Annotated in this window: 176 protein-coding genes and 3 pseudogenes; 90 read left to right on the top strand and 89 right to left on the bottom strand. The window is 66.5% G+C overall.

Going from position 1 to position 189,366, the window contains the following annotated elements:
* Positions 1-109: 109 nt before the first annotated feature.
* The 4 genes from tatB to sigE form a co-directional block, all read right to left on the bottom strand.
* Positions 110-526 (bottom strand): Sec-independent protein translocase protein TatB, encoded by a 417-nt coding sequence (tatB, locus tag ACWEO2_RS24680; RefSeq protein ID WP_452407454.1) that lies wholly within the window; start codon positions 524-526, stop codon positions 110-112.
* A gap of 55 nt (positions 527-581) precedes the next feature.
* Positions 582-2,183, bottom strand: coding sequence for a trypsin-like peptidase domain-containing protein (locus ACWEO2_RS24675; RefSeq protein ID WP_452407453.1), 1,602 nt, complete (start codon positions 2,181-2,183; stop codon positions 582-584).
* Between the two features lie 10 nt (positions 2,184-2,193).
* Positions 2,194-2,580, bottom strand: a complete 387-nt coding sequence (locus ACWEO2_RS24670; protein WP_354961980.1) for a hypothetical protein — start codon at positions 2,578-2,580, stop codon at positions 2,194-2,196.
* A gap of 86 nt (positions 2,581-2,666) precedes the next feature.
* On the bottom strand, positions 2,667-3,401 hold the full coding sequence (gene sigE / locus ACWEO2_RS24665; RefSeq protein WP_452407452.1) for an RNA polymerase sigma factor SigE: 735 nt from the start codon (positions 3,399-3,401) through the stop codon (positions 2,667-2,669).
* A 303-nt stretch (positions 3,402-3,704) separates the two neighbouring features.
* Between sigE and ACWEO2_RS24660 the strand changes: the two genes are divergently transcribed.
* The 3 genes from ACWEO2_RS24660 (at position 3,705) to ACWEO2_RS24650 (ending at position 5,005) form a co-directional block, all read left to right on the top strand.
* A complete protein-coding gene (locus tag ACWEO2_RS24660; RefSeq protein ID WP_433731992.1) occupies positions 3,705-4,337 on the top strand; it encodes a class I SAM-dependent methyltransferase in 633 nt (210 codons plus the stop codon).
* A 121-nt stretch (positions 4,338-4,458) separates the two neighbouring features.
* Complete coding sequence (locus tag ACWEO2_RS24655; RefSeq protein ID WP_452407451.1) at positions 4,459-4,716, top strand: hypothetical protein; 258 nt, start codon at positions 4,459-4,461, stop codon at positions 4,714-4,716.
* An 85-nt stretch (positions 4,717-4,801) separates the two neighbouring features.
* Positions 4,802-5,005 carry a hypothetical protein gene (locus ACWEO2_RS24650; RefSeq protein ID WP_452407450.1) on the top strand — a complete coding sequence of 68 codons (204 nt, stop codon included), beginning with the start codon at positions 4,802-4,804 and terminating at the stop codon, positions 5,003-5,005.
* Between the two features lie 6 nt (positions 5,006-5,011).
* Here ACWEO2_RS24650 and glgC read toward each other — a convergent pair whose 3' ends face one another.
* On the bottom strand, positions 5,012-6,226 hold the full coding sequence (glgC, locus tag ACWEO2_RS24645) for a glucose-1-phosphate adenylyltransferase (protein WP_452407449.1): 1,215 nt from the start codon (positions 6,224-6,226) through the stop codon (positions 5,012-5,014).
* A 125-nt stretch (positions 6,227-6,351) separates the two neighbouring features.
* Here glgC and glgA point away from each other — a divergent pair, with 125 nt between their 5' ends.
* Entirely contained in the window at positions 6,352-7,521 is a 1,170-nt protein-coding gene (gene glgA, locus ACWEO2_RS24640; RefSeq protein ID WP_452407466.1) for a glycogen synthase, read from the top strand.
* Between the two features lie 19 nt (positions 7,522-7,540).
* On the opposite strand, the gene ACWEO2_RS24635 is transcribed toward glgA, so the two are convergent.
* From ACWEO2_RS24635 to ACWEO2_RS24595, 9 genes and pseudogenes are all read right to left on the bottom strand, one after another.
* Positions 7,541-8,365: a putative RNA methyltransferase gene (locus ACWEO2_RS24635; protein WP_452407448.1), complete on the bottom strand. Its 825-nt coding sequence runs from the start codon at positions 8,363-8,365 to the stop codon at positions 7,541-7,543.
* A gap of 16 nt (positions 8,366-8,381) precedes the next feature.
* On the bottom strand, positions 8,382-8,549 hold the full coding sequence (locus ACWEO2_RS24630; protein ID WP_011211259.1) for a DUF3117 domain-containing protein: 168 nt from the start codon (positions 8,547-8,549) through the stop codon (positions 8,382-8,384).
* 212 nt (positions 8,550-8,761) lie between these two features.
* The gene (locus ACWEO2_RS24625) at positions 8,762-9,343 is read right to left on the bottom strand and encodes a DNA-3-methyladenine glycosylase I (protein ID WP_452407447.1); all 582 of its coding nucleotides are present in this window, start codon (positions 9,341-9,343) and stop codon (positions 8,762-8,764) included.
* 575 nt (positions 9,344-9,918) lie between these two features.
* Positions 9,919-10,203 (bottom strand): annotated as a pseudogene (locus tag ACWEO2_RS24620) (DivIVA domain-containing protein); the annotation flags it as partial.
* Positions 10,204-10,382: 179 nt separating this feature from the next.
* A complete protein-coding gene (locus tag ACWEO2_RS24615) occupies positions 10,383-11,519 on the bottom strand; it encodes an Mrp/NBP35 family ATP-binding protein (protein ID WP_452407446.1) in 1,137 nt (378 codons plus the stop codon).
* 20 nt (positions 11,520-11,539) lie between these two features.
* Entirely contained in the window at positions 11,540-12,403 is an 864-nt protein-coding gene (locus tag ACWEO2_RS24610) for a lytic transglycosylase domain-containing protein (RefSeq protein ID WP_452407445.1), read from the bottom strand.
* 140 nt (positions 12,404-12,543) lie between these two features.
* On the bottom strand, positions 12,544-13,779 hold the full coding sequence (locus ACWEO2_RS24605) for a lytic murein transglycosylase (RefSeq protein WP_452407444.1): 1,236 nt from the start codon (positions 13,777-13,779) through the stop codon (positions 12,544-12,546).
* 357 nt (positions 13,780-14,136) lie between these two features.
* Positions 14,137-14,745, bottom strand: coding sequence for a DUF1003 domain-containing protein (locus ACWEO2_RS24600; RefSeq protein WP_452407443.1), 609 nt, complete (start codon positions 14,743-14,745; stop codon positions 14,137-14,139).
* Positions 14,720-16,036 (bottom strand): magnesium transporter MgtE N-terminal domain-containing protein, encoded by a 1,317-nt coding sequence (locus tag ACWEO2_RS24595; protein ID WP_452407442.1) that lies wholly within the window; start codon positions 16,034-16,036, stop codon positions 14,720-14,722. Before ACWEO2_RS24595 ends, ACWEO2_RS24600 begins: the two co-directional genes overlap by 26 nt.
* A gap of 65 nt (positions 16,037-16,101) precedes the next feature.
* On the opposite strand from ACWEO2_RS24595, the gene ACWEO2_RS24590 reads away from it, so the two are divergent.
* The 3 genes from ACWEO2_RS24590 to ACWEO2_RS24580 are packed head-to-tail and all read left to right on the top strand — an operon-like array spanning position 16,102 to position 18,166.
* Complete coding sequence (locus tag ACWEO2_RS24590) at positions 16,102-17,073, top strand: HpcH/HpaI aldolase/citrate lyase family protein (RefSeq protein WP_452407441.1); 972 nt, start codon at positions 16,102-16,104, stop codon at positions 17,071-17,073.
* A 12-nt stretch (positions 17,074-17,085) separates the two neighbouring features.
* Positions 17,086-17,580, top strand: a complete 495-nt coding sequence (locus ACWEO2_RS24585; RefSeq protein WP_452407440.1) for a general stress protein — start codon at positions 17,086-17,088, stop codon at positions 17,578-17,580.
* A gap of 4 nt (positions 17,581-17,584) precedes the next feature.
* Positions 17,585-18,166: a suppressor of fused domain protein gene (locus ACWEO2_RS24580; RefSeq protein WP_452407439.1), complete on the top strand. Its 582-nt coding sequence runs from the start codon at positions 17,585-17,587 to the stop codon at positions 18,164-18,166.
* A gap of 9 nt (positions 18,167-18,175) precedes the next feature.
* Here ACWEO2_RS24580 and ACWEO2_RS24575 read toward each other — a convergent pair whose 3' ends face one another.
* Entirely contained in the window at positions 18,176-19,252 is a 1,077-nt protein-coding gene (locus ACWEO2_RS24575) for a magnesium and cobalt transport protein CorA (RefSeq protein ID WP_452407438.1), read from the bottom strand.
* Between the two features lie 62 nt (positions 19,253-19,314).
* Between ACWEO2_RS24575 and ACWEO2_RS24570 the strand changes: the two genes are divergently transcribed.
* The 4 genes from ACWEO2_RS24570 to ACWEO2_RS24555 all read left to right on the top strand — a co-directional run bounded on the left by ACWEO2_RS24570 (position 19,315) and on the right by ACWEO2_RS24555 (position 23,740).
* Entirely contained in the window at positions 19,315-20,169 is an 855-nt protein-coding gene (locus ACWEO2_RS24570) for a PHP domain-containing protein (RefSeq protein WP_452407465.1), read from the top strand.
* Positions 20,166-20,432, top strand: coding sequence for a hypothetical protein (locus ACWEO2_RS24565; RefSeq protein WP_354950487.1), 267 nt, complete (start codon positions 20,166-20,168; stop codon positions 20,430-20,432). The genes ACWEO2_RS24570 and ACWEO2_RS24565 overlap by 4 nt, the downstream gene beginning before the upstream one ends.
* Before the next feature lie 51 nt (positions 20,433-20,483).
* Positions 20,484-22,106, top strand: coding sequence for an FAD-dependent oxidoreductase (locus ACWEO2_RS24560; protein WP_452407437.1), 1,623 nt, complete (start codon positions 20,484-20,486; stop codon positions 22,104-22,106).
* A 437-nt stretch (positions 22,107-22,543) separates the two neighbouring features.
* Positions 22,544-23,740, top strand: coding sequence for an NAD(P)-dependent malic enzyme (locus ACWEO2_RS24555; RefSeq protein ID WP_452407436.1), 1,197 nt, complete (start codon positions 22,544-22,546; stop codon positions 23,738-23,740).
* A 60-nt stretch (positions 23,741-23,800) separates the two neighbouring features.
* Here the strand turns inward: ACWEO2_RS24555 and ACWEO2_RS24550 are convergent, their stop codons facing one another.
* Complete coding sequence (locus ACWEO2_RS24550) at positions 23,801-24,217, bottom strand: CBS domain-containing protein (protein WP_355176882.1); 417 nt, start codon at positions 24,215-24,217, stop codon at positions 23,801-23,803.
* Between the two features lie 229 nt (positions 24,218-24,446).
* Between ACWEO2_RS24550 and ACWEO2_RS24545 the strand changes: the two genes are divergently transcribed.
* Together ACWEO2_RS24545 and ACWEO2_RS24540 are read left to right on the top strand one after the other, a co-directional pair.
* Positions 24,447-24,656, top strand: a complete 210-nt coding sequence (locus tag ACWEO2_RS24545; RefSeq protein WP_354950493.1) for a toxin-antitoxin system HicB family antitoxin — start codon at positions 24,447-24,449, stop codon at positions 24,654-24,656.
* Positions 24,653-25,012 carry a type II toxin-antitoxin system death-on-curing family toxin gene (locus ACWEO2_RS24540; RefSeq protein WP_452407435.1) on the top strand — a complete coding sequence of 120 codons (360 nt, stop codon included), beginning with the start codon at positions 24,653-24,655 and terminating at the stop codon, positions 25,010-25,012. The genes ACWEO2_RS24545 and ACWEO2_RS24540 overlap by 4 nt, the downstream gene beginning before the upstream one ends.
* A gap of 42 nt (positions 25,013-25,054) precedes the next feature.
* Here the strand turns inward: ACWEO2_RS24540 and ACWEO2_RS24535 are convergent, their stop codons facing one another.
* The 4 genes from ACWEO2_RS24535 to ACWEO2_RS24520 are packed head-to-tail and all read right to left on the bottom strand — an operon-like array spanning position 25,055 to position 28,522.
* Positions 25,055-25,771, bottom strand: coding sequence for an ABC transporter permease (locus tag ACWEO2_RS24535; RefSeq protein ID WP_452407434.1), 717 nt, complete (start codon positions 25,769-25,771; stop codon positions 25,055-25,057).
* A complete protein-coding gene (locus ACWEO2_RS24530; protein WP_452407433.1) occupies positions 25,768-26,436 on the bottom strand; it encodes an ABC transporter permease in 669 nt (222 codons plus the stop codon). The genes ACWEO2_RS24535 and ACWEO2_RS24530 overlap by 4 nt, the downstream gene beginning before the upstream one ends.
* Positions 26,433-27,581, bottom strand: coding sequence for an ABC transporter ATP-binding protein (locus ACWEO2_RS24525; protein WP_452407432.1), 1,149 nt, complete (start codon positions 27,579-27,581; stop codon positions 26,433-26,435). Before ACWEO2_RS24525 ends, ACWEO2_RS24530 begins: the two co-directional genes overlap by 4 nt.
* A gap of 8 nt (positions 27,582-27,589) precedes the next feature.
* A complete protein-coding gene (locus tag ACWEO2_RS24520; RefSeq protein WP_452407464.1) occupies positions 27,590-28,522 on the bottom strand; it encodes an ABC transporter substrate-binding protein in 933 nt (310 codons plus the stop codon).
* A gap of 211 nt (positions 28,523-28,733) precedes the next feature.
* Between ACWEO2_RS24520 and ACWEO2_RS24515 the strand changes: the two genes are divergently transcribed.
* The 3 genes from ACWEO2_RS24515 (at position 28,734) to ACWEO2_RS24505 (ending at position 32,126) form a co-directional block, all read left to right on the top strand.
* Entirely contained in the window at positions 28,734-29,639 is a 906-nt protein-coding gene (locus tag ACWEO2_RS24515) for a glycine betaine ABC transporter substrate-binding protein (protein WP_452407431.1), read from the top strand.
* A gap of 179 nt (positions 29,640-29,818) precedes the next feature.
* Positions 29,819-30,547 (top strand): PadR family transcriptional regulator, encoded by a 729-nt coding sequence (locus tag ACWEO2_RS24510; RefSeq protein WP_452407430.1) that lies wholly within the window; start codon positions 29,819-29,821, stop codon positions 30,545-30,547.
* A 97-nt stretch (positions 30,548-30,644) separates the two neighbouring features.
* Entirely contained in the window at positions 30,645-32,126 is a 1,482-nt protein-coding gene (locus ACWEO2_RS24505; protein ID WP_452407429.1) for a DHA2 family efflux MFS transporter permease subunit, read from the top strand.
* Between the two features lie 88 nt (positions 32,127-32,214).
* Here the strand turns inward: ACWEO2_RS24505 and ACWEO2_RS24500 are convergent, their stop codons facing one another.
* Positions 32,215-34,035, bottom strand: coding sequence for a molybdopterin-dependent oxidoreductase (locus tag ACWEO2_RS24500; RefSeq protein ID WP_452407428.1), 1,821 nt, complete (start codon positions 34,033-34,035; stop codon positions 32,215-32,217).
* 57 nt (positions 34,036-34,092) lie between these two features.
* Positions 34,093-34,647 carry a CGNR zinc finger domain-containing protein gene (locus tag ACWEO2_RS24495; RefSeq protein WP_452407427.1) on the bottom strand — a complete coding sequence of 185 codons (555 nt, stop codon included), beginning with the start codon at positions 34,645-34,647 and terminating at the stop codon, positions 34,093-34,095.
* 88 nt (positions 34,648-34,735) lie between these two features.
* Between ACWEO2_RS24495 and ACWEO2_RS24490 the strand changes: the two genes are divergently transcribed.
* Positions 34,736-35,614, top strand: coding sequence for an alpha/beta fold hydrolase (locus ACWEO2_RS24490; RefSeq protein WP_452407426.1), 879 nt, complete (start codon positions 34,736-34,738; stop codon positions 35,612-35,614).
* A gap of 173 nt (positions 35,615-35,787) precedes the next feature.
* Here ACWEO2_RS24490 and ACWEO2_RS24485 read toward each other — a convergent pair whose 3' ends face one another.
* From ACWEO2_RS24485 to ACWEO2_RS24470, 4 genes are all read right to left on the bottom strand, one after another.
* A complete protein-coding gene (locus tag ACWEO2_RS24485) occupies positions 35,788-37,578 on the bottom strand; it encodes an AMP-dependent synthetase/ligase (protein WP_452407425.1) in 1,791 nt (596 codons plus the stop codon).
* A gap of 184 nt (positions 37,579-37,762) precedes the next feature.
* Positions 37,763-38,689, bottom strand: a complete 927-nt coding sequence (locus ACWEO2_RS24480) for an alpha/beta hydrolase (protein WP_452407424.1) — start codon at positions 38,687-38,689, stop codon at positions 37,763-37,765.
* 51 nt (positions 38,690-38,740) lie between these two features.
* Positions 38,741-39,598, bottom strand: a complete 858-nt coding sequence (locus ACWEO2_RS24475; protein ID WP_452407463.1) for an SDR family NAD(P)-dependent oxidoreductase — start codon at positions 39,596-39,598, stop codon at positions 38,741-38,743.
* 23 nt (positions 39,599-39,621) lie between these two features.
* Entirely contained in the window at positions 39,622-41,163 is a 1,542-nt protein-coding gene (locus ACWEO2_RS24470) for a flavin-containing monooxygenase (protein ID WP_452407423.1), read from the bottom strand.
* A 68-nt stretch (positions 41,164-41,231) separates the two neighbouring features.
* Here ACWEO2_RS24470 and ACWEO2_RS24465 point away from each other — a divergent pair, with 68 nt between their 5' ends.
* The 3 genes from ACWEO2_RS24465 to ACWEO2_RS24455 all read left to right on the top strand — a co-directional run bounded on the left by ACWEO2_RS24465 (position 41,232) and on the right by ACWEO2_RS24455 (position 44,885).
* Entirely contained in the window at positions 41,232-41,867 is a 636-nt protein-coding gene (locus ACWEO2_RS24465) for a TetR/AcrR family transcriptional regulator (protein ID WP_452407422.1), read from the top strand.
* A 144-nt stretch (positions 41,868-42,011) separates the two neighbouring features.
* Positions 42,012-43,202: a Fic family protein gene (locus tag ACWEO2_RS24460; protein WP_452407421.1), complete on the top strand. Its 1,191-nt coding sequence runs from the start codon at positions 42,012-42,014 to the stop codon at positions 43,200-43,202.
* A gap of 39 nt (positions 43,203-43,241) precedes the next feature.
* Positions 43,242-44,885 (top strand): alkaline phosphatase D family protein, encoded by a 1,644-nt coding sequence (locus ACWEO2_RS24455; protein ID WP_452407420.1) that lies wholly within the window; start codon positions 43,242-43,244, stop codon positions 44,883-44,885.
* A 31-nt stretch (positions 44,886-44,916) separates the two neighbouring features.
* Here the strand turns inward: ACWEO2_RS24455 and ACWEO2_RS24450 are convergent, their stop codons facing one another.
* Positions 44,917-45,243 carry a hypothetical protein gene (locus tag ACWEO2_RS24450; RefSeq protein WP_354961151.1) on the bottom strand — a complete coding sequence of 109 codons (327 nt, stop codon included), beginning with the start codon at positions 45,241-45,243 and terminating at the stop codon, positions 44,917-44,919.
* Between the two features lie 84 nt (positions 45,244-45,327).
* Between ACWEO2_RS24450 and ACWEO2_RS24445 the strand changes: the two genes are divergently transcribed.
* A complete protein-coding gene (locus ACWEO2_RS24445) occupies positions 45,328-45,903 on the top strand; it encodes a TetR family transcriptional regulator (RefSeq protein ID WP_452407419.1) in 576 nt (191 codons plus the stop codon).
* 104 nt (positions 45,904-46,007) lie between these two features.
* On the opposite strand, the gene ACWEO2_RS24440 is transcribed toward ACWEO2_RS24445, so the two are convergent.
* The 6 genes from ACWEO2_RS24440 to ACWEO2_RS24415 all read right to left on the bottom strand — a co-directional run bounded on the left by ACWEO2_RS24440 (position 46,008) and on the right by ACWEO2_RS24415 (position 57,384).
* A complete protein-coding gene (locus ACWEO2_RS24440; RefSeq protein WP_452407418.1) occupies positions 46,008-49,781 on the bottom strand; it encodes a multifunctional oxoglutarate decarboxylase/oxoglutarate dehydrogenase thiamine pyrophosphate-binding subunit/dihydrolipoyllysine-residue succinyltransferase subunit in 3,774 nt (1,257 codons plus the stop codon).
* Positions 49,782-49,877: 96 nt separating this feature from the next.
* Entirely contained in the window at positions 49,878-53,609 is a 3,732-nt protein-coding gene (locus ACWEO2_RS24435) for an ABC transporter ATP-binding protein (RefSeq protein WP_452407417.1), read from the bottom strand.
* A gap of 142 nt (positions 53,610-53,751) precedes the next feature.
* On the bottom strand, positions 53,752-54,534 hold the full coding sequence (locus ACWEO2_RS24430) for an ABC transporter permease (protein ID WP_452407416.1): 783 nt from the start codon (positions 54,532-54,534) through the stop codon (positions 53,752-53,754).
* The gene (locus ACWEO2_RS24425; protein ID WP_452407415.1) at positions 54,531-55,517 is read right to left on the bottom strand and encodes an ABC transporter ATP-binding protein; all 987 of its coding nucleotides are present in this window, start codon (positions 55,515-55,517) and stop codon (positions 54,531-54,533) included. Before ACWEO2_RS24425 ends, ACWEO2_RS24430 begins: the two co-directional genes overlap by 4 nt.
* A complete protein-coding gene (locus ACWEO2_RS24420; RefSeq protein ID WP_452407414.1) occupies positions 55,514-56,245 on the bottom strand; it encodes a hypothetical protein in 732 nt (243 codons plus the stop codon). Before ACWEO2_RS24420 ends, ACWEO2_RS24425 begins: the two co-directional genes overlap by 4 nt.
* A gap of 113 nt (positions 56,246-56,358) precedes the next feature.
* Positions 56,359-57,384 carry a glutathione S-transferase family protein gene (locus ACWEO2_RS24415; protein ID WP_452407413.1) on the bottom strand — a complete coding sequence of 342 codons (1,026 nt, stop codon included), beginning with the start codon at positions 57,382-57,384 and terminating at the stop codon, positions 56,359-56,361.
* Between the two features lie 70 nt (positions 57,385-57,454).
* On the opposite strand from ACWEO2_RS24415, the gene ACWEO2_RS24410 reads away from it, so the two are divergent.
* Positions 57,455-58,249, top strand: coding sequence for an enoyl-CoA hydratase/isomerase family protein (locus ACWEO2_RS24410; protein WP_452407412.1), 795 nt, complete (start codon positions 57,455-57,457; stop codon positions 58,247-58,249).
* Positions 58,250-58,344: 95 nt separating this feature from the next.
* On the top strand, positions 58,345-59,613 hold the full coding sequence (locus tag ACWEO2_RS24405) for a class I adenylate-forming enzyme family protein (protein WP_452407411.1): 1,269 nt from the start codon (positions 58,345-58,347) through the stop codon (positions 59,611-59,613).
* Between the two features lies 1 nt (position 59,614).
* Here ACWEO2_RS24405 and ACWEO2_RS24400 read toward each other — a convergent pair whose 3' ends face one another.
* The gene (locus ACWEO2_RS24400; protein ID WP_452407410.1) at positions 59,615-60,361 is read right to left on the bottom strand and encodes a tyrosine-protein phosphatase; all 747 of its coding nucleotides are present in this window, start codon (positions 60,359-60,361) and stop codon (positions 59,615-59,617) included.
* A gap of 429 nt (positions 60,362-60,790) precedes the next feature.
* Here ACWEO2_RS24400 and ACWEO2_RS24395 point away from each other — a divergent pair, with 429 nt between their 5' ends.
* Both ACWEO2_RS24395 and ACWEO2_RS24390 read left to right on the top strand, forming a co-directional pair.
* On the top strand, positions 60,791-61,270 hold the full coding sequence (locus ACWEO2_RS24395) for a TetR family transcriptional regulator (RefSeq protein ID WP_354959071.1): 480 nt from the start codon (positions 60,791-60,793) through the stop codon (positions 61,268-61,270).
* A 126-nt stretch (positions 61,271-61,396) separates the two neighbouring features.
* Positions 61,397-62,575, top strand: a complete 1,179-nt coding sequence (locus ACWEO2_RS24390; protein ID WP_452407462.1) for an amino acid deaminase/aldolase — start codon at positions 61,397-61,399, stop codon at positions 62,573-62,575.
* 161 nt (positions 62,576-62,736) lie between these two features.
* Here the strand turns inward: ACWEO2_RS24390 and ACWEO2_RS24385 are convergent, their stop codons facing one another.
* Positions 62,737-66,135, bottom strand: coding sequence for an AAA domain-containing protein (locus tag ACWEO2_RS24385; protein ID WP_452407461.1), 3,399 nt, complete (start codon positions 66,133-66,135; stop codon positions 62,737-62,739).
* 169 nt (positions 66,136-66,304) lie between these two features.
* Complete coding sequence (locus ACWEO2_RS24380; protein ID WP_452407409.1) at positions 66,305-68,098, bottom strand: DEAD/DEAH box helicase; 1,794 nt, start codon at positions 68,096-68,098, stop codon at positions 66,305-66,307.
* A gap of 131 nt (positions 68,099-68,229) precedes the next feature.
* Between ACWEO2_RS24380 and ACWEO2_RS24375 the strand changes: the two genes are divergently transcribed.
* Together ACWEO2_RS24375 and ACWEO2_RS24370 are read left to right on the top strand one after the other, a co-directional pair.
* Positions 68,230-69,087, top strand: coding sequence for a carbon-nitrogen hydrolase family protein (locus ACWEO2_RS24375; protein WP_452407408.1), 858 nt, complete (start codon positions 68,230-68,232; stop codon positions 69,085-69,087).
* Positions 69,088-69,100: 13 nt separating this feature from the next.
* Entirely contained in the window at positions 69,101-69,724 is a 624-nt protein-coding gene (locus ACWEO2_RS24370; RefSeq protein ID WP_355176912.1) for a phosphoribosyltransferase, read from the top strand.
* Between the two features lie 27 nt (positions 69,725-69,751).
* On the opposite strand, the gene ACWEO2_RS24365 is transcribed toward ACWEO2_RS24370, so the two are convergent.
* The 5 genes from ACWEO2_RS24365 to ACWEO2_RS24345 all read right to left on the bottom strand — a co-directional run bounded on the left by ACWEO2_RS24365 (position 69,752) and on the right by ACWEO2_RS24345 (position 73,664).
* Positions 69,752-70,282, bottom strand: coding sequence for a gamma carbonic anhydrase family protein (locus ACWEO2_RS24365; protein WP_452407407.1), 531 nt, complete (start codon positions 70,280-70,282; stop codon positions 69,752-69,754).
* Positions 70,283-70,371: 89 nt separating this feature from the next.
* Entirely contained in the window at positions 70,372-71,241 is an 870-nt protein-coding gene (locus ACWEO2_RS24360) for an ESX secretion-associated protein EspG (RefSeq protein ID WP_452407406.1), read from the bottom strand.
* Positions 71,238-72,521: a PPE domain-containing protein gene (locus ACWEO2_RS24355; RefSeq protein ID WP_452407405.1), complete on the bottom strand. Its 1,284-nt coding sequence runs from the start codon at positions 72,519-72,521 to the stop codon at positions 71,238-71,240. The genes ACWEO2_RS24360 and ACWEO2_RS24355 overlap by 4 nt, the downstream gene beginning before the upstream one ends.
* On the bottom strand, positions 72,514-72,891 hold the full coding sequence (locus tag ACWEO2_RS24350; protein ID WP_452407404.1) for a hypothetical protein: 378 nt from the start codon (positions 72,889-72,891) through the stop codon (positions 72,514-72,516). The genes ACWEO2_RS24355 and ACWEO2_RS24350 overlap by 8 nt, the downstream gene beginning before the upstream one ends.
* 47 nt (positions 72,892-72,938) lie before the next feature.
* Complete coding sequence (locus tag ACWEO2_RS24345) at positions 72,939-73,664, bottom strand: alpha/beta hydrolase (RefSeq protein ID WP_452407403.1); 726 nt, start codon at positions 73,662-73,664, stop codon at positions 72,939-72,941.
* Between the two features lie 130 nt (positions 73,665-73,794).
* On the opposite strand from ACWEO2_RS24345, the gene ACWEO2_RS24340 reads away from it, so the two are divergent.
* Positions 73,795-74,718 (top strand): SMP-30/gluconolactonase/LRE family protein, encoded by a 924-nt coding sequence (locus tag ACWEO2_RS24340; protein ID WP_452407402.1) that lies wholly within the window; start codon positions 73,795-73,797, stop codon positions 74,716-74,718.
* 9 nt (positions 74,719-74,727) lie between these two features.
* Here the strand turns inward: ACWEO2_RS24340 and ACWEO2_RS24335 are convergent, their stop codons facing one another.
* The gene (locus tag ACWEO2_RS24335) at positions 74,728-75,216 is read right to left on the bottom strand and encodes a winged helix-turn-helix transcriptional regulator (protein WP_355176919.1); all 489 of its coding nucleotides are present in this window, start codon (positions 75,214-75,216) and stop codon (positions 74,728-74,730) included.
* A 54-nt stretch (positions 75,217-75,270) separates the two neighbouring features.
* Between ACWEO2_RS24335 and ACWEO2_RS24330 the strand changes: the two genes are divergently transcribed.
* Positions 75,271-76,692 (top strand): MFS transporter, encoded by a 1,422-nt coding sequence (locus ACWEO2_RS24330; RefSeq protein WP_452407401.1) that lies wholly within the window; start codon positions 75,271-75,273, stop codon positions 76,690-76,692.
* Positions 76,689-76,934: a hypothetical protein gene (locus ACWEO2_RS24325; RefSeq protein WP_452407400.1), complete on the top strand. Its 246-nt coding sequence runs from the start codon at positions 76,689-76,691 to the stop codon at positions 76,932-76,934. Before ACWEO2_RS24330 ends, ACWEO2_RS24325 begins: the two co-directional genes overlap by 4 nt.
* Here ACWEO2_RS24325 and ACWEO2_RS24320 read toward each other — a convergent pair whose 3' ends face one another.
* Together ACWEO2_RS24320 and ACWEO2_RS24315 are read right to left on the bottom strand one after the other, a co-directional pair.
* Positions 76,935-77,264, bottom strand: coding sequence for an MmcQ/YjbR family DNA-binding protein (locus tag ACWEO2_RS24320; RefSeq protein ID WP_452407399.1), 330 nt, complete (start codon positions 77,262-77,264; stop codon positions 76,935-76,937).
* Between the two features lie 65 nt (positions 77,265-77,329).
* A complete protein-coding gene (locus ACWEO2_RS24315) occupies positions 77,330-78,289 on the bottom strand; it encodes a helix-turn-helix transcriptional regulator (RefSeq protein WP_452407398.1) in 960 nt (319 codons plus the stop codon).
* Positions 78,290-78,379: 90 nt separating this feature from the next.
* Between ACWEO2_RS24315 and ACWEO2_RS24310 the strand changes: the two genes are divergently transcribed.
* Positions 78,380-79,624, top strand: coding sequence for an epoxide hydrolase family protein (locus ACWEO2_RS24310; RefSeq protein ID WP_452407397.1), 1,245 nt, complete (start codon positions 78,380-78,382; stop codon positions 79,622-79,624).
* A 206-nt stretch (positions 79,625-79,830) separates the two neighbouring features.
* Here the strand turns inward: ACWEO2_RS24310 and ACWEO2_RS24305 are convergent, their stop codons facing one another.
* Positions 79,831-80,592, bottom strand: a complete 762-nt coding sequence (locus tag ACWEO2_RS24305; protein ID WP_452407396.1) for a hypothetical protein — start codon at positions 80,590-80,592, stop codon at positions 79,831-79,833.
* A gap of 228 nt (positions 80,593-80,820) precedes the next feature.
* On the opposite strand from ACWEO2_RS24305, the gene ACWEO2_RS24300 reads away from it, so the two are divergent.
* Both ACWEO2_RS24300 and ACWEO2_RS24295 read left to right on the top strand, forming a co-directional pair.
* A complete protein-coding gene (locus ACWEO2_RS24300) occupies positions 80,821-81,993 on the top strand; it encodes an acyl-CoA dehydrogenase family protein (RefSeq protein WP_354959088.1) in 1,173 nt (390 codons plus the stop codon).
* Positions 81,994-82,002: 9 nt separating this feature from the next.
* Entirely contained in the window at positions 82,003-83,130 is a 1,128-nt protein-coding gene (locus ACWEO2_RS24295; protein WP_452407395.1) for an acyl-CoA dehydrogenase family protein, read from the top strand.
* 53 nt (positions 83,131-83,183) lie between these two features.
* Here the strand turns inward: ACWEO2_RS24295 and ACWEO2_RS24290 are convergent, their stop codons facing one another.
* Complete coding sequence (locus ACWEO2_RS24290; protein ID WP_452407394.1) at positions 83,184-83,645, bottom strand: hypothetical protein; 462 nt, start codon at positions 83,643-83,645, stop codon at positions 83,184-83,186.
* Between the two features lie 227 nt (positions 83,646-83,872).
* Between ACWEO2_RS24290 and ACWEO2_RS24285 the strand changes: the two genes are divergently transcribed.
* On the top strand, positions 83,873-84,223 hold the full coding sequence (locus ACWEO2_RS24285) for a hypothetical protein (protein WP_452407393.1): 351 nt from the start codon (positions 83,873-83,875) through the stop codon (positions 84,221-84,223).
* A gap of 75 nt (positions 84,224-84,298) precedes the next feature.
* On the top strand, positions 84,299-85,150 hold the full coding sequence (locus ACWEO2_RS24280) for a GNAT family N-acetyltransferase (RefSeq protein WP_452407392.1): 852 nt from the start codon (positions 84,299-84,301) through the stop codon (positions 85,148-85,150).
* Between the two features lie 41 nt (positions 85,151-85,191).
* On the opposite strand, the gene ACWEO2_RS24275 is transcribed toward ACWEO2_RS24280, so the two are convergent.
* The 5 genes from ACWEO2_RS24275 to ACWEO2_RS24255 all read right to left on the bottom strand — a co-directional run bounded on the left by ACWEO2_RS24275 (position 85,192) and on the right by ACWEO2_RS24255 (position 90,093).
* The gene (locus tag ACWEO2_RS24275; protein ID WP_452407391.1) at positions 85,192-86,163 is read right to left on the bottom strand and encodes a hydroxymethylglutaryl-CoA lyase; all 972 of its coding nucleotides are present in this window, start codon (positions 86,161-86,163) and stop codon (positions 85,192-85,194) included.
* The gene (locus ACWEO2_RS24270) at positions 86,163-86,354 is read right to left on the bottom strand and encodes a hypothetical protein (protein ID WP_354959094.1); all 192 of its coding nucleotides are present in this window, start codon (positions 86,352-86,354) and stop codon (positions 86,163-86,165) included. The genes ACWEO2_RS24275 and ACWEO2_RS24270 overlap by 1 nt, the downstream gene beginning before the upstream one ends.
* A gap of 31 nt (positions 86,355-86,385) precedes the next feature.
* Positions 86,386-87,594 carry a CaiB/BaiF CoA transferase family protein gene (locus tag ACWEO2_RS24265; protein WP_452407390.1) on the bottom strand — a complete coding sequence of 403 codons (1,209 nt, stop codon included), beginning with the start codon at positions 87,592-87,594 and terminating at the stop codon, positions 86,386-86,388.
* A 135-nt stretch (positions 87,595-87,729) separates the two neighbouring features.
* Entirely contained in the window at positions 87,730-88,659 is a 930-nt protein-coding gene (locus ACWEO2_RS24260) for a TauD/TfdA dioxygenase family protein (protein ID WP_452407389.1), read from the bottom strand.
* 663 nt (positions 88,660-89,322) lie between these two features.
* Entirely contained in the window at positions 89,323-90,093 is a 771-nt protein-coding gene (locus ACWEO2_RS24255; RefSeq protein ID WP_354961522.1) for a deoxyribonuclease IV, read from the bottom strand.
* 132 nt (positions 90,094-90,225) lie between these two features.
* Here ACWEO2_RS24255 and ACWEO2_RS24250 point away from each other — a divergent pair, with 132 nt between their 5' ends.
* From ACWEO2_RS24250 to tuf, 3 genes and pseudogenes are all read left to right on the top strand, one after another.
* The gene (locus tag ACWEO2_RS24250; RefSeq protein WP_452407388.1) at positions 90,226-91,653 is read left to right on the top strand and encodes a protein kinase domain-containing protein; all 1,428 of its coding nucleotides are present in this window, start codon (positions 90,226-90,228) and stop codon (positions 91,651-91,653) included.
* A 173-nt stretch (positions 91,654-91,826) separates the two neighbouring features.
* Positions 91,827-93,704 carry a protein kinase domain-containing protein gene (locus ACWEO2_RS24245; RefSeq protein WP_452407387.1) on the top strand — a complete coding sequence of 626 codons (1,878 nt, stop codon included), beginning with the start codon at positions 91,827-91,829 and terminating at the stop codon, positions 93,702-93,704.
* A 293-nt stretch (positions 93,705-93,997) separates the two neighbouring features.
* Positions 93,998-95,174 (top strand): annotated as a pseudogene (tuf, locus tag ACWEO2_RS24240) (elongation factor Tu).
* Between the two features lie 267 nt (positions 95,175-95,441).
* On the opposite strand, the gene ACWEO2_RS24235 reads toward tuf, so the two are convergent.
* From ACWEO2_RS24235 to ACWEO2_RS24225, 3 genes are all read right to left on the bottom strand, one after another.
* Positions 95,442-95,777 (bottom strand): sporulation protein, encoded by a 336-nt coding sequence (locus tag ACWEO2_RS24235; protein ID WP_452407386.1) that lies wholly within the window; start codon positions 95,775-95,777, stop codon positions 95,442-95,444.
* A 232-nt stretch (positions 95,778-96,009) separates the two neighbouring features.
* A complete protein-coding gene (locus ACWEO2_RS24230) occupies positions 96,010-96,228 on the bottom strand; it encodes a hypothetical protein (protein WP_452407385.1) in 219 nt (72 codons plus the stop codon).
* The gene (locus tag ACWEO2_RS24225) at positions 96,225-96,605 is read right to left on the bottom strand and encodes a DNA-directed RNA polymerase subunit beta (protein WP_452407384.1); all 381 of its coding nucleotides are present in this window, start codon (positions 96,603-96,605) and stop codon (positions 96,225-96,227) included. Before ACWEO2_RS24225 ends, ACWEO2_RS24230 begins: the two co-directional genes overlap by 4 nt.
* Before the next feature lie 401 nt (positions 96,606-97,006).
* Here ACWEO2_RS24225 and ACWEO2_RS24220 point away from each other — a divergent pair, with 401 nt between their 5' ends.
* From ACWEO2_RS24220 to ACWEO2_RS24195, 6 genes are all read left to right on the top strand, one after another.
* Positions 97,007-97,894, top strand: a complete 888-nt coding sequence (locus tag ACWEO2_RS24220) for a helix-turn-helix domain-containing protein (protein WP_452407383.1) — start codon at positions 97,007-97,009, stop codon at positions 97,892-97,894.
* On the top strand, positions 97,884-98,090 hold the full coding sequence (locus tag ACWEO2_RS24215; RefSeq protein ID WP_452407382.1) for a DUF397 domain-containing protein: 207 nt from the start codon (positions 97,884-97,886) through the stop codon (positions 98,088-98,090). The genes ACWEO2_RS24220 and ACWEO2_RS24215 overlap by 11 nt, the downstream gene beginning before the upstream one ends.
* A gap of 55 nt (positions 98,091-98,145) precedes the next feature.
* On the top strand, positions 98,146-98,421 hold the full coding sequence (locus ACWEO2_RS24210; protein ID WP_452407381.1) for a DUF397 domain-containing protein: 276 nt from the start codon (positions 98,146-98,148) through the stop codon (positions 98,419-98,421).
* Entirely contained in the window at positions 98,411-98,617 is a 207-nt protein-coding gene (locus ACWEO2_RS24205) for a DUF397 domain-containing protein (protein ID WP_452407380.1), read from the top strand. Before ACWEO2_RS24210 ends, ACWEO2_RS24205 begins: the two co-directional genes overlap by 11 nt.
* A 158-nt stretch (positions 98,618-98,775) precedes the next feature.
* Positions 98,776-100,131 carry a cytochrome P450 gene (locus ACWEO2_RS24200; RefSeq protein WP_452407379.1) on the top strand — a complete coding sequence of 452 codons (1,356 nt, stop codon included), beginning with the start codon at positions 98,776-98,778 and terminating at the stop codon, positions 100,129-100,131.
* A 233-nt stretch (positions 100,132-100,364) separates the two neighbouring features.
* On the top strand, positions 100,365-100,946 hold the full coding sequence (locus tag ACWEO2_RS24195) for a TerD family protein (protein WP_355176944.1): 582 nt from the start codon (positions 100,365-100,367) through the stop codon (positions 100,944-100,946).
* Positions 100,947-101,003: 57 nt separating this feature from the next.
* Here ACWEO2_RS24195 and ACWEO2_RS24190 read toward each other — a convergent pair whose 3' ends face one another.
* From ACWEO2_RS24190 to ACWEO2_RS24150, 9 genes are all read right to left on the bottom strand, one after another.
* Positions 101,004-101,489 (bottom strand): glutathione peroxidase, encoded by a 486-nt coding sequence (locus ACWEO2_RS24190; protein ID WP_452407378.1) that lies wholly within the window; start codon positions 101,487-101,489, stop codon positions 101,004-101,006.
* Positions 101,486-102,712, bottom strand: a complete 1,227-nt coding sequence (locus ACWEO2_RS24185) for a cytochrome P450 (protein WP_452407377.1) — start codon at positions 102,710-102,712, stop codon at positions 101,486-101,488. Before ACWEO2_RS24185 ends, ACWEO2_RS24190 begins: the two co-directional genes overlap by 4 nt.
* A gap of 25 nt (positions 102,713-102,737) precedes the next feature.
* The gene (locus ACWEO2_RS24180) at positions 102,738-104,333 is read right to left on the bottom strand and encodes a succinic semialdehyde dehydrogenase (RefSeq protein WP_452407376.1); all 1,596 of its coding nucleotides are present in this window, start codon (positions 104,331-104,333) and stop codon (positions 102,738-102,740) included.
* A 186-nt stretch (positions 104,334-104,519) separates the two neighbouring features.
* The gene (locus ACWEO2_RS24175; RefSeq protein ID WP_452407375.1) at positions 104,520-106,142 is read right to left on the bottom strand and encodes an acyl-CoA synthetase; all 1,623 of its coding nucleotides are present in this window, start codon (positions 106,140-106,142) and stop codon (positions 104,520-104,522) included.
* 12 nt (positions 106,143-106,154) lie between these two features.
* On the bottom strand, positions 106,155-107,393 hold the full coding sequence (locus ACWEO2_RS24170) for a hypothetical protein (protein ID WP_452407374.1): 1,239 nt from the start codon (positions 107,391-107,393) through the stop codon (positions 106,155-106,157).
* On the bottom strand, positions 107,393-107,944 hold the full coding sequence (locus ACWEO2_RS24165) for a nuclear transport factor 2 family protein (protein ID WP_452407373.1): 552 nt from the start codon (positions 107,942-107,944) through the stop codon (positions 107,393-107,395). The genes ACWEO2_RS24170 and ACWEO2_RS24165 overlap by 1 nt, the downstream gene beginning before the upstream one ends.
* Positions 107,944-108,159 carry a ferredoxin gene (locus tag ACWEO2_RS24160; RefSeq protein WP_452407372.1) on the bottom strand — a complete coding sequence of 72 codons (216 nt, stop codon included), beginning with the start codon at positions 108,157-108,159 and terminating at the stop codon, positions 107,944-107,946. The genes ACWEO2_RS24165 and ACWEO2_RS24160 overlap by 1 nt, the downstream gene beginning before the upstream one ends.
* Positions 108,156-108,968, bottom strand: a complete 813-nt coding sequence (locus ACWEO2_RS24155; protein WP_452407371.1) for an SDR family oxidoreductase — start codon at positions 108,966-108,968, stop codon at positions 108,156-108,158. Before ACWEO2_RS24155 ends, ACWEO2_RS24160 begins: the two co-directional genes overlap by 4 nt.
* The gene (locus ACWEO2_RS24150; protein ID WP_452407370.1) at positions 108,969-110,174 is read right to left on the bottom strand and encodes a cytochrome P450; all 1,206 of its coding nucleotides are present in this window, start codon (positions 110,172-110,174) and stop codon (positions 108,969-108,971) included. It lies immediately after the preceding gene.
* A 300-nt stretch (positions 110,175-110,474) separates the two neighbouring features.
* Between ACWEO2_RS24150 and ACWEO2_RS24145 the strand changes: the two genes are divergently transcribed.
* The 10 genes from ACWEO2_RS24145 (at position 110,475) to ACWEO2_RS24100 (ending at position 121,013) form a co-directional block, all read left to right on the top strand.
* Positions 110,475-111,998 carry an aldehyde dehydrogenase gene (locus ACWEO2_RS24145; protein ID WP_452407369.1) on the top strand — a complete coding sequence of 508 codons (1,524 nt, stop codon included), beginning with the start codon at positions 110,475-110,477 and terminating at the stop codon, positions 111,996-111,998.
* A 30-nt stretch (positions 111,999-112,028) separates the two neighbouring features.
* Positions 112,029-112,781, top strand: a complete 753-nt coding sequence (locus ACWEO2_RS24140; protein ID WP_452407368.1) for an SDR family oxidoreductase — start codon at positions 112,029-112,031, stop codon at positions 112,779-112,781.
* Positions 112,778-113,668 (top strand): NAD(P)-dependent oxidoreductase, encoded by an 891-nt coding sequence (locus ACWEO2_RS24135; protein WP_452407367.1) that lies wholly within the window; start codon positions 112,778-112,780, stop codon positions 113,666-113,668. Before ACWEO2_RS24140 ends, ACWEO2_RS24135 begins: the two co-directional genes overlap by 4 nt.
* Before the next feature lie 19 nt (positions 113,669-113,687).
* Entirely contained in the window at positions 113,688-114,173 is a 486-nt protein-coding gene (locus ACWEO2_RS24130) for a carboxymuconolactone decarboxylase family protein (RefSeq protein WP_452407460.1), read from the top strand.
* 20 nt (positions 114,174-114,193) lie between these two features.
* Positions 114,194-115,660 (top strand): FAD-dependent oxidoreductase, encoded by a 1,467-nt coding sequence (locus ACWEO2_RS24125; RefSeq protein WP_452407366.1) that lies wholly within the window; start codon positions 114,194-114,196, stop codon positions 115,658-115,660.
* Positions 115,661-115,671: 11 nt separating this feature from the next.
* Positions 115,672-116,250 (top strand): TetR/AcrR family transcriptional regulator, encoded by a 579-nt coding sequence (locus ACWEO2_RS24120; RefSeq protein WP_354960704.1) that lies wholly within the window; start codon positions 115,672-115,674, stop codon positions 116,248-116,250.
* Positions 116,251-116,329: 79 nt separating this feature from the next.
* Positions 116,330-117,148, top strand: a complete 819-nt coding sequence (locus tag ACWEO2_RS24115) for an alpha/beta fold hydrolase (RefSeq protein WP_355176959.1) — start codon at positions 116,330-116,332, stop codon at positions 117,146-117,148.
* 53 nt (positions 117,149-117,201) lie between these two features.
* The gene (locus tag ACWEO2_RS24110) at positions 117,202-117,627 is read left to right on the top strand and encodes an acyl-CoA thioesterase (RefSeq protein WP_452407365.1); all 426 of its coding nucleotides are present in this window, start codon (positions 117,202-117,204) and stop codon (positions 117,625-117,627) included.
* Between the two features lie 81 nt (positions 117,628-117,708).
* On the top strand, positions 117,709-118,485 hold the full coding sequence (locus tag ACWEO2_RS24105) for an ABC transporter ATP-binding protein (RefSeq protein WP_354960701.1): 777 nt from the start codon (positions 117,709-117,711) through the stop codon (positions 118,483-118,485).
* Positions 118,485-121,013, top strand: a complete 2,529-nt coding sequence (locus tag ACWEO2_RS24100) for an ABC transporter permease (protein ID WP_452407364.1) — start codon at positions 118,485-118,487, stop codon at positions 121,011-121,013. The genes ACWEO2_RS24105 and ACWEO2_RS24100 overlap by 1 nt, the downstream gene beginning before the upstream one ends.
* Positions 121,014-121,015: 2 nt before the next feature.
* Here ACWEO2_RS24100 and ACWEO2_RS24095 read toward each other — a convergent pair whose 3' ends face one another.
* Positions 121,016-123,022 (bottom strand): ADP-ribosylglycohydrolase family protein, encoded by a 2,007-nt coding sequence (locus ACWEO2_RS24095; RefSeq protein ID WP_452407363.1) that lies wholly within the window; start codon positions 123,020-123,022, stop codon positions 121,016-121,018.
* A gap of 179 nt (positions 123,023-123,201) precedes the next feature.
* On the opposite strand from ACWEO2_RS24095, the gene ACWEO2_RS24090 reads away from it, so the two are divergent.
* Positions 123,202-124,029: a phosphatase PAP2 family protein gene (locus ACWEO2_RS24090; RefSeq protein WP_452407362.1), complete on the top strand. Its 828-nt coding sequence runs from the start codon at positions 123,202-123,204 to the stop codon at positions 124,027-124,029.
* 187 nt (positions 124,030-124,216) lie between these two features.
* On the opposite strand, the gene ACWEO2_RS24085 is transcribed toward ACWEO2_RS24090, so the two are convergent.
* The 5 genes from ACWEO2_RS24085 to ACWEO2_RS24065 all read right to left on the bottom strand — a co-directional run bounded on the left by ACWEO2_RS24085 (position 124,217) and on the right by ACWEO2_RS24065 (position 132,224).
* On the bottom strand, positions 124,217-125,371 hold the full coding sequence (locus tag ACWEO2_RS24085) for a VWA domain-containing protein (protein WP_452407361.1): 1,155 nt from the start codon (positions 125,369-125,371) through the stop codon (positions 124,217-124,219).
* On the bottom strand, positions 125,368-125,517 hold the full coding sequence (locus ACWEO2_RS24080) for a hypothetical protein (protein ID WP_452407360.1): 150 nt from the start codon (positions 125,515-125,517) through the stop codon (positions 125,368-125,370). Before ACWEO2_RS24080 ends, ACWEO2_RS24085 begins: the two co-directional genes overlap by 4 nt.
* Positions 125,514-128,141 carry a DUF5682 family protein gene (locus tag ACWEO2_RS24075; RefSeq protein ID WP_452407459.1) on the bottom strand — a complete coding sequence of 876 codons (2,628 nt, stop codon included), beginning with the start codon at positions 128,139-128,141 and terminating at the stop codon, positions 125,514-125,516. Before ACWEO2_RS24075 ends, ACWEO2_RS24080 begins: the two co-directional genes overlap by 4 nt.
* Before the next feature lie 115 nt (positions 128,142-128,256).
* Entirely contained in the window at positions 128,257-129,366 is a 1,110-nt protein-coding gene (locus tag ACWEO2_RS24070) for an ATP-binding protein (protein WP_452407359.1), read from the bottom strand.
* Complete coding sequence (locus ACWEO2_RS24065) at positions 129,363-132,224, bottom strand: DUF5691 domain-containing protein (RefSeq protein WP_452407358.1); 2,862 nt, start codon at positions 132,222-132,224, stop codon at positions 129,363-129,365. Before ACWEO2_RS24065 ends, ACWEO2_RS24070 begins: the two co-directional genes overlap by 4 nt.
* Before the next feature lie 476 nt (positions 132,225-132,700).
* Between ACWEO2_RS24065 and ACWEO2_RS24060 the strand changes: the two genes are divergently transcribed.
* The 6 genes from ACWEO2_RS24060 to ACWEO2_RS24035 all read left to right on the top strand — a co-directional run bounded on the left by ACWEO2_RS24060 (position 132,701) and on the right by ACWEO2_RS24035 (position 137,861).
* Positions 132,701-135,130: an AAA family ATPase gene (locus ACWEO2_RS24060; RefSeq protein WP_452407357.1), complete on the top strand. Its 2,430-nt coding sequence runs from the start codon at positions 132,701-132,703 to the stop codon at positions 135,128-135,130.
* A gap of 62 nt (positions 135,131-135,192) precedes the next feature.
* Complete coding sequence (locus tag ACWEO2_RS24055; RefSeq protein WP_452407356.1) at positions 135,193-135,369, top strand: hypothetical protein; 177 nt, start codon at positions 135,193-135,195, stop codon at positions 135,367-135,369.
* Positions 135,370-135,420: 51 nt separating this feature from the next.
* The gene (locus tag ACWEO2_RS24050; protein WP_452407355.1) at positions 135,421-135,714 is read left to right on the top strand and encodes a hypothetical protein; all 294 of its coding nucleotides are present in this window, start codon (positions 135,421-135,423) and stop codon (positions 135,712-135,714) included.
* Between the two features lie 50 nt (positions 135,715-135,764).
* Positions 135,765-136,151, top strand: a complete 387-nt coding sequence (locus tag ACWEO2_RS24045) for a hypothetical protein (protein WP_452407354.1) — start codon at positions 135,765-135,767, stop codon at positions 136,149-136,151.
* A gap of 1,027 nt (positions 136,152-137,178) precedes the next feature.
* Positions 137,179-137,568, top strand: a complete 390-nt coding sequence (locus ACWEO2_RS24040) for a YchJ family protein (RefSeq protein ID WP_452407353.1) — start codon at positions 137,179-137,181, stop codon at positions 137,566-137,568.
* A gap of 17 nt (positions 137,569-137,585) precedes the next feature.
* Positions 137,586-137,861 (top strand): SelT/SelW/SelH family protein, encoded by a 276-nt coding sequence (locus tag ACWEO2_RS24035; RefSeq protein ID WP_355176974.1) that lies wholly within the window; start codon positions 137,586-137,588, stop codon positions 137,859-137,861.
* Between the two features lie 123 nt (positions 137,862-137,984).
* On the opposite strand, the gene ACWEO2_RS24030 is transcribed toward ACWEO2_RS24035, so the two are convergent.
* Positions 137,985-138,212, bottom strand: a complete 228-nt coding sequence (locus ACWEO2_RS24030; RefSeq protein ID WP_452407352.1) for an FmdB family zinc ribbon protein — start codon at positions 138,210-138,212, stop codon at positions 137,985-137,987.
* A 151-nt stretch (positions 138,213-138,363) separates the two neighbouring features.
* Between ACWEO2_RS24030 and ACWEO2_RS24025 the strand changes: the two genes are divergently transcribed.
* Complete coding sequence (locus ACWEO2_RS24025; RefSeq protein ID WP_452407351.1) at positions 138,364-139,941, top strand: carboxylesterase/lipase family protein; 1,578 nt, start codon at positions 138,364-138,366, stop codon at positions 139,939-139,941.
* 94 nt (positions 139,942-140,035) lie between these two features.
* Here ACWEO2_RS24025 and ACWEO2_RS24020 read toward each other — a convergent pair whose 3' ends face one another.
* Positions 140,036-140,623: a helix-turn-helix domain-containing protein gene (locus ACWEO2_RS24020; protein WP_452407350.1), complete on the bottom strand. Its 588-nt coding sequence runs from the start codon at positions 140,621-140,623 to the stop codon at positions 140,036-140,038.
* A 236-nt stretch (positions 140,624-140,859) separates the two neighbouring features.
* On the opposite strand from ACWEO2_RS24020, the gene ACWEO2_RS24015 reads away from it, so the two are divergent.
* Entirely contained in the window at positions 140,860-141,906 is a 1,047-nt protein-coding gene (locus ACWEO2_RS24015; protein ID WP_452407349.1) for an NAD(P)/FAD-dependent oxidoreductase, read from the top strand.
* A gap of 179 nt (positions 141,907-142,085) precedes the next feature.
* On the opposite strand, the gene ACWEO2_RS24010 is transcribed toward ACWEO2_RS24015, so the two are convergent.
* From ACWEO2_RS24010 to ACWEO2_RS24000, 3 genes are all read right to left on the bottom strand, one after another.
* Entirely contained in the window at positions 142,086-143,393 is a 1,308-nt protein-coding gene (locus ACWEO2_RS24010; RefSeq protein ID WP_452407348.1) for a cytochrome P450, read from the bottom strand.
* 100 nt (positions 143,394-143,493) lie between these two features.
* Positions 143,494-144,216, bottom strand: coding sequence for a TIGR03089 family protein (locus ACWEO2_RS24005; RefSeq protein WP_452407347.1), 723 nt, complete (start codon positions 144,214-144,216; stop codon positions 143,494-143,496).
* 18 nt (positions 144,217-144,234) lie between these two features.
* Positions 144,235-145,713 carry an LCP family protein gene (locus ACWEO2_RS24000; RefSeq protein WP_452407458.1) on the bottom strand — a complete coding sequence of 493 codons (1,479 nt, stop codon included), beginning with the start codon at positions 145,711-145,713 and terminating at the stop codon, positions 144,235-144,237.
* 236 nt (positions 145,714-145,949) lie between these two features.
* On the opposite strand from ACWEO2_RS24000, the gene rfbD reads away from it, so the two are divergent.
* The 3 genes from rfbD (at position 145,950) to ACWEO2_RS23985 (ending at position 148,991) form a co-directional block, all read left to right on the top strand.
* Positions 145,950-146,816: a dTDP-4-dehydrorhamnose reductase gene (gene rfbD, locus ACWEO2_RS23995; RefSeq protein ID WP_452407346.1), complete on the top strand. Its 867-nt coding sequence runs from the start codon at positions 145,950-145,952 to the stop codon at positions 146,814-146,816.
* 91 nt (positions 146,817-146,907) lie between these two features.
* Complete coding sequence (locus ACWEO2_RS23990) at positions 146,908-147,801, top strand: glycosyltransferase family 2 protein (RefSeq protein ID WP_452407345.1); 894 nt, start codon at positions 146,908-146,910, stop codon at positions 147,799-147,801.
* A 110-nt stretch (positions 147,802-147,911) separates the two neighbouring features.
* Positions 147,912-148,991: a sugar phosphate nucleotidyltransferase gene (locus tag ACWEO2_RS23985; protein WP_452407344.1), complete on the top strand. Its 1,080-nt coding sequence runs from the start codon at positions 147,912-147,914 to the stop codon at positions 148,989-148,991.
* A gap of 25 nt (positions 148,992-149,016) precedes the next feature.
* Here ACWEO2_RS23985 and ACWEO2_RS23980 read toward each other — a convergent pair whose 3' ends face one another.
* Together ACWEO2_RS23980 and ACWEO2_RS23975 are read right to left on the bottom strand one after the other, a co-directional pair.
* Entirely contained in the window at positions 149,017-149,718 is a 702-nt protein-coding gene (locus ACWEO2_RS23980; RefSeq protein ID WP_452407343.1) for a response regulator, read from the bottom strand.
* Positions 149,715-151,400, bottom strand: coding sequence for a sensor histidine kinase (locus ACWEO2_RS23975; RefSeq protein WP_452407342.1), 1,686 nt, complete (start codon positions 151,398-151,400; stop codon positions 149,715-149,717). Before ACWEO2_RS23975 ends, ACWEO2_RS23980 begins: the two co-directional genes overlap by 4 nt.
* 109 nt (positions 151,401-151,509) lie before the next feature.
* On the opposite strand from ACWEO2_RS23975, the gene ACWEO2_RS23970 reads away from it, so the two are divergent.
* A complete protein-coding gene (locus tag ACWEO2_RS23970; protein WP_452407341.1) occupies positions 151,510-152,868 on the top strand; it encodes a cation:dicarboxylate symporter family transporter in 1,359 nt (452 codons plus the stop codon).
* A 27-nt stretch (positions 152,869-152,895) separates the two neighbouring features.
* Complete coding sequence (locus tag ACWEO2_RS23965) at positions 152,896-153,117, top strand: hypothetical protein (RefSeq protein ID WP_452407340.1); 222 nt, start codon at positions 152,896-152,898, stop codon at positions 153,115-153,117.
* A gap of 53 nt (positions 153,118-153,170) precedes the next feature.
* On the opposite strand, the gene ACWEO2_RS23960 is transcribed toward ACWEO2_RS23965, so the two are convergent.
* Positions 153,171-153,386, bottom strand: a complete 216-nt coding sequence (locus ACWEO2_RS23960) for a DUF4287 domain-containing protein (protein ID WP_452407339.1) — start codon at positions 153,384-153,386, stop codon at positions 153,171-153,173.
* Between the two features lie 173 nt (positions 153,387-153,559).
* Complete coding sequence (locus tag ACWEO2_RS23955) at positions 153,560-153,979, bottom strand: DUF4267 domain-containing protein (RefSeq protein ID WP_452407338.1); 420 nt, start codon at positions 153,977-153,979, stop codon at positions 153,560-153,562.
* A 112-nt stretch (positions 153,980-154,091) separates the two neighbouring features.
* On the opposite strand from ACWEO2_RS23955, the gene ACWEO2_RS23950 reads away from it, so the two are divergent.
* Together ACWEO2_RS23950 and ACWEO2_RS23945 are read left to right on the top strand one after the other, a co-directional pair.
* Positions 154,092-154,676, top strand: a complete 585-nt coding sequence (locus ACWEO2_RS23950; protein WP_354959621.1) for a TetR/AcrR family transcriptional regulator — start codon at positions 154,092-154,094, stop codon at positions 154,674-154,676.
* A gap of 55 nt (positions 154,677-154,731) precedes the next feature.
* Positions 154,732-156,195, top strand: coding sequence for a phytoene desaturase family protein (locus ACWEO2_RS23945; RefSeq protein ID WP_452407337.1), 1,464 nt, complete (start codon positions 154,732-154,734; stop codon positions 156,193-156,195).
* A gap of 75 nt (positions 156,196-156,270) precedes the next feature.
* Here the strand turns inward: ACWEO2_RS23945 and ACWEO2_RS23940 are convergent, their stop codons facing one another.
* From ACWEO2_RS23940 to ACWEO2_RS23910, 7 genes are all read right to left on the bottom strand, one after another.
* Positions 156,271-157,191, bottom strand: coding sequence for a cation diffusion facilitator family transporter (locus ACWEO2_RS23940; RefSeq protein ID WP_452407336.1), 921 nt, complete (start codon positions 157,189-157,191; stop codon positions 156,271-156,273).
* A 111-nt stretch (positions 157,192-157,302) separates the two neighbouring features.
* The gene (gene manA, locus ACWEO2_RS23935) at positions 157,303-158,523 is read right to left on the bottom strand and encodes a mannose-6-phosphate isomerase, class I (protein WP_452407335.1); all 1,221 of its coding nucleotides are present in this window, start codon (positions 158,521-158,523) and stop codon (positions 157,303-157,305) included.
* Positions 158,523-159,746, bottom strand: coding sequence for a tobH protein (locus ACWEO2_RS23930; RefSeq protein WP_452407334.1), 1,224 nt, complete (start codon positions 159,744-159,746; stop codon positions 158,523-158,525). Before ACWEO2_RS23930 ends, manA begins: the two co-directional genes overlap by 1 nt.
* A 239-nt stretch (positions 159,747-159,985) precedes the next feature.
* Positions 159,986-161,356, bottom strand: a complete 1,371-nt coding sequence (locus tag ACWEO2_RS23925) for a phosphomannomutase/phosphoglucomutase (RefSeq protein ID WP_354959596.1) — start codon at positions 161,354-161,356, stop codon at positions 159,986-159,988.
* A gap of 60 nt (positions 161,357-161,416) precedes the next feature.
* The gene (locus tag ACWEO2_RS23920) at positions 161,417-161,797 is read right to left on the bottom strand and encodes a DUF3499 domain-containing protein (RefSeq protein WP_452407457.1); all 381 of its coding nucleotides are present in this window, start codon (positions 161,795-161,797) and stop codon (positions 161,417-161,419) included.
* Positions 161,798-161,925: 128 nt separating this feature from the next.
* Positions 161,926-162,405: a metallopeptidase family protein gene (locus ACWEO2_RS23915; RefSeq protein ID WP_354959585.1), complete on the bottom strand. Its 480-nt coding sequence runs from the start codon at positions 162,403-162,405 to the stop codon at positions 161,926-161,928.
* A gap of 187 nt (positions 162,406-162,592) precedes the next feature.
* Entirely contained in the window at positions 162,593-162,826 is a 234-nt protein-coding gene (locus ACWEO2_RS23910; RefSeq protein ID WP_029901515.1) for a WhiB family transcriptional regulator, read from the bottom strand.
* A 528-nt stretch (positions 162,827-163,354) separates the two neighbouring features.
* On the opposite strand from ACWEO2_RS23910, the gene cofD reads away from it, so the two are divergent.
* From cofD to hpf, 15 genes are all read left to right on the top strand, one after another.
* Positions 163,355-164,353: a 2-phospho-L-lactate transferase gene (gene cofD, locus ACWEO2_RS23905; RefSeq protein WP_452407333.1), complete on the top strand. Its 999-nt coding sequence runs from the start codon at positions 163,355-163,357 to the stop codon at positions 164,351-164,353.
* A 17-nt stretch (positions 164,354-164,370) separates the two neighbouring features.
* On the top strand, positions 164,371-165,738 hold the full coding sequence (locus tag ACWEO2_RS23900) for a coenzyme F420-0:L-glutamate ligase (RefSeq protein WP_452407332.1): 1,368 nt from the start codon (positions 164,371-164,373) through the stop codon (positions 165,736-165,738).
* 31 nt (positions 165,739-165,769) lie between these two features.
* On the top strand, positions 165,770-166,288 hold the full coding sequence (locus ACWEO2_RS23895) for an NUDIX hydrolase (protein WP_452407331.1): 519 nt from the start codon (positions 165,770-165,772) through the stop codon (positions 166,286-166,288).
* A gap of 237 nt (positions 166,289-166,525) precedes the next feature.
* Positions 166,526-167,764, top strand: a complete 1,239-nt coding sequence (locus ACWEO2_RS23890) for an alkane 1-monooxygenase (RefSeq protein ID WP_452407330.1) — start codon at positions 166,526-166,528, stop codon at positions 167,762-167,764.
* Positions 167,765-167,766: 2 nt separating this feature from the next.
* Positions 167,767-167,940 (top strand): rubredoxin, encoded by a 174-nt coding sequence (locus tag ACWEO2_RS23885; RefSeq protein ID WP_354959580.1) that lies wholly within the window; start codon positions 167,767-167,769, stop codon positions 167,938-167,940.
* A 12-nt stretch (positions 167,941-167,952) separates the two neighbouring features.
* Positions 167,953-168,135, top strand: coding sequence for a rubredoxin (locus ACWEO2_RS23880; RefSeq protein ID WP_062984220.1), 183 nt, complete (start codon positions 167,953-167,955; stop codon positions 168,133-168,135).
* Positions 168,136-168,174: 39 nt separating this feature from the next.
* A complete protein-coding gene (locus ACWEO2_RS23875) occupies positions 168,175-168,795 on the top strand; it encodes a TetR family transcriptional regulator (RefSeq protein ID WP_452407456.1) in 621 nt (206 codons plus the stop codon).
* 191 nt (positions 168,796-168,986) lie between these two features.
* The gene (locus ACWEO2_RS23870) at positions 168,987-170,144 is read left to right on the top strand and encodes an alkane 1-monooxygenase (RefSeq protein ID WP_452407329.1); all 1,158 of its coding nucleotides are present in this window, start codon (positions 168,987-168,989) and stop codon (positions 170,142-170,144) included.
* A 68-nt stretch (positions 170,145-170,212) separates the two neighbouring features.
* Complete coding sequence (ahcY, locus tag ACWEO2_RS23865) at positions 170,213-171,697, top strand: adenosylhomocysteinase (RefSeq protein ID WP_355177001.1); 1,485 nt, start codon at positions 170,213-170,215, stop codon at positions 171,695-171,697.
* 67 nt (positions 171,698-171,764) lie between these two features.
* Positions 171,765-172,406, top strand: a complete 642-nt coding sequence (locus ACWEO2_RS23860) for a dTMP kinase (protein WP_355177002.1) — start codon at positions 171,765-171,767, stop codon at positions 172,404-172,406.
* A 78-nt stretch (positions 172,407-172,484) separates the two neighbouring features.
* Complete coding sequence (gene mtrA / locus ACWEO2_RS23855) at positions 172,485-173,162, top strand: MtrAB system response regulator MtrA (protein ID WP_433200345.1); 678 nt, start codon at positions 172,485-172,487, stop codon at positions 173,160-173,162.
* Positions 173,163-173,236: 74 nt separating this feature from the next.
* Positions 173,237-175,087, top strand: coding sequence for an MtrAB system histidine kinase MtrB (gene mtrB, locus ACWEO2_RS23850; protein WP_452407455.1), 1,851 nt, complete (start codon positions 173,237-173,239; stop codon positions 175,085-175,087).
* A 2-nt stretch (positions 175,088-175,089) separates the two neighbouring features.
* Positions 175,090-176,907: an MtrAB system accessory lipoprotein LpqB gene (gene lpqB / locus ACWEO2_RS23845; RefSeq protein ID WP_452407328.1), complete on the top strand. Its 1,818-nt coding sequence runs from the start codon at positions 175,090-175,092 to the stop codon at positions 176,905-176,907.
* 79 nt (positions 176,908-176,986) lie between these two features.
* A complete protein-coding gene (locus tag ACWEO2_RS23840) occupies positions 176,987-177,631 on the top strand; it encodes a ComF family protein (protein ID WP_452407327.1) in 645 nt (214 codons plus the stop codon).
* Positions 177,632-177,876: 245 nt separating this feature from the next.
* Positions 177,877-178,584, top strand: a complete 708-nt coding sequence (gene hpf / locus ACWEO2_RS23835) for a ribosome hibernation-promoting factor, HPF/YfiA family (protein WP_452407326.1) — start codon at positions 177,877-177,879, stop codon at positions 178,582-178,584.
* Positions 178,585-178,699: 115 nt separating this feature from the next.
* Here hpf and ACWEO2_RS23830 read toward each other — a convergent pair whose 3' ends face one another.
* From ACWEO2_RS23830 to ACWEO2_RS23820, 3 genes are all read right to left on the bottom strand, one after another.
* Positions 178,700-179,224 carry a hypothetical protein gene (locus ACWEO2_RS23830; protein ID WP_355177005.1) on the bottom strand — a complete coding sequence of 175 codons (525 nt, stop codon included), beginning with the start codon at positions 179,222-179,224 and terminating at the stop codon, positions 178,700-178,702.
* A 72-nt stretch (positions 179,225-179,296) separates the two neighbouring features.
* Positions 179,297-179,713: a hypothetical protein gene (locus tag ACWEO2_RS23825; protein WP_452407325.1), complete on the bottom strand. Its 417-nt coding sequence runs from the start codon at positions 179,711-179,713 to the stop codon at positions 179,297-179,299.
* Positions 179,714-179,725: 12 nt separating this feature from the next.
* Positions 179,726-180,442 carry a helix-turn-helix domain-containing protein gene (locus ACWEO2_RS23820; RefSeq protein WP_452407324.1) on the bottom strand — a complete coding sequence of 239 codons (717 nt, stop codon included), beginning with the start codon at positions 180,440-180,442 and terminating at the stop codon, positions 179,726-179,728.
* A 334-nt stretch (positions 180,443-180,776) separates the two neighbouring features.
* On the opposite strand from ACWEO2_RS23820, the gene ACWEO2_RS23815 reads away from it, so the two are divergent.
* Complete coding sequence (locus tag ACWEO2_RS23815; RefSeq protein ID WP_452407323.1) at positions 180,777-182,069, top strand: acetyl-CoA C-acyltransferase; 1,293 nt, start codon at positions 180,777-180,779, stop codon at positions 182,067-182,069.
* 588 nt (positions 182,070-182,657) lie between these two features.
* Here ACWEO2_RS23815 and ACWEO2_RS23810 read toward each other — a convergent pair.
* Complete coding sequence (locus ACWEO2_RS23810; protein ID WP_452407322.1) at positions 182,658-184,061, bottom strand: LuxR C-terminal-related transcriptional regulator; 1,404 nt, start codon at positions 184,059-184,061, stop codon at positions 182,658-182,660.
* A gap of 387 nt (positions 184,062-184,448) precedes the next feature.
* On the opposite strand from ACWEO2_RS23810, the gene ACWEO2_RS23805 reads away from it, so the two are divergent.
* From ACWEO2_RS23805 to ACWEO2_RS23790, 4 genes and pseudogenes are all read left to right on the top strand, one after another.
* Positions 184,449-185,255: a class I SAM-dependent methyltransferase gene (locus ACWEO2_RS23805; RefSeq protein WP_452407321.1), complete on the top strand. Its 807-nt coding sequence runs from the start codon at positions 184,449-184,451 to the stop codon at positions 185,253-185,255.
* A gap of 117 nt (positions 185,256-185,372) precedes the next feature.
* Positions 185,373-186,025: pseudogene (locus ACWEO2_RS23800) on the top strand (IS110 family transposase); the annotation flags it as partial.
* Between the two features lie 372 nt (positions 186,026-186,397).
* Positions 186,398-187,942: an acyl-CoA carboxylase subunit beta gene (locus tag ACWEO2_RS23795; protein ID WP_452407320.1), complete on the top strand. Its 1,545-nt coding sequence runs from the start codon at positions 186,398-186,400 to the stop codon at positions 187,940-187,942.
* A gap of 147 nt (positions 187,943-188,089) precedes the next feature.
* Positions 188,090-189,366 (top strand): acyl-CoA dehydrogenase family protein (locus ACWEO2_RS23790; protein WP_452407319.1); only part of this gene is annotated, 1,277 nt, incomplete at its 3' end.

Raw genomic sequence — 189,366 nt, 5'->3', positions numbered from 1 at the left:
TCGTCGAAGCGCATGCGACGAAGTCGCGAGTCTCGACGGCTCGGACGCGAGACACCAGGGGGCCGCGAACACGCAGCGCCGCAGGCGCTGCAAATCAAACACAGCCAAATTAGGTCGCGTCGGTGTCGATCGGCGGACGTTCGTTGCGCTCCAACGGCTTTTCGAGCTTGGGCATCGGGTAGTCCGGCATGCCGCTGTTGGAGCCGAGCAGGTCCTGCTTATCCGGGATCGCCTTCTCGAAATCCCGGAAAACCGAATCGTCGCCATTCAGAAGGTGTTTGGTGACCATCTGACGAGGCGACATCTGGCGCAGCTCGTTCAGGTCCGCCAGCGGCTTACGCAGATCCTCGAACTCCGGGCCCAGTTCCTGCTGCAACTGCTGGGTCGCACCGCTGGCGTAGTCGCGAACCTTGCGCAGGCTCTGCGTGGTCCAGCGAATCGCCCCGGGCAGTCGCTCCGGGCCGAGGATCACGAGGGCGGCGACGAGGAGGATGACCATCTCGCCCCAGCTGATGTTGCTGAACACGAATCCAGGCTACCTGGGCATAGTTCCCCGGGCCGCGTCGGATTCCCGCGCGCGCTCAGTCCGATTCCAGCGTGACCGGCACGTCCACCTGCCTGCCATCGCGGATCAACTGCACGTTCACCGTCTCACCGATCTTGCGCTGCTGTACCGCGACCACCAGCTCATCGGGTCCGGTCACCTCACGGTCACCGATCTTGACGATGACGTCGTTCTCCACGATCCCGGCCTTGGCCGCCGGACCGCCGGCTTCCACGTCGGCGACGGCGGCGCCGCTCATCACCTCGTTGGCCACCTGCTTGTTGCGGGCGCTGAGGCCGATCTTGGGATGGTGCACCTGTCCGTCGTGGATCAGCGTCTGCGCGATGGAGGTCACCATATCGACCGGAATCGCGAAGCCGAGGCCGACCGAACCGCCGGTCTCACTGCGGATCGCGGTATTGATGCCGATGACCCGGCCCTCCATATCGACCAGCGCGCCACCGGAGTTGCCCGGATTGATCGAGGCATCGGTCTGCACCGCGTCGATGACGGCCTTGGTATCGCTGCCCTCACCGGAGAGCGCGACCGGGCGGTGCAGCGCGCTGACGATGCCGGAGGTGACGGTCTTGCTCAGGCCGAGCGGTGAACCGATGGCCAGCACGTCGTCACCCACCTGGACGTCCTGGGACCTGCCCAGATTGGCGACAGTGAGATTCTTCACATCGACCTTCAGCACCGCGAGATCAGTCTTCGGATCGCGTCCGACGATATGCGCGGGCACCCGGCTGCTGTCGGAGAATGTCACCTGAATCGCTGCCCGGTTCGACTTGTCCTGTGCCGCCATCGAAATCACGTGATTGTTGGTCGCGATATAACCCGCGCCGTCGATGACCACACCGGAACCGGTCGCACCGTTATCGCCGACCGTGACCCGGATCGACACCACCGCGGGCAGTACCGCATTGGCGACCTTGGCGATCAGGCCGTGCGGGCGTTCGATTTCGCTGGATTGGTCCAAGGTGACCTTGCGCGAGGTCAACGGGGAGGTCGCCTCCGCGGTCAACCTGCCGACCAAGCCGCCGAGTGCGCCGATGGCCAGTGCGATAACGGCCAGCAGGACCAGCGCCTTGGGCGCCACCCGGGAGCCGAACAGCACCTCCCTGGCCGAAAGCTGCCGCGCCTGCGGCAGCGGTGCGGGCCGCGGCGTCGGCACGGCGGGCGCGCCGAGGCGGGCGGCGGCATCGGGATCGCGCCACGGATCGCCCGGACCGGCGACCGGCGCGGACTGATCGGCGGCCTCCGGATCACGCTGCAGCAGTTCGGTGGAGCCCGCCGGACGTCCGAAGGCCTCGGCCAGTACGGCATCGGGTGGGCTGCTGTGCAGTTCCGGGCCGACCTGCGGGGGCTGCGAACCGGATCCGGCCGTCGGCTGCTCGGAGAACGAACCGGTCTGGCCGGAGGGGCGGCGGAACGCGCGCGCCGTGTGACCGTCCACATGCGGCCGGTAGACCGGACGCGGTTCGAGTACCGGGGCGTCGGACGGCCGCAGGGGGCTGGCAGTCGGCGAAGCCGACGGGGTGGATGAACCCGGCGTCCCCCTGTTGGCCGCCGAATCGGTGGAGTCGCCTGCGGTGGGCCGCGATTCCGACGGCCCGGAATTCGTCGATTCGGTGGTCACTCGGAAAACTCTACTTGCGCCACCACGTCGTCCACCGGGTCGCGGTGAACGAATCGGTCAGAAAACCGAAAACCGCCTCGTTGCGGGGGTTGCCGTTGGTCGGGCGCGAGGTCGCGCTCGAAGCGCCGCCGGGGAGTTCGGCGAGTGGAATGCGGGTGAGGCTGTCGTGCAGATCGGTGGGAATCGAGACCTGACCGGCCCGGCGCAGCGCGATCCGCGCCTGCTGCTGTGCCTCGACCTCCGCCGCGCACTCCGGGCAGACGGAAAGGTGCTGGGCGGCACGCAGATAGGCATTCATCCGTAGTTCGCCGTCCACATAGGCCGCGATCGCCTCGCTGGCCAGATGTTCGGTAGGACGAAAACGGGGACGACCTGACGTGCTGGCGTCGCCACTCATTCGGTGCTCACCCTTCCAACCGACATCATCCGTAGCGCACGACCGGACGGATATCCGGCCGCCGGGTGGGGCCGGCTCCCGCCGGATCACCCGATGTTCGCGTCAGCGGTGAACCGCTGCTCACTTCCATTATGCGCAAGGTAGTCGCGCAATGCCTGACGGCCGCGGTGGATCCGGCTACGCACGGTGCCGAGTTTGACACCGAGGGTCGCGCCGATCTCCTCATAGGACAGACCCTCGATATCACAGAGCACGACCGCGGCACGGAATTCCGGGGCCAGCGAATCCAGTGCGGATTGCAGGTCCGGATCCAGCCGGGCGTCGTGGTAGGCCTGTTCCGGGCTCGGCCCGTCGGCGGGCACCCGGTCGTAATCCTCGGGCAGTGCCTCCATCCGGATCCGGTTGCGACGGCGCACCATATCCAGGAACAGGTTCGTGGTGATGCGGTGCAGCCAGCCCTCGAAGGTGCCCGGCTGATAATTCGACAGCGAGCGGAACACCCGGATGAAGGTTTCCTGGGTCAGATCATCAGCGTCCTGCGCGTCACCGGAAAGGCGGTAGGCCAACCGGTACACCCGGTCGGCATGTTCGCGAACCAATTCGTCCCAGGATGGCATCGTCGAACGGTCGCCCGTCGCATCGAAGGCCGCGGTGCCGGTCAGTTCGACATCGGTGGCATCGTCGTTCATATCGGCCTCCATCGGCACGGCATGCGCTGGCAGGATGGCGAACTCGAGCGCCGCCCCGGCATGAGCTGGCAGGGAGCCAGCTTGCGAAACCTCGGAGGCAACCGGGAGCGCCGAAAATGACCCTCTATCCATGTGGACGGTGATACCTCCTACTCGGGACCGTGTTGCGGACCTGATAGCGATCCGGATCTCGGATCGCCACGTACGGATACAACCGACGGACGGTATGTCGTTGTTCCCGCGTCCCCGCACCGGGCGGTCGGCTGGTCTTGCTTGCCCATACTCTTTCTTGCCTCGATATGCCGGGGATATGGAGATCCTGAGGGACACCTGAGAATCTGTGCCTGCCCCCCGCCTATGAATTAATCGTGCAAGCCCCGGATAACGCTTCACTGATGAGCCAAACTTGCGACTTCGTGCCCTAGCCTCATAGGCGTGGCATCGAATCTGGAGCGAAATCTCTCCTACGTGGAGGAATCCGTCGTGGAAGACGAGGTCCTCATCGGCGCGCGTGAGCGGGCCACCGAACTCGGTGCGGTACCCGTACCACCCTCGGTCGGCGCACTGCTGAGCATGTATGCCCAGCTCCTCGGTGCACGAGCGGTGGTCGAGGTGGGGACGGGCGCGGGGATCAGCGGGCTGTGGCTACTGGATGGCATGCGCGAGGACGGGACCCTGACCACCATCGATTCCGAGCCGGAGCATCAGCGCGCGGCCAAGGAGGCGTTCCGCACCGCGGAGATCCCGCCCGCGCGCACCCGGCTGATCAACGGCCGTGCCCTCGATGTGCTGCCCAGGCTCGCCGACGGCGCCTATGACCTGGTCTTCATCGATGCGGCCCCGCTCGAGCATCCGCAATACGTCGCCCAGGCGGTACGGCTGTTGCGCGCGGGCGGTGCGATCCTGCTGCACAACGCCCTGCTCGGCGGCCGGGTTCCGGATCCGGCGCAGCGCGATCCGGCGACCCAGGCGGTGCGCGCAGCCACTCGCGCGATCGCCGAGGACCCCGAACTCACCAGCGTGCTGATCCCGGTCGGCGACGGTCTGCTCTGCGCGTCGCGCGGCTAGTAACCGACCGGCTACCGATAAATGCTGCGCGCGTGGGGATTTCGTTCGCCGCACGCTGATTCCGCCGCCGTACGACGGGTATCCGTATTGATGCCAGGTTCGACGACGGCAAGGTACGCCCATGGTGTGGGAGCGCGGATCCGAGATCCTCGAAATCGGCCATATCGGCCACACGATCAATGAGGGACGATTACGCGGTGGCTGTCTACTGCCCGCACTCGGCTTTCTGATTTTCATCATGGTGCTCGCCGTAGTGGTGCTGGTGTGGATCAGCAATGCCGATTTCGGCTCCGAACGGACAAAAGTCCCGCTAACTCCGGGGCCCTGCGAACCGTTCTGCACGGCCACCGTCGCACCGCCGCAACCCGGCCCCCGATAGCCGTCGAGAATTGCTGCGCAAAACCTCCGCCGACTGGGTATCAAGTAGGGGGATGTCCCGGTGTGGGCACCGGGGAGAGGTTCGGATGTTCGGCAACGACGACGATTATGGACAGCCGCGCCCGATCAACTGGGGTCGGGCCGCGATTTTTCTCGTTCTCGTGCTCGGACTCGCGGTGATTCTGATGCTGTTGGTAGTCACCGCCGATTTCGGTGATAAGTCGCCGTCGACGACCGTGCCGAAAACTCCCGGGCCGTGCGCGCCTTTCTGCCCGACGAATGCCCGGTAGCCGGTACTAGACCCACACGCCCTTGCCGACAGTGACCACGCCGCCGTTGCTGACCGCGAAGCGATCCCGATCCCGGTCCAGATCGACGCCGATGATCTCGCCCTCGCCGACGACGACGTTCTTGTCCAGAATCGCGCGGCGCACCACCGCGCCGCGCCCGATCCGCACCCCCGGCATGAGCACGCTGCCCTCGACGGTCGCGCCGTCATCGACCATGACATTGGAGCTGAGCACCGAATTGCGCACGGTCGCGGCCGAGAGAATGCAGCCGGCGCCGACCACGCATTCCTGTGCGAGCCCGCCCTGCGCGAATTTGGCGGGCGGCAGATTCTCCGCCGCGCCGCGGATGGGCCAGTGCTTGTTGTAGAGGTTGAAGACCGGATGCACCGAGACGAGGTCCATATGGGCCTCGTAGAAGGCGTCGATGGTGCCGACGTCGCGCCAGTAACCGCGGTCGCGTTCGGTCGCGCCGGGCACCTCATTGTCGGCGAAGTCGTATACCGCGGCCTCACCCGCCGCCACCAGCGCGGGGATGATGTCGCCGCCCATATCGTGATCGGAATCGGAGTTGTCGGAGTCGGCACGAATCGAATCCACCAGCACCTTGGTGGTGAAGACGTAGTTGCCCATCGAAGCGAAGGTGACGTTCGGATCGTCCGGTGTGCCCGGCGGATGCGCAGGCTTCTCCAGGAATTGGGTGATCCGCCCGGACTCGTCGGAGTCGATGCAGCCGAATGCGCTCGCCTGGCTGCGCGGCACCCGGATACCGGCGACGGTGACGCCAGCACCGGAGTTGATGTGGTGCTGGACCATCTGCTCCGGATCCATCCGGTACACGTGATCGGCGCCGAAGACCACGATGTAGTCCGGATCCTCGTCGTAGATCAGGTTCAGCGATTGCATGATCGCGTCGGCGCTGCCGGTGTACCAGCGCGGACCGAGGCGCTGCTGCGCGGGCACCGGCGTGATGTACTCCCCGGCGAAACCCGACAGCCGCCAGGTCTGCGAGATGTGCCGGTCCAGCGAATGCGACTTGTACTGGGTGAGCACGCACAGGCGCAGATAGCCCGCATTGACCAGATTGCTGAGTACGAAGTCGATCAGACGGTAGGCGCCGCCGAAGGGGACGGCTGGCTTGGCTCGATCCGCGGTAAGTGGGAACAGGCGCTTGCCCTCGCCACCGGCGAGCACGATCCCGAGTACGTGCGGCTGGCTCCTCACATCTGCCAAACTACCGCGCCACCCGGGTACAGGTGGCCCATGCCAAAGTGAACGTCTAGTTTGAAGCAGTGAGTTTCGGCACGGGCGGCGAGGGTGCGGGGACGGTAGCCGGTGATCCCGACCGGCTGAGTGTGGCGATGTTGACACGGGAATTTCCCCCCGAGGTGTACGGCGGGGCGGGCGTGCACGTCACCCAGTTGGCTGCGCAGTTGCGGCAGCTGTGTGAGGTGACGGTGCATTGCATGGGGGTGCCGCGTACGGATGCCGTAGTGCACCAGCCGGATCCGAATCTCTACGCCGCCAATGCCGCGCTGCAGATGATGTCGGCCCAGCTGCGGATGGCCGATGCCGCGGGTCAGGTGGATGTGGTGCACTCGCATACCTGGTACACCGGGCTGGCCGGACATCTCGCCGCGACGCTCTATGGGATCCCGCATGTCCTCACGGCGCATTCGCTGGAGCCACGGCGGCCGTGGAAGGCCGAACAGCTCGGCGGCGGCTACCGCCTGTCGTCGTGGTCGGAGCGCAATGCGGTGGAATACGCGGACGCGATCATCGCGGTGAGCGAGGGCATGCGCCACGATGTGCTCGACGCCTATCCGACGATCGATCCGGACCGGGTCCACGTGGTGCACAACGGCATCGACGCGACCGTCTGGCATCCGGGACCGCCGCTCGTGGGTTCCCGGTGGATTCTGAGCGAATTGGGTGTGCGCGCCGATCAGCCGATCGTGGCCTTCGTCGGTCGCATCACCCGGCAGAAGGGGGTCGGGCATCTGCTCGCCGCGGCCCGCGACTTCGATCCGGAGATCCAGTTGGTGCTGTGCGCGGGCGCGCCGGATACCCGCGAGCTGGAGGCCGAGATTTCCGCGGCGGTCGCCGAACTCAGCAGCGTGCGCGGCAATGTGTTCTGGGTGCGCGAGATGCTGCCGACCGAGCAGATCCGCCAGATCCTGGCCGCCGCAACGGTCTTCATCTGCCCCTCGGTCTACGAGCCGCTCGGCATCGTGAATCTGGAGGCGATGGCGTGCGCGACCGCGGTGGTCGCCTCGGATGTCGGCGGCATTCCCGAGGTGGTGGCGGACGGGCAGACGGGTCGCCTGGTGCACTACGACGGGAATGCAGTGCGGCAGTACGAACAGGATCTGGCCGCGGCCGTCAATGCCGTCGCCGGTGATCCGGTGCGCGCCGCCGAATTCGGCGCGGCCGGACGCCACCGCGCCATCGCCGAATTCGACTGGCTCCGGATCGCATCCCGAACCGTCGCGATCTACGACCAGGTCCGCAAGCTCTGACCCGGCCGATCGCTGGCGCTCATGGGTGGGGCCGGTAGGTCGAGATCTGGACCGAGGCGGTGACCTCGACGGCGTCCGGGAGGGCATCGACGTGCTGGGTCCCGTGATGGGCGGATGGACCCATCGCCACCACATCGCGGATATCGGTGCGGGAGAGCTTCATCGGGTACTCGACGAGCGTGCGGTCGACGGGGGCGAAGTGGCCGGACATGGCCTCGGTGAGGCGTCGTTCCTTATCCGGGTCGACCGTCACCATGCCGAGTGGGCCGATCAGTTCGGCCAGATGGCGTGGCGTCGGGGTGGCGACGACGAATCGGCCGTCGGCGGTGAGGGTCCTGGCGACCTCGCTCGGATTGCGCGGCGCGAATACCGACAGCACGCGGCGCAGCGCACCGTCGCGAACGGGTAGACCGCGCCAGGCGTCGGCGAGTACCGAGGCGGCACGCGGATGGGCGCGGGCGCAGCGTCTGGCCGCCGGTTTGGCCACGTCCAACGCGATCCCGCGGGCGGGGATGGCATCGAGCGCGGCGGCCAGGTAGTAGCCGGTCCCGGCACCGACCTCCAGTACCGCATCGTCATTGAGCACCGGGCCGGATGAGTCGTCGGCCGCGACGGCCGCGGCCACTGCGTCGGCGATCGGCGCGAAATGTCCCCCGAGCTGGAATGTGGCGCGCGCATCCAGCATCGCCGCGGTATCGCCGGTCATCTTCGTCGACGCGCCCGTCAACAGACTGACGTAACCCTGCTTGGCGATGTCGAAACTGTGCCCGGATCCGCAGCGCAGCGTCCGATCCCGCGACTCCATACCGGAGCCGCATTCCGGACAGGCCAGCAGACCGGCCACTTCAGCGAGTGGGGAATTAGCTGGTGACACTCTTCAGTTCGTCACCGAGCGCTGCCGCTTCATCCGGCGTGAGTTCAACGACCAGACGCCCGCCACCCTCGAGTGGAACCCGCATCACGATTCCACGCCCTTCCTTGGTTGCCTCGAGGGGACCGTCCCCGGTGCGGGGCTTCATGGCCGCCATCCTCTGCTCCCTCCAGATCTGCGCGATATCCTGCGCACTTTCTTGGAACTCCAGTTGTCACCAACCAGCGAGCTCACCGGCATTTGGCGAGCTACACCCGTCCCATTCTTCCCTATCGCCGGAGTGGACGGATACCTGAGTTCGAAATGTGACCGCTCGGCCGGTGTCGGGCCGCTCCGCGCCGACCATTTCGAGCGACCTGCGAGCAGTCGCTACCGGACCCAACAATCGGCCAGGTGGTCGTCGACCATTCCGGTCGCCTGCATCAGCGCATAGGCGGTGGTCGGACCGACGAAACGGAACCCGCGTTGCTTCAATTCTTTTGCCAGAGCTACGGATTCGGGAGTTGTCGCGGGTACCTCGGCGATTGTGCGCGGTCGTGGCCGAGGCGCCGGGGCGAAGGACCAGATCAGTTCGTCGAGTCCGATATCGAGGTCCGCGGCGACGCGCGCATTGGCGATCGCCGCATCGATTTTGGCCCGGTTGCGGACGATGCCGGGATCGGCGAGCAGCCGCGCCACATCGCCGTCACCGAAGGCGGCCACCCGGTCGATCGCGAACCCGGCAAACGCAGCACGGAAGGCCGGTCGCTTGCGCAGAATGGTGATCCACGCCAGACCCGATTGGAACGCCTCGAGACACATGCGCTCGAACATGGCGTCATCGCCGTGCAGCGGCTTACCCCATTCGTGGTCGTGATAGTCGCGGTAGAGCTGAGACCCCTCCGACCACGGGCAGCGGAGCTTGCCATCGGATTCGGCCGCCAGCGCGGCCCCAGCGATCTCGGCGGTCATTTCTGCTCCAGCCCGAACTGCACCTGCGGGTGGACAGCGGGTTGATTCGGCTGCGCAAAGGAAGCTTCCGGCCGAGCGATGGGTACCTGCGGCCGCGCAATCGGCACGCGCGGCTCGGTGGCCGCTGCCGGTTGCGGGGTGACCGGTGTGTACGCGTAGGCGATCGGCTCGGGTGGCTGGCCGGTCGGTGCCTGCGGTTGGGGGGCCGACGCGTGCGGCGGGGCAGGTGTGCCGTTGGGCGATGCGGTCGGCGGCTGTCGATGGGCGATCGCGCCGTGCGGTTGGCCGGTCGGTGTCGGTGAATGAGTGGTCGGAGTGCCCGACTGGGGGACCGGTGTGCGCCACTGGGCGGTCGGGCCGTGCGGTTGACCGGTCGGTGTCTGCGGTTGGGCGGATGGCGGCTGTGGCTGCGCGATGGTGCCGTTGGTCGGAGCGGGCGGCGTTTGCGGCTGGGCGTCGGGCTGGGTAGCAGGTGTATGCGGCTGTGCGGTCGGGCCGTTGGGGGTTGCCGGTGTCTGTGTGCTCGGCTGCGGGTTCGGAAGTTGGACGTTCGGCTGCTGGAGGTTCGGGCTCTGGGCGGCGCGCGCCTCGGCCAGTTGGAGCTGCAGCTCGTCGATTCTGGTCGCGAGTCGGGTCAGCGCCCAGTCCACTTCGCCTGCCTTATAACCGCGCACCACCTGCTGGAAGCGCAGTGCGCGCACATCGGCGCCGCTGATGCCCTCGGCGGGCAGAACGGTGGCGGTCGTGCCCTCGGGCAGCGGTCCGAGTTCCTCGGCGCGCCCGAATACCGCACTGGCGAGCAAGAACAGGACCGCGGCGACCAAGCCGACGATCAGCACGTACAACAGCAGCGTGAGCATGTCACGAGCTTATTGGCCGACACCGACACCTGGCATCCACCCACCCTGCGGAAATCGGACTTCGAATTGCCGGTGGCCAGCTGGCCGGGCGACCAAGTCCGCTTTCGCCTCGTAGATCCGAGTTGGCGCGCCGCGGCCCGAAGTCGGTGGGCGATCGGGTGCGCCGTCGCGTCGCGCCGCTACAGGTGGCGCGTCGTATCGATGCCGAGTGACATGCCCGCGAGTCCACGACGGCGGATCGCGAGTTTGTCGGAGACCTCGAGCAATGCCTTGGCGGCCGGATTCTCCGGATCCCGCAGCACGATCGGCGTGCCCTCGTCACCGGACTCGCGCAATGCCTGCTCGATCGGAATCTGGCCCAGCAGCGGCACATTGGCGCCCACCGCACGGGTGAGGCGTTCGGCGACGGACTGGCCGCCACCGGAGCCGTAGAGTTCCATCCGGGTGCCATCGGGCAGATCGAGCCAGGACATGTTCTCGATGACACCCGCGATCCGCTGCCGCGTCTGCAGCGCGATCGCACCGGCGCGCTCGGCGACCTCGGCAGCCGCGGGCTGGGGCGTGGTGACGACCAGGATCTCCGCATTCGGGATCAGCTGCGCGATGGAGATCGCGACATCGCCGGTGCCGGGCGGCAGATCGAGCAGCAGCACGTCCAGGTCGCCCCAGAACACATCGGCGAGGAACTGCTGCAGCGCCCGGTGCAGCATCGGACCGCGCCACACCACCGGCGTATTGCCCTGGGTGAACTGCGCGATGGAGATCAACTTCACATTGTGCGACTGCGGCGGCATGATCATCCGCTCGACCTGGGTCGGCCGCGCGTCGGTGCCGAGCATCCGCGGAATCGAGTGGCCGTAGATATCCGCGTCCAGTACACCGACCGACAGACCGCGTGCAGCCATGGCGGCGGCGAGATTGACTGTGACACTGGACTTTCCGACGCCGCCCTTCCCCGAGGCCACCGCGTACACGCGGGTCAGCGAACCGGGCTGGGCGAAGGGGATCACCGGATCGGCGGAGTCGCCGCGCAGCTGCTTGCGCAGGTTGGTGCGCTGCTCGTCGTTCATGATGTCGAGCTCGACCGTGACGGCACCGACGCCAGCGACGTCGGCCACCGCCTTGGTGACCCGCTGGGTGATCTCGGTGCGCAGCGGGCAGCCCGCCGTCGTCAGGTAGACCTCGATATGGACATTGCTATCGGCACCGATCGCGATGCTCTTCACCATGCCCAGTTCGGTGATCGGTTTGCGGATCTCCGGGTCGTCGACCTTCGCGAGGGCTCCCCGCACATCCGCTTCCGTAACCACTGGCATGGCACAAATTTTACGTTGTGTCAGATTCGCGGCAGGTCACCGGGCTTGGGTGCGATACCGGAGGCATAGGATCCGGCCCATGCCATCACATTGGCGACGTAGGCCATGGAGTTGTTGTAGCGCAGAATCGCCCGCGTCTGCTGGCTGAGATCGCGCATGTTCAACCCGCCGTCGCACAGGTACTTGCCCGCGGTCAGCGCCGCGTCGAACAGGTTCTGGGGATCGGCGATGCCGTCGCCATTGCCGTCGGCGCCGTAGCGCTTCCAGGTCTCCGGCAGGAATTGCATGGGGCCGATGGCGCGGTCGTATCCGCTGAGTCCGTCCAGCGCGCCGTCGTCGGTATCGCCGACGACGTGATTGCCCGCGAGGCTGCCGTCGAGAACCGGTCCATAGACAGGTGTGAGCGGATTGCCGTCGGCGTCGGCCTTGCCGTAGGCGTGGGTCGATTCGACCCGGCCGATTCCGGCGAGCAGATACCACGGCATTCCGCAGACGGGATTCTCGGCGGCGAGTGTGCGTTCGGCATTCTGGTAGGCCGCGACGGCGACGCCGGGAATGCCGAGCGGGCCGGCCGGCAGCGCGGCCGGTTGCCTACCATCCGGCAGCGCAACGGTTTTCACGATCGGCGGTGCACTCCGTGCCTGCTTTGCCATTGCGTGAGCGACGAATTCGGTCGTCGCCGCTGGTTCCGCGGCGGCCGCGAGTCCGAGCGCCTGGTCGTCTTGATCGTCGCCCGGAACATGTTCCAGGACAGACGATGCGGTCGGATCGAGCGTGCCCGCGGACGCGGCGACGGCCACGAACCCAGCGGGAACCAATCCGGTCAATGCGATAACGGAGCTGCGCTTGATTGTCGCAGGCGACTGTTTCCGATGACGCCCCACTGTGCGGTGACCCTCCATTGACTCTGCAGCGAGTCCTTCGTGATGGAACGAAGTAGAGGCTACCGCATTCGAGACCTTTTTGTTACTGCTTCGTTATCGGGTTCCGGTGTGGCGTAACGGTTCGGGTATCTGTCCTGGTATCAGCGCTGCGGGACCGGCGCGGGCAGCGGGATGACGATGCCGAACGGCAGCGTGATGCCCGGTGCGGGCGGCGTTGCGGGTTCTGTCTGTGTCGGCTCCGCTGCGTCGGGCAGGCCGGGCTCCGGCGTCTTCTCCGGCGTGGTCTCCGTCGATTCCCCCGGCGACTGTGGGGGAGTCTGCGCATTGGGCGCGGGCTGTGCCGCGCCGGGCCCCGGCTGGGCGGCGCCGGGTTGGGCCGCACCGGGTTGGGCCGGAGCGCAGTTGGCGGCTTGTGGCTGTGGCTCGGGCTGATCCGGGTGCGCGGGATCCTTCGGCTCGCCCTTCGGGTCGCCATTGCCAGCACCGAAGGTCTGCGCCGGTGCGATGGGTGACTGGGCCGGATCGCCGGGCGGGGGCAGCTGCGCCGGCGCCGCCTGCTGCGGTTCGCACGGCGGCTTGGGCGCGGGTAGCGGACAGAAGATGCCGCACGGGATCGGCGGCAGACCGGGGATGGTGATCATCACCTGGGTCGGCGTCGGGATGGTCACCGTATTCGCCGGCGGCGGCTCGGTGGTGGTGGTCGGCGATGTGGTGGATGCGGCCAGCATGTCCGTGCCCGCCGTGATCGCCCCGCTGCCCGGCGGAATGAGATCGGGGGAGATGCGCACCTGGCTCGGGGTGCCGCCGGTGCGGTAGGCCATCGACCAGCTCAGTACATTGGCTGCGTAGGCGAGCGAGTTGTTGTAGCGCAGCACCGCGCGCAGTTCCTGTTGCGGATCGCGCAGGTCCAACCCGCCCGAGCAGAGGTATTTGCCCGCGGCGAGGGCGGCGTCGAAGACATTGTGCGGATCGGCGACGCCGTCACCATTGCCGTCGGCGGCGTACAGACTCCAGGTGCCCGGCAGGAACTGCATCGGACCGATGGCGCGCACCGCGGTGCCGTCGGCGGCCCTGATCACCTGGTTGCCCGGCAGGGTGCCGTCGAGGGCTGGGCCGAAGATCGGGGTCACCGTGGTGCCCGCGGCGTCGGTGCGACCGCCGCCCGCATGTCCGGATTCGATCCGGCCGATACCGGCGAGCAGGCTCCAGGACAGACCGCAGCTGGGCATCGAGGATTCCAGTGCGAGTTCGGCATTGCGATATGCCGCGAGCACGATTTCCGGGATGCCGAGCGCGCCGCCCGTGGCCGGGAGCGAGATGTCGTGCAATGGCACCGAACCCGCGAACAGTGGTGTGCCACCGGCAAGCGGGGTCATTGCTCGAAGTTTGCGGGGAGCCTCCGGCGTGACCGAAAGGAGACCGACTGTCCGAGACAATGGCGCCTCGCCCGTACTGTCGGATGCCCCGTTGGCGACGGCTCGACCGGTCGACACGGCGAGCAGAGCTTCAGGGGCTTTGTCAGGAGTACTGGACTGTGTGACGTTGGTTGCCGAGCCGGTGGCGACCAAACCAGCGACGACCAGGGCCGAGAGGGTTATCGGAGCGGATATTCGCATTCGGCCACACCATTCCTCGACGTCGTGGAGCTGCTGTCCGGGACATCCCCTGCCCGGCGGCTCGGGACAACGCCGTCCAGGTTACCCGCGGGTCAGAACGTTGTTGAGCATTTCTTGTCAATCGTCAGCAACTGGCGGTGAAACCGGAACCGTGCCCTGCTTTCGGCCGGAGCTTTTCTTGCGATTACTCTTTGCGGGTTTATCCGACTGCGACTCGCGATCCGGGGCCTCGGCGGCCTCGATCCGTTCCAGTACCTCTCGCATTTCCTCCAGTTCGCGCCGGACATAGTCGCGCGTAGCAACCTCGCCGATCGCGATCCGCAGCGAAGCGAGTTCGCGGGCAAGGAATTCGGTATCGGCCTTGGTCTGGGCGGCCCGGCTCCGGTCCTCCTCCAACGACACCCGGTCGCGGTTGTCCTGTCGGTTCTGCGCCAACAGGATCAGCGGTGCCGCATAGGCGGCCTGGGTGGAGAACGCGAGGTTGAGCAGGATGAACGGATACGGGTCCCAGCGCAGCGTGATCACGAAGATGTTCAGCAGGATCCAGATGACCACCACGATGGTCTGGATCGCCAAATAGCGTCCGGTGCCGAGGAATCGGGCGACCCGCTCGCTGGAGCGGGCCATCGCCTCGGCGTCGTAGTCGAAGCGGAACCGCGATTCCACCGGCGTCTCGAGGCGCTGACGCGCTGGACTCTTCTCACTCACGGTCGGCTGTCCCCTCATGCCGCTCGGCCGCCTGGTGCGCCATATCGTGCGTATCCTCCTGCTCGCGCCAATCCTCCGGCAGCAGATGGTCGAGCACATCGTCCACGCTGACCGCGCCGAGCAGGTGGTTCTCCTCGTCCACGACCGGTCCGCAGACCAGGTTGTAGGTCGCGAAATAGCGGGTCACCGCGCCGAGTGGGACATCTGGGCGCAATGGGGCCAGATCGGTGTCGAGAATGCCGCCGACCAGATGTGCGGGCGGTTCGCGCAAAAGTCGCTGCAAGTGGACCGAGCCGAGGAACCGGCCGGTCGGTGTGGCGGTTGGCGGGCGCACCACGAACACCATGGAGGCCAGCGCCGGTGTCAGATCCGGGTTGCGCACCCGGGCCAGCGCTTCGGCGACGGTGGTTGCCGGGGTGAGGATCACCGGTTTCGGGGTCATCAGACCGCCCGCGGTATCCGGCGAGTGCTGCAGCAGTCGGCGGACCGGTTCGGATTCCTCCGGATCCATCAGTGCCAGTAGCGATTCCCGCTCGCCCGTCGGCAGTTCGCCGAGCAGGTCCGCGGCATCGTCGGGGTCCATGGCCTCGAGCACATCGGCGGCTCGGCCGACCTCGAGGTGGCCGAGCAGATCGACCTGATCGTCATCGGGAAGTTCCTGCACCACGTCGGCGAGGCGCTCGTCATCGAGCGCGATCGCCACTTCGACGCGCCGCTTCTCCGGCAGTTCGCGTAGTAGATGTGCGACGTCGGCGGGGCGCAGACCCTCGAACTGTTCGAGCAGTTGGGTGACGTCCTGGCCCGGCCTGCCGATTTCGTATGGGGTCAGCCCGCTGACCTGGGTCCAGTCCACCACGTGTACGGTGCGGCGGCGCCCGAGCCTGCGATGTCCGCGCACCGCGACCCTGGTCACTCGCCAGTCCCTGGTCCGGGTCTGCTCGATGCCGAGATCGACAACGAGCACATCGACATCCGCGACATCCGGCAGATCCGGATCGTCAACGCGCACCGAGGAATCGACGATCTGCGCGAGCGCGAGCATTTCGCCGGGCCGCTGGGTGAAGCGGCGCAGGCTTACCGTGCCGGTATTGAGCGCGACAGCACCGGGTTCGATGGTGGTGACCCGCAGCATCGGCACGAAAATCCGTCGCCGGGACGGCAGTTCGACGACGAGGCCGTGCACGCGGGGCTGCTGGCGGTCGTAGCGGATGGCCACGACGACGTCACGGATGCGGCCGATAGACTCGCCGTCCGGGCCGAGTACCACCAGCCCGGCGAGTCTGGCGACGTACACCCTGGTTGCTGCCATGGTTGTCAGGTTAGAGGGTGCGCGGACCGGTATTCGCACCATGCCCACGATCGACGGGAGTGATCATGAAGCCGCGCCGCTCGGTGCTCGCCTGCCCCGGCAGCAGCAAGAAGATGATCGATAAGGCCAAGGGGCTGCCGGTCGACGAGGTATTCCTCGATCTGGAGGACGCGGTCGCGCCCGCCGCCAAGGCCGAGGCCCGCGCGAATATCGTGGCGGCGCTGAACGACTCCGGCTGGGGTAGCCAGCTGCGAGTGGTGCGGGTCAACGACTGGACCACCGAATGGACCTACACCGATGTGATCACGGTGGTCGAGGGTGCGGGTGCGGCCCTGGACGCGATCCTGCTGCCGAAGGTCACCGATGCCGGTCAGGTGCGGGCACTGGATCTGCTGCTCACCCAGTTGGAGAAGGCGAGCGGGCTAGCGGTCGGCCGGATCGGTATAGAACCGCAGATCGAAAACGCGCTGGGATTGCGCAATATCGATGAGATCGCCACCGCGAGTCCGCGGGTGCAGGCCCTGGTCTTCGGTCCGGCCGACTTCATGGCCAGCATCAATATGCGCACATTGGTGGTCGGCGAACAGCCGGAGGGCTATGACACCGGCGATGCCTACCACCACATTCTGATGACCATCCTGCTCACTGCCCGCGCGCACGGACTGCAGGCAATCGACGGCCCCTACCTGCAAATTCGGGATATCGATGGATTTCGCAGGGCGGCCGGACGCACCGCCGCGCTCGGTTTCGACGGCAAATGGGTGTTGCATCCCGGACAGATCGAGGCCGCGAACGAGATCTTCAGTCCACGCCAGGCCGATTACGATCGCGCCGAGCTGATTCTGGATGCCTACGCCTTCCACACCTCCGAAAAGGGCGGTGCGCGCGGTGCGGTAATGCTCGGCGACGAAATGATCGATGAAGCCAGCGCCAAGATGGCTCGGGTAATCGCCGATAAGGGCCGAGCGGCGGGGATGCGGAGATCCACAGAGATGGGGACGACGCGTTTCACACCCCCGAACATGGGTTCGGAATAGCAGAATAGAGATATGACGAATCCCTTGGGGAACTCGAATCGTGCGCGCCAGGGCCTGCCGACGCCGCCAACGGGCTGGCCGGTCGGCTCGTATCCGACCTATGCCGAGGCGCAGAAGGCGGTCGATTTCCTGGCCGATAACCAGTTCCCTGTGCAAGACGTGACCATCGTCGGCGTCGACCTCATGCAGGTCGAACGCGTGCTGTACCGACTGACGTGGGGCAAGGTGATCGGCGGCGGAGTGGTTTCGGGCGCGTGGCTCGGCCTGTTCCTCGGCCTGCTGCTGAGCCTGTTCACCACCACCACCGGCGGTTTCGCGCCGGTGCTGGTCGGCCTGGTCGGCGGCATCATCTTCGGCGTCATCTCCACCTCGATCCCGTACGCGGCGACCAAGGGACAGCGCGACTTCGCCTCCACCATGCAGTTGGTGGCGGGCCGCTATGACGTGCTGTGCGACCCGAAGTCGGCCGAGCAGGCTCGGGACATGCTGGCGCGGTTGGCGATCTGAGCGCATGGAAGTAGTGGAGAAGGTCCGCACCGAGGTGCTGGACCACTTCGGTGTGGCATCGACGGGTGTCGACTCCGCGTCGGTGACCTTCCTCGGGTTGGAGCCCATCGAGATCCTGCGCATCCCGGGCGAGGAGCTGGTGCACTACGTAACCCTCGGCGGCTCCCGCCATCCCATGGGCGATCCCGGTGACCTGCACGCCGATCCGGTGCGCGGGCCGCGGGCCGAACTGGTGTTGACACTGCGCGCGGGAGTCGGCGCGAGCTCGGGGCTGGCCCGCACACTCGGTGTACTGGTCGCGGCGCCCGCCGTGGAAGGCGTTGTGCTGCAAGCCGATGCGCTACTCGACATCGGCGAGCCGATGTGGCGCAATGCGCCGTTCACCGCGGTGTTGTTGGGCGAGAGCGACATTCCCGAGGTGGTGTTGCCCGAGCCAGCCGAGCCGGTGCGGTATTTCGCGGTGGTACCGGTGACCGCGACCGAGGCGGCCTGGGTGCGAGTACGCGGTGCGCAGGCGTTGCGCGAGGCCTGGGCGGAGGCGGGTATCGATGTGCACGATCCCGCGCGAGGCGCTGCGGCGCTGTAGCTTCGGTCGTCAGAGCCAATTGTTGCGGTGGAAGTTGACGTACAGCCCGGTGCAGACCACTGCGATGAGCAACAGCACGGCCGGATAGCCCCAGACCTGTTTCAGCTCCGGCATATGCTCGAAGTTCATGCCGTAGATCCCGGCGATCATCGTCGGCACCGCGGCGATCGCGACCCACGCGGAGATCTTTCGCATATCGGTGTTCTGCTGGACACCGACCTTGGCGAGTGCCGCGGTGATCAGTGCGCTGAGCGCCTCGTCGAAATCGTTGATCCGCTCGGCCACCGCCGTGTGATGATCGGCGACATCGCGGATATATCGCCGAACCTCCTTGGGCAACGGCATTGCGGTGTTGCGGCCGAGTGCTTCGAGCGCGGTCCCGAGCGGATTCACCGCTCGCCGTAGCTCAACGACCTCACGCTTGAGCTGATAGATCGATTCGACGGACACTTTGCTACGCGGCGTAAAGATCTCCTCTTCCATCTCGTCGATATCGTTCTCGACCGACTGGGCGACCTCGACGTAGGAATCCACGACGTGATCGGCGACCGCGTGCAGCACCGCGCCGGGGCCGTACCCGAGCTGCTCGGGTTGGCACTCCAATTCCTTTCGGACACCGGCCAATCCGGTGTGCTCGCCGTGCCGGACGGTGACCGCGAAATTCGGTCCGGTGAATACCATGATGTCGCCGGTCTCGACGATCTCGCTGATCGAGTGGATTTCGTGCGGGACATAGCTGACGGTGCGCAGTACGAGGAACAGGGTGTTGTCGTAGCGTTCCAGCTTCGGTCGCTGATGGGCGTGGATGACGTCTTCCACGGCCAGCGGATGCAGATCGAAGGTCTTGGCGATATCGGCCATCTGGTACTGGTCCGGGTCGTGCAGCCCGACCCATACGAATCCGGTTCCGCGGTTGCTGACCTCGGCCATCGCGTCCGTAGGACTGAAGTGGCCGGGCAGTCGCCGGCCGTCGATGTAAACAGCGCAATCGACCACCGCACGCGCGGTGGGGACCGGGATATGGGGCAGCGGCGTGCGCGCTCGGCCCTGGCCGCGGAACGACGGTAGCGGCGGAATGGATGGCACCGCTCGATGCTACGTCGGCTGCGCCTGCGGCTCGCGACGAGCGGCACGGTATGAAAGAAGGCGTGCGCATCGACCTGCATACCCATTCGACCGCGTCCGACGGCACCGATACCCCGGCCGAACTCGTCCGGAACGCGGCGGCCGCGGGACTGGACGTCGTCGCGATCACCGACCACGACACCACCGCGGGGTGGAGCGCGGCGGTCGACGCGCTGCCGAAGGGGTTGACGCTGGTCCGCGGTATGGAGATGTCGTGTATCGGCCTCGGCGAGGACGGGTGGCCGGTTCCGGTGCACCTACTCGCGTACCTCTTCGATCCGACCGATCGGTGTTTCGCCGACGAGCGCGAGCGCCTGCGTGCTGAGCGGGTCGAGCGTTTGCGCGCGATGGCCGAGCGGATGCAGGCCGACGGACTACCCATCGATCCGGACGCGGTGCTGGCCTCTGCCGGACCGTCCGCGGGCCGCCCGCACCTGGCGCGTGCCCTCGTCGAGGCCGGAGTGGTGCCGAGTGTGGACGCGGCCTTCACCGAATTGCTGGCCCCGCATGGTCGCTACTACGCGGAAAAGGCCGATACGCCGCTGCGCCGGGCCGTCGAGATGATCGCGACCGCCGGTGGCGTCAGCGTGCTCGCGCATACCAGGGCGCGCAAGCGGGGCCGGTTGCTCGCGCTCGACGAGATTCGCGAACTCGCCACCCTCGGACTCGGCGGGCTGGAGATCGCGCATCCGGACCATTCCGCGGCCGACCGGGCGCTGCTCGTCGATCTGTCCGCCGAACTCGGCCTCATCACGACCGGTTCGTCGGACTATCACGGCGCGAACAAAACCATCCGGCTCGGTGAATTCACCACCGATCCGGCGCAATTCGAGGAACTTGCGGGCAAAGCCACGGGAGTGCCGGTGATCGCCTCGTGAGAGTGCTGCGCGGACTCAGCGGAATTGTTGCCGGTGGGATGTTCGTGCTCGCCCTCGTCGTTGTCGGTACCGCGGTCATCGCTGCTCGGCGCGATTTTCCCGGACCCGGTGGGGAATCGGTGACATGGCATGTCGCCGCATCCGTAATCGGCGTCGGCGCACAGATCTTTTCGGATCGGCATCGGGGTTTTGCTGCTTTCTCCGGATCGATGGTCGTTTTCATCGTCGCCGGATTATTGCTCTGGACGCAGTGGTGGAGCTGATATCTCGGTAATGGTTGCGGCCACGTGAATTGTGGTCGAACATTTCTCTTTGTGACTGAATGCGAGACGGATGTGCTCGTCCTCGGCGGCGGTCCCGCCGGGGTTTGGGCCGCCGTCTCCGCCGCCACCGCGGGCGCTCGGGTGGTACTCGTCGACAAGGCGCGCTGCGGTGCCAGCGGACCCACCGCATGCGGGACGACATCGCTGTGGAATATCCCGCCGGGACCCGCCAGGGACGATGCGGTGCGGCGCGCCTATGCGCACGGCGGCGGACTCGCCGAACCGGAGTGGATGCTGCGAGTGCTCGACGAGACGCATCGGCGGGTCGAACAGCTGGCCCAGTGGGGCTATCGGTTTCCAGGGGAGGGCAGTGGCCCCGATGCCCGGGGGCCATCGTTGCGCGTCTACCTGGACGGCATGAGCTACCTGCGCCGGATGCGCCGCAGCGTGCTGCAGGCGGGGGTGCACGTGCTCGATTATCATCCCGCGCTGCAATTGCTCGTCGATCGCGACGGTGCGGTCACCGGGGCGGTCGGCGTGCAGCAGCTCAATGGTTTTCGCCCGTGGACCATCCGGGCCGGGGCCGTTGTCGTCGCCACTGGCGGCTGCGCCTTCCTGTCCGGGGGCGCTGGCACCGATGTCGATACCGGCGACGGACTGCTGCTGGCCGTCGAAGCGGGCGCGGAATTGTCCGGGATGGAATTCTCCAGCGCCTACGGACTTGTGCCGGTGCTGTCCGCATCCCGCGATGCGGCGTTCGCACCCGGGCTAGCACTGCATTTCGCGACGCTCTACGACGAATCCGGCGCGAAGATCACCGGTCATCGTGCCGCGGCGTTCGCCGCGATCGCCGATGGCCGCCGGATCTACGCCGCATTGGAAGATGTGCCGTACCCGGTCCGGCGCTGGCTGTCCCGGCAGGGCCTGGTCGACCGCACCCGCCGGGTGCCGCTGCGCGCGGTGCTCGAGGGCACCGTGCGCGGGACCGGCGGGCTGCGCATTGCCGGGGTGGACTGTGCGACCACGGTGGCCGGACTCTACGGCGCGGGCGATGTGATGACGCGCGAGCCGATCACCGGTGCGGTCAGCGGCTTCGGCGGTCAGGGCGGAGCCTGGGCCATCGCCTCGGGGGTATGGGCGGGTAAGGGTGCGGCCCGGTTCGCGCGCGGTCGCGGCCGGACCGGGCCGGTGCGCGAGCTGGCGGGTGCCGGACTGAACCCGGTGGCCCGCATTGATCCGCGTGCGGTGGTCGGGCTGGTGCAGGAGCACACCCTGCCGCTGCGCCGCAGCTACTGGCGCAGCGCGGGGAGTCTGCGCGACAGCATCGCCGAGCTCGACGCCATGTGGCCGGGCGCCGAATTCGATCTGGGCGGATTCGGCGCGGATCGGCTGCGGGCCAGGCAGGCGGCGGCACTGCTGGCGGTGGCGCGCTGGACCAAATACAGTGCCCTGGCGCGCACCGAGAGCCGCGGGATGCACCGGCGCACTGATCATCCCGGCGCCGCGGCGGATTGGCGGGTGCGGTTGACCTCCGGGGGGCTCGACACGGTGTGGGTGCGATCGGACCCGCGCCAGCCCGCTGCACAACTCGCCGCCGTGCCCGAAGTCGCCGCGGTGCTGCCCGAACCCGAGGCCGGTCCGGATCTCACCGCGGCCGATCCGGTCCCGTTGTGACAGCTCACGGGATACCGCTACCGAACTGCGAGTTTCTGCTTACCCCCAGGTAATTCGGACGACCTACCCTCGAAAGATGACGCTCGGCCGGAACACGACACGCCGGTTTGGCAATGCGTCGTCCCAGCTGGCAGAATGTTGCGGATTCCCGCCTACGCCACCGCCGGGTTCGGGAACATCGGCGATCTCCGCCTCGCGACGCACCGTCGCGTCCCGAGGATCCCCCCGCACGTTCTATCCGGACACACCCGTTCGGCCCTCGCTCTGCGGATCAGTGCCGCGCCACATTTCGGTATCGGACCGTCGGTCTTTCGACGCCTGCGGTCCGACTCGAAACGCCCCGGTCAGCGCACTCGATGAGCGTATGAATCAGCCAATACCCATTACCCGGCGGTAACCCGTCCCCCGGTTTGTCCGACCCGAGCAGGAGTGAAATCGTGTCATCTGTGACTGACGCACCGAATGCCACTGCAAGCCTTTCTGAAATCACGCACGACGAGATTTTCGCGGGACATCTCGGTGGCAAACTATCGGTCGAACTCACCGCGCCGCTGGACACCCAGCGCGACCTTTCCATCGCCTACACCCCGGGCGTGGCCAAGGTCAGCCTGGCCATCGCGGAGGATGAGGCGCTGACCAAGCGCTACACCTGGACCGACCGTTTGGTCGTCGTGGTGAGTGATGGCACCGCGGTGCTCGGTCTCGGCGATATCGGCCCGCGCGGCTCGTTGCCGGTGATGGAGGGCAAGGCGGCGCTGTTCAAGAAGTTCGCCGGACTGAACTCGATTCCGATCGTGCTCGACACCAAGGATGTCGACGAGATCGTGGAGACGATCGTCCGGCTGCGCCCGAGCTTCGGCGCGGTGAACCTGGAGGACATCTCGGCGCCGCGCTGCTTCGAGATCGAACAGCGGCTCATCGAGGCGCTGGACTGCCCGGTCATGCACGACGACCAGCACGGCACCGCCATCGTGGTGCTCGCCGCCCTCAATGGTGCGGCCAAGGTGCAGGGCCGCGCCATCGACGATATGAAGGTCGTGGTGTCCGGTGCCGGCGCCGCCGGTGTGGCGTGCACGAACATCCTGCTCGCCGCGGGTGTCAAGGATGTGACCGTGCTCGATTCGAAGGGCATCGTCAGCCGGGACCGCGGCGACCTCAACGAGGTGAAGGTCGAACTGGCGCAGCGCACCAACCCGCGCGGGCTGACCGGTGGTGCGGCCGAGGCGCTGGCCGGTTCCGATGTGTTCCTCGGACTTTCCGCGGGCACCATCGCCGAGGAACTGATCGCCTCGATGGCGCCGGAGTCGATCGTGTTCGCCATGTCGAACCCGAATCCGGAGATCCACCCCGATGTCGCGCACAAGTACGCCGCGATCGTGGCCACCGGGCGCAGCGACTTCCCGAACCAGATCAACAATGTGCTGGCCTTCCCCGGCGTCTTCAAGGGTGCGCTGGACGCGGGCGCGCGCCGGATCACCGAGGGCATGAAGATCGCCGCCGCGGACGCCATCCTCAGCGTGGTCGCCGATGAAATCAGCCCCGACAAGATCGTGCCGAGTCCGCTGGACCCGCGCGTCGCCCCGGCCGTTGCCGAGGCCGTCGCCGCCGCGGCCCGCGCAGAGGGTGTCGCATAACCTGATCTCGCAAATACGGGGCCGTTCACAGTGCTGGACGGCCCCGTATTTCGTTGTGCGTCAGTGCGGTACGGAGACGGCCGAGACGAATTTCGCGACTTGGGCGTCGGTGAGGTTCTTGGCGATATCCGATTCGCAGATCATGCCCACCAGGCGCTTCTTGGCATCGACCACCGGGAGCCGCTTTATCTGGTCCCGCTCCATCATGTTGAGCACTTCGCTGACGTCGGCGTCGTCGGATACCCAGCGCGGCGTGCCCTCCGCCAGATCACCGGCCCGGACCTTGCTCGGATCATGGCCCATCGCAACACATTTCACAACGATGTCACGGTCGGTCAGCATGCCGACCAGCCGGTCGTTGTTGCCGATCGGCAGGGCGCCGACATCCAGCCGGCGCATCATCTGCGCGGCCCGGTCCAGCGTCTCGTCGGCGGGAATCCATTCCGCATCGGCGTGCATGATGTCGCGAGCCTTCATGGAGCGACTGTTCACAGCAAACCTCCTCGTCTCAGGTGAATGAACCATGGGGTAACGACGACTCTGTCCCGTCACATAGTGACCCCGATCACAGTGTTGGTCAACGTGGAGTTGCTGACGGTCTGCTGGTGGTGGAGCAAGATCGCGGCGTCATCGGCCTGAATTGCGTTCGGCGCCGATGCGCCGATTCGCGCTGCGCGCCGTCGACAGTCGTTGGTATCATTTTGGTATGACAACGATCAGTGTCCGTCTACCCGATGAGATCCACGCCCGGATCACGGCGGCGGCGGAGGCTGACCACATCTCGGTGAACTCCGCCCTCGTGCAAGCAGCCGAAGCCTGGGTCGAGGCGCAAACTCAGCGCGCGCGCAGCCGAGCGCTGATGCGGGAGATCATGATCGAGGATGCCGAGTTGCTGGCCCGGTTGGGCGACGAGTGACGCCGGACGTTCTGCTTCTTGTCAATTCGGCGGTACTCGGTGGGAAACCAGAAATCCGCGACGCGGGCCTGGTAGCCGCGGCCGCGGCGCGGCCACATGCCAACCTGTCCGGCGCGGAGAGCTATCCGTCCATCGAAGAAAAGGCGGCGGCACTGCTGCATTCGATCGTGCGCACCCGGCCGTTTCAGCGCGGCAATACGAGCACCGGATGGGTTGCGCTCCGAATGATGTTGCGTTGCCACGGAAAACGCCCTGGACTCACGGCCACCGAAGCCTTCGACCTGTTGGAAGAACTTCGGGCAGTCGACTTGTCTGTTCCTGAACTCGTTGCGGCGCTACGTGTTATCGACGACTGAGCATCGGGGTGTGCAACAGAACCAGTTACCGGTGACCGTCGTTCACTCCGAGGTTTGCATGATGGCGGCCGGTGTGACTATCGCACGGTTCGCGCGGCGCAGGCGGCTGGTACCGGGGGCGCTGACCCAGACCGCGAAGGCGAGCAGGCCGTCCATGAGCATGGCGAGGGCGGCGACCAGGAGGGCGCCGACCAGGACGCGGTCGTAGCGGTAGACCGCGATGCCGTCGAAGATGTAGCGGCCCAGTCCGCCCAGGTTGACGAAGGCCGCGATGGTCGCGGTGGCGATGACCTGGAGGGTGGCTCCGCGCAGGCCGGTGAGCAGGATCGGCAGTGCGTTGGGCACTTCGACGCGGAACAGTATCTGGCGTTCGGTCATGCCCATGGCGCGTGAGGCATCGACGACATCGGCTGGGACATTGGCGATTCCGGCGTAGGCACCGGCCAGCAGCGGCGGAATGCCGACCGTGACCAGCGCGAGCAGCGGCGGGATCAGCCCGAGACCGAGCAGCAGCACCAGGAAGGTGAGCAGGCCGAGGGTTGGCAGGGCGCGCATGGCATTGGCGAATCCGACGAGTACTGCCGAACCGCGGCGGGTGTGCCCGATGACCAGGCCGAGCGGTAGCGCGACCGCCGCGGAGAAGACAATGGTCAGGAAGCTATACCAGAGGTGCTCGCCGATGCGGTGGTCGATGCCCGCCGGGCCGTTCCAGTTAGCGCTGTCGGTGAGGTAGTGCCAGGCATCGATGAAAAGGTTCATGCAGCAGCGCCTTTCGCCTTCGCGGCCCGGGCGTCGGCGCGCACCCACGGGGTCGACCAGCGGCCGAGGGCGTATACGAGCCGGTCGAAGATCAGCGCCAGCGCGAGGGTCACGATGATGCCAGCGATGATTTCGTCCGGATAGTCGCGCTGATAGCCCTGGGTGAAGAGTTTGCCGAGCCCGCCGACGCCGATCAGCGCACCGACCGAAACCATGGCGATATTGGTGACCACCACGACCCGCAGGCTGGATACGAAAACCGGTATGGCCAAAGGCATATCGACGGTCAGCGTGCGGCGCAGCGAACTGAAGCCGACGGCGTCGGCGGCATCGATGACGGTGGGCGATACCGAATCCAGCGCCGTCGGCACCGCGATCACCAGCAGCGCGGTCGAGTAGACGGTGAGCGCGATGATCACATTCAGCGGGTCGATGGTCGTTATTCCGGCCAGCGGCGGAATGATCACGAACAGCGCCAGTGACGGAATGGTGTAGGACAGACTGGCCACCGTCACCGTGATCCGCCGCAGCCAGGACACCCGGCGTACCAACGCCCCCACCGGAATCGCGATGATCAGACCGAGTACGAGCGGCATCAGCGCCAGATACAGATGGGTCCTGGTGAAACCCATGATCTCGGCGAAGTTGTCGATCAGATATCTCATGCGCTCTCGGTTTCGAAGAAGTGCCGATTGCGCTCGTCATCCTCCGCCGTGCGCTGCCCGGCGAGCTGTTCGAGTACCTCGGGAGCCCGGATGCCGCCGCGTGCGGCACCCGAATCATCTACGGCGACACCGATTCCCGACGGAGACGAGATCGCCGCATCCAAGGCCTGCCTGAGGTCACCGCCCGGCGGGAACAGCGAGCCACCCGCCGCGATGCTGTCGTGCAAGGCCCGGCCGGCCCGGATGCCCTCGACGCCGGTGACATCGATCCAGCCGCGCGGCACTCCGGAATCGGTGACCACCAATACCCATTCGCCGCGTTCCAGGCGCAGCTCGGCGAGTTCGGATTCGGTCGCGGTGTGAATCTCGTGCAGTACCAGGCTGTCCGCGCTGCGGAACGACAGTGCGCGGTAGCCGCGGTCGCGTCCGACGAATCCGGCTACGAAATCGGTTGCGGGCGCGGCGAGTACGCGTTGCGGTTCGTCGTATTGCTGCAGAATGCCGCCGGGGCCGAAGACCGCGATCCGGTCGCCGAGTTTGACCGCCTCATCGATATCGTGGGTGACGAAGACGACGGTCTTGTGCAATTCCGCTTGCAGGCGCAGCATTTCGGCCTGCAATTCCTCGCGCACCACCGGATCGACCGCGCTGAACGGTTCGTCCATCAGCAGCACCGGCGGATCGGCGGCCAGTGCCCTGGCCACCCCGACTCGCTGCTGCTGGCCGCCGGAGAGCTGAGCCGGATACCGGTTGGCCAGCGAGCGGTCCAACCCGACCCGGTCCAGCACCTCGAGTGCGGCCGCCCGGGCCGCGCGGCGCCGAACCCCTTGCAGCACCGGCACGGTCGCGACATTGTCGATGACGGTGCGGTGCGGCAGGAGTCCGGCGCTCTGGATCACGTAGCCGATACCGAGCCGCAGCTCGACCGGATTCACCGTCGAAATATCTTCGCCGCCAACAGTGATGCTGCCCGAACTGGGCGTGATCATCCGATTGATCATCCGCATCGAGGTGGTCTTGCCACAGCCCGACGGTCCGACGAAGACGGTGAACGAACCGGATTCGATGCGCAGATCGAGTTCGGAGACGGCGTGGGTGCCATCCGGATAGGTCTTGCTGATCCGGCTGAATTCGATATCGGACACGCTGGCTCCTACTTGGTCGGCGTGTTCAGCCCCTGGGCGGTGACCCATTGCTGTGCCGCGGCCTTGGGTTCGGTCTTGCTGTTTCCGGAGACCGCCTCATTGAGCTTGATCAGCTCGTCGGTGGTGAGTTTCGCGGAGACGGCATTGAGCGCGGCGAGCGCCTTATCGGTCTTCTTGGCGGCAGTGAACAGCGGCACCACATTCTGGGCCGGGAAGTTGTGCTTCGGATCCTCGAGCACCACCAGGTTGTTCTGCACGATCGCGGGGGAGGTGGTGAAGATATCGGCCGCGGTCACCGTGCCGTCGACCAGCGCGCGCACGGTCGCCGGGCCGCCGCCATCGGCGATCGGCACGAAGTTGTTCGCGGCGATATCGAGGTTGTAGTTCTTCTTCAAACCGGGCAGGCCGCCTGCGCGCTCCTGGAATTCGGCAGGCGCGCCGAATTTCACCTCGGCCGAATGCGCGGCCAGATCGGCGATGCTGTGCAGGTTCCAGCGCTCCGCGGTGGCCTTGGTGACCACAACCGCATCGGAGTCCTGACCGGGTGCCGGGGTGCCGATGGCCAGATCGGAGCCGACCGCCTTGGCGAGTGCGGTGTCGACGTCGGCCGAGCTGGTCGCGGTGGCGTTCTTGTCCAGATACTGCAGCAGGTTGCCGTTGTAGTCCGGGATCACCGAGATCGCGCACTGGCGCAGCGCCGGGATGTAGGCCTCGCGGCTGCCGATATTGAACTTGGTGTCGACCTTGAATCCGTTGACGCGCAACACTTCCGCGTAGATATTCGCGACCGTCTCGGACTCCGGGAAGTTCGCCGAACCGACGGTCAGCCCGTCGCCGTCACAATTGCCCTTGGCCGCAAGCGGATCGGAGCTGCCGCAGGCGGACAGGATCATGGCGGCGGCCAGTGCCGCGGCGGCGACGAGAACGCGGGCGGTGCGCAGCGTCAGCCGCAGCGCGAACCGCCCGTGCCTCGCGGCATCGGGGGTGATCGTGGATTTCACTGGAGTCCTTCCGGCATGGACGGGCGGTGCAAGGAGCCGTGTACGCACGGCCACCCGGTACATTCTGGTAGTTCATACTGCCCGTTGCATGGTGTTCCTGTTCGCTACGGAGAGTTGGTGTCCCCGGATGGTATTGGCCGCGTCGAGGCGGATGCTGGCACGACTGATGGTCGTGACGGCCGTCACGCTGGCCGTTTCCTGCGGAAACGACGATCCGGGACCGACGATAGCGGTCGGCGCGGGCGATTCGATGGAATCAAATCTGCTTGCGCAAATTTATGCGGGGGCGCTCGCGCGGACCGGTGCGCGCACCTCGGTGGCTGCAGATCTCGGTCGCCGGGCGGACTATCTGGCCGCATTGGACGCGGGCACCGTGACGGTGGTCGGTGAACACAGTGGCGAACTGCTCACCTTTCTCAACGCCGGGGCACAAGCCCGCAAGCCGGAGGTCACCACCGACGTGGCGGACAAGTCGACGGCGGCGCGGCTGTCGGTGACCGAGGAGTTGAACCGGTCGCTGCCGGAGGGGCTCGCGGTATCCGATCCGGCCGACGGTACCGATATGCGATCCCGGGTGCTGCTGACCGAAGCCGCGGCGATCCGCGATAACGTGCGATCGATCGGCGCGCTCGCGCCGCGGTGCGATGCGATCGAAGCCGGGGTGGCACCGGTGCCGGATGTGCTGTCAGCACCGGGCCCGGTGCGGATCGCCGGTTGCGATTTCGCCGGGACCAGGCCCTATCCGGATGTGGCTGCGCTGCGAAAGGCGTTGTTGGACGGCGAGATCCAGGCCGGAATCCTGACCGGGCCATCCGCTTTGGTCCCCGGTGCGACCGACGGGCTGACGATCCTCACCGACGCCGACTACGCGGTGCGTGCCGAGAATGTGCTGGCGGTCTACCGCAAAGGTCTGCTCGACGATCGGCAGATCAAGAAGCTGAACTACGTCGCAGGTGAACTCACGACCGATGAGTTGGCGCAGATGATCCGCCAGGTGCGCGATGGCGCGAATGCCGCTGAGGTGGCCCGAGCCTGGTTGGACACGCACGCGCTCTAGCCGCGTTTCATCGGAAATCCCCGGTCACGACGACCCGAGCGGTTCACGCTCGGGTCGTTTGCTATGTCGCCCATCACATTTCCGTGAGATGGCGCCCTCTTGTGGCGCGACTGATCCGCGCCGTATATTCCACGTGGAGTATTTGGTGTGGAGTATGTCGGCGGCTGCGGCTAGCGTGCGTGCTCTCGGAACTCGATATGTGGGAGGTGACCGAAATGGGGCAGCACGCGCGCCCTACGGTGACGCCATTGGCGATCGCCGTGCTCGCGCTGCTCGAGGAGCGGCCCATGCATCCCTACGAGGCGTTTCAGCTCTTGATCGCCCGTCGTGAGGACATGTTGGTGAAGGTGCGGCCGGGCTCGCTCTATCACACGGTGGCGCGGTTGGCCGATCAAGGATTGGTGCGCGCCGAGGGCGTCGACCGGGACGGGAACCGGCCGGAACGCACCATCTACCGGATCACCGAAAGCGGCCGGGAGACATTGCGTTCCAGGATTGCCGAAATCCTGCGCAATCCCGCGCGGGAGTATCCGGTGTTCCCGGTCGCGCTCCAGGAGGCACACAACCTCCCCGCGCAGGAGGTGCTCGGGTTATTGCGCGAGCGTGTGGAGAGGTTGGCGCATGAGCTCACGGACGTGGAGATGATGAGTCAGTGGGCGGGTGTGCATGCCGTGCCGCGTCGCTACTGGATCGTGCTCCCGTATCTGCACGCCACCATCACGGCCGAGATCGCCTGGGTCAACAACCTGATCTCCGAACTGGACAGCGGCGAGATGGAGTGGGAGGAATTCGATCCCGACACCGGCGTTCGGATCACCGAGCACGAGCACCCCTGGTCCGCTGCCGGAAATCCTGAACCGCCCCCGGTGCCGCGCGACTGGTCCGAGACCAGCGCGTCACCGCCCTGATGCGCACCGGTGTGCGCGAGGCCAATGGCCGCGCACCCGGCCGACCCGACCTGTCCTGCGTCATCACGAACAGACATCCGAGATTGGAACCGAATTCATGACCACCCAACGCAATCCGTGGCTAGCGCTGTCAGCGCTGGTCGTCGGCTTCTTCATGATCCTGCTGGATATGACCATCGTCGCGGTTGCCAATCCGGCGATCATGAAGGATCTGCAGGCCGACATCTCCCAGGTGATCTGGGTGACCAGTGCCTACCTGCTGACCTACGCGGTACCGCTGCTGGTGACCGGCAGGCTCGGCGACCGTTACGGGCCCAAGAACCTGTACCTGGTCGGCCTGGCCGTCTTCACCGCAGCCTCGCTGTGGTGTGGTCTGTCCGGATCGGTCAGCATGCTGATCGCCGCGCGGGCCGTGCAGGGACTCGGCGCCGCGATGATGACGCCGCAGACCATGGCGGTCATCACCAGGACCTTCCCGCCGGATAAGCGCGGTGCGGCCATGGGTCTGTGGGGTGGCGTCGCCGGTCTCGCGACGCTGGTCGGTCCGATCCTCGGCGGTGTGCTGGTCGACGGGCTCGGCTGGGAGTGGATCTTCATCGTCAATGTTCCGGTCGGCATCGTCGCCTTCGCGCTGGCGGTATGGCTGGTGCCCGCGCTGCCCACCAATGAGCACAAGTTCGACGTCCCGGGTGTCGTGCTCAGCGGTATCGGTCTGTTCCTGCTGGTATTCGGTATCCAGGAGGGCAATACCTACGACTGGTCGCTGCGCATCTGGCTGATGATCGGCGCTGGCCTGGCTGTGCTCGCGGTGTTCCTGGTGAACCAGTCGCGCAATACCGGCGAGCCGCTGTTGCCATTGGGGCTGTTCCGCGATCGCAACTTCGCGCTGTCGAATGTGGGCATCGCGGCGATGGGCGCGGCGGTCACCTCGATGATGGTGCCCTTGTACTTCTACCTGCAGGCTGTGCGGGAGATGTCGCCCACCAGGTCGGCCCTGGTATTCGCGCCGATGGCGATCCTCACCGGCGTCAGCGCGCCGATCATCGGCAAGATCTCCGATAGGTTCCACCCGCGCATCGTGCCGACCATCGGATTCATTGGGTTCTCGGTCTCGGTCTTCTGGTTCGCGGCCGTGATGTCGCCGCATTCGTCGATCGTGTGGCTTCTGCTCGGGGCCGCGCTGGCCGGTGTCGCCAACGCCTGCATCTGGGCGCCGCTGGCTTCCACTGCCACCCACAACCTGCCGATCCACCTGGCCGGTGCGGGTGCGGGTATCTACAACACCACCCGCCAGGTGGGTTCGGTACTCGGCAGCGCCGCGATCAGCGCCCTGGTTGCGGCCCGCATGACCGCCAACGGCCTCGGCGGCGGCAAGATCTCCGAAGGCGGTGCGGGACAGGGGCCGATCCCGGAATTCGTCAAGGACGGCTTCAGCACCGCCCTCAGCCAATCCGTCCTGCTCCCCGCGGGCATCCTCTTGATCGGCGTCATTGCCTCGGCCCTGTTCGTGCGCCACGGTCAGTCCGCCACACCCGGCCCGAAGACCGACCTGGCCAAGTCCGACTCGGTCGCCGCCTGAGTCGTCGGTGCTGCGCCCCGCTGGCCGATCGGTCCGCGGGGCGCACGCGATTCTCGAGCGGAATCGTTGGCGGGCGGCTGACTTCGGATCAGCCGACGGTGACCGTGGTAGTGGGGTACCCGGTGGCGCCGTCGGGGACTACGGCGCGGCGTTCTTCGGTTTGGGTTTCGCCGGTGCCATCGGTGGCGCGGGCGCGGATGGTGTGGGTGCCGGGGGTGGCGTTCCAGTCGTAGACCCATTGGCGCCAGGTGTCGATGGATTGTTCGGCGGACAGGCGGGCGGGTTGCCATGGGCCGTTATCGATTTGGACTTCGACGGCTCGGATGCCGCGGTGCTGGGCCCAGGCGACGCCGGCGATGGCGGTGCTGCCCGGTTGCAGCTTGGTGCGGGCGCGGGGTGTGTCGATGCGGGTGCCGGTTTTGATGGGGCCGAGGGCGGACCAGCCGCGGCGGGTCCAGTAGGCGGTCGCGCGGTCGAAGCGGGTGATCTCCAGTTCGGTGACCCATTTGGTGGCGGAGACATATCCGTAGAGACCGGGCACGACCAGGCGGGCCGGGTAGCCGTGCGCGACCGGGAGGGGTTCGCCGTTCATGCCGACGGCCAGCAGTGCGTCGCGGCCGTCGGCGAGTACGGCCAGTGGGCTGCCCGCGGTGAAGCCGTCGATGCTGTGCGACAGCACCATATCGGCGTCCGGGTGCGGCCCCGCCTCGGCGAGTAGTTCGTCCAGGCGGTAGCCGCGCCAGCGCGCGTTGCCGATCAGATCGCCGCCGACCGGATTCGATACACATGCCAGCGTCACCAACGTCTCGACCGGTGTGCGCTTGGCGAGATCGGCCCAGCTGAGCTGGATTTCGCGATCCACCATCCCGTGAATTCGCAATGACCAATCGTCGATGGAGACCTGCGGCACGATGAGCGCGGTATCGATGCGGTAGAAGTCGCTATTGGACGTCAGATACGGCGTCAGTCCCGGCAGCTTCAGATCCGCGTCGGGTGCGAGCGATACCGTGGGCCCACTCGGCTCCGGCAGCTGGACCGCCGCCCGCTCACCGGACACATCCCGCCGCCGCACCCCGATCAGCCGTCCACCCACCCCACTGAGCAACGCCAACCCACCCGCAATGGCAATGCCCTGCAATACCTGTCGCCGCTGCGGCATTGCCGCGGTTCCGGTCGTCGAACTCTCTGCCCGAGCGGGTTTCGGCTCGGGCGCTGCGGCGCCAGCACTGGCCGGAGGGGCTTCCGGCGCACTCGCATCGGAGGAATCATCTTGATCCGCACCGATTCTCGGTTCCGCCGATGCGGCAGGTGCCGCAGTGCCGGACGCGGCAATGCCGCTTGCCGCGTGCTGGGTCGAGGCATCATCGGCTGCCTGATCGTCGGCTCCGGGGGCCAGCGGTTCGGCCGTATCGCGGCGCACCGCGTCATCGCGGGATGCGACGACCGGTGTCGGGGTAGGCGGTTGTACGGCTTCCTTTGCGGCTGCCGCGTCGTCGATGTAGGCGGTCAGGACCCGGAGGGCGTAAATGCCCGCGGCGACGCCGATTACGGTGGGCCAGGCGGACGAGAAACCGTTGCGGCCGATGGCGATGGCGGCGGTGAGCAGGCCGAGGGCGGCCAGCAGCCAGGTTCCTCGGGGGTGCGCTGTGCGCTCGATGGCGCCGATGAATCCGGCCACGAGTACGGCCACGAGTGCCATACAGGCGAAGAGCAGGGTCTTGTCGTTGGTGCCGAAGGTCTGGATAACCCATTCGCGCAGGCCGTCGGGGGTGTGGTCGATGACGGTCGAGCCCATAGCGTTGGCGGGTGCGCTGTCGGGGCCGGTAAAGGCGGCGACGAGTTCGGCGATGCCGAGTGCCAGACCGGCGGCGACGATGCCCGCCGTCACCCGAAAGCGCAGTTCAGCCATGGTCCGAGCGTACTGCCGGGCGCGGTCGGGGAGTATGACCATTCGGTGACGTGAATATCAATCGGCCTTGTGCCGCTGGTAGTAGCGGGCAACGCGGACCCGATTGCCGCAGCGGTCGGGTGAACACCAGCGCCGCCGCGGGTGGGCGGGCAGGAACAGTAGGACGCAATCCTCGGCCTCGCAGCGCCTCAGCTTGCCGATCGATGGGTCGGTGAACAGGTCGATGGCGGCCTCGGCCAGCACGGCGGCCAGTTTTTCGGCCGACGTGCCGTTGCGATGCGTGTTTGCGGTGACCGCATTGCCGTCCCAAGCCAGCTGCCGGATGGCGGGCGCGGCAGCCTGGGCGGTATTGAGTGCGCGCAGTGCGTCGGCGGGCGGGCGGCGATCGTGCAGCAGTGCGTCGAGCACGGAACCGATATGGTCGCGCACCGCATGCACCGCGGCGAGGTCGGCGGCGGTCGGATGCGTTACGGCCAGCTCCGGAAGCCGTGCGGCTTGCAGCGCAAGCCAATTCGCGAGGTGCTCCGGGGTATCCAGCAGATCGGTGCCGGTCGGCCGGGTGTTGACCAGGTCCAGTGCCAGCGGCTCGCCGATCAGCGGGGCTTCGTTCATATGGCTAATGGTACATCTGCCGATTGACACATTAGTGAGGGATCGGCTAGAACTAATGCATCATCACGGAGAGAAAGCATGTGAAGCCATGATCGAGCTGCCAGCCGTCCAGCACCGCCGCATCGATGTCGACGGTGTCGAGGTCTTCTACCGCGAATCGGTTCCGCACCGCGCCGACGCTCCGGTGCTATTGCTGCTGCACGGTTTCCCGTCGGCCTCGCACCAGTTCCGCAGGCTGTTCGATGTGCTCGGCGCGCAGTACCGGCTGATCGCCCCGGACTACCCGGGCTTCGGAAATACCACCGCACCAGCCGATTTCGAGTACTCCTTCGACCGGCTGGCCGATGTGGTCGAGGGTTTCGTAGAGCGGCTCGAACTGCGCGAGTTCGCGATGTACATCTTCGATTTCGGCGCTCCGATCGGCCTGCGCATCGCGCTGCGCCACCCCGAATGGATCAACGGGCTCATCGTCCAGAACGGCAACGCCTACGAAGCGGGACTCTCGGATCTCGCCCGCGACTTCACCGCACTGCGTCCCGAACAGGAAGGGGCCGAGGACACCATCCGCGGACTGCTCACGCTGGAAGGCACCCGCGGTCAGTACGAGCAAGGCGTCCCCGATCCGAGCGTGCTCGCCCCGGAATCATGGATCCTCGACCAGTACTTCCTCGACCTCCCCGGCCGTAAAGAGGCCCAGGTAGCCCTGGCCTTCGACTACAAGTCGAATGTCGCCGCCTACCCGCAGTGGCAGCAGTGGCTGCGCAAGTACACCCCATCCGCCCTGATCGTCTGGGGCTCGAACGACCCCTTCTTCCCTGAACCCGGCGCCCACGCGTACCGCGCGGATCTCCCCGACGCCGAACTGCACGTCTTCGATACCGGCCACTTCGCCCTGGAGACGCACCTGCCCGAAATTGCATCGCTGATCGCCGATTTTCTGGACCGGCTCCCGACGCGGGAGCGCTGAGCGCGTTCGCCGATCCCGTTGTCCGCCGCTATGTCTCGGGCATCGGCCTCAGCGCCTGTTCCGGACTCGCATCAGCCGGGGAATGAGCGCTCGGGGCCACAGTTCAGTGTGCCGCGGTAACAAATGCGAAGGCGCCGCCCGCAATTCGCGGACGGCGCCTTCGGAACTCGGCGTCAGCCGTAGATCTTCTCCACTTCGGACGCATACTGCTTCATCACCACGGCCCGCTTCAGCGACATCTTCGGCGTCAGCTCGCCGGTCTCCTGCGTCCAGTCGACGGGCAGGATGCGGATCTTCTTGATCGCCTCGGCATGCGAGACCTTCTTATTGGTCTCGGCGACTGCGGCATTGATCTCCGCGACCAGCGCCGGGTTCTCGATCACCTGCTCGATCGGGGTCTCGGCGGGCAGGCCGTTGCGTTCCTTCCAGCCGGGCAGCGCCTCCGGGTCGAGGGTGACCAGCGCGCCGACGAACGGCTGTCCGTCGCCGACCACCATGACCTGGCTGATCAGCGGGTGCGCGCGCAGCGAATCCTCCATCAGCGCGGGGGAGACGTTCTTGCCGCCCGCGGTGACGATGATTTCCTTCTTGCGGCCGGTGATGGTCACGTATCCGTCGCCATCGATGGCGCCCAGGTCACCGGTCTTGAACCAGCCGTCGGTGAAGGCCTCCTCGGTGGCCTCGGCATTGCCCCAGTAGCCGTTGAAGACGACCGATCCGCGCAGCAGCAGTTCGCCGTCCTCGGCGATCTTGACCGCGTGACCCTCGATGGGCTTGCCGACGGAGCCGACGCGAATATTCTCGGGGGTGTTCACGGTGACGGCCGCGGTGGTCTCGGTGAGGCCGTAGCCCTCGTAGATGGTGACGCCGACGCCGCGGAAGAAGTGGCCGAGGCGCGCGCCGAGCGGTCCGCCGCCGGAGACCGCGGCCTCGCACTGGCCGCCGAGCGCGACGCGCAACTTGCTGTAGACGAGCTTGTCGAACAGGGTGTGCTTGAGCTCGAGCACCAGGCCCGGCCTGCCATTGTCGAGTGCCTCGCTGTAGGCGATGGCGGTTTCGGCGGCCGCGTCGAAGATCTTGCCCTTGCCGCCGTCATGCGCCTTCTGCTTGGCGCTGTTGAAGACCTTCTCGAATACGCGTGGCACCGCGAGGATGAAGTGCGGGCGGTAGCTGCCGAACTGTTCGACCAGAGTGGACCAGTCGGAGCTGAATGCGACGATCACCTTGGCGTCGAACGCGGCCAGCGTGACGGCACGCGCGAAGACGTGCGCCAGCGGCAGGAACATCAGCGTCTTCTTGCCCTCGGCGACGTACTTGCTCAGGGCGAGCCGGTCGGACCTCGACTCCGCGTAGAGGTTCGAGTGCGAGAGCATGACGCCCTTGGGGCGGCCGGTGGTGCCCGAGGTGTAGATCAGGGTGGCCGGGGATTTGGCATTGACCTCGGCCCGGCGCGCGTGCACGACCGCGTCGTCGAGGTCCGCGCCGCGCGCGATCAGCTCATCGACCGCGCCCTTATCGATCTGCAGTGTCTCCTTCAGATCCGGCAGCGCGCCGGCCTCGATCTCGTCGATGACCCTGCGGTGCTTATCGCTGTCGACCACCAGCAGTTTGGTGGCGGAGTCCTGCAGGATCCACTTGGCCTGTTCGGCGGCCGAGCTGTCGTAGATCGCGACGGTGCAGCCACCGGCAGCCCAGACGGCGAAGTCGAGCAGCACCCATTCGTAGCGGGTCGGGGCCATGATGGCGACGCGGTCGCCGAGTTCGAGACCGGAGGCGATGAGGCCCTTGGCTACCCCGGTGACCGCCTTCGCGAATTCCGCCGCCTTGATATCCCGCCAACCGCCATCGCCGGTGACGTTGAACAGCACCGCGCCGGGCGACTGCTCGGCGTGCCGGAAGACGTTATCGGAATTATTCGCGTCTTCCGGGATGGTGTAGGAAGCCGGGACTTCGAACTCTCGCATCAGTGCCCTTCCACGTGGGTTTACTCGTCAGTAATTTACGACACCTGTGACCGGGACGTCACTCCGGCCACCGAAACACCGGTCCGGTTCGGCATCGGTGGGCCGGTCGAGGTCCGGTCGGACCCGGTGGGACGGAGTCGGTCTTGCGTTTCGTGCGTTTGAACGAGCGCAGGTGAGACACTGTCTATCCTAGGTCGCGCAGGGCAACCGGCTGGATGGCTTCCCGCAGGAAGTCGGCCAATTCGGTCAGTGCCGCCGCGGCCGGTCCAACGAGCGCGGCCTGCAGCTGCGCGACATGCCATAGCCCCTGGCTCTCGGTGAACCGGGTGGGCACGCCCGCCACCCGCAGCGCCGCAACGAATTCGACACATTGGGCACGCAGCATTTCGCTGATATCGACCTGCACGTACGTCGGCGGCAATCCGGCCAGCACACCATGCAGCGGCGCGTAGCCGGTGTCCTTGCCATCGCCGTCGCCGAGATAGGCGGCGGCACAGGCGCGCGACCACGGCCGGTTGATGACCAGATCGCGCGACTGTTCGGGGACCTGATTCGGGTCGACCCACGGCGCGATCAGGCCGAGCGCGGCCGGGGTGTACCCGTGCCCGGCGATCAGCCGCTGTGCGGTGGCCAGCGATAGTCCGCCGCCTGCCGAATCCCCCGATAGCGCGATCTGTTCGGGTCGGTAGCCGATATTGCCGACCAGCTCCAGGAAGGCCGCTTCGGCGTCGTCGAGTCCGGCCGGGAACGGGTGCTCAGGTGCCAGTCGGTAGTCGAGAACATAGACGGCGCAACCGGTTTCGTGAGCCAGCCGGGCGGCAAGCGAGCGGTGCGTCGCAAGCGATCCGATCGCGTAGCCGCCGCCGTGCAGGTAGAGCACGGCACCCCTGGTGCGGCTGGGCAGCTGCGAACCCGCGGTGATCCGTTCCGCGGGCCTGCCGCCGAGCCGGAGCCGGTGCACGGTCGTATCGGAGGGCAGGAACTGCGCGCGCGAACCGATATCGAGCAGCAGGCGCTGCAGCTGCCAGGGCAGCCGCGCGTTCAGCGTGATACGGAAGATCGGACTCAGCAGCGTCCGCGCGATGGGCAGCGGAATATTGATGTCACGCATGGGTTTTCCTCGATTCCCGGCGTCCGCGTCCGGACGCCGGGGCAGCAGAGCTCAGGGCAGGATGTGACGGTTCACGACGGCGGCGATGCGCTGATAGCCGGAGGCGGTGACCCGGACGAACAGGTCCAGCACCTTGGCCTCCCAGCCGATCAGCACTCGGCCGTGCCCCTTGCCGACGCCCTCGGTGATGGTCTGGGCGGCCATCTCCGGCGTGTGAATGGCCAGCTTCTTGTCGAACATCGATGCCGCGCTGGCACCGTCGACGCCATCGGCGTAGGTGGCATTGCGGGCAACGGCGGTCTTGATACCGCCGGGATGCACACAGGTCACCTTGACCGGATGCTTGCCGACCAGCATCTCCTGGCGCAGCGATTCGGTGAAGCCGCGCACCGCGAACTTGGCTGCGTTGTAGGCACTCTGGCCCGGCACGGCGATGAGGCCGAACAGGCTGGAGACATTGACGACGTGGCCATCGCCGGATTCGATCAGCAGCGGCAGGAACGCCTTGGTGCCATTGACGACGCCCCAGAAGTCGACGTCCATGATGCGCTCGATGTCCTTGAACTCCGAGCGGATGACCTCGCCGTGGTAGGCGATGCCCGCATTGTTGTAGATCTGGTGCACCGTGCCGAAGTGCGCCTTGACGGCGTCGGCGTAGCGCAGCACCGCTTCGCGCTCGACCACATTCAGCCGATCGGACTTGATCTCGGCCCCGTACACCTCGCAGCGGCGCACCGTCTCGGCCAGGCCGTCGGTGTCGATATCGGAGAGCGCGAGTTTGGCGCCGCGCCTGGCCAGGTTCTCGGCGAGGGCGCGGCCGATGCCGGAGCCCGCTCCCGTGATCACACAGACCTTGCCCTTGAAATACGCGTCATTGCGCCCTCCCGTCGCCCGACCGCCACCGCCCATGGAATCGCTTCGCGATGCTGGATTCACTGTGCTGCCACCACCTCGAGGTCGTTGCTGGATGTTTCGACGGTCGTGGTCTCGTAGGCGGAGACGTCGAAATTCTTGGTGAGCCTACGGAATTCGAAGGTGAAGTCCGGCCACAGCGTGGTGTTGTTGCCGTGCTTGTCCAGGTACCAGCTGGCGCAGCCGCCGGTGCTCCATACGCTCTTCACCAGTTTGCGCTGTAACTCCTTGTTGTAGGAGTCCTGCACCTCGCGCTTCACCTCGACAGTACGCAGGTCGAGGCGATCGAAGGTGGACAATGCGTCGGCGATGTAGTTGATCTGCGATTCGATCATGTACACCATCGAGGTGTGGCCGAGCCCGACATTCGGGCCGAGCAGGAAGAACATATTCGGGAAGTTGGCGACCGTCGAGCCCTTGTAGCCCTGCTGGCCGATCTCGTCGAACACCTCGGCCAGGGTGCGGCCGTCCTTGCCCGAAATGGTGTTGTAGGTCGGTGAATCGGTGACGTGGAAGCCGGTAGCCACGATCAGGGCGTCGATCTCGCGCTCGGTGCCGTCCTTGGTGACGATGGAGTTCGCGCGCACCTCGGCGATGCCGTCGGTGATCACATCCACATTCGGGCGGCTCAGCGCCGGGTAGTAGTCGTTGGAGATCAGCATGCGCTTGCAGCCGATGCGGAAGTTCGGGGTGACCTTCTCGCGCAGCTGCGGATCGCGGATCTCCAGCTGGAGCTTGGTCTTGGCGAGCAGTTCGAAGGCCTGCATCAGCGCGGGGACCTTGGCGAGGCCGACGACCTGGGTCTCGCGCGCGGCGTAGATGGCGGCGCGGGATAGGCGCTGGAAGCCGGGAATGTGCCGGAATGCGAGGCGCTCGGGCAGCGTGTACGGGCGGTCGAAACGGGGGAGCAGCCAGGGGGCGGTGCGCTGGTAGACGTCCAGGTGGGTGACATCCGGCGCGATGGACGGCACGATCTGGATGGCGGAGGCGCCGGTGCCGATGATGGCGACGCGCTTGCCCAACAGGTCGGCGGCGTGGTTCCAGCGGGCCGAGTGGAAGATCTCGCCCTCGAAACCGTTGATGCCCTTGATGTCCGGCAGTGCCGGTTCGCAGAGCGCGCCGACCGCGGAGACCACGGTATTCGCGGTGAAGCTGCCCTGAGTGGATTCGATATGCCACAGGTTGGTGGCATTGTTCCAGCGTGCGCCGGTGACGTCGCAGTTGAACAGGTGCTTGTCGAGCACGTTGTACTCGCGCGCGACGCCCTGGATGTACCGCTGGATCTCGCCCTGCTTGGAGAATGAGCGCGACCAGTTCGGATTCAGTGCGAATGAGTACGAGTACAGATGCGAAGGCACATCGCAGGCGGCGCCGGGATAGGTGTTGTCGCGCCAGGTGCCGCCGACATCGCTGCCACGTTCCAGCACGAGATAGTCGTTGCGGCCCTGCTGGCTCAGCCGGATCGCCAGGCCCAGACCGGCGAAACCGCTGCCGATGATGATGGTCTGCACGTGGCGGGCGGGCCGGTTGTCGACAGCTTTGTCTGTAACCTTGCGACTCATATAAGTGAGCGTACGGTCTTATTGAGCACGAGTCAACAGTATTGACCATCGTTCAGTAAGATGTCCATGTGAGTCGCAAAGGTGCCGGTGAAGTGGTGAAGCGAACCCGCCTCAGTCCGGAAGAACGTCGCACGCAGCTGATCACCTTGGGCGCCAAGATGCTTGGTGACCGCGCCATCGAGGACATCTCGATCACCGAGATCGCCGAAGCGGCCGGGATCTCCCGCGGCCTGCTCTTCCACTACTTCCCGACCAAACAGGACTTCCAGCTGGCGATCGTCCGCCACGCCAATGCCGAACTGCTCGACCGCATCGCACCCGACCGCTCACTCGGTGTCTTCGACATGCTGCGCGATTCGATCGACCGGTACATCGAATATGTCAGCGAAAACCGCAACTCCTATGTATCGCTGCTGCGTGGGCCCGCCAGCGTCACCCCCGAGCTGGTCCCGCTCGTGGACCAGACCCGTGACACCATCATCGGCATCATCCTCACCGAGGTGCCCGTGCCGATCGATGAGGCCGAGCGTCCACGCCTGACCCTCGCCTTGCGCGGTTGGATCGCCTTCGTCGAGGAGGCCACCCTCACCTGGCTCCGCAACGCCACCATCACCCGCGAGCAGCTGGTCGAACTGCTGGTGGAATCCCTTCTCGCACTCGCGCTTTCGCTGAATCCGGCACTTGCCGCCGCGCTGCGTGAGTGATCTGCGGGACTACGGGCGGTTCGCTATTACGAGCACTCCTGGAAAATCGCGCAAACGACAACAAGACGGCCGATAACTGCGTTTAGTATGTAAAAACGAAGCTAACGTCGCATATGTTGTCGTTTTTCAGTCGAAAGGAGCGTCGTGAACTGGCCATCATGCCGAATCGAGGACGGGGCCTGGAAGCCGCGTCAACGGCAGGGGTCGCGGGCGGACCGCACTCTCGAGCGCATCGCTGTCTCGATTCCAGCGTGCATCGCCGCCCTCGACTACGACGCCATCGGCACCGTCGCTCGGGCCCATGAAGCGGCGGTGATCGCGGTCGCCCGTCTCGAAGCGGGATTCGGCCAGCACCTGGCCCCGCTAGCGGACTTCCTGCTGCGCAGCGAGTCCGTTGCGTCATCGAAGATCGAGCACATCGATGCGGGCTGGCGAGCCTTCGGCAAGGCTGTCGCGGGCGGCAAAGCAACTGACGAGGCGCGATCGCAATTGGCGGCGGTCAAAGCGCTGATCGCGATGGTCGATGCGGCGGGTTCCGGCCTCATCACCCTGGACACTTTGCTCGCCGCGCACCGGCTGCTGATGGCACCCGACTACTACGCCGCTCGTGATGCGGGCAGCCTGCGAGAAGTCCAGAACTGGATCGGCGGCAGCGACTACTCCCCGATCGGCGCGGCGTACATCCCACCGCCACCGGAAACGGTAGTCGAACTGATGGACGACCTGCTGGTCTTCGTCAACCGCACCGACCTGCCGATTCTCGCCCAGGCGGCCATCGCGCACGCACAATTCGAGTCCATCCACCCGTTCACCGACGGCAATGGCCGCATCGGCCGCGCACTCATCAGCGCCATCTTGCGCCGCCGCGGCCTGACCGAGCGGGTCACCGTGCCGCTCGCCTCGGTGATGCTCGCCGACACCGGACGCTATTTCGACCACCTGACCGCTTACCGGGCCGGGGACGCCGACGCATTCGTCGAATACGTCGCCATCGCTGTGATCCACTCGAGCGCGGCCGCGCAGGACTCCGCCCGCGTCCTTGCCGGACTACCGGCGCACTGGCGCACCATTGCTCGTCCGCGCGCGAACTCCGCCGACGAAAAGCTCATCGCCGCCCTACTTGATACTCCGATCTTCAACGCGGACACCGCACAACAGGTCACCGGTACCACTGATGCCAATGCGTACCGTGCCCTTAGCCGCCTGACCGAGGTGGGCATTCTCGAAGTCCTTTCTGACAGCAAGCGCAACCGCATCTGGGCCGCTACCGATGTCCTGGCGGAACTGGACGCGCTCAGCGCCGCCATCGGCAAGCGCACCGCGGAACATCTTTGAGAGGGATGTCCGCTGCGCGGTCGGTGGATATCCTGACGTATGGGTCTGTCTCGTCGGCAGCTGTTGAGGGTGGGGACGGCTGGGTCGGTTGCGGTGTTGGTGGGGGCGTCTGCGGCGAGTAGTGCACGGTTTCGGGCGCCGCGGTGGTTGGGGGATCCGTTTACGTTGGGGGTGGCTTCGGGGGATCCGGTGCCGGATGGGGTGGTGTTGTGGACGCGGCTGGCGCCGGATCCGTTCGCACCGGATGGGCTCGGCGGGATGGCGCAGCATCCGGTGAGCGTGGACTGGGAAGTCGCGCACGATGAGCAGTTTCGGCAGGTGGTGGCGCGGGGGACGGCCGTCGCGACCCGTGAACTCGCGCATTCCGTGCACCCCGAAGTAGGCGGGTTGGAGCCGAATCGCTGGTACTTCTACCGATTTCGCGCGGGCTCGGCGATCTCACCGATCGGCCGGACCCGCACCGCCCCCGCGCTGGGGCAGCCCACGGCGCGCATGCGTTTCGCCTTCGCCTCCTGTCAATCGTGGAGTTCCGGCTACTACACCGCGTATCAGCACATGAGTGCCGAAGATCTCGATCTGGTTGTGCACCTTGGTGATTACATCTACGAACGAGGCTGGACGCGCGGTCGCGTCGGCATGTCGGTGGAGCCGCAATTCCAAGCCGAAGCCGTCGATCTGCCCGGCTACCGACTGCGCTATGCCCAGGCCAAGGCCGAGCGGCCGTTGCGCGCCGCCCATGCCGCCTTCCCCTGGCTCGTCACCTTCGACGATCACGAGGTCGACAACAACTGGGCGGGCGACTCACCCGGCATCGGATTCGATATCTACCGCATTCCCAAGCTCTTTCGCGGCCGCCGTGCCGCTGCCTTCCAGGCAATGTACGAACATCAACCCTTGCGCATCGCCGCCCTGCCCTCCGGCTCGACCATGCACATCCACCGCCGCTACAGCTTCGGCGACCTCGCCGAAATCACCATGCTGGACACCCGCCAGTACCGCACGGCGCAGGCTTGTGGCGACGGCGGTCTGGTCGCGGACTGCCCCGACCGCTTCGCCTCGGACCGCACGATTCTCGGTGCGCAGCAACGTGATTGGCTGATCGATGGCTTCGGCAAGTCCACCGCCCGCTGGCAGATCCTCGGCAACCAGGTCTCCATGGGCCAATCCGACTATGACCTCGGCCCCGGCGTCGCGACCGGCACCGACTCGTGGGACGGCTACGTATCCGACCGCAACACCATCCTCGGCGCCGCCGCCGACCGTGGCGTCCACAATCTCGTGGTCATCACCGGCGACCGCCACCAGAACCACGCCGCCAACCTCCGCGCGGACTACTCGAACCCCGAATCCCCGGTCGTGGCCTCCGAATTCATCGGCACCTCCATCACCACCAATGGCAACGGAAAGGATATGACCCCGACCGGCCGCACTCTCCTGGCCGCCAACCCCGACCTGAAGTTCTTCAACTCCCAACGCGGCTACTCCCGGGTCTCGCTGGACCATGGATTGTGGCGCAACGACTTCCGAGTAGTCCCTTACGTCAACCGCCCCGGCGCGCCTATCCACACTCGCGCCGCGTTTGTCGTGGAGAACCGGGTTCCTGGTGTCGCCGAGGTGTCGCGCTCCGACAACTTGGCCGGGCAACATTCCGGAGCTGGAACCGCGGGCCCGCCGCCGCGCTGAGACTCCTCGGCGTTCATGACCAGGAAGTAGGTCAACGCCTGGCGGCGGCGCGTGGCGGATTGGCCAGATTCAGGGCGGAGTTGAGGCGATACGCACCGCCGAGCCCGTGGAACACGGCCATGAGCAGCGCCCCGGCAACGGCGCCGCCGATACCGGCAAGGGCATGGGCGGGCAGATCGGCCCAGTAACCGATCAGCACCGCGAGGGCGAGACCCAAGGTGCCGGCCACGGCATTGCGCAGCGAATCGTTACCCCACACATTCGGAAATTGTTCGCCGACCATGCCTTTGACGAAATGCGGGACGGCATTGGCGCCCATCACACCGGCGAGCGCGGACAGCAGGACTGTATGCCACATATCGGCCACCTATTTTCAGTCAACAATCGTTGACTGAATGCTAGCGACTCATCCGTGTTCAGTCAACGATCGTAGACTGAACGCATGAGCTCCCATCCCACCCGCCGCGCCGAACAGCGCGACCGCACCCAAGCTCGGATCTTGGATGCGGCGCGGCAGCTGTTCGCGGAGGTCGGCTATGACCGGGCCACCATCCGCGCGATCGCGGCGGCGGCCGACACCGACCCGGGCCTGGTGATGCGCTACTTCGGATCCAAGGACAACTTGTTCGCCCAGGTCGCACAATTCGAACCGGATGAACTGATCACCGGGACGCCGCCGGAGGCGGCCGAACAACTACTGGCCGCACTCGAACAGAAACTCGCCGAGCAGCCCACCGACGCACTGACCGCGATCCGCTCCATGCTCACCCACCCCGATGCCGCCGCCGAGGTCCGATCCGCCATGGTCGCCCGCCAACAACAGGCCGCCCAACACCTGGCCCCCGACGACGCAACCCTCCGCGCCGGCCTCATCGGAGCCCTCACCATCGGCACCGTCATCGGCCGACACCTACTCCAACTCGACGCCCTGTCCGACGCCCCACCAGCCCACATCACCGCCCTCCTCCGCCGCGCCATCCACGCCATCGCCCACGACCCCCCAGAACCCACCCACTAACCGTGCCAGCGGTCAGAGTGGTGCGCGGCTACCCGGATACAAAGAACGCCGGGCCGAATCGCTCTGTGGGAGAGCGGATTCGGCCCGGCGTTGGGGTGCGGCGACTACGCGGTCGGCTCGAAGGCCTCGGCGACGATTTCGGCCTGCTCCACGGCGTGGACCTTGGAGGAGCCCGAAGAGGGGGCCGACATGGCGCGGCGGGAGATGCGGCGGAGCTTGGTGAAGCGCTCCGGGAGCAGCTCGGGGAGATTCAGGCCGAAGAAGGGCCAGGCGCCCTGGTTGGCCGGTTCTTCTTGGACCCAGGCGATATCGGTCGCGTTGGGGTAGCCCGCAAGTGCCTCGTTGAGGCGGAACTTGGGCAGCGGGTAGAGCTGCTCGATGCGGACGATGGCGACGTCTTCGCGCTTCTGCTTGGCCTTTTCGGCAACCAGCTCGTAGTAGAGCTTGCCGCTGGTGAGCAGGACGCGCTTGACCTTATTGCGGTCGCCGATGCCCTGTTCGTAGGTGGGCTCGTCGAAGACCGAGCGGAACTTCGATTCGGTGAAGTCCTTCAGGTCCGAGACCACGGCCTTATTGCGCAGCATCGACTTCGGGGTGAAGACGATCAGCGGACGGCGGATGCCGTCGAGCGCGTGCCGGCGCAGCAGGTGGAAGTAGTTCGCCGGGGTGGACGGCACGGCGACCGTCATCGAGCCCTCGGCGCACAGCTGCAGGAAGCGCTCGATGCGACCGGAGGTGTGGTCCGGGCCCTGTCCCTCGTGACCGTGCGGCAGCAGCAGCACGACCTCGGAGAGCTGACCCCACTTGGCCTCACCGGAGGAGATGAACTCGTCGATGATGGACTGCGCGCCGTTGACGAAGTCACCGAACTGCGCCTCCCACAACACAAGTGCGTCCGGGTTGCCCAGCGAGTAGCCGTATTCGAAGCCGACGGCGGCATATTCGCTCAGCGCCGAGTCGTGCACCGCGAACCAGCCCGGAGTGGTGCTGCCGATGTTATGCAGCGGGGTGTACTCCCCGGCCGTCTTGCGGTCGATGATCACCGAATGCCGCTGGGTGAACGTGCCACGACGCGAGTCCTGGCCCGTCAGGCGCACCGCGCGACCCTCGTCTATCAGCGTGCCGAAGGCGAGCAGTTCGGCGAAGGCCCAGTCGACCTTGCCCTCGTAGGCCATTTCGCGGCGCTTCTCCAGCACCGGCTTGACGCGCGGGTGCACGTTGAAGCCGTCCGGCACATTGAGGAAGGCGTCGCCGATGCGCTGCAGCACCGTCTTGTCGACGGCGGTCAGGATGGTGGTCGGCACCTGCTGGTCGTCCTCGACCGATTCGCTCGGCTCCGGGACGTACTTCTCCAGCTCGCGCACCTCGTTGAAGACCCGCTCCAGCTGACCCTGGTAGTCACGCAGCGCGTCCTCGGCCTCTTTGAGCGAGATATCGCCACGGCCGATCAGGCTCTCGGTGTAGGCCTTGCGCACCGAGCGCTTGGTGTCGATGACGTCGTACATTTCCGGCTGGGTCATCGACGGGTCGTCGCCCTCGTTGTGGCCGCGACGCCGGTAGCAGACCATGTCGATCACGACGTCCTTGCGGAACTTCTGGCGGAAGTCCACCGCGAGACGCGCCACCCAGTCGCAGGCCTCCGGATCGTCACCGTTCACGTGGAAGACCGGCGCGCCGATGAACTTCGCTATGTCGGTGGAGTATTCGGTGGAGCGGCTGTTCTCCGGTGCGGTGGTGAAGCCGATCTGGTTGTTCACCACGATGTGGATGGTGCCGCCGACCCGGTAACCGCGCAGCCCCGACAGGTTCAGCGTCTCCGCGACCACACCCTGACCCGCGAACGCGGCGTCACCGTGCAGCATCAGCGGCATGACGGAGAAGCCCTCCGGCCCGTCGCCCTTGTCCAGCAGGTCCTGCTTGGCGCGCACCAGACCCTCGAGCACCGGGTCGACCGCCTCCAGGTGCGAGGGGTTGGCGGTGAGCGAGACCTCGATCTCGTTGTCGCCGAACATCTGCAGGTAGGTGCCGCGCGCGCCGAGGTGGTACTTCACGTCGCCGGAGCCGTGGGTGGCGGCCGGGTTCATATTGCCCTCGAACTCGGTGAAGATCTTCGAGTACGGCTTGCCGACGATATTGGCGAGCACATTGAGGCGACCGCGGTGCGGCATACCGATGACGACCTCGTCGAGCGAATGCTCGGCGCACTGGTCGATGGTGGCATCCATCATCGGGATGACGGCCTCGGCGCCCTCGAGCGAGAAGCGCTTCTGCCCGACGTACTTGGTCTGCAGGAAGGTTTCGAAGGCCTCCGCCGCGTTCAACCGGTTCAGGATGTACTTCTGCTGTGCGACAGTCGGCTTGACGTGCTTCTGCTCGACCCGCTCCTGAATCCACTGCAGCTGCTCGGTTTCCAGGATGTGGGTGTACTCCACACCGACGTGGCGGCAGTAGGCATCGCGCAGCACCGAGAGCACATCGCGCAGCTTCATCCGCTCCTGGCCGTGGAAGCCCGCGACATCGAAGGTGCGGTCCAGGTCCCAGAGGGTGAGGCCGTGCTGGGTGACATCGAGGTCCGGATGGCTGCGGAACTTGTCCTTGACCAGCCGCAGCGGATCGGTGTCGGCCATCAGGTGGCCGCGGTTGCGGTAGGCCGCGATCATCTCGAGCACGCGGGTGCTCTTGTCGACGCCGCGTTCCTTGACGTCCTTGCGCCAGCGCACCGGCTCGTAGGGCACGCCGAGGCCGTGGAAGATCTCGTCGTAGAACTCGTCGCTGATCAGCAGGTTGTGGATGGTCCGCAGGAAGTCGCCGGATTCTGCGCCCTGGATGATGCGGTGGTCGTAGGTCGAGGTCAGGGTCATCAGCTTGCCGACGCCGAGCTCGTTGATGCGCTCGTCGCTCATGCCCTGGAATTCGGCGGGGTACTCCATGGCGCCGGCGCCGATGATCGCGCCCTGGCCCGGCATCAGCCGCGGCACCGAGTGCACGGTGCCGATGGTGCCGGGGTTGGTCAGCGAGATAGTGACGCCGGTGAAGTCATCGATGCCGAGCTTGCCGTCGCGGGCGCGGCGCACGACGTCCTCGTAGGCGGTGTGGAACTGCCCGAAGGTCATGGTCTCGCAGCCCTTGATGGCCGCGACGGCCAGCGAGCGGTTGCCGTCCTTGCCCTGCAGGTCGATGGCCAGACCGAGGTTGGTGTGCGCGGGGGTGATCGCGTTGGGCTTGCCGTCGATCTCGGCGAAGTGCCGGTTCAGATTCGGGAACGCCTTGACCGCCTGCACGATCGCGTAGCCGAGCAGGTGGGTGAAGGAGATCTTGCCGCCGCGGGTGCGGGCGAGATGGTTGTTGATGACCAGGCGGTTGTCGATCATCAGCTTCGCCGGAATGGCGCGCACGCTGGTCGCGGTCGGGACGGCCAGCGACGCGGACATGTTCTTCACCACGGCGGCGGCCGGGCCACGCAGGATCTTCGCCTCGTCGGTCGCGGTGTCGGCGGGCTTCGGCGCGCCGGAGGTGGGCGCGGCATTCGAGGTCGGCGCGGGAGTCGTCTGCCGCGCGCGGGTGGTGACCGGCGCGGGTGCGGGAGGCTTGGGGGCCGCCGGGGCAGGTGCCGCCGGGGCGGGGGCCGCGGGGGCCGCGTTCACCGGCGCGGCGGCCGGGGCCGGGGTGGCCACCCGCGCGGGCGCGGCCGCGGGTGCAGCGGCCTGACTGTTACCAGAATCACCCGCGACTTCGGGCGTGTAATCGGCGAGGAACTCGTGCCAACTCGCGTCTACTGAAGATGGATCCTGTTTGTACTTCTGATACATCTCATCGACTAGCCACTGGTTCTGTCCGAACTGGGAAGTTGAGCTGCTCACAGCAGGTGTTCGCCTCATTTCGTTCTTCGCGCTGCGACGTTTGTGACGTGCCCGGCACGGGGATCAGCGGATGCGCGCCGATGCGCCCTCTCTGAGGATAGGCCCAGCAGCAAATCAGCGGACCGACTGACCACCGGACAAACCCGCTCTCAAAGATGACGACCCGTCCTCGCTCGAGAATATTCCCCCCGCTTCGCTGGCCGCCGCCCAGAGTTGGGCATAGGGCCCATCGGCCGCCAGCAGCACCTCGTGCGGCCCGATTTCGGCGATTCGTCCGTGTTCGACCACGGCGATCCGATCGGCGCGCGCGGCGGTGCCGAGCCGGTGCGCGACGACGACGGTGGTGCGGTCCCGGGCCAGCGATCGGCTCGCTACCAGGACCGATGCCTCGGTCTCCGGGTCGAGGGTCGCGGTGGCCTCATCGAGCAGCAGCAGATCAGGGCGCACGAGTTCGGCACGGGCCAGTGCGATCAGTTGGCGCTGGCCCGCCGAGAGGCCGCGGCCGCGCTCGCCGACCGGGTGGCGCATGCCCTGCGGCAGTGCGGCGATCATCTCGGCCGCACCGACCGCGGTGGCGGCGGCCACGATCTCCGCTTCGGTCGCGGATGGTTTCCCGAAGGCAATGTTGCTGGCGACATCGCCGGTGAACAGGTGAGCTTCCTGAGGGACTATGCCGAGCCGGGAGCGGTAGTCGGCCAGGCGGTAGTGCCGGATATCGATGCCGTCGACGTGGATGGTGCCGGTTGGCTCGGCGTCGTCGGGTAGGTCGTAGAGCCGGGCCAGCAGTTTGACGATGGTCGACTTGCCCGCACCGGTCGGGCCGACCAGCGCCAGCGTCGATCCCGCCGGGATGCGCAGGGATACCCCGTCGAGTGCGGGTTTTTCGGTGCCCGGGTAATGGAAGCGGATGTCGTCGAGGACGACCTCGCCGCGCAGGCCGTGGTCGATCGCGACCGCGTCCGGTGGATCGGCGGCGATCGAGGACGGGGTGCGCAGCAGATCGCCGATGCGGCGCAGGCCGACGCGCGCCTGCTGATAGCCGTCGAATACCTGGGACAACTGCAGGATGGGGCCGAAGAGCAACTGCAGATACAGCACGAAGGCGATGAGGGTGCCCGCGGTGGTCGCGTCCTCGGCAACCTCGCGGGCGCCGAAGTACACGACCGCGGCCAACGCCAGATCTGCCCAGGCAATGACGAAGGCGAAGTACATCGCGATGGCCCGCTGGGCGCGCATCCGGCTGCTGCGGTAGCGATCGGAGTATTCGGCGAAGCGGCGGGCGGCGACCGGCTCGTGCCGGTTGGCCTGGACGGCGCGCAGGCCGGAGACGTTCTCCTGGAAGTCGGCGTTGACGGTCGAGACGTGTTCGCGCGAGACGGTGTACGCGGTGGTGGAGACTCGGCGGAAGAGCACCGTCGCCACCAGCAGCGGCGGCAGCGCGATCAGCACCACCGTGGCCAGCGAGGCATCGATGACCAGCAGTGCCACCGTGATCCCGACCAGGGTGAGCAGACCGATCAGCGTGGTCGCCACGCCGGTCTGCAGGAAGGTCGACAGCGCGTCCACATCGGTGGTCATCCGGGTCATGATGCGACCGGACAGCTCGCGTTCGTAGTAGTCCAGACCCAGCCGCTGCAGGTGCGCGTAGCTGCGCACACGCAGGCCGTAGAGCACGCGTTCGCCGGTGCGCGCGGTGAGTACGGTGGTCGCCGCGCCGACCGCGAGGCCGAGGACCACCAGCACCGCCCCGAGCGCTCCGGCGCGGGCGAGGGCGACCGAATCATGACCGCTCACACCGGTATCGATGGCGTAGCGCACGATCGGCGGGAAGGCGACGCCGATCAGTGTGTCGAGTGCGAGCAGGGTGATGACGCTCAGCACCAGCCAGCGCACCGGCCGCAGCAGCCGAGCGAGCCGGAACTCGGGATCGGGTCGGCGCAGTTGCTCATCGTCGAGCCCGGGTTGTTCGGTGGCGGGTGGTAGCCGCTCGATGGTGCGGCGCAATTCGGGAGTTTCGCTGAGATCGGCTGCCGCGCCCGAGAATCCGCCCGGTCCGCTGGTGGCCGTCGTGGCGCGTCCGAGACCGGCCGGCGCGACCGGGGCGGCTGCGTCGGTTGCGTATGTGGCCGGGCCGGGGAGCCGGATCACCCGATCCGCATGGGCGAGTGTGGACTCCCGATGCGCCAGGATCAGCGTCGTGCGGCTGCCCGCATCGGGCAGCTTGTCGAAGATGGCCGCCTCGGTGACCGCGTCGACCGCGGAGGTCGCGTCATCGAGCACCAGAATTCGTGGCCGCGCCAATAGCGCTCGGGCCAGCGCGATCCGCTGCCGCTGCCCGCCGGACAGGGTCAACCCGCGCTCGCCGACCACGGTGTCATAGCCGTCGGGCAGTTCGGTGATGAACTCGTCGGCCGCGGCGAGCTTTGCGGCATGCCGGATTTCGGCGTCGGTGGCCTCGGGGCGGCCGAGGGCGATATTGGCGGCGATAGTGTCGCTGAACAGGAACGGGTCGTCGAAGACCACGCCGATCGCCGCGCGCAGCTCGACCGCGCGCAGGTCGGCGATATCCACGCCCTTGGCGTCTCGCGGATCGGCCGTTGGATTGTCGGTCTTCGAGCGGGCGGCCCCCGCACTCGAACTGGCGAATTCGCCCGCAGCGGTGCTGGATTCGGTTCCGAACAGCCGAATGGTGCCGGAATCGGGGGCGTAGAAGCGGGGGAGCAGCAACGACAGCGTTGACTTTCCGGAGCCCGCGGGACCGATGATGGCCACGGTTTCGCCGGGGTGCACGGTGAGGTCGAGGTCGCGCAGGATCGGCTGGGCGGGATCGAATCCGAACGTGAGGGCGTCGATGTCGATGCCGAGGGGTCCGTCGGGCAGGTCGGCGGGGACGGGTGGGTCGGCGATTTCGGGGGCGGCATCGATGACCTGGTAGACGCGTTCGGCCGCGGCTCGGGTCAGCTGCGCCATGATGACCACCGAGGACATGGTGCGGGTGGTGACCGTCATGGTGGTGACATAGGCGGAGAAGGCGAGGAAGGTGCCGATTCCGATGGACCCGTGCAGTGCGAGCAGGCCGCCGACGACGATGACCGCGACCAGCCCGGCTTGCGGAATGGTGGTGACCGCGGGCGCGAACCGCGCGTTGATCGCGGCAGCCCGCATGCGTTCGGCGTAGAGCGTGCGTCCGTGCTGTTCCAGTACCCGCACCATCCGGGTCTCCTGGCCGAAGCCCTTCACCACGCGGACGCCGGTGACCGTCTCTTCGACATGCTGCGCGACCTCGGCGGCCCGCTGCTGTGCCGACCAGGTCGCGGCGTAGAGCCGCGGCCGCATCCGGTAGACCAGCAGCGCGATCGCTGGGACGACCAACAGCGCGACAGCGGCGAGCGGCGGCGACAGCCACACCATGACGACGGCGGCGAGCAGGAATTCCAGCAGCGCCAAACCGGACAGCGGGACCATCGCCAGCAGGCCCTGCACCAGTTGGAGGTCGGTGATCGAGCGGGATACCACCTGGCCGGTGCGCAGGGCGTCCTGGCCGACTCCGTCGAGGCGTTGCAGTGCGCCGAGCAGGTCGATCCGCAGTGTGTGCTGGACGTCGAGTGAGAGCCGTCCGGCCAGCATGCGTCGTCCGAAGGCGGCCGAGAAGCGGCCGGCCGCGACGAGGGCGAGTAGTCCGGCGACGGTGCCGATGACGGCGGTATCGCCGTGTCCCGCCGCGTCCACGGCGCGTTTCGTCAGCAGTGGTGCGGAGATTTCGACCAGTGCTCCGGCGATCAATGCGACCGCAATGCCCGCCACCGTTCCCCGGTGTGACCAGCACTCGGTCCACAGTCTGCGCATCCAGCCCGGTTCATTCAATTGCGCTGCTCACCCGTCTTTTGTCGGCTCATACCGACGGTAACGACACGGATCGCCATCGGATTTGTTCCCCGCGGTACGGACAATTTCGGGGGCGCTGGTCCGATGGCGACCGGGTACGGGGTCAGATATCGCGTTTGCGGAGCAACCACCAGGCGCCGCCGCCGATGCCGAGGGTCCACAGCAGCAGGACCACCAGCGCGGCGGGAGTCGGGGCCAGGAAGTCGCTGTCGGTGAAGGAGTCGACCGCGACCGTGCTGATGGTGGCGGCGCCGGGGAGCATGGTGACCATTCCGGCGAAGCCGATGGCCTTGGTGACGATCCAGAGCAACGGCTCGATGATCAGCAGCCAGCCGAGCATCGTGACGATCGCACCGGTGGAGGTGCGCAGCAGCAGGCCGAGGCCCGCGCCGATCACCGACCAGCAGACCGCCGCGAGCAGGCCGCCGCCGAAGACCGCGAGCAGGCGCAGGCCGAAGTCGAATTTGCCGCGGCCGAAGGCGAGCAGACAGGCGAACGCGAGCAACTCGACCGCGAATGTCATCGCCAGTGCGAATCCGGCGGTGACCAGGAGTTTCGCGGCGGCGAGTCGGTCGCGGTCCGGGGTGAACAGTGCCGTGGACGGCATTGTCGCGTAACGGTATTCGGCGCCCGCCCCGGCGGCGCCGAAGGCCCCCGCGAGCACGATCGCGATGGCAAGGCCGATGTAGAGCCCGATGGTCGCGGCACCGGTCGCCGGATCGGATTTGGGGTTGGCCGGTCCGGCGACCACCGCGGTGACCGTGCTCGCGACGAGGGCGATCGCGGGGATCAGCGCGGCCAGGATCCGGCTGGCGCGCAGCGTGGTGACCTTGCGGACCTCGGAATTGACGGCCGGAACGAGGTCCGGGGGCAGAACGGCGATCATCGTGGAATCCCCTGGGGCGTCGGTTGGGGCGGTGCGATCCCGGCGTAGGGGGCGGGCGGTGCTGGGCGGGCCGGTTTGACCAATGCTGCGAGCACCCGGTCGGGATGGATCTGGTCGGCGATGATGCTGTCCACGCGCACACCGACCGCCGTCGCCGCCGCGCGGATCTGCGCTTCGGTCGCCTCGGCCACCGCGAGCCGTCCGTCCGGCCGGATCACCGCATCGGTGAATCCCTGTGCGGCCAGCATGGTGGCCAGCGCGATCGGCGGGGACGCGGCGACGACCAAGCGATCGGGGTGGCCGCGCCGCAGCCGGGCGGGGGTGCCCTGATAGACCACCGAACCCTCGCTCAGCACAATGATGTTGTCGGCGATCGGAATCACGGTCGCCAGGCTTTCGCTCGACAGTAGGACAGTGCCGCCGCGGCGGGTATGGCGCCGCAGGAAGTCCTGTAGCCACGCGCGTTCGGTGGCGTCGAGATCGGCCATCGGTTCGTCGAGGATCAATAGTTGCGGATCGCCGAGTAGTGCGGTCGCCAGTGCCAGTCGGGTCTGTGATCCGGCCGGTAGCGCACCCGCCCGCGTCCGCGCCCAGGCACCGAGGCCGACCGCCTGGATCACCTCGTCGGCGCGCGCGTCCTCGATACCCGCGGCCGCCGCGTACACCAGCAGGTGATCGCGTGCCGAGCGCGCCGGATGCAGACCGCGCGGCACCAGCATGCCGCCGACGACGGCCGCGGGACCGCGCTGCGGCTCGCCGCGCCGTCGTGAGCCCGGCCCGCCGACCGCCGCGGTACCCGTGGTCGGTTCGAGCAGGCCGAGCAGGATGTGCAGAATCGTCGACTTACCGGCGCCCGCCGGCCCGACCAGGGCCGCGACCGTCCCGGACGGGACGGTGAAGCTGACGTTCTCGATCCCGGTGACCAGGTCGTAGCGCTTGCTCAGGCCGCGGACGGAGAACGCGAGCGGTCGGCCCGCGCTCATCGTGGCGTGGTCGGGGGTTGCGGCTTGACCGGATCCAGTGCAGGCAGCGGATCGGCATCGATGATCAGCTGGCGATCGGCGGGCCAGGCCACCGGCGCCGGCCCGAATGCCGTGCGCGCGTTGCCGATCGTGGTCTTGCCCAGCGCCCGGTTGCCGACACCGCCGATCACCGCGCCGATGCCAGCGGGCACCACCTTGCCCGCCATCAGGGCGGCCCGTTTGGTGATGAACCGGATGATGAATCGCTTGAGCAGCGAATCGTTCATGCTCGACAGGCCGGGAATCTTATTGGCGAACAGCGTGCCCCAGTTCTTCGCCGAATGACCCACGGTCTTCTCGACGATCTCCATCCCGCTCTCGCCGAGTACGACGGCGAGCACGAGTGCCCGCCGCGTCTCCTTGTCCTCGGGGGAGATGCCGTGCACGGCCGCGACGGCCAGCGTGAACACCGCGGACGCCTCCATGAAGAAGGTGGTCTCGGCACTCACCGCCGCGATCGCCGCGACGGTGCCGACCCCGGGCACCGCGGCGGTCGCGCCGACCGCACCGCCGCTGCTGGTCACCGCGAGCAGGTACTGGTTCTCCAGCCGCTCGATGATCTGCGCGGGACTCTCCGACGGATGCGAACGCCGCAGCCGGTCCACGTACCTTGCGACGGCGGGCGCCTGCAGGCGTGACCCGGTATCGAGTAGCTGGACCACCGTCTTCTCGAACGTGCCTTTGAACACGGCGATATCCTCCTCTTCCGCCTGTACGGGATGAACCTTATGGCACCGACCGCCATCAACTCGTCATGACAACGATGTACCCGGTCGACCTGGTTCCCCGCATGTCGGTTCCATCACGCCGGTTCGCGCAGGGCAGCGGCCCTTTCCGCGAGCGGTGGCGGTGGTGGCGGGGTGCCGTCGCCGAATGGTCTGCCGCCCAGTGCTTCTCGGCCGTGCGAGGTCAGCCAGTCGGTCAGCTCCGGGCCCTTGGGCACGATCCGCGTCGGGTTGATATCGGTATGCACGACGTAGTAGTGCACCTTGATCTGCTCGAAATCGACGGTGTCGCCGAACCCCGGCGTCTGATAGAGGTCGCGCGCATAGGCCCACAGCACCGGCATTTCGGTCAGCTTGCTGCGATTGGTCTTGAAGTGGCCGTGATAGACCGGATCGAATCGGACCAGTGTGGTGAACAGCCGCACGTCGGCCTCGGTAATGGTGTCGCCCACCAGGTATCGCTGGGTGGTCAGACGTTCGGACAGCCAGTCCAATCGGGCGAACAGCCGGTCGTAGGCCGTCTCATAGGCTTCCTGTGTCCCCGCGAATCCACACCGGTAGACGCCGTTGTTGACATCGTGGAAAACGGCCAGGTTCACCTCGTCGATCTCGGCCCGCAGCTCCGCCGGATACAGCTGCGGCGCACCCGGTCGATGGAATTCGGTCCACTCGGTGGCGAAGTCGAGCGTGATCTGCGGGTAGTCATTGGTCACCACCTGCCCGGTGGCGACCTCGACCATCGCCGGAACCGTGATGCCGCGCGGGTAGTCCGGGAACCGCGCCAGGTAGGCGTCGCGCAGCCGGGGAATGCCGAGCACCGGATCCACACCGCCGGGATCCAGATCGAAGGTCCAGCTGAGCTTGTCGTGGGTCGGACCGCACAGCCCCAGTGAGATCGCGTCCTCCAGTCCGAGCAGCCTGCGCACGATCAGCGTGCGGTTGGCCCAGGGGCAGGCTCGCGCGGCGATCAGGCGATAGCGGTCGGCCTCGACCGGGTATCCGTCGCGTCCGTCGGCGGTGATGCGGGTGGTGATGTAATTCGTATCTCGCTTGAACTCGCCAGACTCGACGTAAGAGGCAGTTTCCGATACCGACTTGGTCACTCGAATAGTCTGGCAGATCGAGATCTCAGGGTATGGCCGCCGACGGAGCGGGTGAGCCTAGTCTTGCCCAATGAGTGATACGAAGGCCACCCGACTGACCCGGGAAACCACCGATGGCGGCGCCGAGGTCGCGACCCTCACCCTGGCCAATCCGCCGCTGAATCTCTTCGACCAGTCGATGCTCGACGCGCTCATCGACGATCTCGCCGATCTGTCGGCGAATCCGCCGCGCGCGGTGCTGCTGCGGGCCGAGGGCAAGCTGGTCTCCGGCGGTGTCGACGTGCATGTCTTCGACGGCCTGACGATCGAGCAGGGCGCCGAGCTGTGGCGCACCCTGTTCGCACAGATCATCCATCCGCTGGAGGCGCTGCCGTGTCCGGTGGTCTTTGCCGCGCACGGCCTGACCCTGACCGCCGCCTTCGAAATGGCGCTGGCCTGCGACATCATCTTGGCCGCGCCGAAGGCGAAATTCGGTCTGGTGGAGACGGTCGTCGGCCTGACCCCGTCGATGGGCGGTCCGCAGCGGCTGGCCGAGCGTGCCGGATCGGGCCGGGCCCGCGAATTCGTGATGACCGGCGACCTCTACGACGCCGCGACCATGGCCGAATGGGGTGTGGTGAACGCCATCCACGACGACGTCGACACCGCCGCACGGGATTTGACGAATCGGCTGGCCCAGGGGCCGACCAGGGCGCATGCCGCGACCAAGCAGATCATCGAGGCGTGGCGCTCCGGTGGTGTGGCACATGCGGATTCGGTGACCCCGCAGGTGTCGGGCGCGCTGTTCGACACCGCGGATCTGCGCGGCGCGGTGCGTAGCTTCCTGGAGGTCGGACCGGGGAAGGCAACTTATACCGGTCGGTGACGGCCAGGACACGTTCCTCGCCTATGCCCACGAAATTGTGACTCGCGTCATATAGTCGCAAGAGCCTGCAGGCTCGAGGCGTGTGCGGAGGACCCATGTCGCAGTTCTTGGTCGAGTACCCACCGAATCACCCGCATGCCCGCGATGCTCCGCTGGCTCGTGGCGCCGACGGGGTGCTGCGCTACGGCAATCTCACCCCCGCGCTGACCGAACTATTGGATCTGCAGGTGCACGCCTTCTCGACCCGGGAGGCGGTGGTGGAGATCGGCGGCCCCCGGCTGACCTATCGGGAGCTGTGGCACTCCGCCTCCCGCATCGCGGGCGGCCTGCAGGAACACGGCATCGGCTTCGGCGACCGGGTCGCCATCCACATGCCAGCGGGTGCGCGCTGGGTGCAGGCGTTCCTCGGTGCGCTGCTGAGCGGCGCGGTCCCGGTGTTGGTGCACGACGGACTGCCCGATGCGGTGGCCGAGCGGGTGATCGCGGACAGCAGTACCGATTTCGTACTCGGTGGCGATAGCGAGGCCCTGCCCGACGGCGCCGCCTACATCGATGACGGTGCGGCACTGAGTGATCTGGCGCTGCTCTGCTACACCAGCGGCACCGGGGTGTGTCCGGTCAACACCACCGTCGCGCCCAAGGGCGTCGAGCTGACCAACGAAAACCTGCTCTCGGCAATTCGTTCCGTTGTCGCGGCGCTGGACCTGCCGACCGACGGCCTGCGCAATCTGGTGCTGTTGCCGCTGGCGCATGCGAGCGGCTGTGTGGATCAGATGCTGCCGACCTTCGCGGTCGGCGGCACCGTCGTCCTCGCGCCGGGTCGCCGAAGACTCGCCGAAACCATTGTCTCCGAACGGATCGATATGGTTTCCGCGACACCACGCATCTTCGCCGGGCTGTTGCCCGAGCTCGCGGCGCTGCGCACCGAGGGGCTGTGCACCGAGGGCATCGTCCGGGTCAGCAATGCGGGCCATCGCGGCGAACGCGTAGCCGATGCCACCGATCCCGCGGATCTGGCCGCCACACTGCGGGATATATTCCCCGCCGCCCGGCGGTGGTCGGTCTGGGGCGCAACCGAAACCAGCGGCATCGGCCTGGTCGTCGACGGTGAAACCGACACCGCACCCGGTGCCGATCCGATACTCGGCTTCGCCTTCGGCGGTACGGAATTGGCGCTGTGGGGGCCGCAGGCGCAGGCCGGACACGGCGAATTGCTATGTCGCGGGCCCAATGTCACCCGCCGCTACTGGAACGATCCGGAGACCACCGCGGACCGCTTCACCGGAAGTTGGTTCCACACCGGCGATCAGGTCAGCATCGACGCCGACGGTCTGGTCCGGCGCGAACGGGCGCAGGCCGGGTAGCTCACTCGAGCAGGCGATCGCGCAGTCGTTCGCGCAGCTGTGCGGTGAATCCGATGGCGGTCAGATACGACTCGACATCGCCGTGCTGTTCGCGCACCGCATCCGTCGCGACCTGCAGGTAGTCCTCGCGGACGCCCAGGATATCGATGGAGAGTTCAACGCCCGCAGTGAGTTTCGGTGCCATCATGGCGCGCAGGGCGGGGACGGCGTCATTGCTGGACAGGAAGTCGGCGAGCACATCGGCCTCGCTGACCGCGACCGCGCGCAGCAGGGTGGCGATGGCCCAGCCGGTGCGGTCCTTACCGGCCGCGCAGTGCACGAGCACCGCACCGTCGCCGCTGGCGATCGTCTCGGCGATGGCGATGATCGCGGTATTCGCCTCGGGCAGGGTCGGGAAGTACCGGTAGACCTCGAGCATGTGCGCGAATGCGGAGTTGGTCTGTGCATCGTGCGGCGGCGCCTCAGCCATCCGGGAGTCGAACGGAGTGAGGTTCAGTCGCACGCCGTCGGGCAGGTTGTCGTGGCCGATGTGGTCGATCTCGCGGTGTCCGCGCAGGTCGTAGACGTCGGTGACGCCGAGTTCGCGCAGGATGGCGTGCCCGGGCAGATCCAGGCCGCTCAGCTGAGCCGAGCGCAGCAGCACGCCGGGGCGGATCCGCGCGCCGTCGCTGGTGCGCAGACCGCCGAGATCGCGGAAGTTGAAGGTGCCGGTCAGGTAGAACTGGTCGGCCGAGGGCGAGAGAGTCACCGATCAAGGCTAACCAGGCAATGGGGTCACCGAGGTGTCGATCGAGAGGCCGATACGGAACCGCTGGCTGTCCGGTTTGCGAGGCTTCTGATGTGTGATCCGCCACATCTTGTCGGATGGGGAACAAGCTGGCCCGTAGTCTGGTCAATGGTGTTGTTCGGACGGGCGGTCTGAGAGTCACGCCCCCGGAAGCGATTCCGGCGGATACCGATCGATCGCAGCGGCATTCCGTTTGGGTAACAAAACATTCTTCCAGTCTGGAAATACCCAACGAACCCGTTCTTAAACCCCGGAAACCCTCTACCATTGATGAATGTTGGACTGGGCATCCAGGGAAATCCCGATCGGAAGATTCATGATCGCGGTTCGCCATGTTCAGCGAGCCGTGCCGATCAGGGCGCGTGAGTTCTTTCCCCGAGGGAGTCGGCGTTGAGCGTACGTGGAGAAATGGCAGCGGTCCGGTTGCGGCCGACCATCTGCGAGGCCGTCGAGAAGGCGGCCGCCTCACTCGATTTCACCGGAGTGCGAGCACTTCGGGTGTTACTGCATGCCGGTGTCAGCGCCTACTGGCCCCTGGTCAAGGCCGCCCCGGCCAAACAGGCGCGGGCGTACGAAGCGACGGCGCATCAGTTGGCCGAGCGCTGGGAGGGGCAGACCGAATGTGTCGCCGATCCGAAGGCCTCGGCCCTGTTCCGGGAGATGGATTCCGAGGTCGCGAGCTTCCTGGCGCTCTGTGCCGACCGGTCGGGCGCGCAATGGTTGGAGCCGGTGGATGCCATCGCGACCTATGCGGTCTCGGTACTGCAGGGCACGGTGCTGCGCTGGCTCGCCGACTGCAATGACGAGACGACCCTTGTGGTGCTCGACGACCTGGTCAGCAGCTTGGCCACCAGGGCGGTCGAAGTCTGACCCTGCGCGGTACTGGACGTTTGACCAGTTAAGTGGTTGGGTTGTTCCGTGAGCGAGCGCAGCGAGCGAACCGTCAACACAGCACCTTCGGGCACGGCGGAGCCGAGCGTCCGCAAGGCCGCGGGCGTGACCGAAACGTCGCCGATTGCTGGGCTGCATGCGGCCACGGCCGAGCTGGACCCGCCGCTGGCCGCCCTCGACCTGAACGCCCTGCGTGCCAATGCCGCTGACCTGGTCCGTCGCGCGGGTGGGGTGCCCATCCGGGTGGCGAGTAAGTCGGTGCGCTGCCGGGCGGTACTCGAACAGGTGCTCGGCACCGGACTCACCGCGGCCGGCGGCTTCGCGGGCATCATGTCGTATTCCCTGGCCGAGGCCATCTGGCTGGTCCGGCTCGGGGCCCGCGATGTGCTGCTCGGCTATCCGACCGTCGACCGTGCGGCGCTGGCCGAACTCGCCGCCGATGACACCCTGCGCGAATCCATCACCTTGATGGTCGACGATGTCGCGCAGCTGGAACTGATCCGCGCCGCGGTCGGCACCGATCTGGTGCGGCCGCGAATCTGCCTCGATGTGGACGCCTCGCTGCGCATCGGACCGCTGCACCTCGGCGTTCGGCGCTCGCCGATCCGCACTGCCGAACAGGCCGCCGCGCTCGCGCGTGCCGCGCTGAGTCGCGGTTTCGATGTGGTCGGCGTGATGACCTATGAGGCGCAGATCGCCGGACTGCCCGACTCCAATATCGCTGTGCGTCTGGTGAAGCGGGCCTCGGCGGCCGAAATCGCCAAGCGCCGCGGGCAGGTTCTCGATGCGGTGCGCTCGGTGGTCGGCAAGCTGGCGATCGTCAATAGCGGCGGCTCCGGATCGATCGAGGTCAGCACTGCCGATTCGGATGTGACCGAGGTGACCGCGGGCTCCGGGCTGTATGTGCCGACCCTGTTCGATCACTATCGCTCCTTCACCCCGCGCCCCGCGCTGTTCTTCGCGACATCGGTGCTGCGCAAGCCGACCCCATCCATCGCAACGGTTTTCGCGGGCGGTTACATCGCCTCCGGTCCGACCGGGCCGTCTCGGGTGCCGAAGCCGGCGTGGCCCGCTGGTTTGAAGCTGCTCGGCACCGAGGGGGCGGGCGAGGTGCAGACCCCGCTGTCCGGGGCGGCCGAACTGCGGATCGGTGATCGGGTGTGGTTCCGGCATGCCAAGGCCGGTGAGCTGTGCGAGCGGTTCAACGAGGTGCATCTCGTCGACGGCGACGGCACGCGCACGACGGTGCCCACCTACCGCGGTGAGGGCAACTGCTTCGGCTGAGCCGGCGGCAATTGCGAATTCGCCGTGGTTGCGGGGGTGAATTTCAAGATCGAATGCGGATACCGCGGCATTGCATATTCAAATAAAGAACCAACCGGTCCGCATGAATATTTCGATCATGTGCCGACCGACCTCTGAAAGAAATATTCAGCACATCTGGCTCAGCTGAGTCGCAGGAATGTCGCCAGATCCGCGAGATCGTCGGGGGTATTCGGTAGATATTCGGTGAGCAGCGGTGACCGGATAATGACGGCCTTCCACATGGCTCGGCACAGTGTGGCTTGAACCATGCTGCGCGACAACAGGAACCGCATGCCGTAGGGGGCATCATCGGGGCTGGATGTGGTCATCGACAGCAGGACCACCGCGGCCTCCCGGCCGCGGAAGCGTTCGGCGGTGCCGACCAGCACATCCTCGATCTTGGCCCGCGCCAGCAGCGTTCGGATCAGGCCGACCTGGGCACTGTAGGGCGCGACCACGAGTATGTCGTGTGGATGCAGCCGCCGCGTCATGGCGCCGGTCGTCCACGAGACCCCGAGCAGGGCGCGCACCCGGCGGACCACCTCGCGGGCCTCGGCCACCGATTCGGTCGCAGCACCGGTGTGCTCGACCAGCACCGTCTCCACGCCGGGCTCGACACCCTCCAATTGCCGTGCCAGCGTGACGGTCTCATTGGAGCGCAGGCGGTTGTCGTAGTACAGCCGGGAGATCGGGTCGCAGACGCGCGGGTGCATCCGCCAGGTGCGATCGAGGAAGTAGCCCCGATCGGCGGGCAGGGTATTGCGGCCCTCGGTGAGCCAGCCGAGTACCGATTCGTCGACCGGCTCCGGATGTGTGCCGCGCGCCACGGCGGGCGCGGGATCGCCGAGTAGTAGCAGATTGCGCGCACTCACCGCGACCGCGATGGTGTCGGCGAGCGGGAAGCCGCCAGCGTCGGCGATCACCAGCAGATCGAGACCATCGCCGGGCACCATCTCGTCGTCCGCGAAATCGGCCGGGGCGCCACCGATGACGCAGCCGTTGACCGCATTGTCCAGGAACCGCGGATAGCGGGCACCATCGATCACCGACCACTCCGGCGCCAGCGCCTCGACGTCCTTCTTGGCCACCAGTTCAGGCAGCACGCCCATGGCGACGATCATGTCGAGCAGGCTCTCCACCGTCGAATGCGATGGCGCGACAACGCCGACGCGCCACTTGTGCCGGGTGACCAGACGTTCGATCGACCTGGCGACGGTGGAGGTCTTACCGGTGCCGGACGGCCCCTGCACCGCGAGGTAGGAGCCATCGAGATCGCGCAGCGCGGCGGTGATGGCCGCGGCGTGGTCACCGTGCACATCCGGTAGCCGGTCGGCTCGGCGCAGCCGCGGCGGTCGGCGCGCCAGGATGTCGAAGACCGCGCTCGCGGGAACCTCGGGCAGCGCCATCAGCAACTGCTGGGCCGCGAATTCGACGGCGGTCTCGACATTCTCGTCCCAGGCGGGCAGTCCCGGTGCGATGGCGGTCGGCAGCTCGTCATAGGGCTCGCAGCCGTCGGGTAGCAGTTCCTCCAGCCGGACGGTGTCGTCGAAGTTGGCGTCCACCGAACAGCCGAGCACGGTCGCGGAGGCGGTGGCGCGCCGACCCACGGCGGTGATCATTCCGGCGGCGACCGGCTGATCGTAAAAGGTGTACACCGTGGTGCCCGGTGTCAGCACCGTGCCGGTCGCGGCGCCGCCCGCGGTATCGGCGCCGCCCCAGCCCATGCCGATTCGTCCGGTCAGTGTGAGATATCTGCGCATTGTCGGCTGATGTGGGCCGCGATGCCATTTGGTGTCCACCGTGCCCCAGTCGGCCACGAGTACTCCTGGCGCGTCGGACCATTCGGCTACCGGATGACTGAGCCGGTCGGCATGTGCCAACCACAGTGGCTGGCGTTCGCGCCGGTGATAGCCGAGGGCCGCGGCCATCAGCGCGGCGGGATCGCCCGGTTCGCCCTGTGCCGCCGCGAATTCCGCGAGTGCAGCCTCGATCGAGGAGGGCCGTGCCGGCGGCACCGGATCCGGTTCGTCCGGACTCGGCACCAGGCACCACGAACTCGCCTGGTCCAGCAGTGCCGCATCCGGATCGACGCGCTGTTCGGCCGCTCGATCCTGCAGCCAGTCGCGCAGCCGCAATACGGTGACGCAATCGCGTTCCGCAGCACCGGAATGCGCCGCGCCGGGCAGCAGCCGCCGCAGTCGGCTCAGGCGGTAGGAGCGCTCCCCGATCAGCAGGGCATTGCGCACGATCGGATATAGGTCGACCAGCACACCCGCCTGCAGCAGATCCTCCACGATCTCCTCGCCGATCCCGTAGCGGCCGGTCCACCGCAGCAGCGCCGACCGCACTTCGGAGGTGTAGTGGTACACGCGCATATCCGGATACATCCGCAGCCGTTGGGCGACATAGTCGAGCACCTCGCCCAGCGCGCGCCGCCGCGCGGCCTGCTCGTCGGTCATCGCCGTGGACGGTGCGGTCGCCGTGCCGAACGGGGCGCGGAAGGCCAGATGGACCGCGGCCGGACCGCCCACCTCGATACCGACCAGCTGACCCGATGGCCCCTCCTCGATGGTGAGTGAGAGATCACCCGGCGACGGCGGCGGCAGGGCACCCAGCGCGATCGCGTCGACCAGGGTGTGCGTCGGCTGTCCGGAATCCTCGCGGTGCAGCTGGATTTCGGCCTGGCGGCGCAGTGCGCCGAAGGTGCGCGGTGGCAGGCCGGGTACGGTGGCGGCGGTATTCGCCAATCGGTCGATGGTGCTCACGCCCGCTTCGCGCAGCCTGGCTCGTGCGGTGCGCGGCATCCCGGCGACCAGTAGCAGATCGCGTGCCGCCGACAGCGCCGCGGTGCAGGTCGGGCAGTGGCCGCAGGCGAGATAGCGCGGATCGCCCCACTGCACCGGGAGCAGTTCGCTCAGTTTGTCTTCCAGGATTCGCTCGACTCGCCCGCGCCGGGCGAGATACACCGGCACCAGATCGATGAGCGGGTAGGTCCGGCTGTCCTCGCGTAGGTGCAATCGAACCAGGGGTGCGGTCAGTGCGCCGCTACTGTCCAAGGCGTCGGCACACGCGGCGAGTTCGAGTGCCGCCCCGATGCGATCCGGTGGGTCCGCCGCGGTGCCGTGCACGGTGTAGCGGACCCGATGGCCGGCCCGCACCAGGAAATCGCTGGCGCAGACGAATTTACCGTTGAAGAAGGTGGCACCGTGGATCACGCGCGCCCCGGCGCGCAGTGCGGCGATGGTCTCGGCATTGGCGGCTTGCAGTGCGGCGATATGGGCCCCAGGATCGGTCACCGGATCGTACTCGGCCGCCTCGCTTCGGATCTCGACCAGCTGACCGCCGAACCGGTCGCGGAAGTCCGCGAGTCTGCGTTCGCGCGAATCGTCGAATCCGGTGCGCGGCACCGGATCGGGCACCGCATCCACCACGCCCGCGATGATGCCCAGTTCGGTATCGAGGGCACGCAGCAAAGCGAATTCACACTGCGCCGCGCGCACGAGGTCGACGGCGGAGCAGACGACACGATCACCGAACACGATCAAACGCGGCCCTCCTGTGTCTTCGCCGGACACGGACGGCAACACTGTAGCTAGCCGCTACCATCGCGTGGAACTCGGTGTCGGCGGGTCGCTACGGCTGGTCGTTTCGAATAGCTACGGCTGGCGTCCGACCCGTCGCTCGCGGCAGCGGTGCGGCCGGTTCGGTTCAGGAGCGCGGCTTACGCCGTTCCGGTCGCTTGCCCCCGTCGCGATCGCGACGCGGTCCGGCGCGGAACGGACGCCCGCCGGGCGGGCCCTGATCGAGCTGCAGCTGGATCAGCTGGCCGCTGATCCTGGTGCGCCGCAATGCTTCCAGGGTCTCCGAGGACAGGTCCGCCGGGAGCTCGACAAGACTGTGGTCCGGGCGGATGCTGATATGGCCGAAGTCGCTGCGGCGCAGTCCGCCCTCATTGGCGATGGCTCCGACGATCGCGCCGGGCACCACGCGGTGCCGCTTGCCGACGCTGATCCGATAGGTCGCCAATTCGGCTCCGGTGCCGCGGTGATGCGAGGGACCACGATCCTCGCCCTCGAAGCGGCGGGCAGGCCGATCCGTGCGCGGCATGCGTTCGCGCTGCGGGCGTTCGATCGGCTCCGGCTCGGGCTCCATGAAGAAGTTGTCACCGTCGTAGCCGCTGACCGCGAGCGCCGCCGCGATATCGACGAGCGGAATGTTGTGTTCGCGCTCGTAATCCTCGATGAGCTTGCGGAACAGCGCCAGATTCGACGAACTGAGGTTCTCGGTAATGGAATCGCCGAACTTGGCCACGCGCTGGGTGTTCACATCATCGACGCTCGGCAGCTGCATTTCGGTCAGCGGATGCCGGGTGGCACGCTCGATCGACTTGAGCAGGTGCCGTTCGCGCGGTGCGACGAACAGCAGCGCCTCACCGCTGCGCCCGGCCCGGCCGGTGCGGCCGATGCGGTGCACATAGGACTCGGTGTCGTGCGGAATGTCGAAGTTGACGACATGGGAGATGCGATCCACATCGAGACCGCGCGCCGCGACATCGGTGGCGACCAGAATATCCAGCGCACCGGACTTCAGCTGGCCGATGGTGCGCTCACGCTGGTTCTGCGCGATATCACCGTTGATCGCCGCCGCGGAGAAGCCGCGCGAACGCAGCTTCTCGGCCAGCTCCTCGGTGGCCTGCTTGGTGCGCACGAAGATGATCATCGCCTCGAACGACTCGACCTCGAGGATCCGGGTCAGGGCGTCGAGTTTGCGCTGATGCGAGACCTGCACCCAGCGCTGGGTGATGTTGGTGTTGGTCGAGGTCTTCGACTTGACCGTGATCTCGACCGGCTCGCGCAGGTACTTCTTGGAGATGCTGCGGATCGCCGAGGGCATGGTCGCGGAGAACAGCGCGACCTGCTTCTCACGCGGGGTGTCGGCGAGAATGCGCTCGACATCCTCCTGGAACCCCATCTTCAGCATCTCGTCGGCCTCGTCGAGCACCAGATACTGCAGCTGCGACAGGTCGAGCGTGCCCTTCTCCAGGTGATCGATCACCCGGCCCGGCGTGCCGACCACGACATGTGCGCCGCGGCGCAGACCGGAGAGCTGGACGCCGTAGGCCTGGCCGCCGTAGATCGGCAGCACATGTAGTCCGGGAATGTGGGTGGCATAGCGGCCGAATGCCTCGGCGACCTGGATCGCGAGTTCGCGCGTCGGGGCCAGTACGAGGGCACGCGGAAGTTTGCCGGTCGCCTCGATGCCCATCAGGATCGGGATGGCGAACGCCGCGGTCTTGCCGGTGCCGGTCTGGGCCAGCCCGACCACATCGGCGCCGTCGAGCAGTGGTGGAATCGTCGCCGCCTGGATGGGCGAGGGCGATTCGTAGCCCACATCGGCGATGGCCGCCAGGACGCGCTCATCGATGCCGAGATCGGCGAAGGTCGGGCCGTCATCGTCCCTGTCGTTGTCGCCAGGAACGCTGTCGACCTGATTGGTACTCATTGACCAGGAGTTTACTGCCTGGTGGTGGTCGTCCCGGCCACCGGGCCAATACGGTGAGACATATGCAACCCGAAACCGTGCCCACACATCACGACCCGACTGTGTCAACAGCGGCGTCCGCGGGGCCTTCCGTGGTTACGCAAGCTACCTCCGCCAGGCCCGCCGCTCCGGCCGGATCACCCGTGGTTGCGGCGGTGGTCCAATTCGCCGCGGGAACCGATCCGTCTGCCAATCTCGCGGCCCTGCGCGAGCATGTCCGCACTGCCGCCGAACGCGGTGCGCGGGTGATCGTCGCACCGGAATACTCGATGTTTGCCGTCGCCCGGCTCGACGAGCGGGTCGTGGCCATTGCCGAACCGCTGACCGGGCCGTTCGTCACCGGCCTCGGCGAAATCGCGCGCGAATTCGGGGTGCATCTGGTTGCCGGAATCGTCGAACAGGTGGCGCCGGGGGCGAAGCAGATCCGCAATACGCTTGTCGCCCTCGGACCCGATGCGAACCTGGTGGCGAAGTACCGGAAGGTGCATCTGTACGACGCGTTCGGATATCTCGAATCCGATGTGGTCGAGGCGGGGGCGATCGAGACTCCGGCCACCTTCACCGTCGATGCTGTGACATTCGGCATGCAGACCTGTTTCGATCTTCGCTTTCCGGAAGGCTGCCGTCGCGTCGCGGCGGCGGGGGCACAGGTGCTGGTGCTGCCCGCCCAGTGGATTCCCGGTCCGGCGAAGGTGGATCAGTGGACGACGCTGCTGCGCGCCCGCGCCATCGAGAACACCGTGTACGTGGCCGCCGCCGATCAATGCGCGCCGCGCGGCGCGGGCGCCTCGATGATCATCGATCCCACCGGTGTGGTGCTCACCGAACTCGGTGACGAACCCGGCGTGCTCACCGCGGGCATCGATCTCGATCAGCTCGCCGCGGTCCGCCGCACCAACCCCAGCCTGGCATTGCGTCGATTCGCGATCACCGAGCGCGCACCGGAGTAGCGTTGATTTCGGGATGATCTACACCGATCGGGCAGCTGCCGGTCGCGCGCTGGGTTTGGAACTCGGCCACCTGCACGCGGCGCAACCGCTGGTGCTCGGACTGCCCCGCGGTGGGGTTCCGGTGGCGGCCGCGGTGCGTGAGGTCATCGGTGGTGATCTCGACATCATGTTGGTCCGCAAGCTCGGTGTGCCATGGCAGCCGGAGCTGGCGATGGGCGCCATCGGTGAGGAAGGTATCCGGGTGCTCAATCAGGATGTGTTGGCGCACACCGGGATAACGCCGGAGCAGGTCGCCGAGATCGAGGATGTGGAACGCGTCGAACTGGAGCGCCGCCGGGAGATGTGGCGCGGTGACGCCAAGCCGATCCCGATCGGGGGCCGCACCACGGTGATCGTGGACGACGGCATGGCGACCGGGGCGACGGTGGTCGCCGCCTGCCGGGTCGCTCAGCTGCACCAGCCGTTGCGCATTGTGGTCGCGGTGCCGGTGTCCTCGGCGGAGGCATTGCACCGGGCGGCTGCCGAGGCGGATGAGGTGGTCTGCCCGTGGGTTCCGCATTCGCTCGGCGGTGTCGGGATGGCCTATCGCGACTTCCATCAGTTGGACGATGACGAAGTCACCGAGCTACTGGTGTGAGCTGCGCCTGGTGTGTGGTGCTCGAGGTCAGGGCTGGATTTCGGTGATGCCCCTGCGGTGGCGTTGGGCCAGTTCGGCATAGAAGCCGGGGTTGAGTTTGACCCAGCCTTCGGCCTGAGTGCCTTCGATGGACTTCTTGACCTCGGCGGGGGCGCCCGCGGCGAGCACACCCGCCGGGATCTTGGCATGCGGCGGAACCAGCGAATGTGCGGCAATCATTGTGCCCGCGCCGATTTCGGCCAGGTCCAGGACGGTGGTGCCATTGCCGACGATGGCCTCCGCGCCGACCGATGCGCCGTGGAAGACGACGCTGTGTGCGATGGTTGCGCCGGGACCGATTTCCATCGGCACATCCGGCGGCACGTGCAGGACCGCATTGTCCTGGATATTGGCGCGTTCCCGGATGGTGATCGGCGCCAGGTCCGCGCGCAGCACCGCGCCGTACCAGATGGAGGCGCCTGCCTCGACGCGCACGTCACCGATCAGGGTCGCGGTGGGTGCGATGAACGCCGTCGGATCGACCTGGGGCCGTTTGCCTTCGAATTCGTAAAGTGGCACAGGGCAGTGTAGATGCCGCGCCTCCGGCACGAACGCGCTGGTAAGACTCGCTCCGTGCGGGGTGATCCCTGCTTGTACGGCTGAGGTCTTCACCACCGGTCCGCAAAGGCCAGGGTGCGTTCGGCGGCGGTGACCATGGGGCGCAGCACCGTGGTGAACCGTTGTGCGGTGACCGGCATGATGTCGACGTCGACCCCGGTGCGCACCGTATACCTGCCGTCGCCGATCACATCGATCCAGCACAGCACCCCGAACGGACGCAGTTCGCCGTCGGGCCGTCGCACCGACACCACGATCTGGCCGATACCGTCGCGAGATTGCCGCAGTAGCTTGCGAATTCGCGTGGGCGTCGCGGGTCCGGCCACCGGCACGGTCACCAGATCCCGGCTGTCCTCACTGACCCGGGCCAGCGGTGCGGTCAGCTGTGCCATCGTGCCGGGCGTATTCTCCGGCAGCACCGAAATCACCCGTGCGGAAAGGTTTTTCACCCGATCGACGAACAGCCGGATTTCGCCGCCTCGGTCTGCGTTCGCACCCGGGCGCTGCGCCGCGACCACCGCGATATCCCCGGCGATCGCGCCGAGTACGCGCACCGGGCGTGTCTCGGCGGCGATATCCGGTGCGGCGGTGGCCGGGTCGCTCTGGCCGAGCAGACCGGTCTGTTCGATCGCCTCGCCGTACCCGGAGCCCGATCTGTCACCAGGTGTTCCCGGCTCCTGGGCGGCATCACGCTGCCCGAAGACCTCGATGCGCACGGCAGGGCGGGCCAGCACGCGCAGCGCGCCCTCCAGATCCGCGTCGAGAGTTTGCTCGCACCAATGGTTCAGGGCGGGCAGCTGGGCGGCGCGTTCGGCGGTATCGCGAGCCGAGAGGCGCACGGCGAGGGGATAGGGAATGCGGTCGCCATCGGTGCGGGCCCAGGCCATGGCGAACTGGTCCGGGGTCAGCGTCCAGTTCACTCCAGTTCGGTCCATTCGCCGACGACCGGTGGTGTCGTCGGATCCATATCGCCGATCAGCTCACCGCCGTCGTCGGCCGGTTCCAGGAAGGTCAGATCGTCGTCGAAGAAGTGGTAATCGTCGTCGTAGTCGTCCTCGTCGCGGGCCTGTGCCGCGCGCGCGGCGGCCGCGCCGGTGCTCAAGCCCGAGCGCGGGGTTTCGCCCGCGACCATGGCACCGCCCATGAGTCCGCCGACCGCGCCCGCGCCGACGCCATTGATCGCGTCGCCACTGGCATCGCGTTTGCGCTCATCGCGTTTGCGCTCATCGTCCGAGCTGGCGTTGCCCGCGCCGGGGACCGTCGGGGCGATCACCGGCGCGGCCGCGGCGGCGACCACAGGGGCGCTGGTGCCGGGGCGAACGCTTCGATCGGGTGCGGCCGTCGGCGTGGTGGCCGTGGTGGTGGTCGCGGCTGGGGAATCCGCCATCGGCACAACCGGTTTGGCCGCGGCGGCGGTGTCGGCGGCAGCCGCCGGGGTGATGGTGGTCGGTGTCGTCGCGGGTTGGGTCGTCGCCGCGGCGGGCTCGACGGTGGTGTGCGGTGTGATCGTCACCGGTGCGCTCGCCGAAACCGCTGGGGTAGTGGAGTTTTGCGTTCCGGTGTCCGGGCCGGTCGCCGCGGGAAGCTGCGCGGCGGGTGTGCTGTCGGGGGCCGGTGCCGTATCGCCGGTGACCGCATCGGGGAAGGCGGGGATGCCGGATCCCGTCGGGATGAAGACCTTCGTGTAGATGGTGTCCATCGCCTGCACCACGTCCTGACGGGTGCCATCGGCGGACTTCTGGATGGCGGTGTTGTCGGTGGCCCGTGTCGGATCCAGCAGTGCGCCACCGAGATCCGGGGTGGCATCGGACGGCGCGACGACGGCACCGCGCAATGCCTCGGCGGCATCGCCAGCTCGGCCGAGCCGCTGACCGACAGTGGCCATCACATCCGCGAGTTGCTGTCCCTGCCTTTCGAATTCGCGCACCGCGTCGGCGGCCGACTGTGCCGCGGCACCGCGCCAGCCGTCGGCGATCGCGGCCCGAATTTCGGTATGCGCCTGTTCGACCGCGGTGGCGAGGCCGGTCGAACTGCCCTGCCACGCCTGCTGGCCGCCCGCGAGCACGACCGGATTCATCAGTTGCACGCCGTCGTGGATCTGTTGATGGGACAGATTGTCGAAGATCTCGACGGTCCGGGTGTAGTCGGGGTCGACGTATTTGATGGGGGTCTTCTCACCGGTGTGCGGCATCTTACGCATGCGCGGCTCCCGCCACCTCGACCCGACCGACCGCCGCTGCGAGATCCTCATCGGCCCTGGTGTAGGCCGCCCCAGCCGCGCGGAAGGTCTGCGCGAGTGCTCTTGCGGCGTCGGCATATTCGCGCAATCGGGTCATCGCGTCCTCGGCCTTGTTCTCGAAGCCGCTGCGCAATGCCGCACCCGAATCGAATCCGCCGAAGCCGGGTAGTGCGGCGGCCCCGCTCAATACGGCGATCTGGGCCTCGACCTCATCGGCGAGTTGTTCGTAGCGCTCGGCGCACTGTTCGTGCGCGCCCTCGGCGACCAGTACGCCATCGATCCAGAGCTGGCCATCGTCGATCGCTTGATTCAGCGCAGTCACATCCGACATTTCGCCGCCCCCTTCCTCGTCGTGCTGCCCGCGCAGCCGTGATCAACTCACCGGTGTCGTGCCAACCCCACGACGACACCCTGCATCCAGTCCGCGATGTCGGCGGCGACCCGCGCGTGCACCGGCTCGTGCAACAGGTCGTGCCCGGCGTCGGCGTACTCCCGCAAACTTACCCAATCGTGGCGTCGAGTCCAGACCCTCATCGCATCGATCGGCGCCCGCCGGTCCTCGATGCCGTGCACGGCGAGAATCGGCAGGGTGGTCGGCAACGGTGTGCCGGGTGCGCCGGGCGCGCCGCCACCGAGTGCGCGCTTGGGCACGCCGGACAAGACCAGCCCGGCCAGCTCGCTCGGCGGCAGGCTCGGCCGGAGCGGATACTCCGCCTCCAGCCCGCTCAGATCGTCGGCCGCACCGGCGCGATTCGGCACCGCCGCGCCGATGATGCCGAGGGTGGTGACCGCGCCGAGTGAGTGGCCCATCAGGATCAGCGGAGTGTCCGGCAGTTCGGCGCGGACCAGCTCGATCAGCCGTAGCGCGTCGGCCACCAGTTCCACCAGCGTGCCGGGATTATCTGGATCGCCCTCGCTCAATCCGTGTCCCGAGGTGTCCAGCGCCCACACTTCGATGCCGACCGACGTCGGTGTCCGGGCGAAGCGGTGGTAGTGGCCGCTGTGCTGCCCCATTCCGGGCAATAGCACCACCACCGCGGTCCTGTTCTCGACCGGCCATCGCCGATAGTGCATTCGGCCGCGCGCGCCGTCGAAGAAGGGCATGCGTGGATACTGCCAAACCTTCTGCGATCCAGTCGAGTTCATGACATAACTCGCATGCACGGCATAAGTGGCAAAGGTGACTAGACTGCCGGGCAAGTCAACGGGTCGGGCAGCAGAGTCGAGGTTCGCGTTGAAAAAGCTCCGTGGTGCAGGTGCTCGGGTATGGCCGATTGCCGCCGTGCTCGCCTTGGGCTGCGCGGGTGTGCCCGGTTTCCGTGTGCCCAGTGCGGTGGCGGAGCCGGCGGCCGTTGCCGCGTGCGCGCCCGCCCAGGCGGCCACCGCGGTGCCCGCCGGTCTGCCGATACTCGACTGGTCGGAGAACGTAGGGTACGACGCGCAGGGCAATCTGTGGGTGTCGCGGCTGTATCGCAATGAGGTGCAGCGCTACGACAGTGCGGGACGGTTGACCGCGACGGTGCCGGTCGAATTTCCCGGTGCGGTCCGGCTCGGGCCGGACGGACTGCTCTATGTCGTCTACGGCGACTCGCCGACGAGCGTGCTGCGTCCCGGTGGTGTGGTGCGTTTCGATCCCAATGATCCCCGGCCCGCGGTATTCGCCTCCGGGTTCACCATGCCCAACGGTGCCGCCTTCGATGCGAAGGGCAATCTGTACGTCGCCTCCAGTGTCGGTGTGATCCGGATCGGTCCCGATGGCGTCGTCGACGCGGACTGGACGGCGCGGGCGAAGTTCACCGGCGCCAATGGCATTGTGGTGCGGGATGATTCGATCTATCTCAGCATGAACGGCAATCCGCTCGGCCGCATCGTGCGCTTCCCGGTCGATGATCCGGGCGCCGTGACAGTGCTCGCCGATTTGACCGTGTCGCCCGGGATCCCGGACTTCGCCGACGATCTGCTCATCGACGATGCGGGCGTGCTCTATGTGACCACATTGACCGGTCAGCTGGTTCGAATCGATCCGAGCACGAACACCGCATGCGCGGTGCTGACCGGCCAGCCGCTGACATCGGTGGTCGCGGTGCCGGGCCAGCCCGACGAACTCCTCGCCGGTACCGAGGGCGGCGCGATCCTTCGGATTCGGCTCTCGCACTGACCGAACGGTTCACCCGACCGGTGTCCATGGCGGTGCGGGATGCTCCGCGCCCGGCCCCGGCCGCACTTCGACGTCATGCGGGCGCAACTCCTCGCCACAGCATTCGCACACCACCTTGGCGTGCGTGACCTTGCCGCAGGTCTGATGTACCAATTCGGTGGGCGCGCCATTGATCAGGCCGGTGTGCTTCTCGCCCCACGCGAGGATCGCCGCGATGACCGGATACAGGTCGATACCGGCCGCCGTCAGGCGGTATTCGTGCAGCGTGCGCGACGGCCCGGAGGCATATTCGCGGCGCTCCAGAATGCCGTAATCGACTAGTCGGTTGAGTCGCTCGGTGAGGATATTGCGCGCGATACCGGTCTTGCGCTGATAGTCCTCGAACGTGCGGGCGCGGAAGTAGGCGGCACGCAGGATCGCGATCACCCAGCGCTCGCCGAGTACGGCGCCGGAGCGCTCGATTGCGCAGTTACTCGCCAGCAGATCGTCGTGTTTCATCGATTCCACGATAGCCGTTGCAATTCGCAACTACGTCGCCTAGGTTCTAGTTGCATGTTGCAACGACGCACATTGGCGATGCTGGCCATCTGCGGGAGCGCGTTCCTCGCCTTCCTGGACACCTCGATCGTCAATGTGAGCTTTCCGGATATCGCGGCGTCCTTTCCGCAGGCCTCCCGCGCACAGCTGAGCTGGGTACTCGACGCGTACTTCATCGCCATGGCCGCACTGCTGGTCCCGGCCGGTGGACTCGCCGACCGGCTCGGTCACAAGCGTCTGCTGCTGTGGGGCACCGGCCTTTTCGTGCTCACCTCGATCGCCTGCGCGGCAGCGCCGAACTGGCAGCTGCTCGTCGGCGCACGTTCGTTGCAAGGGGTGGCCGCGGCCATCATCGCGCCGGTCTCGCTCGCCCTGCTGCTGCCCGAATTCCCGAATGAGCGGCGCGCCGCGGCGGTCGGCATCTGGGGCGCCGCGGCGGCGCTGGCGGCGGGGACCGGCCCGCCGCTCGGCGGATTCCTCATCGAAATCGCGGACTGGCGCTGGATCTTCCTGATCAATATTCCGGTCGGGCTGCTGATCATCGCGGCGGGCCGGGCCGGGCTCCGCGAAGCCAGGGAGGAGGATGCGACGGGACTGCCCGACCTGCTCGGCGCGGCACTATCCGCGGCCGGACTCGGACTCCTCGCGCTGGCGATCATTCAAGGCGGCAGTTGGGGCTGGCGCAGTCTCGACACCATCGCCTGCTTCGTCGCGGCCGCCGTACTGATCGCCTGGCTGGTGCGCCGCTGCCTGGTGCATCCGCAGCCGGTGGTCGAGCCAGCCCTGATGCGCATCCCGAGCTTCGCCATCGGCAATCTGGGCACCCTGCTGTTCGCCCTCGCCTTCTTCTCGATGATCCTCGGCAACGTCCTTTTCCTCACGGGCGTATGGCAATACAGCATCCTGAAGGCAGGTCTGGCCGTGCTGCCCGGACCGCTGCTGACGACCGTCGTCGCGATTCCCGCTGGCCGCATCGCCGACCGCTTCGGCCATCGCATGGTGATCGTGCCCGGCACCATCGTCTATGCCGTCGGTCTGCTCGTGCTGCGCGCCAGTGGGGCCGAACCCGACTTTCTCACCACCTGGCTCCCCGGTCAATCCCTGGTCGGCACAGGGATCGGACTGGCCTTCCCGGCACTCGGCGCGGCCTCGGTCGCGGATGTCCCCGCGGATCGCTACGGCTCGGCCAGTGCCGTCGGGGCCGCCTTCCGTCAGTTCGGTGCGGTATTGGGCACCGCGCTGCTGATCGCCATTATCGGCACCCCGACCACGTTGAGCGCCGCCCTGGACGCCTCCGACCGGGCCTTCTTCCTTGGTATCGCCGCCGCACTCGCTGCGGGTCTGGTGGCGCTGGCGCTACGCCCGGTCCGCGCGACCGTCGACCTTCCTATCGCCGCCGTCAACCCAACCGCCGCAATCGAACCGGTGAAACTATGAGCAAGCGCAACGAAACGCTCACCACCGCAACTGAATCCATAATGTCCGCCGTCCGCGCAACGGTTCGGGCACTGCAAGCGCTGGCACCCTCCGGCCACCGCCGACTCATCCTGGAACTGCAAGTGGCGGTCAACCGCGCGCTATCCGATCCGGCGCTGCAGACCCCGGACGACTTCCACGCCCGCGCACCGGAAATCCCTTGGGAAATCTGGCATTCCGTCCCAGTCGACCCCCGGTTGTGATCACTCCTCGATGAGGTCGGCGGGCGCGGCCTGCCGCCACGAGTCCAGCAGGATATCGCGCAATTCGTTGCTGTCTTCGAGTGCGGACAGCCGGGCCCGGACCCAGGAGGACGAGGCCTCGTGCGGCGGGACCCAGAATTTGTGCGGTTCGGCGGCGATGAGTTCCGCGCGGTCGTGTTTGGGGCAGCGGACCGCGAACGAGGTCTGATCGTCGGGGAGGGTGATGAACATCTTGCCTGCCACATCGAAGGTCGGATGATGCCAGCGTTCCTTCTCCACGGTCTTGGGAAAGGACAACGCGATGCGGCGCACGTCGTCAGCGTCGAGCACGGTTCGGGCCTCCGGTTCGGAAATCGGACTTCTATCGTGCAACACCGCGACGGCGGGTGATCGGGCTAGGTGATGGCGTTGGTGATGCGGGTCGCAATCGCGCGCAGCCGGTCCACCAGCACGGGCGGTTCGTGCACCTGGAAATCCGCGCCGAGGTCGATGAGCCGGTAGGCCAGCCAGGTCGGATCGTCGTCGCGAGTGACGTCCAGTAGGCAGGAGTTGTCGTCGATCGCCGCGATATCGCCGGGCGCATCGCCGAGCCGGCCAGCGACCCGATTTACCGGAGCCTGGATGGTGATCCGGACGCGGAACGACGGTGTGCCCCAATTGGTTCGGCGGCCAGCGACGTAGGCCGCCGCATCTGCGGCGGGCAGCGGTCGCGGGGTGCAGCGGGCGCCGGTGGGCTGGGGCTGTTCGATACGGTCGACCCGGAAGATGCGCCAGTCGTCGCGGTCCACATCGTGGCCGACGAGATACCAGCGGCGCCGGGATGGGACGAGGCCGAGTGGTTCGATGTGACGGCGGGTTTGCGCGCCGGATTCGCCTCGATACCCGAAACGTACACGCTCCCTATTGGTTACGGCCGCGGCCAGCGCCGTCAGTATCTCCGGATCGACGGCGGGGCCGTCGTCGGTAGGCGGCACGAGCGCGGTGCCGAGCACCCGCACCCGGCGGCGCAATTTCGCGGGCAGCACCTGTTCCAGCTTGGCGAGCGCACGGACCGAGGACTCCTCGATACCGGCAATGGCCGATCCGGCGGCGGCGCGTAATCCCACCGCGATGGCGACCGCCTCCTCATCGTCCACCAGCAGCGGTGGCATCGCTGCGCCAGCCACCAGTCGATAGCCGCCGGTCGCGCCCATGCTCGCCTCGACCGGATAGCCGAGTTCACGCAGGCGGTCGATATCGCGGCGCACGGTGCGGTCGGTGACGCCGAGGCGGTCGGCGAGTTCGCTGCCCGGCCATTCGCGTGGTGTCTGCAGCAGTGACAGCAGACGCAGCAGGCGGGCGGGGGTGTCGTTCATGATTTTCAGGATTCCAGAGAACTAGGACATAGATGGTCCTATATGCCTCGTAGCGTCCTTGTTGTACCGAGATCAGCTAAGGAGATACAGATGGATGCAGCAGTGCGTAGCGATTCCGTGCGGGGCAGCGGTCGGGCGACGAGTGAACATGCAGCAGTGCGTAGCGATTCGATCCGCGGTGACGCCCAGGCGATGGGCGGGCACGCCATTCGCCCCTTCCGCATCGACATTCCGCAGGCCGATATCGACGATCTGATCGATCGGCTGGCGCGCACCCGCTGGTCGGCACAGCTGCCGGGACAGGGCTGGGAGCGCGGTGTTCCCGTCGCGTACCTGAAGGAACTGGCCGAGTACTGGCGCACCGGGTACGACTGGCGCGCGCAGGAGGTGGCGTTGAACGAGTTCCCGCAGTTCATCACCGAAATCGACGGTCTGGATGTGCATTTCCTGCAAGTGCGTTCGCCCGAGCCGGATGCGTTGCCGCTGATCCTGACCCACGGCTGGCCCAACTCGTTTGTCGAATTCACCAAAACCATTGGCCCGCTGACGGATCCGCGCGCATACGGGCTGGATCCGGCGCAGGCATTCCATGTCGTCGTCCCGTCGGTTCCCGGTTTCGCCTTTTCCGAAGGGCCGCGCGATACCGGGATGACCGTACGCCGGGTGGCCGAGATGTGGGTCGAGCTGATGGACCGGCTCGGCTACACCAGCTATGGCGTCCAAGGCGGTGACCTCGGGGCCTATATCGCACCCGAAATGGCCCTCGTCGCACCGGAACGCGTGGTCGGTGTGCATATCGACGGCGGCATCGGCATGCCGACCGAGGCCGATGTGCCGACCATGACACCGGACGAACGCGCCGAATGGGATCAGATGCAGGGCTGGATGAGCGGCGGCGTGAACCACCACACGCTATTGCGCGCCGCTCCTCAGACTTTCGCGCACGCCTGGACCGACTCCCCGGTCGGCCTGCTCGCCTGGCTGATGCAGAAGTTCCACGAATTCACCCCGCTGGCCGAACTGGCCGAGGATGTCATGGACCGCGACCACCTGCTGACCAATATCAGCCTGTACTGGTTCACCAATACGGCGGGCACCTCGTCCTGGCCGATGTACAACGGACTCGGCGACGGCGGATTCGTCTGGCCCACCGGCCAAAAGGCAGTGCCGACCGGCGTCTACGCGGGTGGTTCGGCACTAATGCGGCGACTCGCCGAGCGCGACAACATCATTGCGCACTGGCCCGAGGGCAACACCGGAAACCACTTCGTACCAATGGAACTGCCGGATATGCACGTAGCCGATATTCGCGCATTCTTCGGCAAGATTCGCTGAGAGGTCAGCTGAGCTGGGCGCCCAGTCGCGCTGAGCATCCAGTCGCGCTGGATGCTCGGTCGGGCCGGGCCCTGGACAAACGATCACCATGCGCTCATGCAGGCAAATGCCGAGAACCCCCTGCACCAGCGCATTCTCGACTGATCAGGTGGTTGGGGGGATTGCTTACCTGTGGTGGGGTGAGGGTTCTGATGGGTTGGGCGGGGTTAGTTGTTCTGGTGTGCGATCTCGCTGCGCGCCACCGGTCCGGCCTGGTTCGGGGCGGCGGGGAGCGTCTGCGGGGTGTCCGCTGCGGCCGGGGCGGGGGGCGGTGTTGCGGCATCGGGTGCTGGGGGCGGCGGCGCTACCACTGGACGGTCCGGTACGTAGAACATCCCGACTGTCGGGGTCATTAGACAGTGTGCGAACGGGTAGTCGATGATGCCCCACATCGAGGCGATGACTGTGCCGGGACCGCTGGCCACGGTCTTGGACAGCGTTGGGCCGTATTCGGTCCGGTCGTCGAGTGTGCTGAGACCGCTCGCGCCGGTATTGACGTTCAGCCAGGCCACGACGAGGCCGGAAGCCAGCGGCGAGCCCGTGTGCGCGGGTGTGGCACTGAAACGCAGGGTGCCCGGCAGCGGATCGACCGCGCCGTTGGGGGTGGCGCCGTCGGTGGAGGCGGCCGCGATGATCGTGGTGACGGGGCCGTTGCTGCCGCAGCCGAAGGTCGGCGCGGCATAGGCGAACGGGGTGAAAGCGGCTGAGACATTGCGTAATTCGGCGATGTCCACCAGCTTGGTGAACTGGTTGAGTGCGCCGACACCTGCCTGCGCGGCCGGATCGGGTCCGGCGGCGGTGGTCAGCTGTTCGAGTCCGGTGTCGATGGGAGAAGGCTCGGCGACCGCCGTGCCGGTGAGGGCCACAACCGCACCAACGCCGAGAGATGTCACTGCCGCGGCGGCACGTGCGATGGATCTGCCGTTCACTCGTTCTCCTCGATACCGAACACGGGGATTGCCCCGACCCACGTGCAGCAACGTACCAGTTCGCCGCTGTCGCTGCCCAGGGAGTCGCGATCCCCCGCGGCTGGCCGCTGTTCGAAACGCGACACGGTGGCAGGACCTGCGCGGCCTGCCGCTGTGACCCACTCGACAGTGCGAGATTACCGGGGGGTAGGTTTGACCCGGACGTACGAGACACACCGGGAGATGTGTATGAAACTAAGTCTGACGCCCGACGAGGTGAGCTTCCGCGACGAACTGCGGAACTTCTACCGGACCGAGATTCCCGCCGACATCCGTGACCGCGTCAAATACGGCCACGAGCTGTCTCGCGAGGACATCGTCACCGCACACAAAATCCTCAACGACCACGGTCTGGCCGTGCCGAACTGGCCGGTCGAGTGGGGCGGCAAGGACTGGACCCCGATTCAGCGCCATATCTGGCAGGACGAGATGCAGCTGGCCTCGGTGCCCGAGCCGCTGACATTCAACGCCCAGATGGTCGGCCCGGTGATCGCGCAGTTCGGCTCGCAGGAGATCAAGGAACGGTTCCTGCCGCCGACCGCCGCCCTGGATATCTGGTGGTGTCAGGGCTTCTCCGAACCCGACGCCGGATCCGATCTGGCCTCGCTGCGCACCACCGCGGTGCGCGACGGTGACTCCTACATCGTCAACGGCCAGAAGATCTGGACCACGCTCGGCCAGTACGCGGACTGGATCTTCTGCCTGGTCCGTACCGATCCGAGCGCGCCGAAGAAGCAGGCGGGCATCTCCTTCCTGCTGTTCGATGTGAAGTCTCCCGGTGTCACGATCCGCCCGATCAAGCTCATCGATGGCGGTTACGAGGTCAACGAGGTCTTCTTCGAGAATGTGCGGGTGCCCGCCGATCAGCTGGTCGGTGCGGAGAACGAGGGCTGGAGCTACGCCAAGTTCCTGCTCGGCAACGAGCGCACCGGTATTACCGGTGTCGGCCGCACCAAGGTCAAGCTCGGCGTCGCCAAGGAATATGCGCGCCAGACCAAGTCGGGTGCTGGCACGCTGCTCGAGGATCCGCTGTTCGCCGCCCGGTTCGCGGAGTTGGAGAACGAACTGCTCGCGCTGGAACTCACCCAGCTGCGCGTGGTCTCGAATTCCTCGGACGGTAAGCCGAATCCGGCCTCGTCGGTGCTCAAGCTGCGCGGTTCCGAACTGCAGCAGGCCGCGACCGAGCTGCTGCTCGATATCGCGGGCCAGGACGCGCTGCCGGTCGGCGCCGATGACATCGCCTCGCCCGGTTGGGCGCAGCGCAGCGGCCCCGGCTACCTGAACTACCGCAAGACCACCATCTACGGAGGCTCCAGCGAGGTGCAGCGCACCATCATCGCCTCCACGATCCTCGGATTGTGAGGCACCGCCATGGATTTCGAACTCACCGATGAACAGGTCATGCTGCGCGACACGGTTCGCGACCTGCTGGCCCGCAACTACGATCCCGAGACCCGCCTGAAGGTCACCGACACCGAACTCGGCTGGAGCCGCGATGTCTGGAACCAGCTGGCCGAGCTCGGCGTGCTCGGCCTGAGCTTCACCGAGGAGGACGGCGGCGTCGGCGCCGGTCCGGTGGAGACGATGGTCGTACTCGAGGAGATCGGGCGTCGCCTCGCACCAGAGCCGCTCGTGGACGCGGTGCTGGTGCCAGGTGGTCTGGTCGCGCGGGTCGGCACTGCCGAACAGCGGCAGCGGATTCTGCCCGAGGTCGCCGGCGGCACCAAGCTGCTGGCATTCGCTCATGCCGAACCCGGTATCCGCTGGCCGTCCACCGAACTCGCGACCACCGCTGTACAGCAGGGGGATTCGTGGGTGCTGACGGGTCTGAAGAATCCGGTTCCGCACGGTGACAGTGCCGATGAACTGGTGGTCAGTGCGGTGCTGCCGAGCGGTGGCACCGGGCTGTTCCTGGTCGGTCCGGATGCCGCCGGGGTGCAGCGCAAGTCGTATCGGACGGTCGACGGTCAGCGCGGTGCGCAGATCGAATTCGACAAGGCTGCAGGCGAATTGCTCGGTGACAATATCGACGCCGCCGAGGCGGTGCAGGTGACCATCGGCCATGCGCAGGCCGCGCTCTGTGCGGAGTCCATCGGTGCGATGGCGGAGGCGCTGCGGCTGACGACGGATTATCTGAAGACGCGCAAGCAGTTCGGCGTCACGCTGTCGAAGTTCCAGACGCTGACCCAGCGGGCGGCGAATATGTACGTCTCACTGGAACTGGCGCGCAGCATGAGCCTCTACGCCAATGCCGCACTCGCCGACGGCGCCAATGATCCGGTTGTCGAGTCGCGGGCGCGGCTGCAGGTGGGTCGCTCGGCTCGGCACATCGGCCAGGAGGCGATCCAGATGCACGGCGGTATCGGTGTCACCGCGGAGTACCCGGTGAGCCACTACGTTGCCCGGCTCACCGCGATCGAGCGCACGCTCGGCGGTGGGCTCGATCATCTGCGCGTGCTCAGCGCCAGGGTCGGTGACTACGACCTGCCGGAGCTGTAGAGCGCGGTAACTCCGAACGGCGGCGTATGCGGTTGCATGCGCCGCCGTTTCGCTTATCCGTCGGAGTCGCCGTACAAACCCGGGGCGGTCGCCGGGCGGCGCGTCGTGGTCGGCGGCTCTTCGGTCGGCTCGACGACGGCCGGACGTTGGTTGGCGCCCGGCGTCGACTCGAACTCGGTCGTGGCGATCGGCGGCGACCCGGGCGCGGTGAAGGGCGCCGACGACCGAGGCGTCAACTCGGGCGAGGTCGAGGGATCGGTGAATCCGACCGGCTTGCGCGGCGGTCCGGGCGGCGCGACCTGCCAGCTCGGCGACGGTGGGATGTGCACCTTCGGCACTGCCGAGGTGGTACCCGCGCGGACGACCGGGGCGGCGTCGTTCGCGGATCTGATCGGTGGGGGTGCGACGTAGGTGTCGTGCTTACCGAGCCCGCAGGCTCCGATAAGTACGAGCCCGAGCGAGACCGCGCCCACGGCGATCGCCGGACCCGCGATCTTGGCCCTGCTGCGCTCCATCGGTGACACTCCTCGTAGTTCGAGTGGGGCTCAACAATAATCGAGGCCGGTCGCCCCGGCCAGATGAGAAGACGCTGGGCACTTGCGGCGCCAGCGCATATTAAACATCGTTAATTCAGATATCGAATTGGTCTCTTCGGCGTGTCGCGGGCACGTGTCGTAGTCGAACCACGTCCCGTGGCCGTAGCGTGTGTGATCAAAGTTACGCGTGAGACGCCAGTACCTAGATGAGAGACGCGCGGTGCAATCTGCGCGAGGGCAATACTCTGATCGGCGTCATCAAGGAGTTGATGATGGGAGCTTACTCGACAACTCCGTTGCGAGACTCCGGCGCGGCCGACGAATCGGCGGCCACGGAAAACTCGCAGCAAGTCGTGTCGAACCCGCCAGAACGCACGTTGTCCGCGCTCCTGTTGCGGATAGCGGCCTGGCTGATTTTTGTCGGCGGCATCGTCGGAGCAGTACTCGGCATCGCTGGACTGCATGTCGAAATCACCGTCGCCGGACTGATTCTCGCGTGCACCGCCGGATTGGTCCTGCTCAAGATGCGCGCCGATGGAGCGGGGCGAACCGGCTGAAGCGGGCGTTGCCGCGGCACGGCGGCGTGGGAAATCGCGAGCGCGCAGGGCTTTCGGGCTCTAGCGTGATTCGGTATGAGGATCGAGATCACCGCCGACGCCGCGCGGTACCGGGCGGTCACCGAGGCCTTCCTGCTGCGTGATCCGCTGCGGCACACGGTGATTACCACGGGCATTGCCAATCACCTCACCGGCATGCAGGCCGATGCCGAACTGTCACGGTTCCTGTCCGTGCACGATGACGACGCGACGGTTATCGGCGTCGCCATGCGCGCCGCTGGACGTGGGGTGTACCTCGGTGAGCTGCCCGCGGGAAGTGTTGCGGCCGTTGCCGATGCGATGGCCGAGGTTGCCCCGGATGTGAGCGGGGTCGAGGGTGCGATCGACGACGCCACCGAATTCGCCGAGCGCTGGGGGCGGCGCCACGGCGTGGACTTCGTGGAGGCGTATTCCACCCGCCTCTACCGCCTCGCGGAACTGAGTGTTCCCGAGACCGCCGGATCACCGCGGCGCGCAACCGAATCCGATGTGGCGCTGTGTGTCGGCTGGACCGAGGACATGCGCATGGAATCCGGCTTGCCACCGCCGAGCCTGAACGCCATCGCCATCCGGAACCGGATCGCGACCGGACGCTGGTGGCTGTGGGAACGCAACGGCCGTCCCGTCTGCCTTGCCGCGCACCAGATTCCGGTGTTCGGCTGGTCCCGGATCGGCCCGGTCTACACTCCGCCCGAGGAACGCGGCCACGGCTACGCCAGCATCCTCACCGCCCATGTGGCCCGCACCCTGCGCTGGCAGGGCCTGAACGTCTGCCTGTTCGCCGATATCGCCAACCTCACCTCGAACAAGATCTACCGCGCCATCGGTTTCGAGCCCGTCCGCGATTTCCGGCACTACCAGTTCACCCCGGCCCGCACCGAGCGGTAAATCGGTACGCGCCATTCACACTGCGTGTGCGGCGGCCCCCGTTATCGGGTGATGACCCATTCGAAGGCGGGGGCTTTGGAGCGAGCGCCTTCGGCGGTGCGGGAGCGGTTGGGTTCGGCCAGTTCGGTTAGTAGGGCTTCGGTGAGGGTGACCAGGTCGGCCAGGACGGGTGGGGTGAACCAGGTGGGGCGGGTGGCGAAGAGGATGTCCTCGGTGGAGGTGTTGCCGCTCGCGCCGGGGGCGAAGGGGCAGCCGCCGAGGCCGCCCAGGGAGCCGTCGACCATGGTGGCACCGGCTTGCAGGGCGGCGAGGGTATTCGCGACGCCCATGCCCCAGGTGTCGTGGCCGTGGAAGACGATGCGGCGGTACGGGGTTCGGTCGCGTACGGCCGAGATCAGTGCGGACACCTGGGTCGGGTGGGCCTGGCCGAGGGTGTCGGCGATGACGATATCGGCGGCGCCCTCGGTGCGCGGGTCGTTGGCGATGGCCAGGACTCGCTCCGGGTCGACGGGGCCGTCGAAGGGGCAGGTGAAGCTGGTGGCGAGGCAGAGTTGGATTTCGCCGCCCGCCTCCTCGGCCAAGCGGACCGCGTCCGGCATGGCGGCGACGCTGTCCTCAGTGCTGCGGCCGATATTGGCCTTATTGTGCGCATCCGATGCGGAGAAGCAGTATTGGAAGTTGCGCACGCCCGCGGCGGCGGCCTTCTCGATATGGCGCGGTGTCGCCACCCAGACCCAACAGCGTTGCAGCTCTTGCGGAGTCAGTGCGGCAATGAGCTCCATGGTGTTGGCCATCGGCGGCACCAGATCGGCGCGGGCCATCGAGCCGATCTCCAACGCGGGCACGCCGAGCGCGAGCAGGCGGCGCACGATCTCCACCTTGCGCTCGACCGGCAGCACCTTTCCGGTCAGCTGCAATCCGTCGCGCAGCGTCACATCGCGCAGGATGGACTCGGGCCCGCCCGTCACGCGACCATCGCCCCTCGTCGAATCGCTATGCGCTGCAGCGCTCATCACTCTTCCTCCAGCGCATCCCGAACCGGCGGTGCCTGGCGCACGTGCGGCGGGACGCACATCACACCACCACACGGCTTTTCATTGCTCGCCGGGGTGGGGTGGATCGTGGGGCGGGCGTGGCCGGGCGCGCGCAATTCACGCAGGTTGCGCCCCGGTGGCCGACGCCTGCCATAAACCCGTCGCGTCATGCCGCCACCACCGCGTCGATACCGGCGCGCATCACGCCTCCAGCCCGTCGATATCGGCCGCGCTCATGCCGAGCAGTTCCGAAAGCACCTCGCGTGTGTGCGCACCCAGATCCGGGCCGACATTGCGAATGGGCAGCGACTTTTCGCCGATCACCGGCACGATGCCGGGGAAGCCGACCGTCTTCGGCTGCGGCGCACCGACATCGACCGGGAACGGCTGAATCATATTGCGCGCATGGTACTGCTCGTCGGCGACGATATCGGCGGCGGTGTAGATGGGGCCGCAGGGGATGGCGGCCGCCTCCAGGAGTTTCAGTGCCTCGTCGCGGGTGTGCCGCACGGTCCATTCGGCAATGCACGCGTCGAGCCGTTCGCGGTTGCGCCAGCGTCCGGCATTGTCCTGCAGCTCCGGATCGGCGGCCAGGTCCGGGCGGCCGATCACCTCCATATAGCGCTGGAAGATGGCGTCACCGTTGCCGCCGATAATGATGCTCGCGCCGTCACTGGTCGGATAGGCATTGCTCGGTGCGATGCCCTCCATCCGGCCGCCGACGCGCTCGCGGTTGATGCCGTACGCGAGATAGTCGGGGACCAACGATTCCATCACCGACAGAATCGCCTCGTTCAAAGCCACGTCGATAACGCGTTCACCGAGCGGAATCGATCCGGTCGTGCGTTCGCGCTGGAACAGTGCCATCACCGTCCCGAAAGCCGCGTAGATGCCCGCGATCGAATCGCCGATGGACACGCCGACCCGCACCGGCGGCCGATCCGGATCGCCGACGAGTTCACGCAGACCGCCCACGGCCTCGGCGACCGCGGCGAAACCGGGCCGTGCGGCCAACGGGCCGGTCTGCCCATAGGCGGAGATCCGGGTGATCACCAGATCCGGATTGACCTCATCGAGCACCTCCGGGCCTAGACCCCACTTCTCGAGCATGCCCGGACGGAAGTTCTCCAGCAGCACGTCGCAGTGCCGCAGCAGGTCGAGCACGATGCCACGGCCCGCCTCGGTGCGTAGATCCAGCGTGATCGACTTCTTGTTCCGGTTGATGGTGCGGTACAGCATCGAGGTATCGCCGCCGTAGAGCCGCCAATTGCGCAGCTCATCTCCGGCCTTCGGCCGCTCCACTTTGATCACCTCGGCACCGAAGTCGCCGAGGATGCGACCAGCGGTCGGCGCGGCGATGTAATTGCCGAGTTCCAGGACGCGAACCCCGTCCAGCGGGCTGATACTCATGGGGTTCAGTGTGTACTATCGCGCCGCCCGGCAGCGGCCCGACCTCGTGCTCGGCTACGGCCCGGTAGGTGGACCGCACGGCCCCTCAACTGCCGCAGCACAATCGGAGGTGCGGCGGCAGCCGTGCGGTCGCCGTCACGATGCGAGCGGCGAGACTTCCTCGATGATCGAGTAGTGCTCGGCATTGCCGTGCTGCACCGTGCTCTTGACGCCGTCGACACCGACCGGAATATCGCCGGCGAGGGTGATCCGGGTCAGCTTGCGGGGCTGGTCGTCGTAGTCGTCGATGGCGTAGTGCTGGGTGGCGCGGTTGTCCCAGATGGCGACGTCACCGGGCTGCCAGTTCCAGCGGGTGGTGTTCTCCAGCCGGGTCACCCGGTCCTGGAACAGCCGGAACAGGGCCTGGGACTCGCTGGTGGAGACGCCGACGAAATGCTTGACGAAGTGCCCGACCAGCAGGGCACGCTCGCCGGTTTCCGGGTGCACCCGCACCACCGGATGCTCGGTCTCGTAGAAATCGGATTGGAACTCGGCGCGGTAGGCCGCGGTGTTCGGGGTGCTGCGGTCGACATTGGTGGCGGCGTAGTCGTAGATATTGGTGTGCACGGCCCGCAGGTTCTCGGCCAGGCGCTTGAGCGGTTCGGGCAGCGACTCGTAGGCGGCGACGGTGGATGCCCAGGTGGTCGATCCGCCGTAGGACGGCAGGGTGACCGCGCGCAGGATCGAGGCCTTCGGGATCCGATCGACGAAGGTGACATCGGTGTGCCAGCTATTGGCCCGGCCGTATTCGGAGTCGATGGCCAGGCTCTTGACGCCGTGCGAGGTGACCGTCGGGTGCGGGGTGGTCGGGGTGCCGAGCAGTTGCGCGAACTCGTACTGCCCGTCCTCGGTCAGCTGGTCCTGACCGCGGAAGAAGATGACCTTGTGCTCGACAAGGGCGCGCCGGATCACCTCGACGGTGCCCGCGTCCAGATCGCCGCCGAGCCGGACATTGTCGACCTGGGCGCCGATGCGGGCACCGAGCTTGGTCACGGTGGCGGTGGATTGGGCGTAGTCGACCGTCATAGGGATCACCTTCGCTGATTGAAATCGGTTGATGCACCATGAGCACACCACCGAAATAGGCACTCCAACCAGGGTTTTCGTCGTCGTGATCCCAACGGCGCTTGCCCCACGCCCCGGCTCAGTGCGCCATCGCAACGACGTTTCTGGGCTGTCGTTCCCGTCGTCCGGCTTGCGTGGGTTTGGTCGTTGTCCGGTCTGTGCCGGCTTGGTGGCTGTCCGGTCCGCGCGGATTTGGGTGGCTGTCCGGCTTGCGTGGGTTTGGTCGTTGTCCGGTCTGTGCCGGCTTGGTCGCTGTCCGGTCCGCGCCGATTTCGCCGCCGCCCGGCGCGCGCCGCGGTCCGGGTGTCCCGTTGCCGATTGAGTCCTTGCGATTCGGGTTGCTCGTTGCCGATTTGTCCGGGTTGAGACGGGGCCCGGCATGCGGCGCGCGACGTGCGGGTGGCAACGGCACGCATGTCACCGACGACGAGTTGGTCTGGCTCACCAGCGAACTCGCCACCGCGACCACCTGCCGGATAACGCCTTCCGCTGTCCCGCGGCGCTACGTGCGGTTCGTTGCGGGCTTGCCTTCGCGGTCCGGACTGCTTGTGCTGGTCTGTTCTGCCCGACTACCCGCCGGTCTGTTCTGCCCATCGGACTGCCCGGCCGGGGCCGAGGATGGAATCAGCCGAGGTGCTCCCGCAGATAGGCCAGGTCATCGGCGACGCCCTCGGCGGGGGTCTCCAGGATGACCGGGGCGTCCGCGGTGCGGCATACCTCCGCGAGCAGTTGCGGATCGATCGTGCCGTCGGCGAAGTTGGCGTGCCGGTCCGCGCCGGAATTGAATTCGTCGCGTGAGGAATTCAGGTGCACCAGGTCGATGCGGCCGGTGATGGCCTTGATCCGCTCGACGACGCCGACCAGATCCTCACCGCCCGCCCAGGCGTGGCAGGTGTCGAGGCAGAAGCCGGCGCCGAAATCGCCGACCGCGTCCCAGAGCCGGGCGATCGAATCGAAATGCCGGGCCATGGCGTGATTGCCGCCCGCGGTGTTCTCGATCAGGATCGGCACCGCGAAGCCGCCCTTGTCCTGTTGACGTTCGAACAGCTTGCGCCAGTTGTCGATTCCGGTGTCCAGCTCGCTGTCGGAGCGGACATGTCCGCCGTGCACGACCAGGCCGAACGCGCCGAGATCGGCGGCGGCCGCGGCCTGCTGCGCGACCGCATTGCGCGACGGCATGCGCAGGCGGTTGTTCAGGCTGGCCACATTGATCTGATAGGACGAGTGCACCACCACATCGATCGGACTGGCGAGGATCTCCTCGGTCCGCGGGTGCGGGGTCGGCTTGTCCCAGCTCTGCGGGTCGACGACGAACAGCTGGATGACCTCGGCGCCGAGTTTTTCACCGAAGCCGATCGGATCGCTGTCGAGCCGGACGTGTGCTCCAATGCGCATGGGGCCGAGCCTATCGACTGCCACCGACAACGTCTCCGACACAGCCGTCAACGGGCCGCCGAAAGGCCGCAGCGGACGGCAACGAACATGTTGCGCCGGGGCCACGCCAACAGATACATCGGTAGGATCCAGGTGCTCGACCCGAATATGGGGGGTGAATCCACTGTGCTGCGAACTGGCGACGTTTTCGCTGGCTACACCATTAAACGTGTGCTCGGCCAGGGCGGTATGGGCACCGTATACCTGGCCCAGCATCCACGTCTGCCGCGTCTGACCGCGTTGAAACTGTTGAAGCGCGAACTGTATACCGATGCCGAGATCCGGCGTCGTTTCGAGCGGGAGGCCGATCTGGTCGCCACGCTCGACCATCCGAATATCGTCACCGTCTACGACCGCGGCGCCGAGGATCAACAGCTCTGGATCTCGATGCAATTCGTGCCCGGCGCGGATGCCTCCTGCGCGGATGTCAATGTGCTCGCGCCGGGTCGCGCGGTGCAGATCATCGCCGATACCGCGGCCGCCCTGGATTTCGCACACGCCAACGGGGTGCTGCACCGCGATGTGAAACCGGCCAATATCCTGCTGGCCAAGGCGCCGATCGGGCAGCCGGAACGGGTGCTGCTCACCGATTTCGGCATTGCGGGCATGCGCGGCACCGAGTCCACGCTGAGTTCCCCGGGCACCATCACCGCCACCCTGGCCTATGCGGCGCCGGAGCAGCTGACCGGGAAGCCGGACTATCTGGCCGATCAGTACTCACTGGCCTGTTCGCTGTTCTGGATGCTGACCGGGGTCGGGCCGTTCCATGGGGCGAATCCCATGGCCGTCATCAACGGACATCTGCACGGGGCGATACCTTCGCTGCGCCGATATCGCCCCGATGTGCCGCCCGGGTTGGACGCGGTGCTGATGCGGGCCATGGCCAAACAGCCCGCGGACCGGTTCGGCAGCTGTACCGAATTCGCCGTGGCGGCTCGGCGGGCGCTGGTGTCGTCCTGGCCGCACCCGCACCCGCACCCGCACCAGCAGCACGGGAACGGGCAGCACGGGGCGTATCGTCCGCCGTCGGGCCATGATTCGCGTACCAGCACCGAATCGCCGCACCATGCCGGTCCGCCGCGTAATCCGGTGCCGTCTGGAGGCGCGGTGCCGTCTGGAAGTGCGGTGCCGTCTGGAGGCGCGGTGCCGTCTGGAAGTGCGGTGCCGTCTGGAGGCGCGGTGCCGTCTGGAAGTGCGGTGCCGTCCGGAAACGCAGCGCAGTCCGGAAACTCGGTGCCGTCCCGAAACGCAGCGCCCTCCGGAAACTCGGCGCCCTCCGGAAACTCGGCGCCATCCGAAAATCCGTTGCCCCCCAACACTTCCGAGCGAGTCGGGAGCAGCCGAACCGCCCGACCGGCGGAGCCGACCAGCCGCGGCGCGTCCGAGCCGCCGAGATCATCACAGCCGCGTCTGCCACTGCCGCCGCGACGGTCGGTGCGGCCGAATACCATTGCTCTGCCCGACATCCCGCGTCGCCCCGGGCGGACCCCGCCGGGCCCCGCACCGCGGCCTCCGCCATAGCGGTGCGCTATCGGCGTCGCATGCGATACCTATAAGTCGACGATAACCAGGGCTTAAGCGAATCCTGCTAAGGTTTCGATGTTTTCCGTGGTCAGGTGGTCCTGATCGCGCGTTCTTATGCTGTACGCCTGTGCACCGGTGGGTCCCGGTACGCGGCGGGAAGTGGAGCAGACATGCTGGCCAGCGGTGAGGTGTTCGCCGGTTATGTCATCGATCGGCAATTGGGCCGCGGTGGCATGGGTTCGGTGTACCTGGCGAAGCATCCGCGACTGCCGCGGATGACGGCGCTGAAGCTGCTGAATCGGGAGATGTTCTTCGATAAGGAGGTGCGCGCGCGGTTCGAGCGGGAGGCGGATCTGGTCGCGCAGCTCGATCACCCGAATATCGTCACCGTCTACGACCGCGGCCTCGAGGACGAGCAGCTGTGGATCTCGATGCAGTACATCGATGGCATCGATGCCGCGTCGGTCGAGCCGAAGTCGCTGCCGCCGGAACGCGCGGTGCAGATCATCAAGGAGACCGCGGACGCGCTCGACTACGCGCACGGCATGGGCGTGCTGCACCGCGATGTGAAGCCCGCGAATATCCTGCTGGCCCGCTCGGGCGGTGGGCGCGGTGAGCGGGTCTATCTGACCGACTTCGGCATCGCGCGCCTGCGCGACGACACCGGACATCTCACCCAGACCGGCACCTTCACCGCCACCCTCGCCTATGCCTCGCCCGAACAGCTGACCGGCGCATCGCTGGATCACCGCTCGGACCAGTACTCGCTGGCGTGCTCGCTGTTCTGGCTGTTCACCGGTTCCGGTCCATTTGCGGCGACCAATCCGGCGGCGGTGATCCAGGGACATCTGCAGGGCACGCCCCCGGCATTGAGCAGCGTCCGTCCCGGTCTGCCGTACCAGTTGGACGCCGTACTGGCCAAGGCCATGGCCAAGCGACCCGATGACCGTTTCGCCTCCTGCTCGGAGTTCGCGCTGGCGGCCAAGCAGGCATTCACCAATCCGAGCGCACCGGCGATGCCGGTGGTCGGCGGCCCGCGTCCGGGTACCGGACCGGCGATTCCGGTGACGGGTGCGCCACGGCCGGTCACCGGACAGCCGATGCCCATGACCGGTATCCCGCCGATGACGAATGGCCCGTACCCGCAGACCGCCGGGGCGTACCCGCAGACCAGCGGACCGCACACCATGCAGCCACAGCAGCTGGCGCAGACGACCGTCAATCCCGCGCAGGGCACCCAGCACCCGCAGCCGGTGCAGCCCGCGCCGACGCAGCAGCAGTCGCATCCGAGCAATCCCTACCACCAGCAGCCGCACAACCAGCAGCCGCACAACCAGCAGCTCCACAACCAGCAGCCGCTCGGTTTCGCGACGCCGCCCGGTGCACCCCGGCCGCCGATGGGCGGGGCGCGCCCGGTCCCGCCGCCGCGTAAGTCGAATGTTGGGCTCATCGTCGCGTTGTGCATCGGTCTGGTCGTGCTGTTGGTGATCGTGCTCGCGATCATCGGCGTGGTGTCCAAAGATGGTTCATCGACGACCAGCGGCGGCGGCAGCACGACCTCGTCTTCCTCGTCGAATGGCGGCGGCTCGATCGATGCCACCGCGGCATCGATCAGCAAAGAGTTCCCGCGCATGGTGCCCGCCAGCGAATCGGATTCGGTCGGCTACAACGGCGCTAAATGCAATGCCCATAAGACCGGCGATCTGACCCTGCCCACCCCAGGCAGTCCGGACTTCGGGGCCTGGGCCGCGCAGTGGGATTGCTACGGCGGCGGCGATAACGACGATCCGTTCTACACCATCTACGTCTACAAGAACGCCTCCGATGTGCAGAGGGTGCTGAGCAATCTGCCCTCGGACGCCACCAAGTCGACCGATGCCAATGGCGGAAAGTCCTACACCAACTACAAATTCGTCAATGACGGCCCGAAGATCGTCACCGCCTTCACCGGCGACAACAAGCGCGCCCAATTCCTGATGTACGCAGACGGTTTGGCGGGCGCACAGGATAAGGTCCTGCGCTGGTGGCGTTCGGCTCCGCTGAACTGATACTGCCGCACTGACACCGCCGCACCGGGCACGAGCGAAAATCGCTCGCGCCCGGTTCCGTTCGGCCCGTACAGTGCACGACATGTTCGGCCACACCATCGCTCTGGAGTCCGCGGTCGCGGGCGCGATGGCGGCTGCCCTGGCAGCGTCCGCAGCAGTGGCTGCGGCGCACTTCGACGGCGCCCGAAACTGACCTTCCCCGGGATGTCCCGGGACCTCTGACGGGGAAGGTGGCCCGTCATAGAGAGGTCCCCCGGTGTATTGCCGGAAAACATTGCCAGTCAGGGAAAGTCATGTCCAAGAAGACCTACGTGCGGACCAAGCCGCATCTGAATATCGGCACCATGGGTCATGTCGATCACGGGAAGACCACATTGACCGCCGCCATTACCAAGGTGCTCGCCGAGCGCGGCGGCGGCAGTTTCGTGCCGTTCGAGCGGATCGACCGGGCGCCGGAGGAGGCGCTGCGCGGCATCACCATCAATATCGCGCACGTCGAATATGAAACCGCCACAAGGCATTACGCGCATATCGATATGCCGGGGCACGCCGATTTCGTGAAGAATATGATCACCGGCGCTTCCCAGCTCGACGGGGCCATTCTGGTGGTCTCGGCGCAGGATGGCGTAATGCCGCAGACGGCCGAGCATGTGCTGCTCGCCCGTCAGGTCGGGGTGGAGCACATCGTGGTGGCGCTGAACAAGGCCGATGCGGGTGATCCGGAACTGCTCGACCTGATCGAGTTGGAGGTGCGTGAGCTGCTCAGCGCCCAGGGATATCCGGGGGGGCGAGCTGCCGGTCGTACGGGTCTCGGGTCTGCGTGCGCTGGAGGGGGATTCGCGGTGGACCGCCGCGCTGCTCGACCTGCTGGACGCCGTGGACACCCATGTGCCGACACCGGTCCGGTACACCGACGCGCCGTTCCTGCTGCCGGTGGAGAACGTCCTGACCATTACCGGTCGGGGCACCGTCATCACCGGTGCGGTGGAACGCGGCCGGATCCGGCTCGGCGACCGGGTACAGCTGTTCGGCGGCGAGGAGCTGACCTGCGTTGTCACCGGGGTCGAAACCTTCGGCCGGACAATGGAGTTCGCGGAGGCGGGCGACAATGTCGCATTGCTGCTGCGCGGTGTGCAGCGCGGTCAGGTGCGTCGCGGCCAGGTCGCGGCGGCGCCGGACAGCATCGCGGTGCACAGCCGGTTCACGGCGCGCGTGTACCTGCTCGGTACCGCCGAGGGTGGTCGGCGCACACCGATCAGCACCGGCTACCGCCCGCAGTTCTACGTGCGCACCGGTGACGTCGTCGGCAACGTCACGCTGCCCGACGGCATCGCGGTCGCCCGCCCCGGCGAAACCATCGACCTCACGGTCGAATTGGGCCGCCCGGTTCCACTGGAGCCGGACCTCGGCTTCGCCATCCGCGAGGGCGGTCGGACCGTTGGCGCAGGCACCGTGCTGACCGTGGGCTAGCCCCAAGAGTGGGGCGCTGGGTAATTGCCCGGCGCCCCACTCGCTGGTGTCGCGCATGGGCATGACTGGTCACCTTCCATCGATGGGATCTGCTGGCTCTCCGCGTCACCAATACGTGTGTGGCAGCCCAATTCGCTTGGCTGCGAGTGCGTTGCGGGGGTTCAGGTTTCGGGTGGGTGCCCGCGGTGAGTACCCAGAGGAGGCCGGATGGGGCGCAATGGTCGGGTCGTGGCGTCGGGCGGTGGGTTGGTGAGGGCGGAGATCGGGTTAGTGTGCCTGGAGTTTTGCGATGCGGGCGCCTACGAGGAGGGCGGTTACTGCGACGATGCCGACCACTGTGATCAATCGGTCGATATCGATTGCTGGCTGCCAGTGCACCTTGCCGTCTTTGATGACGTAGGCGCCGACCGGTTTGGCGCCCATTCCGAAGCCGCCGCCGGATCCTTCCTGGCCTTCTTCATTGGTGCCGACTCCGCCGCCACCGCCACCGATGATCGCGGCTGCCGCGATCACGGTTGTGCCGTCGCGTTCGACAGGGTCGGCGAATACTCGCTTCGCCGTCATCGAATCCTTTGCGGTAGCGAGGACGTCTGTGACGTTCATGGCATTGCCTCCGTTGTGCTGTCGATCGGAATGGCCGAGCTGTCGGCCCTTAGTTCAGTTTCGACCGGTGCCGCCGGATGGGTGGAGGGCCGATGGCCCCGGGGCGATGGGTAGAACGGCACAGTCAGAATGGCCGAGCTTTCGGCCTTGGTTCAGTGTCGACCGCTGCCACCGGATGGGTGGAGGGCCGATGGACCCGGAGTGATGGGTAGAACGGCACAGTCGGACGGTTTCAGGGTTCGAGGTAGAGGCGTTCGCAGGGTAGGCGCGGCAGGCTGGTGGTGTCGGCGAGGTCGACGGTTACGGCGTCGGCGTAGTGCTGGGCTTGGTGTTCTTGGACGAAGAGCAGGGCGGCGGTGAGGCAGGCGACGTAGTCGAAGCGGGCGCCGTGCAGGAAGACGCTCAGGTGGACATCGGGCTCGGACGGCCGCGGAGATGTGTTGGCGCTCATGGTCGCTCGCTGCGGGCAAAGCTGTGGTGCGGTGGCAATCCGGCGCAGACGCGGATGGCGTCCAGCACCACGCGACCGGATGGCCGGAATGTGCAGTGGGGCGGTTCCACCCAGCGCCGGAACTCGACGCACTGGTCGGTGGGTGAGGGGAGTGCGATGGTGCCGCCGGTGCGCACCACCGAAACGTCGAGGCGGAACATCTCCGCGAACAGACGCACCTCGTCGGGCAGATCCGGCCGGATCAGATAGGTCCACCGGTTCGAGCGCGGATGTGACACGATCGGCCCGAGATCCGAATCCTGCTGTTGCATACGCACTTTGACCGCCTGCCCGAGATGCGCTGGCATGACGATGCCCCACACATGTTCGGCTTTCATTATGATCCGACCGAGGTGCGGCGGATCGATATGCGCGGGCAGATCGCACACCCGCCGATAGAAGTGGCAGCGGGACAGTGGAGTGTCCCCGAAAGCTACATGGTCCATCTTTGTTGAGACCCCTGCTCGCATCGGAGTGATTCGGTGCGCCCGGCCCCCGACAACCCATGACCGTCCCCGGGGCGGAAGTGAACTGCGCGAAGGGTTCTCGTTCCGTTCTCCCTGCTGGGCGCACGCTCAGCACACACCTGGGCACCATGGCGGGCAACCGATTCTGGGATACCCAAAACAAGACGGTCAAAAGCCCAGCGGTCAGCCCGTGTAATGCGAGAGACTTGCCCACAGCTAGCCGTCATCGAACCCAATGGCCACCGTGTCCAAACCCAGACGGAGCACACGCGATGCCCGAAATCGAATCCACCGTCCCCCGACGGCAACTCGGCCGGTACTTGCGAGACCTGCGCCTACAGTCCGGGATGACGATCGCCGAGGCCGCCGAGCTGATCGAGCGTGGCTCCAGCACCTTGCAACGACTGGAAAAAGGCACGGCTGATCGTATTCGCGTTCTCGATGTTGAGGCGCTGTGCCGGATATACGGAGCCGACGAGACCACAACCGCCGCACTCATCGGACTGGCGAAGCAAGCCAAGGTGAAGTCGTGGTGGCATGAGTTCGGTGATCTGATCCCTGAGAACTTCGACGTGTATATGGGATTGGAAGCGGCGGCACGTCGAATCACTTCGTACCAAGTCGAATTGGTTCCCGGCCTGCTCCAGACCCGGGACTACGCCCGTGCCCTCATCCAGCTCGGGGTACCCGACGAGACCGAGGCGGATCACGAACGCCGAGTCCAGATGCGAATGCAGCGACAGGTCCTGATCACTCGGAAATCACGACCAGCAGAGATCGACATCGTTCTGCACGAAACCGTGCTGCACCGTGTAATCGGTGACCGAAGAGTTATGACCGCTCAACTCAAACATCTTGCGAACGCTGGCACGCTGCCCAACGTGACTATCCGAATCCTGCCGTTTACGGCCGGAGTGCCGGGTGGAAAGCTCACCGGTCCATTCACAATCGTGAACTTCGGCACCAACGCCAAGGGGGCGCAGACTGAACCGACCGTGGTCTACGCTCCGAGCTTCACCGGCGACATGTACCTGGAAAAACCACATGACCTGCACCGGTACGATCAGGCGTATGAGGCAATCCAGCACGCCGCACTGGATGCCATGACTAGCAAGGACCTGCTTCGGCAGGTAGCGAGGGAGTTCGACCGTGAACGTTGACCTGTCCGGGGCAATGTGGTTCAAGAGCAGCCGTAGCGACGCCACCAAAGATTGCGTCGAGGTCGCGTTTCTCGAGGCGGGGCTGATTGGTGTCCGTGACTCCAAGAACCCGACCGGCCCGGCACTGGTGTTCACCCCCGGCGAGTGGGATGCGTTCACCGCTGGCGTGAACGATGGTGAGTTCGACCGGCCCTAGGTTCGATGAATGGCAGTCCGGCAAGTCGATTCGAGATTGCAAGGGAATATGCAGCGTGACCGACAAGTATGACGTTGACCTCTCGGGGGCGCGTTGGTTCACCAGTACCCGCACGTCCGGCGGCAAAGACTGTGTGGAGGTCGCGCATCTTGATGGGGGCATGGTCGGTGTGCGTGACTCCAAGAACCTCACCGGCCCGGCGCTGATCTTCACGCCGGGTGAGTGGGATGCATTCACCTCTGGGGTGAACGACGGCGAGTTCGACCGCCCTAGGTCCGACATTGGCAGTCCGGCGATACGAGATTGCAAGGAGTTTGAGCGTGAGCGTTGACTCGTACGGTGTGCGATGGTTCAAGAGCAGCCACAGTGGTGGTCAGACCGATTGCGTCGAGGTGACCTGGTTCGCGGGAGGACAAGTCGGCGTTCGTGATTCGAAGAACCCGACCGGTGCTGCTCTGATCTTCACCCCCGGTGAGTGGGATGCGTTCACCGCTGGTGTGAACGACGGCGAGTTCGAACGGCCTTAGGCTCGACAAAACGAGAGCCCGGCACTGCTAGTTCAGCGGTGCCGGGCTTTTGCTGTCTCCGGAAGGGACAACGCGTCCTTGCCTGGTCACACCTACTCGTAGTAGTGTCCAGACACGTGTCCATCACATGCGTGGACAGCTATCCCAGGAGGATTCCAATGACCCTGGTCAAGCCGGTGCGGGTGTCCGGAGGCGAGCACGAGCATGGGCATCTCGATGAATTTCGGGTCGATCCGCTGGCTTTGATGCGGCGGGTGCGGGCGGAATGCGGGGATGTGGGGGCGTTCGATCTCGCGGGGAAGCATGTGATTCTGCTGTCGGGTGCGCAGGCCAATGAATTCTTCTTCCGGTCCGGGGATGAGGATCTCGATCAGGCGGCGGCCTATCCGTTCATGAAGCCGATCTTCGGTGAGGGGGTGGTGTTCGACGCGAGTCCGGAGCGGCGCAAGGAGATGCTGCACAATCAGGCGCTGCGGGCCGAACAGATGCGCGGACATGCGGCCACCATCGGGCGCGAGGTCGAGCGGATGCTGGCGGGTTGGGGTGACGAGGGCGAGATCGATCTGCTCGACTTCTTCGCCGAGCTGACCATCTACACCTCCTCGGCGTGCTTGATCGGCAAGCGTTTTCGAGATGAACTCGACGAGCGGTTCGCGCACCTCTACCACGATCTGGAGCGCGGCACCGACGCGCTGGCCTATGTGGACCCGTACGCGCCGATCGAAAGCTTCCGCCGCCGCGATGAGGCGCGCCGCGAACTGGTCGAACTGGTGCAGGGCATCATGGACAACCGCGCCGCGAATCCGCCCGCGAACAAGGAAGATCGGGACATGCTCGATATCCTGATCTCGATCAAGGACGAGCGGGGGCAGCTGCGCTTCAGCGCCAGTGAGATCACCGGGATGTTCATCTCGATGATGTTCGCGGGCCATCACACCACCTCCGGCACGGCGGCCTGGTCGGTGATCGAATTGCTCAGGCATCCGGAGGAATTGCGCCGCGTTGTCGATGAACTCGATGAGCTCTACGCCGACGGTTCCGATATCAGTTTCGGTGCGCTGCGCCAGATTCCGAATCTGGAGGCGGTGGTCAAGGAGACGCTGCGACTGCATCCGCCGCTGATCATTCTGATGCGGGTGGCCCAGGGCGAATTCGAGGTGTGCGGCCATCGCATCGAGCCGGGTGATCTCGTCGCGGCGACACCGGCCATCTCCAACCGGATCCCGGAGGACTTCCCGAATCCGGACCAGTTCGATCCCGGGCGCTATATCGATCCGAATCAGGAAGATATCGTCAACCGCTGGACCTGGATTCCGTTCGGCGCCGGGCGGCATCGCTGTGTCGGAGCGGCATTCGCGCTCATGCAGCTCAAGGCCATTTTCTCGATACTGCTGCGGGACTGGGAATTCGAGATGGCCCAACCATCCGACAGCTACCGCAACGACCACAGCAAGATGGTGGTGCAGCTGCAGCAGCCGTGCGCGGTCCGCTACCGCAGGCGCCGAAAGCCCTAATTCCCGTCCAGACAACTCCCGCCGTATCGAGCCCTGGGGCCGGGGTCTATCGAACGTAGCCGAAGGGCGGTGGCGCAGGCGTATTCGACCGCCAGATGACTACGCTCGGCGGGCAGTCGGAGTGGGTAGCGGAGCCAAGCTATCTGGACGGGGGTGGAGAGCGGTTAGTTACGTGTGGGAGGGGAAAGGATTTGCGCCCCTTGGTGTTCCGGATGCACTTGTAGGGTGAAGGCATGATCACGCTCAAAAAGGAAGATGGTGCCGCGGATCTCAACGGCATCACCAAGCTGACGGTCGGGGTGAGTTGGGATCCGTCGGCGGGCACCAGTGGCGGTGCGATCGGCATATTGCGCCGCAAGCGCGGTGTGGATCTGGATCTGATCGCCATTCTCATGCAGGGCGCCGAGCCGGTGCGTTTCGCCGGTCTCGATTCCCTCGACCCGCTGGGCAATGGCTCGGTTCAGCACACCGGTGACGAGCAGACCGGCGCCGCCGCCGGCGACGACGAATCGGTGCACGTCACCTTCGCGAATGTGCCCGACGCCATCGACTCGATCATCTTCGTGGCGGCCGCATTCAAAAAGGGCTCCTCATTCGAGAAGGCCAACAACATCTCGTTCAAGATCTACGACGCGACCGGCGGCAGCGTCCAGCAGGTGGCCGACATCTGGCCGTCGCTGCTCGGTACGGATAACGCCAACGCGGTGGCCAGGGCATTCCGCAACGGTGCGAACTGGCAGCTCGAGGTGCTCAATCGCAAGGGCAAGATCAAGCAGGGCGATAAGCAGGCCCTGCTGCGCTTCGCCATGTCCTAGGCACGCAGCCCGGGCCGGAGCTCGGACGAGCTCCGGCCGCTATTGCCGGAGTTCGATCTAGAGAACGGATTCGACCGCGGTCACGATGGCCGCGTCATCGGGTGTGGTCCGCGGCCGGAACCGGCCGACCACCGCACCGTCACGATCGATCAGGAACTTCTCGAAGTTCCACTGGATATCACCGGCCGTGCCCTCGGCATCCGCGGTTTCCACCAGTGCGGCGTAGAGCGGGTGCCGCTCATCGCCATTGACATCGGTCTTTTCCAGCAGCGGAAAATCCACGCCATAGGTGGCCGAACAGAACTCCGCGATCTCCTCCGCGGTGCCCGGCTCCTGGCCCATGAACTGGTTGCACGGGACCCCGACCACGCTGAAGCCGCGCTCGCCATAGGTCTTGTGCAGCTCGACCAGTCCGGAGTATTGCGGCGTCAGCCCACACTTGGAGGCCACATTGACCAGCAGTACGGCCTTGTCGCCGACCAGTTCGCCCAGCGTGGCCGGGTCGCCGGAAAGGGTGCGTAGTGGAATGTTGCGGATATTCATTCGTATCGGACCTGCCAGTTCTTGATTCCGTTGATCCACCCCGATCGCAACCGTACCGGATCGGCGCTCTGGCTGATCTTGGGCATCGCATCGGCAATGGCATTGAACATCAGGTCGATCTCCAGCCGCGCCAGATTCGCCCCGACGCAGTAATGTGCGCCGGTGCCGCCGAATCCGACATGCGGATTCGGGTCGCGGAACACATCGAAGGTGAAGGGATTTTCGAAGGCGTCCTCATCGAAGTTGGCCGAGCTGTAGAAGATGCCCAGCCGCTGCCCCTGCTCGATCTGCTGCCCGCCGAGTTCGGTGTCCTCGGTCGCCGTGCGCTGGAAGGCATTGACCGGGGTGGCCCAGCGGACGATCTCATCGGGTGCGGTGCGCGGGCGCTGCTCCCGATACAGCTCCCACTGCTCCGGATGGTCCACGAAGGCCTTCATGCCGTGGGTGATGGCGTTGCGGGTGGTCTCATTGCCCGCGATGGCCAGCAGGATGACGAAGAAGCCGAACTCGTCCGAGCCGAGCGCCTCGCCGTCGACATCGGCATGCACCAACTGACTGACGATGTCATCGACCGGACAGGCGCGGCGCTGTTCGGCCATATTCCAGGCGTAGCCGAGGATTTCGGCGAAAGCGGTATTGGCGTCGCCGTACTCCGGATCGTCGTAGTTCAGCGTCTGATTGGACCAATCGAACAGCTTGTGCCGGTCGTCATTCGGCACGCCGAGCAGTTCCGCAATGGCCTGCAGCGGCAGTTCGCAGGCCACCTGCTCGACGAAGTCACCGCCGCCGGTTCGCTTGGCCTCGTGCACGATTCGCGCCGCGCGTTCGGTGAGTGCCGTCCGCAGGCCCGCCACCGCACGCGGTGTGAATCCCTTGGAGACGATCCGGCGGATCTTGGCATGTTTGGGCGCATCCATATTGACCAGCAGGGCGCCGGTGAGTTCGATCTGTTCCGGCGTGACATCGTCGGGCAGGCGAATGATGGCGCCCTTCTGCGCGGAGGAGTAGAGCTCCGGACTGCGCGAAATCTCCTTCACATCTTCGTGCTTGCTGACCACCCAGTACCCGCCGTCGCGGAAGCCGCCCGAGGTTTCATCCGGCTGCGCGCACCACCACACCGGCGCGGTGCGGCGCAGGGTCGCGAATTCCTCGACCGGCCTGCGGTTTTCCCACAGCGCCGGATCGGTGAAATCGAAGCCTGCCGGGAAAGCGGGCGCCGCCATGGCTACCTCCTGGGTGGAAATCGTTTCAGCGCAACCTGAGTCGGCGCATCAGTCGTAGCGTCGTCAGCGTTGTCTTCAGCTGCTTTTCGTACGGAAGTCCGGCCCGCGCCGCCATCACCTGGCGCTTCTGCACGCCGATATTCACGGTGTCGGTGTACTTGAGCAGGCCCTGATCGCCGTGCCTGGTGCCGACGCCGGACTGCTTCACGCCGCCCGACGGTGTGGATTTGGCGGCGTAGGTGGTCACGAAGCCGTCATTGATATTGATATTCCCGGCCTCGAGCTGGGCGCCGATTCGGTTGGCGCGGTCCAGGTCCCGGCCCCAGACGCTGGCATTCAAACCGTAGGCGGTGTCATTGGCGAGCCGGATGGCCTCCTGCTCGTCGGTGAACCGGTAGACGCTCACCACTGGGCCGAAGGTCTCCATGGTCGCGTGCTTCATCTCGGCGGTGACGTCGGTGAGCACGGTCGGCTCGTAGAACGCCGGGCCGATATCCGGTCGTGCCTTGCCGCCGGTCAGTACCTTCGCGCCCTTGGCGCGCGCGTCCTCGACATGTGCCGCGACCCGCTCCAAATGCTGCACCGATACCAGCGAACCGAATTCCGGTGTGTAGTCGTAGGCCGCGCCGATCTTGGCGTTCAATTCGTCGGCCGCCGTGACCAATCGGCGCACGAATTCGTCATAGAGCCGGTCCTGCACGTAGATCCGCTCGATATGCATGCAGGCCTGACCGGCATTCGCGAAGACCGCGAATGCCGCACCGGGAATGACCTCGTCGAGGTTCGCATCGTCCAGGACGATCATCGGGTTCTTGCCGCCGAGTTCGAGGCTGCAGCCGATCAGATTGCGGCCCGCGCCCTCGCCGACGACCCGCCCGGTCGCGGTCGAGCCGGTGAACATGACGAAGTCGGCATTATCGATCAACGACGGACCCACGTCAGGGCCCTCTCCGCAGACGACCTGGAAAAGCCCCTTCGGCAGCCCCGCCCGATAGAGCAGTTCCACCCCGAACAGCGCGCAGAGCGCGGTCTTGTTATCGGGCTTGAGCACGACGCCATTGCCCGCCATGAGCGCGGGCATCGAATCCGACAGCGCGATGGCGAACGGAAAATTCCACGGCGCAATGACCGCGACGACGCCCTTGGGACGGTGCTCCTCGGTCGAGGTGGTGATCAGCGGCACCGGACCGCCGCGCCGCTTGGGCTTCAGTACCCGGCGCGCGGTCTTGAGGTAGTGGCTGATGACCATCGGGACGTCACAGGACTCCTCGAAGGCCATTCGGCGGGTCTTACCGCAGCCGATCTGGATCAGGTCGGCAATGGTTTCGTGTTCGGCGAGGATCAGCTCGTGTGCGCGCTCGAATACCTGCAGGCGGCGCTGCAGTGGCCAGCTGGCCCATTCCTGCTGCGCCGCGCGGGCGGTCGCATAGGCGGCGGCGACGTCCTCAGGTGTCGACTGCGGTAGTGCGCCGATCACGGCACCGGTGTAGACCTCGACCATCGAATACGGGTCGGCGGTGCCGGAGGCCGCGACCATCGCGGTCAGCCTGCCGATCAGCTCCTCGGTGATCCGGGCGGGCAGCGCCGGTGCGGCATCCTTCTTGGCTTCTGTTGTGCTCATGCCTGCGCCTCGCTGACACTCGGCTCCGGCACGCGCACGGCGCGCTGGCACATGATTCGCTCACTTCGTTCGCTCATGGGACCTTCTTCGCGACGATGACGGATATTCTCGAATTAGAACACGTTCTCATTGCGGCTGCCAGGGTCTTCGCCGGTATGACCTGTATAAATGCGCGCCGGAACATGCTCAATCCGCCCGATGGTCCGGTATTCGGCCCGCCGCGAACTCCTTGGCCCAGCGGTAGTCGGGCTTACCGCTCGGGGCGCGCGTGACCGCCTCCGCGACCCAGATCTGCCGCGGCACCTTGTAGCCCGCGAGATGTGCGCGCACATGGCGCTCCAGCCCGGCGAAATCCACCGGTTCCGAGCCCACGATCGAGACGACCGCCGCCACCTGCTGACCCCAGCGCTCGTGCGGTACCCCGATCACCACCGCGTCATAGATGGCCTCGTGCGCCTTCACCACGCTCTCGACCTCTTCGACGTAGACCTTCTCGCCGCCGGTATTGACGACCATATTGCCGCGGCCGATCAGGGTCACCGAGCCGTCGGCCTCGACCCTGGCGCGATCATCGGTCACCACGATCCTGGCGCCGTCGACCGTTTTGAACAGCCGCTCGGTCTTGTCCGGATCCTTGTAGTAGCCGATCGGCACCGCACCGGCCTTGGCGAGCCAGCCTTCGGTACCCGGTGCGACCGGATGTCCGGTGTCATCGACGACGATCGCGCCCCGGCCGCTGCGCACCCGGGGACCGCGTCCGGGATTGTCATCTTTCTGCGCGAAACCGATACCGCCGAAACCGGTTTCGGAGGAGCCGATGGCATCGGAGACCACCGACGACGGAAACAGTTCCAGCAGTGTGTTCTTCACCGGCTGTGACAGCAGCGCGGCGCCGGAGGCGATGGCGACCAGGGAGCTGGCGTCCACCGGTGCCGCACGGTAGGCGTCGATCAGTGGGCGCGCCATGGCATCTCCGGTGATCACCATGATCTGCGGGCGGCGTTGTTCGACCACTTGCCACACCCGGTGCGCATCGAATTTCGGGTCGAAGATCACGGCATTGCCGGACCACAGGGCGGTGAACGTGGGCATCATTGCGGCGGCGTGGATGAGCGGCGGGAGTATGAACAAGGTGCCGGGTTCGCCCTGTGCGCCGACGCGGGACTGCTGGTATTCATCGGAAACCGGAATGCCGGTGAAGAAGTCGATGCCGCCGCCGAGGACGCGCCACATATCCTCCTGCCGCCACATGACGCCCTTCGGGCGACCGGTGGTGCCGCCGGTGTACATCATGAACAGGTCGTCCGGGCTGCGGTCGACGATGCGGCGGGTGGGGGAGCCCGAGAGCAGTGCCTGCTCATAGGACGCGGACAGCGCAGCCGGAGTGGTGGTGTGGATGGGGGTGGGTGGCTTGTCGTCGACGAGTAGGACATGGATCGCGGACGGCACATCGGTGAGTGCCTCCAGCGCCGCGTCGGCGTAGGTCTCATGGCACACCAGCACTTCGAGATCGGCATTGTCGTAGAGATAGCGCAGCTCATCGACGCGGTAGCGGTAGTTGATATTGATCGGGACGGCTCGTGCCTTGAAACAGGCGATGAGCGTGGTCATGGTCTCGATCCCGTTGTGCATCTGGAAACCCACATGGGTGCCGGGGCCGACGCCGATCGAGCCGAGATGATCGGCCAGCCGATTCGCGCGGGCGTCGAGTTCGGCATAGGTGACTGCGAGATCGCCCTCGATCAGTGCGGTGCGCTCCGGCATCGCGTCGACCGCATGCTCGAAGAGATCGGCGAAATTGTTGGACATGGCGATTCGCTCTCATCGAATGACGGTGAGCGGCAGCGGGATACCGCGGTCGGTGAAGGTGAAGGCGGCGCCGGTGCTGATCCGGGTGATGGCCACCTCGGTCGCTTCCTTGAACGGGGCCGCGGCGAGCGCTATTTCGGCGGTCCAGTGGTCTTCGTGGGCGGTAGTGGAGCGCACGTGGAAGCGCGGATTCACCCCGCGCACCATGGCCTCCAGGGGTGCGAGGTGATCGGGATCGAGCATCGATGGCCAGGTGCGATCGGTGCAGGCGTCGCTGTGTCGCGGTACCCGCAGTCGCACGGTCTCGTTGGTGCTCGATATGTCGATGCCGGTGTAGGACAGTGGGTTCCATGCCGGATGCAGTCGCAGGACCTCGGCGAGTGCGGCCGCATCGGCACCGAGTCCGAGTGCGGTGCGAATTCGCTCGGAGGTGAGTCCGGCGATGCCGGTGAATTGTTTGCGGCCGATATCCGTCGCGGCATCGGCGGCCCTGGCGCGCACGGCGGTCATGAACCCGATGGTGAGCAGATGGTGCTGTAGGCAGATCTCGTCGGCCATCCGCACCAGCGCGGATTTCGAGAAGTCGGCGAAGCGCAGATCGCTGAGCAGCGGACCCGCGTAATCGCTTGCGCCCGGATCGTCCTTGTCGATGGGGGACAGCTCCAGCAGCGCGGCTCGGGAGTTCACTACCACCTCGGCATTGGGTGGTCTCGGTGGCGGGATATGGGCCGGGTCGATGATGACCGTCCACGCGCACACCGGTTTTCGGCCGGCGGGGTGGCGCGGCGGCCGATGGATCGGCCGGACCTGCGCATGCGGATTGGTGGCGAGGGCGGTCGCGTCGAAGGTCGGATCCTCGATGTCGTGGCACATCGACACCACGAAGTCCTCGCCGAGCGGTTCCACATCCGCGAGCGCGCCGCAGTGATCGAGCCAGAACTCGCCGTGATCGCGATCGTCGACGCGGAAGCGGAAGTCCATGAACTGCGGCGGCGCGCCGATATCGAGCTGTAGGCCCTTGAAGATCGTCGGTACGTCATCGCCGTCGAAACCGAGTGCGGTGCGCATGCGGCGGGTGTAGACCGGACTGGCGAGCTGCCACTCCTCGATGGCGACCGCCGTCATGCCCTCGCGGCCGAATGCCGCAATGGAGTGCGCCATACCGGACCGATCGATCAGATGTCCGCACAGCAGCAGTTCGGGTACCAGCGTCGCCAGCTGGGCCCGCGATAGTCGCTCGAAGCTCGACATCACCACAGTGGAACCGGTGCTTCGCCGATCCGATACCAGCCCGCCAGCGGCTTTCCGGAGACCGAACGCTGGATGCGCTTGTGCATTCCGGGTGTCAGTGCGTTGTTCTGGATCATCTCCATGAACAGCTGCGAGACATTGCCGAAGTCGAAAAAGTCACGCTGCCAGGACCATTGGTAGTTGCCGCCGTAGCGGAACCAGCTGCCGCCGATGCCCTCGGGACTGTAGTTGCGCCCGTCCGGGCGCTTGTTATCGCTGACCTGTTTCCAGAAGCCGATGACATCGCCGCTGCGCTCATCGACAACGAATTGCTGATACGGATACGACCAGCCCTCCAGCCCCTCCATCTCCTGACCGAGTGCGAGTTCCCGGATCTCCGCCCGGCCGACCGCCATGAATTCCTGCGTGGGACCGTAATTCCAGCCGTAGGTGGCGTCCTCGGTATACATCTCGGCGAGCGGCTTCCAGTCGCCCTTTTCCTCGCAGCGCTGGTTCTCCAGGATCCAGCGCCGGACCATCTCATCGAGTTCGGCGCGGTCGAAATCTGGCATTACCGTGTTCCTTTCGCCGGTTCGTCCTCGCGGATCGACAACGCCTGGGTGGGGCAGTAACGGACGGCGCGTTCGATATCCGCGCGTGCGTCGGGACCCGGTGTCGGATCCAGGATTTCGACCTTGCCGCGCTTGGGCACGGTGAAGACCGATGGCGCTTCGTCCTGGCAGACGGCGTGGCCCTGGCACAGATCCAGATCGACGACGATCCTCATTGTCGGCTCCTGTCCTGATCATTCGAATCCGATAGCGGCCGCAGCGGTGCCTCGGGCTGGACCTCGATCAGCACCAGATGTGCACCGCGCGGGGCCGAGACGACGGCGATCACCGCGGCGGCCAGGTCGGTGGCGCGCAGCATGTACGGGTGGCGGGCGAATCCCCAGGTCTTCCAGGCATCGAGCATCGGGCCGACCACCTCGGGGGTGGAATTCATGCCCATACCGGTCAGTGTCGGACCCGGCCGCACCAGCGAGGCGCGAACTCCGGTGCCCTCCAGCTCCATTCGCATCTGCTGGACCATTGCCTCCAGCCCGGCCTTGGCCGCACTGTAGGCACCGGTCCGCGGGCGCGGCTCCTCGGCGCAGTCGGAGCTGATCAGCACGAAATCGCCGCGCTGCCTGCGGATCATGTCCGGCAGCACGCGGTGCACCAGCCGTTGCGCGCCCACCAGATGCACCTGCACCTGCTGCAGGAACCGCTCCGGTGCCATCTCGTGCACCGGTGCGAATTCGATATCGCCCGCGCCGGAGACCAGGATCTCGGTGGGGCCGAGAGCATCCTCGGCCGCGCTCACGAAGGCGTCGATGGATGCCGCGTCGGTGACATCGAGCTGATGGGCGAAGGCTTCGCCGCCATTGGCGCGGATCTTGGTGGCCAGCGCCTCGCACTGATCAACCCGACGCGCGCCCAGTGCCACCGGGTGCCCGAGTTCGGCGAGCGCTTCCGCCGTGGCGGCGCCGATTCCGGAGGAGGCTCCGGCCACGATCGCCGGTCGGCGCGGGGGATTGGGTTCGAAGCGTGGCATTCAGCTGGCCTCCACAACGATGGGGAGTTTGGCGAAACCACGGACATTGGTCGAGTGCACCCGCACGATTCCCGAATCCTCGACCTCGTAGGACCGCACCCGCGAGACGAATTCGTGCAGTGCGACACCGGCCTCCAGCCGGGCCAGATGCGCGCCGAGGCAGAAGTGCACGCCCGCACCGAAACTGGCCAGTCCGCCCTTGTCGGCACGTCCGATGCGGTAGTTGTCGCCGTCGGCGAATACCTCCGGATCCCGGTTGGCCGAACCGATCAGCAGGAGCACCTTCGCACCGGTCGGAATGGTCTGGCCGTACTGGTCGATATCCACCGCGGCGCATCGCGCGACGAGCTGGCTGGATGTGTCGTAGCGCAGTGTCTCCTCGACCCAGTCGGTGACCAGCTCGGGCTCCGTGACGACCTTGGCGTATTCACCCGGATGCCGCGCGCTCCAGTACAGCGCGTTGCCGAGGAGTTTCGTGGTGGTCTCATTACCGGCCACCACCATCAGGAACATGAAGCCGATGATCTCCTCATCGGTCAGGGTGTCGCCGTCTATTTCGGCATCCAGCAGTGCCGAGGTGAGATCCGCTGTGCGCGAGCGCCTGCGCTCGGCGACCATCTCGGCGTAGTAGGTGATGAGGGTGATCGATGCCCGCGCGGCGGCCATCGGGACATCGAGGACGCCGTCCTCGCGATGCACCACCAGATCGGCCAGCCTGCGGATCTCCGCGCGGTCGGCCTCGGGCACGCCAATCAGTTCGGAGATGACATCCATCGGGAGTTTGCCGGCGACCTCATCGATCCAGTCGAACGATCCGGTCGCGAGGGCCGGTTCGAGATAGGACCGCGTCAGCTCCCTGATCCGGTCTTCCATCTCGGCCACCCGCTTGGGGGTGAAGCCCTTGTAGACGAGTCGGCGCATGCGCAGATGCCGCGGATCGTCCATGGCGAGAAACGACATCACCCGGTGTGCGTGCGGTCCCCAGGCCGCCGGATCCAGCGAGACACCGTTGGCGCTGGACAGTCGGAGATTGTCGCGGAAGCCCGCGGTCACATCCGCGTGCCGGGACAGCGCCCAGAAATCCAGGTCGGCGTTGTAGTAGAGCGGCGCCTCGGTGCGCAGCCGCGCGTAGGTCGGGTACGGGTCCTCGTGGAACGCGTAGTCGTAGGGGTCGAAGGTCAGCGGCTCTCGTGCGGCGGCCGTCATCGCGGCAACCCGGAATTCGAGAACCAGTTCTCATCGGTGACCGATGCCGCGTCCTCGACGGGAGACACATAGCTGGACATGTGTCTGGACGGTACCACCAGGTTGGCCGAATCGACAGTGGTTTCGCAGAACAATCTGCCTTCGTCGCGGTCGGCCGATGGGTTCGGCTCGGTTGATGGATGGTTGCTGAAGTCGGCGCTGCACGGCCGACTTCGGAGCGCTGTTTTGGAACGAGTTCTTGCACCGGATCGGCAGGCGGGACTATATTCCGTACACCTGTCCAGACAGCATCGGAGCATCATGAGGGAAGCATCGGCCAGCGATTCGACGAGGGGTGGTGGTCGGGCGACGGGTGCGAGCGGTCTGCTGCCCGCCGACGGTTCGCGCCTGCTGATCGGCGGCAAACTGGTCGGCGGCGGCGATGGCGTCTTCGCGACGGTGAATCCGGCGACGGAGGAGGTCATCGGTCCGGCCGCGAATGCGAACGGCGCGGATATGGACGCGGCCATCGGGGCCGCGCGCACCGCATTCGACGACACCGACTGGTCCCGGGATCACGCCTTCCGTGCTCGCTGCCTCGAGCAGTTGCGCACCGCGCTGCAGGCCAATATCGATGAGCTGCGCGAGATCACCATCGCCGAGGCGGGCGCACCGACCATGTTGACCAGGGGGCCACAGCTGGAAGGTCCGGTCGCGGATCTGTCCTTTGCCGCATCGCTGGCCGAAACCTACAGCTGGGAAACCGATCTCGGCACCGCGACACCCATGGGTATCGCGAGCCGTCGGGTACTGCGCCGCGAGCCCATCGGTGTGGTCGGTGCCATCACACCGTGGAACTTCCCGCACCAGATCAATTTCGCCAAGCTCGGTCCCGCGCTGGCGGCCGGAAATACCGTGGTGCTCAAGCCCGCACCGGATACCCCGTGGTGCGCGGCGGCCGTCGGCGCCGTCATTGCCGAGCAGACCGATATCCCGCCCGGTGTGGTCAATATCGTGACCTCCACCGATCACGGCCTCGGCGCGCAGCTCACCGCGGATCCGCGGGTCGATATGGTCAGCTTCACCGGCTCGACGCACACCGGCAAGGCGGTAATGACCGGCGCGGCAACGACATTGAAGAAGGCGTTCCTCGAACTCGGCGGTAAATCGGCGTTCATCGTGCTCGACGACGCGAATATCGCGGGGGCCTGTGCGGTGGCGGCGTTTTCGGTGGCCGTGCACGCGGGGCAGGGGTGTGCGCTGACCACCCGGCTGCTGGTGCCGCGCTCGGTATATGACGAGGCAGTCCAGGCCGCCGCGGGCACACTGTCCGGCATTGTGCCCGGTGATCCGGCCGATGCGGGCACCATCTGCGGACCGCTGATCTCCGAACGGCAGCGGGCCAGGGTCGAGCGGTATCTCGATATCGCGCGCGCCGAGGGTGGACGGATCGTGGTCGGCGGCGGCCGCCCGGCTGGCCGCGAGCGCGGCTACTTCGTCGAACCGACATTGATCGCGGATGTGCCGAATACCGCGACGGTCGCCCGCGAGGAAATCTTCGGACCCGTACTGGTGGTGATCCCCTACGACGGTGACGACGACGCGATCCGGATCGCCAACGATTCCCCGTACGGGCTCTCCGGGGCGGTGTGGGGCACCGATCCGGACCGAATTCGGCACGTCACCAATGGTGTTCGCACCGGCACGCTGAGCGTCAACGGCGGTGTCTGGTATTCGGCGGACGCACCGTTCGGCGGCTACAAGCAATCCGGGATCGGCCGCGAAATGGGCGTCGCCGGATTCGAGGAATACCTGGAAACCAAACTCATCGCCACCGCCGGATAGACCGAGTGCAGCCGCAGAGGAGCTGATTTCATGACCCGCTTTTCGGGAAGGACCGCGATCGTCACCGGCGCTGCCCAAGGCATCGGCGCCGCATATGCCAAGGCATTGGCCCATGAGGGCGCGAATGTCGTTGTCGCCGATCTGAATACCGAGCGCGGCAAGGAGGTGGCGGCGCAGATCACCGCCGCGGGCGATACCGCCATCTTCGGCGAGGTCGACGTCGCCGATCCGGAATCGGCGACCGCGCTGGCCGAATTGACCGTCCGCGAATTCGGTGCGATCGACCATCTGGTGAACAATGCCGCCATCTACGGCGAGATGAAGCTCAACCTGCTGCTCACCGTGCCATGGGACTACTACAAGAAGTTCATGAGCGTGAATATGGACGGTGCGCTGAATATGACCCGTGCGGTGTGGCAGCACATGGTCAAGGCGGGCGGCGGGTCGATTGTCAACCAATCCTCCACCGCCGCATGGACATACTCCAGTTTCTACGGATTGGCCAAGGTCGGCATCAATGGCCTGACCCAGCAGCTCGCATTCGAACTGGGCGGTTCCAAGATCCGCATCAATGCCATCGCGCCCGGCCCCATCGACACCGAAGCCACCAAGAATGTGACGCCGAGCGTCATAGTCGAGGATATGGTGAAACGCTTGCCGCTCAAGCGGATGGGTACACCGGAGGATCTGATCGGCGCCTGCCTTTATCTGCTCTCCGACGAGGCGAGCTGGGTCACCGGGCAGATCTTCAATATCGACGGCGGACAAGTCTTCCGGTCATGAGCGAGCGAAGAATAGGCACAGCCGACATGTCGGTCGGGTTCATCGGTTTGGGCAATATGGGCGCACCGATGGCCCGAAGTCTGCTGGCCTGGCCCGGCGGGCTCACCGTCTGCGATATGCGCCCCGATGCGGTGCAGCCGTTTACCGAGGCCGGTGCGGCCGCGGCGGTTTCGGCCGCGGAGATCGCCGAGAAGGCGGCCGTCATCTCGGTCACCGTGCTGAACGACGAGCAGGTTCGTGCGGTCGTGACCGGACCCGACGGCCTGCTGCGCACGGCCGCGCCGGGCACGGTGGTCGCCGTGCACTCCACCATCAGCGACCGGACCGCCGAGGAACTGGCGGGCGAATGTGCCGAGCACGGTGTCGAATTGGTGGACGCGCCGGTGAGCGGCGGTGCGCCGGGGGCCGCGCGCGGCAAACTCGCGGTCATGGTCGGCGGCACCGATACCGCCTTCGAGCGGGTGCGCGGGCCCTTCGGATATTTCGCCGATCTGGTCGTACACGCCGGACCGGTAGGTGCTGGCACTCGGATGAAGTTGGCGCGCAACCTCGTGCACTTCATCGCATTCACCGCCGCTACCGAGGCGCAGCGGCTGGCCGAGGCGGCGAATATCGATATCACCGTGCTCGGCAAGGTCGTTCGGCACTCCGACGCCGTGACCGGCGGCCCCGGCGCCATCATGCTGCGCGATCGCACCGCACCGATCGAACCGAATGATTTCTGGCTGCCGATTCTGAGCCATGTGCGCGATCTCGGCGAAAAGGACCTCGGCCTGGCCCTGGAACTCGGCGCGCGGCTCGGTGTCGAGCTGCCGCTGGCCGAACTGGCGCTCGACCGCCTCGGGCCCGGGCTCGGCGTACCACGCGAAAGGGAGAGCAATGAGTGAAGCATCGCGTAGCGATTCGATGAGGGGTGGTGACAACGGATCTGCCGATACCGTGCGCCAGCGCGGGCTGGCCAAAATGGCCGAGGTCTACGGCACCGAATTCCAGAACTATCCCGGCGATCACTTCGCCATGACGGCCGACCATCTCTTCGCCGAGATCTGGTCGCGTCCCGGACTCAGCATCCGCGATCGCCGCCTGATCCTGCTCGGCGCGCTCACCGCCCAGGGGCTGATGGATACGGCGGGCATCCAGATCGGCGCGGCACTGCGCAACAAAGAGCTGACCGAGGCGCAATTGCACGAGATCGCGCTGTTCCTCTGTTACTACGTCGGCTGGCCCAGTGGCACCAAACTCGACCTGCTGGTGGGAACGATTGTCGCCCAACAGAAAAAGGCCGCGCGCAAGCAGGCCGAAGCGGAGGGGGAGTCCGAATCATCTGTGTTGTCCGAAGACCGGACACCATCCGGGGACGCGGTGCAGTCTGATGCAGTCCCCTCCGAGTAGAGCAGTAAGGAACGCGAAATATGTCTGATGCCGCAAAGATTCGGCCGCTGCGGGCCAGCGCGATCACCGCATGGGATTTCGAGGCCGATGTCGTCATTGCCGGATACGGTATCGCCGGAGTCTGTGCCGCCATCGAGGCCGCGCGTGCGGGCGCCGACGTGCTGATCCTGGAACGCACCGGCGGCTGGGGCGGTGCGGCGGCGATGGCGGGCGGATTCATCTACCTCGGCGGCGGCACGCCCCTGCAGCGCGCGCTCGGCTTCGAGGACACGCCGGAGAATATGGAGACGTTCCTGCAGGCCGCACTCGGGCCGGGACAGGACACGGCCAAGATCGCGGACTACTGCCAGAACAGTGTCGAGCACTACAACTGGCTGGTCTCCTGCGGTGTGCCGTTCAAGGAGGCGTTCTGGGGTGAACCCGGCTGGGAGCCGCCGCACGACGAGGGGCTGATGTACTCCGGCGGCGAGAATGCCGCGCCGTTCAACGCCATCGCGAAACCCGCTCCGCGCGGGCATGTTCCGCAGATGGCCGATAAGCAGATCGGTGCCAAGAGCGGCGGCTACATGCTGATGAAGCCGCTCGCCGAGACGGCCGAAAGCCTCGGCGTCCGTGTCGAATACGACACCAGGATCCGGCGGCTGGTCGTCGATGACACCGATCGCGTGGTCGGGCTCGTCGCGACACACTTCGGCAAGGAGGTCGCGATCCGCGCCGAGCGCGGGGTCGTGCTCGCCACCGGCAGCTTCGCCTATCACAAGCAGATGATCGAGACCTATGCGCCGCGGCTGATCGGACGCCCCGCCGCCGCCATCGAGGAACACGACGGCATCGGCATCCTGGTCGCCCAGGCGCTCGGTGCGGAACTGGCGCATATGGATGCCACCGAGGTGGCGTTCTTCGGCGATCCGCAGATGTTGGCGCGCGGCATTCTGGTCAACGGCCGCGGCCAGCGCTATATCCCGGAGGACACCTATCCGGGGCGGATCGGGCAGGCGACGCTGATCCAGCAGGAGAATCAGGCATATCTGGTCATCGACGAGCAGGCGCTCGAGGCCGCGCTGGCGACCGTCACATCGACGCCGTTCTTCCGGCAGCCGCCGACCTGGGCGGCGGAGACGGTCGCGGAGTTGGAATCCGATATGGGCCTGCCGGCGCGGGCGCTGCAGGGCACCGTTGACTGCTACAACCTGCACGCCGCCGATGGCAAGGATCCATTGCTGGGTAAGAAGCCGGAGTGGGTCAAGCCGATCGGCACCCCGCTCGCGGCCTTCGATATGCGGGGATTCACCGCGGGTTTCACCCTCGGCGGATTGCGTACCGACCTCGATTCCCGGGTACTGCACGTCTCGGGTGAACCGATTCCCGGCCTGTTCGCCGCGGGCCGCTGCACCTCCGGACTGTGTGCCGGTGGCTACGTCAGCGGTGCGTCCCTCGGCGATGGCAGCTTCTATGGCCGACGTGCCGGTCGCGCGGCCGCAAAGTAGGATCTAGACACATGTCCGAAGGCGAGTCCATCATCCTGGAGGCGACCCGGCGTCGCCTCACCGAGAAGCAGGCCGACACCGTCGACAAGCTCACCAGGGCGGCCGTGGAAGTGCTTGCGCGCGAAGGCTTCGCGGGGATGACTATACGCATGGTCGCCGCGGCGGCCGGTGTCGGCACCGCCACGGCATACACCTACTTCTCGTCGAAGGAACACCTCGTCGCGGAGATCTTCTGGCGCCGCTTGTTCGCCAATTCGGCTCCGGTGAGCGACGATCCGGACCCCACCGTCCGGGTCGTCGCCGAACTCCGCAATATCGCCATGCTCGTCGCCGACGAACAGGAACTCTCCGGTGCGGTGACCAGCGCCCTGCTCGGCCGCGATCCGGATGTGGCCCATCTGCGGGCGCGGATCGGGATGGAGATCCGCAAACGCCTGATGCGCGCGCTCGGCCCCGATGCCGATCCGGACGTGATCGAATCCCTGGAACTCGTCTACGCGGGTGCGCTGGTCCGCGCTGGCATGGGCTATGCCTCCTACTCCGAAATCGCCGACCGCATCGAGAAGTCGGCGCTGCTCATCCTGAAGTAGTGCATTTACCCGAGAGGTAATCGACTTCATGATCGGGAAGCCGCAATGATGGTAGGGCACCTGATGATTGGAGAAACCGATGCCCTACTTCGAATCGCATGACGGCACCACCCTGCACTACCAGGACTGGGGTTCCGGGCAACCGGTGCTGTTCATGGCCGGTGGCTGGTTGAGCAGCAGTTCGTGGGAGCTGCAGATGCTGCCGCTGTCCAAGCAGGGGCTGCGGTGCCTGTCCTACGACCGGCGCGGACACGGCAAGTCGGACTGGGTCGGGCACGGCTACGACTATGACACCCTGGCCGAGGATCTGGCCGCCTTCCTGGAACATCTCGATCTGCGCGAGGTAACGGTGGTCGCGCACTCGATGGCGGGCGGTGAGCTCATCCGGTACCTGACCCGGCACGGCAGCGACCGGATCACCCGGATCGCGCTGGTCTCGGTGACCATGCCGTACTTCGCGCAGGCAGAGGACAACCCGAACGGTGTGCCGCAGGCCATCTTCGATGCGGTGGGCGCGGCCCGCGCCGCCGACCGGCCGCTGTGGATGGAGCAGAACGCCCAGGCGTTCTTCGCAACGCATCTGGGCAACCAGGTGTCCTCCGCGCGGATCGCGTGGATGGTCCAGAAGTGCATGGACTGCTCGCTGCTGGCGGCGGACGAGATCATGAATACGATCTACACCTCCGACTTCCGCGACGAGTTGCGCGCGATCACCGTGCCCACGTTGGTAATTCACGGCGATGCCGACGCCTCCGCGCCGATCGAGCTGTGCGGGCGGGTGATCAAGGAGCTGATTCCGAGCAATACCTACAAGGAATACCCGGCCACCGGGCACGGCATCATGATCTCGCATGCCGAGCAGCTCAACGCCGACATCTTGGAGTTCATCAAAGCGTGAGCTCACCGACGGTAACGGCGGATTCTGTCGGACCTCGCCGCTACCGTACGCCCATGGCGTTCGCACTCCCTATCACCGTCTCGCCCGAGGACATCGATGGCAACGGCCATATGAATATGGCCGTCTACCTGCAGTACGCGGAACGCGCTCGCTGGGCCTGCCTGCAAGCGGGCGGCTTGACGCAGGAGCGGCTACAGGCCGCGGGGGTCGGCCCGATCGCGCTGCAGGTGACGCTCACCTTCAAGCAGGAGTTGTTCGTCGGCGACGAAGTCACGGTCACTTGCGATTTCGTGTGGGACGGCAAGACCCACCAGACCATTCAGGAAATCCGCAAGACCGATGGCACGGTGTCGGCGGAGATCGTCGGTGTCGGCGGTCTGCTCGATCTGACCGAACGGCGGTTGGTGCCGGACGCGGCGCGCTACTTCCGCGACCTGGCGGCAGATCCGATGGTCTTCGGCCTCGATCGGGGGGAGTAGTTCTCAGGGTTCATTGAGACCTCGAGAGTTGGGGGAGGCCCCTGATGGCGCGGGCACGCAATGGCAGACAGACTGGAACCCATGACTTCGCACGCCCTAGGTGCCGACCTCGAGAAATCGGCTACCGCCACTGAGGTGGCGGCCCGCGCCATCGACCTGGTCAAGGTCTACGGATCCGGAGATACACAGGTCAGGGCACTGGATGGAGTATCGGCCGAATTCGCGAAGGGGGAGTTCACCGCGATCATGGGGCCCTCCGGATCGGGTAAGTCGACCCTGATGCACTGCCTGGCGGGTCTGGACAGCTCGACCACCGGAACCGTGCGGATCGGCGATACCGATCTGGCCGGGCTCTCGGATAAGCAGATGACCCGGCTGCGGCGCGACCGCATCGGCTTCGTCTTCCAGGCGTTCAACCTGGTTCCGACGCTGACCGCGCAGGAGAACATCACCTTGCCGCTGGATATCGCCGGACGCAAGCCCGACCAGGACTGGCTGGACACGGTGATCAAGCGGCTGGGGCTGACCGACCGGCTCACCCACCGCCCGAGCGAACTCTCCGGCGGACAGCAGCAGCGGGTGGCCTGTGCGCGAGCGCTGGCCGGGAAGCCGGAGATCATCTTCGGCGATGAGCCGACCGGCAACCTCGACTCCCGCGCCTCGGAGGAGGTGCTCAATATCCTGCGCGCGGCGGTGGACGAATTCGGGCAGACGGTCGTCATCGTCACGCACGAGCCGCATGCCGCGGGATATGCCGACCGGGTGGTGTTCCTCGCCGACGGCCGCATCGTCGACGAACTGCGCGATCCGACCGCCGAATCGGTGCTCGACAAGATGAAGTCGCTGGAGCAGGCGTAATGAGTGGCAAACCGATGCGCAAGGTGGTCTTGCGCAATCTCGCCGCGCACAAGGTGCGACTGGCGCTGACCCTGCTCTCGGTGGTACTCGGAACCGCCTTCATCGCGGGCTCATTCGTCTTCACCGACACCCTGCAGCGCACCTTCGACGGCATTTTCGCCAATCAGGCCAAGGGCGTCGATGTGCGGGTGAGCCCGCAAAAGCAACAGGCCCAGGGCATTCCGCTGGGCGTTGTCGACGATATCGCGAAGATGGACGGGGTGCGGGCGGTCGCACCGAGCGTCAACGGCCCGCTGGTGCTGCTCTATCCGGACGGCAAGAAAGCCGTACAGACCGGTGGCGCACCGACTTTCGGTCAGTCCTATATCCCACCGGATAAAGCGGTCGCCGAACCGGACAAGTTCGTGCAGGGCGTGCCACCTACCCACGAAGGCGAGATCGCGCTCAATACCGGCGGCGCGGATCGGGCCGGTCTGCATGTCGGGGACAAGACCAAGGTGCTGATCCCCTCGCACGGCGGTCCGATCGATGTCACCCTTACCGGCATCTACGAAGTCTCCTCGGATACCGGCGGATTCATCGGCGTGCTGTTCGACGACGCGCAGGCGCGCAAGCTGTTCACCGACGGCTCGCATGTCGCCTACGTCGATATCGCGGCCACCGGTATGCCCGGCGACGAACTGCGCGACAAGATCGCTAATGTACTGCCGGATTACAAGGTGCAGAACGGCGATCAGGTGCGCGCCGATCTGAAGAAGGAAGTCTCCAACGCCCTGAACTTCATCAACTACTTCCTGCTCGCCTTCGGCGCGATCGCGCTGATCGTCGGCACCTTCATCATCTACAACACCTTCTCGATGATCGTGGCCCAGCGGTTGCGCGAGCTGGCCCTGCTGCGCGCGGTGGGCGCCAGCCGACAACAGGTCGGCACCTCGGTGGTCGCCGAGGCCTTTGTCATCGGATTGATCGGCAGCGCAATCGGTTTGGCGTGCGGCATCGGTCTGGCCTTCGGGCTCTCGGCCCTGCTCAACGCATTCGATCTCGGATTGCCGACCGGTTCGCTCACCGTGCTGCCGCGCACCGTGGGCGTCGGACTGCTGGTCGGGCTGCTGGTGACGGTGGTCAGCGCCTATGCGCCCGCCCGCCGCGCCGCCAAGATTCCGCCGGTGGAGGCCATGCGCGAGGAATTCGCCTCGGCCGGGGAGTCGCTGCGGGTCCGGACCGGGATCGGCATCCTGCTCGCCATTGCCGGTGCGGTGCTTGTCGTGCTCGGCGCGCAGAAGACCGGCGGCCACGCCGCTCTGACGGTCGGGATCGGCGCGCTCGGCTTGATCTTCGCGGTGCTGCTCGCCGCACCCGCGCTGTCGCGGCCGGTGGTCGGCGTGCTCGGTACGCTGCTGCGGCCCTTCGGTCCGATCGGGCGGATGTCGCGCAATAATGCCGCGCGCAATCCGCGCCGGACCGCGGCAACGGCCTTCGCGCTCACCCTCGGTCTGATGCTGGTGACCGCGATCGGCATGCTGGGCGCGTCGGCGAAGGCGAGCGTCGGCGTACTCGTCGACAAGGGTGTGAAGGCCGACTATGTGCTGTCCGGGCCGCAGATGATCGGTGTGCCGCTCGGTGCCGGTGATGCGGTGCGCAAATCGGTGCCCGGCGTTGCCGAGGTGGTCGGGCTGCGCGGCGCCGCCTTCAAGATCGGCGATGACCAGATCGGCGGCACCGAATTCGATGGCGCGCCCGACAGTGTCCTGAACTACGACATGATCAAGGGCACCAGCACGCTGGGCGATCACGATGTCATGGTGTCGCAGGACGAGGCCGATAAACGCGGCTGGAAGGTCGGCGACCAGGTCACCGTGACCAGCCTCGGGTTCAAGAAGCTTTCGGTCAAGGTGGTCGGTGTCTACAAGAAGACGCCGCTGCTCGGCCAGATGGTGGTGTCGCCGGTCATGTACGACGAGGTGATGCCGGTCAACTTCCGGACCAACCTGCTCATGTTCGTCAAGGCGAAGCCGGGCGCCGATCTGCCCCAGATGCGCACCGACCTGGAGAACGCCACCGAGCAGTTCGTGGTGGTCCAGGTGCTGGACCGGGAGGAGTTCAAGGGCGCGCAGGGCAAGCAGATCAATACGCTGCTGGCCATCCTCTACGGACTGCTGGCCCTGGCGGTGGTGATCGCCATTCTCGGCATCGTCAATACCCTGGCGCTGTCGGTGGTTGAGCGGCGCCGGGAGATCGGCATGCTCCGCGCGGTCGGTATGCAGCGGGCGCAGGTCCGCCGGACCATCTATCTGGAATCCATGCTGATCGCGGTGTTCGGCGCGATCGTCGGGATGCTGCTCGGTCTCGGTCTCGGTGTCGGCTTCCTACGCACGCTGCGTGACCTGGGCCTCGATGAGATCGCGATTCCGTGGAACCAGCTGGTGCTGGTGCTGATCAGCTCGGCCGTGGTCGGTGTGCTCGCCGCGCTGTGGCCCGGTATCCGGGCCGCCCGGACGCCACCGCTGGCCGCCATCGCGGATCTGTAGGACTATCTGGGGAAATAGCGGGCCAACCACTCCGCCGTCGGCGCACCGTATGCGTCGTTCGGCGGGGTGGGTCCGAATTCGACACAGAAGTCGGCGGCCAGGCGCTCGATGACCGGACCGGCGTCGAGCGCGGTCCGCCACTCGCGCGGGATAGCGCGGCGGCCGTAGCGGGCGCCGAGGATGCTGCCGCAGATGGCCCCGGTGGAGTCGCTGTCGCCGGAATGGTTGACCGCGAACAAGAGTCCGTTGCGGACGATCTGTTCCGGTGTGCCACCGGCCTTTTCGGCGCAGAGCGCGGCGAATACGCCGATGGCCAGGGCTTCCGGGCCGATCCACCCGTGTCCGAGGTCGTTCGTATCCTCTGGCGGTGGCATTCGGCCGTCCACTCGTGCGGCCAGTTCGATGGCGGCCGCGAGGGCGGTCGATGTCTCGGCATGCGCGTCGTACCTGGTGAGTTCGGTACGGGCCAGGTCAAGTGCGACACCGAGGTCGGCGCCATGCGACAGCCCGGCGATGATCGCGGCCATGGTGCCAGCGGGCAGCCAGCCGCTCGGGTTGCCGTGGGTGAGTGCCGCCGCGTCACAGCCCAATTCGAAGATCTGCTGGATGGTCATGCGTCGGTCCAGCCCGCACGGGGCGGCGCGAACGACGGCCGAGCAGCCCTTGGAGTCGTTGATGGGTGCGGTTCTGGTGCCGAGCGGTGCGCCTGGTTGCCGCTGTGCGGCCACCCGTTGCAGCGCGGTGACCGCGGCGTGGGTGGTGCCGCGATGGCCCAACAGTTCCGGATACGACGACAGCACGCTCTGCGGAGTGTGGGGCTGCGGCGGGATGGTTACGCCTTGGTGCTGCAGCCACACCAGATAGCCCATCTGCATCAGCCCGACGGTGGCGCCGCCGATGCCTTTCGCGCGACCCTGCATCGAGCCCTTGATCAGGGCTTCTGCCGAGAACAGGGTCAGCTGTGTCTCGTCGGAGATGCGTCCTTGGAAGGTGTCCGGTGTGCCGGTCACACCGCGCGGGCCGTAACGCAGCCGAATGTGACGCAGGAGCATGTCCTCCACAGGTGCGCCCAGTGCGTCGCCGATGGCACCACCGAGTAGGCAGCCGTGGACGATATCTTCCTGGGCGAGTGTGGGTTTCGGTGATGATGCCGGGGCCGTGCTCGGACGAGGTGTAAGCGCGCGCACCGCGGCGTCGGCGAATTCGGTGCACGAGGCGTAGCGGTCCTGTGGGTCCTTCGCCAATGCCTTGGTCATGACCGCAGCCAAACCCGCTGGTAGATCGGGGCGTTCGGCGATCAGTGACGGTGGTGGCGACTGGATATGCCCGAGCATCACCACTGCCGCGTTGGTCGAATCGAACGGAGCGTGGCCGGTGAGTAATCGAAACAGGGTGCAGGCCAGGGAATATTGGTCGGTCCGGTGATCGAGGTTCGCGCCGGTCAGCTGCTCCGGTGACGCGTACGCCAGGGTCGCGGTCAGGGTGCCGGTGCGGGTCAGTTGGCCGGTGTCGTCGAGTAGTCGGGCAATCCCGAAGTCGGTCAACAGCACCCGTTCCGCGAATCCGGAGCCGACGCCGGCCGACTGCGACAGCAGGATATTGGCGGGCTTTACATCCCGGTGCAGCACCCCTGCGCGGTGTGCATAGTCGAGTGCATCGGCCGTCTGGACGATGATCTGCAGTGCGCGCGGTGCCGACATATCCGCTAGCGGCACCGAGGCGGAATCGACGCCGTCGACGAACTGCATGGCGATCCACAGCTGTTCGTCCTCGCTGCCTCGGTCGTGGACCGTGATGATATTCGGATGATCGAGTGTCGCGACGAGATTCGCCTCGCGCCCGAATCGGGCGCGGATCTCGTTGTCGCCGAATAGGTCCCGGTGCAGCAGCTTCAGTGCTGTCAACTTCGGCAGTCGGGGATGGTGTGCGGCGTATACCGCGCCCATGCCGCCGCGGCCCAACTCTCGTTCGATCACATACTCCGCGAATACATCACCACGACGTAGCATGCGGCCCCCTCCAGCGAGTCGAAATCGGGAGCAGCCTATCGGAGATGCGAGATGTTGTGTCTGTCCGGTCACAGTGTGCTGAGCCTGCCTAACGATCGGTGCTACGGTAACCGGAGGCTACTGCTCCGCTTAGTGCCTGATTACGGCCTGGGGTTCGATGGGTAAGGAGGCCGCTGGCGATGGTGGCAGCGGGTCTCGGTGGTCCGGGTGTGGGCTTTTCGCCCGCGTTCGGTGGTATCGCCGAGAAGATGAGGGCGGCGGTGCACGGCCGCGGCGGCGAGGCGGTTGGGCAACTCGCGCTGATAACTGTGCTGTATCTGGCCTATCGGGTCGGGCGGATGGTCACCGCCGACGACACCGTGCGCGCGCTCGGGAATGCCAGGAGCATGCTGAGCATCGAGGATGCGCTCGGGCTGCCGGAGGAGACCACGGTGCAGAGTGTGTTCCTGCATCGGGATCTGCTCGCGGTGGGGGCCAACTTCTATTACGCCACCGCGCATTTCACGGTCGCGATCGGTGTGCTGCTATGGCTGTGGGTCTTTCGGCCCGAGCACTATCGATGGACCAGAAATCTGATGGTGGCATTGACCGCGGCCGCGCTGGCGGTGCACATGCTGATGCCGCTCGCGCCGCCGCGCATGCTGCCCGAGTGCGGATTCGTCGACCTCGCCGCGATACACGGCCAATCCGTCTACGGCTCACCGGAATCCGGCGGGCTCTCCAACCAGTTCGCGGCCATGCCCTCACTGCATGTCGGGTGGGCCCTGCTGCTCGCCTTCGCCGTGGTGGCCGCGACCCGCGGCAGCTGGCGGTGGCTGGCACTGGCGCATCCGGTGCTCACGACGGTGGTCGTGGTCGGCACCGGCAATCACTATTGGCTCGACGCGATCGTCGCGGTCGTCCTGCTCGGATTGGCGTCGCTGCTGCATCCGCTGATCGTGCCCGCGTCGGCGACCGCGTGGGGTGCCATGGGCCCGGTCGGTGCGGAATTGCTCGCGACGCGCTGACCACGGCAAACGGGCGAAACAAGATCAACTAGGGCGTACCATCGACGGGTTGACTTGTTTGCCCGGTTCAGACAAGGAGTCCGACCATGGGTTTCATCAGCGCCCTCGACACGATTCTGGATGTCGGCGTCAAGTTCCTGTCGCTGCTCCAAAGTGTGGTCAGCCTGTCATCAGGCAGTTGAGTCCGTCAGGTGTTCCGGTTGGCCCAGGCCTGGACGTCGCCACGGTCCAGGGCCAGTGCGAGTAGATCCGGGAACTTGTCCGGGGTGCAGGCGAAGGCCGGGATGCCGAGGGCGGCGAGGGCGGCGGCATTGTCGTGGTCGAAGGCGGGAGCGCCGTCGTCGGACAGGGCGAGTAGGACTACCACTTGGACGCCGGACTCCCGCATGGAGTTCACCCGCCGCAGCATCTCTTCGCGGATGCCGCCCTCGTAGAGGTCGGATATGAGGACGAAGAGGGTGTCGGCCGGGCGGGTGATCAGCGATTGGGAATAAGCGATCGCGCGGTTGATATCGGTGCCGCCGCCGAGTTGGGTGCCGAACAGCACCTCTACCGGATCGCTGAGTTGTTCGGTCAGGTCGACGACTTCGGTGTCGAAGACGACCAGCGAGGTTTTCAGCGAACGCATGGAGGCGAGCACCGCGCCGAAGACCGACGCGTAGACGACGCTGGAGGCCATCGAGCCGGATTGGTCGATGGCCAGCACCACATCGCGGCGCACCGCCTGCGCCTTGCGGCCGTAGCCGATCAGCCGCTCGGGAACGACGGTGCGGTATTCGGGCAGATAGTTGGCCAGGTTGGTGCGGATGGTGCGGTCCCAGTCGATATCGCGCAGTCGCGGGCGGGTCACCCGGGCGGCGCGGTTCAGTGCGCCGGAGACCGCGGCGACGGTATGTGCGGCGATGCGCTGTTCGATCTCGCGGACCACCTTCTCGACCACCATTCGCGCCGTCGCCTTGGTGGTTTCGGGCATAACCCGATTGAGGCTGAGCAGGGTGCCGACCAGATGCACATCGGGTTCCACCGCTTCGAGCAGTTCCGGTTCCAGTAAGAGCTGGGTCAGGTTCAGGCGATCGACCGCATCGCGCTGCATGACCTCGACGACGGTGGACGGGAAGTAGGTGCGAATATCGCCGAGCCAGCGGGCCACCTTTGGCGCGGAGCCGCCGAGACCGGCGGAGCGCTTGCCCGAGCTCTGGTCGTCGCCGGTGTTGTAGAGGGCCGACAGCGCGCGGTCCATCGCCTCGTCGTCGGCGGATCCGAGACCGCCGAGCGGCTGCTCGGCGGCGGTGCCGAGGACCAAACGCCAACGCCGGGCCTGGGTTTCATCGATTGCGGTCATCCGGCCACTCCGGGAAGATCGGTGACGGCGCGATGCCGCCACATGGTGTGCTGGTCGAGGACGTTCGGGCGGGCAGGCCGTTGTGCCGCCGCCTCCGGTGTCGGGGCGATCAGGGGCACGAGCCCACCGGGTGCTGTCCGGCTCATACCGGCACCCCCAAGATGTCCGCGACAGTGCGCATTGCGACGAGTCCGCGCTCGATATCGAAAGCCGTGCCGTCGTCGGTGCGCGCCGCGAGGACACCGCCATCGCGCACGGCCTGGCCGATGGCGCGGCGTTCTCCGGATTCGAAGGCACCGAAGGTACGGCGCAGCAGGGGCAGGATTTCGACGAACATATCGTCGTCGAGGCCGCGCAGCCAATCGTCGATGAGGCGCAACAACTCTCGGTCGTGGACGAGCAGCAGTCCGCGACCGCCCAGGAAGCCGTCGATCCAGGCGGCCTTGGCGGCTGCGGTATTGCCGATCGATAGCGCGGCGGAAAGTCTGCGCGCGGAATCGGATTCGTCGATGCGTCCGGCATCGACGAGCAATCGGACGGCGCGGCCGACGAGAGCGCCGTGTACGTCGTCGCGGTCGGCGAGGCGGCGCAGGGCGGCCAGCCATTCGCCGGTAGCCCAGTCGTCGTCGCGAGTGTGGATGGCGGTGTGCGCGGCATCGATTTGGCTGCGGAGTTGTTCGGCGGCTTCGGTATCGAGGCCGGTGACCGCGCCGGGCAGGCCCGCGCAGATGCGCACGAGCAGGCCGTCGGCGACGTGGGCGAGCGCCTTGGTGTCGGTGCCGCGCACATCGCCGTAGCGCAGCGTGCGGGTCAGGCCGGGGAGGGCGGCCAGCAGATGGGTCACATCGTGATCGAGGGCCGCGGCGGATTCCAGGCGGGTGATCAGGCCGTCGGTGGCGCCACCGAGATCGGCGAGCAGCGCCACCTCCAGTGCGCCGGTGAGATCGCCGACGGTGGCGTCCGCGCGACTCGCGGTCTCGAGGATCTTGGCCTCGGCCGCGGTGCCGATGGTGGTGCCCCAGCGCGAGGCCTCGATGATCGACACGGCGAATTCGGGTCGCCACTGCAGCGTCCAGCTCTCCCGGAAGGTGCCGGTACTGCGGACTTCGCCGGTTGTCGGTGTGCCCCAGTCGATGCCGAGCAGCCGCAGCCGGTGCAGCAGCCGGGAGCGTTCGACCTCGCGTTCCTTGCGCAGGTCGAGATCGAGGTTGCGGGACAGGGCTTCCTGTTTGAGCCGAAGTGTGCGAATCCGGGCGCGCAGATCGGCATCCAGCGGGACGGTCGGCGTGCCCTCGGGTACGCCGCCGAGCGCCTCGCCGACCACCAGTTCGGTTGCGACCAGCCGCAGCATGGTCTCATCGCCCGCGCACATTACCGACCGCACCGCCTCGGTGACCTCCGAGAGCCCGGCAAGCGGCCGGGCCCGCAGCACCGCGAGGGTATCGGCGAGCCGAACGGATTCGATGATGTGCGCGCTGGAGACCGGTAGATCGTGGGCGCGCAGCACCCCGGCCACCTTGGTCAGCCAGCGCGCGATCGGCTGCTCGGTCTCGGTGAACAGGTGGTGATACCAGCCCGGCGAGGTAATGCCCGCGCCGTATCCGGAGGTGCTAGCCAACCGCGAATGCGTCCATGGCACCCACGTCAAAGTCGCCTTGACCTTCGGAAGTCCCTTGAGCAGCTTGGTATCCGCGGTCGCTGGCCCCAGCTTTCCGGTCAGCGCCGGTGCGTGCCAGGCCCCACACACCACGGCGAGCCGCTGCGACCCCTCCTTCAACGCTTTGCGCATCGTCTGGCGCATGTACGCCTCACGCCGCAGGGTGTGGGCGTCGATGCCGTCGAACCTTATCGGTTCGCGCGCAGTGTCTTCGGGTCCGATCGCTGCGCCGACCGTATCGCCTGCAGTCGCACCGTCCAGCGAAGCATCCGCCGTTGTGCCGGTGCCTTCGGGTGTTATCGGTTCGCGCACAGCGTCTTTTCCGCCGACTGAGTCGCCTGCGGTTGCGCTGTCATGCGTTTGGAAGTCAGGCGCGTCGTCCGGCGAAACGTCGGCGCTGGTGCCCGTGCCCTCGGGCCTTGTCGGTTCGCGCGCAGTGACTTCGCGGCCGATCGCGTCGACTGTGTCACCCGCGGCCGAACTCGCACGCGTCTGGACGTCAGGCGCAGCATCTCGTCCGTGCGCAGGCGGCCCAAGGCGCCGGTCGTCAGGCGCATGGTCTTCGCTTGTGCCGGTGGCAGTTCCGATCGCGAACTGGCCCCGCTCGGCGGCTTCCCGCAGCGCGCCCATCGCCTCGGTGATCGCATCGAAAGCGTCCGCGTCGGCGACGGATTCGACCACCGCGTCCCACCAGCGCTCGGCATCGTCGTAGCCGCCCGCGGCCGCCAGTTCGGCCAGCGGATCTATGCGATCACCCGGTTCGTCCTCGGCGGCTAGTGCGGCGCTCGCGGGCAGATCGCAGAACCGCACCGGCACATCGTTTTCGACCGCGTATCGCAGCGCCTGCCATTCCGGCGAGAACACCGCGTACGGCCAGAATGCGGCCTTGGCTGGCATGTCCGGCACATAGGCCAGCAGCGCGACCGGCGGCGACATCCCTTCGGCCGCAACATAACCGACGAGCGGGTCGGCATCGGCCGGGCCCTCGATCAGAATCGTATCCGGCCGGAACCTCTCCAGCGCGGTGCGCAGCGATCTGGCCGAACCGGGGCCGTGGTGGCGGATGCCGAATACCCTCGTTGCCGGACCACTCTGCGTGGTGCCGTAGCGGATGTCCGGAGCCGAATCGTCGGCTTCGGATGTGTGTGTTTCTGTCACCGTGTTACCCCCGGGCTGAACATGCGGTGTCGCGGGATCGAGTTGCGGCTGATTCGCTTCGACCGCAACCTCATCCGGTGACCTCGCGGCAGGCGCGGTAGAAGTCGGACCAGTCGGGGCGTTCGCGGACAACGGCTTCCAGATATTCGGTCCAGATGACGGCATCGGCCACCGGATCCTTGATCACCGAGCCGAGAACCGCGCCCGCAATATCGGAGGCGCGCAGCGTGCCGTCGCCGAAATGGGCCGACAGGGCGATGCCGTTGGTGATCACCGAGATCGCTTCGGCGGTGGACAGGGTGCCGGAGGGGGATTTGAGCTTGGTGCGGCCGTCGGCAGTAATGCCGGAGCGCAGCTCCCGGAAGACGCGCACCACGCGGCGCACCTCCTCGGCCGCGGCGGGGACGGTCGGCAGCTCGAGTGCCGAGCCGAGCTGTTCCACGCGGCGGGTGACAATGGCGACTTCCTCGTCCTCGCTGGCGGGCAGCGGGAGCACCACCGTGTTGAAGCGGCGGCGCAGCGCGGAGGACAGATCGTTGACGCCACGGTCGCGGTCATTGGCGGTGGCGATGACGTTGAAGCCCTTGGCGGCTTGCACCTCCATGCCGAGTTCCGGTACCGGCAGTGTCTTCTCCGACAGCACGGTGATCAGCGCGTCCTGCACATCGGACGGGATGCGGGTGAGTTCCTCGATACGGGCGATCGCGCCGCGGCTCATCGCGGTCATCACCGGTGACGGCACCAGCGCGCCCTCACTCGGGCCCTCGGCGAGCAGGCGCGCGTAATTCCAGCCGTAGCGGATCGCCTCTTCGGCGGTGCCCGATGTGCCCTGTACGAGCAGCGTCGACGCACCGCTGACGGCGGCCGAAAGATGTTCCGATACCCAGGTTTTCGCCGTGCCCGGCACGCCGAGCAGCAACAGCGCCCGATCGGTCGCCAGGGTCGAGACCGCGACCTCCATGAGCCTGCGCGGCCCGACATATTTGGGGGTGATCACGGTGCCATCGTCGAGCGTGCCGCCGAGTAGATAGGTGACCACCGCCCACGGGGACAGCTGCCAGGACGGTGGACGCGGCCGATCGTCGAGCGCCGCGAGTGCCCGCAGTTCATCGGCAAAGGCCTGTTCGGCATGCGGGCGCAACAGCTCCGGCGTGGTATCGGCGGTGGTAGTGGTCGTCACTGCAACTCCTCGAGCATCATCGAGCGGTGGTTGAGGTCATGGGCGAGCTGATCGAAGGCTCGTTCCCAGCTGGGGTCGGCGCATTTGCGAGCCACCGCGGTGGCCGCCCGTGCCGCGCCGACGGGTAGGTGCACGGCCGCAGCGGCGAGCAGCGACCGGTGTGTGCTCGGGCCGGTGCCATGCGCCTCGGGGCGTTTGGCCGCGGCACGCGCGCGTTCGAACAACAACAGCAGCAGGTGTTGGGCAAGGGGTTCCGGCCACGGATGTCCCATGGCGGGCAGCAGGGCCTCCAGTTCCGAGAGCCATGCACCGTCGAGTTGGAGCAGATGCCGGGTGCGATCGGGCAGCGGCAGCAGGGCGAACAGTTCGCGTCGCCGCAGCATCGCCAGATCGGTCGGCACCCCGGCATCGAACAGCGCCCGAGCCCAGGTCGGATCGTGTTGTGCCAGTGCGGCATCCACCCAGCCATCGAACAGTGGCTGCCGGAACCGATCGACGATCTTGGCCTGGGTGGCCTTATCCGGTGCGCCGAGTGCGGACTCCCAGTGCGTCAGCGGTGTTGCGGCGATGAGTTGGCGCAGCTGCCCGGCACGCAGGTCCGGTGCGCCATCCCAGCGGTAGGTGAATTCCACGGTGCGATCGGTGATGCCGTCCCTGCGGTCGGCGTCGTCGAGCTCTTCGGGAACACGGACAATCAGATTCGCATGCAGCAGCTGGTGTTCGACCGTGACCCAGTCGCCAGCCCGTCGCTGCATGCGTTCGGCGAATGCCGAATTCGGCAGCAGCGGTAGCAGTCCCGCCGCGACTCGCCGGACATCGGATCGCCGATCGTCCAGCGCCGATTCCAGCAGTGGTTCGTCAGCGGCCGCAATCCCGTCGGCGAGTACGGCGAGCAGCTCCGCCTTCAGCGGGCCGGATTCCTTCGGCCAGGACGCGGCCAGTGCCGCCCGCGCCGCGTCGGCATCGCGACGACGCAGCTCGGCCAGCCATTCCCGGCGCTCGGGTGGCCGGCCGAACTGCCAGCTCTGTTCCGTCGGTGCAGCGGAATGCTCCTGCCGCACCAGGTCTCGCCATTGCGGATGCCGGTCGGCCAGCCATCGACCGCGGGTTCCGGCCAGGCGCAGCAGTGGCTCGCGCAACTCGGTATTCGCCTTCGCCTGCTCGAGCAGCAGGCTGCACAGCGCGTCCGGTGCGCGGTAGTCGAATGGTGTTGCGGCGGCGAACCATTCGGGCAGGAAGGCGGACCGGTCGCGCAGCAGCCGGGACAGCCGGGCGGCCGCAGCCCTCGGCATGAGTCGCCGAGCGTCATCCTGGGCGGGTTCGGGCACGGTGGCCCTGGCAATGGAGGTGCCACCGCGGACGAAGGCGCCGTGCAGCGCGGCCGATTCGAGCAGTACCAGCGCGGGGTCACTGCGCAACCGCGTCGCCGCCGCCGCGACCGGGGCGTCGAGACATGCGGTATCCAATGCCCTGCGGGCCGTGCCGAGCAGGGCCACCGAGGTCAGATCCTCCGACAGCGGTGCGGCGGGCGAATTCGACGCTCCCCATGTCGCGTACTCCGTGCTGCCGATATCGACGATCTCACCCGCGATGAACGCCGAGATCGGGACCAATCCGGCGACACTCCACTCGGCGGCCAGCGTCACCGGATGCCCGCCCGATACCCCGAGTAGCCGCCACGGCTGCTCGGTGGCCGCGACGGGCAGTGCGGTGCCGTCGGATTCGGTGATGTACCAGCCATTTTCGGTCCACACCGGTACGACATCGGTGAGCAGCACCGGACGTGACCGCAGCCAAGGGTCAGCGCCCAGCGCCCCGGCGTGCGCGTCCAGTGCGGCGGCGATCGTCCCGTCGAGCACCGGCAATGTGGTGAACGGTTCGGTGGCACCGTGCCGCTCACCCCACAGCGCGCGCAGCGGCGCACCGCCCGGGTAGTAGTGCAGCTCCGCGTCGGCCATCAGACCGGGCAGCGGCACCTCCGTCGAGAAGTTCGGCGCATTGAAGGAGTGTTCGAGCAGCATGGCCCAGCGCCGCGTCTGTCTGCCGTACAACCAGGTTCGGCGGGTATAGAGCCGCTCCTCTTCACTGGTGCGGATGCCGAGGACCTGCCAACGGTCGCGGACCGCCGGTTGGGCGCGCACGGTCTCGGTGGGCATCGGATAGCCGATATGGATCCGGATGCTGGCCTGCAATTCCGGGGACAGCTCGTCGAGGCGACGGTGCGCGGCGATCAGTAGGTGCAGCCTGGCGTATTCGGCCAGCACGACGTCCGGCCAATCTGCCCGGTTCACCACGGTGGTCGGCAGCTGTCGCAGCGCGGCGGCGACGCCCGGCGCTTGGGCGTCGACCATCCGGCGCGCGATCGCCTCGAAGGCTCGGAACGAGCGATCGGTCTGCGCCAGCCCGGTGCGCACCTGATCGCCGAGCCAGATGTCGAGCTCTTCCAGGCCCGCAGTTACCCGCACCCGCCGCTGTTCGGCGGTGGCCGGGTTCGCCGTACGGGTCTGTGGGTCCTTGGCGGGCTGGGCGGCGCGGGCCGCACGTGCGCTGATCCATTCCGCCGCGAAGTCCGCGATCGGCGCGGTCTCGGTGACCGCGCCACCCGACCAGTTCAGCAAGAGCGATAGGGCGTGCTTGCACGGGAACTTGCGGCTGGGACATGAGCAGTTGTACGCGGGCCCCGCCAGATCGACGATCGTCTGATAGGGCTTGGCTCCGCTGCCTTTGCACAGGCCCCACAGGGCGGTGTCCGACTGGCCGGTGCCCTGCCAGCGCCCGGCGAGCTTGCGCGCGGCGGCGAGTGAGCTCGCATCGGGCGCCAATGCGTTGACCTGGTCTTCGGTCCATGGCGCGGTCATTTGACTGCTCCCGCCTGGTTCATCCGGCGGCTCCGGATCGAGTGTGCGTCATATTTCCCCCGTTTCTCGGTTGACGGATTTCTACCTCGGCCCACCGACAAGTTGGGTGGTGAACGGACATTTTTACCGGAAGACGCTGCGCGAACGCCATATTCGGCGGCCTTGTCGCCTTGCGCTGGTTGCCTGATTCTGGCATTCTGTCCTGTTCGGCTCCGACCGAGCCACCCAAATCGGGTGACACACCATCGAGCTGCCCGCCGGGGTTGGCGAGGGGTGGACATCGAGCGGGGCCCAGCCTGTTCGATGGCCATACCATCCCCGCGGGCAGATTCGCCCCCACACTTCGAACCCACTCGAACCGGCACTGCTGTGGGCGAATTCGACACCATCGGGTAGCGTTTCGCTCAGCTTTCGACAGTGATACCCGGTTCGGGGTTGGAGGACTTGCCGCGGTTCGGTGGTGTAGGGGGTTGCCTATGCGTTCAGATCCGGGAACAGATCCTGCGACGACGGTGCCGCGCCTGACCGAGGTGGTATCCCGGCGACTCGCCGCTGATCCGGCCGTCACCCCCGACGTCGCACATGCCGTGCTCCGCGCCCTCGGCGGCGGTGAATCCAATAATCTGGCAACCGAATTCGACGGCGCCGGCATCTTCCTGCGCGCGATTCGGGTGCGCGGCTTCCGCGGCATCGGCCCGGAGGCGACCCTCGAGCTGCCGCCCGGTCCCGGTCTCACCCTGGTGGTCGGGCGCAATGGAAGTGGTAAGTCCAGTTTCGCCGAGGCCGCCGAACTGGTGCTCACCGGCAGCAATCGCCGATGGGACGGCCGGTCGGCGGCCTGGCGCGAGGGCTGGCGCAATCTGCACGACGGCACGTCAGCGCGGGTCGAGCTCGAATTGCTCACCACCGGAGCCGATCCCGAGCTGACCATCGCCAAAGAGTGGGCGCCACAGGCGGAACTGGGTCAGGCGCACTGGACCGAACAGCGACCCGGCACCGCGCCAATGGATTTCGATGGCGCACGCTGGGCCGGTCTGCTGGAGCTGTATCGACCCTTCCTGTCCTACAGCGAACTCGGCGCACTCGTCGACGGTAAGCCGAGCGATCTGTTCGACGCGTTGCACCGGCTGCTCGGCCTCGATGAATTGACCGTGGCGCAGGAGCGAATCCGTACACGTCGACTGGAACTCGAACGCGCCGTGCGTGATTCGCGCCAGGAACGTATCGAACTGGTCGCCGCGCTGGAGACGGTGGCCGACGATCGTGCGGTCCGGATGGCGGCGCTGCTGCGCCCGGATCGGCCGGATCTCACCGCGATCGGCCGTGAAGTGCTCGGCACGAACGAACATCCGGTTGGTCCCGACGGGTTGCGCGCGATCGTGCGCCTCGCCCTGCCCACCGGTGCCGAGGTCGAAGCCATAGCCGCGCGCCTCGAACAGTGCCGTGCGGTGCTCGCGCGCGATTCGACCGCCGATGCCGAGGCCGATCTGCGGGTGCTGGAGTTGCTGCGCCGGGCGCGCGATCACGTTGCCGCCAGCGGGGAATGCGCATGTCCGGTGTGCGGGCGCGGAGAGCTCGACGCGGCCTGGTTGCGTGGTGCGGAGGCGGCGATGACCGAGCTGACCTCGCGGGTCGACGCGCTCGCGACCGCACGCGACGCGCTACGGCAGGCCGTTCGTGACGCTCGGGCACTGCCGGATCACATTCCGCCGGAGCTGGATTTCGATCCGCGCAATCCGCCCACCGTCGACACCACCGCGGTACGCCGAGCCTGGACCGACTGGGCGGCGCTGACCGGCGCCGACTACTCCCCGGACCTACCCGATCGGCTGCGCGGTGCGCACGCGCGCCTGCTCGACGAGCTCGAGCTATTGCAGCAGGGCACCCGCAAGGAATTGAACCGCCTCGACGAGGTGTGGTCGCCACTGGTGCCGCGCATCACCGCCTGGCTGGACGGGGCACGCGCGATCGTTGCGAACGGCGGTGAACTGCGCACCCTCAAACGCGCCGAGGACTGGCTGAAATTCGCGACGGCCGGTTTGCGCGGGGAGCGGATGGCGCCGCTGGAGACCACGGCGCGGTGGGTCTGGCGCACGCTGCGTCAGCAGAGCAATGTCGAGCTCGGCGCGATTCGGTTGCAGGGCAATGCCGGAACCGCGCGCCGGGTACTGCTCGATGTCACCGTGGACGAGGTGGACGGGGCCGCGCTCGGCGTGATGAGTCAGGGCGAGCTGCACGCCCTTGGACTTTCGCTGTTCCTGCCGCGAGCGACCGTGGAGGACAGTCCCTTCCGCTTCGTCATGATCGATGATCCGGTGCAGGCAATGGATCCGGCGAAGGTGGACGGGCTGGCCAGGGTGCTCGAGGTGATGGCGTGGACGCGACAGGTGGTCGTGTTCACCCATGACGAGCGGCTGGCCGAAGCGGTGCGGCGGATGCAACTCGACGCCAGCGTGCTCGAGGTACAGCGGCGCGAGCGCTCGGTGGTGGAGGTGCGGATGTCCAGTGACCCCATCCGCCGCTATCTCGACGACGCACGCTCACTGGTGCGTACCCCGCAGCTGCCCCCGGCGATCGCCGATGAACTGGTGGCCACCTGCTGCCGCTCGGCCGTGGAGGCAGCGAGCCTGGCCAGGGCGCGCCGAAATCTATTGGCCGCTGGCATGGACCACCGCGACGTCGAGCGCCATATCGAAGGCGCGCAGACGACCCGGGCGATGGTCGCACTTGCGGTGATGGGTATCGGCGGCCGCGTCGACGATCTCAACAAACACCTTGCCCGCGAAGGCAAATGGGTCGTCGATGCATTGCGCGACGCCACCGCGGGCGCGCACGTACCGATCGGCCGCAGCATGCGCGACCTGATCGCGGACACCGAAAAGTTCGTCGGCTGGTTGCGGCAATGAACGACTGCTGTGTCGTGATCCCGACAGCCCCGGGGCCGCGCTCGTGAGCGGGCCGGATGGTGATGATGCAGGTAGGCCGCGCGGTGGTGCGGGCGAGTTGGGTGTCGGGAGTGTGGGTGGGCGGGTTGGTGATTCGGGCAGGCTCGGTGGTGTGGGCGGGCGGGATGGTGGTAGTGCGGGCAGGCCTGGAGACGATGCAGGCGAGCATGTGGGCGGGCCGCGCGGTGGTGGTGATGTAGGCGGGCGCGGTGATGGTGCAGGTGGGCCGCGCGGTGGTATGAGCGAGCCGGATGTCGGCAGTGTGGGCGGGCAGGGTGGCGGTGCAGGTGGGCCGCGCGGTGGTGCGGGCGAGTTGGGTGTCGGGAGTGTGGGCGGGGCAGGTGGGCCGCGCACTCGTAACAGTGCGGGTGGACCTGGTGGTGTTGTGGGCGGGGCGCGCGGTGGTGCACGTGGTTCGGGTGGCGGTGCAGGCGGACCAGGTAGTGCGGAGTCTGGGAATGGACGGGGCGCGGAGGGATCGCGACGGAAGACGGGTCAGCAGGGCGGAACTGGAGGGCGGGGCGGAGGCCGTCGACAGGGAGTAGGTCGGCGGGGCGACGTAGGTCGGAAGGGTGGCGGGCGTCGGCAGGGCGCGGTGCGGGCGACTCCGCCGCGGCCGACCGTGGCCGAGCGGTTCGAGGCGGTGGATCGGCTGCTCGACGGGTCGGTGACCGATGCAGACGGGCTGTGGTCGCGAGCGACGGTATGGATCCTGCGGCTCGCGCTGGAGCAGTCCGTCGACGAACTGTGGTTACAGGTAGCACCGGAATTGGCGCGCTGCCCGATGCGTGCACAACTGCTCGCCCTACGCGTATTCGCAGGTCACGACACCGCCGCCCAAGTGGCCACCGTGTGGTCGGCACTGTCGCGCGCCGCGCATCACCACGACTACGAACTCGCCCCGAGCGTCACCGAACTGCGCCGCTGGCGCGACCAAACCGCCGCCATCGCCACATCCCTGGCCGCCTCCGCGGTCCGGTGACCGCATCGGCGCGCCGAAACGTTCGCGCGGTGGTAGCCGCGCACGGTGCGATCCCACCCGGGCAAGTCGCGTGCCAGCAGCCGGGCTTGGCGCGAGCGCGCCGGCAGCCTGCGCAAGAGCGGGGTCACGCATCAGCAGCCTGGGCGATAGGGGGTCGCGCGCTGGCAGCGTGCGTAAGAGCGGGGCACGTACCGTCTGGTCGCGTAACACGCAGTGGCACATCAGTATTCGCGCACCGACCCGATGGCAGCGCCGTGCATCGCTACACCGCGAGATGGCAGCGCCGTGCATCGCCGCACCGCGAGATGGCATCGCCGCACCGCGAGATGGCATCGCCGCACCGCGAGATGGCAGCGCCGCGCATCGCTACACCGCGCGAAGGCAGGGCCGTGCATCGAAAGACCAACGGTGCGACCACGTATCAGCGGGTCGCGCGTTGGGATTGCCGCGCAGCGGCAGGCCTGGCTGTGCGCGCCCATGTGACGGTGTCGTCGTCGATCGCGGATCGACGTGCGATTCGATGCTGTTGTGCCGCAAGGCATTCGCATCGCGAGGTGGAATTGGGTCAGGAAAGAGAGAACAGGTCGAGGATGCTGGCCAGCAGCGAGAGGCTGGTCGCGGCGATGGACGAACCGGTACTCAAGATGTTCAACACTCCCATGGTGGGCTCCTTGATCGGTGCCGACACTTGCGTTTATACACCCGGTGATTCGTCGCCTTGGAGTTGCCGGATCGCCGATTTTGGCGCGCTATAGAGCGACACTCCGAGCGACACGCCAAAGTTGTTTGTATAGCCCCAAGAACATCCAAGTCGCCGAGCACTCGCCCTCGAAATCCCTTCGCGCTCAGGCGGCTCGATCGCACCTCGAGGATCAAGATCAGATAGCAGCGGCGTCATCGCCCGAGTGTCGGCCGTGTCTGATCTTGGTCGGTTCGGTGATTCCGGTCGGCGAGCATCGAGGCCGCTCGACTCGGCCGCAATACCCCCATGTGCGAAGCGGTCCGCGCGGCGAGCAAGATTCGGAATATGGACGAGTCGCGGCCGTGCCCGTGTAAGCGTGGAGAACCGTTCGGTCTGTGCTGTGGACCGGTATTGGCGGGGGAGCGGCCCGCGGCGACGGCCGAGGCGCTGATGCGTTCGCGCTATACCGCATTCACTCTCGGCGATGCCGAATACCTACTGCGTTCCTGGCATCCGCGCACCCGTCCGAAGACGCTCGAGCTGGATCCGGACCAGCGCTGGCTCTTTCTGGAGATCCTGCGCACCGAACGCGGCGGACCATTCGACGATGCGGGCACCGTCGAGTTCATCGCCCACTTCCGCGCCGAGGGGCGCCGCGGCTCGCTGCACGAGGTCAGCAGATTCACCCGCGTGGACGGCGCCTGGGTCTACCTCGACGGCGTCATCGAACCATGACCGGTAGCGTGCCACCCATGCCACGTGTCGCGATCGAGTACTGCACGCAATGTCGCTGGTTGCTGCGCGCGAGTTGGATGGCGCAAGAACTGCTGAGCACCTTCGCCACCGAAATCGGTGAGGTGGCCCTGATCCCGGGCACCGGCGGCGTCTTCCGCATCACCGTCGACGGCGACCAGGTCTGGGAACGCAAGGCGGACGGCGGTTTTCCCGATATCGCCGTACTCAAACAGCGGGTACGCGACCGAGTGGCCCCCGACCGCGACCTCGGCCACGCCGATAAGCACGACTGATCACCACCCCACGACGCTCATGAACCCCAGTTCGCGAAGACCATGGGGTGACACGGCGTCCACGATCAGCAGTGCTGATGTGATCAATGCCACATAGATCACCTTGCTCGAATCATCGGCGAATCAGCAGCCGCATCCACCACCGCAGCACCCACCGCCAGCGGGCCGCGGTGCCGGAGCGGGCGACGCTGTGCCAGCGCTACCCCTGCTGACCGTGGCAAATGTGGTCAGTAGCTTGACCGTGTCGTCATGGCCATTGGGGCAGACCGCCGGATTCGAGGCCTCCGCCATCGGGCGATTGACATCGAAGGTGTCGCCACAGCTGCGGCATCGGAAGCTATAACTCGGCATCGGCCCAGCGTAGCGCCGGGTGCAGTGATGCGACTAACCCGTCCAACTGTCCGGGTGCACGTACTCTCGAATAAGAGATCGCTAGGCGCTGGACCCGGCCGGAGCAAACTCGCAGCGCACTGCCCGGGTCGTGGGCAGGAGGTGCGGGAAGATGACCACTCAGTTCGATACCGAACCGGACTCCGAGGTCGGCGACACCGAGCCGGTAGCGCAAACGACCTGGGGCCGCGTGCGCGGACGGTGGGACGGATCGGTCGCGGTATGGCGCAGCATCCCGTACGCCTGCGCACCGGCGGGCCCGAATCGGTTCCGGCCACCGCAGCCGCCGCGGCCATGGGACGGGATCCGCGAGTGCACGACCTTCGGCGAAATCGCTCCGCAGACGATGGGCAATATGGTCCCGGTCGACTCCGGTCTGCGCATGGGGGAGGACTGCCTGTGGCTCAATGTGTTCTCGCCCCGCAGTTCCGCCGATACCGGTGCGCCACGGCCGGTGCTGGTGTGGCTGCACGGCGGCGCCTACTGCCTGGGCACCGCGGCACAGGGCATCTACGATGGCCGCAAGCTGGCCGAATCCGGTGACGTCGTGGTGGTGACGGTCAACTACCGGCTCGGCGCGCTCGGCTTCCTCGATTTGTCATCGCTGTCCAGCGAATTCACGCCCAATCTCGGCCTGCACGACCAGCTCGCCGCACTGGAATGGGTGCGCGACAATATCGCCGCATTCGGCGGCGATCCGGGAAATGTGACGCTGTTCGGTGAATCATCCGGCGCCGGATGCGTGACCGCATTGCTGACTTCGCCGCCAGCGGTCGGGCTGTTCCACCGGGCTATTGCGCAAAGCCCGCCTGCGACAACGGTTTTCGGCCAGGAGCGGGCCGCCGGTGTGGCGCGACGCTTTCTGGAACTGATGGAATTGCCGTTCGCCCGCGCGAACGAATTACTGGAATGCCCGATCGAGCGGATCGTGACCGCGGCGGGCGTACTGCTCGACGAGATTCCCTTGCGGGAGCCGGGCCGACTGGCCGCCGCGCCGGTCGTCGACGGCGACCTGGTTCCGACCTACCCGATCGACTCCTTTCAGCGCGGCCGTTCACATCGCGTGCCGCTGATCATCGGCACCAATAAGGATGAGGCATCTCTGTTCCGGGTGCTGCGTTCGCCGATCATGCCGGTGACCCCGGACGCGGTGAACGCGATGCTGCGCGATGTGGCCGCCAACCATCCCGATATGTCGCCCGAGCGCATCGCCGAAATCACCTCGGCCTACCCGGATCTCGCGAAAACCCGTGGCGCACTGGCCATGTCGACCGATGCGGCCTTCCGTATGCCGGCCCACTGGGTCGCCGACGGCCACGCCGCGCACTCGCCGACCTGGATGTACCGCTTCGACCATGCCACCCCGATGCTGAAGGCGGCTCGCGTCGGTGCCGGTCATGCCACCGAATTGCCTTATGTCTTCGGCAATTTCGGCACCTTGAATCACGACCCCACCTTCTGGCTCGGTGGCCGCAAGGTGGCCATGGAGGTCTCCGGTCGCATGCAGCGCCGCTGGCTCGCCTTCGCCACCCACGGCGTCCCCGCGGCCATTGACGGCTCCAAACACTGGCCGCCGTACCGCCCCGACACCCGCACCACCCTGCTCATCGACAATATCGACCGGGTGATCGACAATCCGGACCGCGACCTGCACACCGCCTGGGGTGAACAAGCGGTCGGCTTCAGCTGAGGAGTCGTCGGAACGCATCGAACCGCACATGTCCTCGATGCGGGCACCTCTCGCCGCACCGGACCGGGCACCGCACTGTGTGCGGGTGCCGTCGCTAACGGGATTTCGGCTTGGGGTTGGTGCGCAGGTGGGCGCGCTCACCCTGTTTGCCGAAGAGACTGAGGAATTCGACCGGTTCGGAATCGGCGGTGCCGAACCAGTGCGGAACGCGGGTATCGAATTCGGCGGCCTCACCCGGGGTGAGGACCACATCGTGTTCGCCGAGGACGATGCGCAGGCGTCCGTTGAGGACGTAGAGCCATTCGTAGCCCTCATGGGTTTGCGGATCGGGTTCTCTGCGGGTGTTGGCGGGTATGACGAGTTTGTATGCCTGAATGCCGCCCGCGCGGCGGGTCAGCGGCAGCATGGTCATGCCGTGGCGGGTGATCGGCCGCAGGTGGATGCGCGGATCGCCGGTGGGTGGCGCGTCGACGAGTTCGTCGAGGGTGACGCCGTGCGCCCGGGCCAGCGGCAGCAGTAGTTCGAGGGTTGGACGGCGGGCGCCGGATTCGAGACGGGACAGGGTGCTGACCGAGATGCCGGTCGCCGCCGACAGGTCGGCCAATGTGGTTTCGCGCTGGCGACGCAGCGTGCGCAGCCGAGGCCCGACCGCGTCGAGCGCATTGCCGAGGTCGTCATCCATGCCGCAAGTTTGCCATATCAGCAAGTTTGATTGCCAAGATCGCCGCCGGTCCCGCATGGTCGTCGGGAGGAGGTGGTCATGTGACCGAGCGCAGCGAGGGAACCAGTCAACACAGCACCAACGGTCGCAGCGGAGGCGAGCGTCAGCGAGGCGCAGCTGTGACCGAGCGCAGCGAGGGAACCAGTCAACACAGCACCAACGGTCGCAGCGGAGGCGAGCGCCAGCGAGGCGCAGCTGTGACCGAGTACAACGGTCGCAGCGGCGCTGCGACCGATCAGCTGAAAGACGACTATGAAGTGGTGGTGATCGGCGGCGGCGCCGCGGGATTGAGCGGCGCGCTGATGCTGGCTCGAATGCGACGTTCGGTGGTCGTGCTCGATGCGGGCCGTCCGCGCAATGCCCCGGCCGAGGGCGTACACGGACTACTCGCCCGCGAAGGGACCCCGCCCGGGGAGTTATTGGAGCGCGGTCGCGCCGAGGTCCGCGGCTACGGCGGACAGGTGGTCGGCGGGGAGGTCACCGCCGTGGTCCGCGACGGGGGCGGCTTCACGGTGACCGTGGACGGCAGATCGGTGCGGGCGCGCCGACTGCTGGTGACCACCGGACTGGTCGATGAGTTACCGGAGGTGCCGGGGTTGCGCGAGCGATGGGGCCGGGATGTGATCCACTGCCCGTACTGCCACGGCTGGGAGGTTCGCGATCGGGCAATCGGCGTGCTCGGGACCGGGCCGATGGCGGTGCACCAGGCATTGCTCTTTCGGCAGTTGAGTGCCGATGTCAGCTACTTCGCGCACACAAATTCACCGCTGACCGCCGAGCAGTCGGAGCAGTTGGCCGCCACCGGTATTCGCGTGGTGGACGGTGTGGTGGCCGCTCTGCACATCGTCGACGACCGTCTCACCGGAGTCAGGTTGAGCGACGGCACCGTGGTCGCCCGCGATGTGGTGACCGTTGCGTCGCGAATGGTGGCCCGCGCGCACTTCTTCGACACCCTCGGATTGCGCCCGACCGAACACCCGGCCGGGGTCGGTGAGTACATCCCCACCGACCCGACCGGCCGAACCGATATCCCCGGCGTCTGGGCCGCGGGCAATGTCACCGATCTGATGGCCCAGGTCGGCTCGGCCGCAGCGGCGGGTGCGGCCGCAGCCGCCCAGATCAACGCGGACCTGGTCACCGAGGAGACCAGCCGAGCGGTCGCGGCGTACCGGGAACCGTTCTCGGCGGCAGCCGAAGCACAACTGTGCGAAGCGGTGCTGGGCGATCGTCGCCACGGCATCTGACACCGTCCGGCCGTGGTACACGGACCCGGTCGCCGATGACTCCCGGTAGGCGGTCATCGCCTACCGGGTCTCGGTCCGAAGCGGTGCGACGTGGCAGTCGGCGCTCGTCGCCCCGGCTTGTGGTGCTGCAACGCTGCACAAAGCATCCGCTGCCCGCGGCATCGGCCACCCGGCGGAAGTCAGACCGCAGTCGGTTCGGGGGTGGCCGCGCGGTGGCCGAGGCGGACCGGCATTCGCTCATATCCGTGCAGCGTGAACAAATTTCGGCGTTGCGGCGTCCCGTCCAGCTGCAGGTCGGGGAAGCGCTCGAACAGCGACTGCAGCGCGAAGGTGGCTTCCATGCGGGCCAGGCTGGCACCGAGACACACGTGTATGCCGCTGCTGAAGGTCAAGTGCTCCTTGGCATTCGCGCGGCCGACGTCGAAGACATCGGGATCGGCGAAGACCGCGGGGTCTCGATTCGCGCCCGCCAGCGACAGCACGACCGTGCTGCCCTTGTGTAGCTGGATACCTTCGAATTCGAAGTCGGTCGATGCGATTCGCGCGGTCGTCTGCACCGGGGCGTCGATGCGCAGCACCTCTTCGACCGCATTCGGCCAGAGGTCCGGTTCGGCGCGCAACCGATCCAATTGTTCGGGGTGCGCAACCAATTGGGCGACACCATTGCCGATCAGGTTGACCGTCGTCTCGAATCCCGCACCCATCAGCAGACTGGCGCTCGCCTTCAGCGCGAAGTCATCGAGTTCACCGGCGGTGACCAGGCTGCTGAGGATATCGTCCCCGGGTTCGCGGCGCAGTCGCGCGATATGCCCGTCGAGGTAATGGTTCATCACCTCCATCGCCCCGAGCGCCTGCCGAAACGCCCGCCAGGAGATCCCGACATCGAGCAGCGGGGTCATGCGATCGCCCCAGTCCAGAAATACCTTTCGGTCCTTTTCCGGGAAGCCGAGCATTTCCGAGATGATGGCGATCGGCACCTGCGCGGCATACGACTCGATCAGATCGGCCGAGCCACCCGATGGCAGCGCGTCGAGCAGTTCTTCGGTGACCGTCTCGACTCGATCCCGCAATCTGCCGACCGCCCGCGGGGTGAAGGCCGAGGCGACCGGCTTGCGCATCCGCGTATGCTCCGGCGGGTCGATGACCAGCATCGACGGCGGCTCGACCGGATTGGGCGGCAACGGAAGCCGTTCGGCGAGCAGTTGCAGCGGCTTCGGAATATTGAAGGTATCGGTGGTGCGCACACCGAACCGGGTGTCCCGCAGCACACTTCGGCACAGATCGTAGTCGAAGCTGGCCCACGCGATCGGGGTGCGCAGCAGCCGACCCTGCCCACGCAGCCGCTCGATCAGCGGGTAGGGATCGGCCAGGCCGTCCGGTCCGCCCATCAGCTGGGCGAACGGATCACCACGCCGCGCCTGCGTGCGCATGGCCAAGCGAGGCGCACCCTGCGTCGACAACCAGCGGAACCAATATTGCGGCTTCATCTCACCAACCCCATCGTTGTGCGATAGCTCCACCGTACTAATCGACCGGCGTGCGTGGAACGTCCTATGGTCGGACGCCCACCTATACCGGAGTAGGAGATCAGCCGCGCTGCGCGGTGACCCGCTCGGATTCGATGCGCCGCTCGCGCAGGGCCGGATCGGGATTGACCACCTGGACCAGCGCGCCCCCTGCGACCAGTACCGAGACGAATCCGTCGATCAGTTCGGCGGCGGTATCCCAGGACGTGCTCGACAGCACCCGGTCGCCCTCGCCGAACCCCTGCCGCAATGCGGATTTCCTGGCCTCGGCCAGCACCTCGGAGACCGGCATACCATCCAGCGCCACCCCGGTGCCGCGCGGCAGGAAATGGTCCCCGTGTACCCGAACGGAGGTGGCGAAATCGGTGATGCCGATCGGCAGATCGCGGACCGGCAGCCCGAAGGCGTCCAGCGAGAGTGCGGCGACCTCGGCGATGCCGTCGGTCTCGGCCAGCCGTTCGGCGGTGGTCAGCGCCAGATCGGCGTCCGGATCGGGCCCGAGCACCACCTCGGTCCCGGCCCACCAGCAGCCGAGCAGCACCGCGGCGGTCTGCCAGTGTGCTGGCAGCAGCACCGCGACCCTGGCACCCGGGCTCAACCCGAATTCGTCGCGAATCAGATTGGCGGTCTTGGCCGCCCAGTTCGCCAGGGTAAGCCCGGACAGCTCGATCCGGGCGCCGGTGGCGTCGTCGTAGTAGGTGACGCGTGGACCCGCTGGATCGCGTTCGAGGATCGGATCCAGCACCGCCTCGGTGAGGGTCAGTTTCTGGTCTTGGTCACGCATCGGTCAATTCACGCATGGTCAATTCACGCATTTCGGTCCATTCTGGCCTGCGTCGATCGGTGGGGCGGGTGGCACGGGCGTTGCGGTGCTCGACGTTCCGGAGAAGTCGAACATGCGGCCCGCGGCCGAGCCCGGACCAGAGTAGTCGCTTGCCAGTATGACGCTGACCGAATCGGGCGACATCGAGGCATCGGAGACAATAGTCAGCCCGCCGAGTGCCTGCGCGACCGCCTTGGCCTTCGGATTCGAGGTATTCACCGCGAGAACTCGGCTGCCGGTGACGGCGGGCCCGGTGTAGTTGCCGACCAGTCCCTCCTGAAATCCCTTGGCCTGCAAAGCGTGTGCCACCTGAGCGGCAAGTCCGCCGACCCCGCTCGCATTGAACACACTGACGCTCACCGAGGCCGGATCGATCGTCGGCTCGCCATGATCGGCGGACTTGCCGTCGACCAGCCCCGCCACATACGCCGCGACCGCCTTCGGATCGACCCGGACGACCGATTCACCGTCGCTGGTCGTGTCATTGAGATCGGCGACCGGTATCGTCTCGAAGCTGACCTGACCGCCCGTCAGATCCTTCAGCTGCTGCAGAAACGCCAGCACATCCCAATCATCGTCCAGCACAACGGTGCGCCCGACCGCATCACTGAGATTCTTCAATTTGCCGGGATTGCCGAGCGTTTTGGCGCTGAGCACCTGGCCGACCAACTGCGCCATGAAGACCTGCTGGCGCACGATCCGGTCCAGATCGCCGCGCGGGAGATCGTGGCGCTGACGCACGAAGCTCAAAGCCTCTGGGCCGTCGAGCTTCTGGCGGCCCGCGCGGAAGTCGGCGCCGGACATCCATTCGTCGACGGGATTGTTCAGACACACGTCGACCCCGCCGACCGCATCGGTCAGCAGCACAAAGCCGAGCAGACTGACCTCGGCGTAATGGTCGACGGTGATGCCGGTGAGATTGGAGACGGTCTTGATCAGCGCCTGCCGGCCCGCCTGCGTGGACTGCTTTTCCGCGTCTGCCTCCGAGACGCCCTGCTTGATCAGCTTCAGCCGCTGGGCCTCCTTGGTCGCGCCGTAGGCCGAGTTGATCTTGCCCTTGCCCATGCCGGGAATGTCGACATAGGAGTCGCGTGGGATGGAAATCGCGGTGGCGGAGCGGCCGTCGTTCGGAACGCGGATCAGCACGATGGTGTCGGTATTGGTACCCACCTCATCACCCGCGTGCAACAAGGCGCGCTCATTATTGCTGAGCGGATTGCCATGCGCGTCGGTGCGGCTGTCCACGCCGACCAGCAGGATGTCGACGGCGCCGTCGCGGCCACCGCCGAGCCCGAGGCCGCCGATGCGTTCGATACTCGAGATCAGCGAGTCCACGCTGTGCCAGGCGAATCCGGTGATGAGCAGGACCAGCACCGCCCCGATCGCGATCAACGCGCGCAGCGGTCCGAAGCCGCCCTCGGCCCCGGATAGTTGCGACGGCGCTGTCGCCCCGTCCATCTGCCGCACCACTGCATCCTCTCGCCGAACCCGGGTATCAATCCTGAGCACGCACTGTGCTCGCCGAGCGCTCCCAGTTGATGTTCTGCCTGCGCAGCGCTGGTTTCATCGCAGTCGACGCGTTGCTGACTCGACCGCCCCGCCTCCGGTACCCCCGTCTCCGTTGCCTCAAGGCTAACCAACGGTTATCCGAGCGGACCTCAACCGCAGGTTCACGGCGTGCCAGACTCGTGCCCGTGACCGCGATATCGCCCTCCTCGACCGTAGCCGCGCGTCTCGTCGTGACCGGGGCGGGCGGGCAGTTGGGCCGCGAACTCCTGCGCCGCGCACCCGCCGCCCGCGCCTTCGGGCACGGTGAGTTGGACATCACCGATGTCGATGCCGTGCGCGCGGTACTCGAGCCGGGTGATGTGGTGCTGAACTGCGCCGCCTACACCGCCGTCGACCAGGCCGAATCCGATGCCGAGGCCGCCTTCGCCGGTAACGCGACCGGACCGGCCGTAGTCGCCGCGGCCTGTGCGCGGGTGGGCGCCCGACTGATCCATATTTCGACCGACTATGTGTTCGCGGGTACCAGCGAAAAGCCGTACGAAACCGATGACCCGACCGATCCCGCGACCGTCTACGGCCGATCCAAATCGGCGGGCGAGCAGGCCGTGCTGGAACTGGCGCCACACGCTCATGTGGTGCGCACGGCGTGGGTATACACCGGGCGCGGAAGCGATTTCGTCGCCACCATGGTGCGGCTGGAACGCGAACGCGACACCGTCGACGTGGTCAGCGATCAGCTCGGCTCCCCGACCTACGCCGCCGATCTGGCCGAGGGACTACTGGAATTGGCTGGTCGGCCGGATGCGCCCCGGGTACTGCACGCGACCAACTCCGGCCAGGCCAGCTGGTTCGACTTCGCCCGGGCGGTATTCGCCGGAATCGGCGCGGACCCGACTCGGGTCCGTCCGTGTGACTCGACCGCATTTCCGAGACCCGCACGGCGCCCGGCATATTCGGTATTGTCCAATCGCTCGTGGGCCGATGCCGGACTGACTCCGCTGCGGTCGTGGGAGGCCGCACTCGGGGACGCGCTGTCGGGGTTGTCCCGCTAGGCTGGGCGGTCGTGAATGAGCGTCAGCGAGTGAACCAAAGACACAGCGCGCCTTCGCGCACGACGGAGCCGAGCGTCAGCGAGGCGCAGTCGTGAGCGATTCTGTGGCCCCTGGCGGGCTTGTCGTCGTCACGGTGACCTACTCACCTGGCGAGCACCTCGAGCACTTCATCACCACCCTGGCCACTGCCACCAGCGAGAAGCCACAGGTGATTCTTGCCGACAATGGGTCGGTGGACGGGACGCCGGAGCTGGCGGCGGAGGCGAACTCGCACGTGCGACTGCTGCGGACCGGCGGCAATATCGGCTATGGCGGCGCCATCAACCGGGCGGTCGCGGAGATCGATCCGAGCGTCGAATTCATCGTCATCGCCAATCCGGATATCCGCTGGGGTGCCGATTCGATCGACAAACTGCTCGCCGCCGCCAAGCGCTGGCCGCGCGCGGGTGCGCTCGGACCGATGGTGCGCGAACCCGACGGCAGCGTCTACCCCTCGGCGCGCTCGGTCCCGGGTCTGCTCGACGGCGCCGGACATGCCATTCTCGGCACGGTGTGGCCGTCGAACCCGTGGACGCTGCGCTACCGCCAGGACAATGAGGAGATCTCCGAGCGGGCCGTCGGCTGGCTGTCCGGTTCGTGCCTGCTGGTGCGGCGCGCGGCCTTCGATTCGATCGACGGCTTCGACTCCCGCTACTTCATGTACATGGAGGATGTGGACTTCGGCGACCGGATGGGCAAGGCGGGCTGGCACAACGTCTTCGTGCCCGATGCCGAGGTCACCCATGCCAAGGGACATGCGGCCGCACGCCATCCCGAGATCATGCTGCCCGCCCATCACGCGAGCGCATACCGATTCCAGGCCGATCGACATCCGCACTGGTGGCAGGCGCCGTTGCGGCTGGCATTGCGGGCCGGACTTGCGATCCGTTCCCGAATTGCGGTTCGATCTGCGCTGCGTCAACAGGCGCAGGAAGCTCAGGGCTAGCGTCACAACTACGGCGCGATGGTGCCCGGCGCGTGTCGCCGGGCACTGAACTGGTGTCGCAGATGTCGAGTGCACCAGCGAGGACGATCCACTGTGAACAGGGGAGCATGATGGCAGGAAATGCAGGCACCGACGCCGTGATTCTGGTCGGCGGTCAGGGCACGCGGTTACGTCCGCTGACCCTGTCGGCGCCCAAGCCGATGCTGCCCACGGCCGGGCTGCCGTTCCTTACCCACCTGCTGGCCCGCATTGCCGATGCCGGTATCAGCCATGTGGTGCTCGGCACCTCGTTCCGGGCGGAGGTCTTCGAGGAGCATTTCGGCGATGGCGCCGAACTCGGTCTGGAGCTCGAGTACGTCACCGAGACCGAGCCGCTGGGTACCGGCGGTGGGATTCGCAATGTGCTGCCCAAGCTGCGCGCGGACAACATCATGGTGTTCAACGGTGATGTGCTCGGCGGTACCGATCTCGGTGCGATCCTCGACACCCACGAGTCCACCAATGCGGATGTGACACTGCACCTGGTCCGGGTGAGCGATCCGCGCGCGTTCGGCTGCGTGCCGACCGACGAGGACGGTCGGGTCACCGCCTTCCTGGAGAAGACCCAGGATCCGCCGACCGACCAGATCAACGCCGGTTGTTACGTCTTCCGCCGCGAATACATCGAGAAGATCCCGGCGGGCCGCCCCGTCTCGGTGGAGCGCGAGGTCTTCCCGGCACTGCTCGCCGAGGGCGCCCGCGTCCAAGCCCATGTCGATTCGTCCTACTGGCGCGATATGGGCACCCCCGAGGACTTCGTCCGCGGCTCCGCCGACCTGGTCCGCGGCATCGCCCCCTCCCCGGCCCTGCCCGGTCAGCGCGGCGAATCCCTGGTCCATGAGGGTGCCGGTGTGGCCCCCGGCGCCGTGCTGATCGGCGGCACCGTCGTCGGCCGCGGCGCGGAGGTCGGTGCCGGAGCCCGCCTCGACGGCGCGGTCCTGTTCGACGGCGCCCGCATCGAAGCCGGTGCCACCGTAGAGCGCTCCATCATCGGCTTCGGCGCCCGCATCGGCCCCCGCGCCCTCGTCCGCGACGCCGTCATCGGCGACGGCGCCAATATCGGCGCCCGCTGCGAACTACTACGCGGCGCTCGAGTCTGGCCCGGCGTCCAAATCCCGGACGGCGGCATCCGCTTCTCCACCGACGTCTGAGCGCTTACGTCTTACTCCGGGCGTCTTACTCCGGGCGGATTTTCCAGATGTAGCGGGTTTTGGGGCGGCCTGCTCGGCCGTAGTCGGATTTACGGTCGACCAGGCCGTCATCGGCGAGCTTTTCGAGGTAGCGCCAGGCGGTGATGCGGGAGACGCCGACGGTGGTTGCGGTGTCGGCAGCGGTGATTCCGCCGGGGGCGTCGCGGACGGTGCGGGAGATTTCGTCGAGCGTTTGTGGGGCAACGCCCTTGGGGGCGGTGGCGCGTTGGTCGGAGGTGCGTAGCGCGCTGAGGGCGCGGTCGATGTCCTGTTGGGAGACGGCGGTTTCGCCCGCGGGGAGGGCGGTGCGGAATTCGAGGTAGCGTTCGAGTTTGTCGCGGAAGGCGGCGAAGGTGAACGGCTTGAGGAGATACAGCACCACGCCGTAGGAGACGGCGGTGCGCACCATGGCCAGGTCTCGGGCCGAGGTGATGGCGATGACGTCGGGGCGCGGCGCAAGGCCGGTAAGCGCGGCGGCGACGTCGAGGCCGCTGGCGTCGGGCAGGCCGATATCCATGAGCACCAGGTCGATCGGCGCACTATCGGCGGCGGCATCGGCGGCGGCGCGCATTGCCTCGCGGCCGGTATGCGCCACGGCGACCGGGGTGAAGCCGGGAATGCGCTCGACGTATGCGCGGTGCGCCTCGGCGATCAATGGCTCGTCCTCGACGATCAACACTCGGATCATCGCGCGTCCTTTCGCGGAATCGTCACTGTCACGGCGCTTTCCGGATCTCGTTCGGTACCGATCACACCGCCGTGGCGGTCGACCAGTCGGTGTACCAGTGCCAGGCCGAGGCCTTGGTGGTCGGCTTTGGTGGAATAGCCGCGTTCGGCGGCGCGGGCGAAGGTCTCGGCGGACATTCCGGGTCCACTGTCGGCAACCCGGACGAACAGCGCCGAATCCCCGTTCGCCGATCGCGCCGTATCGAACCCCGCGGCCAACTCGATCGCGAGCGTCGGATCGGCCCCCGCCGGATCGCAGGCATGGTTCGAATCCTGTTGGCGCACAGTAACTTCCACCCATCCATCGGCGCCCTCGGCGGCCGCGTCGATGGCATTGTCGATCAGATTGCCCACCAGCGTCACCGTCTCCTGTGCCGACAGCGGCGCGGTCGAATCGAGCGCCGTATCCTCGGTGATCGTCAGCTCGATGCCGCGTTCGGCGGCCTGGTTCACCTTACCGAGCAGCAGCGCCGCCAAGGCCGGGTCGCCGACCGAGGTCAGCAGCCGATCGATAAGGGCTTGGGACAGTTGCAGTTCCGCGGTCGCGAACTCCACCGCCTCCCGGTAGCGGCCGAGCTCCACCATGGTGATCACGGTGTGCAGCCGATTGGCCGACTCGTGCGCCTGCGCGCGCAGCGATTCCGCGAAACCGCGCACCGAATCGAGTTCGCCCATCACAGTCCGCAGTTCGGTGTGGTCGCGAATGGTGATCACGGTGCCGATCGGCCGGCGCTCCCAGGTGACGACATCCTGATTGACCAGCAGAATCCGATCCGTGGTCACATGCATCTCATCACGGACCACACCCCAGCTCATGCGCTGCATCGAGATCGGCAGATCGCCGCGCACGACCATACCGTCGGGCAGATCGAGCAACCTGCGCGCCTCATCGTTGACCACCTCCGCGCGCTGACCGGTCGGTCCGAAAACCACCAGCCCCTCGTGGATCGAATGCAGCACCGCATCGTGCTGCTCATACAGCGTGCGCAGCTCATCGGGCGCGAGACCGTGCGTCTGGCGGCGGATCCGGCGGCTCAACAGAAACGAACCCGCCGCCGCGACCGCGAGGCCAGCGGCGGCGACACCGAGGATCAACGGCAGCTGCGTGCCGACCTGATCGCCGATCCGTGCCCGGGTGACGCCCGCCGAGACCAACGCGATGATGCGCCCGTTGTCATAGACCGGAGTAACCGCCCGGATCGAGGGACCGAGCGTGCCGGTGAAGGTCTCGGTGAAGGTCTGCCCGGCCAGTGCGCGGTCGATATTGCCGCTGAACGGCTGCCCGATGCGCTCGGGCATGGTGTGGGTGTACCTGGTCCGGTCCGGTGCCATCACCACGATGAAGTCCATGCCGGTCTGGAGGCGGGTCCGCTCGGTCACCGGTTGCAGCAGCGCGGTGGGGTTGGGGGTATGCAGTGCCTCGACGGTGGAGGGCGCCTGCGCGACGGTCACCGCCACATCGGTGACTTCCCGCGAGGTGGTGACATCGCTGTTGTGCCGGGCGTCGAGCACCGCGAGCACCGCCCCGATACCGATAACCAGCCCGAGCACCACGAGCTGGAGTACGAAGGCCTGTCCGGCCAGCGATAGCCGACCACGTCCCCCGTACTTCTCACCGCGCAACACTGTCTTTCCTCGAGCCATTGAACGTAATGCACCAAAGCGTGACCGCCGTCACCTCCAGAGCCAACATTGTGCACGTGATGGCGTGAGCCACCTCACCCCGGTACCAATGAAGAGGACTTTTCCCGCTATGAGCGATGTGCAGAAACGGCAGCCGCGCGACCGTACCCACTGGCTGTATCTCGGCGTGATCGTCGCCGTAATCGCGGGAATTCTGGTCGGCTGGTTGGCGCCTGAATTCGGTCAGGACGTGGCGCCGCTGGGCACCATGTTCGTCAATCTGATCAAGATGATGATCGCGCCGGTCATCTTCTGCACGATCGTGCTCGGCATCGGATCGGTGCGCTCGGCGGCCAATGTCGGCAAGGTCGGCGGGCTTGCGCTCGGGTACTTCCTGGTCATGTCGACGGTGGCGCTCGCCATCGGAATGGTCGTCGGCAATCTGCTCGAGCCGGGCTCCGGCATGAATATCGCCAAGACCGCCAAACAGGGCGCGAAACTGGCCGATCAGGCCCATGCCGCGGGCGGCACCTGGGACTTCATCCAGAGCATCATCCCGACCACGCTGGTCTCCTCGCTGACCACGGGCAGCGTGCTGCAGGCGCTGTTCATCGCACTGCTGGTCGGATTCGCGCTGCAGGCCATGGGTGCGACCGGTGAGCCGATTCTGCGCGGTGTCGCCTCGCTGCAGAAGTTGGTGTTCCGGATCCTGTCGATGATTCTGTGGCTGGCCCCGATCGGCGCGTTCGGCGCGATCGCGAATGTGGTCGGCAAGACCGGCCTGGACGCGGTGAAGCAGTTGGCGCTGTTGATGGTCGCGTTCTACCTGACCTGTCTGGTCTTCATCTTCGGTGTGCTCGGCGTGCTGCTGTGGGCGGTATCGCGGGTGTCGATCTTCAAGCTGGTCCGCTACCTGGCGCGCGAGTATCTGCTGATCCTGGGCACCTCCTCCTCGGAGTCCGCGCTGCCGCGGCTGATCGCGAAGATGGAGCATCTCGGCGTCGAACGCACCACCGTGGGTGTCGTTGTGCCGACCGGATATTCGTTCAACCTGGACGGCACCGCCATCTACCTGACCATGGCGTCGCTGTTCATCGCCGACGCGATGGGCAAACCGCTCAATATCGGTGAGCAGATCGGCCTGCTGCTGTTCATGATCGTCGCGTCCAAGGGTGCGGCCGGGGTGACCGGCGCGGGTCTGGCCACCCTGGCGGGCGGACTGCAGAGCCATCGCCCCGAACTGCTCGACGGCGTCGGCCTGATCGTCGGCATCGACCGGTTCATGTCCGAAGCCCGTGCGCTGACCAACTTCTCGGGCAATGCCGTCGCCACCGTGCTGGTCGGCACCTGGACCAAGACCATCGATATGGAGGGGGTCCACTCGGTCCTCGACCGCAAACTGCCCTTCGACGAGCGGACCATGGTCGACGATGACCACGGGCCGCGGACACCGCAGGAGCCGGACGCCGTCGACATGGTGAAGGTGTAAGGCCCTGTCCAGACGAGGAGATAAGCCGTGACCGCCGAACGATGGTTCCCGACCGAAGGTGATCTGCACCTTCGGATCTCGGTGGCCGGTGTGGCGTTCGACTACACCGCCACCGCGGCGGCGGTACGCAATCTGCTCCACGACTGGCGGCGAAGGCGCTGGTGCACAATCGAATTGATTCGCGAAACCGTTGACGACCGCCGACTGCTACCGCGCCTGCCGTGTGAACGCCTGTTCCTCGGGTCGTGACCGGCAGCACAAAGGGGCCTGCAGGATCTGCGGGCCCCTTTGTGCTGCGCGGCTCAACTGGCCCACTTCTCCGGGTTCAGGTAGTGCTGGGTGATCGCGGTAGCGTGCCCGTGTCCGAAGCCGTGCTCGGACTTCAGCCACTCGACGAGTTCCTTGTGCGACTTCAGGTTCGAGGCGACCATGGCGGCCTTCCACTCGTCGATGGTGCGGCCGTATTTGGCCTCGATCGACGGGAAGTAGGACGCGGGGCCGTGCGGTTCGGTCGCCATGGTGTTGATCTCCTGTATTCGTCGTGCGCTCATCGGTATGGACGAAGCCGTCGTCGGAAACTCATCGCGCACACCGCAACGGATCACACACAGCGACGCCGCCCCGGGGTGGGGCGGCGTCGTGCTGCGCGATCGGTCTGGTCTGTCGTTGCGCTGGAATCGACCGGTCCGATTCAGGCGTTGACCGCGACGGCGGCCGGGCGAGTGGTCACGCTCCGCTCGCGGAGCAGCAGGATGCCGGTCGCGATGACGAAGACCGCCGTCAGGCCGTGCACCAGCAGTGCGGTGGCGGTGGAGCCGTGCCAGCTGAGGACGGTGAACATGTCGCCGATCGGAACCAGCGCGATCACCAGGGTCACGATGCCGAGGGCGTAGCGCTGCTTGGTGGCGAGCAGCACCAGGATGATCAGTCCGGAGACGGTATCGCGCACACCCTTGAGGTTCATGAAGGCGACCGCGTCACCCGAGGGCCATTCCGGCAGGCCGAACCCGGTGGCGATGGTTTCCGGGGTGAGCAGGTAGCTGATGCCGATGTAGAGGATGAAGGCCGCGCCGATGAGGGAAAAGGCGGTGGCGATGCGCGAGATGGTCATGGCGTGCTCCTCGATGTGGTGCTTGTGCTGCTCTGATTGCTAGCGTTGCTAGGTATGAGAGCAACGATAATGGAGCTTCGTTAGTTTGTCTAGCGCTGCTAGAATTTTGGGCATGACCACGCAGAACCGCAAAGAGCGCGAACGTGCCGAACGCCATCAGCGCATCATCGACACCGCCCGCGAGCTCGCCGAAACCTCGGGCTGGGAGGCGGTGACCGTGCGCCGCCTCGCCGAGAAGATCGAATACAGCCAGCCGGTGCTCTACAGCCACTTCGCGGGCAAGGCGGCGATCGTCTCGGCCGTCGCCGAAGAAGGCATCGTCGATCTCACCGCACACCTGCGCGAGCGGCGGGCCCGCGCGAAAACGCCGGTCGAGGCGCTAGAGGCCATGGTGCGCGGCTACCTGGACTTCGCGACCGAGAATCCGGCCCGCTACGACGCGATGTTCGTCCTCAATACCGAACTCACCTTCGGCAACGATGCCCCGCAGGCGCTGAAGGACGCGTTCGGCGAGATCCAGAGCGCCTACGCGCCATTTGCGGGCGAGTTCGATCTGCAGGCGGGCACCGAGGTGCTCTGGAGCACGATGCATGGGATAGCCACCCTGGATCGCAGCGGTCGACTGGTCGATGACCTGCGCGAAGAGCGCATTCGGGTGCTGCTCGGCCAATGGACGCAGCAGGGCACGAATGGGTGATCGATACCTCTCGGGGGTGACGGCACGGCCCGGGTCGACGCGGCAGAATCGAGATATGCCAGATGTCGTCGTGGTCGGTTCCGGTCCCAACGGTCTCGCCGCGGCGGTGATCCTGGCCCGTGCCGGACTCGACGTCGAGGTGCACGAGGCGGAGACCACCGCGGGCGGCGGATCTCGCACGCTCGAGCTGACGCTGCCCGGATACCGGCACGATTGCTGCGCCGGAGCGCATCCGATGGCCTTGGCCTCGCCCGTCTTTCGTGCCTTCGACCTGGCTGCGCACGGTGTCGACCTGCTCGCCCCCGAGGTGTCCTACGCCCACCCGCTCGACGGCGGCAGAGCCGGACTGGCTTGGCGGGATCTCGACCGCACGGTGGCCGGTCTCGGCCGCGACGGCGCGACCTGGCGATCGCTGTTCGGGCCGATGGTCCGGCATTGGCAGTCGGTTGTCGACTTCGCCATGTCGGATCTGCGCCGCCTGCCCGGTGATCCGCTGAGCGGACTGCGCTTCGGGCTGCGGGTACTGGAACAGGGATCGCCCCTGTGGAATGTGCGCTTTCGGGATGACACCGCCGCCGCACTGCTGACCGGCGTTGCCACGCACGCGATTACGCCGCCGCGCGCCATCCCCGCCGCGGGCGCTGGCATGCTGCTCGGCACCCTCGCCCATGTCGGCGGTTGGGTGCTGCCACGGGGCGGCAGTCAGGCCATTCCCGATGCGCTGAGCGCCGAACTCGAACGTCTCGGCGGCAAGGTCAGCACCGGACACCGAGTCGACACACTCGACGAATTCGCTGGTGCGCGAGCGATCATGCTGGATACCGCGCCCGCCGAACTGCTTCGTATGGCGGGGGACCGGCTGCCAGCGCGCTATGCGAAGGAGCTGCGCCGCTTCCGTTATGGCGGTGCGGCCTGCAAAGTCGACTTCGCGCTGTCCGGACCGGTGCCGTGGCAGGCGCAGGGCTGCGCGCTCGCGGGGACCTTGCATCTGGTCGGCACCCGTGCCGAAGCGATGGCGGCCGAAAGGACCATCGCCGCAGGACAACACGCGGACCGTCCGTACGTACTCGCCATCCAGCCCGGCGTTGTCGACGAGACCCGGGCTCCGGCGGGCGGCCACACGCTCTACACCTACGCGCACGTTCCGAACGGATCCACCCGCGATATCAGCGACGATGTGATCGCCCAGGTGGAACGATTCGCCCCCGGTTTCCGTGACTTGATCCTGGCCAAGAATGTCGTTACCGGTGCCGAAATGCCCTCCCACAATGCCAACTACATCGGCGGCGATATCTCGGCGGGCGCGATGACCCTGCGCCAGTTCGCCTTCCGCCCCGTCCCGCGCTGGAACCCGTACGCCACACCGCTACCCGGCGTCTACCTCTGCTCCGCCTCGACCCCGCCCGGTCCGGGCGTACACGGAATGTCGGGATTGCACGCGGCTCGGCATGTGCTGCGTCGGGAGTTCGGAATACGTACCGACCCACTGGATCTGCTGCGCACGCCGAAACCGGCCTGAGCGGACTTACCAGTACTTCGAAGCTGGGCGAAACGCGATAGCCGCCCAGCACTGAACGGCGGCAGGAACTGCTCGTCAGACGGTCTGCCTGCGGTAGAGGTCCGGCTCGAGATACATCACCCGTGCGGCGGGTACGGCGGCCCGGACCCGCGCCTCGGCATCGTCGATGGCCGCGGCGATCTCCGCGATATCCAGATCGGGCACGATCGAGATCTTCGCCGCGACCAGGATCTCCTCGGGACCGAGGTACTGCGTCTTGAGGTGGATCACCCGATCGATGCGCTTGCCGTCGACCAGATTGGCGCGGATCGCCCTGTCCTCCTCCGGAGTCGCGCCCTCACCGATCAGCAGGCTCTGCATCTCCACGATCAGGATCACCGCGATGATGCCGAGCAGTCCGCCGATGGCCACCGTGCCGATGCCATCCCAGACCGGATCATCGGTGAGCATGGTCAGCCCGACCGCGGCGAATGCGAAGACCAGACCGATAAGGGCGCCGGTGTCCTCGAGCAGCACCACCGGCAGTTCGGGACTGCGTGAGTTGCGGATGAACCGCCACCAGCTCGCATTTCCCTTGAGCGGGATGGATTCTCGCATCGCCGTGGTGAAGCTGTAGCCCTCCAGGCAGATGGCGATGAACAGGATGACGATCGCGACTATCGGATTGCTCAGCTCCTCTGGATGCTGGATCTTGTGCACGCCCTCGTAGATGGCGTAGATCGAGCCGAGCGTGAACAGCACCAGTGCCACGATGAACGAGTAGAAGTAGCGATTGCGCCCGTATCCGAACGGATGCAGTTCGTCGGCGTCCTGCGCGGCGCGGCGCTGACCGAGCAGCAGCAGACCCTGGTTGGCGGTATCGGCGACCGAGTGCACCGCCTCGGCCAGCATGGATCCCGAACCGGTGATGAACGCGCCGACGAACTTGGCCGCCGCGATCCCCGCATTCGCCGACAACGCGGCCAGAATCGCCTTCTTGCCACCACCAGCCGACATGTGTGGACTTCCTCCTGTGTTCGATTTGCAGCGCCTGCGGCGCTGCGTGTTCACGCCCCCGAGTATTCAGCATCGCGTAGCGATTCGATGCGGGGTGGTGGTCGGGCGAGGTCAGGCGGCGCCACCTACACACGCGCAGAACAACTGCGCATCGCCCTCCACCGCCTGCGCGCGAATCTCACTGTCGGCAGCCGATATCCACGCCGCCGCACCGCGCCCCAACACCAGCGAGGTTCCGCCCTGCAGCAGCCGCGCCGTCCCCGCCGTGCACAGCACGATTCCGGGACCCGCCGAGGTCAGCGGCACCTGTCCGGATCCGGCGGTCAGATCGAACCGCCGCAGCGCGAATTCCGGCGCGGGTGTCCGATAGCGCACCGACCCGTCGCCCGCCGGTTCCGGCAATACCACCGGCAGATCGATCGGCTCGAAATCCAGCACCCGCAAGAGCTCTGGCACATCGACGTGCTTGGGCGTCAGACCGCCGCGCAGCACATTGTCGGAGTTGGCCATGATCTCCACACCGAGCCCGCGCAGATACGCGTGCAGATTGCCCGCCGCCAGGAACAGCCCCTGTCCCGGCTCCAAGGTCAGTCGGTTGAGCAGGAGCGCGGCCAGCACCCCGGCATCGCCCGGATAGGCCTCGGCGAGTTCGAGCGCGGTGCGCGCCTCGGCGGTGAACTGGCGGCTGCCCTTGACCGACAGGTAGCGCACGCAGCCGTCGAGCACTTGGGGCAGCAGTGTGGCCAGCACATGCTGCGGCAATGTGATCCAGGTGGTGAACAGGGTCCGCAGTCCGGCCGAATCGGGTTGGGCGGCAAGCAGGTCCGCGTAGGAGCGCAGCCCGGGCACATCCAGTGCGCGCAGCAGTTCGACTGTGCGGCGCGGATCCCGGAATCCGGCCAGCGCCTCGAACCGGTCCAGCGCCACCACCAATTCCGGTTTGTGATTCTCGTCGCGGTAGTTGCGCATCGGCGAATCCAGCGGCACCCGCGCGCGGTTCTCCAGCTCGAATCCGGCACGCGCCTGCGCCGAACTCGGGTGCGCCTGTAGCGACAGCGGTTCCTCGGCGGCGAGGATTTTCAACAGGAACGGTAGCCGCCCGCCGAATTCCGGTGCGGCGGCGCCGAGTTCGCGCTCCGGATCGGCCGCGACCAACTCCAGCAGGGAACGGGTGCTGTTCTCGATGCGGACATGTGCCGGATCGGCGGGGTGGGCGCCGAACCACAGTTCCGCCTCAGGATGCGCCGAGGGGACCGGTCGGCCGCACAACCGAGCGAGTGCGGTGCGAGAACCCCAGGCATAGGAACGCAGCGCACCAACGAGTTCGTGCACTAGTAGCGTCCCCCGTCGAGCTGTTGCGTGGTCGGGTTCGCATCGCCGCGCGCGCCGATCAGCCGCAGATAGGCCGCGGCCATCTCTAGGCGCAGCGCGAGCACCGCGAGTTGTTCGAGTTCACTGGCATGGCCGATGGTCCCGGGCAGGGGTGCGCCCGATTCGTCCACCCTGGCCGGTGCCGGCGCGGCGGGATCGCTGAGCGAAGTGTGCAGCACCTCGACATCCGCGCTCACCAGATCGGCGTCGACCAGACCCGATCCGGCACTACCGAAGACGGCCAGCCTGCGCCGTGCCGCCGCCTGATCGAGATCCGCACTGAGCACGAATATCCGGATCCGCTCCACCGGCGCGGGTCCGTCGAGTTCCTCGTCGTGGAACAGCGGATCGTAGTTCGGCGCGGTTTGTCCGGCGGCCTCGACCATGCGCGCATTGGCGGCGACGGCCTCGGCCAGCGTCACCGCACTGGCCACCTTGCCCGCCGACTGCAACAGCACCTCGGCACCGTGCTCGGCCAGTTCGTTGGTGGCAGGGGAGTCTCCGGCCAGCACGATGCCGCGCTGGTGCATGCGCGCGGCCAGCGTCTTGGCCGGATTGTGGAAGACCTCGTTATGCGGACCATCGCGCAACGCCTCGGCATCGAGCACGTCGGCCAGTTCGGTCAGATCGGGTACGACCGCACCCGAACGGGCCGGATCAACGATGCGCAGCACCGCGATACAGGCCGCGAGGAAGCGCAGCAGCCGGTTGTGGTCGAGGACCGGAATCCGTGGCTCCAGCAGCGACGTACGCCCGGCTGCGGCGGCACGCAGCGGTCCTTCGTGTGGCGCGGCGACCACCACCTCGGCGCCCCGGCGCTGCGCGCGGTCGACCGCGTCGATCAGCCGGGGATCACCGGCGTCATCGCCCGCGACGAGCACCACATCCAACGGTCCGACCCACGGTGGGAGAGCGGCGACGGGCACCACGGGTAGGCCCGCGCGGTCGCCGAGCGCGGCGACGATAAGGCTGGCGGCACGTGCGGCCCGGCCCGCGCCGGAGACCAGCACCACGCTGCGTGGCCGCAGATCGACGAGGCGCGCGAGCGCGTCCTCACCGATGGCCGCCGCGGTCGCGCGCACCTGCGCGCCACCGGATGCGGCGGAGCGCAGGGCGCCGCCGACATCGGCCGCCTCGAGTGAAGCGGCATCGTCGAGGTCGAGCACCGGTGTTCCAGCGATCATCGGGCGTCCCACCTCCCCTCATCGCGCTGTGTGCGGTCCCGCCCTGCTCCCACCCGGGCTGTCGACTCTGAGCTATCGACACGGGCGCCCAGGTCGGGCGAATCCAACGTCTGTGATTCCACTATTCCAGTCAGGAGTGCACGATGCTCAGGATCTCGGCATCGGGCTGAGTCGTCTACGTCCCTAGTCGTCGAATCCTGAGCATGTGATTCCATTCCGCCGTAATTCCACTATCCCAGTCAGGAGCGGACGATGCTCAGGATCTCGGTTACGAGTGCGTCTACTTCCTCCGTTGACCGGGCCTCGACGTTCAGTCGCAGCAACGGTTCGGTATTCGACGCGCGCAGATTGAACCAGGCGTCATCGGCGAGCTGAACGGTGACCCCGTCCAACCGGTCCACCGAGACGGCCCGATCCCCGAATGCCTCCACCACAGCCATCGTTCGCTCCTTCGCGTCCGCCACCGTCGAGTTGATCTCTCCGGACGCCGCATACGTTTGGTACGACGACATGAGCTCCGAGATCGGCCGATCCTTCTCGCCGAGCGCGGCCAGCACATGCAATGCCGCGAGCATGCCGGAGTCGGCGCCCCAGAAATCGCGGAAGTAGTAGTGCGCGGAGTGCTCACCGCCGAATACCGCGCCGGTGGCCGCCATTTCCTGCTTGATGAACGAGTGCCCGACCCGGGTGCGCACCGGAGTGCCACCGAGTTCGTGCACGAGTTCGGGGACCGCGTGCGAGGTGATGAGGTTGTGGATGATGACCGCGCCGGGCTCCTTGGCCAGTTCCCGCTCGGCGACCAGTGCGGTGATCGCCGATGGCGAAATCGGGTCGCCGTTCTCGTCGACCACGAAGCAGCGGTCGGCGTCGCCGTCGAAGGCCAGGCCGATATCGGCGCCGGACGTGCGAACCAGATCCTGCAGATCGACCAGATTCTTCGGATCGAGCGGATTGGCCTCGTGGTTGGGGAACGAGCCGTCCAGTTCGAAGTAGAGCGGCACCACCTTCAGTTGCGCAACGGTGCCGAGCACCTCGGGCACGGTGTGCCCGCCCATGCCGTTGCCCGCGTCCACCGCGATGGTGAGCGGACGGACATCATCGAGATCGACCAGCCCGCGCAGGTACTTCGCGTAGTCGGTCAGCAGATCGAGCTCGGTGGCGCTGCCCGGCGTGCCGTCGTAGCCGGGGACGCCGTTGATCACCTCGTCCTTGATGGTCGCCAGGCCGGTGTCCTGGCCCACCGGAAGCGCCTTCGCACGGCACAGCTTGATGCCGTTGTATCGGGCCGGATTGTGGCTGGCGGTGAACATCGCGCCAGGACAGTCCAGGTGACCGGAGGCGAAGTACAGCTGATCGGTCGAGGCGAGGCCGATGTGCACCACATCCAGGCCCTGGCCGAGTGCGCCGTCGGCAAAGGCGGCGGCGAGTTCGGGTGAGGATTCACGCATGTCGTGTCCGATGACCACGCGGGTCGCACCCTCGGCGCGCATCAACCGCGCGAAGGCGGCACCGACATCCTTGACGAATTCCCCGTCGATCTGTTCACCGACGACACCGCGAACGTCATACGCCTTGATCACCGCGTTCACGAATTCGGCAGAGCGGGCCACTGTCATGGTGACCACCCTAGTGGCTCCCACCGACGCCGCTGACACGGTCCCGCCCCGACCTCAGTTGGGCGGGTCCGGCAGCACTCGAAGGTGTCCGCGACGCCCGGTACGGGTGGCGCGCGGCGGGGGCGGTGTGTAGTCGGAGTAGCCACGCCGGTCGTGCTCCGGGGGACGGCGGCGCAATCCGGCCTCGCGGACCGCTTCGGCCAATGCCGTCAGATCGTCGTCATCCGGTGTGCTGGAGGAGAATCCGCCCTCGTGGCGCACCATCTCCCAACCCTTCGGCGCGGTGATGCGGGAAGCATGTGTTTCACACAGATCCCAAGAATGCGGTTCGGCCACCGTCGCCAGTGGCCCGACAACCGCGGTCGAATCGGAGTACACGTAGGTGAGCGTCGCAACAGCGGGATTCTTGCAACCTGGTCGGCAGCAACGACGCATGGGGATCACGCCGATGAGAGTAACCCCCTCGAGGCCGCGATGTGCTCAGACACGCTAAGGATTCGGGGTTTTCGGGCGCGAGTTCACCCGTCGCGATGCTGTGCCGTTGGTTCGCCCGCCGCGTTCGCTCACGCGCCCTCGGGGTCGATAATGTCCGGATCGACGCCGAGATAGGTGGCGATCTGCTGGACGAGCACCTCGCGCAGGAGATCGACGAGATCGTCCGGATCGCCCGCGCGCAGTTCGAGTGGCTTGCGGAACAACACGATTCGGGCCCGGGTGGCCACACCGTGTCGGTCCACACCGGCCGGTATGAGCCGCGACAGCGGCACCGGTCCGTCGGCCACCACCTCATCCGGCCAGGTAACCGAATCCGGGTGCAGCGGACGGATTTTCGGCACATCGTCGACCGCGATATCGAGTTTGGTCAGCCGATCGTGCCAGCGGGTGTCCAGCGGTGCGAATGCCTCGAGGACCAGCCGGTCGAACTGCTGCCCCCTGGTGCGCCACGCGGGCACGGTCGGCGGGAGCATCGGCCCGCGCACCCCGCGCCCACGGCGGATCACCGAACGTGCGGTCGGTGGACGACGGTTACGTGAACGGGCCATGACTAAAACTTAGGCCAATTCGCCGCCCCGTACCTTCGCCGCCCCGCTGGCGCGTTGGCGGCCGACGGCGCGGTACGGGGGTCGACTGCTGGGCGTGGCCCCCGGAGTCACCCATGCGCCAGCGAAGCAGTTGTCGCGTCGGCGACGCGCTGTGCTCGCGGGCAACTCCGGGGCATGCCCCAGGTCTCTAGCCGATGCCGCGCTTCAGGCGGCGCCGCTCTCGTTCGGAGAGGCCGCCCCAGATGCCGAAGCGTTCATCGTGTGCGAGTGCGTATTCCAGGCACTCGTCGCGTACCTCACAGCCCATGCAGATCCGTTTGGCCTCACGGGTCGAGCCGCCCTTCTCGGGGAAGAACGCCTCCGGATCGGTCTGTGCGCACAGGGCACGTTCCTGCCACTGCTCCTCGATGGATTCGAACATCTCATCGAAGCCCGTCACGACCAAGCTGAGCCGGGGTGCTGTCACTTCGTCGATCATCTCGGGCTCGATCCGATCCGGTTCGATCCGACCGATCTCTGCGCAGACGCCACGTGCTGCGCCTGCTGTGGAATCGGTTTGCGATACGCCGCCCGGCATGCCCGAAGGGGCCAGCTCATTGGCCATCGCTCCGCCTCCTCACTGTGTGTTAGCGCAGATTGATTCTTTCCGTCGGACCAACACGCACACCGACGGCCGTACCCCGCGACGTTGTCCCGCGGACATCCCCGAGCTTGCCACCCCGGTGCGAACACCTGTTCGAAAAGCTGTCCGCGCCTTGAACTCTCGCGCGAACCCGAAATGACATGACTGTGATTAGACACGCCGGACGTGTCGATGGTCAAGCCGCCGTCGCAATTCCGTTACTATCCGCAACCGCATTCCATAGCTGATCTTGAACGCGGAACAGCAAATGAGCAGCAAATATGGGATGAACCGCGGCCGCTCCGGCAGCGCATAGGCTGTGTCGATGTGACTCCACAACAAGCGGACACCGCACCCGCCAGTGGCCCCAAGATTGCCGTCCTGGTGGGCGGGGTCGGCGGCGCGCGCTTCCTTCAGGGTGTCCGGGAACTGCTGCCCGATGCCGACGTTTCTGCCATCGTCAATGTCGGTGACGACGTCTGGATGCACGGCCTCCGGATCTGCCCTGACCTCGATACCTGCATGTACACCCTCGGTGATGGCATTGATACCGAACGCGGCTGGGGCCGGGTCGCAGAGACCTGGCATGCCAAGGAAGAACTCGCCAAATATCATGCCCAGCCGGATTGGTTCGGGTTGGGGGATCGCGATATCGCCACGCACTTGGTTCGGACCGAAATGTTGCGCGCCGGGTACCCGCTCTCCGCGGTCACCGAGGCGTTGTGCAACCGATGGCAACCGGGCGTAAAACTCATCCCGGCTACCGACGATCGTTGCGAAACCCACGTTGTTGTCAGCGACCCCGACAACCCTGGCGAACGCCGCGCGATCCATTTCCAAGAGTGGTGGGTTCGCTACCGCGCGGACATCGAGACACACGGATTCGCCACAATTGGGGCAGATGAGGCCAAACCGGCGCCAAATGTGACGCAGATCATAGCCGAGGCCGACGCTGTGCTATTGGCCCCGTCCAACCCCGTCGTGAGCATCGGCGCCATCCTCGCGGTGCCCGGTATTCGCGGTGCGCTGCGCACCACCGAGGCCAAGGTGATCGGCATCTCCGGTGTGATCGACGGGAAGCCGTTGCGCGGCATGGCTGATGAATGCCTTTCGGTGATCGGCGTCGAGACCACCGCCGAGGCGATCGGGCGCTACTATGGCGCGCGCTCGGCCACCGGCATCCTGGACGGGTGGCTGGTCCACACCACCGATACCGCGGATGTGCCCGGTGTGGAGGTGCGCAGCGTGCCATTGCTGATGACCGATCCTCCGACCACCGCTGAAATGGTCCGGGAGGCATTGGATCTGGCGGGAGTCAAGCCGTGAATCAGGGAGGTGACGCGATGACCGAGCGGACCGTCGACGCGAACGGACCGGTCGACCACGCGGCGGGGGAGTTGCGCATCCTGCCGGTCACCGGACTGCCGGAGTTCCGGCCGGGCGATGACGTCGCTGAGCAGATCGCGGCCTGCGCGCCGTGGCTGGTCGATGGCGACATTCTGGTCGTCACGAGCAAGATCATCGCCAAGTCGGAAGGGCGCATCGTCGAGGCGCCGCTGGATCCGGAGGAGCGCGACAGCGCCCGCCGCGCCCTGGTCGAACAGGAGGCGGTACGCGTGCTCGCGCGCAAGGGCCGCACGCTGATCACCGAGAACAAACTCGGCATCGTGCAGGCCGCCTCCGGGGTGGACGGATCCAATGTCGAGCAGGGTGAACTCGTCCTGCTGCCCGCCGATCCGGACGGGAGTGCCAAGGCGCTGCGGACCGCGCTGGCGGAGCGGCTCGGCGTGCAGGTCGCGGTGGTCATCACCGACACCATGGGCCGGGCCTGGCGCAACGGTCAGACCGATACCGCCATCGGCGCGTCGGGTCTGCGGGTGCTGTACGACTACGCGGGCGCGGTCGACGGACAGGGCAATGAACTGCACGTCACCCAGGTCGCAGTGGCCGACGAACTGGCGGCCGCCGCAGATCTGGTGAAGGGCAAACTCGGCGGCGTCCCGGTCGCGGTGGTGCGCGGGCTGCCGGTCACCGATGACGGATCGTCGGCGGCAGACCTGTTGCGCGGCGGCATCGATGACCTGTTCTGGCTCGGTACGGCCGAGGCGATCGAGCGGGGGCGCGGCGAGGCGCTGCTGCTGCGTCGCTCGGTTCGCCAATTCGCCGACACTCCGGTCGATCCCGAAAGCATCCGCGCCGCGGTCGCAAAGGCGCTCACCGCGCCCGCACCCCATCACACCCGCCCGGTGCGCTTCGTCTGGGTCCGCAAACCCGGCCTGCGCGGCCAACTGTTGGAGGCCATGGCCGAGCGGTGGCGGGCCGATCTGACCGCCGACGGGCTCGACCCGGAGCGGGTGGAACGCCGAATCGCCCGCGGCCGAATCCTTTACGACGCACCCGAAGTGATCATCCCGTTCTGCGTGCCCGACGGTGCGCACGACTATCCGGATGAGCGGCGGCGCGGTAACGAGCGAACCATGTTCACCGTCGCGGTGGGCGCGGCCGTGCAGGGCCTGCTCGTCGCGCTGGCCACCGAGGGCATCGGCAGCTGCTGGATCGGCTCGACCATCTTCGCGCCGGAAATCACCCGCGACGTACTCGGCCTCGCCGACGACTGGAATCCCCTCGGCGCCATCGCCATCGGTCATCCCCTGGAGGAACTGACCCCCCGCCCGGTCTTCGGCCCCGGCCCCGGTCTGGTCGAGCTGTGAGCGTTCGGGAATTCGCTATCGGAGTCGACGAGTGAGCGCCAGTTCGCTGCACGCCTCGGCGACGACGCTGCTCGAATCGTGGCGGCCCGCGACGGGCACCGATGCATCGCTGCGGGAGGCGATGCTGGCATTCCTCGGGTCCGCACCGCGCGGATGTCTGCGTGAGCACGCACCCGGCCACATCACGGCCTCGGCCGTGGTCTTCTCTCATGATGAGCGTGCGGTCCTGCTGACCCTGCACCCGCGCGTCGGCCGCTGGATCCAACTCGGCGGGCACTGCGAGGAAGGTGACGAGACGGTGGCCGCCGCCGCGCTGCGCGAGGCCACCGAGGAGTCCGGTATGCCGGACCTGCGCATGGATCCGGAACTGTACGGCGCGCAAGCACATCCGATCACCTGTTCGCTCGGCCGCCCGACCAGGCATCTCGACCTGCTGTTCCGCGTCGTGGCCCCGGCCGGTGCCGTCCCGATCCGCAGCCACGAATCCACCGACCTGCGCTGGTGGCCGGTCGACGCATTGCCCGACAACGCCGACGTCCTGCTGCGCTGATCGGCCGAACCGCCACAGATACCGCGCACGATCGCCGCGTGATCCCGCATTCGCCGGGGTGACGCGGCGATTGTCATTTCGGGCGCGCCGCGCTCACATCGGTGTCCGATTTGCCGTTTCGGCCAGTCTTTACAAATTGTCTGATTTGTCTAGACGAGAGACAGATTGATCTCTATTGTCAAGAGTAAGTGGTACTGCACATCACATGTGATGTGCCGCTTTGATGAGGAGACAACGATGTCCACGGAAACTCATGCGTCCGGCCCTCGGGTCGAGGCGACCGACTGGCGCGACCGCAAGCGCTATCTGTGGCTGTGGGGGCTGTTCGCGCCGACCGGCCTCTTCACCATCGGCCTGCCGCTGATCTGGGCGTTCAATGAATTCGGCTGGCACAGGCTGGCCCAGGTGCCGTTCTGGCTGGGCCCGGTGCTGGTCTATGTGGTGATCCCGCTGGCCGATATCTTCTTCGGCCCGGACGGTGACAACCCGCCCGATGAGGTGATGGAGTACCTGGAGAACGACAAGTACTACCGCTACCTCACCTACCTCTACCTGCCGTTCCAGTACGCGACGCTGATCATGGGCGCCTACCTGATCACGGCGGACCACCTCAGCTGGCTCGGCATCGACGGCGGACTGCATATCGTCGACAAGATCGGCCTGGCCCTCACCGTCGGCATGATCGGCGGCATCGGCATCAATACCGCGCACGAACTCGGCCACAAAAAGGTCCATCTGGAGCGCTGGCTGTCGCGGATCGCCCTGGCCCAGTCGTGCTACGGCCACTTCTACATCGAACACAACCGCGGCCACCACGTGCGCGTCGCGACGCCGGAGGATCCGGCGAGTTCCCGGGTGGGCGAAACATTCTGGGCCTTCTGGCCGCGCACGGTCTGGGGCAGCCTGACCTCGTCGTGGCGCTTGGAGCGGACCCGGCTCGAGCGCCTCGGCAAGAAGCCGTGGAGCCTGCAGAACGAAGTGCTCAGTGCCTGGCTGATGTCGGTGGCGCTGTACGCGGCGCTGCTCGCGGTATTCGGAATCGGTCTGCTGCCATACCTGATCCTGCAGGCGGTCGTCGGCTTCAGCCTGCTGGAGGCGGTCAACTATCTCGAGCACTACGGCCTGGTCCGCCAGCGCACCGCATCCGGCCGGTACGAGCGGCCCGCCCCAGTGCACAGCTGGAACAGCGACCACATCGTCACCAATATCTTCCTGTACCACCTGCAGCGGCACAGCGATCATCACGCGTATCCGACCCGGCGCTATCAGACGCTGCGCAGTTGGGACGGTGCGCCGAATCTGCCGAGCGGCTACGCCAGCATGATCCTGCTCGCCTACTTCCCGCCGCTGTGGCGGCGCGTGATGGACAAGCGGGTGATCGCGCACTACGGCGGCGATATCACCCGTGCCAATATCCATCCGGGCAAGCGGGACAAGGTGATCGCGCGCTACGGTATGCCCGGCGCGGAGGCGTGATCATGAGCAGATTTCGTTGTCCCGTATGCGATTACGTCTACGACGAGCTGAAAGGTGCACCGCACGAAGGGTTCCCGGCGGGTACGCCGTGGGAGACGGTTCCCGACGACTGGTGCTGCCCTGATTGTGGTGTCCGCGAGAAGATCGACTTCGAACCTCTGGGAGTTCCGAAATGAGTGGATACAAGAATGAGTGAATACAAGCTGTTCCAGTGCATCCAGTGCGGTTTCGAATACGACGAGGCCAAGGGCTGGCCGGAGGACGGAATCGAACCGGGCACCCGCTGGGACGATATTCCGGACGACTGGACCTGCCCGGACTGTGGTGCGGCCAAGGCCGACTTCTACATGGTCGAGATCGAACGGTCGTGAATTTTGACTGCGGCAACCACCCGTGACAACCTCGCGGGTATGCCGCGCACCGGACCGAGGGTTTCCTATCAGGAGGCGGCGCGGGAACTCCTGCGCACCTCTGTCCTGGATTCGATGCGCGAACTGCTGACCGAGCGGGACTGGTCGAAAATCACCCTGGGCGATGTGGCCACTCGGGCCGGAGTCAGCAGGCAGACCCTCTACAACGAATTCGGTTCGCGCGCCGGGCTGGCGCAATCCTATGCGCTGCGCCTCGCCGACGATCTGGTCGATCATGTCGGCTCCGCGATCGACGGCAACATTCACGACGCGCGCGCCGCATTCGAGGAGGGGCTGCGCGATTTCTTCCAGGCGGCCGCCGCCGATCCGCTGGTGCAGTCGCTGGTCGCCGGTGAGGTGAAGCTGGATCTATTGCGGCTCATCACCCTTGATGCCGAGCCGTTGCTCGAACACGCCACCGCGCGGCTGTCCATCGCCTTCCAGCACAGCTGGGTGCAGGCGACGGCAACCGAATCCGATGTGCTGGCCCAGGCTTTGGTGCGGATCGCGCTGAGTTATATCCCGACGCCGCCGGCGCCCGGGCGCAACGCACCCGCCGAATTGAGTGCAGTTTTCAGTCCGTACGTCGAGGCTATTCTTGCGTCGCAAGAACAGCACTGATCCCATCATTGGGAAGTTGACGGTTTGCGGTGAGTGTGCCGTGATTGTGGTCGCATGTGAAGGTGCTTAAAAACCAACCGGCAGGCATCTAACTGCTGACGCCTTTCAACGGCGAGCCGCTGTGTAACGGTCGTAAAGTCTGTATGTATTGTCATGCGTCGGAGTTAGGGTACTTACTTAGCGGGGCAAACGTGCAAACGGTTGGCAAACCGGCGGGGTCTCCCGACCCCAAACGCCATCTGTGGGTTCTCGGACTGGTCGCGCCTTCGATCGCATTGCTGCCATCACAGTTGGTCTTGCATACCGGCGCGCCGGTCTTCTGGTGGATCGGGCCGATCATCGTGCTGATCGTGATCCCCGTGCTGGACTGGGCCGTTGGTGAGGATGGCAGCAATCCGCGCGATGAGGATTACGAGTTGCTGTCCAACGACCGGTACTACAGGTGGTGCACCTATCTGTTCCTGCCGGTCCAGCTGATCGGCCTACTCATCGCCGCCTATATGTGGGCGGGCGACGATCTGTCCGTGGTCGACAAGCTCGGGCTCGCAATGACTCTCGGGTTCGTCAGCGGTATCGGCATCAACGCGGCGCATGAACTCGGGCATCGGGTCGAAAATCTGGAGCGCTGGCTGGCCAAGATCTCGCTCGCGCAGTCCGGATACGGACACTTCTTCGTCGAGCACAACCGCGGCCATCACGCGCGGGTGGCGACGCCGGAGGATCCGGCAAGCGCCAGGCTGGGCGAATCGCTCTGGGAGTTCTTGCCGCGCAGCATTTCCGGCGGATACCGCTCCGCCATCCGGCTCGAACGCGAGCGCCTCACTCGCAAGGGCAAACGCTGGTTCAGTCCGAATAACCACATCCTGCAGGCGTGGGCGATGAGCGTGGTGCTGTTCGGCACGCTGCTCGCGGTCTTCGGCTGGCGCGTGCTGCCGTATCTGGCGCTGCAGGCGGTGATCGGCGTCATGCTGCTGGAGACGGTGAACTACATCGAGCACTACGGACTGCTACGGGCCCGCCGCCCCAATGGCCTCTACGTGCGGTGTTCGCCGCGCGACAGCTGGAACAGTGACCATCTGGTCACCAATATCTTCCTGTTCCACCTGCAGCGGCACAGCGATCACCACGCCAACCCGGGGCGCCGCTACCAGACCCTGCGCAGTTCGATGCAGGCGCCGCAGCTGCCCGCGGGATACCTGTCCATGATCGTGTTCGCGGCCGTTCCGCCGCTCTGGCGCGCCATCATGGATCACCGCGTACTGGCCCATTACGGCGGCGACATCACCCTGGCGAATATTCAGCCGCGCAAGCGCCGCCGGATCCTGATGACTTACGGCGTGACCGCGTAGTTCACCTGGTCCGGCAGCGACTAGCCTTGTGTCGGTACTGACGAACCAGGAGAGGCTGATAGAGGCAGATGACGACCTCAGAACTTCCCGCACGCACGTCCCTGACCGCCGATGTCCGCAACGGCATCGAATACAAGGTGGCGGACCTGTCGCTGGCTGAATTCGGCCGCAAGGAGATCCGCCTCGCCGAACACGAGATGCCCGGCCTGATGGCCCTGCGCCGCGAGTACGCGGAGGTGCTGCCGCTCAAGGGTGCGCGCATCTCCGGTTCGCTGCATATGACCATCCAGACCGCGGTGCTGATCGAGACCCTGACCGCGCTCGGCGCCGAGGTCCGCTGGGCCTCGTGCAACATCTTCTCCACCCAGGACCACGCCGCGGCGGCCGTCGTCGTGGGCCCGCACGGCACCGTGGACGAGCCCAAGGGCACCCCGGTCTTCGCCTGGAAGGGCGAGACCCTGGAGGAGTACTGGTGGGCCGCCGAGCAGATGCTGACCTGGCCGGGTGAGCCCGCGAACATGATCCTCGACGACGGCGGTGACGCCACCATGCTCGTGCTGCGCGGCGCGCAGTTCGAGAAGGCAGGTGTGGTGCCGCCGGAGGATGAGGACCACTCGGCCGAGTACAAGGTCTTCCTGAACCTGCTGCGCGAGCGCTTCGAAACCGATAAGACCAAATGGGGCAAGATCGCCGAATCGGTGCAGGGCGTCACCGAGGAGACCACCACCGGCGTGCTGCGGCTGTACCAGTTCGCGGCGGCGGGTGAGCTGGTGTTCCCGGCGATCAATGTCAACGACTCGGTCACCAAGTCCAAGTTCGACAACAAGTACGGCACCCGCCACTCGCTCATCGACGGCATCAACCGGGGCACCGATGTGCTGATCGGCGGCAAGAAGGTATTGATCTGCGGCTACGGCGATGTCGGCAAGGGCTGCGCGGAATCGCTTGCGGGACAGGGCGCCCGGGTGCAGGTCACCGAGATCGATCCGATCAACGCGTTGCAGGCGCTGATGGACGGCTACGACGTGGTCACCGTCGAGCAGGCGATCGGCCAGGCCGATATCGTCATCACCTCGACCGGCAATAAGGACATCATCACCCTCGACCACATGAAGGCGATGAAGGACCAGGCCATCCTCGGCAATATCGGTCACTTCGACAACGAGATCGATATGGCGGCGCTGGAGCGTTCCGGTGCAACGAAATTGAATATCAAGCCGCAGGTCGACCTGTGGACCTTCAAGGAGTCCGGCAAGTCGATCATCGTGCTGTCCGAGGGGCGGCTGTTGAATCTCGGCAATGCGACCGGACATCCGTCGTTCGTGATGTCGAACAGCTTCTCCAACCAGGTGATCGCCCAGATCGAGCTGTGGACCAAGCCGGACGAATACGATAACGAGGTCTACCGCCTGCCGAAGCACTTGGACGAGAAGGTCGCGCGTATCCACGTCGAGGCACTGGGCGGCACGCTGACCAAGCTCACCAAGGATCAGGCCGAGTACATCGGCGTCGATGTCGAGGGTCCGTACAAGCCCGACCACTACCGCTACTGAGTAGGGTTACCCGTCGGCCCGATATGGGCCGACGGGCCGAGGCGGCAATTGATTTGGCGGAGGATTCGTGCTGATTGCGGTGGAGGGTCTCGACGGCGCCGGGAAGCGGACGCTGATCGATGGCGTTGCCGCGGAGCTGCGCGCCAAGGGCCTGCGCGTGGAAACGCTCGCCTTTCCACGCTACGGGCGCTCGATCCACGCGGATCTCGCGGCCGAGGCATTGCGTGGTGGTCATGGCGATCTCGCCGATTCGGTACACGGGATGGCGCTGATGTTCGCGCTGGATCGGGCGGGCGCGCGTGATGAGCTGTCGAAGCTGTTGGCCGACAATGACATCGTGATCCTGGATCGCTACGTGGCCTCCAACGCCGCGTATTCGGCCGCGCGAATGCAGCAGTCGGCCGACGGTGAAATCGTGCGTTGGGTGGGTGAATTGGAGTTCGGTCGCTTCGATTTGCCGGTGCCGATGCTGCAGCTGTTGCTGGACGTGCCGACCGAGGTTGCGGCCGAGCGTGCCCGGCTGCGTGGCGAACTCGACCGGACCCGTGCCCTCGATGCCTACGAACGCGACGGCGGTCTACAGCGGCGCACCGGCGAGGTGTACCGTGAGCTGGCCGAACGGGACTGGTACGGGCCGTGGTGGAGATACCGATCCGGTGACGATCCGGCGACGCTGGCTGCTCGAGTGGCCGAATTTGTTGCCGGATAAGGTTGGATGTGCGGCGGGATTGCACCAGTGTTGGCGTGGCGGCCCGTTCCGAGCGCGAGAGATGACAACATAGTAGTTATGAAGCCGAAGATTCTGGTCGTCGACGACGATATGGCACTCGCTGAGATGCTCACGATCGTCTTGCGCGGGGAAGGGTTCGACCCGCATGTGGTCGGCGACGGCACGCAGGCGCTGGCGGCGGTTCGTGAACTCCGCCCCGATCTGGTGCTGCTGGACCTGATGCTGCCCGGCATGAACGGCATCGACGTATGCCGCGTGTTGCGGGCCGACTCGGGAGTTCCGATCGTCATGCTGACGGCGAAGACCGATACGGTCGACGTCGTGCTCGGTCTGGAGTCCGGGGCCGACGATTACATCGTCAAGCCCTTCAAGCCCAAGGAGCTCGTCGCCCGCGTGCGTGCCCGCCTGCGCCGCACCGAGGAGGAGCCCGCCGAACTGCTCTCCATCGCCGATATTGTCATCGATGTGCCTGCTCACAAGGTGACCCGCGGTGGCGCGCAGATCTCACTGACGCCGCTGGAGTTCGATCTGCTCGTGGCGCTGGCCCGCAAGCCGCGCCAGGTCTTCACCCGTGAGGTGCTGCTCGAGCAGGTCTGGGGCTACCGGCACGCCGCCGACACCCGGTTGGTGAACGTCCACGTGCAGCGGCTGCGGGCGAAGGTCGAGAAGGATCCCGAAAACCCGGAGATCGTGCTGACCGTCCGCGGTGTCGGTTACAAGGCCGGACCCCCGTGATCGGAGGCGACGCGGATCGTTCGACCGCCCCGCCCACAGTGGTGCAGCGCATCGAACGATCCCTCGCGCCGGTGGTGGCTTGGCTCAAGGAAGTCGGCAGCGCACTCGGCCATGTTTGGCGGCGTTCGCTGCAGTTGCGCGTCATCGTGTCCACACTCACGCTGTCGCTGATCGTCATCACGATCCTCGGCGTGGTGCTGACCAGTCAGATCACCGACCGACTGATCGACGCGAAGATCAACGGCGCGGTCGAGGAGATGGATCGCGCCCGCAATACGGTGGAGAGCCAGCTGGCCGGTGTGCACGATATCGGCACCCAGCAGCAGCGTCTCATCGATGCGCGCAATGCGCTGTCCAACCGCGGCGGGGCCGGCCAATCCACCGGTGTCGCAGGCAGTTTCGACTCGGCGCTGAGCCTGGTCGGCGGCACTCCGCAGCAGCTGATCTCGACCGGGCCGATCCAGGAGGTGCCCGAGGAGTTGCGCCGATTCGTCGCGCGCAACCAGGTCAGCTACCAGTTCGCCACGGTCTCGGATCCGGACGGCTATCACGGCCGGTCGTTGATCATCGGCAGCCCGAGCGCGGAGATTCCGACGCTGCAGATCTATCTGATCTTCCCGCTTGCCAATGAGGAGCGCAGCCTATCGCTGATGCGCGGCACCATGATGATCGGTGGCATCGTGCTGCTGGTGCTGTTGGCCGCGATCACGGCGCTGGTCACCCGGCAGGTGGTGCTGCCGATCCGTTCGGCCGCGCGGATCGCGGGCCGCTTCGCCGACGGCAGGCTCAAGGAACGCATGCTGGTGCGCGGCGAGGACGATATGGCGCGGCTGGCCCAGGCCTTCAACGAGATGGCGGAGAGTCTGTCCAACCAGATCAGTGAGCTGGCGGAGTTCGGAAATCTGCAGCGTCGCTTCACCTCCGACGTCAGCCATGAACTGCGTACCCCGCTGACCACCGTCCGCATGGCCGCCGACCTCATCCACGGCAGCAGCGACGATCTGGATCCGGCCCTGGCGCGCAGCTCCGAACTGCTGGTCACCGAACTCGACCGGTTCGAGGGTCTGCTCAACGACCTGCTCGAGATCAGTCGCCACGACGCCGGTGTCGCCGAATTGCAGGTCGAATCGCTCGACGTGCGGATGTGCGCGCGGGCCGCGATCTCCACCGTGCGCCATCTGGCCAAGGAGTCCGGTGTCGAGGTTGTCATCGACATGCCGGAGGAGCCGCTGGTCGCCGAGGTCGATCCGCGTCGGGTGGAGCGGGTGCTGCGCAATCTGCTCGCCAATGCGATCGACCACAGTGAGGGCAAGCCGGTGCTGATCCGGATGCGCGGCGATGTCGAGGCCAATGCGGTCGCGGTGATCGTGCGCGACCAGGGTGTCGGCCTGCGGCCCGGTGAGGAGAAGCTGGTCTTCAACCGGTTCTGGCGTTCGGACCCGTCGCGGATGCGGCGTTCCGGCGGCACCGGACTCGGTCTGTCGATCAGCGTCGAGGATGCGAATCTGCACGAGGGCAAGCTCGAGGCCTGGGGCGAAATCGGCATCGGCGCGAGTTTCCGGCTGACGTTGCCGCTGGTGCGCGGTAAGAAGATGGGCGCGAGCCCGCTGCCGCTGGAACCGGGACTGCGCAAGGCATTGCCCGGGGCGCGAGCCGGTACCGAACCGGCCGGTCCGGTACCGGCCACCGAGGGCACCGTCACGGAGCTGGCTTCGGTGCACCGGGCCGAGACGAACGGTGCCGACGTGCCCCCGATCGCCGCCCAAGACTCCATGGACGCCGATTCGGACTCGAACGGCGGCGCGCCGAGCGCCAGCAACGGCGCGGGATCAGTGGCCGACGAGGCCGCATTCGACGCCGACAGCGCAGAACCACGGCAGGCCGGGCACAGCGTGCCCGGTGACGGCGGGGACGTACAGTCATGAGGATGCGTAGCTGGTATCCGAGGCGCACGTCGCTGCGGCTGTCCGCGCTCGGCGCCGCGGCGGCCGCGGCGTTGCTGGTACTCACCGGATGCGCGAGCCTGCCGGAATCCTCCGCACCCCAGGCGCTCGGCACCATCAATCGCCAGCCCACCTCCGACGGCCCGCCGCCGCCCATCGCCGGTCGCGATCCGGACCTATTGCTGCGCGACTTCCTGCAGGCCACCGCCGATCCGGCCAATCGGCACCTGGCCGCAAGGCAGTACATGACACCGTCGGCGTCGGCGCAGTGGGACGACTCCGCGGGCACCTTGATCGTGGACAAGGCCGATACGCTGCGCGAATCGCGCTCCGGCGATAAGGCGACGTATGTGATCCGGGCGCACAAGGTCGGCGAGTTGGCCGCCGACGGTGCTTACCGCGCGATCGACGCGCCGCTGGAAAACAAGATCGAGATGACCAAGGTCGACGGCGAATGGCGCATCGATGAGCTGCCCGACGGCGTGGTGATGGAGCAGACCGCGTTCGCCAAGTCCTACCGCCGCTACGTGCTGTACTTCGTGGACCCGTCCGGCGCCGCGCTCATCCCGGATCTGCGCTGGATCTCGGTGGCCAAGAACCAGCTGGCCCAGCGGCTGCTCAGCCTGCTCGCCGACGGCACACAGCCCGCACTCGCCGCGGTGGTGCGCAATGAACTTGCGCCACCGGTGACCTTGCGCGGCCCGATCACCAAGCCCAATAACGACGACACCGACGTCGGTGTGGGACTCGGCGGGGTGCGCATCGATTTTGCGAACGCCTCCGGACTGTCCCCACGCGATAAGGAGCTGTTGGCCGGACAGGTGGTGCTCACGCTGGCGGGTGCCGAAATCCTCGGCCCGTACATGCTGCTCGCCGACGGCAAACCGTTCGATGACCGCTTCGCCGCCAACGGATGGTCGGTCGCCGACGTCGAACAGCTCAGCCCCGCCGTGCTCGGGCGCAACCAGATCGGGCTGCACGCCCTGCGCAACGGTTCGCTGGTACAGGTCACCGACAGCGGCATGATCACCCCGCCCGGCTACTTCGGCGCGGTGAACAATCTGCAGTCGGTCGCGCTCTCGCCGGACGGACAACTGGTCGCCGCGGTCGCCGACGCCGGGCGTCCCCCGCCGGGACCGCCGCGCACACTGATGGTCGGCAGCTACGGCGGCAATGCCTTCCCGGTCGCCGAGGGTTCGACGATCAGCCGACCGTCGTGGAATGTCGATGGCACCGCGGCCTGGGCCGTCATCGATGGCGAGCGGGTCATCCGGGCGGTCACTGATCGCGGCACCGGGACGGTCTCGGTGCAGGAGGTCGATATCTCGGCGCTGATGGCCTCGACACAGGGGTCGTCGCTGCGACTGCCGATTACCGAATTACGGATCTCCCGCACCGGCGTGCGCGCCGCGCTCATCGCCGACGGCAAGGTCTATGTCGCGGTGGTCGAACGGCGCCCGGACGGCAAGTACGCGCTCACCTCGCCGCTGCAGCTAGCACTGACACTCAGCACCCGGGCGGTGTCGTTGAGCTGGCTTACCGCGGAAACCATCGTCATCGCGAGGGAGGGCAACGTCGATCCGCTGACAACTGTTTCGATCGACGGATCGCAGCCGACCCCGCAGATCAGCCAGAATCTGACCGCGCCCGTTCGGGTGGTCAGTGCCTCGCCCGAAGCCGAGTATGTCGGAGATTCGCGCGCGGTGCTCCAACTCCAGTACAGCGACCAGACCACGGACCGCTTCTGGCGCGAGGTACCCGGCCTCAATGGCGAGAACTCGGTCCCGGTACTGCCCGGCTGACCGGCGGCGGCGAAACGGGTACTGAGACAGGACATTCGGCCGGAGTAAACCTGTCGGTGGGTGGGCGCAGACTCGTGCGATGCGGACACTGCTCGATCTGATCCTGCCCACGGACTGCGCCGGATGCGGTGCGGTCGGGGTCGGCTGGTGTGCGGAATGTGCGGCGACGCTGGCCCGGACGCCGATGCGGGTGCGACCGCGCACCGATCCCGGTGTGCCGTGCTGGGCGCTCGGTCCGTACGCGGGTCCGGCGCGACGGGCGGTGCTCGCGATGAAGGAGCGCGGGCGACGCGATCTCGCGGAGCCATTGGGGCTGGCGCTGGCGGCCGGTCTGATGCGGCTGCGCGCCGATGCGCGGCCACTGGTGCTGATCCCGGCGCCGAGTCGGCGGGCGGCCGCACGACGTCGCGGCGGGGATCCTGTGGTCCGGACGGCGCGGGCGGCGGCGGGATGGCTGCCGGATTGCCGGGTGGTACCGATGTTGCGGGTGTGGTGGGGTGTGCGGGATTCGGTGGGCTTGACAGTCAGTGAGCGCCAACACAATATGCGCGGTCACGTAGTGGCCGCGCCAGGTGCCGGTGCCGTACCGGAGATCCCCGGGAATGCCGAGGTCGTGCTGGTCGACGATGTGCTGACGACCGGCGCGACGGCCCGCGAATCGGTCCGCGCGCTCGGCCGGATACGGGTGCAGGTATGTGCCGTGTTGGTGACGTGTTCGGCTTGACTCCGGGAAATTTGCGTGAACACTGGCGGACCGCTCGTTGGCGTACTAGCGTCGCGATCACACACCCGAACCGGGAGTTTGGAGGTGGCGCCTCGGACATCATGTGCCGAGAGAGTGTCAATCGGCACGGCTAATCCCGCCGCACGCACGTTGGTCTGTGCGGCCATATCCGGGAGGTACGCGTGACGACTTCTTCACGACCTTCAGTGAAAGTTGCCCCCTCTGTTAAAGAGGCCCAGTCCTCGGTGCTGGCTGACAGCACCCTGGAGGAGACAGCCGAACCCGCAGCGGACCGACCTCGAGCGCCTCGCGGCGATGTCGTGGTGAAGGGCCGCAATGTCGAGGTTCCCGACCATTTTCGAATTTACGTCGCGGAGAAACTCTCCCGTCTCGAGCGCTTCGATCCGTCGATCTTCCTCTTCGATGTGGAGTTGTTCCACGAGCGCAACCGTCGTCAGCGCAAGGCCTGCCAGCGCGTCGAGATCACCGCGCGCGGCAAGGGCCCGGTCGTCCGGGCGGAGGCCTGTGCGGACAGCTTCTACGCTGCCCTCGAATCGGTAACCGGCAAGCTGGAGAGTCGATTGCGCCGCACGAAGGATCGGCGCCGGGTGCACTACGGGGACAAGACGCCCGTATCGGTCGCGGAGGCTACCGCTGATCTGATCGACGATTCGCTGTTCGCGCCGCTGAACGAGACAGCGGCAGCGCACGACCATCCCGAGGTCGAGGGCCGTAGGCCCGCCGAAACCGAACCTGAGGATTACGCGGCCGGTCCCGGCCACATCGTGCGGACCAAGGTCCACAGTGCGACCCCGATGTCGGTCGACGATGCGCTCTACCAGATGGAGCTCGTCGGCCACGACTTCTTCCTATTCCAGGACAAAGAGACCGACCGACCGTCGGTCGTCTACCGTCGCCATGCATTCGACTACGGCCTGATCCGGCTCGCGTAGGCTCCCCCTGCTTCTCCGGGCATTCAGCCGATCAGCTGGGTGCCCGGAGATTTTGTATTGCGGGACCTGCTGTCCGGATCGGATCGGCTTCCCGATGCGGTTGTCGCGTGGGCGATCAGCGCCGTCGGTCTCGGAAAAAGGTTCTGTGCAGCAAGGAATCTCGGCGTTGCGGGCGCATGGCCGCCAGCATGACCAGGTCGGCGAAGGTCTCCGCATCGCGTTCGCGCGCGGATTCATAATCGCTGCGCCCCAGCACATATGCGATGGACTCCGGGGAGATCGATGGCAGCAGTTCGGCGATGGCCGACAGCGGTCGCGGGGTCGGCGCCGATGGCTCGGTCGCCGATTCCGGTCCGTGGCCGAGCAGCATGTGGCCCAGTTCGTGCACGATGATGTGTTCGGCATGCCATTCGGTCGTATCGGCGCCGTAGACGATGATGTCGCTGTCGCGCTTGGCAATCCACAGGCCGCTGCCGGTGCCGCAGCCGGTGCCGGCGAGCAGTGCGGTGTCCACCGGTTGCAGGGTGATGGTGCGGCCTCGATGCTCGGCGACGGCGTCGAGGTAGGTGCTCAGATTCCAGGGGGACGGTATCGGTACGTCCCGGGATACCTCCCGGAACCGGTTCTCCATACCGGGCATTCGTGGCGATCTCCTACAGCGATGCGGGTAGCTCACGATGCTACCCAGCCGTTGGAACTGCCCGATCCGCGGTCACCGCATGGGTTGGTCCGTACTTTCGATGAGTGTGGTCAACGCCGTGAGATCGATATCGGACCCGCGCAACGCGATGCTGGCAACATTGGCGTCACGCATGGTGGCCAGCAGTTCGAGTTCGCGATCGATCGCGGCCGCTGCGGCGCCGGTGGTGGTCAGATAGTCCGAGCTCACCCCGAAACACTGGGCGATCGCGGCGAGCAGGTCGGATCCGACTGGTGCGGAGTCGAATTCACCTCGGCGCAACCGGTCGAGCTGATCCGCCGGGACGGTGCGGGCCAACTGTATGCCGACCTGTTCGGCGACCGAGGCGGTCGTGCGCTCGGGCTCCGAACGCGGGTGCACGGTCGCGAAAAGTCGATTCACCTTGTGGCTGAGCGTCAGTCGCGCTCGATTCGTCGCCTCGTCGGTCATCTGCGTCGCCCTCTACTTCTTGCCGTTTCGAATCGATGTCGCACCCGGATTGGCCGCCAGCCAGCGCGCGCGGAATCTGGCCTCGGTGCCGGCGTCCACATCCTCCACCCGCCCGGCCAGCCAGCGACGATAGCGGCGTTCCAGTAGTTCGGCGGGATCGTTCGATTCGGCTGGCACGTCGAGCAGATGGGAGAACGCCATGGCGACCAAGGGGTGCAGGGGTCGGCCCGGACCACCGTTGCGTTCCAGCATCGCGGTGGCATAGCGCGCGGACAGTCGAGAGACGACGTCGTTCAGCTCCGAAATGGCCGACAGCAGTCGGGGTTCGGTGGTCCGGACGCGTTCGACCGCGTCGTTGAGCCGACCCGATGCCGCGAGCAGCCCGGTCAGATCCGAGATTTCGAAGCGGATCGAATCGGGTCCGGAGACGATTGACTCGTCGGTGCTCGCGGCAGGCGCCGCGCCCTCGCGGGCGGCAGGGTCGCCGCCCGCGTAGGTGCGGGCCGCACTGCCGGGCAGCCAGCGCAGCGGCGCGTCGAGCTTGTTCAGGGTGTGCGTGCTGATCGCCGCGTCGCCATCTTCGATTTTGCGGATCGTCGGCGCCGAGGGCCCTCCCAGATCGCCGATCTGCATCTGTGTCAGGCCGAGTTCGTCTCGGCGCTCCTTGATGATTCGGCCGAAGCGCTTATGTCGCGACAGCTCCGAAGGGCTTTGCATAGTGAGGCTCATGCTAGAGCTCTTTTGGGTGAAAAGACAACTTCATAGAAAAGATTTGAAAAACGAATGGAAAGATTGCTATCGTTTCCTTGCGCCGGAAGGGTGTCGACGTCGGCCTTGCGGGTTCCGGAATGAGCAGGGGCGTTCGCCGGGACGGGCGCCCCCGGTCTGCTGCGCAACGGCGCGCCGCAGGCCGGGACCGGTTGAGCGCAGGCTCGTTTCGGGTGTGCGGCGTCTCGGCTCAGCGGCAGATGGAGGGGATCGCTGAGCCGGGTACGCCGGCCTGGACGTTGAACTTACTTCCGAGTAAGTTTGGGGAATAGGTCTCTCGAGGAGGACAAACCCCATGGCTACCAATGCTGCTCGCCGTGCCGTCATCGTCTCCGGTGCGCGCACGCCGTTCATCAAGGCGTTCACCGACTACACGCGGATGGATTCGATCGCGTTGGCCGATGCCGCGGTGCACGGGCTGCTGGAGCGGACCGGGCTGCCCGGTGCACAGGTGCAGGCCATTGTGTGGGGCGGGGTGATCCTGCCGAGTGCGGCGCCGAATATCGCGCGCGAGATCGCGTTGGATCTCGGTCTCGACGCCGGGTGCGAGGGGTACACGGTGACGCGGGCGTGCGCCTCCGGACTGCAGGCGATCACCTCGGCCGTCGCGGCGATCGAGCGCGGCGAATACGACATCATGATCGCCGGAGGCAGTGATTCGACCAGCAATGCCGAGGTGAAGTTGCCGCAGAAGCTGGTGCACGCCGGAGCGCCGCTGGCACTGGGCAAGCCGAAGCCGAAGGATTATCTCGCGGCGGCGCGTCAGCTCGCGCCGTTCACCGATCTGCTGCCGAGTCGACCGAAGATCGCCGAACGCACCACCGGTGAGGTGATGGGAGAGTCGGCGGAGAAGATGGCCCGCATCCACGGGATCAGCCGCGCGGAGCAGGATGAATTCGCGGCACGTTCGCATCACCGTGCCGCCGCGGCCATCGATTCGGGGCGATTCGATGACGAGGTGCTGCGGGTGCGCACGCCGGACGGCGCGGATATCATCCGCGATGGACTGGTGCGCGCGGGTACCAGCGTCGAGAAGTTGGCGCGGTTGCAGCCGGTCTTCGCCCGCGACGGCAGCGTGACCGCGGGCAATGCCAGCCCGCTGACCGACGGTGCGTCAGCGGTGCTGCTGATGAGCGAGGAGACCGCGCATGCCCTCGGCTATCGGCCGCTGGCGGCGTTCCGCTCGTGGAGCTATGTCAGTGTGGACCCGACCGATCAGGTGCTGATCGGCCCGGCCATCTCCATGCCGCGCGCCCTCGATAAGGCCGGAATGTCATTGGGCGATATCGATTTCGTCGATATCCACGAGGCCTTCGCCGCCCAGACGCTGTCCGTGCTCGCCGCACTGAACAGCGACGAGTGGGCCAAGACCCGTCTCGATCGCGACACCGCGGTCGGCGAGGTCGATATCGACAAACTCAATGTGCACGGCGGCTCGGTCGCCCTGGGCCATCCCTTCGGCGCCACCGGCGCCCGCATGGTCACCACAATGGCCAACGAATTGGCCCGCACCGGCAAAACCGCCGCCCTCCTCGGCATCTGCGCCGCAGGCGGAATCGGCGCATCGGCGGTGCTGGAGCGCGTCTGATCACCACGTGTGCGATCAGTGACAACTGATTTCGTGAGTACATGGGTAACTCCATGTACTCACATCGAACTAGGGTGCGATGGGTGTCGTTGTCAAGAGTTGCCAGCGTTGGGTGTCGTTGGTTCAGGTGAGCCTCTGAGCTGCGGATACATTGAAATTCTGCCCAGTTCTGGCTGTAATATCGATTACTAGCGTGGGTTTCGTTGGTTGACGTCAGCCATTAAATGGCGGGTTTGATGACAAGCCACGATGGCTGGCCAGCAACCATGCCGGACATGAACTGGTCGGTAGCGGGGGTCCATTGCTGAACCCCCGCCCTCTCAGAACCGGCCATGCGAGATTTCCCCGCAACCGGCTCGAGCCGGTCGCTAGGGCGTGCTGGCTGCGCCGAAACTGGTTATGCCCGTGCTGGTATCGGCTGGCTGTCGATGCTGGCAGTGGGCGTATATGAGGCGGTAATGCTCGATCGGCTGACCGTTGGTTCCGACGACGATGAGTTGACGCTGATCGCCGCGCGGATCGTGGTGAACCACTTCGATAGCTCCCCGCTTGCCCCGATCCTCACGTGCCATCAGTGTTCTCGACCGACTAGAGCATGTTCATGCGGGAGGCGTGGCCCACGGCAGCGGCGCGAGATGGCAGATCAAGCCGGGCAAGGATATTGGCGACGTGACGTTTGACGGTGTGCTCACTGAGCACCAGGCGTTCGGCGATTTCCCGGTTGGTCAACCCGACCGCTAGCAGCCGCAGGATCTGCATCTGGCGGCCGGTGAGCTCACCGTCGGCGGACTGCTGAGCCTGCGCAAGCAGCGTGCCGGCGCGGCGGGCGTCCGCGGCGGCGCCTAGATGGTCGAACACGCGCGCTGCTGACTGTGCCTCCGCGGCGGCCGCGACGCGCCGTCCCGCAGCGATCAACACCGCAGCCAAGTCGAGACGGACCCGGGCAGCCTCGTAGGAGCCTCTGGTGCGCTGAAACAGCTCAATACTCTTGCTGAGCAACGTATCTGACTGGTCATGGTCGCCGCTGGCAGCACAGCCGAGCCCCCGTGCCCACAGCGCGGTGGCATCGACCACGTCACCGGCTCCGTCCCCCGAGATCCGAGTCAGCTCCCCCACGGCGTCCTCGAGCAGGTCGGAGCGCCCGGCCGCAGCAGCGGCCCTGACGCAGACCTCGAGGCCGACGCAACGCCCCAACCGATCGTCGTCGGCCAGGCCGCCGAGTACGCGCTGCGCAGCGGCGAGCGCGTTGACCGAATCCCCCTGGTCGAGTAGGAGATCGGCCCGACCGATGCGGGCAGCCAGCGTAAACTTACCGCGTTCGAACAGTTCGGCAGCTTCGATCCATCGTCCCTGTCGCCTGCGCAACTCACCGAGCCGTGCCCACGCCTCGGCAATAAACCGGGACTGTTGTGCACCGAACTCACTGATAGCCTGCAGCAGCTGCGTCTCGGCTTCGTCCCATGCACCGCGCCACAACAAAACCGTGCTGTAGTGCGTGCGGCACCACGCGAACGGCGACCCCATGTCGAACTGGCTGCAGAAGTCCATCACGCGCTCACACCACTGCTCGGCTCGTTCCCAGTCGCGGGTCTGCTCACAGCCCTGGACCAGATAGCAGGACGGGATCCAGACCGAGGCGACCTCTCGAACCTCCCCGGCAAGCGCGGCAGCGGCAGCTTCATCGAGCAGCCGCATCCCTTCCGCGATACGGCCGCGGCTCACCTCGATGATGCCCCCGAGCGCCATGGCCTGCAGCTCCAAGTCGGGCGAGCGCAGACGGTGGCCGATCGCCATCGCTCGTTCGGCGTGCCCGGATGCCGCGATCAGCGCGCCGCGTGCTCGCGCGGCCATTCCCTCGAACAACTCGAGCAGCCCGTGCTCCTCACTCTCCGGCAAATCCGCCACCAACCGCCATGCCCGCTGAAACCAGCCCTGGGCTATGGCCGATTCGCCGCGGAACTGCACTGCGGCGGCCCCGAGCCAGGCCGCCACCCGGGCGGCGCCGAGGTCCTCACCCGTGGACCGGTAGCAGCGGTACGCATGCTCGTACTGCTGGGTCATCTCGACATGCTCGTCGAGCCACCAAGAAGCCATCGCGGTCCCCTCGGCGGCCGCTGCCTCAGTGGCCACATCCGGTGATGATTCCAGTACCGCCGCAAATACTTCTCGCGCCTGCTTCCATGAGCCACGCCGTAGAAGGTCCCGCCCTTCCCGGAGCGGATCATCGGTCCTTATCACATGGCTATCATGCCCAAGACCGTCCGGTCGCGTCGGTTTGTCGAACCACGGCGCATGGCCTGTTCGGGCCATCTCGAAGGTGCAGCCGATTGGCCCGCACAGGCGAAGACATAACGTCGCGCCGTTCGTACCGTGATCTCCATGACCGAATTCACCTCCCTGACTCAAAGACAGCAGAAAGCATGGTCGTTGGGCGACCTCGGCAAGCTAGCCGCACACACCCCGCCGCTGTATGCAGAGTCACTCTGCGAGTCGCTCGACCTCCACCCGGAGGAAAGGGTTCTGGATGTGGCCGCAGGCACCGGAACCACCTCGATCGCCGCCGCGCGCCGTTTCTGCCAGGTGATCGCCACCGACTTCGTCCTCGACTCGCTGGTTCAGGGCAGACGGTTGGCTGCGGCCGAAGGCCTGAGTCTGGAGGTGCGGGCGGCCGACGCGCAATCCCTGCCTTTCGAGGACGGCGAATTCGACGCGGCGATGTCCACATTCGGTGTCATGTTCGCCCCCGATCAGCAAAAGGCAGCCACCGAACTGGAGCGGGTGGTTCGTCCGGGTGGCCGCATCGGGATCACTGCGTGGTGTCCGGACGGTGTCGTCGGCAAATACGCCGCGACCATCGGGACGTACATCGCCTCTCCGGGCGGATTACGCTCCCCGTTCGAGTGGGGTACGCCCGAACGCATTAGAGAGCTGTTCGCGGAGCGGTCGACGAGTATCCAGACTGTCCGCAAGACACAGCCCTTTCGCTACCCGACGGTCCAATATGCAGTCGAGTTCTTTCGCGAATGGTACGGCCCGACACAAGGTGCGTTCGCGCAACTCGACGAGCAACAGAGGGCAGCACTGCACGACGACATGTCAGCGGTATGGAGTGCCAGCAACCAAGCCACTAACGGAACACTGGTGGCCCATGCCGACTACCTCGAGACGATCGTGGTCATGTCCTAGACGGTATGAAGGCCCACTGAGTTTGGGAGCCGGAGGCCTCGATTCTGCAAAGCCGCGTGGGTTGCCGGGGTGAAACTCACTTCGGTAGAGCCACTTTGCAGGTCAGGAGGGCCTCCGGTGAGTATCGAGCGTACGAGTGTCGGTCTGGATGTGCACGCGTTATCGGTGGTGGCGTGTGGCATCGACAATGAAACCGGGCAGCTGAGGCGACAGCGGTTGTGCCCGGATCCGGGACAGATCCTCACCTGGCTGTCTGGGCTGGCGGGGCCGGTGAGGGTCGTTTACGAGGCCGGGCCGACCGGGTTCGGTCTGTATCGAGCCTTGACCGCGGCCGGGATCGACACCATCGTGGCTGCACCGTCGAATCTGCAACGCCCCGCCGGGGACCGGATCAAGACCGACGCCCCTGACGCCCTGCATCTGGCGCGGCTGCTGCGGCTGGGCGAGATGGTGGCGGTGGCGGTGCCGACCGTGGCCCAGGAAGCGGCTCGTGATCTGGTCCGTGCCCGCGAGGACGCGCGCGGTGATCTGACGCGGGCCCGGCGCCGATTGTCGAAACTGCTTCTGCGGCAAGGGATCGTGTATTCCGGTCGGTCCGCGTGGACCGGGGCGCATGATCTGTGGTTGCGTGGGCAGCGCTTCGACCAGCCTGCGTTGTAGACCGCGTTCGACACCGACTACGAGGCGATGACGCTGACCAGACCCGCCGCGACCGGCTCGATGTCGCCATCGTGGAGATGGTTGCTGTCCGCCGAGTGCGGTGTGGTCGCAGTGGTGATTGTAGATGTGTCGCCTAGCTTCCTGATGTCGACATGCACCAGGTCACCGGGCGCGGGGTCCCTGACCAGGGCCAACAAGGACTCTAATACGGGACGGTCTCATTGATTGGGGCAGGCCACAGCTGTCTGCGCAATCCGTCGACACCCCGCGGGCATGCAAACGTATTTGTATTTGCCGGTTAAACCGCAGATTTTTTTGCAGTATAGTCGCCGATGGCGGGTGTCCGATACCGCAATCTGGTTGTGCGGTTGTGGCTTTCACCGAGCAGATCGACGTTCCGCCAATACAGCGGTGTCGTGTAAGCCGCTGTCGGCGGCGCGCTCGAGATGCGCTGCCTACGTGAAGTACCTGACGGAGGACTTGTGACGAAAACAACTGCGCAACTGCTGGCCGAACTGCATGAAAAGCTGGCCCAGGCGCGCGAGCCCGCTGGCGAGGACGGTATCCGTAAGAGGGAGAAGAAGGGTATCCCGAGCGCTCGGCAGCGGGTTGATACGTTGCTCGATCCTGGCACGTTCATTGAGATCGGAGCTTTGGTTCGGCAACCAGGCAGTTCCGACGGACTGTACGGCGATGGTGTTGTCACCGGCCATGGCCGTATCGACGATCGCTCCGTAGCGGTCATTGCACATGATCAGACTGTGTATGGCGGCAGCGTCGGCGAGATGTTCGGGCGTAAGGTCGCCAAAGTCATGGAGTTCGCCCTGAAGGTGGGGTGTCCTGTCATCGCCATCAACGACTCCGGTGGTGCCCGGATCCAGGACGCGGTGACGTCATTGTCGTGGTACGCACAGATGAGTCGCTGGCACATCCCACTGTCTGGAGTGGTGCCGCGCATATCGATCATGCTCGGCAAATGCGCTGCGGGCGCCGTCTACGCACCTATCAATACCGATGTGCTGGTTGCGACGAAAGATTCCTACATGTTCGTCACTGGTCCCGACGTAATCCGCGACGTCACCGGTGTGAATGTCAGCATCGACGAGCTCGGTGGTGCATATCAGCAGGCGGAGAACGGCAATCTGCACCACGTCGCCGAGAACGAGGCCGCCGCCTTCGAATGGGTGCGAAACTATCTCTCGTATTTTCCTTCCAGTTGCAGCGAGAAGCCGCCGTTGGTCAACCCAGGTCTGGAGCCGGAGGTAACAGATTTTGATCGTGAGCTCGACTCGATTATTCCCGATGCAGACAATGCCGCCTACGACATGCACGAGGTGCTGCTCCGGATCTTCGATGACGGCGAGTTCCATGAGATCGGTGAACATCGGGCCGGGAATATAATCACCGGATTTTCGCGTATCGACGGGAACGCGGTAGGAGTTGTTGCAAATCAACCGATAGTGCTGTCCGGCGCGATCGATGCCCGCTGCTCGGACAAGGCGGCACACTTCATACAGGTGTGCGATGCCTTCAATATTCCACTGATCTTCGTTGTCGACACGCCCGGCGTATTGCCAGGGGTCGAGGAGGAAAAGATCGGAGTGATCAAACGCGGCGGTCGCTTCTTCTTCGCCGTTGCTTCAGCGACGGTGCCGATCGTGACGGTGGTCGTCCGCAAAGCCTTCGGTGGCGGATACGCAGTGATGGGCTGCAAACAACTCGGTGCCGACATCAACCTCGCGTGGCCGAACGCACGTATCGCAGTGATGGGTGCAGAGAGCGCAATCAATATTGTTGCTCGCAAACAACTCGCCGCCGCAGGTGAAAACGCAGACTCGATACGTCAGCAGATGATCGACACATACAACGAGACTATCGCCACTCCGTGGATCGCGGCAGAACGCGGCTATATCGACGCTGTGATCGAACCCGCAACGACCCGGCTCGAGCTGCGCAAAGCCCTGATGCTCTTACAACACAAAACATGCCCCCCCAACCCTCGCAAACGGTTCATCTGGCCACTCTGAAATCTCCAATCCAGATCAATAACCCAGCCCACCTCGAAGTCATTGATGCGGCATGATGGAAGGGTTCGTCGCCGCCCGGCTCCGGGGCTGTGCGAAATCTACGTCAACGTTATCGAAAAATAAATAGAAAGATCTGGCAGCGCCATAATGGGACATTATAGGAGCAACATCAAAGACCTCGAGTTCAATCTTTTCGAGGTCCTCGGTCTCGATCGAGTTCTCGACGAACTACCAGGCTCCCTCGATGCCATACAGATCCGACAGATATTGCGCGAGGTCCAGCGTCTGGCCGAGGGCCCGCTGGGTGAGTCGTTCTCCGACGCCGACCGCAATCCGCCAGTCTTCGATCCCGAGACTCACAGCATCACATTGCCGGAGTCGTTTAAGCGTAGCTACCGAGCCCTGCGCAGCAGCGGCTGGGACCGGTTGGACATCGCTACCGACCTCGGGGGCCAGGAGGTACCACGAGTGATCTTCTGGGCAGTGGCCGAGCTCATTCTGGGCGCGCAGCCCGCTGCGTACATGTATGGCATGGCGGGAACGAACTTCGCGAACATCTTCTACAACAACGCCACCGACGAGCAGAAAAAGTGGGCCAAGATCGTGGTCGAGCAGGGCTGGGGAGCCACCATGGTGCTGACCGAGCCCGACGCCGGCTCCGACGTGGGCGCTGGCCGCACCAAGGCAATTCAGCAGGAAGACGGCTCCTGGCACATCGCGGGTATCAAGCGGTTCATCACCTCCGCCGACTCCGATGATCTGTTCCCGAACATCATGCATCTGGTTCTGGCCCGCCCGGAGGGTGCCGACCCAGGTACCAAAGGACTGTCGCTGTTCTTCGTGCCGAAGTTCCACTTCGACCCCGCGACCGGTGAGCTGGGCGAGCGCAACGGCGTCTTCGTCACCAATGTCGAGCACAAGATGGGCCTGAAGGCCTCGGCCACCTGTGAGGTCACCTTCGGGGGTCACGGAATTCCAGCCAAGGGCTGGCTGGTCGGCGAGGTGCACAACGGCATCGCGCAGATGTTCCAGATCATCGAGGCTGTGCGCATGATGGTCGGGACCAAAGCCGCAGCGACCTTGTCGACCGGCTACCTGAACGCACTCGCATACGCGAAAACCAGACTTCAAGGTCGGGACATGACTCGTATGTCCGATCCGGCGGCACCCAAAGTACCGATACTGCACCACCCCGATGTGCGGCGTTCGCTGACACTGCAGAAGGCGTACGCCGAGGGCCTGCGCGCGGTGTACCTATACACCGCCGCCCATCAGAACGCTGATGTGGCCCAGCATGTTTCCGGTGCGGACGCCGACCTGGCCGCCCGCGTCAACGATCTGCTGCTGCCGATCGTCAAGGGTGTCGGCTCCGAGCGGGCCTACCAGTACCTGACCGAATCGCTGCAGACCTTCGGTGGCTCCGG

This window comes from Nocardia sp. NPDC004278 (genome assembly GCF_053602975.1).
The sequence above is the reverse complement of the archived record's forward strand: the minus strand, read 5'-3'. Positions and strand labels throughout refer to the sequence as shown.

What these genes read in the sequence shown, in the direction of transcription:
- ACWEO2_RS23915 (WP_354959585.1), bottom strand. Translation starts at nt 162,405, where the DNA reads ATGGCCCGTTCACGTAACCGTCGTCCACCGACCGCACGTTCGGTGATC.
- ACWEO2_RS24060 (WP_452407357.1), top strand. Translation starts at nt 132,701, where the DNA reads ATGCGTTCAGATCCGGGAACAGATCCTGCGACGACGGTGCCGCGCCTG.
- ACWEO2_RS24270 (WP_354959094.1), bottom strand. Translation starts at nt 86,354, where the DNA reads ATGACGCGACGGGTTTATGGCAGGCGTCGGCCACCGGGGCGCAACCTG.
- ACWEO2_RS24330 (WP_452407401.1), top strand. Translation starts at nt 75,271, where the DNA reads ATGTTGCAACGACGCACATTGGCGATGCTGGCCATCTGCGGGAGCGCG.
- ACWEO2_RS24140 (WP_452407368.1), top strand. Translation starts at nt 112,029, where the DNA reads ATGACCCGCTTTTCGGGAAGGACCGCGATCGTCACCGGCGCTGCCCAA.
- ACWEO2_RS23880 (WP_062984220.1), top strand. Translation starts at nt 167,953, where the DNA reads ATGAGTGAATACAAGCTGTTCCAGTGCATCCAGTGCGGTTTCGAATAC.
- ACWEO2_RS24095 (WP_452407363.1), bottom strand. Translation starts at nt 123,022, where the DNA reads ATGCTACGTCGTGGTGATGTATTCGCGGAGTATGTGATCGAACGAGAG.
- ACWEO2_RS23950 (WP_354959621.1), top strand. Translation starts at nt 154,092, where the DNA reads ATGACCACGCAGAACCGCAAAGAGCGCGAACGTGCCGAACGCCATCAG.
- ACWEO2_RS24255 (WP_354961522.1), bottom strand. Translation starts at nt 90,093, where the DNA reads ATGCGCATTGGAGCACACGTCCGGCTCGACAGCGATCCGATCGGCTTC.
- ACWEO2_RS24430 (WP_452407416.1), bottom strand. Translation starts at nt 54,534, where the DNA reads ATGATCGCCGTTCTGCCCCCGGACCTCGTTCCGGCCGTCAATTCCGAG.
- ACWEO2_RS23875 (WP_452407456.1), top strand. Translation starts at nt 168,175, where the DNA reads ATGCCGCGCACCGGACCGAGGGTTTCCTATCAGGAGGCGGCGCGGGAA.
- ACWEO2_RS23960 (WP_452407339.1), bottom strand. Translation starts at nt 153,386, where the DNA reads ATGGCGACCGAACCGCACGGCCCCGCGTCCTACTTCCCGTCGATCGAG.
- ACWEO2_RS24505 (WP_452407429.1), top strand. Translation starts at nt 30,645, where the DNA reads ATGACCACCCAACGCAATCCGTGGCTAGCGCTGTCAGCGCTGGTCGTC.
- ACWEO2_RS24490 (WP_452407426.1), top strand. Translation starts at nt 34,736, where the DNA reads ATGATCGAGCTGCCAGCCGTCCAGCACCGCCGCATCGATGTCGACGGT.
- ACWEO2_RS24380 (WP_452407409.1), bottom strand. Translation starts at nt 68,098, where the DNA reads ATGAGTACCAATCAGGTCGACAGCGTTCCTGGCGACAACGACAGGGAC.
- ACWEO2_RS24310 (WP_452407397.1), top strand. Translation starts at nt 78,380, where the DNA reads ATGGATGCAGCAGTGCGTAGCGATTCCGTGCGGGGCAGCGGTCGGGCG.
- ACWEO2_RS24110 (WP_452407365.1), top strand. Translation starts at nt 117,202, where the DNA reads ATGGCGTTCGCACTCCCTATCACCGTCTCGCCCGAGGACATCGATGGC.
- ACWEO2_RS24290 (WP_452407394.1), bottom strand. Translation starts at nt 83,645, where the DNA reads ATGGAGCGCAGCAGGGCCAAGATCGCGGGTCCGGCGATCGCCGTGGGC.
- sigE (WP_452407452.1), bottom strand. Translation starts at nt 3,401, where the DNA reads ATGGATAGAGGGTCATTTTCGGCGCTCCCGGTTGCCTCCGAGGTTTCG.
- ACWEO2_RS24590 (WP_452407441.1), top strand. Translation starts at nt 16,102, where the DNA reads ATGAAGCCGCGCCGCTCGGTGCTCGCCTGCCCCGGCAGCAGCAAGAAG.
- ACWEO2_RS24180 (WP_452407376.1), bottom strand. Translation starts at nt 104,333, where the DNA reads ATGAGCACAACAGAAGCCAAGAAGGATGCCGCACCGGCGCTGCCCGCC.
- ACWEO2_RS23815 (WP_452407323.1), top strand. Translation starts at nt 180,777, where the DNA reads ATGGCTACCAATGCTGCTCGCCGTGCCGTCATCGTCTCCGGTGCGCGC.
- ACWEO2_RS24165 (WP_452407373.1), bottom strand. Translation starts at nt 107,944, where the DNA reads ATGCCAGATTTCGACCGCGCCGAACTCGATGAGATGGTCCGGCGCTGG.
- ahcY (WP_355177001.1), top strand. Translation starts at nt 170,213, where the DNA reads ATGACGACCTCAGAACTTCCCGCACGCACGTCCCTGACCGCCGATGTC.
- ACWEO2_RS24155 (WP_452407371.1), bottom strand. Translation starts at nt 108,968, where the DNA reads ATGCCACGCTTCGAACCCAATCCCCCGCGCCGACCGGCGATCGTGGCC.
- ACWEO2_RS24605 (WP_452407444.1), bottom strand. Translation starts at nt 13,779, where the DNA reads ATGACCCCGCTTGCCGGTGGCACACCACTGTTCGCGGGTTCGGTGCCA.
- ACWEO2_RS23970 (WP_452407341.1), top strand. Translation starts at nt 151,510, where the DNA reads ATGAGCGATGTGCAGAAACGGCAGCCGCGCGACCGTACCCACTGGCTG.
- ACWEO2_RS24425 (WP_452407415.1), bottom strand. Translation starts at nt 55,517, where the DNA reads ATGAGCGCGGGCCGACCGCTCGCGTTCTCCGTCCGCGGCCTGAGCAAG.
- ACWEO2_RS24080 (WP_452407360.1), bottom strand. Translation starts at nt 125,517, where the DNA reads ATGAGCCGGACAGCACCCGGTGGGCTCGTGCCCCTGATCGCCCCGACA.
- ACWEO2_RS24435 (WP_452407417.1), bottom strand. Translation starts at nt 53,609, where the DNA reads ATGCGCAGACTGTGGACCGAGTGCTGGTCACACCGGGGAACGGTGGCG.
- ACWEO2_RS24600 (WP_452407443.1), bottom strand. Translation starts at nt 14,745, where the DNA reads ATGAGGGGACAGCCGACCGTGAGTGAGAAGAGTCCAGCGCGTCAGCGC.
- ACWEO2_RS24230 (WP_452407385.1), bottom strand. Translation starts at nt 96,228, where the DNA reads ATGAGCGCCAACACATCTCCGCGGCCGTCCGAGCCCGATGTCCACCTG.
- ACWEO2_RS24335 (WP_355176919.1), bottom strand. Translation starts at nt 75,216, where the DNA reads ATGAAACACGACGATCTGCTGGCGAGTAACTGCGCAATCGAGCGCTCC.
- ACWEO2_RS24355 (WP_452407405.1), bottom strand. Translation starts at nt 72,521, where the DNA reads ATGCGTAAGATGCCGCACACCGGTGAGAAGACCCCCATCAAATACGTC.
- ACWEO2_RS24595 (WP_452407442.1), bottom strand. Translation starts at nt 16,036, where the DNA reads ATGGCAGCAACCAGGGTGTACGTCGCCAGACTCGCCGGGCTGGTGGTA.
- ACWEO2_RS24145 (WP_452407369.1), top strand. Translation starts at nt 110,475, where the DNA reads ATGAGGGAAGCATCGGCCAGCGATTCGACGAGGGGTGGTGGTCGGGCG.
- ACWEO2_RS24275 (WP_452407391.1), bottom strand. Translation starts at nt 86,163, where the DNA reads ATGAGCGCTGCAGCGCATAGCGATTCGACGAGGGGCGATGGTCGCGTG.
- ACWEO2_RS24325 (WP_452407400.1), top strand. Translation starts at nt 76,689, where the DNA reads ATGAGCAAGCGCAACGAAACGCTCACCACCGCAACTGAATCCATAATG.
- ACWEO2_RS24175 (WP_452407375.1), bottom strand. Translation starts at nt 106,142, where the DNA reads ATGTCCAACAATTTCGCCGATCTCTTCGAGCATGCGGTCGACGCGATG.
- ACWEO2_RS23805 (WP_452407321.1), top strand. Translation starts at nt 184,449, where the DNA reads ATGACCGAATTCACCTCCCTGACTCAAAGACAGCAGAAAGCATGGTCG.
- ACWEO2_RS24535 (WP_452407434.1), bottom strand. Translation starts at nt 25,771, where the DNA reads ATGAACCTTTTCATCGATGCCTGGCACTACCTCACCGACAGCGCTAAC.
- ACWEO2_RS23940 (WP_452407336.1), bottom strand. Translation starts at nt 157,191, where the DNA reads ATGTCGGCTGGTGGTGGCAAGAAGGCGATTCTGGCCGCGTTGTCGGCG.
- ACWEO2_RS24010 (WP_452407348.1), bottom strand. Translation starts at nt 143,393, where the DNA reads ATGAAGCCGCAATATTGGTTCCGCTGGTTGTCGACGCAGGGTGCGCCT.
- ACWEO2_RS24410 (WP_452407412.1), top strand. Translation starts at nt 57,455, where the DNA reads ATGAGTGATACGAAGGCCACCCGACTGACCCGGGAAACCACCGATGGC.
- ACWEO2_RS24130 (WP_452407460.1), top strand. Translation starts at nt 113,688, where the DNA reads ATGAGGGGTGGTGACAACGGATCTGCCGATACCGTGCGCCAGCGCGGG.
- ACWEO2_RS24295 (WP_452407395.1), top strand. Translation starts at nt 82,003, where the DNA reads ATGGATTTCGAACTCACCGATGAACAGGTCATGCTGCGCGACACGGTT.
- ACWEO2_RS24440 (WP_452407418.1), bottom strand. Translation starts at nt 49,781, where the DNA reads ATGAGGCGAACACCTGCTGTGAGCAGCTCAACTTCCCAGTTCGGACAG.
- ACWEO2_RS24005 (WP_452407347.1), bottom strand. Translation starts at nt 144,216, where the DNA reads ATGCGTGACCAAGACCAGAAACTGACCCTCACCGAGGCGGTGCTGGAT.
- ACWEO2_RS24265 (WP_452407390.1), bottom strand. Translation starts at nt 87,594, where the DNA reads ATGAGTATCAGCCCGCTGGACGGGGTTCGCGTCCTGGAACTCGGCAAT.
- ACWEO2_RS24055 (WP_452407356.1), top strand. Translation starts at nt 135,193, where the DNA reads ATGATGCAGGTAGGCCGCGCGGTGGTGCGGGCGAGTTGGGTGTCGGGA.
- ACWEO2_RS24455 (WP_452407420.1), top strand. Translation starts at nt 43,242, where the DNA reads ATGGGTCTGTCTCGTCGGCAGCTGTTGAGGGTGGGGACGGCTGGGTCG.
- ACWEO2_RS24285 (WP_452407393.1), top strand. Translation starts at nt 83,873, where the DNA reads ATGAGAGACGCGCGGTGCAATCTGCGCGAGGGCAATACTCTGATCGGC.
- ACWEO2_RS24220 (WP_452407383.1), top strand. Translation starts at nt 97,007, where the DNA reads ATGCCCGAAATCGAATCCACCGTCCCCCGACGGCAACTCGGCCGGTAC.
- ACWEO2_RS24025 (WP_452407351.1), top strand. Translation starts at nt 138,364, where the DNA reads ATGACCACTCAGTTCGATACCGAACCGGACTCCGAGGTCGGCGACACC.
- ACWEO2_RS24495 (WP_452407427.1), bottom strand. Translation starts at nt 34,647, where the DNA reads ATGAACGAAGCCCCGCTGATCGGCGAGCCGCTGGCACTGGACCTGGTC.
- ACWEO2_RS24345 (WP_452407403.1), bottom strand. Translation starts at nt 73,664, where the DNA reads ATGCCCTTCTTCGACGGCGCGCGCGGCCGAATGCACTATCGGCGATGG.
- mtrA (WP_433200345.1), top strand. Translation starts at nt 172,485, where the DNA reads ATGAAGCCGAAGATTCTGGTCGTCGACGACGATATGGCACTCGCTGAG.
- ACWEO2_RS24190 (WP_452407378.1), bottom strand. Translation starts at nt 101,489, where the DNA reads ATGAATATCCGCAACATTCCACTACGCACCCTTTCCGGCGACCCGGCC.
- ACWEO2_RS24100 (WP_452407364.1), top strand. Translation starts at nt 118,485, where the DNA reads ATGAGTGGCAAACCGATGCGCAAGGTGGTCTTGCGCAATCTCGCCGCG.
- ACWEO2_RS24585 (WP_452407440.1), top strand. Translation starts at nt 17,086, where the DNA reads ATGACGAATCCCTTGGGGAACTCGAATCGTGCGCGCCAGGGCCTGCCG.
- ACWEO2_RS24040 (WP_452407353.1), top strand. Translation starts at nt 137,179, where the DNA reads ATGGACGAGTCGCGGCCGTGCCCGTGTAAGCGTGGAGAACCGTTCGGT.
- ACWEO2_RS24090 (WP_452407362.1), top strand. Translation starts at nt 123,202, where the DNA reads ATGGTGGCAGCGGGTCTCGGTGGTCCGGGTGTGGGCTTTTCGCCCGCG.
- ACWEO2_RS24200 (WP_452407379.1), top strand. Translation starts at nt 98,776, where the DNA reads ATGACCCTGGTCAAGCCGGTGCGGGTGTCCGGAGGCGAGCACGAGCAT.
- ACWEO2_RS24405 (WP_452407411.1), top strand. Translation starts at nt 58,345, where the DNA reads ATGTCGCAGTTCTTGGTCGAGTACCCACCGAATCACCCGCATGCCCGC.
- ACWEO2_RS23945 (WP_452407337.1), top strand. Translation starts at nt 154,732, where the DNA reads ATGCCAGATGTCGTCGTGGTCGGTTCCGGTCCCAACGGTCTCGCCGCG.
- ACWEO2_RS24450 (WP_354961151.1), bottom strand. Translation starts at nt 45,243, where the DNA reads ATGTGGCATACAGTCCTGCTGTCCGCGCTCGCCGGTGTGATGGGCGCC.
- ACWEO2_RS23885 (WP_354959580.1), top strand. Translation starts at nt 167,767, where the DNA reads ATGAGCAGATTTCGTTGTCCCGTATGCGATTACGTCTACGACGAGCTG.
- ACWEO2_RS23985 (WP_452407344.1), top strand. Translation starts at nt 147,912, where the DNA reads ATGGCAGGAAATGCAGGCACCGACGCCGTGATTCTGGTCGGCGGTCAG.
- ACWEO2_RS23890 (WP_452407330.1), top strand. Translation starts at nt 166,526, where the DNA reads ATGTCCACGGAAACTCATGCGTCCGGCCCTCGGGTCGAGGCGACCGAC.
- ACWEO2_RS24035 (WP_355176974.1), top strand. Translation starts at nt 137,586, where the DNA reads ATGCCACGTGTCGCGATCGAGTACTGCACGCAATGTCGCTGGTTGCTG.
- ACWEO2_RS24170 (WP_452407374.1), bottom strand. Translation starts at nt 107,393, where the DNA reads ATGTCGAGCTTCGAGCGACTATCGCGGGCCCAGCTGGCGACGCTGGTA.
- ACWEO2_RS24125 (WP_452407366.1), top strand. Translation starts at nt 114,194, where the DNA reads ATGTCTGATGCCGCAAAGATTCGGCCGCTGCGGGCCAGCGCGATCACC.
- ACWEO2_RS24615 (WP_452407446.1), bottom strand. Translation starts at nt 11,519, where the DNA reads ATGCCAGTGGTTACGGAAGCGGATGTGCGGGGAGCCCTCGCGAAGGTC.
- ACWEO2_RS24065 (WP_452407358.1), bottom strand. Translation starts at nt 132,224, where the DNA reads ATGACCGCGCCATGGACCGAAGACCAGGTCAACGCATTGGCGCCCGAT.
- ACWEO2_RS24020 (WP_452407350.1), bottom strand. Translation starts at nt 140,623, where the DNA reads ATGGATGACGACCTCGGCAATGCGCTCGACGCGGTCGGGCCTCGGCTG.
- ACWEO2_RS24655 (WP_452407451.1), top strand. Translation starts at nt 4,459, where the DNA reads ATGGTGTGGGAGCGCGGATCCGAGATCCTCGAAATCGGCCATATCGGC.
- ACWEO2_RS24185 (WP_452407377.1), bottom strand. Translation starts at nt 102,712, where the DNA reads ATGGCGGCGCCCGCTTTCCCGGCAGGCTTCGATTTCACCGATCCGGCG.
- ACWEO2_RS24160 (WP_452407372.1), bottom strand. Translation starts at nt 108,159, where the DNA reads ATGAGGATCGTCGTCGATCTGGATCTGTGCCAGGGCCACGCCGTCTGC.
- ACWEO2_RS24030 (WP_452407352.1), bottom strand. Translation starts at nt 138,212, where the DNA reads ATGCCGAGTTATAGCTTCCGATGCCGCAGCTGTGGCGACACCTTCGAT.
- ACWEO2_RS23830 (WP_355177005.1), bottom strand. Translation starts at nt 179,224, where the DNA reads ATGCCCGGTATGGAGAACCGGTTCCGGGAGGTATCCCGGGACGTACCG.
- ACWEO2_RS24225 (WP_452407384.1), bottom strand. Translation starts at nt 96,605, where the DNA reads ATGAAAGCCGAACATGTGTGGGGCATCGTCATGCCAGCGCATCTCGGG.
- lpqB (WP_452407328.1), top strand. Translation starts at nt 175,090, where the DNA reads ATGCGTAGCTGGTATCCGAGGCGCACGTCGCTGCGGCTGTCCGCGCTC.
- ACWEO2_RS24300 (WP_354959088.1), top strand. Translation starts at nt 80,821, where the DNA reads ATGAAACTAAGTCTGACGCCCGACGAGGTGAGCTTCCGCGACGAACTG.
- ACWEO2_RS24115 (WP_355176959.1), top strand. Translation starts at nt 116,330, where the DNA reads ATGCCCTACTTCGAATCGCATGACGGCACCACCCTGCACTACCAGGAC.
- ACWEO2_RS23840 (WP_452407327.1), top strand. Translation starts at nt 176,987, where the DNA reads ATGCGGACACTGCTCGATCTGATCCTGCCCACGGACTGCGCCGGATGC.
- ACWEO2_RS23920 (WP_452407457.1), bottom strand. Translation starts at nt 161,797, where the DNA reads ATGCGTCGTTGCTGCCGACCAGGTTGCAAGAATCCCGCTGTTGCGACG.
- ACWEO2_RS24195 (WP_355176944.1), top strand. Translation starts at nt 100,365, where the DNA reads ATGATCACGCTCAAAAAGGAAGATGGTGCCGCGGATCTCAACGGCATC.
- ACWEO2_RS24350 (WP_452407404.1), bottom strand. Translation starts at nt 72,891, where the DNA reads ATGTCGGATGTGACTGCGCTGAATCAAGCGATCGACGATGGCCAGCTC.
- ACWEO2_RS24150 (WP_452407370.1), bottom strand. Translation starts at nt 110,174, where the DNA reads ATGACGGCCGCCGCACGAGAGCCGCTGACCTTCGACCCCTACGACTAC.
- ACWEO2_RS24105 (WP_354960701.1), top strand. Translation starts at nt 117,709, where the DNA reads ATGACTTCGCACGCCCTAGGTGCCGACCTCGAGAAATCGGCTACCGCC.
- ACWEO2_RS23930 (WP_452407334.1), bottom strand. Translation starts at nt 159,746, where the DNA reads ATGATCGCTGGAACACCGGTGCTCGACCTCGACGATGCCGCTTCACTC.
- ACWEO2_RS24550 (WP_355176882.1), bottom strand. Translation starts at nt 24,217, where the DNA reads ATGAAGGCTCGCGACATCATGCACGCCGATGCGGAATGGATTCCCGCC.
- ACWEO2_RS24085 (WP_452407361.1), bottom strand. Translation starts at nt 125,371, where the DNA reads ATGACCGCAATCGATGAAACCCAGGCCCGGCGTTGGCGTTTGGTCCTC.
- ACWEO2_RS24670 (WP_354961980.1), bottom strand. Translation starts at nt 2,580, where the DNA reads ATGAGTGGCGACGCCAGCACGTCAGGTCGTCCCCGTTTTCGTCCTACC.
- ACWEO2_RS24530 (WP_452407433.1), bottom strand. Translation starts at nt 26,436, where the DNA reads ATGAGATATCTGATCGACAACTTCGCCGAGATCATGGGTTTCACCAGG.
- ACWEO2_RS23980 (WP_452407343.1), bottom strand. Translation starts at nt 149,718, where the DNA reads ATGATCCGAGTGTTGATCGTCGAGGACGAGCCATTGATCGCCGAGGCG.
- ACWEO2_RS24650 (WP_452407450.1), top strand. Translation starts at nt 4,802, where the DNA reads ATGTTCGGCAACGACGACGATTATGGACAGCCGCGCCCGATCAACTGG.
- ACWEO2_RS24000 (WP_452407458.1), bottom strand. Translation starts at nt 145,713, where the DNA reads ATGGACGGGGCGACAGCGCCGTCGCAACTATCCGGGGCCGAGGGCGGC.
- ACWEO2_RS24245 (WP_452407387.1), top strand. Translation starts at nt 91,827, where the DNA reads ATGCTGGCCAGCGGTGAGGTGTTCGCCGGTTATGTCATCGATCGGCAA.
- ACWEO2_RS24315 (WP_452407398.1), bottom strand. Translation starts at nt 78,289, where the DNA reads ATGAACGACACCCCCGCCCGCCTGCTGCGTCTGCTGTCACTGCTGCAG.
- ACWEO2_RS24485 (WP_452407425.1), bottom strand. Translation starts at nt 37,578, where the DNA reads ATGCGAGAGTTCGAAGTCCCGGCTTCCTACACCATCCCGGAAGACGCG.
- ACWEO2_RS24515 (WP_452407431.1), top strand. Translation starts at nt 28,734, where the DNA reads ATGCTGGCACGACTGATGGTCGTGACGGCCGTCACGCTGGCCGTTTCC.
- ACWEO2_RS24370 (WP_355176912.1), top strand. Translation starts at nt 69,101, where the DNA reads ATGATCTACACCGATCGGGCAGCTGCCGGTCGCGCGCTGGGTTTGGAA.
- ACWEO2_RS23900 (WP_452407332.1), top strand. Translation starts at nt 164,371, where the DNA reads ATGACCGAGCGGACCGTCGACGCGAACGGACCGGTCGACCACGCGGCG.
- ACWEO2_RS24480 (WP_452407424.1), bottom strand. Translation starts at nt 38,689, where the DNA reads ATGCGTGACATCAATATTCCGCTGCCCATCGCGCGGACGCTGCTGAGT.
- ACWEO2_RS24625 (WP_452407447.1), bottom strand. Translation starts at nt 9,343, where the DNA reads ATGACCGCCGAGATCGCTGGGGCCGCGCTGGCGGCCGAATCCGATGGC.
- ACWEO2_RS24545 (WP_354950493.1), top strand. Translation starts at nt 24,447, where the DNA reads ATGACAACGATCAGTGTCCGTCTACCCGATGAGATCCACGCCCGGATC.
- ACWEO2_RS23975 (WP_452407342.1), bottom strand. Translation starts at nt 151,400, where the DNA reads ATGGCTCGAGGAAAGACAGTGTTGCGCGGTGAGAAGTACGGGGGACGT.
- ACWEO2_RS24280 (WP_452407392.1), top strand. Translation starts at nt 84,299, where the DNA reads ATGAGGATCGAGATCACCGCCGACGCCGCGCGGTACCGGGCGGTCACC.
- ACWEO2_RS24050 (WP_452407355.1), top strand. Translation starts at nt 135,421, where the DNA reads ATGTCGGCAGTGTGGGCGGGCAGGGTGGCGGTGCAGGTGGGCCGCGCG.
- ACWEO2_RS24135 (WP_452407367.1), top strand. Translation starts at nt 112,778, where the DNA reads ATGAGCGAGCGAAGAATAGGCACAGCCGACATGTCGGTCGGGTTCATC.
- ACWEO2_RS23825 (WP_452407325.1), bottom strand. Translation starts at nt 179,713, where the DNA reads ATGACCGACGAGGCGACGAATCGAGCGCGACTGACGCTCAGCCACAAG.
- ACWEO2_RS24120 (WP_354960704.1), top strand. Translation starts at nt 115,672, where the DNA reads ATGTCCGAAGGCGAGTCCATCATCCTGGAGGCGACCCGGCGTCGCCTC.
- ACWEO2_RS24475 (WP_452407463.1), bottom strand. Translation starts at nt 39,598, where the DNA reads ATGGGCGGTGGCGGTCGGGCGACGGGAGGGCGCAATGACGCGTATTTC.
- ACWEO2_RS23820 (WP_452407324.1), bottom strand. Translation starts at nt 180,442, where the DNA reads ATGAGCCTCACTATGCAAAGCCCTTCGGAGCTGTCGCGACATAAGCGC.
- ACWEO2_RS24500 (WP_452407428.1), bottom strand. Translation starts at nt 34,035, where the DNA reads ATGGCTGAACTGCGCTTTCGGGTGACGGCGGGCATCGTCGCCGCCGGT.
- ACWEO2_RS24630 (WP_011211259.1), bottom strand. Translation starts at nt 8,549, where the DNA reads ATGGCGGCCATGAAGCCCCGCACCGGGGACGGTCCCCTCGAGGCAACC.
- ACWEO2_RS23955 (WP_452407338.1), bottom strand. Translation starts at nt 153,979, where the DNA reads ATGACCATCTCGCGCATCGCCACCGCCTTTTCCCTCATCGGCGCGGCC.
- ACWEO2_RS24235 (WP_452407386.1), bottom strand. Translation starts at nt 95,777, where the DNA reads ATGAACGTCACAGACGTCCTCGCTACCGCAAAGGATTCGATGACGGCG.
- ACWEO2_RS23910 (WP_029901515.1), bottom strand. Translation starts at nt 162,826, where the DNA reads ATGTTCGAATCCATCGAGGAGCAGTGGCAGGAACGTGCCCTGTGCGCA.
- ACWEO2_RS24580 (WP_452407439.1), top strand. Translation starts at nt 17,585, where the DNA reads ATGGAAGTAGTGGAGAAGGTCCGCACCGAGGTGCTGGACCACTTCGGT.
- ACWEO2_RS24470 (WP_452407423.1), bottom strand. Translation starts at nt 41,163, where the DNA reads ATGAGTCGCAAGGTTACAGACAAAGCTGTCGACAACCGGCCCGCCCGC.
- ACWEO2_RS24445 (WP_452407419.1), top strand. Translation starts at nt 45,328, where the DNA reads ATGAGCTCCCATCCCACCCGCCGCGCCGAACAGCGCGACCGCACCCAA.
- ACWEO2_RS24260 (WP_452407389.1), bottom strand. Translation starts at nt 88,659, where the DNA reads ATGACGGTCGACTACGCCCAATCCACCGCCACCGTGACCAAGCTCGGT.